We start from the raw sequence: 230686 nt of genomic DNA on the forward strand, positions 1-230686 counted from the left end.
GGATGCATTTGCATTACCTCAGAACCCTGCAGGGTCGATTCATGGTTTTTCATCCCTATCTGTTGGGAAATAGCTTGAGCGGTTTTTGAATAATCCCCGGTAATCATTTTGACCTCTATCCCAGCTTGATAAAATTTGGAAATAACCTCAGAAATATTGCTCTTCGGGGGATCATAAAAGCAGACCAAACCCAGAAACTCAAATTCAAACTCGAACTGGGTCTCCGGATAAGCACCAGCCCATTCCGAGACTTTGCCCACTCCCAATACTCTGTACCCTTTTTGAGTGTAATTATCTACTTTTTTCATGACGCTTTCCTTTTCAGAAAATGTCAAATTGCATTGCCTAAGAACTCCCTCTGCGCTGCCTTTGACAGCTATGATATCATCATTCCTTCCATTTCGGAACACATGGGTCATGATGGGAGGTGTGCCTCCAAGTGGGTATTCATGCACCATCCTATGGGTACTTCTCATATCCACTTGTGTCACTTTGCCGTAGGTTTCATGAATGGCTTTTTCCATAGAATCAAAAGGCAGCACCTCTGAGGCCCAAAGACTATATTCCAACACCTCATTAGGTTCGCCAGGGCTGTCCGAATAATCATAGTGCCTCTGGACGGAGTGTTCATAGATGGCTGCCAGCTCCATTTTGTTTTCAGTCAAGGTGCCAGTTTTATCCACACAAATGACGGTAGCCGCTCCAAGAGTTTCGACGGTATAGGGGCTTCGAGTGATGATCTGCTTTTTGTAGAGACGGTAGGCTCCCAAAGCCATGAATGTACTGAAGGCAACGGGAATCTCCTCCGGCAGTACCGACATGGCAAGTGTCAACCCTTGCAAAAGGCTGTCCCAGATGTTTTTGGACAGATAGTAATTCACACCCCAAACTATAAAAAAAGCGACTGCTCCAATTGCGGCCATTCCTGTTACAAACCTTGAAATCTGAAGCTGCAAAGGTGTCTTACTAACTTCGATTTCCCTCAGACTTATGCCTAGTTTATTCAAGGTGGTGTTTTTCCCGACTGATGAAACCCTAGTCACACAACTACCACCTAAAACCAAGGTTCCCTGATAAACCATTTGCTCTTTATGGTTGGCAGATTTTAAAACCGGGAAGGACTCCCCTGTCAATATACTTTCATTAACTGTGAAATCATGGGGTTCTACCACCACAGCATCTGCGGGTATCAGATCTCCGTCCTCCACCAACATGAGGTCATTTACCACCAGTTGCTCACTGGGAATGGTGCTCAGTTCCCCGTCACGAAAAACTTTTGCCTGAGGGCTGCTGATTTTTTTGAGGGCGTCTATAGCGTTCTGGCTTTTCCTTTCCTGAAAAAGTGAGATACCTGAAACCAAACCTATGGCAATAAGCATGATAACCCCTTCCTGATATTCCCCAAGAAAAAAATAAATGGATGCAGCTGCCAATAGGATTAGGAAAATGGGTTCCAATATCACTTCCTTGAGAATCGCCAACCCACGCCAACTGGTTTCTTTTGGCATCAAGTTGGCACCATGTTTTTCTCGACTGGTCAAAACCTCCGAAGCATTCAATCCGGTAAAACGATGGTTCTTTTTCATTTCCTGAATAATTTACCGCTTATTTTTTGCATAAAAAATGAGTCTGAACAACTCCTACGCTTTTTAAATTTAGTTTAAATAGACTTAATATTTTATCCATGAAAACCAACCTGATTTTTATCTGGGAAATGATCAAGACCAGCTTTTGGTTTATACCAGTAATAATTGTGAGTTCGGCGATTGCCTTGGCATTTTTCCTGATCCATGTGGACAGTAGTTATAGCATGGAGCCCATTGGACTGTTTGATTATCTGATCACAGAGGATGTTGACTCTGCTCGGGCAATCCTAACCACCATTGCGGGGGCTATGCTTAATGTAACCAGTATTGTATTTTCTATTACTTTGGTAGCCTTAACACTCGCCTCTTCTGAATATGGGTCGAGGATGTTGAGGAATTTCATGAATGACAGGTTGAATCAGACAGTACTTGGGACCTATATTGCTACATTCATGTTCTGCCTTCTTATTCTGAGAGTGGTGAGAGAAGGGGATGGGTCCACCGATGAGTTTATTCCCAATATCTCTATTATGGTCACTTTGATCATTGCATTAGCCAACATATTTCTGCTAATAATCTATATCCACCATATAGCCGTAATTATTCAAGCAGATAATATCATTTCAGATGTAAGTGACAAGTTGAACAAAAGCATTGAGAATATATTTCCAACCAAAATCGGAAAGGAAAATAAAGAGCAAGCAGACAACTTTCTGGATGAATACATCCGTAAAATCCCCTACAAAAACTATGTTTTCGCCCAAGAAAGCGGCTACCTACAACTTATAAATGGGAATGACCTGATTAAATTCGCCACGAAAAAGGACTTAATATTAGTAATCCATTTTCGGCCTGGAGACTTGATAGTGAAAGGAAGTGAACTTGTGCAGGTGCACTCCTCTGGGGTATTAGAGGAGGAAGACGCTGAAGTTGTACGTAAATCATTTGTAATAAGCCATGCTCGGACTCCCACTCAAGACTCCCAATTTGCAATTCACCAACTTGTGGAAGTCATCGCACGGGCTTTGTCCCCTGGAATCAATGATCCATTTACCGCAATTACTGCCTTGGATAAGTTGGTTTCCAACATCAGTGAACTGGCAGACAAAAAATTCCCGTCACCATACCGATTTGACGAGGGTAACCATTTGAGATTGGTGGTAAAATGCCTAAATTTTGCGGGGATAGTCGATGCGGCCTTTAATCAAGTGAGACAATACGGAAAAGATAATCCTGCAGTACTTATCCGACTGATGGAGGGCTTGAGTATAGTGAATCAATTTATTAAAACAAAAGATCGAGAAACGATCATTTTAAAGCATGCTCACATGACAATGCGGGCCGGAGAAGGAAGCTTTACAGAAGCCGAAGACCTGAAGGACCTTCGGGGAAGGTATAACCGAGTACTTGGACAGCCTCCTCATGACCTTACCGAGGACAATTGAAATTGCTTATGTTTAAATATAAGCAGTTAGTTTGAATTTAGTTTTCTACTGATTAATTTTCCAAAAAATAATCCATTCTATAAAAGCAATGCTTTCCCTTACCAACCCAGAGAAACAAAAAATCGCCGGATATCTTATCAAAGGCTTGATTTGTTTCTACGAAATCAAAACCAAGAAAATCTATTCCTTGCCAGATGATGAGGACCATTTCAGTTATGACCTTACCCCTGAAGAGGAAGATATTTTGGACGAAATCGAAGACAATCCAGATAATTACGTGGAGTTTGTCAAAATGGAACCCTACCATGAAAGTCTGATCATGGAGGAATTTGCCGACCGGCAAGTCAAGGAGCGATCCATGCAGGAAGACCTCTTCAATGCTTTGGCAAAACCAAAAGCTACTTCGAGTTTCCGTGTAGTGGTTGAAAGTTCTCAGCAATACAAGGCCAAGTGGAACGAATACTTACTTTCCAAATATTTGGACTGGGTGCAGGAACAACTAGACAGCCACAACATAATGGAAAATTAAAAAACCCTTATGCGGATTAAGTTCTCCATTTTCCTGCTTTTCATTCTTCATTCTCTAAATGCTAATGGGCAATCACTCCGCGAAATGCTTTTGCTTCCTGAGCCCATCGTCTGTAGTCACCGTGGTGTAACTGACCCGGAGAAGATGGAAAATAGCATTTTCAGCATGAATTTCTCCCAAAAGGCGGGAATAAAAATGCATGAGATTGATATCATGGAAACCAAGGATGGGGAACTCTTCCTTTTACATGACAAAACCTTAGACCGGACCACCGACCTCAGTGGAAAAATCGCCGAAAAAACCGCTGAAGAAATCCGAAAGGGCAAGCTTTTGATCACAGAGGAGCCAATTGCAAGTTTAAAGGAGACCTTGTCATGGGCGAAAGATAATGAAGCGTTTCTGATGCTTGATGCAAAAGAAGCACCGGTGCACACTATCATGAATGAGGTAAAGACTGCCAAGATGTTGGATCAGGTAATGATTTTGACATTTTCTAGAGAGAGGGCCCGCGAAGCCTTTGATTATGAACATCCATACTTCGTATCCGTACTGATTACGTCTGAGGAGGACATCCAGTATTACAAAGACCTTTCAAAAGGAAGTAATTACCTTATTGGCTACGTAAATAAAAATGCAGATCTCGAGCTTTATGAAAAAGTGAGGAAGGCCAACATCCCGGTAGTGACTGATACTATGGGAGAGTTTGACCTTGCTGCCAATAAAGAGGGACTTGATGTTTATCGTGAGTTTTTTAAACAGCGAAAACCCAGCATTTTGGTCAGCGACTACCCACTCTTACTCCAAGAGGCAATTTCAGAATAGCAGTTGTGGCAGGAATTCCGTATCTTTTCACAAAAGACATTTTATGAAAAGGCTACTTTGCTGCTTAATTCTTTTCCTTTGGGTTAATTGTTTACAAGCCCAAGACTCCTGGACCTGGGGTGGGCCGGTTGATCCCCTTCAGGCAAAATATGAGGTAGAGCACTACACCTTGAAATTGGAATTTTTTCCAGAATCCCAGGAAATAAAAGGTAGTAACACTATCAAATTCAGTTGCCCAGGTAAACTTGATACACTTCGTCTTGACTTGATCAATCAATATCAAGTGACAAAAGTCTTGGTGTACGAGGATGAGGCAGAATTTGCCCATGCGGAGGACGTTCTCGATATCTATATCCCCAACGGTTGCGCAGAAGAAGTAACCGTTTTTTATGGAGGTAAAACACCGCAAGCTCCCAATCCCCCGTGGGTAGGTGGATTTACTTGGACCAAAGATGAAAATGACAACCACTGGATGGGCCTTTCCAGCCAGAATGAAGGTGCGAAAATTTTTATGCCGGCGAAAAACCACCCTTCCAGCGAACCGCGGGAAGGGATTGACTTATACTTAACCGCTCCCTCTCCTTACTTTATCGCTTCCAACGGTCGCTTGGCACAAGAAGAAGAAAAAGACAGGAAGATTACGTACCGCTGGACAAGCACCTACCCCATTAACAATTACAATATCAATTTCACCTTAGGGAAATTTCACAAGGAGAGCAAAGAATATGCATCCATTGACGGAAATCCAATCCAAATGGAAGTTTACGTGCTGGAGGAAAACAAAGCCCAAGCTCCAATGCTGCTTAAGGTATTGGAAAACAGCACACGAACCCATGAAAGCTTTTTTGGCGAATTTCCCTTTCCCGATGATAAGATTGCGGTAGTTGAAACACCCTACTTGGGTATGGAGCACCAAACGATCAATGGATATGGCAATAACTTTCAATTCGTACCCATGGGGGATGTGCAGTACGACTGGCTGCTTCATCATGAACTTGGCCATGAATGGTGGGGCAACAAGGTAAGCGTGAAAGATTGGGCAGACTTTTGGATCCATGAGGGTTTTACGGCTTATGGGGATTGGCTGTTTTTTCAAAAACATGGCGGTGATGATGCCTACCAGCAAAAAGTCCGCTCGGTAAGAAAAGACATCACCAACAGTCAACCGATTGTAAAAGGCACCAACCTGACCGCTGAAGAAGCCTACCATCCTGAAATATATACCAAAGGGGCATATATCCTGCACAGCTTGCGATTCATGGTTGGGGATGAATTATTTTTCCCCATGCTCAAAGGTCTGGTCAACGATGAACGGTTTATTTATCAAAACCGAACATCAACTGATGAGGTAATTGAATTTATGGAAACTTATACGGAAAAAAGTCTGAGGGGCTTTTTTGACCTGTACCTTTTTACAACGGACATACCGAAGGTAAACTTAAAGCGAAAAGGAAGGGGTACCTACCAACTGAGTTTGGAGAACATCGATTTCACCATGCCTGTGGAAATAAAAACGGATGAGGGCATAAAGACCGTAGATTTATCTAAGAAACCGGTTACTATCCGCAGCAACCAAGCCCCAGAAGTGGATCCAAGGGGTTGGTATTTGTTGGAAAAGTAATGGTCAACCTCTAATCAACTCATCTTCCTCTATGGGCAAATCAATGCCTGGCGGCAGATCCAGCACTGGATCGCCGTCTTCTCCTTCATCCCCATCGTCCCCCTTATCATCATCATCTCCGTAGCCTCCTTTCACTATCAACATGACAATTCGCAGCACTATTACCAAGCAAATGATAATGGCTACAAAGTAGTCCGGATGTAAAAGGAAATACTCCCTCATGGCAACTGTAATTTACTGAAAAATTGATAGTAGTAAAATACATAAATTATACCAAGAGGGAGTATTTGGGCAAAGGATTTTTTTCAGAAAATTTTAGCTTTTAGAGGCAAAGTCCTCCACGGCTCTCCATACCCTGAATACGTTGGTGCTGCAGATTTTCTCAATGTCTTCTTTGCTGTAACCTCTTTTTAACAATTCTGCGAAAAGATTGGGATACATGGAGACATCTTTGAGCCCTGTGGGTAAAGAATCCCCCACTCCATCAAAGTCAGAACCCAAGCCTACATGATTGATACCCACCAAGGAAACTACATGATCGAAGTGGTCGGCCACTTTTTGCACATCGGGAAATGGATTGTGCTTGGCAGAATATTCAGATATGTATTTTTGAGCCTCTGGATCATTGCGGCTCAATTCATTTTCAGCCAGCCAATTGACAATATGCTCTCTCACTTCTCCGGTTTTCTCCTGGTAATTCCCATCAATGAAACTTCCTCCAAAGTTGATCATGATTACACCATCATTTTCAGCCAGTTTTTTGATCATATCATCATCCATATTTCTTTCAAAACCCGGAGTAAATTTCCTAGCTGACGAATGGGATGCTATCACCGGCACCTTGGTCAATTCCATTACATCATAAAATGTCTCATCCGAAACGTGGGAAATATCCACCATGATCCCGACACGGTTCATTTCCTTAACCACTTCCTTACCAAAATCACTTAATCCGCCGTGAGTTTTGCTATCATCATAGGAAGAGTCCCCGATCAAGTTATCCTTGCCATGGGTCAAGGTAACATACCTGATACCTCTTTCGTGGAAATATGCCACATTTTCAATTTTATCCTCTATCGGTGCCCCATTTTCCATCCCCATGGGTAGGGATACTAAGCCTTTTTTGAAATTAGCAGCAATGTCACTGGGACTATAGGCCATGGCATATTTGTCAGGCCATGTTTCGGCAATCCTTTCGGTCATCAATATGAGGGAATCTGCAAAGGCTTTCGCGCCACCTTTTTCTTGATAACTGGCAGGGATATAAATCGACATGAAGGGAGCATCCAGTCCCCCTTCTTTTGCTCGAGGGAAGTCAAAATTGCCTCCTTCTGTTCTCTCCGAAACATCCAAAATCTCACGTTGTAGGGTAAACCCGCCTACTTTCATCCTGTAGGGAAGGTCCACATGCCCATCCACCATGATAAACTCTTGAGCCATCGTTTTGGCTGCTTCGAGTCTTTCCTGGTCGCTCATAGATTGGTAATCGGTATCCTGCCGAAGTTCTGATTGCTGACAGGCAAACATCATGGGAATAGCCAGAAACATTCCCAGTTTTTTCAATGCTTTCATAGTATTAGGTTAAGTCAGATATTATCTAAAAAGGAATTTAATACAATCTTTCCATAACAGGAAATGATTATCTACAGACGGTTCTCCTTGGTTATAGAATGGATGAAACCCCTCTCTTTCGGTTTCAAAAACCGGAATAATTCCACGAAACTGAAAACAATTAACGGGTTTTACGTATTGAGCTTTATAGGATTATCCTTAACTTGCTGTTTATACGGGTAAATTATACCCAAATAAACCGAATCATCCCGTTCTGCTAGTGTAATTCGACATTGGAAAGACTGGAAATTTTCTTTTCGAATAGGAATTATAAAGTACCATGAAAGCTATTACAAATCACGAATTAGAGAAAAACATGGAGGTCATCAGTCAACTTGATGACCTAGTCGGCGAAACTGTCGACAATGTATTGGTTGATCCAGATGACTGCTGGCAACCTACTGACTTCCTTCCCAACATGTCAGAGCCAGATGCGCTCGATCAGGTGAAAGCCCTACGGGAAAGAACAGCCGGCATTCCTGACACCATAATCACTTCCCTTATTGGGAATATGATCACCGAAGAAGCTCTTCCAAGTTACCAAACTTATTTTAACCTTTTGGAAGGCATCAACCCAGAGGGTAGTCTTTTGAGCGAAAGGGGCTGGGTAAGATGGTCAAAAGCCTGGACTGCTGAGGAAAATAGGCATGGAGACTTGTTGAATAAATACCTTTACCTCTCTGGCCGAGCTGATATGAGAGCTGTAGAGCAAACCATCCATAGACTTATATACAATGGTTTTGATCCAAGATCTGAGAAGGATCCTTATCAAGCTATTATTTATACCTCCTTCCAAGAAAGAGCGACAAAAGTTTCCCACACAAATACTGGAAAATTGGCAACCAAAGCAGGGGATGATGTGCTTTCACGAATTTGTAAAACAATTGCAGGTGATGAAGCCCGACATGAGAAAGCTTACAAATCTTTCATGAGCAGGATTTTTGAAATTGATCCAAATGGTGCCATGGTAGCATTTGAGAAAATGATGAAAAAACAAATTGTGATGCCCGCAGTTCTAATGGGTGAAGGTGGAAGTAATCCAACCCTTTTCAGTCAGTTTTCGGCCATCACCCAGAAAATCGGGGTGTATACCGGCTGGGATTATGCCAGAATTATAGAGCATTTGGTGAAGCTTTGGGACGTGGAAAATGTAACAGGCCTCAATGATGTAGCAGCAAAAGCCCAAGACTATTTGGCAGGCCTTTCTGCAAGATACATGAGACTAGCGGATAGAATGAAGACCCCAGACGAAATCAGCCTGGCTTGGCTAAAATAAAACACTGAAAAGCTTGAATAACCTTCAAGCTTTTTTTATGCATATTTCACAACCCATGAGAAAAATAAAACAAATTCATCCGGCTGAATTTCGCCCGATTGCGGACTTGATTACCTACAGTCCCATGCCCACTCAATCGTTGCAACATTTAGACCCATTCCTTTTTTTGAACCATCATGGTCATCAAAACTATCCCAAAGGAAATAATGGGTTGCCCTTTGGGCCACACCCTCACCGGGGGATGGAAACGGTTACTTTTATTTTAGACGGGGACATTTCGCACAAAGACTCTTCAGGTTACGAATCTGTGATCGAAGCTGGAGGTGTACAGTGGATGACGGCAGGCAAAGGCCTTATCCATGCAGAAGTCAGCAGTGAGCGATTCAAAAAAGAAGGTGGCCCGCTAGAAATTTTGCAACTTTGGGTAAACTTACCTGCCAAACACAAAATGGCCTCACCCAATTATATAGGACTTCAGAAAGATAAGATCCATTCTTTTACTTATCCAAATGATGAAAAAGTAACTATCCAAATGCTAGCAGGGGATTGGGATGGACATAAAGGGGCTTTTGACACCTTGAATCCCATTTCGATCAGTACGATCCATATGAAAGATGGGGGGCAATTTGAAAAAGAAATACCTGCGGATGAAAACATCTTTTTCTATGTGGTCAGGGGCACGGTTAATATAAATGGAACCGAGGTGAGGTTTAGAAATTTAGTCGAATTTGCGAGGGAAGAAGGTAAACTTAATATCACTGCCAACGAAGATGCAGTAGTTATATTAGGCCATGCTAAGCCATTTGATGAGCCCATTGTGGCCCAAGGGCCATTTGTGATGAATTCGCAACAGGAAATCATGGAGGCCTACCAGGATTACCAGCAAGGCAAATTTGGTCAATGGGTTGAATAAGAAATAGAAAGAAGGAGGTAGAAAAAGTTATTAAAAAATACCTCCTTAAAGTTTCTCAAAAATAATAAAAGCGGAAAAAGTTGCTTAATCACCCTATGTAAAGATAGAAGTGTTTCAACTTTTTTGAAATACCCAATTGGGGGTATTTTTTAACTTTTTATTATGAATAAAATGCAATTTTACAACGATAAAATTTTAATTGACTTTAATTACAGACATTTACCTATTTATTCTATTAGATTTTAAATAAAAAGCAAACCATTTAGCTGACATTTCATGGACTATCAAGAATTAGTGGATGAAGTTTACCACGAAGTATCACAGTTGAAACTCAAAGGAAAAGTAGCCGATTATATTCCTCAATTAGCTGATATAGACCCAGATTTATTTGGACTTGCGGTAGTGGATTTGGAAGGGAATGTGTATGGAGCAGGAGACTATAGAAAAGAGTTTTCTATTCAAAGTATTTCCAAAGTACACACCCTTGCTATGGTTTTCCACGTATTCAAAAGCAAACTCTGGCACAGAGTAAATGTCGAACCAAGTGGCAACCCTTTTAACTCAGTAGCACAGCTGGAATATGAAAAAGGAATTCCAAGAAACCCTTTTATAAACGCTGGCGCTTTAGTGATAACAGATGCTTTGGTTTCTAAATATAAAGATCCAGAAAAGGACATCATTAAGTTTATAAATGAAATTACTGGACACAAATCGGTAAAAGTAAATCCATTAGTACATACTTCGGAACTTGACCACTCCGACAGGAATATGGCTCTGGCCCATTTTTTAAGAGCCAACAAAAACTTTAACAACGGTATAGACAAGGTGTTGGATGTATACACTTATCACTGCTCCTTAGAAATGAACTGCATCGATCTAGCCAGATCATTTAACTTTTTAGCTAACAATGGTCATTGTATTTTTGCGGAGAGAAATATTCTCACCAAAAGGCACACCCAAAGGGTAAATTCCTTAATGCTTACATGCGGGTTCTATGATGAATCTGGTGAGTTTGCCTTCAGAGTTGGTCTGCCTGGCAAAAGTGGTGTCGGAGGAGGAGTTGCTGCCGTGATGCCAAACAAATTTAGTGTGGCAGCATTCAGCCCTCAACTTAACGAAAAGGGAAACAGCCTAAAAGCCATGAAGGCATTGGAATCCCTAACTACTAAATTGAAGTTTTCCCTCTTTTAAGATTCGTGGGCTAGGGCAAGCTTGATTTGACAATAGCTAAACCTGTCCCCAAAATGCTCTTTGATTGGCTTGAGGCGCTTGTCCTCAAGTCTTCTATAAAAAACACGGATGGTGGTTATATCATCTTTAGACACAAATTTTTCAGCCTCCACTTTCCCGTTCTTTACCAACTTGACCAAGTGGCTTTCAATCGTGTTGACTTTCATGTTTCGTTTGCTGGCAATTTGGTAAGTATTTAGACCGTCCTGAAGGTATTTATAGGTCAACCAACCCGTATCAGAAACCCCAGTTGAAGCTTTCAGTTTCACAGTGGCTCTGCTTGCAGTAAGCTTCTTCTTGACTTCAAGGTTATGGGATTTGATATACCTGATTATCATCCCCAAAAATTCTTCCCCATATCGGTCAGCCTTTGTTGCACCAACCCCGGCCATATCCATTAATCCTTCTTTTGTGTTTGGACGATAGGTAGCCATCTCCACCAAGGTAGCATCGGAGAAAACAATGTATGGTGGAATATCCTCTTTTTTGGCAATCTGAAATCTCAAATCTTTTAAAGCTTCAAACAACTCTTTGTTGTAAGACACTTCCTTAGATGTCTTTTTCTGGGGTGCATCCATTGCCACGAAAATTTTTTCCTTCTTTTTCAGCTTATCCCAGGCCATGGTAGTAAGCTTGAGCGTGGGAAATTGACTCCCTGCCTCAGCAATATACCCTTCCTTCATCAACTTCTCCCCTAGCGTTTTCCAAAAATCCTCAGGCTGGTCCTTTCCTATTCCATACACAGATAGCTTGGTATGCTCTTCTTTAATTTTGGCTGACTTGGATCCTTTCAGAATCAATATGGTATAGCCAAGACCATATGATTCCTGCAAACGGACAATGGCTGAAAGCAGCATTTGAGAAGGAACCGTCATATCGCGAGCACTTCCTTGGCTAAAACAGATATCGCAATTTCCACAGCTGTCCGGAAACTCCTCACCAAAGTAATTCATCAGGTATTTTCTCCGGCAAGTTCGGCTCATCCCAAAAGTTCTCATCTTGGCAAGCTTACCTTTCATGATGGCTACATAATCAGGATTATCGGCTTTTTCCAACATCCGCTCTAACGTGATGGAATCCCCCACACTAAAAAAGAGCAATGCCTCACTAGGTAAACCATCCCTACCTGCCCTACCGGTTTCCTGATAATAACCTTCTATATTTTGAGGAAGATTCATATGTACCACAAACCTTACGTTGCTTTTGTCAATACCCATCCCAAAGGCTATCGTGGCCACCATGACCTTGGTTTCATCTTTAATAAACTGTTCCTGATTCCGTTCACGTACTTCTCTAGGCAGCCCGGCATGATAGGGCATGGCAGAAACTCCAACCGACTGTAATTTCTCTGCCGTTTCTTCCACATTCCTTCTGGAAAGACAATAAATGACCCCACTATTCCCTTGTTGCTCCTCGAGAAACTCTAATAACTTCTCAAATGAATTCCGCTTTTGCTCTACTCTATAGGTAATATTGGACCTATCAAAGGAAGAAATAAACCATTGTGGATCTTTCAATCCCAAGTTTAGAGCTATATCTTTTCGGGTCAGTTTGTCGGCTGTAGCTGTGAGTGCAATAAAAGGAATATTTGGGAGTAGTTTTCTCAGCTGACCAATTTTAAGGTATTCCGGACGGAAATCATGCCCCCATTGAGATACACAATGAGACTCATCCACTGCCACAAGAGATAGTTTGCTACTTTGTAAAAAGTCAGATAAGGGTGCCGATTGGGAAAAAAGTCTTTCTGGTGCAACATAGACTAGTTTGATCTTACCCTGCTCCACTTCTTGGAGAATGTACCGCTGTTCACTTTGGCTTTGGGTACTATTCAAAAATGCCGCAGGAATACCGTTGGCATTCAAAGCATCCACCTGGTCTTTCATTAGAGCAATAAGGGGGCTGATCACCAAGGTAAATCCATCAAGAACCATGGCTGGCACCTGATAGCAAACCGACTTACCTCCACCTGTTGGCATGAGGACGATTGTGTCCTTTTTATTCAATACTGCCTTGATGATGGCCTCTTGATTACCTCGGAATTGATTATAGCCGAAAAAACCTTTTAATACTTCAATGGGAGAATTCATATGGGAACAAACAGGTACTTGAGTTTACAAAACTACAAAAATCAAATGACTGCGAGTACGCTAATTCGAAAAGTAAGGTTAATCACTTTTTCACAATTTTAATCCGCTCCACTTTATCTCCCCAATGCACTTCCAAAATCCACAGACCAGGTGTTGCTACACCTAACAGCTCCGCTGCCCCGTGCCTAAGTTCGTCAAGGCCCCTAAAGGACAACTGTGCTGAGCTGGTGGTGGATGAAAAAATCCTGCACACTATTGTTTGGCCGTTATATTGCATTGCATCCAGAAGCTCTAACTGAAATTCCGATCCATGCACAGGGTTGGGATAAGCTCTCCAAACACCCTCTGTAAACACCCCTTGGGGCACCCTAACAGCTACTATTTCGCTATATTCAAAGGTACCGTTAAAATCCACCTGCTTGAGCCTATAGAAAAAATTTCCGCCTTTGAGAGGTAGTTTGTCATCGACATACTCGTACTCGCTAATTGACTCAGCCCATCCGTTGCCTATAACCTGTCCCACAACTTCAAAGTTAGCAGTCCCATTGATGGACCTTTCTATTTCAAAATGGCTGTTTTCCCATTCTTTGGCGGTGGACCAGGTGAGAAAAACCTCTCTAAATGAAGGTTTAAGCTGGGCAGATATGCTTACCCATTCTATTGGTGTAATACTAATCAATTGAAACTTGACAATGACAATACCAGATCGACCGTCCCCACCTTGAAGACTACCTGCTCCACCAGCTGAGCCTGGAGTTTGGCCTGTACCACCTTCTCCAACATTCCTCGCAACACCACCAACCTCACTACCACCCACACCTTGAGAACTTAAATACAAATCCCCTAATGTTGCCGTAGCACCACCTCCAGCAGAATATATATTTCGTATTCCTGAAAAGTCAGACTCTACGCCGGCCCCACCATTTCCTCCCGATACAAATTCAGCATCCAATGCACCACTTATACCTGCAGAGCCGGCTCCCCCACCACCTCCACCTGACCCATCTAGACCATTAATTATACCTACCCCTCCATTATTCCTATCACCATTGCCAAAATCACCATTCCCACTCGCTCCACCACCTGATGCACCATTTCCAGTTCCTGCACTTCCATTGGAATCATTTGTGGAACCTCCACCTCCTCCACCTCCTGAAATAACTGCAAAAGATCCATTCAAATCAAAACTTGATTGACTACCGTCACCACCTCTATTATTTAAATCGCTTGAACCAGCCCCTCCCTCACCCACTACGATAGGGATCCGTACATCAGAACCAAAACCCTGACCATTATTAACATTTGTAAAAGTCAATTCTATATGTCCACCACCGCCACCACCGCCGGCCATTTCACCTCTACCGCCACCGCCGCCGCCACCAACTACCATTACTTCAAACTCAGTAAGTCCAACAGGAGGAATCCATTCACAAACTCCAGTTAAAAATTCAATTATTGCTTCTCCAGTTAATGCTCCATCATCAATTAATGTGGCACAATCGGGCCAATTGGGATCTGCATCAGGACAAGAGTATGATATTTTTACATAGCCATTACCACCTTTACCTCCATGCATATAATTTTGAGCTGGATTATCTGTAACTCTTCTACTTCCGCTACCTCCTCCACCTCTAATCCCATCTGAACCTCCTTGACCTTGACTACTCCCATCGCCACCTTTGCCACCACCTTCTACTTCTCCTCCGGTTGCCCCTTGCCCAGCAACCCCATCTTGGAAAATACCACCCGATGAGCCACCGCCTCCTGAAACAGGGCACGTATTATTTCTCGGAGGACATGTTACAGTGGTTAACCCACCCCCTTTCCCACCGCTAAACCTAACGTCTCCTATTCCTTCGGAAGCTTCTCCACCATTGGCTCCTTCAGGAGAATTTAAGGCTGCTGAATTCCCACCTCTTGCAAGAACAAAAGGGTTATTTACATCTGTCGATAACGAAACCCAAGAAGCTCCTCCTGGATTAGAACTTTCACTTCCTTCCCCTACAAAAACAGAGAGAGTTTGCCCTGGGGTTACTTGATAGGTTTGTCTAGAGTAAGCACCGCCGCCACCGCCACCGCCACCGCCATTAATATTCATGTCAGCTCCTTTACCTCCACCGCCCCAAACTTCGACTGTAACTGATTCAACTCCAAACGGGACATTGAAGGAAAAATTCCCTGAAATAGGGTATTCCCTAAAACACTGTCCTTGCGCAAACCCAGCGGTAAGTATCAAGTAAAAGAAAATTGTCTGAAAAAAGATTTTCATATTGCAAGCATTTACTCCTAAAAATCGGAAAGTAATAAATATGTACTCGCAGAAAAGCCAAATTCTTACAACAAGAATTTAGACCAAAAATAATTTCGCTTGTACAAATATACAAAATAATAAACCTGAATCACCTCCATATTCAAAATTAAACACAGAACAACCAAATGAAAATCAAAATAAGGTATTTGTATAAAACCAAAGGCTGGCTCTACATGCCAGCCTTTGATTTCAAATGTTGCTTTAAAGTAATAGGGTAAAAAAAATGAGTATCAAAAAGCCAGGCCCCTTCATTTCTTTCCATCGATAAAAATTAAATTAAAAAATCTTTAAATGCATTTAGACACCGTTTATTTGCATTACAAAGTAAATATACAGAAAAATTTTAATTGAACAAGGTCTTTAAAATCAATTTTATCATTATTCGAATAATTATTTATCCACACAGTTATTCACATCCTGAGTTTTGTACAAAACGAACTATCCCCATGACCTAATATATTTAATTCAAGCTGGAAGTGCACAAAAAAACGCCTTTCCAAAATGAAAAGGCGATCCCAATATTGACTAAAATTAATTTTATTCTTTGATGACTTTTAAGTATTCAACTTGTTTGTTTGACTGCAATTCCACAACAAAAACACCCTGAGGGATACGTGGCAGCAATTTTCGCAGATGAGAATTCAATTCCCCCTCATCTTTAACAATAAAGGATGCTACAGGGATCTGAGAAGTAAGTATTTTGACCTGAATATTAGAGTTAAGCGGCTCCTCTGCTAACCGAGCGATGTTGAATTCAATACCACGCACAGGGTTCGGATACGCCCTCCAATCACCCTTTGTCACCTGCATCCCAGGCACATTCACCATCATGGTTTGGCTATAATCAAATGTGCCATCGAAGTCCACTTGCTTGATCCTATAATAAATTCTTTCTCCTCTCAATGGCAGGTTATCATCGCAGAAGCTATACTCGGTCATCTCATCCGTCCATCCCATACCTTCCACGCGGCCTATCATCTCATAATTTTTTACCCCACCTATTGATCTCTCAATTTCAAAGTGGCTGTTTTCCCACTCTTTTAGAGTGGACCAGTTAACGGTATTTAATCGAGAAGTAGTTTGAAATTTGGCGGATACTTGGTGCCATTCCACGGGGAGAATATAAAAGCAATCACCGTCTGAAATAATATCATCTTTATACTTATCAGGTATACTTACATTATTCCCGCACATTCTAACTTGAGACCCTGGATCAATCTGAAAACTAGAATTATTACTAACATCAATATCTCCCCCTATTTCCATTTCACTATCCCCACCTATCACTAATCCAGCATCATTCCCTCTAAACTTTACATCACCATCAATTACCACTATTCCATTATTGGCAATATTCAATTTATTTTCATTTCCTGAAATGGTCAAACTTCCAGTTCTGAAAAATCCTTTATTTACAAAGATATCAATATCAGTCCCATTATATTCCGTGTCTCCGGCAGATATTAACCTACCTCCCTCCAAGATATGTAATTCACTTCTATTATTTAAATCTATATCATTTGAAACATTGAAACTACCCAGCCCATTCCCTGATACAAAAAGCTTCGTTTCAGTACCATTCTTCCCCGAGGACATAATCAAATCCTGCCCTACATTTACTCGGCCTCCATTTGTAATTATATTTAATTGATTTTCTCCGCTGATAACCAAATTCCCTGAGATATTTAAGACCGAACCAGTATTAACTGTAACTGACTGGATAGCCTTACCAAGTGTAACATGATTATTTATATCTAAATCTCCATTTTCAAATACTAGGTTAATTGGACAACCGGTAGACTTTTGGAATGACGCCAGCGATAATGGCAAACTTGTGTTATTTACATTCGAACCGGTACAGTTATCGCTCACTGTCCAGCACGCATTGGTACCCAACTGCCCATTACAACCTGCATTATCTGAATTATAGGTAAAGGTCTGAGCCTGAATTGCACCTACCCGCAAAAAACAAATTGCTATAAATAAGATCTTTTGAATCATTTTAAAAATTTTACCACAAATAAAAGCATTTTGAAAATAGATTTATGCTTTTTATAAAAATTTATATCTCTAAATAGAAAAATACACCTATTTATTAATTATACCAAAAAAAAGCACCCCAATCCTGAGGTGCTTTAAAAATTATTTATTTTAAGTAATTCCTACCCGTTCATACTAATCAAAAACTCCGTATTATCCCGAGTGCCTCGCATTCTTTGAAGCAAGAATTCCATAGCTTCTTGAGAAGTCATATCCGACATGAGTTTTCTCAGGATCCAGATACGTTGCATTTCTTCTTTGTCCATAAGCAGATCCTCACGACGAGTACCAGAACCTGGCACGTCGATGGCAGGATAGATACGTCGGTTAGAAAGTTTTCTGTCAAGGGAAAGCTCCATGTTACCGGTACCTTTGAATTCTTCAAAGATCACCTCGTCCATCTTGGAACCTGTTTCCACCAAAGCAGTTGCGATGATGGTCAATGAACCGCCATTCTCCACGTTTCTTGCCGCACCGAAGAATCTCTTTGGCTTGTGAAGCGCATTAGCATCCACACCACCGGAAAGGATCTTTCCTGAGGAAGGTACTACTGTATTGTATGCTCTGGCAAGTCTCGTGATGGAATCTAAAAGGATAACCACATCATGACCACACTCCACCATTCTTTTTGCTTTCTCTAATACCATGGAAGCAACCTTAACATGGCGCTCAGCTTGCTCATCAAAAGTTGAAGACACAACTTCAGCCTTCACTGATCTGGCCATATCAGTCACCTCTTCAGGACGTTCGTCAATCAAAAGGATCATCAAGTGAACTTCTGGGTGATTTTCAGCAATTGCATTGGCAATTTTCTGAAGCAATACCGTCTTACCTGTTTTCGGTTGGGCTACAATCATACCTCTCTGGCCTTTCCCGATAGGGGCAAAAAGATCCAAAATACGGGTAGAATAGTTATCCGGCTTGGTAGTAAGATTCAACCTTTCTTCAGGAAATAATGGTGTAAGATACTCAAATGGTATTCTATCCCTGATCTCTTCAGTAGTTTTGCCATTGACAGTTCCTACCTTCAGAAGGGCGAAATATTTCTCACCTTCTTTTGGAGGACGTATCTGGCCTTTGATGTTATCACCTGTTTTCAAACCAAAAAGCTTGATCTGTGAAGGAGACACATATATATCATCCGGCGAAGCCAGATAATTGTAATCCAAGGATCTCAAGAATCCATATCCGTCAGACATGATTTCAAGTACGCCCTCGTTTTCTATAATTCCGTCAAAATCCTTAATAGAAATGTTTGATTTCTTTCTTGAAGCCTCATTCGGCTGTGACTGCGGTTGGGCATCGTCATCGCGTTGTGGCTTTCTACGTGGCTGATCTTGCTCTGACGCTCTATCGGCAGAACTGCTACTGCTAGAAACAGCCTCTTCCACTACAGCCCTTCTTCTTGGCCTAAAGCTTCTTCCAGACTCTTCCTGCTTTCCTTCCGAAGACTTTTTATCTTCGGCCTTTGGCTGAGGTTTGGTCTGAGCTTCTTTTTTCGGCTCTTTTTTGGGTTCCTCCTTTTTAGGCTCCTCTTTTTTAGTTGGAGCAGCCTTAAGTGGTTCTTCTTGCTTTACAGCTTCTTTTGGTGCCTCTTTTTCTTTTTTCGGCTCCTCTCTTTTGGATTCAGGCTTTGCGTCCTTTTCCTTTTCATCCTTATCCATTTCAGTTACGTTTTGACGTCTGAATTTGGGTTTGGCAGGCTGTTCTTGAGGAGTGTTTTCTTTCTCTTCCGGGGAGGAAGATGTTTCTAATTCTGCTTGGGAGGGCTTTTTCTTAGGGAGGGCTTTTTCCGGAGTGATAGCCTGCTGGTCCAAAATGGCATAAACAAGCTCGTCTTTCTTTAGGGTTTTGAAGTTTTTAACCCCCAGCTCCTCTGCTATCTCTTTCAGTTCAGACAGCAATCTGATTTTTAATTCTTCTATGTTATACATAAAAAGCGTATGATATTACTCGAATTGAATAAATGAAGTAAGTATTGTGACTAATTGTGATTGGAATAAAAAGGTCTTCAGGATAATGTAAAATCACCGGGACCGGGATTTTTGATACTGTGACTTTGCAATATTACATCATCAGAACTTAATTAGCAAATTTTTCTTCTGTAGACAATAAATTCTTAATAATAAATTTACAATCTGCAGACTAGCCAGTAAAAATCTACTTATTCCGAACTTTAGAACCCACACCCCCATAGGATGGCGTAGACCGTTTATTATAAGCAAATCCTCTGCCTAACTGGTGTCAAATTTGCTATCTTTGCACTTTATCTCATTTTTCTAATATATAATCATCCATGTTACAGGTAAACAGCATCAAAGAAAATTACCAAACCGTATTGGCCGGCCTGGAAAAAAGAAACTTTCCTGAAGCCGACACCACCCTTACCCAGGTTTTGGACATAGATCAAAAGCGTCGCGAAACGCAAACCGAAAGAGACCAACTACAAGCCGAATCCAACAGCATTTCCAAACAAATCGGAATGTTGATGAAAGAAGGAAAAAAAGATGAGGCAGAGAAAATTAAATCTAGAACTGCTGAAATCAAGGGCCTTATCAAAGACCTGGAAAATCGCTACGATGAGTTTGAGCAGGAATTGACCCAACTTTTATACACCATCCCAAACATTCCTCATGAAAATGTGCCTGCAGGCAAAAGCGCTGAGGATAACGAAATAGTCTTGGAAGAGGGACAAATCCCCACACTTGGTGAGGATAAAATGCCCCACTGGGACCTGATCAAAAAGTATGACATTATCGACTTTGACCTTGGAGCCAAAATCTCCGGTGCAGGTTTCCCTGTATATAAAGGCAAAGGTGCCAGGCTTCAGCGTGCCCTCATCAACTTTTTCCTTGACGAAGCTACTGCTCAGGGTTACAACGAAGTTCAACCCCCTATTGTGGTAAATGAAGCATCAGGCTATGCTACAGGGCAGCTTCCAGATAAGGAAGGCCAAATGTATGAAATTGCCGCTGACGGGCTGTTTTTGATCCCGACCGCAGAGGTTCCTATCACCAATTTATATAGGGATGTCATTGTTTCGGAAAATGACTTTCCAATTAAAAATGTAGGATTTACTCCGTGTTTCAGAAGGGAAGCAGGCAGCTGGGGAGCACATGTACGCGGATTGAACAGGCTCCATCAATTCGACAAAGTGGAAATCGTGCAGATCACCCATCCTGACAAATCCTATGAGGCGCTGGAAGACATGAGCAGTTATGTGCAGGGTCTTCTTAAGAAATTGGAGCTCCCTTACCGCGTGCTTAGACTTTGTGGCGGGGACATGGGTTTCACTTCTGCCTTAACTTATGACATGGAAGTTTACTCTGCGGCGCAGGAAAGGTGGCTTGAGGTAAGTTCTGTCAGTAATTTTGAAACCTATCAATCCAATAGGTTGAAACTTAGGTTCAAAGGGGATGATAAGAAAACTACCTTGGCGCACACGCTAAATGGTAGCGCACTTGCCCTGCCTCGAATTGTAGCCTCCATTTTGGAAAACAACCAGACCGAAAATGGGATCAGGATGCCGAAAGTCCTAGTACCCTATCTAGGGTTTGATATTATTGATTAGTAGAAAGCCGGTCATTATTGACCGGCTTTTTTTATGAAGATGATTTTTTGCTCAGTCTTTATTATATTTCATGTGTAAAAACCCAATCTCAACTATGGATAAAAAGAAAATATTAGCCCTAGGCCTAGCCTTAGGCTTATTCACAGGTGCAAAAGCACAGATGCAAATGGACTTGAAATACCCTGCGACTACAAAGGGGGAACAAATCGACACCTACTGGGGCGAACAATTGGCTGACCCATATCGCTGGTTGGAAGATGACCACGCTGAGGAAACCAAAGATTGGGTACAAGCCCAAAACAAGGTAACTTTTGAATATCTGAAAAAAATCCCGTTCCGCTCTCAGATAAGGGAAAAGCTAGAAGATGTCTGGAATTATGAGAAAGTGGGAGCTCCGTTTGAATACGGGGACTACACCTATTTTTATAGAAACGACGGTTTGCAAAACCAATCAGTTCTCTATCGCAAAAAAGGTGAAAACGGTCAAGAGGAGGTCTTCCTTGACCCAAACCAGCTTTCTGAAGATGGCACAACTTCATTGGCATCTGCCAATTTCACCAAAGACGGCAGCTTGTTTGCGTATGCCGTGTCCGTGGCCGGTTCTGATTGGAGAGATATCTATGTGATGGATGTCGAGGGGAAAACCTTACTTAAGGATAAAATCGAAGATGCTAAATTCACAGGCATTGCTTGGAAAGGAAATGATGGCTTTTATTACAGCACATACGAAAAGCCGGGCGGAAGCAAGCTTTCGGCTTTGACCAACAATCACAAACTTTTTTATCATAAATTGGGCACCAGCCAAGAAGATGATGTTTTGGTTTTTGGGGACGATGAAAACCCAAAAAGATATGTAGGTGCAAGGGTGACCGAAGACCAAAACTTCCTAGTCATCTCTGCTGCAAATAGCACCACAGGTAATGAACTTTATGTCCAGGATCTTCGAAAAGATGGCAGCGAGATCATGTCAATAGTTTCGGACATGGAAAACACCCACTCTGTACTTACATCAAAAGGGGATGAGCTTTTGATCTTTACGGATATTGATGCGCCAAATAACAAGGTGGTCAAAACAAGTATCCAAAAGCTATCTCCAGAGAATTGGACAGTGGTAATCCCAGAAACTGAGAATGTCTTAAGGGCCAGCACGGCGGGAAAAAACATTTTTGCTTCTTACTTAAAAGATGCCATCACGCATGTCAAGCAATTTGACCTGGAGGGAAAAGAAATCAGGACAGTGGATTTGCCTGGAATTGGTTCGGCTGGAGGTTTCTCGGCCAAAGAAGATGATGAGCATCTATATTATTCCTTCACTTCATATATTACACCTGGCACTATTTACAAATATGAAATTGCCTCTGGGGAGAGCGAACTTCATATCAAGCCGGATGTCAAGTTTAACGCTGATGATTATGAGAGCAAACAAGTGTTCTTCACAAGTAAGGACGGTACTAAAGTGCCTATGATTATCACGCATAAAAAAGGTCTGGAATTGAATGGCAACAACCCAACTATGCTATATGCTTACGGAGGATTTGGGGTGAGTTTGACGCCATCCTTCAGCGTAGCCAATACAGTATGGCTTGAAAAAGGCGGAATCTATGCAGTTCCAAACCTTCGAGGTGGCGGAGAATATGGCAAGAAATGGCATGAGGCTGGCACTAAAATGCAAAAGCAAAATGTTTTTGATGACTTTATTGCGGCTGCAGAATACCTCATTTCTGAAAATTACACCTCATCCGAAAAACTAGCCATCAGTGGCGGCAGCAACGGAGGCCTTTTGGTTGGTGCTACTATGACGCAGCGACCTGAACTGGCTAAGGTGGCTTTCCCCGCAGTAGGAGTATTAGATATGTTAAGATATCACCAATTTACCGCTGGAGCGGGTTGGGCTTATGACTATGGTACCGCTGATGATAGCGAAGAGATGTACCAATACATCAAAAACTATAGCCCCTTACATAATTTGGAAGAGGGAACCGAATACCCTGCTACCATGGTTACTACTGCCGATCACGATGACCGAGTAGTACCAGCACACTCTTTTAAATTTGCCGCAAGACTTCAAGAGGTTCATCAAGGTGACAATCCTGTTCTCATCAGAATCGAGACTAATGCAGGTCATGGGGCAGGAAAGCCAACCAGCATGATCATAGATGAAGTGAGTGATAAATTTGCTTTCGCTTGGTATAACATGGGTATAAACCCATTTGAATAGAATTTTAAGCCGGCTAAAGTTAGCCGGCTTTTTTCATTATCTGTTAGGTACATTTTTCCATCTTAATACGGAATAATACCAGTCCTAAAATACCCTTAAAAACATCATCTGAAATAAGATCACCACCAATCCCACGCACATTTTTTATGCATTCGATATGCCATAACCCATAGTGAACCCGAAGAGGACCCGAAAAGAAGGCATAATGGACTCATATTGGAAGTAAGTTTTGGGTAAGGGATACGGTATTGGACAGGTCCTGAAAATAGCCTTTCATCTTACTTATGATCTGGGCAGTATCGCGTGATGCCTCAAGCTTATTGGAATAGTAAATTAGCCAATTAAGCTAAAAGCTGTAATAGTATTTTGGTCACAAACAGGATGATCCCAGCACTGCCAAATATCCAAATCACCTTCAACCTATTACTCCTATCCAAAAACCACAGGGCATACACCGGTCGTATAAAACCAGCTACCAGGTTGATTAAGGAAAAATAGAAAAGGATGTTAACCAATATGATTAGTGCCTCGACCATGTGCAAAAATAAAAAAAGGCGGTTTGAATAAAACCGCCTTTTTAAATCTATATGTTGGAAATTATTTCTTACGCTTAATTTCTTTCATCTCATAACCTTCGATGATGTCGTCAAGCTTGATATCATTGTAGTTTTTGATTGAGATACCACATTCGTATCCGGCTTTCACTTCAGCAACATCGTCCTTGAATCGCTTCAACTGATCGATTTCACCATCATGAACTACAATACCATCGCGGATGACGCGGATTTTATTCTTTCTAGTAACAAAACCATCAGTAACATAACATCCAGCAACTGTACCGATTTTAGAGATTTTGAAGACTTCTCTCACCTGGATGTTTCCAGTGATTACTTCTTCAAATGTAGGTTCTAGCATACCCTCGATAGCGTCTTTGATCTGGTTGATCGCATCGTAGATGATAGAGTAATGACGGATCTCAATCTCTTCCTGCTCGGCCAATTTCTTGGCGTTGGAAGAAGGTCTCACCTGGAATCCTAGGATAATAGCATCTGATGCAGATGCCAACAATACGTCGGACTCTGAAATTTGACCCACACCTTTATGGATAATGTTAACGCTTACCTCATCTTTCGATAGTTTGAGCAAGGAATCAGAAAGTGCTTCCACGGATCCATCCACATCACCTTTGATGATGATATTAAGTTCCTTAAAGCTTCCGATTGCCAAACGTCTACCGATTTCATCAAGTGTGATATGCTTCTTAGTACGCATGGTTTGCTCACGGTTGATCTGCCCTCTTTGATTGGCAATCTCTCTCGCTTCACGTTCCGTTCCGTACACTTTAAGTATATCACCCGCCTGAGGGGCACCGCTTAGACCAAGTACCTGTACAGGTGTGGATGGTCCAGCTTCTTTTACTTTTTTGCCTGTATGGTCAAACATTGCCTTAACCCTACCGTAATGCTCACCGGCCAACATGATGTCACCTATTCTCAGCGTTCCGGCCTGAACCATCACTGTAGAAACGTAACCCTTACCTTTATCAAGCGAGGCTTCCACTACAGTACCGACGGCATTCTTGTTGGCATTGGCTTTAAGTTCAAGAATTTCAGCTTCAAGAAGTACTTTTTCCAACAAGTCGTCAATACCTTGACCTGTCTTGGCGGAAATTTCCTGAGACTGATATTTACCGCCCCAATCTTCCACCAATAAATTCATATTGGCCAATTGTTCCTTGATTTTCTCAGGGTTGGCGTTTGGCTTATCTACTTTGTTGATTGCAAAGATCATCGGTACACTTGCCACTTGGGCGTGATTGATGGCTTCTTTGGTTTGAGGCATGATATCATCGTCAGCTGCGATTACGATGATGGCCACATCTGTGATTTTGGCACCCCTTGCCCTCATCGCCGTAAAGGCTTCGTGACCCGGTGTATCCAAAAACGCGATTTTATGTCCATCGTCAGTCATCACATCGTATGCACCAATGTGCTGGGTGATACCACCTGCTTCGCCAGAAGTTACTTTTGCACTTCTGATGTAATCAAGTAGGGAAGTCTTACCGTGATCGACGTGACCCATGATAGTCACAATCGGAGCTCTTTCCTCCAAGTCTTCCGGCGCATCTTCTACAACCTCCACATCTTCATCCTCATCAGCTTTAGAGAATTCAACTTCATAGTTAAACTCATCGGCGATGATGGTGATAGCTTCGGCATCCAGTCGCTGGTTGATCGAAACGAACATACCTAGAGACATACACACCGAGATGATTTCGTTTACCGAAACATCCAAAAGACTTGCAAGGTCATTGGCGGAGATGAATTCAGTCACCTTAAGGATTCTGCTTTCCTCCACACCCTCAACTTGGTCTCTACTTCTTTCAGATCGCTTGTCTCTACGGCTGCTTTTCTTGCCTCCTTTGCCACCGCCTTGAAGACGGGCAAGGGTTTGCTTGATTTGATCTTGGATTTCCTTTTGAGTAGGCTCAGCTTTTTGGAATCGGCCGGCCCCTGGACCTTTAGCCCCTGGCTTACCTCTTCCACCTGGCCCTGGTCTTCCACCCGGCCCAGGTCTTCCGCCTGGCCCTGGTCTTCCTTGACCTGGTCCAGAACCTTGTCCTTGACCGCCTGGTCTTTGCTGACCACCACCTTCTCCAGGTTTTTTATCAATTCTCTTGCGAGGTCTTTTCTTTTTCTCTTTCCCTTTTTCATCTGAAGATGCCACAGGCTTGGCCTTTTTCTTGGATCTGTCAGCGGGAAGTTCTATTTTACCCAATACCGTAAGGCCTTTAAGAGCATCTGCTCTGGCAGAAATTACCTGGTCAGGCTTTTTCTCCTCAGGCTTCGCACTTGGCTTTTCAGGCGTCTCTTTAGCAGCAGGTTTTTGTTCTGCTGGCTTTTGTTCTGCTGGCTTTTTGTCCGCTGGTTTAGCTGGCTTGGGTGCCTCTTTCTCCTTAGATGCGTCTGGAGCTGTAGGCTTACTTTTTGAAGGTTCAGTTTTAGCAGGTTCAGAAGTCTGAGGCTTCACAGCCTTAGGTTGAGGAGTTGGCTTTTCCTCTTTTGGTTGTTCTTTTTTCTCAGGTTGAGGCTTCTCCTCCTTTTTGTGAGGTGTAGCTTCAGGAGCAGGTTTGGAAGCCTCTGGCTTAGGCTGCTCGGGCTTTTTCTTTTCCGCTGGCTTTTTGTCCAGGTCTATTTTGCCCAAGACTTTGATTCCAGGAAGCTTTTCGGCTGAAGCCTGCACTTTGTCAGTCTCCGGCTTTGGCTCTTCCTTCTTCTCTTCTTTTTTCTCTTCTTTCTTTTCCTCTGGTTTAGGAGCTGGTTTGACGGGAGGCTCCTGTTTTTTCTCCCTCTCAGGCTCAGATTCAGATTCAGCTTTGATGGTAAACGTCTCGTTGTGACGTTTGCCTATGGAAAGATGGGATGCCTCCTCTTTTTCCTTTGCAGAGGACTTAAATTCCTTGGCCAACATGTCGAATTGCTCAACACTTATCTTGGAATTAGGGTTGCTCTCTACATCAAAGCCTTTCTTAGCCATAGAATCCACAATCGTAGATATTCCTACGTTGAGCTTTCTGGCTACCTGGCCCAATCGCATCATTTTTTCTTCTGACATACGCTAAAACCTTGCTATTTTATTTTTGTGTAAATATAACGTCTTTAAATTAACTATGCGACGCTTTTTTTACTGTTCAAATTCTTGTTTCAATATTCTAAAGACCTCATCTATGGTTTCTTCCTCGAGCTCCGTCCTGCGTAGAAGCTCTTCCTTGGTCACTGCCAACACACTCTTGGCTGTATCCAAACCGGTCTTTTTCAATTCTGTAATAACCCAATCTTCAATCTCATCGGTAAATTCTGTCAAATCAACATCTTCCTCTTCCTCATATTCGGAAAGCTCACGGAACACGTCAATTTCGTAACCTACCAATCGGCTGGCAAGTCTGATGTTAAACCCTCCTTTACCAATTGCCAAAGATACCTGATCAGGCTTTAAAAACACCGAAAGCCTCTTTCCCTCTTCGTTAACTTGTATGGAGCTAACCTTGGCCGGGCTTAACGCACGGGAAACATATAGTTCCAAGTTGTCGGTATAATTGATTACATCGATGTTTTCATTTTGAAGCTCTCTCACCACAGCGTGGATTCTGCTTCCTTTCATTCCGACACAAGCACCTACCGGATCGATACGATCATCGTAGGACTCCACAGCTACTTTTGCTCTTTCGCCTGGCTCACGAACAATTTTCTTAATGGTAATCAAACCATCATAAACTTCCGGCACCTCATTTTCGAAAAGTCTTTCCAAGAAAATCGGAGAAGTTCTTGAAAGTATGATTTTAGGATTGCCGTTTACCATTTCCACTTTGTGGACAATGGCCTTCACAGCGTCACCTTTTCTATATCTATCTTTAGAGATTTGCTCACTTTTTGGTAAAATAAGCTCATTTCCATCACTATCCATCAGTAAAGCCTCACGACCTAAAACCTGATAAACTTCTGCGGAGATAATCTCACCTACCAATTCCTCGTACTGTTGGAAAAGCAAATCTTTTTCAAGATCCTTGATCCTTTGGATCAACGTCTGACGGGCCATCTGAACGGCTCTACGTCCAAAGTCCTCCAATTCTATTTTCTCATATGTCTCTTCACCGATTTCAAAATCCGGCTCAAGTTTTCTTGCCTCAGTAAGACTGATCTTGTCGTGATCCCAAATATCCTCTGAGTCGTCGTCTACAATCTCCCTAATCCTCCAAATCTCAAGGTCGCCTTTGTCGGCATTGATGGTTACATCAAAGTTTTCGTCAGTTTCGTATTTCTTACGAATCATTGCTCTAAATACATCTTCTAGAATGCGGATCATCGTAGGGCGATCCACATTTTTAGATCTTGCAAATTCTGCAAATGATTCAATTAAAACTTTAGCATCCATTGTGTTTATTTAAAAGAGACTAATACAATTGATTTCTTTATCTGGTCAAAAGCCACCTGAACATCTTCCTCAACAGCTTTTTTCCCTTTTTCTTTTTTCTTTGTTTTCATGACCACATGCAAAGACTCCACCGATAACAGTTCGCCTTCCAGCTCCCCACCATCCTCCAGCGTCACCTTTATATTACGGCCTATGTTTTTCTGATACTGCCTTCTGCTGGTCAATGGAAAATCTAACCCAGGAGAAGAAACCTCCAAAACATATGCCTCTTCCAGTATATCCTTGGCCTCAAGCTCCTCCCCTACGGCACGGCTCACCTTGGCACAAGTATCGATCTTAAGACCCTCATCGGCATCGATCAGGATAGTCACCTTCTGCTTTCCCGAAGCTTCCTTCAGGTCCACATCAACCACAAAATGGCTGGCATCGGGCAGATGCTTCTCTACAATTTCTTCTATTGTCTGCTTTAAACTCATGTTCAAATTTCAGCATAATGAAAGAGGGGACTGCTTGTCCCCTCTCTAAATTCGGCTAAGTAGGGTACAAATGTAATAATTTTTTTTCCTATAAAAAAGAAATAATCCTTACAGAAAATTATTCTCTAGGTTCATTTTAAACCTTTTTGCTCTAAATTCGATGTTTTTATTTGGACATTCAGGTAATCTAACCCAAGCACATGGCATGTGTTCATTTCACAGTTTTCTTAATTTTCTCTCTCGTTTTGATAAATTTGTAGGATGCATTCAAAAGACTTAAAAATATACAACACGCTTAGCCGGAAAAAGGAACTTTTCGAACCGATAAATCCTCCCTTTGTGGGCATGTACGTATGCGGCCCTACCGTGTATGGAGATGCCCACTTGGGCCATGCTCGGCCAGCGCTGACTTTTGACACTTTATACCGCTATCTCACCCATCTGGGGAACAGGGTAAGGTATGTCCGCAACATTACAGATGTGGGACACCTTGAAGCCGACGCCGATGACGGGGAGGACAAAATAGCCAAAAAAGCTAAATTGGAGCAGCTCGAACCTATGGAAGTGGCCCAGCATTACACAGACACCTATCACAGGGATATGGACTTGCTCAACACTAAAAAACCGAACATTGAGCCACGTGCTACAGGTCACATCCCCGAGCAAATCCAGCTGGTAAAAGACATTTTGGCAGAAGGACTAGCCTATGAGGTAAACGGCAGTGTCTATTTTGATGTACTCAAATATCATGAGCGAGAAAAATACGGGAAACTTTCTGGAAGGGTGCTTGAAGATTTAGTTTCCGGTAGCCGGGAGCTGGACGGGCAACAGGAAAAACGAAATCCAATTGATTTTGCCCTTTGGAAAAAAGCATCCCCTGAGCATTTGATGAAGTGGGACTCACCTTGGGGACAAGGCTTTCCAGGCTGGCACCTTGAGTGCACAGCCATGAGCTCCAAGTATCTGGGCAAGCACTTTGATATCCATGGTGGGGGTATGGACCTACTGTTTCCGCATCATGAATGCGAAATCGCACAGGGCAATGCCTGCAATCATACCGATCCAGCAAAATACTGGATGCACAACAACATGATTACCATCAATGGCCAAAAGATGGGTAAGTCTCTAGGCAACTTCATTACTTTGCAGCAGCTTTTCAATGGTGACCATGAATTGTTAGAACAAGCTTATAGCCCTATGACCATCCGGTATTTCATCCTGACGGCTCATTATCGTTCCACCTTGGACTTTTCCAACGAGGCCTTAAAGGCTGCCCAAAAAGGCTACAAGAAAATTATCAATGCCTTGAGAATCGCAAGAAACCTGAAGTATGAGTACGAAGAAGGGGTGGAAATCGACGAAAACCAGGTAAAGCAAGTAGAACAAAACATTCAGAATGCTTACCGCGCAATGAATGATGACCTCAATACCGCACAGGCCATAGGTTACCTATTCAACCTGACCAAAAAAATCAACAGCTGCTTTACCGGCCAGCTAAAATCAGCAAACTTGGGAAAGGAGGTTTTTGAGAAAATGCTCAGCGAGTATAAGGTTTTTGTGGAAGATATTTTGGGTTTGGTAGAGGAGAAAACTGACATTCAGTACAATTTGCTTGACGCACTATTAAATGTATATGCTGACGCAAAGAAAAACCGGGACTATGACTTGGTAGATCAAATCCGCGCAACCTTAAAGACTAATGGCATAATTGTAAAAGACATGAAAGATAAAATCGACTGGGCATATGAAGAATAACTGGATAATCGTAATTCTTCTGGCCATGCTCATTTCCTGCGGCCAGGAACAGACTGAGGAACAGGTAGCGGAAGAAGAATTAAGGGAAGTACCGGAATTTAACGCTGATTCTGCTTACAGCTTTATTCAAAAGCAAGTCGATTTTGGTCCAAGAGTACCCAATACTGAAGAGCATCAGGCCACCAAAAGATGGTTGGTGGAAAAGTTCGAAACCTACGGAATGACTGTGACTGAGCAGGATTTTGAAACGAAAGCTTATGATGGAACCAACCTGAAACTGACGAACATCTTCGCTGCGTACAAACCTGAGGCAAGCAAAAGGATACTCTTGGCCGCCCACTGGGACACTAGGCATATGGCCGATAAGGATACTGACGCCATCGACCAGCCTATAGACGGAGCCAATGATGGCGGTAGTGGCGTTGGGGTAATTCTGGAAATTGCCAGGGTATTGGCGACTTCCGGACTGGAGCCTGAAGTTGGTGTGGATTTCATCCTTTTCGACGGGGAAGATTACGGGGAGCCAGAACAGACCAAACCGAGTGATAGAAACCATTCACAAATCTGGTGGGCCTTGGGTTCTCAGCATTGGTCCAAAAACCCTCATGAGCCGGGCTACTCTGCCTATTATGGAATCTTATTGGACATGGTAGGTGCGAAAGGGGCAAGATTCTATCGAGAAGGTTACTCTATGCAGTATGCCCGCAACACTGTGCAGAAAGTTTGGAGAAATGCTCATAGATTAGGGCATGGAGACTTTTTCCCAATGAGAGATTCACATGAAATTATAGATGACCATGTGTTTGTCAACCAAGTGGCAAATATCCCTATGATTGACATTGTGGAATACTCCCCTGACTATGGTTTCGGAAAATATCATCATACCCATCAGGACAGCATGGACCTGATAGATCAGAGAACATTAAAAGCTGTAGGTGAAACCGTTCTCTACACCATATTTCATGAATAATAAAAAAAAAAGATGAGTTTTAGCTCATCTTTTCTTTTTCTTTCAAACTTAACTGCCAATTCCAGGAATCCCTTAAGGCGTCTTCCAAATTCAACCTGGATTTCCAGCCAAGAACCTGATCAGCCTTGTCTGTATTGGCCCAAACCTTTTCTATATCTCCAGGCCTTCTTGGGCCGATTTTATACTTCAAAGTTTCGCCGCTTACTTTTTCGAAGGTTTTCACCACTTCCAATACAGTATTTCCTTCTCCTGTACCTAGGTTGAATAAATCATAATATGTAGAAGGTTTGTCAGCAAGATGCTGGATAGATTTCACATGAGCTTCTGCCAAATCCACCACATGGATATAATCCCTTATGCAAGTACCATCAGGTGTATTATAATCATCACCATATACGGTAAGCTGCTCCCTAATTCCTGCACCAGTTTGGGTGACAAAAGGAATTAAATTGTTTGGAACTCCTAATGGAAGTTCCCCAATAGCAGAACTCGGATGCGCTCCCACTGGATTGAAGTACCTAAGCGCAATTACTCGCACTGGGGCTTTGCTTTTTACATAATCATTCAGAATATCTTCGCACACCTTCTTGGTGTTACCATATGGGCTTTCTGCTTCTTTGCGAGGCGTGGACTCCTTGACCGGATTTTCATCTGGCTGTCCATAGACTGTACAAGACGAAGAAAAAACGATATCGCTGACCTCATGTTTACGCATAGTATCAAGCAAGACCAACAGGGACCCTACGTTATTTTTATAATATTTCAGTGGGTGCTCAGTGCTTTCACCGACAGCTTTATAGGCTGCAAAATGGATTACCCCAGCAATTCCTTCCGTTGAAAAAATTTCTTCCATAAGTTGGACATCATTGCAATCCCCTTCATAAAGTTTCACCTTTTGCCCTACGATTTTCTCAATGCCTTTAACCGCGCTTTTGTCAGAGTTGGAAAAGTCATCGACAATCACCGGCTCAAAACCTGCCTCAAAAAGTGCCACAGCGGTATGGGAACCGATATATCCAGCCCCACCTGTTATTAATATTTTTTTCTTCATAGCTAAAAATCCAATTTTATTTTAAATAAAAAAAGCATAATCAAGGATAAAAATCACCTGATTATGCTTTCAATATATGATTCAATCTTTTAATTAGATACCGATCCCATAATGAGTAAAGCCTAGCTCTTTCAAGTATTTAGGATCATAGATGTTTCTTCCATCAAATATCACCTTATCATTCAAAAGCTTGGTTAACACATTCCAGCTCGGCATTCTAAATTCAGACCATTCCGTCACAAGCAACAAAGCATCCGCATCTACCAAAGCCTCATACGCATCATTGCAATAGGTGATCTTGTCTCCAATGTAATGCTCTTTGGCCTCTTTCATAGCAATAGGATCGTAAGCTTTCACTTGGGCACCTGCGGCAAGAAGTTCGTCGATAATCACACAGGCCGGAGCCTCTCTCATATCGTCGGTGTTTGGCTTAAAGCTAAGCCCCCACATGGCAAAAGTTTTACCTGAAAGGTCCTCACCAAAGTGCTTTTTCACTTTATTAGAAAGAACGTATTTCTGGTTCTCGTTGACATCTTCTACGGACTGCAATACTTTCAATTCGTAGTTGTACTCCCTTGCCGTTCGGATGATAGCCTTCACATCTTTAGGGAAGCAAGAGCCACCGTAACCTACACCAGGATAGATGAATTTGTTACCAATACGAGGATCAGAACCGATACCTCTTCGAACCATGTTGGCATCAGCCCCCACTAGTTCGCAAAGGTTGGCAATGTCATTCATAAAGGAAATCTTGGTGGCCAACATTGCGTTAGCCGTATATTTGGTCATCTCTGCAGATGGAATATCCATATAGATAATTCTGTCACCGCTCAACTGGAATGGCTTATAGAGACGCTTCATGATGGCTTCAGCTTTTTCATCCTCCACACCGATCACGATTCTATCCGGCTTAAGGAAATCCTCCACTGCTGCTCCTTCTTTCAGGAACTCAGGGTTGGATGCCACAGCAAACTCTAGATCGCTGTTTCTTTCTTCCAAGGCCTTTTTAATCGCGTTGTGCACTTTTTTGCCAGTACCTACCGGCACGGTACTCTTTGTGGCTACTACCATGAAATCATCCATGTGTTTGCCTATCCCTTCAGCTACCGATAATACATATTGAAGATCCGCAGACCCATCTTCACCTGGAGGTGTCCCTACCGCGATGAAAGCAACTTCACTACCCTTTATGGCTTCGCTAAGGTCAGTAGAAAACTGCAACCTCCCGCTTTTGTAATTACGCACTACCATTTCCTCCAAGCCGGGCTCGTAGATAGGCATAATACCTTGTTTCAAATTATCTATTTTCTTTTGGTCCACATCTACACAGACCACCTCAACGCCTACATCGGCAAAACATGTACCCGTTACCAAACCTACATATCCGGTACCTACTACTGTAATTTTCATAATTGATTTTTGTAAAATGATTTAGTGTAAAACAATTTTTACCAGTATTGATTAATTTAAAATGAAGCGGCCGGTCACCGCAGTCCAAATCTTCATGGAGTAAAAAATCCTGGAAGATTCACTTAAAAATTCATTTAAGGGTGATTTGCATCCTTCGAAATGTAATCCGAATAAAATCAACAAATTCGAGATCCAATAAACAAAATTTACGCCAACAAATATAAAAGTAAGGTTTCCATAAAAAAACCATTTTCAAAATTAAGTCAAATTCCATGCAAGAATTCAAAAAAAGATTCTCTAATTTGGAATTTTGAACTGTGAACCCAAATAAACTAGCAAAAGTATGATGAGTTTTGAACTCAATGAGAATCAAAAAATGATAGCGGAAATGATCCGCGATTTTGGTGCGAAAGAAATCACTCCCTTTAGAAAAGAGTGGGATGACGAGCAAAAGTTTCCGTTGGAGCTATTCAAAAAACTAGGTGAACTCGGCCTGATGGGCGTATTGGTCCCTAATGAATACGGCGGATCCGGATTCGGTTATTTCGAATACGTGACCGCAATTGTCGAATTGACCAAACTTGACCCGGGAATTGGCCTATCAATGGCTGCCCACAACTCTCTTTGCACAGGACACATTATGATGTTCGGTACTGAGGAGCAGAAGAAGAAATATATCCCAAAACTTGCCAGCTGTGAATTTCTGGGTGCCTGGGGACTGACTGAGCCAAACACGGGTTCGGACGCAGGCAACATGAGAACCACTGCCGTGGAAGATGGGGATTATTACATATTGAATGGCGCCAAGAATTTCATCACCCATGGTGTATCTGGTGACGTGGCCGTAGTGATCGTCAGAACCGGCGAGGTAGGCGATTCACATGGCATGACAGCATTCATTGTCGAAAGAGACACTCCAGGCTTTAAAGGCGGTAGAAAAGAAGACAAGCTAGGGATGCGCTCTTCTGAGACAGCCGAAATGATCTTCGAGGACTGCCGAGTGCACAAAAGCCAGATTTTAGGGGAGGTTGGAGACGGCTTTATTCAATCCATGAAAATTTTGGACGGTGGTAGAATTTCCATCGCTGCCCTTTCATTGGGTATTGCTGAGGGAGCTCTTGAAGCTGCTATCCAATACAGTAAGGAAAGACAGCAATTCAACAAGCCTATTAGCAGCTTCCAAGGCATTAGCTTTAAACTAGCGGATATGGCCACTCAGGTAGAAGCATCTAAGTTGCTCATCTTCCAAGCTGCCGACCTTAAAAACAAAGGTCAAAATGTAACCAAGGAAAGTGCTATGGCTAAGCTTTACGCTTCCGAAGTTTCTGTTTCGGTGGCAAATGAGGCTGTACAGATTTTTGGAGGATATGGATTTACCAAGGATTATCCAGTGGAGAAATACTACAGAGATGCCAAACTTTGCACCATAGGTGAAGGAACCTCTGAGATCCAAAAACTGGTGATCGGACGCCAAATTTTGAAATAATATTTCACAATCAGCGCTTCTTTTTGGATTGACAGAATAATTGGCTACATTTGCACTTCGAAAGGAGGTGTAAAATTATGATCGTAGTAAACGTTAAAGAAAACGAATCTATCGAAAAAGCTTTGAAAAGATTCAAGAAGAAGTTTGACAGAACTGGAGCAATCAGGGAACTGAGAGCAAGACAGTATTTTGAGAAACCTTCTATCAAAAGAAGAACTGAAGTCATCAAAGCTGCATACAAGCAAAGAATGCAAACGGAGGAAATGGGTTAATCATTTTCTTTCTCAAGATAAATAAAGCATATTAGTGTAAATATTCACTAATATGCTTTTGTCGTTTATAGCCTACCTACAACACACCAAACGGGCCAGCTCCCACACCCTAATTGCCTACCAAAAAGACCTGGAGCAATTCGAGGAGTTTTGTCAAACCGCTTTCCAAACCCAACTAGAGGCTGCCCAACATCCTGAAGTCCGGGCGTGGGTAATCGATTTAGTAGAAAGCGAACTTACACCGAGAAGCATCAATAGAAAAATCGCAACCCTCCGCTCCTTTTATAAATTTTTGCTCAGGGAAGGAGTTATCCAGAAAGACCCAACTTATAAAATCCAAGCGCTTAAAACCCCCAAAAGGTTACCGGAATTTATTTCCGAACAAAACGTAGAAGAAGTCCTCTCCGAGATCCAATATAAGGAGGATTTTGACGGGCAGCGAGACAAGATGGTAATGGAGTTTCTGTATCTCACTGGAGTGCGTCTTTCGGAACTTTTGGCCCTACAATGGAAGGATGTAGACCTAAATTCCGACCTCATTAGAGTATTGGGAAAAAGACAAAAAGAACGTATTATTCCTATAACGAAAACACTTAAACAAAATATTATTTCATACCAAAAAACATTTGAAAAAACATTTCATAATCTAGACCATCGTGATTATTTTATCGTTACAATTACTAGAGAGCAGGCGTATCCGATGAAAATTTACCGTATAGTGAAGCATTATCTTGATCTTTTTGCCCAAACTTCCAAGCGAAGCCCTCATATCCTGAGACACACTTTTGCGACCCACCTTCTTAATAAAGGAGCAGACCTTAACGCCGTGAAAGATTTACTTGGACATTCCAACTTGGCCGCTACTCAGGTATACACCCACAATTCTATGGAAAAACTTAAGGCTGTGTTTGATCAAGCACACCCTAAAGCTTAATATAAGTTTAACTTTAAACCGTAACGATTATGAAATTACAGATGCATTCAATCCACTTTGACGCTGACCAGAAGCTCATCAACTTTATTCAGAAGAAAGCGGACAAACTGGACACCTACTATGATCGTATCATCGACGGAGAAGTTTTCATGAAGTTGGATAAAAATGACAGAAGTGAAAACAAAGTCGTAGAGATCAAAATGAATGTACCCGGAAAACAATTGTTTTCCAAAACCCAAAACGGTTCTTTTGAAGCTGCAGCCGACGAGGCTATCGAACAGTTAAGAAGGCAGCTGAAAAAACACAAGGAAAAATCCTTGCTCGCAAAACAATAAATCCCTTCCAAGCCCTCTTATCTTAGAGGGCTTTTTCTTTTATCACCCTTTCGGTTCTGAAATAATCCCTAAATTTGCAGAAAAATTTACGGGGATGAACACCAACCTTGCCAAGCAGACCAACCGCAATACTACCCAGCTTTTTCTGTTGCTGTTATTTGCCGGCCTTTTAGCTACCTATATTTTTGCACTCTTTGTCCCATTGATGGACTCTGACTCTGCCCACCATGCCAATATTGCTCTTCATATGGTATTGACCGGGGACTACGTTAGTCTGATTGACAAAGGCAAGCCGTATCTAGACAAGCCTCACCTTCTTTTTTGGACCAGTGCAGCATCCTTCAACCTTTTTGGAATTAATGCATTTGCATACAAACTCCCCTCCTTCCTTTTCACTCTTCTCGGCCTATATTCCACATTCAGACTTGGAAGTGGCCTTTACGATAGAAAAACGGGTTGGCTAGCTACGGCAATATTAGCCACCAGTTTTGCATTTATTTTAGCCAATAGTGATGTTCGGATGGACGCTATGCTTACCGCAGCAATGATCTTTACAGCCTGGCAGGCTTGGGGTTATTACCAAAAACGATCATGGTCCTATCTAATAGGGACTGCGCTTGGGCTGAGCCTTGGATTCATGACCAAAGGGATGATAGGACCAGCTGTTCCTGTGTTTGCTTTCCTTTTCTATCTCCTTGAAAAACAAGATTGGAGATTCTTCCTTGAATACAAAGTTTACTTCTCTATCCCATTGTTTTTCCTTTTTTCAAGCCCCGTCCTTTACGCTTATTACCTACAGTTTGACCTCAATCCAGACCTTTTAATCCGGGGACGGGAAAATATTTCCGGTATAAAGTTTATCCTTTGGGACCAAAACTTTGAAAGATTCGACGGGGAAACCTGGGGAGGAGACCGTAGTAAGGACTACTTATTCTTCCTACATACCATCCTTTGGGCTTTCTTGCCATGGTCGATTCTTTTCTACTTTGGAATTTTCAAAGGTCTAAGGACAAAGTTTTTAAAACATACCAACCTCGATTGGATGACTATGGGAACATTGATTTTCCTCCTCGGCATATACTCCTTCGCTGGTTTCAAGCTCCCTCACTACCTAAATACGCTTTTCCCTTTTATGGCGATCCTTACTGCGGCAGCCTTGATAAGATTTGATGTCCCAACCTCCTTAAGAAACACTCAATACATTGTTTTGGCCCTGATAATCATGTTGGTGTTGATCATCAATGTTTATGCATTTCCCGGATGGACGACAATAATCCCGACACTATTTGGCATTCTCTATTTTATTTTCTGGAAAAAAACAGAAAAAAGATGGGCAGCCATGATTACCCTCTCCCTAGCCGTGGGAGTAGTGTTCAATATGATGATGCAAATCAACTTCTACCCCCAACTGTTAACGTACCAAGGTGGCACCGCCCTTGCCAAAGAAGCAGACCGCATAGGGCTCGAAAAAGAGCAGACGTATTTCTTCGAAATGCACAGTTATTCGTTTGACTTCCAGCGAAAACACCTTCACGAAAGACTTAATTTTGAAGAAATTTTGGAAAGAGTCGCAGCGGGGCCTTTATATCTGTATGTCAATCCAGATGGATTTAATTTTCTACAGTCCCAATCAAATCTTCAGATTGAAACCTTGGCAGAAAAAGGGGCATTTCATGTATCTAGGCTGAAAGGCAGGTTTTTAAACCCATCTACCCGAGAGGAAGCTTTGACACCTAATTACCTTATCGAAGTTCGTAGCAGCGGTCCATTACTAGCCCGCCAATAAAATCCGGCTTGCTGCCAAGGCAGAAAAAGCGTAAGTTTGGCAAAATTTTACCCTATGCATATCCCCCAGCTTTCAGTAGTTGTCACCGTTTTTAATGAAGAGGAAAACATCAAACCCCTTCTCGAGGCAGTCTATCTCGCCATGGGCACGCTGGACTATGAGCTTATCCTGGTAGATGACGGTTCATCTGACAAAACCATACAGGAAGTAAAAAAGATAGCCAACAGCAAAACCAAGCTGATAATTTTCAACAAAAACTATGGCCAAACCACTGCTTTAGCTGCAGGGATAGATCATGCTACCGGGCAGTATATCGCCACTATGGATGGGGATTTGCAAAACGACCCATCAGATATCCCACTGATGCTCAAAAAGGCAATCAATGAAAATTGGGACGTGGTGGCAGGAAGAAGAGCGGACCGTAAGGATGGCTTCGTACTCCGAAAACTTCCCAGCAAGATTGCCAACTGGGTGATTCGCAACACCACCAAGGTATATCTCAAGGATTACGGCTGCAGCTTGAGGGTGTATAAAGCGCAAATTGCTCAAAACATGGAATTATATGGTGAACTTCACCGCTTTATCCCCGTTCTAGCCAAGCAGGAAGGCGCAACCATGACCGAGGTAGATGTAAAGCACCACCCTCGTATTCATGGTGATTCAAAATATGGCCTTAGCCGGACCTTTAAAGTAATGGCTGATCTTATCCTGATGCTTTTCTTCCAAAAGTATCTTCAGAGGCCTATCCATATTTTTGGAACCTTGGGCTTAATTAGCTTTTTGATTGGTATCTTGATCAATCTCTATCTGCTTATTGACAAAATTTTTGGCGCAGACATTTGGGGAAGACCTATTCTCTTGCTGGGCTTTATCTTTCTCCTGGCCGGAATCCAGCTAATCACTACGGGGATTATTGCTGAGATTATTATCAGAACATATTTTGAATCACAGGATAAGAAAACTTACAAGGTTAAAGAAGTTTACGTTGGAGAATAGCTATCTGACTCCCACTCTCTAATATTTATTTTACGTAAAATTTACCAAAACCTCATTTCTAGACCTTATGGATCATTTTAACCTTGCAAATTTAAAATCATATTTTAAATTTGCAAGGTTAAAACCTCTAACACAACCTTGTAAATTTAAAACACAAATTTAAATTTACAAGGTAAATATTCAAATTCAACCTTGTAAATTTAAAATCCTTATATAAATTTGCAAGATGATTAATAGATATATAGCATTAGAAATAGCCGACCTGTTACAAGATTTCCCTGCAGTGGCAATCCTGGGACCCAGACAGGTGGGCAAAACAACCTTGGCTCAGGATGCTGCTGAGAACCTGGATGGAGATGCTATATACCTTGACCTGGAAAGTCCTTCCGACAGAACAAAACTCGAAGATCCTGAAGCCTATTTTGAATTTCATGAAGGAAGGCTTGTAATTCTAGATGAAATCCAGCGCATGCCTGAATTATTCAGTATACTCCGAGGAGTTATAGACAGGAGAAGAAAGAAAGGATTCAGAAGCGGTCAGTTTTTAATTTTAGGCTCTGCTTCTCTGGAACTGATAAAACAGTCTTCAGAATCATTGGCAGGCCGAATAGCTTATGAAGAACTATATGGCTTCAACCTTTTAGAAATTATAGACGCTGCCGACACCCCACTGAATCAATTATGGTTAAGAGGAGGGTTTCCTGATAGTTTTTTGGCCAAGAGTGACTCCAATAGCTTAAGATGGAGAAGGAATTTTATTACCACTTATTTGGAAAGAGACATTCCACAGATAGTAAGTCTAATTCCGGCAAGTCGTCTAAGGAAGCTTTGGACTATACTGGCACATCAACAGGGCCAACAGGTGAATTTCAGTAAAATAGGAGCGAGCATGGATTTAAGTTCGCCCACCATCAAAAACTATGTAGAGATGCTGGAAGATCTATTATTGATCAGACAAGTTCGCCCTTGGCATAACAATGTGGGGAAAAGGCTTGTAAAAAGTCCAAAGGTTTATATTAGGGACTCAGGCATTACCCATACCTTATTGAACATAGGAACCATGGAAGATTTATTGAGTCATCCTGTGGCTGGATCTAGCTGGGAAGGCTTTATAATCGAAAACATCCTTTCTATTCTTCCAAAAGGCAGTGAATACTATTACTACCGTACTTCAGCAGGGGCTGAAATAGATTTAGTACTATTGGTGAAAGAAGAAAAGTGGGCTATTGAGATTAAAAGAACGCTAAGTCCAAAAGTATCGAAAGGCTTTCTGATTTCATGTGATGACATTAAGGCAAGCCATAGATTTATAGTATATGCAGGCTATGAAGAATTCCCTGCCGGAAATGATGTTTGGGCAGTGAGCTTATTAGGGTTGATGCAGAAACTCAAATCATTGAGATGACCCAATTGTAGCTAACCCCAGCCACAATCCCCAAGGCAATGATCAATGGAGAGGAAAGTTTGGTAAACTGCAGTAAGGCATAAGTGGCTACAATAGCTAAAATATTGAAGGTATTAGCGTCCAAAGGTTCGAAAAGCAAGTAGGCCGCAGCCAAAAGCATTCCGCAACTTACGGCGTTGATACCCTCAAGAGCTGCCCTAACGGGCCTGTATTTTTTTAGATCATCCCAGAACCTGATCACAAAGAAAATTAAAAATGTTCCAGGAAGGAAGATCCCAGCAGCCGCGATAAATCCCCCAACAATCTTTCCACTAAGCCCAAATTCCCGCATTGACAAAGCTCCTATATAAGAACTAATACTAAACGTGGGACCTGGCAATCCTTGGGAAATCGCATACCCAGTCAAAAACTCCTCAGAACTGAGATAATTCTTGAACTCTACAAACTCTGTGTAGAGATAAGGAACTAGAACCTGTCCACCGCCAAAAATCAAACTTCCATTTCGGTAGAAGTTCTCAAACAATCGAATAGGTAGCGATCTTGTGAAATGCCCCAATACAGCCGCCCCAATCAGCACACCTGCCCAAAGGATGAAATTTGCCCATTTGACATTCAGATTTGCCTTATCTTCAACTTTGGGATGCTTGTTATACTTCAAGGAAGTACTCAACCCTCCTACGGCAAGCATCAAAGGAAACACAAAGGGAGAATTGTAAAAGAATGCCACAAAGGCCGACAACATCATTAAAACCATGGCCTCTTTAGTCTGGATCATGATTCGAATGGTCTTCTGGGCGGCAAAAATGATAAACCCAATGGCCATCGGCTGGATAAACTTCGCAAAATCCAAGGCACCTGCCGTGCTTTCCTGCAAAAAATCAATCAATACAGCAGCCATGATCATCAAAATGGTGGCTGGCAATATCCAAACGAAAAGTGAGAGGTAAGCAAGATTTGGTCCTCCTAAGCGGTAACCTATTGCAGAAATCGTCTGAGTAGAAGTGGGACCTGGCAATATCTGACATAGAGCATTGAGCTCCATCAGGTCACTTTCGGAAAGATAGCCCCGCTTTCTCACCATGATATCCAATACCATGGCGAGAAATGCCTGAGGGCCTCCAAAGGCTGTCACTGAGAGAATCAACACATCTCGCAGGTAGACATAATACCGAACTCTCTTGACAGCCACTAAAATTACTTCTTCAATCCCAATTCTCTGAGACGCTCATCCAGGAACTCCCCAGCGGTCACATCTTCAAATGCTTTAGGATTTTGCTCATCTACACAGCTCTCCAGACAGGTAAGGTCCATCTCGGATCGAGGATGCATAAAGAACGGCACGGAAAATCGACTGCTATTCATTTTTTCCCGTGGCGGGTTTACCACTCTATGAATGGTTGACTTAAGTTTTCTGTTGGTCAATCTCTCCAACATATCCCCTACATTCACCACCAATTGGTCAGGCAACGCTGTGATAGGAATCCACTGACCATCCCTTCTCAACACTTGTAGACCATCTGCACTGGCCCCCATCAAAAGGGTAATCAAGTTGATATCTCCGTGTTCTGCGGCTCTCACTGCATCAGCAGGCACTTCATCAGGGTTCTCTATCGGGAAATAGTGGATTGGACGAAGTATTGAATTACCGTATCTCACTTTATCTTCAAAATAATCCTCAGGCAATTCCAAATAAAGAGCTATAGCTCTAAGCATGTTTTTGCCAGCTGCTTCGATAGTTTTATAAACCTCCAAGGTCACCTCTTCAAATTGTGCCACTTCAGACGGGAACACATTCTCAGGGTACTCCGACTTGATCGAGTCAGATTCAGGAATATCGTTCAAGTCTTGCCCCACATGGTAAAATTCTTTTAAATCACCTGTGTTTCTACCTTTAGCATGCTCTTTTCCTTTACCTGTATACCCTCTTTGATAACCGATTTCAGGTCTTTCATATTGGGATTTCAAACCATCTTCCAGTGCAAAAAACTTTTTGATAGTAGCGTATAGCTTATCTTGAAGTTCTTGCGATAGGCCATGGTTTTTGATGGCAGCAAAACCTATGTTGTTGTAAGCCTGGCCTAAGGCCTGTACAAACGCCGCTTTCTTCTCAGCATCTCCGGAAGTAAAATCCGCTAAATCCAAAGATGGAATTTCATTATACAGAATTTCGCTCATGTAAATTGTTATTTTGTATCGCAAGTTAATTCATTTTCGCCTAAAATTAAATATCTTTAACCAAACAGAACCCGCTTTGCTATGTTTAGAAGTGCTATTGGAATGTTAGCTTTTGTATTGGTTTTCACTTTTATAGGTTGTGAAAACAAAAGGGAAAGAAAATCCGAAAACATCGTCACTTCCCCCGCCGAGGGTGATACCGAAGAGCATTCGGTGCAATTTTACACTTACACAGAACATTCAGACTATCCAGATGCCATTCTGGAAATGTATAGCCCTCTCGGCAATCAGAACTTCAGTTCTACCAAGGTCCCATTTGAATTTAATGTCAAAAATTATCCCTTTGGAGAAAAAGGGATGGGTTTTCAGTTAAAAATGATCCTTAATGGCAATGACCCAATTGGGTATAATATGCCCATATTTCAAAAGGAGCTTAATCAAGGCACCTATCGAGCCGTCGCCTATCTAGTCGATGAAGAAGGCTTGGCTTTGAAAGAATTCGGCAATTACGTGGATAGAGACTTCCGGGTAATGGACAGTCAACCTTTCCCTGAAAATGATGAACCTTTTATGATACTAAACTTACCACTCAACGGACAGGAGTATGGAGAAGGGGAAGAAGTTATTGTCGATTTCATGGTATTGGACGGTGAACTGCAAAGTGATGGCTATAAGGTCAAAATCAAGCTTAACGGTTATGAATTCACTACCGATGAGATGGAACCAATAAGAGTGGATCAGTTGCCCGCAGGCGAATATGACCTGGAAGTTGGCCTTATAAAAGCTGACGGAAGCGACCTTGAAGGGGTGTTTACCTCCGCACGTAAGCAGATAAAGGTTAATTAAGGCTTCGGAGCACTTTGATGGACTTTAGTTCAGAAAATCCCTCCACATGGATCTTATAGAAAGCCAAAAGGTCATCCAGCATTTTCTTTCTAAATACGGCAGGCACTTTTAGGTCATTGGAAAACGGGTGGTCCATAATTTCCCCCAAATAACCTTTTTCCTCTTTGATAAAATCATCCTGCTGACTGAGCCCATATAATTGCGAAAAAAGCTCATGAGGATCATCCGACCCAAACCCTAGAAACTTGGCCGTTTCCAATAAAAAAGACTGCGGATAAAGATGAAGCTTGGTGCTTTGCTGGTCCAAATGGCTCAGGGCATGAGTCAAAAAGTCGAACAGGGCTTCATTCTGGTAATCCTCATAGATCACTTTCCCCAACACCTCCCCCACAAACATCGCCACGCCTGAGCGTTGAAAATCAAAAGGAATGCAGTGGTAGGGCAATTTTAGCTTTACTTCAGAAATCCTGTTGAGATTGGCCTTTTCCTTATCGTAAACCACGAGATCAAGAATTGTAAGCGGTTGGAAAAAACCCATTTTAGTCTTGGCTTTTGGACTTCTGACCGAATTCACGATATAACTTTTCAAACCCAACTCCCGGGTGAAAATCCTTACGATAATAGAGGACTCTCTATATTTCAAATAATTGATAACTATGCCGGAAGTTTTTAGGAGCATCAAGGGTTCCTTTTATTTCTTATCCTCATAAAAGCATTTTCGGCACCTGGCCTCATAACTTTCTTTCTCCCCTAGCATCACTTTTTGTTTGCTGTCAGAAAGCCTAAAACTATACGAAGCCAAGCCTCCACATTTCATGCAGATAGCATGTACCTTTGTCACATATTCCGCGATTGCCAATAGTTGTGGCATGGGCTCAAAGGGGTTCCCTGCAAAATCCATATCCAAACCTGCCATAATCACTCTTTTCCCCGAATTGGCTAAAGAAATGGCAACATTAATGATCTGGTTGTCGAAAAACTGAACTTCATCGATGCCCACCACTTCACAGTTGCCGGCTAAAAGCATGATATCATCGGCAAACTGCACAGGAGTGGAGCGGATTGCATTCTCATTGTGCGACACCACATCCAACTCATGGTAACGCTTATCGACAGCAGGCTTGAATATTTCAACCTTCTGCTTTGCTATCAATGCCCTATTGAGACGACGTATGAGCTCTTCTGTTTTTCCCGAAAACATAGAACCGCAAATCACCTCTATATGCCCCTCTTTTTCCTTTAAAGTATTTTTCCCTATGGAAGGTTCTATAAACATGCCTGACCGAACTTATTCACTGTATTCTATATGAGGAAACTTATTTTCTTCGGCAACCCGAATCTTAAGGGCACCTCCCATAATTTTAGCTTGGCAAGATAATCTTTCATTCACTTTTAACCTGCCTTTTTCTGCAAAAAATTGTTCTTTGTCATTCAGAGCACTTAAATTATCCATACCCTCCACAACGACCATTTTACAACTGGTGCAACGCCCCTTTTTCCCGCAAGCATGCATCCAGTCAATGTAATTTTCATGAATAATTTCAATAACTTTATACCCTGCTTTGGGAGCAAGGATTTCCTTGAAATTCATGTTTTCAATAATGATTTTAGGCATGATCCATGTCTGCTTACTGTGAAACCATATAACAATGACTGATAAAATTAATTTCAATTATTTAGAATCCTATGCCCAGAAGGCTTCTGAGTCGGTTTGTGACGAATATTTCCGCACCAAGAAGTATATGACCGGACAGGAGATCATCCAGCTTACCCCCAGCCAGCAGGTCAATTTGCTGACCATCCGCTCGCTTTTTAACGCCTGGCAGGAGGAAATGGAAGAATTGAAAAATAGCCCATACTTCGATTATCGAGATATTGCCGTGGACAATGCCCTGAAAGATTTCATGAACGTATTGTCGAGGTCTATAAAAGTGGAAAGAAAATATTTCGAACCCTTGCTTAAGGAGGCTATCGAAGACGCCATAATTTTGGCCATTGATCCATTCATGTTTTTCAATATCTTGATCGATAAGGGTCAGAATAATGAACAGTATTATAAAGATTCCAAAAAGTATATCAAATGGCATGGCGAGCTTTTGACTCACCTAGGCGACAAGGCTTCCATGGGTCTTACTGTGCCAGATCTGAAGATGGCTCTACGCAATAAGTATCAGTCCATCCACAGGGATTTAGATAACCCTGAGATCCTACTTAAGCCTCTAAACCAAATACACCAACTCGAGCTGATACAGCTTTTTGAGGACAAGTCAGACACCCCATCGACGGTGGAACCTACTCCTAAGCCGGAGCCAACTCCGGAAACTAGCCAAAAAGAGAAAGTTGCCAAAGAAGAGATATCAACATCTAAACAGACAGAGACTAAAGAGACTCAACCTTCTAAGGCTGAACCTCAGGTTCAGGAACCTACCTTTAGAGATCGCGATAAGGCAATTGACCCTGCTTTGGCTTGGGCAAAATTTGAGTCGGAAACGTACTCCTACATGAAAGGCAGCATAGATACGCTAACAGATGGATTGGCTTTAAACCAAAAATTCATGTTTACTAGAGAGCTTTTCCAAGGCAACCATGACCTGATGAAGCATGCCCTGAAGTCCATTGACAATTGCGAGAGCTTCATGGAAGCGATAGAACTGATAAACAAGCGCTATGTGCACGAACTCAATTGGGATAAACACTCCGAGGAAGTCAATGAGTTTTTACAATTGGTTTTCAGAAAATTTGAAAACAAATAAAAAGAGGAGGTCTAAAAGCCTCCTATTTTTATTTAAGTCTTCCCTCTTCCCTCTCCTGTCTCCCGTCTTTTCCTTAATGCCTCCCCAACAACTGAATCCTATGCGAATCCAGCTTGATGAAGATGAACAACAAGATAGTAAAAGACCATAGAGATGATCCACCATAACTGAAGAAAGGCAAAGGAATCCCGACAACAGGAAAAAGCCCAATAGTCATCGCAATATTGATAGTAAAGTGGAAGAGCAAAATGGACATTACACAATAGCCATATATTCTGGAAAACCGAGTCTTTTGCCGTTCAGCCAAAAAAACCAATCTAATCAATAACGCCATAAACAGTCCAATTACCACCGCTGAACCAATCCAGCCAAACTCTTCACCAAGCGTACAGAAAATAAAGTCGGTATGCTGTTCAGGCACAAAATCAAACTTGGTTTGGGTACCTTCCAGGTAACCTTTCCCCATAAAGCCACCTGACCCGATGGCTATTTTGGATTGCGTTACGTTCCAGCCCACACCTAGCGGGTCTAAATCAGGATTGAAGAGCACCATAATCCTGTTTTGCTGGTGATCGGGTAATTTAGAAACCACATAGTCCAAGCTATAGGAATAGGCAACCACAAATAGTCCCAATACTGAAAGTACAGCTATTCTTTGCCAAGACTTTTTACCTATCAATATAAGGCCAATAATAATCACGGCTACACCGGCTGCTAGATAAAGGTTGTTTTCAATACCCAATGACAATAGCGATATGGCCACAAAGCTCAACGCAAGCACATAGTAACGCTGTGGCATGCCTTCTCTGAATAGCATTATTCCAAATGCGCTGTAAACCATTGCCGTCCCCGTGTCTGGTTGAAGCATGATCAAGGCTACCGGTAAAGCGATAATCCCCAATGCACGCATTTGAAATTTGGTCTTGGATAGGTCAAAAGTAGGCGACTCCATAAATTTGGCCAGTGCCAAAGCAGTGGCAAATTTAGCAAATTCAGCTGGCTGCAATCGGAAAAATCCTATTTCAAACCAAGCCCGCTGACCGTTAATCTCTTTTCCAAAAAAGGGTGTGAGTAAGAGAATAAAGAGGAAAAACCCAAAAAGAATCATACTCAGATTGTCAAACAACCTGTAATCTGCCACCATAATGATCGTAATCAACAATATCGCTGTACCGATCCAGACTAATTGCTTACCGGAATTGATGGAAAAATCGAAAATGCTCTTTGCAGCCTGTTCATCATAAACTGCCGCATAAATATTAAACCAGCCCATCGTGACCAATGCGATATAGATCAATATGGTGATCCAATCAATCTTGTTAATATATAAATCGTCCTGTCTCAATTAATAAAGAAATTTACCTGCTAACACATAATCCTCCAACGCAGGCCGCGTAATATGGCCTCTGAGGTATTTTTCAATCATTAAGCTTGCCGTACTGGCGGCGGCACGACCACCAAATCCGCTGTTTTCAACATATACCGCTATGGCAATTTGGGGATCATCTTTCGGTGCAAAAGCTACGAATACAGAGTGATCAGCACCTCCGGGGTTTTGGGCTGTACCAGTTTTCCCCGCTATGGCAATGTCTTTTATGATAGCCCTGTTGGCTGTACCCATCAGTGCCTCTCCCATTGCTTCCTGAATCATGTCAAAGTGGTGGGCATCCACCCCCACCTCTACTTTGGTCCTGAACTTCTCTGGAATATTTGACCTTTCCCCATCAATCGTCTTCACCAAATGAGGAGGATAATACCAACCTTTGTTGGCAAAGATTGCGGCAAGATTAGCCATCTGAAGCGGGGTTACCATCATTTCTCCTTGCCCGATGGAAAGGGAATAGATGGTGGAATATTTCCATCGACCTTCGCCGTAAATCCTATTGTACAAGTTGCTGGACGGTATAGACCCGCCCTTCTCGTTGTTCATGTCGATCCCCAATGGCTGGCCCAACCCAAATTTCATCACCGACTCCCTCCATTGGTCGAGACCAATTTTGGTATCCTTAAAGGTGTTAGAGGAGACTTCCCGATTGATCATCTTGCGGTAGGCCTGATGATAATACGGGTTACAGCTGTATTTTATTGCCCCAAATAAATTTGTAGGATTAGGATGAGGATGACATTTTACCAATGCCTGATTACAACTGAAAACAGTATTGGTTTGTAAAATTCCTTCTTGAAGTCCAATCAGAGATTGAACCACCTTGAATATGGACCCCGGAGGATACATTGCCATGATAGGGCGGTTAAACAAAGGCATGGTTTCATCCATTACAAGATTTCCATAGTTTTTCCCGAACCTAGATCCGGCCAAAAGGTTTGGGTCATAGGTGGGGGCGGAAATCATAGAGAGGATTTCTCCAGTTTTCGGCTCGATGGCCACCACAGACCCTCTTTTGCCAGCCATTAACTTTTCACCATAAAGTTGCAAATCCAAATCAATCGTGGATTGAACATTTTTACCTGCCAAAGAAAGTGTATCGTATTCACCCCCTTTGAAAGATCCTTTGTCTATCCCGCGAACATTGACCATTTTGTATTTGACACCTTTGCGACCTCGCAAGTCATTTTCATAGTATCTTTCCAAGCCAGCAAGCCCGACGTAATCCCCTTGGCGGTAATATTTGGAGGAATCACCTTTCAATTGGTTACCACTGATTTCACCAATATAGCCCAAGGCATTGGCAGCACTTGCCTGGGGGTAGGCTCGGACCGACCTCGTCATCACAAACAGGCCAGGATAGTCAATCAGGAAATCCTGAATTCTTCCAAACTCAGTATTAGAAATGGCTTTTAACAAGGGAGAAGGCTTCACCCAAGAATATTTTCGGGCAGCCTGGTATTTATCGATAAGCTCTTCCTTCTCAATTTTAAAAAGTTGGCAGAAGCGCGCGGTATCTCTTACCTGAAACTCCTTGGGAATAATCATCAAGTCAAAAACCGGGTTGTTGTATACCAACAATTTATCATTGCGGTCATAGACCAGCCCTCTATACGGGTGGTCTACCACACGTTGGATAGCATTTCTTTCGGCCCTTTTCAGGAAACTATCATCCGCCACTTGGATCATAAACAGTTTCGTAAGAAGCACCCCTGCTATCAAAACAATGACAGCTACTAAAATAGCCGGCCTTGGATTGTTCATTATATTCCCCTCTTTTTCTTATAAAACAACATTTGGACTATCACCCCCAGTATAAACGTGAACACTGCACTTGATACCGCCTTCACAATAACTGGAATATATAAATCAGTTCCCAAATTGTCAATATAGAAAAAGGCCAAATGATGAATTAATATCAATGGCAAGGCATACGTTAAAAACCATCCGAATCCCATATTCAATACGGTCGGATCTGTGTTGTCGTCAAACCCTCCCGTGGGGGTATGGACTTTCAACCAGGACTTTCTCAGGAAAGCTACCAGCACCAGACTGGCCGTATGCATCCCTAAGCTGTCATAAAATATGTCAATAGAAAACCCCAAAAGAAAACTCACCAACATCAGTGGTATGGTTTTGATTTCCAATGGGAAAATCAATATATAAATTACATACAAAAAGGCGAAAGCACTCCCAAAGATCACCACGTTTTTAAGCACAAAGGCCTGTACAGCCATGTATGCAAAAAAACCAAGTATCGCCAATATGAAAGTTCTGCTATTCATTATATATGCCTGACGTTTGGTAAAGGGAGTCTAATTCTTCTTCCATTGGGTTTTCAACTAAATAAACATATGTCAGCCTGCTGAAATCAGTGGAAAGATTGATAGTAATGTCCAAATAATTGGTTTCAGTCCCCTTCTTAACTTCATCTACTACCCCGATCATGATCCCTTCAGGAAAAACGGCATTATAACCACTGGTCACCACGGTATCACCTTCCAAAAGGTTAACGTGACGCGGTACGTATAGCAATTTGGCTTGACGGGAGCTCTTTCCATCCCATTTGGTCGAACCAAAAACAGAGGATGATTTGACTTTGGAAGAAAGAAGCAACTCGGTATGCAAAAGGGAAATCACAGAAGAAAAGTTCTCTGTCACACCTTTTACTCTACCAACTACTCCTTGTTCATTAAACACCCCCATTCCCTCTCGTACACCGTGTTTACGGCCTTTGTTGAGGGTGATGTTATTTTGATTTAATCGAATAGAATTGTTGATCACTTTGGCTGAGCGAAATTCATGTTGACCAGCCAAAACGCTGTCAATTTCGAGATAAGCACTATCGGCAGGCTGCATGGTTACAGACAGCCTACTGAGAAGTTCTGCGTTTTTTTCAGCCAATGCCTCATTAGCCGCCCCGAGGGTAAAGTACCCCGTGACACCATCTCTTGCCTGCAGGACGGAGCCTGCAAAGTAGTTGGAGGAATTGAAAAACACCGCCCCTTGAGGGGAGTTGTAGGAAAAGATCAGCCAGATGGCTAAAACTTCTAGACCAATAAAGATAAGAAATACGCGTAAGCTATATAGAAATAATAAGATGCGTTGCATTCAAACATCAGGTCATCAGGACTGTTCTGAAATTATTTATGTTTTTCAAGGCGGTCCCTGTTCCTCGCACTACCGCTCTTAATGGATCTTCGGCAATGTGTATGGGGAGTTTGGTTTTCTGGTGTAGTCTTTTGTCAAGGCCTTTCAGCAAAGCACCACCACCTGTAAGATGAATGCCATTATCATAAATATCAGCTGAAAGTTCCGGTGGAGCAATTTCAAGTGCCTTCAATACCGCTTCCTCGATTTTAGAAACAGACTTATCCAGAGCAAATGCAATTTCGGAATAAGAAACCTTGATGACTTTTGGGATACCTGTCATCAGGTCACGCCCACGGATTTCATAATCCTCAGGTGCATCGTCCAACTCAGTTAAAGCAGAACCAATGGCAATTTTCACCTTTTCAGCAGAACGCTCCCCAATCAATAGGTTGTGCTGCCTTCTCATGTAATCCAGGATATCCTTGGTAAAGGTATCACCGGCAACCCGGATGGACTGATCGGCAACAATTCCTGAAAGTGCGATAAGAGCAATCTCAGTGGTACCACCTCCGATATCCACGATCATGGAACCCATTGGCTTCTCTATGTCGATCCCGATACCAATGGCTGCGGCGATTGGTTCATATACCATGTATACTTCTTTGGCTCCTGCATGCTCTGCGGAGTCACGGACAGCACGCTTTTCCACTTCCGTAATACCAGAAGGAATACAGATCACCATGCGGTGAGACTGTGGAAACATACTCTTTTTGTGGCCGGGGATCATCTTGATCATCCCGCGGATCATCTGCTCAGCTGCGTAGAAATCAGCAATCACACCATCTTTCAAAGGCCTGATTGTCTTGATGTTCTCATGCGTCTTTTCGTGCATGTTCATCGCTTCGCGGCCGACGGCAAGCACCCTATTGGTGGTCTTGTCGATGGCGATGATGGATGGTTCATCCACCACAATTTTATCTTTATATATAATCAAGGTATTGGCTGTACCTAAATCTATTGCTATATCACTTGAGAAAAAGTCAAATAATCCCATTCTTGGTTTGTGCTTTTATTTGATGTTAGTTGAACGTTTTAAAGTTAGCACTCTAAGTGCTTAAATAAAACGGAGGAGTGCAAATTTATTACCTTAATTTAAAATTTTAATGGTAAGCTACGATTTTTTATTTTAAAATATGAACCCAACATAGATGTGCACAAAATTGATTATCAACCATTTGCCTATCAATAACATTTTATACTGTTTAAAAGGCATTTTACACCATCGAACCACATTGTACTTTCTAAAGGCAGATTTATTCCAAGCTTTCCCACCTATTACTTTCCATTCGAGATATTAAATTATTAACTTTGCTTCCTACCCAAATACACACCCCCTATCATGAACGAAAGGTATATGCAGCGAGGCGTTTCAGCTTCCAAAGAAGATGTTCACAAAGCTATCGCCAAACTTGACAAAGGACTTTACCCTCATGCTTTCTGTAAAATTGTAGAAGATACCTTGGGCAACGACCCGGAGTATTGCAACATCATGCATGCCGACGGGGCAGGCACCAAGTCCTCCCTAGCCTACCTCTATTGGAAAGAAACAGGTGACATGAGCGTGTGGAAGGGCATTGCCCAAGATGCTATAATCATGAACATCGACGATTTGCTATGCGTGGGAGCCACCAACAATATCCTAGTCTCTTCTACCATTGGTAGAAATAAAAATTTGATACCGGGGGAAATAATTGCGGCCATCATCGAAGGCACTGAGGAGGTGCTCCAGATGCTTCGTGACAATGGGGTCAATGCGATCCTTACAGGCGGGGAGACTGCCGACGTGGGTGATCTTGTTAGAACTATAATCGTGGACAGCACCGTCACTGCCAGGATGCGACGTGACGATGTCATATCCAATGACCGCATCAAAGCTAATGATGTGATTGTAGGCATTTCTTCCTTTGGGCAAGCCAAATACGAGAACGAATACAACGGAGGGATGGGAAGCAACGGACTGACCTCTGCGCGACACGACGTTTTCAACAAAGTGCTCAAAAGCAAATACCCTGAAAGCTTCGATCCAGCCGTTCCCGATGAATTGGTATATTCAGGAAAATACAACTTAACTGACCCTGCTCCAGGATCTCCTGTCGACATCGGTAAACTCGTTTTGTCACCAACTCGAACCTATGCTCCCATCATGGCGGAGGTACTCAAGTACCTAAGACCTCAAATCAACGGCATAGTTCACTGCAGTGGTGGCGCCCAAACAAAGGTCCTTCATTTCATCAACAACCTTCATGTGATCAAGGACAACCTTTTCCCTACCCCAGCCCTATTCAACATCATCCAGGCGGAGAGTCAAACTGACTGGAAGGAGATGTACAAGGTATTTAATATGGGACACAGGATGGAAGTCTATTTGGATGAAAAATATGCTGAAGAAGTGATTGACATTGCTGAATTCCATGGAGTGGAAGCCCAGGTAATCGGTCGCGTGAGTGCCGGAGAAGGCAAGAAAGTCACTATTTCCGGTCCACACGGCGAATATGAATACACTTCATAATTTGTTTTCCATTTGAAAAGAACCCTTAAAATACTGGCCTGGATTTCAGGCCTTTTACTTTTCCTGACAGTTTTGCTGTTGGCACCTGTGGACCGCTCAGACTTCAGGGATAAGGAATATTTTTTCCAAATGATGGAAGAAATATCCGCTCTTCAGCCTTCGGCATCTAGAAATAAGGTTCTTCTCGGTAGTTGGGGCAGAGAAAACATGACTCCTTCTGAGCCGGTGGACCTGGTCGGATACAAGCCACGTGGCCATTATGAATTTGTGCAAGACAGCTCATATGTAAAGGCAATTTTGATCAGCGATACCCATCAGACAGTAGCTTTCTTAAATTATGAGCTTTTAATCGTTCACCCGCATTTAGCTAAAAAAGTAAAAAATGCTATCGCCAAACAAAACCTCCCAATTGACCAAATCGTGTTTTCAGCCACCCACACTCACAGCGGAATGGGCGGCTATATCCCTGGATTAATGGGAAAGTTGGCATTTGGAGGTCACGATAAAGGGGTGGTGGATCAGATGGTGGTTTCAACCCTTGGGGCTATAGAAAAAGCCATGGAAACTATGGATACCATAAGCCTGGGTTATAATAAAACGCCCTTGCCAGAAGGCGTCAACAACCGCTTGGTACAAAATGGAATCACAGATCCATTTATAAGACAATTGATCATTGAGAAAACAACCGGTCAGAAAGCCACTTTGCTCACGTACACCGCTCACGCCACTGGGGTCCATAGTGGGTTTATGGGCCTATCCGGCGACTATCCATTCTACCTCATGGAAGCCTTAGAAAAGGATCGATTTGAACTTGCTCTATTCAGTTCCGGTGCGGTAGGCAGCCACAGCCCAAATTTAGAGGCAAGGGAGCTGGATAAAGTCAAAACATACGCATCCAATATTGACAGCCTTTTGGAAATCAGATCAGATACCTCAGTCGAGATACTAAGGGACGGGGAAATGTGGGTGGCTGACCTACCTATGCACCTCCCCGAGGCCCATTATCGAATATCCGACAACATCAGACTCCGTCCCTGGGTGTTCAACTCACTTTTTGGAGAAACCAATGCCAATATCAATTTCACCAAAATCGGCAACATCCTCTTACTTTCCACTTCAGGAGAAGTATCCGGTATGTTTATGGAAAAATGGGAAACCTTAGCCAATAAACAGGGTCTACACCTCATTGTCAGCACTTTTAATGGCGGGTATGCCGGCTACATCATTCCCGACGAATATTATGAACTTCGCCACCATGAGGCCAGAGATATGAACTGGTATGGCCCACATGCCGGCACTTACTTTGACGAGGTGTTTTCAACACTAATTCAAAAGGCAGCCACATTAACTGAATAGACCAGTCCGTTTCTCAATCTCCCTCTCCTTCTAATCTACATTAGCCACCCAGCCATCAGAAACCCATCTTTCATGCACGTAAGATCCACCTTAAAACAAATGCTGTGCATTTAATCTTATTACCAATAGACCTTACGTTTTTTCACGGTCTGGTGTAATGTGTTAAAACTCTTTTCAAACAGCAAATGAAGAACTTCTTTCAATCCATTTCCGGCATCAAATCGATTTTAAAAAACCTAGACATAGAAAAGCTAAACAAGCTTTCCCAAAAAGTTGACCTCAATGAGATGATGGGGGCGGTTTCGGCCATGAGCGATGAGGATCTGGCCAAGATGATGAAAATGATGAAGTCAGGAGGTAAGAAGAAGGAAATTCCCCCAATCAATGGTGATTTTTATGAATTGGGAAAAACGCTGCCTGAAAATGAAAGGGAAATCCAGCTGAAGGTCCGCGAGTTTATGGAGAAGGAAATCCGACCAATAGCCAACGAATATTGGAATAAGGCAGAATTCCCAATGCATATCATTCCCAAAATGGCAGAGCTTAACATTGCCGGTTTGACCTACAAAGGGTATGGCTGTCCAGGACATTCTGCTTTGTTGGAAGGATTCATAGCCATGGAGATGGCAAGGGTGGACACCTCCATCTCTACTTTCTTTGGGGTACAGACAGGTTTGGCGATGGGGTCGATATACTATTGCGGCTCGGAGGAGCAGAAACAGGAATGGTTACCTAAAATGCAGAAAATGGAAGTCATCGGTGCCTTCGGGCTTACCGAGCCGGAAGTTGGTTCAGCTGTGGCCGGGGGACTAACGACCACATGCAAGCGTGAAGGCGATGAATGGGTGATTAACGGCCAGAAGAAATGGATCGGCAACGCCACTTTTTCGGACATCACCATCATTTGGGCCAGGGATCTCGATGATCAAAAAGTAAAAGGATTTATCGTCAGAAAGGACAATCCCGGCATACATCCCGAAAAGATGGAGAACAAGATGGCTTTGAGGACGGTGCAAAATGCGCTGATTACTATGAAAGATTGTAGAGTTCCGGAAAGCGACCGGCTACAGGAAGCCAATTCATTCAAAGACACTTCCGTGGTATTGAAAATGACCCGGGCAGGAGTGGCTTGGCAAGCAGTGGGCTGCTCAAGAGGAGCCTATGAGGCAGCGCTGAAATACACCAATGATAGGTTTCAGTTTGGGAGACCTATTGCTAGTTTTCAATTAGTTCAGGACTTGTTGGTAACCATGCTTGGCGACCTGACGGCTATGCAAACCATGGTCACCCGATTATCCGTGATGCAGGATAACGATGAGTTGTTAGATGAGCATGCCTCTTTGGCTAAGGTATTTTGCACGCTTCGGATGCGGGATATCGTGGATCAGGCAAGAGAGCTGTTTGGAGGTAACGGAATCCTGCTGGAGTATGACATTGCCAGATTTGTGGCTGATGCGGAAGCGATATATTCCTATGAAGGTACAAAAGAGATAAACTCTTTGATAGTAGGTAGGGCCATCACTGGTCATAGCGCTTTTGTATAGATCCAGACCATAACCTCTTTTAAAAGTAACTAAAAGACAACCAAAAGAAAAGGCAGCAAAAAGGAGGCTTCCATCCTCTGTCTTGCTGCCTTCCCTTTGTCTAAGGCATTAAAATACTCCAAAGCTTGGACTAAAAACATGATGAGCAATAGGCTGATATGGATATAGTAGAAAGATAGCAGTACCCAATAAAGCGACAAAATAAAAATCAAGCCCAGTCCTGTCCATATTCCAAGTAACCTTACCAATCGTTTTTCTCCCAAAGCTGTGGCAATGGAAGCAAATCCATCGGCATTGTCATTGGGCGCATCCACCCACGACAGAACCCAGAGATTAAGAAGAGCTATGGCGAAATAGCCGATTCCAAGCAACCAGAATGCGGAAGGGAGTTGGTCATCATTTCCATATACAAAAGGCACCAGCATTATTCCGATTGTGTAGAATAGTGCTATGTTGAATTCTTTTAAAACAGCGAATTTCGTCAGGGCATATTTCACTATCACCATATTGCCTAAAATCAGAAAGCCTAAACCTAAGGCAGCAATGGAAAGAGTGGAAATCTGAAAAGTATACCAAGATAACCCAAGTCCTATAAAAACTATTATAATCAATACAATTAAAATCTTTTGAAAATGCTGCCGATGAAATCTATGACGGGAAGATGTAGGCCATGTTTCCTTTTGCTTGGCATCCATCAAATGGTCAAGGGTATAAATGCTCCAAACAGCCAAGCCTAAAAGCACATAGTAAATCAACCCCAACCCAATACCAACCACATCCGCGAAAAAGTACATCCCGGCACAAGCTCCTAAGACTACATCAAGAGAAAGGTATTGGAAGAGACGAAGAGGTTTAAGTTCTTTATCATTAAAATCCATTGTTCAAAGATAAAAATATTAAGGTGTCAATAGGTGTAATGGAATTTTGCTCTTTCATTAAAATGGTCGGAATGAGAGCCGATTCATTAGATAAATCTCTTTTGGGCTTTCAGTCTGTTCCCAATTCAAAATAAGTCTGGAAGAACATGACACTCCCAAAATCCTACATAATTACCACTCAATATTTGAGACTTTGAATTTTCAGGGAGAATGTTAGTTCTGGACAATATACTTATCCCATCAAAAAAAAAGCCCTTAACTTTACAGCTAAGGGCTCTGAATTTTTATGTGTATTTTTTTAATTGCCACCAAGCGCCTCAGCACCGGCTACAATCTCAAGGATTTCATTAGTAATAGCTGCCTGACGGCTTCTGTTGTACATCAACCTTAGGTCTTTGAGCAACTCACCGGCATTTTCAGTTGCCTTGTCCATGGCAGTCATTCTGGCTCCGTGCTCAGAGGCATTGCTTTCCAAAACAGCTTTGTAAAACTGAATCTTCAAGGAAGTAGGAACGAGTTCCTCAATGATATACTCTCTGCTTGGCTCCAAAATGTAATCCACCTCACCATTGGTTGCTGCAGCTTGTTCGCCTTTCGGGGCTGTGTTTTCCATAGGAAGAAACTGCTCAGCTCTTATGATTTGAGTGGCAACATTTTTAAATTCGTTATAAACAATAATCACCTGGTCAAATTCCCCAGAGGCGTAACCTTCCATAGCTCTTTCAGCAGCTTCTCTTACTCTTTCAAAGGTAAGATCTACAAAAAGATCCGAGAAATCGGTGATCATGTTGAAGTCTCTTTTCTTATAAGCGTCAAGAGCTTTTTTCCCAACCGGCATTACCGTTACATTCTCTCCAGTAAACTGGGTGTTGATGGTAGCCATGGAAGCTTTGATGATATTGGTATTGAAAGCACCGCAAAGTCCCTTGTCGGAAGTAACAGGCACGATCAATACATTCTTAATCTCACGCTTTTCAGCATAAACAATATCTGCTTTAGACTCGCTGGCCGCAGAAACATTGTTAAGAATGGCAGTAAGTTTTTGGGAATAAGGACGCATTTGGACAATCTTGTCCTGAGCCCTTCTCAGTTTAGCAGCCGATACCATTTTCATAGCTTTGGTAATCTGCTGAGTAGATACAACCGAGGTGATCCTTTCTTTTACTTCCTTTAAGTTAGCCATATTTACTAGACGGTATATCAAAAACCTCCCGGCACTAAGCCAGGAGGTATATTTTCAATAATTAATTAGAGTACTTAGGTGTAAGTTCTGCGGCAGCTTTCTTAAGGATTTCTCCAGCTCCGTCGATGTTACCCTTCTTGATATGGTCAAGGGCTTCAGGATAAGTATTGGTGATCAATGTGTAGAACTCTTTTTCGAAAGCTCTAGCCTTATCAACCGGCACTTTATCCATCAATCCTTTAGTAGAAGCGTAGATGATCGCCACCTGAAGCTCTACAGCAACCGGAGAGTACTGAGGTTGCTTCAAGATCTCTTGGTTTCTTCTACCTCTTTCGATAGTTCTCTTGGTAGTAGCATCAAGGTCGGAACCGAACTTAGAGAAAGCTTCCAATTCACGGAACTGAGCTTGGTCAAGTTTCAAGGTACCGGCTACTTTCTTCATTGCTTTGATCTGAGCTGCACCACCTACTCTGGATACCGAAATACCTACGTTAATAGCAGGACGGATACCGGAGTTGAAAAGGTTGGTCTCCAAGAAAATCTGACCGTCAGTAATGGAAATTACGTTAGTCGGGATATAAGCGGAAACGTCACCAGCTTGAGTTTCGATGATAGGAAGGGCGGTCAAAGAACCTCCACCTTTCACCAAATGCTTGATAGAATCAGGCAAATCGTTCATCTGCTGAGCGATGGTATCGGAAGAGTTGATTTTGGCAGCTCTTTCCAACAATCTTGAGTGAAGGTAGAATACGTCACCAGGATAAGCTTCACGTCCCGGAGGTCTTCTCAATAGAAGGGAAACCTCACGGTAAGCAACTGCTTGCTTAGATAGATCATCATATACCACCAAGGCAGGACGTCCTGTATCTCTGAAGAATTCACCGATAGAAGCACCGGTAAATGGAGCAAAGAACTGCATTGGAGCTGGATCAGCTGCAGAAGCTGAAACCACTACTGTATACGGAAGGGCACCGCCTTTTTCCAAAGCAGCCACAATACCGGCTACCGTGGAAGCTTTCTGGCCTATGGCTACATAGATACAGAAAACAGCTTCACCTTTGTCATAAAATTCTTTTTGATTAAGAATGGTATCGACCGCTACGGCCGTTTTACCCGTCTGACGGTCACCGATGATCAACTCACGCTGACCTCTACCGATTGGGATCATGGCATCGATTGACTTAACACCTGTCTGTAGCGGCTCTGCTACCGGCTGACGGTAGATTACACCTGGAGCTTTACGCTCTAGAGGCATTTCATACAATTCACCAGCAAGAGGGCCTTTGCCGTCGATTGGGTTACCCAATGTATCGACAACTCTTCCCAACATGCCTTCACCTACTTTGATGGAAGCAATTGTTCTTGTTCTCTTTACGGTATCACCCTCCATTACATTTTTGGAGTCACCGAAAAGTACCGCACCCACATTGTCTTCCTCAAGGTTAAGCACCATGGCTTTCAAGCCATTTTCAAACTCAAGCAATTCACCGGCTTGAGCCTTGGAAAGTCCATAGATACGGGCTACACCGTCACCAACTTGTAGGACAGTTCCTACTTCTTCCAGTTCAGCTTCAGTTCTAGCACCTGAGAGTTGTTCTCTCAAAATTGCCGAAACTTCATCAGGTCTTACGTCTGCCATTCTTAAATATGATTAGATAGTTATTGCTATGTATTAGATATGCTTTTCGTACAGGTTTTGAGAAAACTGTAGACGAAGCGCGTTTAATTTCGAATTCAAAGACTCGTCCAGTTGCTTATCACCAACTTTGAGCACGAATCCTCCGATAATGTCTTTGTTCACTTTTTCGACAAGTTCAACTTCTGACTTGTTAGAAATTTCTCTCACAATCTTTTTGAACTCCTCTCTTTGATTGTCATCCATTTCAAAGGTAGTTGTCACCTCGGCTATTTGGATGCCTTTATGTTCATTGTAAAGCGTCACAAAAGCTTTGGCAATGTCCACAAGTAGAGCTTCTCTTCCTTTTCTTGACAATATATCAAAAAAGGCTAGCGTAATCTCGTGGGCATTTGGGAACAAAGCTTTAAGGGCTTTCAATTTCTTGTCGCCTTTGATTACCGGGCTTTTGATAAGATTGACGAAGTCCTTGCTAACTTCTCCAATCGACAAAAGTCGGTTCATGTCCTGACGCACTCCTTCCAACACTCCCCTCTCCAGAGAAAGGTCTACCAATGATTTGGCGTATCGGGAGGAAACTCTAAATACTGACATGGATTGGGGTTTAGTTTAATTTAAGATCGCTAACAAATTCAGCCACAAGAGCTTTTTGGGAAGATTCGTCTTTCAACTCTCTTCTTAACAATTTCTCTGTCACTTCAAGAGAAAGTACAGCTACTTGGTTTTTCACCTCAGTAAGTGCAGCTTTTTTCTCTGTTTCGATCACCGCCTTAGCGTTGGCGATCATTTGGGCGCCTGCTTTCTCTGCCTCAAGTTTGGCTTCTTCGATCATCCTTGCAGATGTCTCTGCAGCTTTCTGAAGAAGTTGGTCTCTTTCAAGTCTAGCTTCCTGAAGCAAGTTTTCGTTCTGAGCCTTTAAGTTGGCCATTTCGTTTCTTGCGTTCTCAGCGGCAAGGATAGCTGATTCAATCGCTTGCTCTCTCTCTTCCAATGCACCTAGAATTGGTTTCCAGGCAAATTTGGCCAAAAGAACGAACAATATGATAAAACCTAGTGCTTGCCAAATGATTAAGCCCGATTCAGGTAGTATAAGATCCATCTTTATTAACTGTTATATTTCTTTTTCGTATTTGTTCAAATTTAAATAAGGAGTCGGCCTAAAGCCGACTCCCATTCTTTTGTTCTTAGTTGAAAGCGATGTTACCTGCGTTAAGAGCAATAAGTAGACAAACTACTACTGCAAACAGGGACACAACTTCCACAAGAGCTGCAATGATCAACATAGCAGTCTGGATTTTACCAGCTGCTTCAGGCTGACGGGCAATAGCTTCCATAGCTTGACCACCAATTCTACCGATACCAAGAGCTGCGCCTATCGCAACAACACCAGCACCAATACCTGCTCCCATAAGAGCTAGACCTGCAGACAATAATAATGAAGTTAACATACGTGTTATTAGTTATATAAATTGAACAAAGAAATTTTAATGCTCGATTGCTTCATGATGATGCTCAGACACCGCGGCGCCGATATACATCGATGTAAACAAGGTAAATACATAAGCCTGTATAGAGGCTACCAATATTTCAATCAGGTTGATGAAAATCACCATCACAGTACTCACTACACCAATGGCATAGGATTCAAAGATGAAGATCAGGGCGATGAAAGCCAAGATCACAATGTGACCTGCTGTAATGGCCACAAACAAACGGACCATCAAGGCAAAAGGCTTTGTAAACAGACCCATTATCTCTACAGGCACAATTACTAGCAACAATGGAATCGGAACTCCAGGAGTTGCGAATACGTGCTTCCAGTAATCCTTATTACCATTCAGGTTTACCACAATAAATGTGATGGCAGCCAAGGTCGCCGTTACCGCGATGTTACCGGTAAGGTTGGCAGCGCCAGGAATCAAGCCCAACAGGTTACCTATCCAGATAAAGAAGAACAGGGTAAGCAGGTAAGGCATGAATTTTTTATATCTCGGCCCGATGTTAGGCAGGGCGATTTCGTCTCTTACAAACAGTACAATCGGCTCGATGAAAGAAGCGACACCTTTCGGAGCACTATTTGGCCTTTTCTTGTAGTTATTTGCCGTTGATATCATTAATGCTAAAATCACCAGGATTACGATAAACATCATGGCGACATTCTTCGTAATAGATAAGTCAGTGATTGATCTTGACTCATCCACAGCTCTCAGCTTGTCATGATCGTCGATGAAGTAACCCTCATGCTCTTTACCGAAAGTATGAGTTTCAGGATTGATGAAATCGCTTGAGGAAAAGACCTCCATACCTCTATCTTGAGAATATACGATTACAGGGAGAGGTAGCGTCACATGGGTATGGCCTACGGTAGCAAAATGCCACTCATGGGAGTCCTTGATGTGATGCATGATAAAACCAGTCTTATCTTCATCCGAACCAGAGGCAGCAAAGGCCGTTGGTGCGCTCAGCAAGAAGGCTGATAATAAAACACTTAGAAACAGAAACTTACGGATCATCAAATCAATTTTTAGAAACCTACTTTGAATGCGGGCGCAAATTAGTTATTAACCCGTATATATCAAATAATAAATACAACAAATAAACCGCAAAGAAATTAGTTACAAACAGAATAATATTGTCCAATCCCAAAACCACAAAGATCAGGATATACCCCAAACTGAAGAAAAATCTGAAAATAGTACCCCCTAGCACAACTTGAGCGAAATTTTCTTTCCCATTTTTTAATATCAATTGGGATAAAAATCCTGTAACTAAGGTCAGAAAGAAGAAAAACAAAAGAATGTTCCAAACCTTTGCATGAAGCAACTGTTCAAAACCCGTCACATCAATTAGGGCTATCAAGGCGGCAATTCCCAAGGTAAGGCCAATCAATTGGACATACATGGAGGATAGAATTTTCATGTTATTCAAGGTGCTTATTCAGGGCGGCAAAGTTACGGCTTTTTATCTTTGGATTCCGCCCTTTCATCTGCTTTTATCAAGAGAAATAGCTGATAGAAAGCCACTCCGATAGATAGAAATACAAACAAAAGAAGCCAGACGGGAAATTTCATCTGGCTTTTTTGCTGCACTTTTAGGCCTATAAAGACCCCTAATCCAATCACCCCGAACATCTGAAATGCCAAACCTATGTATTTCACATAGGTAGGGACATTATTTGACGAGGAGTTTTTCTTTGGACTGTTCATGGATGTTATTATTATTTGGCTTGGCATTGGCATCCACAGATACCACTTCTGTCATATGACACTTGCCATTGAACACTGCTCCGTTTTCGACCACCAGCTTCTTGGTTACCATATCCCCTTTGATGACAGCAGATTTTTTCAGGTATAACGCTTCACTGCATTTGATCTCTCCTTCAATATAGCCGGAGACTTCCACTTCTACCGCAGAGATGTTACCTACAATTTTGGCCGAATCACCGATCACTACTTTCTTTTCGGATTTGAGGGTTCCTTCAACAGTCCCTTCAATTCTGATATTGCCTTGCGCGATAATTTCGCCAGTGATCTTGGTCTCTTTGGCAATCACGTTACTGGAATTTACCATCTCAGTAACTGCATTCTTTTCTTCATTCTTAAACATATCAATCAAAGGTTATAAATTCCTGGGGATTAAGCGGGGTGCCTTTGTACCATAACTCCAGATGTAAATGATGGCCGGTAGTCTGTTCTCCCGTGTTCCCAATTATAGATATTATCTCTCCTGCCTGAACAAGGTCCCCGACCCTCTTCAATAATACAGAATTATGCTTATATATAGAAATTAATTCATTGGAATGCTGCACTCCAATATTATATCCTGTCTCCAGTGTCCAGTGGGCAAAGATCACACTGCCTGAGGCAATGGACTTGACTGGCTCATCCTCTCCGGCTACTACATCCACTCCAAAATGCTCGGCAGCCGGATCGAAGCTGGAGGTCACCAACCCTTTAAGCGGAGGAAAGAAGTAAACTTCCGTAAATGTGCCACTGTTAAGTCGCTCAAAACTACCTTCGGAAGGCTGGGTTTCAAATTCTTCCAGAATCTTCTGCGTTGCATCCCCTCTTTTATAAAGATCTACCGAGCCTCTGTCCAATTCCAGCGAAGGTTGGTCTTCATTTCTGCCCGTTGTATCCATCAACTCCCCCCGAATGAGATGCATGATATTGGACATATACTGATCTTTGGCATGCACTTCCTTATATAAGGAGTCGACAGTTGCCGAAAGGGCTATCAACTTCTCTGTATTTTCCGATTCCTGATATACAGGATCAAACCATCTGCCCAAAAGTGTTTTGGAAAGGATAAGCGCTAGCCCAAACACTAGGATAAACCCTAGGAATGTCAGCAATCCTATCTTAATTTTGGTCAAACTGAAACTGTTTATTACTGAGAAATCCTCTTCTCTGCGGACAACAAACAAATATTTAGTTTCGAACCAGTTTTTTATCTTTTGGGAAATGCTCAAATTGCAATAATTTTAAATATCCTGCTCTTGCAAAAATAGAATATTAATTTAAAGCGTTTAATATTTTGATACAAAAGAGCTAATTTGCCTGCTGGTAATGATGACAATAAACAGATTCTCAAAGCATTTATTTTCCATTCTCCTACTTGGGACCCTAGTAGCATGTAGTGCTGAAAGAAACACCTTTACCAGCAGGCTTTACCATAACACGACTGCCAGATACAACGCCTACTTTTTGGCCAAGGAGAAAATCGCCGAAGTTGAACACAACATTGAGTTGGCCCACCGGGAGGATTATTCAGAACCGCTGCCAATTTTCTATCCCATAGACAGTGCGATAATCGAACAAAACGAAGGGCTAATTGAAGATGCTCACGGCATGGCCTCCAAAGCCATCGACTGGCACAAGAACAGCAAATGGGTGGATGATAGCTATTTTCTAATCGGGAAGATCCAACACTTGCAGGCAGATTTTGATGACGCCATCAATACATTTAAATACCTAAATGTAAACAGTAAGAAGAAAGACGTAAGACATCAAGCACTCATCCAATTGCTGCATGCCTTTATTGATCTTCGCAAATTCGATGATGCCGCATATGTAATCGACTTCTTCTCTAAAGAAACAGCCATCAGTAAAACTAACCGACAGAAGCTTTATCTGACATTGGGGTATTATTATGAAGTTCGCGGGGAAAGGGATGGAATTGTCTCCTCTTTGGATAAAGCCGTAGAGCTGACTAGAAATCCTAAGGAAAAATCCAGGATCAACTTTATCCTTGCCCAACTGTATCAGCGAGCCGGTTTTGATGCCGTGGCCTATGATTATTATCAAAAGGCACTGAAGGGAAATCCACCTTATGAGCGAGCTTTCTTTTCTCAGCTTTATTCTCAGCAAGTGGTAGAGCTAGAAAAAAGCAAGGATTTCAAAAAAGTACGTAAATACTACGATGAACTTTATGACGATCGGAAAAATAGGGATTTGCGGGATGTTATTCTTTATGAGAAAGCGATGTTTGAACTCAAACAGGATAACCAGGATGAGGGAATCCGCCTGTTGACCTTGGCTGCTAAAGAGGAAAGTCCGAACCAGCGTCAAAAAGGCTACATTTACCATAAGCTTTCAGAAATTTATTTTGATGAAATGAAGGATTACCGTGCTGCCAAATATTACCTGGACAGTGCGGTAGAAAATTTTAAAGAAACAGACCGTCTCTATGCTTCCATCCAATTAAAGAAAAAGGTGTTGGATGATTATGTGGAGAATTTCGAAGTTATTCAAAAGAACGACAGTCTTTTGCACCTATCCTCCCTTTCAAGAGATGAGCAAATTCTAGTGGCTGAGGCTTTTATTAAAAGTGAGGAAGAAAGGCTCATCAGAGAAGCTGAAATGAAAAACCAGGAGAAATCCACTGGTATCTTTGACAACCTGCTGGCCTTCGGAGGGAAAGGAAGTGGATCATCATTTTATTTTGAAAACCCTACTGCCATGCAGCAGGGCTCGATTGATTTTTATAGAATATGGGGCAACAGACCCTTGGAGGACAATTGGAGACGAAGCAACAAAGGCTTCCAAGAAGCTATAGGTGAGACAATGGACCAGTCTGACAGCATTGATAATACCGAAACCGAAGACCAACCAGAAATCATTCTGCCTGACTTAGATGACCTGCTCAACCAAATCCCAAGTGATAGATCCGTATTGAATGAAATGAAAGCTGAGATGGAGGAGTCCTATTTTCAACTTGGCAAAATTCTTTATATAGATCTGAAAGAACCCAATAGATCAATTGGATACCTAAACCGATTGCTGTCTGATTATCCTCAGACGCCGAAAAAACCAGAAGCTTATTACACCTTATATATGGCTTCAAAGGAAGCAGGGCTTCCACATGGCCAATACAAGGAAATACTTAACAAAGATTTTCCAGACTCCCCATTCACCAAGTCTTTGAATAACCCTGCTCAAGGCAACTCCTCCCAAGATCACCGTGCGGCTGGTGAGCAATACAGGCAAGCCTATGAACTTTTCAATCAAAAAGAGTATTTATCTTCTAGACAGATAGTTAGAAAAGCCCTTGACGATTATCCCCTTACTCGAAATACAGAGAAGCTTTGGCTACTTGACATTATGGTTTCCCACAAGCTAGATGGCGAAGAGGCATACAAGCTAAAACTTGAGCAGTATCTTCAAAGCGTGGAAGATAAAGACCTTGAAAAACTGGCAAGAAAAATGCTGACAGTCATCGCAGGCGATGATAAACCCCTTCTAGTTTCCAAAAACTTGGATCAAGATACCGACTTGGACACTGCTGATACCTTAGCCACTTTGGAAGAAGAAGTAAAAGAGCCTTCACCTTATAAGGAAAATCTAGAACAGACCCATATATTTATCTTGGCATTGGAACCAAAGCAAAGTCAAGAGGCAAAAACCCTGACTGCAGACCTTGAGAATTTTCATTCTAGACATTATGCAAATGCCAGATTGAGAACGGGAACCATTTCCATCAACAAGGAAAACACATTAATCATAATCAGCCCATTTGGGAAAGCAGACAAGGCTATGGAATACCGCGAAAAGTTCTTAACTGAATTTAACAGCGACGACCTACCAGCTGAATTAAAAAATAGTAGTTTTGTAATTTCGATAGAGAATTTCCAACAGTTAAATAAGCGAAAAGACATAGAAGAGTACAAGGCTTTCTATAAAGAAGCTTATAAATAATCACATGAGTAATAAGAAAAAAAAAGAACTTGTTTCCGCCTCGACCATTAAGAGTGTCATTCTTTATTTGTGGCTCGGCTTTATTGCTGCAATATTAAGCTTTATCATTTTTATATGGGCAGTAAGTGCCAATTTCCTTGGGCTATTTGGAGATCTACCGGATTTCAAGGCTTTGGAAAATCCCAAAAGCGACCTTTCCTCAGAGCTTTATTCAGCAGACGGGGTACTGCTTGGAAAATACTTTAGAGAAAACCGTACGCCTGTCGAATATAACCAAGTATCCAAAAACCTTGTCAATGCGCTAGTTGCTACTGAAGACATCCGTTTTGAGGAACATTCCGGAATTGACCTTCAAGGCATGGGGCGAGTATTGGTAAAATCACTGATTTTGCGCCAAAGCGGTGCCGGGGGTGGTAGTACATTGAGTCAGCAAACGGCTAAAAACCTATTCAAAACCAGAAATCTTGAAAGTCAAGGTACCCTTAGCAGAGTTCCAGGCCTGAGGATGTTGATCATCAAGACAAAAGAATGGATCGTGGCCACCAAGTTGGAAAGAAGTTATACCAAAAACGAAATTCTAACGCTTTACCTCAACACTTCTGAATATGGAAGTAATGCCTATGGCATCAAAACAGCCTCTACTACCTTTTTTGGTAAAGAGCCCAATGAGTTAAACTTGCAGGAGGCTGCTACACTTGTTGGTTTGTTTAAAGCCCCTTCTTATTATAGCCCAGTTTACAACCCGGAAAATTCTTTGAGAAGAAGAAATACAGTATTGGGCCAAATGATGAAATATGAGTTTATTACTCCCCACCAATATGATTCTATTGCTCAATTACCACTTGAACTCAATTATAAAGTAGAGAACCACAATTTAGGAACAGCCACTTACTTTAGAGAAGTGGTTAAATCAGAGTTGCTAAAATGGACTAGGGAAAACCTACGTCCTGATGGAAAACCTTACAATTTGTTTGAGGATGGATTAAAAGTATTCACCACCATTGACAGCCGCTTGCAAAATTATGCCGAGCAGGCCGTAATTGAGCACATGTCCGACCTACAAAAGACCTTTGAGGCCGAAATGGGCAAGCGTAAGCCATGGATAGATAGTCAAGGCCGAGAAATTCCCAACTTCCTAGAAAACGCTGTTAAAAGAACTGAAGCTTATAGGGTGTTATCAAACCGATATGGCGCAGGTTCGGACAGTCTAAAAATTAAACTTAACGAAAAGAAAAAAATGAGGGTATTCTCCTATGAATTTGGAGAAGTCGACACGCTCATGAGTACTATGGATTCCTTGGAGTACTATAAAAAATTCCTTCAGCCGGGATTCGTATCGCTAGACCCATCAACCGGCCATATCAAAGCATGGGTAGGTGGCGTTAACCATAAGCATTTCAAATACGACCACGTACGTCAAGGAAAAAGACAACCTGGCTCTACATTTAAGCCATTCGTCTATGCAGCTGCCATTGAAAACGGCTACGGACCCTGCTATGAGGTCATGGATCAGCCCGTGGAAGTTAATATTCCGGGTCAGCCTACTTGGAGCCCAAAAAATGCTGACAGTAAATTTACCTATGAAAAAATGAACATCCGTGAGGCTATGGCAAGATCGGTCAACTCGGTTACAGCATTCATGATGAAAAAGCTAAGTCCACAGGTGGTAATTGAAACTGCTCACAGACTTGGAATCACTAGTCAACTGGATCCAGTACCGGCATTAGCCTTAGGTACAAGTGATGTTTCCATTATTGAAATGGTTGGCGCATTCGGAACATTTGTGAATAAGGGCGAGCATATTGTACCTTTCTTTATCGACCGAATTGAGGATAAAAACGGAAACGTGCTACAACAATTCACGCCTAGAAAGAAACCTGCGATGAGCGAGGAACATGCCTATCTGATGGTGTATATGCTCAGAGGTGGTCTTGAGGAAACTGGAGGAACTAGCCAAGGGGTACCTTGGTCTCTAAGAGACGAAGGAAACGAAATAGGAGGAAAAACAGGTACTACTCAAAATGCATCTGATGGTTGGTATATGGGTATGACCAAAGATTTGGTGAGTGGTGTTTGGGTAGGCGGAGATGACCGTGCCATTCACTTTAGAAGCTGGATCGCAGGTCAGGGAAGTAGAACTGCCAGACCGATCTGGGTGAAATTCATGCAGAAAGTCTATGAAGATGAATCCATCGGTATTACCAAAGGACCATTTCCTAAGCCAGACAGACCATTGAGCATAGAGTTGGATTGCAGCATGTACAACCGGGACTCAACTACTGAATTTGATTTTGACTCACGAAGTAATGATTTCTAGAGAGACAGAAGGCCGAAGACGGGAGACGGGAGACGGGAAGATATAAGTAAATACTTCAAATTTATAAGCATATAACAAAACAGCCCTAGTGGCTGTTTTTTTTATATTTGTAATCTATGTTAGCAACTTCATATACACCAGAGGAATACAATCAGTTACCAGATCAGCCCGGCGTTTATAAATATTACAATGCTGAAAATACCCTTATCTATGTAGGTAAAGCCAAAAGCCTTCGAAAGAGAGTTGCGAGTTATTTTGTTAAAAGCGCAGGACTAAATGCCAAGACCAGGAGGATGGTCCGGGAGGTCAAAAAAATAGAGTTTACCATTGTCAACTCGGAATTTGATGCGCTTTTATTAGAAAACAACCTCATCAAAAAAACCCAACCTCGGTATAACATTCTGCTCAAAGATGACAAGACATACCCTTATCTTTTATTAACCAAAGAGCATTTCCCTAGGATTTTCCCTACCAGAAGGGTAATTCCCTCCCGTGGCACTTATTACGGCCCGTTTGCTAGTGTAAAGGCCATGAATAATGTATTGGACCTTATCCGAAGTATATTCACCATCAGGACCTGTAAGCTTGACCTACATCCTCGGAAGATAGCTGAGCAGAAATACAAGGTATGTTTGGAATTCCATATCGGCAATTGCTTGGGGCCATGCGAAGCCCTTATAGGAGAACCTGAATACCTTAAGGATATAGAACAGGCCAAGCACATTTTGAAAGGTAATTTGGGCATTCCAAAATCGTTCTTCAAAACCAAAATGCAGGAAGCTGCCGAAAATCTCCATTACGAACGAGCCCAGCGGTACAAGGATAAACTTGATCTTTTAGAAAAGTATCAGGCCAAATCTCTGGTGACCAGCCCAACGGTCAGCAACTTGGATGTTGCTGCCTTGGTTTCAGATGAGAAACATGCATATGTCAATTATTTAAGGATAAAGAATGGGGCAATAATCTTGACCAAGACCGTTGAGTTGAAGAAAAAATTAGATGAGCCCGATGAGGAACTGCTGCTTACAGCTTTGGTCCGCTTGAGGGATCAATTCCAAAGCGAAGCCAAGGAGATCATTTCCAATATTGAGGTCAATTTGGAGGCTGAGATTCTTGCTATCACCATTCCGAAGATAGGGGATAAAAAGCGGTTGGTTGAGCTTTCTCTGAAGAACGCTCTATATTATAAAAAAGAAAAAGCCCTTGCTGCTGGAGATGTTAAGGATAAAAAAGACCGCATTTTAAGACAACTTCAGGCTGATCTAAGCCTGAAAGACCTTCCTGATCACATTGAGTGCTTTGATAACTCTAATATCCAAGGAACCCACCCTGTGGCCAGCATGGTTTGCTTTCTAAATGGTAAACCTGCAAATAAGGAGTATAGGCATTACCACATCAAAACTGTGGAAGGCCCCAATGACTTTGCTAGTATGACAGAAGTGGTAGGTAGAAGGTACAAGAGACTAATAGATGAGGAGCAACCCTTGCCCAAACTGATTGTCATAGACGGCGGAAAAGGGCAGCTATCAAGTTCAGTGGAGGCTTTGAAGCAATTGGGCATCTATGGAAAAATACCCATCATTGGTATAGCCAAAAGGCTTGAGGAAATTTATTTCCCTGATGATCCATTTCCACTCCATATCGACAAAAAATCAGAGTCTTTAAGACTATTGCAGCGAATCAGGGATGAGGCCCACAGGTTTGCCATTACCTTCCATAGAGATGTCAGAAGCAAGAATGCTTTTGGAACCCAGCTGACGGATATAAAAGGGATTGGGCAAGAAACCGCAGATAGGTTATTGAAGCATTTCAAATCCTATAAAAAAATAATGGAAGCTGACCCGAAGGAATTAATTGAACTTGTCGGTAAAAGTAAGGCTGAAAAAATCTTAGCAGCTATAAAAGAAAAAAGCGGGTAAAAACCCGCTTTTTTAATATTGTCATTTCACCATTCCCATAAGGAATTTTCCCACTCAAGAAGTCCATATTCAAACTCCAAGGAGTTGAGATATGCCTGCAATTGAGCATTTGGATGGTCTGGATCAATCTCATCGACGATCAAGGCATTATCAGGGTTGTAATACTTTCTAACTACTGCCTTGAATAGACGCAAATCAAAAGCCTGCGCGTATGAAAGGTGCTTAGAGGTATTTTTGAAGTTCAACCATTTGGCTTCAGGGTGATCCTTGAAGTGGTTGTAGAAATCTTTATACCTAATATATCCGATAGTTTTCTGACCGGCATTGGAGTTAGTTTCCGATGGCATCACAAGTTCCAGGTATTTAACATCAAATAGAATCTGTGATCTATGCTTATCAAAAACGAAGTCTTCCATTAGATCTAAGTAGTAAAGATTCTTAACAAAGACACTGTCTCCATTGGCCGCAATCCAGAAATTCTCCTGGAATTCACTGATACCAAGTGGCTCTGTAAAATCCTCATCTCTGAACACTTCCAAAGCATTGTCTTCTACAATTGCTTTATAAATATGCGTGATGATACCATCGTCTTTGATGTCTCCGGATCCATATAGAGGCAAGTTATATTTCTCTCTAAGATCAATCCTTCTCCATACTGCCATCTGGAACATCTTGTCGTCATCCCTTATGGAATGTGCCGAATAAGTTGTATCCATTTTAAATTGGCGATCTCCATTGCTAGAGGGCTGCACACTGGTTGCCCCTTGTGCCATCACCTTAGCTCCCGTCAGACTTACCAGAAGGAAAGCTAGGGAGAAAATAAGTTTTGCCTGTAGTTTCATATCAAAAACTATTTAAAATTTCAATTCTTTATTATATCCTTATCGAATAGAGAAGGAGTAAACTTCATTAAGTGAAGTCTTAATTTTATTGCCTTGGAAGTTCGTCCTAGTAACTTCTCTCACCACCACTACAAATCTGTCGCCAGGTTGAGCTCTTTGCCTCAAACTGTTAATGCCACCTACGTTTTCAGAGGAAATCTGAACGGTTTCTCTAGGAACATCATTTCTGATCAACCTTACTTCACCAGCAGTTACTTCAAAATTAGCATCATTAGCCATCGTTCTTCCAAAGTTCGCCTCTGGAATGGCTTTAACTAATAATGTACCTGGACCTGGTGATGCATAAGGAGTAGTTTGGTCAATTGGACCTCTATTATCGTGTAGACGAATGGTAGGTGCTGGTACTGGCTTGATGTCATATTCTACATCACCAATCTTGTTTCCACCACTGCTTACTCCGATCGTTACTTTCCCTGAGTCAGAAGTAGGAATAATAGTTACCTGACCAGGTCTGCTTCCGCTGATTGCTCGACCGTTTGAAACGGTAAATGATGGAGCGTAAGAAGTTCCCAAAGCCGGTACATCAATCATCAAAACGTTGGCAGAATTAGCATAAAGCTGATTCACTGTCTCCGATTCAACCCTAATTACTGGCTTTGCTACGAAATATTCATAATCAACATTAAGTGTACTATCCTTTCCTGCAATATTTACAGTGATTTCACCTTGAAGGGTTTTCTTCGCCAATCCCCTATCATCATAACTTGAGGCTGGAGGAACAGTGAAACTGATTTTACCAAACCCATCCTCTACAGGAACCTCACGACCGTCAACTGTCATTTTTGGCATTGCTGAAGATGAAGCCGAGGCAATAAACATATCCCCTTCAAATTTGGTACCTGCAGCTACTACATTACTACTAGCAGCCACTCTCGCTTCGAACACATCTGATTTGAAATAGAATGTACCGATTGAATTGGTAATTGAGGAAAGAGCCTCACTTTCAATATTCAACACCTCATTTTGGTATTGGCTTATAAGTGCCAAAACCGCACCTACTGGAGATTTCACAAAGTTTAGGTTTACGAAATCCTTATAGTTGGCATTAGGGTCATTTTTGAAAAGGTCAATTTCTCTGGCATCCTTAGCAATTCTTTCAAAGTTTTGATCGATGCCGAGTTCTGCTAGAATGTTTGTGATCTGAACAGGAAACTCGTTTAGCCTTTCCTCCATTTCATAACCTTTCCGGTTGTTGTTAAAGATGTTTCCAGTAATATCCTGGTTTTTCAAAGAACTGGTTTTATAAGTTCCATCTTCGTTCTTGGCGTTAGTCTGATCAATGAGTTCTTGCTTAAGGCTTTCCAAATATGTAAAAATATCGGAAGTAGCTCCTCTGATCTCTTTAGCAGCCTCCACTTTTGGAAGGTCGATGGCATTATTACCTTGCTGATCTACGGTATTCTCAATAGAGCTTACCATAAAGGCATTCTTTTGAATATAATTTTTGGATGTTCTTTCTAACCCATCGTTAAGAAGAACAAACTTTTGAAGTATCTGATTACTTACTTGCAACGCCAAGAGAGCTGTCAGAACGAGATACATCATCCCGATCATCTTCTGCCTTGGTGTTTCCTTACCTCCAGCCATAGTAGTATTTTAAATGGTCAAACATTAATTAAGTTGAAAGATTAGCTTAACCTTTCATGGCTGTTAGCATGCCACCATATACTTTGTTCAACGAACTAACATTTTGGTTCAATTTGGCAAGTTCATTCTTGAAGGCTTCAGTTTCCTTACCCGCCTCATTAAGACCTTCCATTGCTGCTGTAACATTGGAGTAGAACTTGTTAAGCACTTTCACGTGGTTATTGGCATCCTGAAGTTCCATCTCATACACTGCATTAAGTGCAGAGAGGTTTTTGGTTACCGTCACCACTTGCTCATGGTACTCTTTGGCATCACCTGTTGCTGAAGACATTTCTGCCAAAGCAGTTGCCGTCTGCGCATACGATTGGTTCATGTCAGTAAGGGTTCTTGAAGCAGTCTTCACATTTTCAGCGTACTCATTGGTAGCTACTGCTGCATTGGAAAGGCTACCCATTTTCTCAGCTGAGTCAGCCAGGTTTTGAATCCCTCTGCCAAGACTTTCAATTAAGTCATCGCCAATTTTGGCATCAGCTAATACTTTGTCAAATTTTTGAGTCGTACTATCTGCCATTGGAGTACCTCCTGTAGCTGCAGATGGCATAGTTGGAAAACCATCACCATTGTAATCAGGAGCCAATTGTGGATAAACTCTAGACCAGTCTATATCTTCATGCTTAGGTTCAAAGGAAGACAAGAAGAAAATAGCGGCCTCCGTAGTTAGACCTACACCGATCATCAAAGTAGCTCCTGGCCAGTCCAAAATTTTAAACATCGCTCCAAGGATTACCACTGCTGCACCGATACCATAAATTTTCGGCATCCAATCACCGTAAAATCTATATCTAAACGAATTGTTGTTTGCTGACATGTTACTCTAATTTTTTGTTAATGTTGTTGCTTCTTTATTATATAAGGTTGTTTTATTTTCTATCTTCTTCTTCTACGCTTAGATCCTACGTCCATGGAACCTGATCTACCGATGAAGGTCATGGCAGTTCTGAATCCAATGTGAGCAGTTTTCACGTCCTGGTATTCGTAAGTTCTAGTGCTGGTTTCCAAATAATGGGAAATATCTTTCCAAGAACCACCTCTAACCACTTTTCTTGGCTCGTTCGGATCTTTGTAAACCGGGTCCAAGTCCCAGCTTAGAGAGCTTCCTGCAGGATTGTATGCATCTTCAACCCACTCAGCCACATTACCGGCCATGTTGTAGAGACCGAATCCATTAGGAGCAAATACATCGACAGGGGCAGTATAAGCAAAACCGTCATCGATGTAATTACCTCTTCCAGGCTTAAAGTTGGCCATAAGGCATCCTCTTCTATTTTTCAAATAAGGACCACCCCAAGGATATTTGGCAACATCTTTCCCACCTTTGGCTGCATATTCCCATTCAGCTTCTGATGGCAGCCTGAATCTTGGCATATCATATTCAGAGCGGTCATTCGCGTTCATGTGGTAACTTCTCCATTCGCAGTACTGCTTAGCTTGCTCCCAGCTGATACCTACTACTGGATAGTCATCAAATGCAGGATGGTCAAAGTAGTATTCCATCAACGGATCCCCATAGTGGTGAGTAAAGCTTGAAGACCACACGGTAGTATCAGGCAATAGCTCTTCCAAATTGAACTGTGGAGGATCTTCTTGAGTAGTCGGAGTTCCTAACGCCAAGTCTCCACCTCTCACGGCTTCAAGAAACTGACGATACTTGTTGTTGGAAACTTCATACTTGTCCATATAGAATTCCGAGATGGTAATCTGCTTGTTAAAGGCAGACTGGGAGACGGCGATATCCTCGTCGGCCTGGCCCATCCAGAAAGTTCCGGCCTTCACCGGCACCATGTCATATGGAAGGGATTGCTTCCAACCTGTTCTTTTCGGGACACCGGTAACTTCCCCTCTCCTGTTTTCCTTCTCACTGGCAGTACCACTGCTCCCAAAAAGGCCGCAACCTTGAAGTAGAGTTGTTGCCAAAAACCCTACAATCACTGCTAAAAGTCGTGAATTCATTTTTTTATGCATAAATGACACTTATTTAATTGTATTGTTATTTCCATATTTTTCACACACTACAAGCTCGAAATTTAGTAGAAAATATTAGAAAATCGCAAAAAGAATTATAAAATTAAAGAATCTTTTTTTTCCTAAAATCTAAATCTCGGCGTTCGTTGAATCACCCGTTGGATGTCTCGAGTTACGGTGGGCAACTGATAAGCAAGCATGAATTCGTGTGAAGTAGGAGCTTTTGCCTCCACCCCTCCTATCACTAGGTCAAATGCATATCCTAACCTTAAAGAATTATCCCTTAACAGGCTATACCCAAATAATACCGACACTGACTCCTCCCCTCTAAATGCTAGACCTCCGCTAATTTTATCATTATGTGTCGCTATAACGCTAATATCATATGAAAAATTATCCAAGGACACAGTTTTTAACAAAAGGTTAGGTTCAAAACTAAACTGCCCGAATGTCCTAACCCTGTATCCAGCCAATAAGTAACTATGATTTCTCAATTGATTGCCAAACAGCCCCTCTCCAAAATCAAAATCAGGCTCATTAATATGCCTGCTGCTTAATCCCAAATAAAAGTTACCTTGATCATAAAGTGCTCCCCCACCTACATTAAAATTAATTTGGGATTCCCTTCCGGATGCAGGAAGCAATGGATCCGGATTTACGGGGTTAAGCTCGTCATATTTAATAGTGCTGGAAAAAAAGCCACCTGAAGCACCCAAACTCAACACCCCCCGGCCAATTTTTAAATGATAACCTAAAGATACATTCACTTCTTGGTTGGCCGTCGGTCCGATGTCATCATTTACAAAGTTCAAGCCAAAACCCAGATTTGTATTGGCTATTCTTCCTGCTGCTGTCAAAAGCTGAGTATTGATTCCATTGCCACCACCGGAAGGCGCATTGTAACCAAGCCATTGGGTGCGGTGCAAAGCCGAAAAATGGTAGCCATTTTCCTTACCGGCAAAGGCAGGGTTGTAATAAAGCCCATTATACATGTATTGTGTAAACTGGGCGTCCTGCTGGGCCACCACCTCAGTGGTACACCACAGGTTAATCAGGGAACCACAAAGCAAACTCAAAATCAGGTAATTTCTTTTTTTCATGCGTAGTCTCAAATATCATGACCACCTATCCACAGCGAAGAAAAATGGGGCAAATTCACCCCTCCCCTCTGGGAGCAATCAGGTTAAAAGTATCTATAGCCTTTGGAAGAACTATTCTACACAATTTAACTGAAATTACCTGTAAATTGATTAAAAAGATACTATAAATTGTTGGCTTTTTTGATATATAGCTCCAAAGCCCCAGTCATGCTTGGCGCATTAGGCATTGGAGCTTCAATATCCAAGATCAACCCCTCGTCTCTCACCGCCTGGCTCGTAGTCGGGCCAAAGGCAGCAATACGGGTGTTGTTCTGATTAAAGTCTGGGAAGTTTTGCAGTAAGGATTTGATCCCAGACGGGCTGAAGAAAGCCAGAATATCGTACTTTATATCTTTCAGGTCGGAAAGATCCGCAGCTACAGTGTGGTAGATAATTGCTTCGGTAAATTCAATGTTGTTTTTCTGCAAATGAGCAGGAATGTCATCCTTGCGGATATCGGAACAAGGGAAAAGATATTTTTCACCTTTATGCTTCTTGAAATAATCAAACAGATCGCTAGCCGTTCTTACTCCCACAAATAGTTTCCTCTTTCTGATCACTATGTATTTCTGCAGGTAATGGGCTGTTTGCTCAGAGATGCAGAAATATTTCATATCCGCCGGCATTTCAATTTTCAACTCCTGACAGATGCTAAAAAAATGATCGATTGCATTCCGGCTGGTAAAAATAATAGCCGTGTGCTTGAGGATATCAATCTTTTGCTTTCTAAAGTCCCTTACGGAAACTGGCTCTACTTTTATAAAAGGCCTAAAGTCAATTTTCAGGTTATATTTCTCAGCTAATTGGAAGTATGGCGACCGATCATCGGAAGGTTTGGGTTGAGAAACTAGGATACTCTTTACAGGGTTGAATCTGTCTTTTGTAGATTTAGTCATCTTACTTAGGTTTACTTCTTCTTTCTGCTTTCCTTTTATTAAAGAACTACCCTACAATCAGCTTCACAATAGCCAAAAAGGGAATCAATTCCGCGGTGCAAAGGTAAGAAAATAAATGGTAATTCTTAAACGAAACTTTCTTTGTCATAAAAAAGAAAAGCATGGAAACTCCACCTAAATAAAGTATAAAAAACAGAAGCATAGAATAGGTTATCAACTGGCGAGTTTCCATAATATCATTGGCCAAGCCAAGAGTCAGGAAGATTACCAACACTAAGAGGGAGTAAGAGATTACTCTAAGCATATAAAAAAAGTGGATAAACTCTACCCTTCCAACCTCATAGATTGACGTAGTAACCTTAAGCCACATCACCTTGACCACTGAAACCACGAAAAGTACAACTGATCCAATTAGCCAAATCAGAAAAATAAAATTGAGTTCACTTCTTAGAAAGTTTCTTAAAATAGACACCTCCAAATAATACACAGCCAATACCACCATAAGCATCAAAAGCATATTGAATATCACCAGATAAAATATAACATCTGTAGAGAATATCCGGCTTTTGGCATGACTATCCGTAAAATCTTCGGGAGTAAAAACAGATGTGGGTTTCAGCATATTTGAAAAAACCACTGGAAAAACTACCTTATATAAGGCCACCAATGCCAAAACAATAACCAAGGCAATGTAGAAAAACTCCTTTAACCTATCCTTTTCCCTTTTGAACGTCACAGTCTCCGGGTCTGATTCCATTACTACAGAAGGTGCTTCTTCCGAGAAATAACCTTTGTGCAAGGACAGCATCCGTGGTTGTAAGTCTCTTTTTAGAATGCTGATCCTCCTTATTGGGCTCTCATTTGGAAATTGAGCCCTCCACACTTGGCTATCCACAATCAAACTGGTATCAGAATCGGCATGTTGCCAGAGTATATTGTCCACAAAGACCGAAGCTCCCTCTGGCACGCTAATTTTAAAATATGCAGTGGAAAAATCCCTGACATTTACATCTACTGTAGCCCTTTCAGGTGAATAAAATGGCTCAAAACGGTGAGTTATCTCAAAAGCCGAATTGTAATTTTCTAAGACCTGGCCTTGGGTTGGTATCGCCAAACTCACGAAAAGAACCAGCCCCAAAAATACCCATATATGTTTTTTCATCTAAAATCTGCCAGTGTAACCAAAATGTATTTTGGAATAATTGAATGCAAAAGGCTGAGTGGAAGACTTGCCAAGTGCATAAATAAAGCGAAACATCCCCCCTCCGGTATCAAGATTTATACCAGCGCCACCAGCCCTAGGCCAATCGGTATGCACCCTGCCTACCGCATTTTCCAATCTCCCAATATCCGCAAAAATCATAAAATAAGAATAGCTATCAAAATAAAATCTCGGCTCTACATTCAAATAGGCAAATCGGCTGGCATAAAAGAAATTCTCATTGAACCCCCTTATGGACCTAAGACCACCCACGCGGTAGAGGTCATTCAACAGCAGATTACCACTCTCTACCTGCCCACCCCTCAGGCCCGCCCAAAGACCTATATTGGGTTGGAAGTAGAAATGCTTTTCCAGATTAAACTTTATAAAATACTGCAAACTTTCCATTTCCACTCCTTCATAAAGTCTCTCTGGCAAGGCTGTATTTTCCAGCAATCGTTTATTACCGAGCCCAACTTCAAAGCTTGCAAAATATCCTCTTCTAGGAAAGAACACATCATCCAAGCCATTATAATCCATGTGCACGCCATAATTACTGAATCGGAAATCAGCTGCCTCAGGTAATACTTCAGCTTGCTGAAACCTACTTACATCCAAGAGCCCACCTGCCTGCCTACTGTTGAAAAAAGTAAGATAAAGCGCCGGGGACACCCTATATCCCAAATCAATTCTGAAATCCCTGTTCAAAAAACTGGTATCCTGCTTCAAAAAGCTGAATTGAGCCATCACGTCCACATTAGAGCCTAACACCAAGGGTTCTACAGCGTTGACTTCCAGGTTCTGTGAATGTTGACTAAGCCGCTGCCAATTTAGCGTGTAGTTCCGCCCTTTCCCTCCTACATTATATAAAGCGAGGTCAAACTGTCCAGTGACAAGGATCTTGTTCTGCTCTAGTTCATTGGGCAAAAAGCCTATAATCCCATCCAGCATATTGATTTTCCTATCATCAATAGGCAAATAAAAGGTGGCTTCACTGTTTTGAAAACTTAGACTTGGCTCATCGATGATTCGAAGATAGGGCAGATTACGAACTCTAGAAATAGATTCATCAATTTTCCTTTGGGAAAAAGGAGTTCCAGGTGAAATCTGAAGCAACTTGGCAAGAAAGACTGGATCCGTTTTGGAGCTGCCGGTCACCTTTATAGTGTCAAATGATATGAACGGGCCCTTTTCATAGTTTATCGCAGCCGAAAGACTATTACCTTCCAATGCTAAAGAATCCAACCCCACTTCCGCAAAAGGAAACCCCTTACTCTCAGAAGCCTGTATTATTCTCTCAAACAATTTCAAAATAGTCCCATACGAGACTTCCTTCCCATTAAACATTCGGTCATCAAACCCGCTCTTTACTAATACGTCCGAAGGCAAGCCCCCTTGATTCAGCGCAACCCATTGGTATTGGCGCCCCTGATGGAAAGTAACCTGAAGCGTATCCGTCCCCTCACCCCTTTCGGACTTGGCCAACAAATATCCTTGGTCAATCAGATAGGCCACTTCGGCCTTAATGTAATTTTCTCTGGCGAGGCTGTCCTGGAATTCTTTGAAAGTATCAGTTTCTGCGGAAATTTTGAGAATAGCTTTTTGTTTTTGTGCCAAAAGGTTTTGGCTCAAAAGGCAAAAAATCAATATAAAAGCAGCCCTCCCCACAAATGACAAATTAAAGCAGTATCAAATCCAATACAATAATACAGATTTAGACAAATATCCCTACAACTAGATGAAATAACATTTAGCAAAATTGGTTGACTACAAAAATGAAGTCCGAAACTTAACCCCGAAGTTTGCAATAAAGCGTAGCCTCCCGATGCCTTCGGGCCAATCGTGGGCGGATCGGGTGTTGGCAAAGAAGCGCAGAGGGAAATAAGTGAGAAGGAAAAAATGAAGGTAATAAGACATCTGTGTCAATCTGTGCTATCTGTAGTAAATTGCTTATCGGTTTAAGAGCCCGCCTTCCTGGCAAAGGCAGATTTATTTCAATAACCGCTCCATGGACCGGAAAGACGCGAAAAGGTTGATAGTAGTAATATTTTTAGAAAGCCTATAGGGACCTTACAGGGAATTTATAGGGAAATTATAGGGACCTTATAGGGATATTGAGTTAGGGCTGAGCTAGGTCTAACCCCATAGCCGGTTGGGCCAAATTTATAGTTTGTCCATACCTACTCCGTAGCTGATCCGTACCCTGTTTAGAGTTAGGATGGAGATAGAAAGATTCCGATATGAGTTTCGATTGATATAGCTGTGATTGGAGGTTAACTCTCAGCACAACCACCTAATTCCCCTCTCTATATATAAGAAAAAGCCATACCTTTGTGCATTGATTCATGTTGGATGAATAATTCACTCTTACCCCTTAAAATAGATAAAAATTGTCCGGGATCTATCTCCATATTCCTTTCTGTAAGCAGGCTTGCCATTATTGCGACTTCCACTTCAGCACCAATCCTCAGCTGATGGATAAAATGGTGGATGTCATGTGCGGGGAACTGATGCTGCAAAAAGATTACCTGGGGAAATCCAGTCAGATCAAAACCATCTATTTCGGAGGGGGAACCCCGTCTCTTTTGTCACCCGGACAATTGGAAAAACTTCTGGACGCCGTCTATGAAAATTATGCAGTCAGCCCCGAAGAGGTTACCTTGGAGACCAATCCCGACGACCTGACTTCTGAAAAGCTTCAGGCCTTCAAGTCCTTGGGGGTGGATAGACTTAGTATTGGGATACAGAGTTTCAATGACCAAATCCTGAAATTTTGCAACAGGGCACATAACGCTAAGGAATCCGTCCAAAGTATTGAGCTGGCCCAAAATGCCGGTTTTCAAAAACTCAGCATCGACTTGATGTATGGTTTTCCCGCGGAAGACCACCAAATATGGGAAAGGGATTTGCAGAAAGCTATGGAAATTGATGCAGGGCATATTTCTAGCTATTGCCTGACGATAGAACCCAAAACGGCTTTTGGGGTTTGGGCCGAGAAAGGCAAAATCCACCCCAATTCGGATGACTTCAATGCTGAGCAATTTGAAATGCTACAGGAAAAAATGGAATCAAACGGGTATGTCCAATATGAAATTTCCAATTTCGGAAAGCCTGATGCCTTTGCCATCCACAACAGCAACTATTGGAAAGGCGTACCTTATTTGGGGATAGGGCCCAGTGCACATTCTTTTGATGGTAAAAACCGGCAGCACAACATTTCAAACAATGTTAAATATATCAAAGGGATAGAAAACGATTCCCCAGCAATTATTTCCGATCCATTAACCGATGATGATATCATCAATGAATACATTTTAACTTCTCTCCGAACAATTTGGGGGACAGACCTTGAATTATTAAGAAATAGACACCAGCTTGACCTGTTGGGAAAACATGAACCGCTTATTCAAACTTTACAAAATGAAGGTTTACTTGTTATCAGGGAAAGGAAGGTTATTTTGACTAAACAGGGAAAACTTTTGGCCGACCTGATTGCCGAGAAGCTGTTTATTTGATTACATTTACCATATGGCCTATTATAAAGATTACAGCAAACGCAAAAAAGAAATCACCCCTTTAAAGGAGGCTTTTGAGGAATTGCTACAGACCTATAGGCTCAAAGATAGATTCAATGAGCGCATGGTGGTGCAGGCATGGGGGGAATTAATGGGGAACACTGTATCCAGTCGAACTTCAAGCCTTTTCGTAAAAGATAAAAAATTATTCGTCAAGCTAAGTTCCGCTGCTATTAAGCAAGAACTCATCATGAACAAAAGTAAAGTCATGGGCCTGATTGAAGGCAAATTTGGCAAAGGCACCATCGACGATGTAATATTTCAATAGGGCGGCAATTCACCGCCCTATTTTTTTATTCAGCATCTTGGGCTGCAAATACTCTTCTCATCAATGAAGAGGTCCTTTGCATAGGATTTTCTCTGATATTCTTTTCTTCTTCAGCAACTAAGGTAAACAACCCATCTAATGCTCTTTCTGTCACATAGCTATCCAAATCAGGATCAATATTTTTCGTGGTAGGAATGGCATTGTAAGCCCGCACCAAATCCGAATAATGACGGGTAGCCCCTACCTGCTCTAATGATTCCTGAACTCTTGGCATAAAAAGTTCGGTCAGCTCATCTGTAGTTGTTCTACGAAGATAAGTCGTAGCAGCATCATCCTCACCTCTCAAAATGCTCCAAGCGTCCTGAACGGACATTTGTCGGATGGCATTTACGAAAATGGGCCTAGCTTCTCTGGCTGCATTTTCCGCTCCTCGGTTGATTGTGAGTAAAACTCTATCAACCTCACTACCCAATCCAAGAGAACGCATTGTAGATTCCACCCTTCTCATTTCCTCTGGCAGGGCAATCCTAATAAGCTCGTTTTTGAAAAAACCATCCTCCCTAGAGGCGCTTTCTGAACCTTTGGATATCCCTTGAACCAATGCCTCTTTCAGTCCGCTTGCCACGTCATCTTCCGACAAGGCTCCACCAGCTGCACCTCGGAGAATACTTCCAACATCGGCACCTGCGCAAGCCACAAGTAACAGGGTCATTAAAAATACAGATACTTTGGATAAATAATTTTTCATTTTTAGCAACATTTAAAGAGTTTAAAAGGAAACTTTACAAAGAGCATAAAGTCCGCTAGATTATGTATTATTGTAGTGGTTTTTATTTATGCTCAAGATTCTCAATCTAAATATCGGTAGAATTGCCCTATTATTAGCCATCGTCACGTGGTTAGCACTCCTATTTGTGGACTTAGTCCGGCTATTTGGAGTGATTAACCAGATGGATACAGGTTTCTCACCAGAGATCACTTGGATACTACAAACACTATTCTTTATCATGGTGTTTTTATTTTTTCACAATGACATCAAAAAAAATGAGGGAATAAGCTTTCTGGATCTTATTTGGAAAGGCGTTTCTACTGGATTATTTGCAGCAGGAATTACCGTTTTGGTCCGCTTTTTCTATTTTCTGTTAGGAAATAGCCGGCTATCTACGGATCCTTTGCTTCAAAACTTCTTTTATCACGTCAATTTTGGACTAAGCACTATCTTTCTAATTTCGGTTACCCTCATTTGGCGTCAATTAATCCTTTATCAAAAGGACAAGAATGTAGTCCAACAATGGCAGGCCTTTGAAATCATCATGCTAGTCAGCATGTTTTTCGTATTCTTCAACCAGACGACCTTTAACTACAGCTTCATTTTCGGGCTATTTTTTATCTACATTTTCGGAATCATACTGTCAGTGAATTTGAAATGGATACCTTACCTTACTTTTAAGGAAAAGTGGAAATCCATTCTGTACCTGGTGCTGATCCTGTTGGCTACGGGTTTTCTGTTTTTCCATACGGTAACCCAAACCGAGCAGGCGACTGTAGTAGTTAGCCTTACGGAGAATCTTTTCCTTTTGGGGCTCTTTGGCTTTGTATTTATCTATGCCCTTTTCAGTTTTCTGGTAACACTTTTCAACCTGCCAACCTCCTCTGTTTTTGAACAGAAATTAACAGAGGCCATCAATTTCCAAAAGCTCAGCCAATCCATTCAGCCGGGCCAAAGTGAAAATGAAGTTTTAGATATATTAATGGATAGCTGTATGAGTGCAGCTTATGTGGATGCCGCTTGGCTGGAACTATCACCTTTAGGAGAAAATCCGACTGTCATTCACCAAAGATTTATCAGCGAGGAGGACAGAGCCGAAGTAGAGGAGCAACTTAAAAATGCCAAACCTTTCAAGGACTTTTTGATAAAGGTAGAGCCAAAACCCTTTGAACATCTTTCAGGCAAAATTAACCATCCCTTTTATAAGTCAGCTTTAATCATCCCTCTGCGAGTTAACAAAGAGGTTTTGGGCCACATTTATCTACTCAAAGAAGTGAAAGATGGCTTTAACAAGGAGATGATCAACATCATTTCCACATTCGTCGGCCAAGCAAGCATCTCGGTGGAAAACCACAGACTTTTAAGCGAAGCAATTAAGAATGAAAGATATAAGGAAGAACTTGAGATTGCCCAAAGAGTACAAAGAAGCCTTTTGCCCTCCGTTCTTCACAAAAATGAATGTTTTGACATAGCAGGATTATCTGAGGCAGCCGATGAAGTAGGGGGAGATTATTATGAGACATTTCAATTTACACAGGATAGGTTTGCCATCATTATAGGCGACGTATCCGGCAAGGGGACTTCCGCTGCCTTTAATATGTCGCAGATGAAAGGTGTTTTTCACACACTAGTACAGCAAGACCTATCACCTTCCACTTTTTTGTCACAGGCAAATGGGGCTTTGGGAAGGTGTTTGGAGAAAAACCACTTCATTACTACAACTTACTATGTTCTTGACACCTCAACAAAATCTATTATTTATAGTCGTGCAGGACATTGTCCGACACTTTACTACAGTGCGCTTCAAAACACTTGTGCCTATTTGAAAGTAGATGGATTGGGGCTAGGCATACTCCGCAACTCACAATATTCGAAATTCATTAAGGAAAAAACTATACAATACCAGCCAGGAGACATCATGTTGATGTATACCGATGGAATTGTCGAAGCCAAAAATGGTGAAGGAGAGGAATTTGGTTTTGAAAATTTACAAGAAGTTCTTAAACAAAACTATACTTTATCCCCCGAAAATCTTGTCAAAAAAATCATGGAAAAGGTATATGAGTTCATAGGAACCGACACCATGCCGGATGACGATTACTCTTTATTGATAGTAAAGTTTTTAAAATAAACCCTAACCGATTAAAAGCGTATAAAAAACTATGTTGCAGATAGATAAGATACAGGAGAACGACCACACAATTTTGATCCTTTCTGGGGAAGTGGATGCTAGCAACTCTGTCGATCTCGACAATGCCCTCCAAGCCATCATGGAACCCAATAAAAAAATCCTATTGGACGGCAGCAAACTTCAATACATCTCCTCTGCGGGATTAGGTGTGTTCATGTCTTATCTAGAAGAATTTGAAGCTCAAACTATTAAGTTTGTAATATTCGGACTAAACCAAAAAGTATATAATGTCTTTCACATACTTGGACTCGACCAACTCATTACTATCCAGACTACCAAAGAGAAAGCTCTTCAAGAATTCTATGAGGCATAATCTTATCTTAAGTTGTGAAAAAAGCAAGCTTGCCGAACTCCGTGGTTTTCTCAACGGTGTATTAGATAAGTCTCAGCTTTCTGACATAGCCAAAAACCAAGTGGTACTAGCTGTGGATGAGGTGTGCTCCAACCTTATGATACATTCCCATCACTGCAACCCGGATGACAAAATCTTCCTGGAAGTATTTCAGACGGACAATAAACTCATTATCGAGATTAAAGACAGCGGTGAAGGGTTTAACATGCTCGAATACGAGCAACCTGAGCTGGCGGAAGTAAAACGCAAAAGACGCAAAGGCGGATTAGGCATTATGCTGGTCAAGAAAATCATGGACCACATCGAATTTGAATCTTCCGGCAACCAAAACACATGCAGATTGACCAAAATGCTTAATTCCAAATAATTGTTAATAATTTCCACATATACAATCCCACCCCTATTTTTCTTCTATTAAATTTGTAACATTGCACTATCGTTTTCGGCAAGCCAACATATATGAAAATAAAGTATTTCCATTTCCTGTTAGTGGGGGGCATGTTAGCCTGTGCCCCATCCGCAAAGATGGATACCAACACTACTATTGACGACTCACCTCAGCCTCTCCTTACTTTGGGTGAGGAAAAGATCTTTGCTGATGAGTTTATCCACATTTATACTAAAAGCCAGCACTTTGAATCTGCCGAGGATAAAAATACCAAGGACAATCTTGACAAGAGCCTTGAGGCATTCATTAACTACAAGCTAAAGGTAATCGAGGCAGTAAATCTTGGAATGGAAGATTCGGATGAATTTGATAAGGAATTCACCATTTTCAAAGAAGACCTCAAAAAGCCCTATATTTTAAAATACTCCCTTCAGGAAGGGGAAATCAAAAAAGCCTATGCCAGAACCAAAGAGGTACTCATGGCAAGCCACATCCTATTGCAGTTTCCTCCCAATGCCAATATGCAGGACAGCATTGCTGTATTGAAAATGGCTGAAAAATTAAAAACTGAGGCAGAAGAGGGCTCTGATTTCAATAGTCTGGCATTAGAGTATTCGGATGACCCCACAGTAGAGGAAAATAAAGGAGATTTAGGCTATTTTACTGCCCTTACAATGGTCCAACCTTTTGAAGATGCGGCCTATAATTTAAAAGTAGGTGATATTTCCGACCCAATCCTGACCAATTACGGTTATCACATAATCAAACTTCAAGATAGAAAACCCAATCCAGGGGAGGTACGCGTATCCCACATTTTAGTTAGAACAAATACTGGTGATCCGGTATCAGAGGAGAGAGCTAGGCAAAAAATTGCTGACATCTATACTGAACTTCAAAAACCAAACGCAGACTGGAATTCGGTGGTTGAAAACTATTCTGATGACCAGAGCAATAAAAATACTGGCGGCAAGCTACCTTGGTTTGGAGTAGGGGCAATCATCCCTGACTTCGAAAAGGGGGCATTTGCATTGAATGAAATTGGTGAGATTTCCTCTCCGGTAAAAACCCCTTATGGGTACCACATCATCCGTTTGGAAGATATCCGCGAAGTACCTCCTTTTGAAGTAATGGAACCTGCACTTAGGTCAAAAATTCTTCGGGATAGCCGTTCTTCCTTGATTCAAACGCAAGTCGTTGCGATGCAAAAGTCCAAGTTTGGCTATGATGAAAACAGTGTAATTTTGGAAACCATCAAGCCCAAAGTAGATAAAGCGCTTACTAAGAGTCTTCAATCAGTGAAAGATGAACTTGGCGAACAAAATTTACTTGATACCACGCTCATCACTATAGCCGAGAAAAGCCAGACGGTAAGAGACTTCATAAAATTTATTGAAAGCGACCAGGCTGTAGTAAAGACAAAACCACAGCAGTTTTTTCAACCTTGGTTTGACAAATTTGTCCAAACTGAACTTGACAAAGCTGAGGAGCACGCATTGCTCGAAAACAATGAAGAATATAAAATGCTCGTTAAGGAATACCGGGATGGTATTTTATTGTTCAGTTTGATGAATGATCTTGTTTGGCAGAAAGCATTACTTGATACGGCTGGTTTAGAAGAGTATTTCACAAAAAATAGAGAAAAATACCAATGGAAAGAACGTGTACCTGCCTTGATAGTAAAAATGAACAAAGAAGAGCAGCTTTCCAAAATAAGGAGATTTCTATCCAACAAGGCTTATACTTCAAGATTAAAACCAACTATTGAGGATCAGTTCCTCAATGATTACCCAGACCTGTTTGAGCTTGAGGATGGAATATTTGAACATGCCAACCATTCCTTGCTTCAGAAAGTAAACATTTCTGAAAAGTACCATGAACTTAAGCATGAGGGTCGCTCCCATTTTTTGGTACTCGGTTCCACTATAGAACCTAGTCCCAAAAAACTTTCAGAGACCAGAGGGAAAGCCATCCAAGATTATCAGGAAACCTTGGAAAAAGAATTGATTGCTGAACTGAGAGCACGCTATCCTGTTCAAGTGAATGAAGAAGAAAAAGAACGTGTATTTGAGATTATTAAAAAGTAATATTTGTCTTCTGATCCTTGCAGGACTGATTTCTTCATGCGATAACTCGGTCAAAAGGGTCGCTAGAGACGCGGATGACCGCCTTGTCGCTTCCATTGGCAACAACCGCTTATTTAGCTCCGATTTGGAGTTTCTTAGTACCAAAATTTCCCCTGGGGAGGACAGCGCTAAGTTTGCCGACCGTTATGTACAAAGTTGGATCAAAAAACAATTAATGATTCAAGAGGCAGAAAAGAACAGAACTGTCGATGAGGCGGAACTGGAAAGGAAACTCATGGACTACAAATATGCTTTGATGGTGTATGAATACGAAAAGGCTTTTGTGGACAAGAATCTGGACCAGAATGTACATTATGATGAAGTATCCGCCTATTACGATCTACACAGGGAGAATTTTATGCTAAAAGAAATCATCTCTCGGGTCAACTTTCTCAAACTTGAAAGGCAGCTACCACAAAATAAAGAAGTGGAGAAGCTTCTTAAATCCAATAGGAACAACAGTAAAGAAATTAAGGAGCTTGCTCAAAGATATGCGAGCAATTTCTTTCTTGAGGATAGTACATGGGTTAAATTTGACGATGTCACCCAAAACACTCCCTTATCTGGACACCCGAATAAAGTACAATTGCTGAAAAGCAATGACTATTATAAGGTAGAAGATGAGGAGTTTGCCTACTATTTCAAGATTTTGGAATTTAAGCTTGCCGACCAAGTTCCTCCCATGGAGTTTGTAAGGGACGAAATTTCTAAAATCATCCTCAATAAGCGGAAGGTAAGTTTGGCCGACCAATTACATAAAGATATTTATAATCGCGCATTAGAAAAAAATGAGTTTAAGATACATGATTGACATTAAAAAATGCTTTTTTACCATGGCCGTACTTCTTGGCGTGGGGCAGTTGATGGCGCAAGAACAGGATACCGCGGCACAAAAAGCTCCAGATCCTAAGACTGGTCAGATAGTGGATAAAATCATCGCCAAGGTGGATAATTACATCATCTTGGAATCTGATTTACAGAAAGCCTACCTTGAATCCATTTCCCAGCAACAGGAGGGTTTTGATGCCCCTACTCGCTGTGAGGTGTTCGAATCCCTATTGATTAATAAGATGATGGTGGCCAAGGCTGAGATTGACTCAGTGGTGGTGTCAGATGCGGAAGTGATGTTGCAGACCGACCAGAGGTTTTCGATGATTATGCAGCAGTTTGGCGGGGATGAAAACACCCTTGCCGAGGTTTATGGAAAAACGGCTGACCAGTTGAAGGCTGAACTTGAAACTCCAATAAGGGAGCAGTTAATCATTGACAAAATGCAGAAAAGAATCACTGCAGGATTGACCGTTTCACCTGCTGAGGTGAGGAAATTTTTTAATAAGATCCCTAAAGATTCTCTTCCATTTTTTTCAGCTGAGGTAACTGTGGGTCAGATTGTCAAAAAACCCGAAGTAAACCGTGAGGAAAAGGAACGTGTGGTAAATATCCTAAAAGGGTTAAAAGAAAAAATCCTGAACGGTGAAGAGGATTTCGGGCCATTGGCTAAAAAATATTCGGAAGACCCAGGATCAGGCGCTCAAGGTGGAGAGCTTGGCTTTTTCAGAAGGGGTGAATTAGCTCCCGAATATGAAGCAACCGCTTTGTCTTTGAAACCAGGTGAAATCAGTGATCCTGTGGAATCTATGTTTGGTTTTCACATGATTCAGCTTTTGGAAAGAAGAGGTAATACTTTTAACACCAAGCATATCCTAATCAGACCACGTCCTACCGACAATGATATTGCGAAGGCTGAAAGGTACTTAGACAGTCTTAGAACAAAGATTGTTAATGACAGTATCGCCTTTTCAAAGGCAGCTAAAGAATATAGTGATGATAGAAATACTTCTGACAATGGCGGTTTCTTTAGTGATCAGAACACTGGTGCAAATAGACTTACATTGAGAAATTTGGATGATCCAGTTTTGTATTTCACCTTAGACACTATGAAGGTGGGTTCAATCACGAAGCCAATGAGATTCCAAGGCGAAAGAGAAGAAGACAGAGTACGAATCCTTTACTACAAGGAAAAATTCCCAGCACACCGAGCCAATCTCAACGATGACTATGAAAAGCTGAAAACGGCCGCACGAAGGCAAAAAGAGGAAACACTGCTCAACAAATGGTTTATAAGCGCCAAAGATGATGTATATATTGACATTGATCCGGCTTACGACCGCTGTGATGTGTTAAAGGAACGCTGACAGTGTAAATAAAAAAGGAGAGACTTATTATAAAGTCTCTCCTTTTTTATTTACCTGTATTTCGTCAGCTTATTATAGCATTGGCTTAAATTGGCGTAAAAATCTTATATCATTTTCAGTAAATAGCCGTAAGTCCTTAATCTGATATTTCAGCATGGCTATTCTTTCAATCCCCATTCCAAAGGCAAAACCTGTAAACTCTTCTGAGTCGATGCCACAGTTTTCTAAAACGTTTGGATCAACCATTCCAGAACCGCCAATTTCAACCCATCCGGTCCCTTTACAGACATTACATCCCTCCCCATTGCAAAGCTGGCAGGAGATATCTATTTCGGCACTTGGCTCGGTGAATGGGAAATAAGAGGGTCTGAACCTTACTTGGGTGTTTTTCCCGAACATTTCCTTAGCAAAATGGTATAAGGTCTGCTTCAAATCTGCAAACCCCACATTACGGTCCACATACAGTCCTTCCACTTGGTGGAAAATACAATGAGCCCTTGCAGAAATCGCCTCGTTTCTGAATACACGCCCAGGAGATAGGGTCCTTATTGGAGGCTTCTGGTTTTCCATTACTCTTACCTGAACAGAGGATGTATGGGTACGAAGGGCAATATCAGGGTTTTTCTCCAAGAAAAAGGTGTCCTGCATCTCACGGGCAGGGTGATTTTCAGGAAAATTCAACGCCGTAAAGTTGTGCCAATCATCCTCGATCTCTGGTCCTTCGGAAAGGTTGAAACCTATCCTTTCAAAAATCTCTATGATACGCTGCCTTGTGGCAGTCAAGGGGTGAATCCCTCCCACCGGCAAAGTCGTCGCAGGCAAAGTCAAATCAATCCCAGTGGATTGCTGGCTTTTACCATTTTGGTTAATCGCCTCGATCAGTTCCTGGAATTTATCTTCAGCAGCCTGCTTCACAGAGTTGATCTGTTGGCCAAAGGCCTTTTTCTCTTCATTGGGCACGTTTCGCATTTCGGCAAAAAGCTCGCCTACCACACTCTTTTTACTAATAAACCGCATCCTATAATTCTCCAGTTCTTCAGGAGAGCTGGCTTGATAGGCTGTGATTTCATTCAAAAGGGTTTCTATTTTATCGTTATGCATGGAAAACTCTTAATTTGAGATTACAAATCTAAAACTTTCTCGACACTATTCACAGCAATGGCGGATTAAGGCTCTTCAGGGAAGACAATTTCCATCTCCTCCTCCTTTGGAATCCTGGGTTGCCCCAATCCAACAGAGCCTTTTAACCCGGACATGGTCGCCCTCCACCAGTAATTGAAAATAAACCTGCTGTCATCCCGAGGCTCGTAAATGGTAGAAGTTACCAAGTGATTGAACAATCTACGGGGATTGTTGCTTCGAACGGCTAGGGCATTGATTACCCATGAAAGAATTCTCTTGCGACCAGTCCCATGTTCTAGAGTCCTTTCATTGAGCAATCGAAGGTTGAGCTTGTTGTATTTTATTGTCATCTCACCTCTAGCACTTTTATCATCGGCTATAAATTCCCAATTAGCCTCTTTGATCACCCCTCTTCTGGCGGTGGCAAAGGCATTTGTTTCCAAAATAGGATTGATGAGGGCGAGTTCAAACTCACCTGTTTGCGCTCTAACTTCCATGGGGAAATCTCCAAAGAAATACATGGTAACAGAAATTTCCATTGGCGCCACCTCATTCATAAATCCTTCTCCATACAGTTCAATTGATTGGAATTCATAATCTTCGGGTTTTTCTGTAAGTTGAAAAGGAGAAACAGAGATATCCATTTCATTAAATTCAATATTACCCGGCACCATACCCTTGGTTGGGAATTCATGGTATCGGATTTTGGCTTTGGACACAAGTAAAGAATCAACCAAAACATCTACCCCAGCATTCATCATCAGCTTCTGAGGCATAGGACGGTAATTATCTTCCTCTACATCCAATCGTTTGTCTCTAAATATCTCCGCAGATAAATCATGGAGCTCCAGCCTACGTGCAATGAATTTCTTATCATCTACAAATTTATTCAAATCCAACCCTTCAAATACCACCTGAGGAATATGAACATTGGCCACATCAGTTTGATAACCCACCTTCCGAAGGTATTCATATTTACCGAACTTGGGGAAAAGCCTGACATCTTCCAAAATGAGCTGTTCACCTTTCAGTTTGGCCAAACCTACCCGAACGATATTAAGACCATCCTTAAGCTCAAGTTCATAATTAGGAATAATTACTTCATAATCCGAGCTCAGGAAAAACTTAGTATCCACCTCGCCCATTTGAGTTAAATCAAAGTTTAAATCACTCAAAACGAGACCAAGGTTGGTGAAAGATTGAATGTCACGTGCGGTTTCCTTTTCAAGGAGCTGGACCTGGCCTCCACTAATTTCAAACCGGCCAACATAAAGGTTAGTCAGAATCTGTTGAATCGTCTGCTCGGCTTTTTCTACTTTGTCTACCTCCTTTTCGCCATTGTCCAAGTAGAGCGCTATGGCGGGGTCATCAAGTTTTAAACTCGAGATGATAAACTCGCCAGTCTTTTGTATTTCATTTAGAGATTCCGTTTTCATCACCACCCTAGGCACTGTGGCTGAAATGACAGGTCTACCAGGCTGTCCCACAATATTAATGGGAGTAAGGGTTAAATCTGTAAAGACAATTTCCTCATCTCGGGTACTCAAATCAACTTTCGCAAAATTTACCGAGTGAATACTGTCCTGAAATATGAGAGAGAAATCATCAATACTAGCCTCCATATTGCCAAAGAATTCAGCAATTTCTCCTTGGGTCAGCTTTGTACTGTCTAGTAGGAAATTGAAAAATTTGAGATTAATCCCGGTATCAATAAGTTCTCTATTCACCCCATCTATTTGATAGGCAACATTAATGTGGGCATTTTCAGCTTCTATTGTATCTATTTGCACCACGTCAATGGTTCTCGGAAGGTTCCTATCCCGTCCTCTTCTTCCCCTACCATTTCTTCTTTCTTGGCTTTCTTCATCTCTGTTGATAAAAAGCCGCACATCAGTGTCGGTAAGCTTTACCTTCTGAAGTGAGAGCTTATTATCAAAAACAAAAGTTTCTAAATCTACACCCCCAAAACTCATTTCAGGAATATCTGCGCTTATGGAAACCTTAGCTGGCAAATTTCGGCGGGGCCTGAGTCGGACATTGGTGGTAAGTATTTCCTCTCTTGCTGAGTTAAAGCTAATTTTATCTGCTATAATGCTATATTGCCCCTCAGCAAGGTTGAATACATAATTATCCAAACTTATATCGAGTTCTTCTGCAAAGAAGGACTGTAACTCCCTTTCCCCGGAAAACTGGTCGAGATAGAAATTTTTTACTCTAATGGAAACATTGTCCTCCGCAAAAGTCCTGATACGGTCTTCACCTAGGTTTTCATACTCCCATGATCCGGTTACAATATTCAGAGAATCCACCTTTATCACTGAAAAATAAGTGGTCAGCAGATCGTAAATATCCGACTTATCGATGTCTATTTCTTCGCGATCCTCCCTTGCTTCACCTTTTCGGTGCTGGGTAAGTTTGATCACCGGCGAGGGGACATCTATCTGATTAACCAATAATTCACCTTTAAAATAGGCCGATGGAATATCTATTCCTCTTGCAGAGAATTCTGGAATTTCAATATCCAATACTGAATTTCGATCATATCTGTTGAGGTTTTCCAGGATGTTATCTGGGTCAGCAGGTTGAAACCGAAAACCATTAATTTGCAGAAAGTTTTCTTTGGTATCCAAATAAAGCCTGTCGGAGGAAAATAAATGTAGATTATCCGAAAGCTTTAATGCATAATCCTGAATCTCTAACTGTAGTTCCTCCGCAAAGAAAATGCGAGAGGACTGTGTATCAAAATCCTCATCCAAACGAAAGTTTTCCAGCACAAAATTGATTTCCCCAAACGCCAGGCTATCCTGTCTAATTCTCAATCTATTATCAAGCACTAGATTGCCTTTCCGCATTTCCAGCCTTTCCACATAAATGGCCCGCAGAAATTCCCGAGTCAATTCTTGCAGAGAAGTTTGATCTATATTTTGATCACCATCTCCCGCCCTTACATCCTTTAATAAAACGGATGGCTCGTTGATGATCATTTCCTTGATATCAACGATGTTTTGATTGTAAATTTTTTTCAGGTTAGCCTCTGAAAGAGATAGAGAAGGAACATCAATTTCAAATAAAGTAATTTCGGGAGGCTCATTTTCATCATACAAAGGAAAAACTTTGACTCCGGTAATTTCAATAGCATCATCAAATGAAGACAGCAGCACTTTTTGCCCCGTCACCCAATGTACGCCGTCAGCTAATGCTATCCGCACATCGGAAATATCCAAAGCAGCATCCCGAGCATGGAAAAACTGGTTCTTCTTTTTTTCTTCGTCAGGACCGATGTATACTTCTTCCATTTTAAAATCAATAGCTCCTGCCTCTACACGATTACGATTTGAATCACGAATGCTTCTCTGCAGATAGCTTCCCTTATTTATATCCAGGTTTTCTACGGTTATTGAAGCCAAAATATCCTGGATCAAAGGATAAAGATCATACTCAATGGCCCCATCAGCATCATCAGTTACGACGTCTGAGTAAATGGAAAATTTCGGATAATTCAGGGCAAGACGCCCAACATCTACCTCTGAGGTGTAAAATACCTTGTTGATGTCAGCATCTGTCAACTCCAAAAAGTCGAGCTCTACCTGATAATAAACTTCTGATGGGCTGGTTACATCCGGTACCAAACGAACCTGCTGACCTTTAATATACGATTCAAGTGAGGAAACATCAACATGGTTTGCTTTGATAGTATGAATGCTATCTGCCAAAAGCAATTCAAAATTATCCATCTGAAAATTAAACCCTTCAGCGTTGAAAGGAGAAGAAGTTTCCCTTTCGCGTAATATTTGAATATTTACGACATGGAAATGAGTCTTTTCGGCCTTAATGGACTGCTGGCTTATAAAATTCTCTAAAAGAAGATCTGCATTGTCCACATATAAGTCTCTTACGACGATATCTTGCAAGTTGCCCCCAACTGACTTCTTGATCTCGCGTTCCAACATTCTGAGTGGGCTTTTCCCTCTTTCATCCTCGTCCATATCTTCAAGTCGGGATTGGATCATGGGCTCGGTCAACCTTATGGTCCCAAGTACTAATATTTTTTCAGAAAATCGGTAATTAATTCCCTTTACAGAAAACTCAGGAATCTCAATCCGGTGGAATGCCAGATGCTTTTCTCCTTCAAGTGTCTCGTCCGAAGGCACTAAGGTGAAGTTTTCCACATAAAAGCCACGCTCCAAAATGGATAAATAAAACCTCTTAAAATCAATCGTGTACTTCCCCTCAGAGGCAACCTCCACCTGCTCTTTAATATAACGTCTCAAAAGAAAGTCGGAAGTGAAATAAACTGTAACCTGTAGAAAAAGAATAATACCAATAAAAATCAGAAAGTAACGGAGGAATTTCCGTTGCCCAGCGCTCAATTTCAACTTTTGGGGGGTGTTTTCGGCCATACCTAAGCAATCAAACAGCAAAATAATCTATATATGGCTATAAAGATATTTTTCTACGTAAAAATTGTCAAACTTTAACTTATGGAAATAAAAAAAGCTATGGAATATTATCCCATAGCTTTAGTCAATTAACAATAAACCCAAAATAACCTGTTGTAAGAGAAGGATTTGAACCTTCCTGAGTAGCCATTTGCCACTCTCCGTATTTTGCAATACCTTACATCAATTCATACATTTAGTATCAATTGGTATTACAAATATACGGCAGGTCTTTTGAAATTTAAAATTCCTCAAACAATCAAGTAAAAATTTACACAATTTTTATTTTGAATCGTTTTCGGTTACATTATTGGCAATTAATCATTCTATTCAAATATATTTTTTGAAAACTCCATAAAGCCTTTCCAGTTCCTTAGTTGATAAATTAAGAAATTTATCAACACAATATTGTCATTTTTTCAAAAATACACTCATGCTTATATCAATTCCACAATCAAACATCTGTCTGTACATAGTTTTCCCATTTCTCCAACGCTTCAGCAAAATCCTTTGGTAAAGGGGTTTCAAATAGCATGTGTTGATTAGTCACAGGATGCACAAACCCCAGTGAAGCGGCATGCAAGGCTTGTCTAGGCAGAATTTCAAAACAATTCTTAATAAAGGATTTGTACTTGGAAAACTGAGTACCCTTCCTGATTTTATCCCCGCCATACATGGCATCATTGAACAAGGGGTGGCCTAAATGCTTCATATGCGCCCGGATCTGATGAGTTCGGCCTGTCTCCAAATTACATTGTACTAATGAAACGTATCTCAGTCGCTTGAGCACTTTATAGTGAGTGATCGCATTCTTACCTTGACTACCGTCAGGGAAAGTTTGCATCACTTTTCTATCCTTAGCACTTCTCCCAACATGGGCATCTATCGTACCTGCTTCCTCTTTGGGTTCCCCCCACACTAGTGCCATATAAGTACGCTCGATGGTATGATGGAAAAACTGATGAGCCAGATGAGTCATGGCATCTTCCGATTTTGCAATCACCAACAGACCGCTGGTATCCTTGTCGATTCGATGCACTAGTCCTGGCCTGCCAGAATTACCCGGCATTGTAGGAAGTTGGTTGAAATAATAGACGAGTCCATTTACCAAAGTTCCAGTCCAATTTCCATGGGCAGGATGGACAACCATGCCAGGAGGCTTATTGACCACCATTAGATAATCATCTTCATAAACGATTTCCAAAGGAATCTCTTCGGGTACTACCTCGGAATCCATGCGCGGCTTATCAAACATCACCGAGATCACATCCCCTGGCTTGATTTTATAATTTGACTTTACCTTTTCGTCATTAACCAATACATTTCCCTGATCAATGCCTATCTGCACCTTGTTCCGGGTTGAATTGGCAATCTTGTCGGTTACAAACTTGTCGATGCGGATCGCGGCCTGGCCTTTGTCCACCGTAATATTATAGTGTTCGTAAAGGCTAACATCACCGTCTTCAAAGTTTTCTTCGTCCTCTAAATCTTCTTTCATGCTGCAAAAATACAAGGTGTATGAGAAGAAATTGGTATTTTTGACAAATATCTATGAAATCACCACTTTTTGACCCCAAATCCATACAGACCCAAAAGATAACTTTGCCCTCTCTGGAGAAGCAAAATGTCCAGCTACTGATCAAAAGGCTAGATTTGGTACACCCATTTATTTCTGGTAACAAGTTTTACAAGCTGAAATATAATCTGGAAACAGCTAAAAGCGAGGGGTATCACACTGTCTTAACTTTTGGTGGAGCTTACAGCAACCACATTCAGGCCACGGCCATCGCCGCAAAACTCTCGGGCCTGAATTCCATTGGCATTATCCGGGGGGAAAAAGCCGCTGCACTAAACCCTACTCTTGAGGAAGCAGAAGAAAACGGAATGAGCTTGTATTTTATCACCCGAGAGAGTTATAAAAAAAAGGCTGATGACAGATTCGTGGAAGGACTTAAGGAAAGGTTTGGGGATTTTTTTCATATACCTGAGGGGGGCACCAATAATCTGGCTATTCAAGGTACGTCTGAAATATTAAAGGATGAGGACCAGCAAGCCGATATCATTGCCACGAGCATCGGCACCGGAGGCACCATGGCAGGCTTAGTCAAAGCAGCAAAATTCCATCAAAAGGTCTGGGGTTTTTCCGCCTTGAAAGGGGGTTTTATATTTGAGGAGTTTGATAAACTTTTGAAAGAACAGAAGGTAAATTACAACTGCAGTTATAAAATCTTTGCAGACTACCACTTTGGTGGCTACGCAAAACATAATGCGATTTTGCTGGAGTTTATCGAAAACTTCTATGAAAGCTTCGGCATCCCACTGGATCCTATTTACACGGGAAAATTGCTTTTTGGGGTGTTGGATCAATGCCAATATTTGGAAAACAAAACAGTACTATGTTTACATACAGGAGGGCTGCAGGGAATTAAAGGTTTCAACAATCGATTTGGCACCAGCTTAAAAGACCGCTAATTAATCATCCCTTCTTTTCAAATCCCCTCGTTTGATGCTTCGAATGAAATCCCTCCAAGCAAATGGGTTAAGAAGAGGAAGTGGTCGTGGCCCGTACCTGTCTTGGGTCTGCATTACTTGCTGACGGGTAAAGCCTCGGAAGTTTTCATCACCCGATGCTGGCATTTCTTCCGCCCAACGCAATAGTAATTGCGGACTGAGGTTACCTCTGTTCAGTGGCATTTCCTCCTCCAAATTCAGTGCTAGGACGGCCCGCTTGAACTCGTCTTCGGTTGGATATGGCATTACCTCAATTTCACCAAGCAAAATCTCGTCAGTGTCCATGGTGACAATGAGGCTGATTTTATCATCCTCATGATCTTTGGGTATGACAAAGGATTGTTTTTTCAAGCCAATAAATGTAAATAAAACGCTATCTCCTTCAGCCACCGGCATGGAAAAGTAACCGAAATTATTACTACTGGTCCCCCTTCCTTTTTTTGGAACATATACGTTCACACCAGGAATGGCATCAGTACTATCGGCATTGAGTATAATTCCGGAAAGTTGCAGGATCCTTCTCTCCTGATCATCTTGAGCATGCACCTGTGTCAACAGGAACGTCGCTCCAAAGAAGAATAAGAAAAATGCTATATGTGGTATTTTGATTTTCAAAATCAAGGGATTTAATAAGTCAACTTCATACCATTTTAAATGGTTTCGGATGCCATATTGATTTCGTATGCTATATTAAGAGATTTTCGGGGGATTTGCTTAATTTCAGGGCATATTTATTAGTTAAATTTGATTAAATGCGTCTCAAAAATATAAGCTTAAGTTATGGTATGAGGGTTTTCAAAGCCCTTTCGGAAGAGCCTAGAGTGCGCATTATCCATCTCCTAATCCAAAACAAGGAGCTATCCATTTCTGATTTGGAGCATATCCTGGATTTCACCCAAACCAAAACCAGCCGTCATATCACCTATCTTAAAAACTCCGGCCTTGTAGGAAGCCGCAGGGTAGACCAATGGACATTTTATTACATATTAGATGAGGCTATTGAAATCATTAATCAGATTTTTAAGTTTATCCAAAAGGACATCAACCTCAAGCGGGATCAGGAGATTTTCGAAATCCTGCAATCCAACCGAGAGTTGGCCCGAAATAAGATCGAGAATAACCCTTATAGAAAATAGTAAGTTTGAAGAATTACCAACACATCTTTTTCGACCTAGACCACACCCTTTGGGATTTCGACACCAACGTACGTGAATCTCTCCAGGAAATATTTCATCTTTACACCTTAAAAAATCTAGGAGTTCAATCGCATGAGCATTTCTACCAAGCTTTCATTGAGATAAATTATGGCCTTTGGGGTCTTTATAATAAAGGCCAAATTGATAAGGCAGGCTTAAGAAAGATTAGGTTCAAAAAAATATTCGAACATCTCGGTGCCGACTCATATGGTATTCCGACCGAAATGGAGGAGGACTTCATGAATAGGACCTCCTGCAAAACCAACCTTTTCCCCTACAGCCTTGAAGTACTTGATTACCTCAAAGGCAAATACCCTCTTCATATCATAACCAACGGCTTCAATGAAAGCCAGGCATTAAAAATTAACTCTTCGGGGCTGAAAGATTATTTTCAGCTTGTTATCACTTCTGAAACAACTGGTCACCGAAAACCCGATAGACGCATTTTTGAATATGCCCTCGATCAGGTGAATTGTGGAGCCCGTAATTGCATTATGATCGGTGACAACCTGGAATCAGACATTAAAGGAGCCCAAGAGGTAAACATGGACCAGATCTATTTCAATCCCCATCAAGCCGAAGTTACCGTGAGGGATATTTCACCTACCTACTCTATCAAATGCCTGAGCGAACTCCAATCTATCTTATAAGTTTGCCCAGATTCTATCCTTAATCTTTATATTTGCACAAAATCAGCGTAACAATAAACTCAAAATAACATGTTGAAAGGTTTTTTTAAAGTACCTGAACCAGTAAACGAACCGGTGTTGAATTATGCACCAGGCTCCCCTGAAAGAGAAAAACTTCAGGCCGCGCTTAAAGAGCTGCGAGGAAAGGAAGTCGATGTGCCAATGTATATCGGAAGCGATGAAGTTCGTACAGGTAAAAAAGTACCGATGAGCCCCCCTCATGACCACCAGCATATACTTGGTCATTTCCACGAAGGAGACAAGTCTCATGTTGAACAAGCCATTAATGCTGCCTTGGGAGCAAAAGAGGCATGGGAAATGTTGGAATGGGAACAGCGGGCAGCCATTTTCTTGAAAGCTGCTGACTTAATCGCCGGCCCTTATAGAGCTAAAATCAACGCTGCAACCATGTTGGGCCAGTCAAAAAATGCCTACCAAGCAGAGATCGATGCAGCCTGTGAAACTGTAGATTTTCTACGTTTCAATGTGAAATACATGACTGAAATCTACTCCCAACAGCCTCCAGTCTCCGGAAACGGCGTTTGGAACCGTTTGGAGCAAAGACCTTTGGAAGGCTTTATTTTTGCCCTTACTCCATTTAACTTTACAGCTATTGCCGGCAACCTCCCTACCGCTCCTGCCATGATGGGTAATACAATAGTTTGGAAGCCAGCCTATACTCAAATCTATTCTGCGCAGGTTTTGATGGAAGTTTTCCGCGAAGCAGGCGTGCCTGATGGTGTTATCAACCTTGTTTATGTAGATGGCCCTTCTGCTGGGGAAGTAGTATTTAATCATCCTGACTTTGCGGGCATCCACTTCACAGGATCTACTGGTGTGTTCCAGACTATTTGGAAAACAATCGGAGCCAATATTAATAAGTATAAGTCATATCCAAGAATAGTAGGTGAGACAGGTGGAAAAGACTTCCTTATCGCACACAAGTCTTCACATGCCAAGCAGGTAGCCACTGCGCTTGCCAGAGGTGCTTTTGAGTTCCAAGGACAAAAATGCTCGGCTGCATCAAGAGCTTATATTCCTTCCAATATATGGGATGAAGTAAAAGAATACCTTTTGGAAGACTTGAAAAACTTCAAAATGGGTGGAACAGAAGACTTCACCAATTTCATCAACGCGGTGATTGACGAAAAATCTTTCGACAAGATTTCCGGTTATATCACAGATGCCAAAAACTCGGACATGGCTGAAATCATCGCCGGTGGCAACTTTGACAAATCAAAAGGTTACTTCATTGAGCCTACGGTGATCTTGACCAAAGACCCGATGTATAAAACCATGGAGGAGGAAATCTTCGGCCCGGTGCTTACTATATATGTATACAATGCAGAGCACTTTGAGGAAGCGTTGGAATTGGTGGACAAAACCTCTCCTTATGCCCTTACCGGAGCTATTTTCTCACAAGATAGATATGCTGCTGCTTTGGCAACCCAAAGATTGAGAAATGCAGCTGGTAACTTCTACATCAACGACAAACCTACCGGTGCGGTGGTTGGACAGCAGCCATTTGGAGGCAGCAGAGCTTCTGGCACCAATGACAAAGCCGGAGCTATGATCAATATGTTGAGATGGGTAAGCCCTCGTACAATCAAGGAAACCTTCATTTCCCCAACGGATTACAGATACCCGTTCTTGGATGAAGATAAATAAGTTACTCAAGTCCTTTTCCCGTTGGGAAAAGGACTTTTTTCTTTTCTATCTCTATGGCTAAAAAGAATTTCAAGGATACTCTCCTCAAATCTCAAAATCTGATTTTGGTGGATTTCCATGCCGATTGGTGCGCTCCCTGTCAAACTTTGGATAAAGTCGTAGAGGATACTCTTATTGAGTTAAATGCTCCAATAGAACTGATGAAAATCAATATTGACCAAAACAAGCAGGCTGCATTAAGCTTCTCGGTGAGGTCAATTCCCCATCTTATTTTGTTCAAAAAAGGAAAAATCGTTTGGCAAAAAGGAGGGTTGATTACAAAAAGGGAATTAGAAAAAGCTTTAAAGGGGTTTGTTTGACCTTTACACAGAAGAAGTATTCTTGAATTTCTGTACAAATGGCAGCGTCTGGAAATTTTGTAAAGCGTGAATCCCTGCAGCAAGAAATAGAATAATAGCACCCGCTAAAGCCGAAAAAGCTACCAAATCTTCATGACCCCATTGCTTTACCGCAATTGCTGAAAGACCCCACACCCCAACGAGGCAACTTTCACGAAGATTCCGTGAGTAGGTAAGCAAAGTAAAAATCAAAACTGTCAAGAATATCAATCCACTTACCCAATAGGGTTCCGATATCGCCTCATTAATATCCAAAACATATTTGATAACCACAGCTAAATTGGTCACAGTAGCTACGATTATCCAACCAAAATAAATAGCTATAGGCCACCACACAAAGAACATCTCTGAAAACTCAGTATTGTAGAGTTCAAGATTTAGGTTTTTGACAAGCTTCCAAAGGCAAAATAATAGCAATAGCATTACGAGGCCAGAAATTAAAACATATTCCATAGTCCATGAGACGATCCATAGCGTATTCATCACGTTGGAGAGAAAAAACCAGACAGAACCATTGATGACTGAGCGGCCAGGCTTATTAGTAATAACCGCATACCACTGATTGCCAATAAAAAATAGCAACATTATATATATAAGCCCCCAAATAGAAAAAGCGTACCCTGCCGGCGTAAACAAAGTTTCATATTCTTCACTGACCTCACCCACAGAAGGAAGAGAGCCATTACCCACCCCCAATTGATAATTAAAGTATAAAACAATAAAGAGGGTAAAAGTATTGATGGTGGCAAAGGACAATATTCTCATGTTATTACACAACCCATTAACAAGCCTATTGTTGGCTTTAAAAAAGAAAATCCCGGCCAAAAGTTGACCGGGATTTCAATTATTTTTGATCAGATGACCAAGAGGCTTTACCCCCTTTGGCACTGTCTACGTCTATGGAATATTTCCTTCCTCCGCTGACAATCCATCTGACCTTTACTGCTTCCATCCCTGGTATATTTTTCACAGCGATTCTTTCAGGATTGTTGACTTGTTCCTCCACCTTATTAAAATCCTCATTTTCAACCACCATCCCGGCAATCACCTCTGGTCCGCTGATAGTTATATAGTCAGGCCTTTCAATGTTATATTTCAAGTCTTGACTAGAATGGGTCGGCATCATCCGCTCATTATATATAGTAGCAGTTACTTCCTTCATGCCTCTTCCCAAATCCTTTTCCTTCACATCCATCACACTCAGTTTTGGAGTATGATAGGCATGGTAAATTGTAAAAGCCATATTTCTATGAGCATCCTGCTCTAGCAAGAAACCTGGATGGGCTCTACCAAAATTTTTCTTGAACCCTCCAATTTCAATTTTACCAAACTGCGGATGGTCATATTCTTCCCAATTCACAAAAGCATCTCCAAAAGTCAAATAACGGTCCACGTCCATTTCTTCATCCTGATTGCCTCTTCCTGCATTTTTGTGGAAATATAAATAAGAAGTCATCAGCTCATTGGAATAAGTGTAAACCCCTCTTCCACCATAAAACCAATCCAACTCCCCACCAAAGACAGAATACATATCCTTATAAACAACCAAATATCTATAACCTGGAATGATTTCCTCACCCTTTTTGGCTATAGCATCATAAATACGAACATCCTCTCTATTATAAGTATCCTTATCCTCTTCAGCACCTGGGCCACGGAGTATCATACCACCGTAGTTGTGATAACTTTGAGCCCCTGCAATATTTGGATGATCCATCACAAACTCCATAACAGCGCGGTTTTCAGGCAAACTGAATGGATACTTATACGCTCCACGTTGAACGTAGTCAGGCTGCCAATTCCAACCCCAGTCCCTGTTGGGGTCATAGTAACCCACTCCATCCTCATTGACTTGACCGTCACCATCTCGGTCTATACCTTCATAACCAAGCATTTCATATTCGCCTTTTTCTTCTGCGGACACCATAATTAGCTTCCGCGGATCTCTTTGGTCTTTGATATATCGACCTGTAGGAGATTTACGGATCATCATCGTGATATGACCGTCTTCGTTAAGATCGTCAAAACCATCCTCACCGACTTCACCATCACCATCACTATCAAGCATAATCATTCCCGAACGGGGCGAGTGGGCCGTGTTGGCCTCCAGCATATAGTTGTTTCGCGCATCTGGATTGATTGTAGGAGCTATATAAAAGGTTTTGTCCTGTAACAGCTCCTTTATAAAATCAAGATCATCAAACATTTCAGTAAGGTACCACGCAGTGTACAAGGAAAATTCTGCGCCTTGAATCTCATTGGAGTGTATATTACCATCAATATACATAGCAGGCTTCCTGTCCGGATCACCAGTCTTAAAATCAGAGATGGTAAGCAAGTAAATATCCCGCCCCTCGTGCGATTTGCCTATGCTTTCCATTCGTGCCAAATCAGGATGAGCATCTGCAATCTTACGCATCACTTCATTTAGGCCTTCATAAGTATAGTACCGGTTCCACGCCACTTCCACTTTTGGCTGGTGCGGGGTACCTATGGCCCTAAAAAACTTTTCTTGTGCATCTACTTTTGTTGGTGCGGAAATAGAGAAAAGAGCTCCTGCCGCCAAGGCACATATATATTTTTTCATTTTCATTATTTCTTCTGATTTATAACTTCACCTCCAAAGTTGCTATCCCCGTATGGGGTGCACCGGCCTTTACTTCAAAACTACCGCTACCCTTGACTATATAAGACAAGGTTTTTTTCTCAAATGCTCCCAAAGAATCAATAAGCTTAATTTTATCACCCGACACCAAGTCTTCTTTTTCTTTGTTAGAATCAATTCTGATTTTTTGAAACCACCTAGATTTTGCGCCCATTTCTGAATGAGTAGGGAGCGGTGAGTTGTTGTAAAGATCCACAGTGATTCTGGTCAGGCCATTATTTAGCTTTTCCGTCTTTAAATTATGGAACTCTAATGAAGGTTGAATTTCTGCAAGCTTTATTATAAATTCAGTATGCTCTGAAGCAATCTCCGGCACCATACCCATAGGCGGGTTATACATTACAAACGGCTTAACCCCTCCTACCTCGACTTTTTGGCCAGGAAAATCAGGATGATCGACTTCATTCCAGTCCACAAAAACATCATCAAGACCTTCTTCCTCTGCCCAGGCCATGAAATTGGCTTCCTTGCTCTGGTAATTCCCATTTCCATCTTTTTTCATTTCTGGAATCCACCAGCCTGGTGTACTAAAGCTAAGTCTCCCAAAATGGAAATAAGCCCATTGGAAAAAATCTCCAGCCGTGCCTTTGTTGTCTTGTTGATAAGCTTCCAGTGAAGTGGACTCCTTATATATAGAGGAAATCATTTTGTTAAGCTCCACATCTTTTTCCAACATAGAAGTAACCACCCTTTTTTTGGCATCCCCGGCATTGTAAGACATAGGGCTCGATAGATTATTAGCCGGTCCGAAAGTCACAAATGCAAAAATGTTATTTCTCTCAAATAAAAAATCCAACAAGGCCCTTGTTTCGGGTTGAGAAACTGGAATATCTCCCGCTAATGGCTCGAATGCAGGAAATTTGTAGGTCAAGTTTTTGTTAAAAGCAATTCCTTGTTCCGGGTCCTCATTGAATTGACCGTCCTTATCATTGTCAATTCCCTCAGTCAAATAGAGGTGAGTACCTCTTTCTCCTTTGCTTCGGTCGGCTTTGACCATCAACTGTTCATGCTCTGAGCTAATTTTATGATCGCCCATGGGACTCTCTACCCTCATCATGGTGATCATGCCATCCCTGTTCAGGTCATCAAAATGATCCTCGCCTATTTGACCGTCCCTGTCGTGATCGATTTTTGCTGCATTTCCTCTTCTTTCATATTTGACCGAGGAAAAATATTGCTCATACGCATCTGGCGACATATTTGGAAAAATGTAAAAAGTTGTATTATCAAGTACACTCTCGTTTTCCTGGATGATATTTTCAGCAAACTGCACGGCTAGCTCTACCCCTAACAGGTGATAACCTTCCACACCACCAGTGACCGCAATGGCGGGCTTGTTACGATGATCGCCTTTCCCTAGGCGTAAGACCCAAATATCTTTACCCCCTTCGGTTTTGGTGAGAGTCTGTAGTTCAGCGGAACCGCTCTTAGCCACGCTTTGCAACCTACTGTTGAGTTGGCTTAGGCTGGAATAGTCATCCTGGGACCACGCAGGGTTCCCCAGGCCCAAAACCGCTCCCAGCCCTAAAGCTGAAATTAATTTAAGCTTCATATTAGATTTTTCAATTAAGGATTGAAGTTTGTTCATACACCAATTAAACATATAAAGCTGTACCATGGTACTGAAAAAACATAAGAGGCTCATCAACCGGATAAAAGGCCGGCAAAAAGGAGGACGGCTCTATACAAAATCAAAGCCAAAGGAACTCAAATGTGCTTGAAAAAAAATATTTAAAGTATTATAGGTAATATATGTGAGAATTTTAATGTTGACTATAATCTTTTTGTGGTTGACATTGAAAAATATGCATTTTCTAATAAATTCTAAACATAGCGCTTACAGTTTGGCAAGGTAAATGTTGATGTATAGACATAATGAAATTATTTAGATAATTATAAGACTTACGAATGAAGACTTTATAATTATTTCAAAAAAAATTTGTATATTTAAAATATAAAACTATGATTGGTTTTACTTAGCAGTTTTAAATTTTCAGTCAGGCTTCTTTAAGCTTAATTACCCCAAACACCTGACAACATTACAATTACCTCAGAGTAAAAATCGGCCAGTCAATTGACTGTAGAAACGCAAATTACAATGCAGAATTGATTTTTGAATTAATTTTTATTCCAAACATATTATGTCTAGATCGGAAAAAATTTTAGCAACCTTCTTCTTTATATGGGACATCATCACCCTGATGGCGGCATTTGCCCTCTCCGTATCCCTCTTTCAAGAAGAACTAGTTATTATGAATGAGTGGATGATATTAGCGGGGGTTCTTGGCATTTGGTTCATCATCGGCTACTGGAGAAAGCTGTACTATCTCAAATGGAACAAAACTCTGGAGTCCCGACCATTTCGGTACTTGAAAGCTTATCTCATCCTTATTGCGGTAGTCGCACTTTTATACCATATTCTTTCTTTCCCTTCATTTGAAAGAAACATCATTTTAGCCTTTTCACTGGGTTTCCCAGTAATGGGATTTACTTCGAACTTCTTTATCAACAATATCGTGAACAGAATTAACCAAAATAGAAACGTGAAACATACACTAGTGGCCGGAGTAGGAAATGCCGCAGCCAACGTATATGACTATTATAAGTCCAATCCAAACAAGTATGCTGTAAAGGGCTTCATAAAATGCAAAAAAGAAGAAGCTTTGATCGATCAGGATCAGATTGTAGGCGATGTAAACAATCTAAATGATATCCTTTGCGACAATGAGGTGGATGAAATTGTAATCGCCATCCCAGTGAAGCCTTCTAAAAAGATCAAAAAGATCATGCAGGCTGCTGATTACCACGGCAAGCGAGTGCGATACATCCCTGATTATAGTGAGTTGTTTGGCAAAAATTACAAATCCGTGAAATACGGAGAGATGGATTCGATCAACACCCGTCAGTTGCCATTGGATGAAACTACATCTTATGTGGCTAAGGAATTCTTCGATCTGTTTTTCTCCACCATGGCTCTGATCTTCCTATCTCCACTCCTTCTTATTGTAGCCGCATTGATCAAACTTGATTCTCCAGGACCTATTCTTTATTGCCCACTTAGAATCGGAAAAAACGGCAAGGCTTTCAGAGTTTTCAAATTCAGAACAATGAAGGAATGTGATGCTACCGGTAACAAGTCAACTCAAGAGAATGATCCAAGAATCACCCGAGTAGGTAAATACCTTAGAAAATATAGCATTGATGAGCTGCCTCAGTTTTTGAACGTATTCTTTGGCGATATGAGTGTCGTAGGACCAAGACCACACAGAAGCCAGTTAAACCAGCAGTTCCAAGAATCTACTGAGCAGTATATGCTAAGACATTACTTCAAACCAGGTATCACGGGATGGGCACAGGTTAACGGATGGAGAGGCCCAACGAACACATTGGAACAAAAACAACAAAGAACCGCCCATGACCTTTGGTACATTGAAAACTGGAAGTTCGCATTAGATCTGAAAATCATATACATGACGATCTTTGGAAAGAAAACTCATTCATCCGCTTTTTAACCTTTAAATTTTAAATAACATCAAAAAAGGATCTGGCTCGCGCCAGATCCTTTTTTTTATTTTAGTTAGCTCGGAGAAGAACTTCAACAACCTCCACCTTGCACCTTTAAGGTTTTTACCATAAAATTGAATCCACCGGCATAATCAGTCAATTTTTTGAACCTTTCTAATATTCAATATTCCTTTTTCACTCTACTACCTATCAAATAATTACCAAAAGACCTCATAAACCTACCTATTAAATCCTTCATCATATTAATCATTTTGCAAAAAAAGATAAATTTTACATTTACGTTTTTAAACTTTTAACACACAAAAAACAACCATTTAAATATTATTTTTAATTAAATGGAACTTAGATGATCGGCCTAAGTAAAGAGGTCTCTACCAAACAAAAATTACCAGTAGCCTTACATAAATCATTTATATCGGAAAAAGCCAATTTTTCAGACATACAGTGAATTTTCCTTGCAAAGAACCTATATCCCTACCTCAAGTACATTTTACAAGTCTGTAAAATATAATATCCCAACTCAGTCTTTAAATAATTACAAGTTTTTTGAACTTATTTCTAATTGATAAAAAAACCAAAATATCTATCTATTGTATTAATTAATATCAAAAAAAGCTAATTATTTTTTTATAAATCATGGAATAAGTAAATTTTTCGATTTACAATAATACCTATCCATCCGGGGTTTATAATAGCAAGTGCGGCAAATGAAGCCGCCTCCTAAAATTAATTCGAACTCTAACCCCAGCCTTATGACAACGAATAAAGGAGACCCCAAAAAAAATTAACTAACAGTGCTAGCCGGAGGGATTACTGAATACGAGCCCTTATTGATTATTGAGAACATCCTCTAAAGTTGCACAACATCATAAACCAATCCCAAAAAATTTACAAAATTAACCAGTAATCGAATGCAAAGTTTGACAAAAGTGGCTTACATCGTAGGCCTTTCCACCCTAGGCCTAGCCACCATCTCCTGCGACACAACAGGACAGGATGAATTCACCGAAGAAATGAGCGCGTTGAGATCCGTCTCCGCCAATGTTTTAATTAATGAAGACTTTATGGGCAGCAACCCATTCAGCCAAGTCCATCAACAACTTCCTGTCAGCCATTCATTCAACGCGGTGGAAGATCCACAAGACAGAAGTAATCGAGTAGGAAGATTTGAATTGAGACAAGACGACCCTATTCAAAGTAACGGTAAAAGATCCGAGGTTCTTTTCCCTGCTCAGGATAACAGAGACAGATGGTATTCGTACTCCCTATACCTTCCTGCAAATACCTTTGAAAGAGATAGCGATAATGATATCATCTCTCAGTGGCACCAAGCCGGTGGTGGTAGCCCTTCTACTACAGTAAGAGTTCACAATGATAGATTCTTAGTGAAGTCTGGAAACAGAAAAGAAGACAGAAAAGATTTCGATCTTGGAGCAGCAACTAAAGATGTATGGCATGACTTTGTATTTCACATCGTTCACTCTCCTGGTAGCGACGGATTACTTGAAGTGTGGCACAATGGTGAGAAAATCCTTGAAGAAAGAGGCGGAAACATGTATGACATGGACCTTCCAAGATGGAAAGTCGGTATCTACAAAGCCTCTTGGATGAGAAGAGACACTGATACTCAAATGAGAGCACTGATGTTTGACAACGTAAGAATTGGTAACCAGCGAGCAAATCTTGAAGAAATGATGGTAGCAAGAAACTCCTCTAGTGCGACCTCCGGATCTACTTCAGAAAGCACATCAGGTGGAGGATCTACTTCAGAAAGCAGCAGCTCTTCATCAAGCAGCTCTAGCAACACAAGCTCAAGTAGTTCTAATGACGACACTAGCTCAAGCAGCTCCTCTAGTAGCAGCAGTTCTTCTTCACAAGTGGACGAAGATAATAATGATGACGAAAGAAGAGGTTGGAGAAGAAACAGAAGACCTTCTAGAAGAAGCTGGGGATGGGGATGGAGAAGATAATTTAATTGCTTCTTATTCCTAACCGAAAAGTAGCCTACGGGCTACTTTTTTTTTTTGTTTCAAGGCTGTCTATTTAAAGGCAGCTTTTTACTTTTCCGATTACAGATGTTCAACCTAATTGACATTTACCTAGAGTAAGTTAATGAATACTACCTCTCCGTATGCCCTCTAGTTAATAAATGCAACGTATGCTTCAAACTTGGCTGAGACAGCTTAAAGATTTATCCCACACTTTCCTTCAGTTTTTAAAACTCCGTATTCCACACTTTTTACTTAAAAATATGAACAATATTGGAACTTAATTCCACCACTCTCAAAACCCATTATGTTATCAATCCAATTTTTTTATTTTACTAATCACAATAATATTAGGGTAAATATAACTTTTCCAATTTCATAAAGAAATATACCATCAAAGCAACCCATTTAAAAAATGACTAATTATGGATATAAATGTACGTCTAATCACTTCCACACACTGGGGAAAAAGCTTACACATTCATAAAACTTATTAAGCTGCAAATAAGCCATTTATATATTTATTAAGCAATACATATACATTTTTAGACAGTTTAAACACGATTTTTAACAAATGCAAGCGATTGGCAAAGACACTAAATTGACTAACTTCCTTTGATTATTTTTACCTACAAGAGGTACATTAATACCAAATTCTTAAAGTTCAATTCCATCCTTCTCTAAGTGCTAATTCTTTTATCTGTCTATTAACTACCAGAAATTTGTGAGCAATTGCATTTTATATACTGTAAACCGTGTGATGGGCTTCAGGTAAAATACCACAACTCTACAATACAATAATATTATTATAATAATATTTAAAATATATTTATTATTGTTTTTTCGGCTTAAACCTTAAAAGAAGTCAATTATTGAGGAATAATTCTTGGCTATTAGGAAATTAAATAAAATGGTGAGGGCAAGATTTCAAATAGAACATAAGCCCTTTCGAATTTTTGCCCTCGCCTTTTTTCCAGCAAACACCTAATAGTATTTAGTTTCCCATGAGAAAGTTAACAAAAGCAACCTACTTCATTGGCCTCTTATCCCTAGGCCTTGCAACTGTTTCTTGCGACACTGCCGGTTTTGACGAGCATCCGGAAGAAACCGCAACATTGAGATCCTCCTCTTCCAGCATTTTGATGGCTGAAGATTTTACTGGTAGCAACCCATTGGGCCAGGTACACCAGCAATTTGGAACAAACCATGCATTCAATGTTGTTGAAGATCCCCGTGATAGAAGTAACCAAGTGGGTAAATTTGAACTTCGATATGGAGACCCGGTTCAGTCAAATGGAATCCGCTCTGAAGTTTTGTTCCCCGCACAAGCTGATAAGGAAAGATGGTATTCTTATTCCATTTATGTTCCGTCCGATGATTTTGAACACGATAGTGATAATGACATTATAGCCCAATGGCATCAAACCGGTGGAGGCAGCCCAGCTACTACCCTAAGAATTCACGATGGCAAATGGTTAGTAAAGTCTGGAAGGACTAAAGACGAAAGAGAGGATTTTATTTTTGGTGATGTTGAAAAAGACAAATGGCATGAGTTTGTATTTCACTTTGTTCACTCTCACGGTAGTGATGGACTACTAGAGGTATGGCATAATGGCGAGAAAGTAATGGAGGAAAAAGGCGGCAATATGCATGATCTAGAACTTCCACGTTGGAAAGTCGGTATATATAAAGCTTCATGGAGAAGTAGAACAACCGACACTGACTTAAGGGTACTTTATTTTGACAACTTATTGGTTGGAGATAAAAATGCAGATTTAGAGACTATGAGTCCTAGAGCTAGAGCTTCTGCATCAGCAGAGGCTGAGGAAGAAAGAAAGGCTGAGGAAGAAGCGAGAGCTCAAGCCGAGGCTGAGAAAAAAGCAGAAGAAGAAGCGAGAGCCAAAGAGGAAGCAGAAAAAAAAGCAGCGGAAGAAGCGGCAGCAGCAGCAGCAGCTGAAGCTGAAGCAAAGGCAGCCGCCGAAGCTAAAGCACAAGAAGAAGCCAGAGCACAAGCGGAAGCAGCAGCCCAGGCTGAAGCTGCAGCACAAGCAGCAGCAGCAGCGGCGGAGCAGGATGCAAAAGCAGCAGAGCAGCAGAATACATCTCAGCCAGCCGCGTCCAGTAGCCCACAGCCCCAAAGGCCTACCCCTCCGGCTCCATCGAATCCCGAATCCCCAAACACTAGTCCTAGTACTGGAAGTGAATCTGAAACACCAACCGTCCCCTATAATTCGCACCAGCGTGAAGAACAACGCGGAAATGGTGGTAGATAAATTCAAATTAAATCAATCCCAAAGGCAACCCTCATAAAGGGTTGCCTTTTTTTATACCTTATACATAAGCTAAAGTATTCATCACACCCTATCCCCACACTATTCCCCACCCTCTGGTATGTTCAGGATTTAATTTGGTTACCAAATTCAACTTTATACTCTCATAAATATCCCTACAACGAACTATTACCTTATAGCCACACTCTATTACCCAATAATCACTTTTAAAATTCGAGCATTATCCTAACCTATTCTATAAAATTGAAGCGATTTTATAACTTTTCTAATATTTTAATTAACTAAATCTTGTGAGAGAAAGTATTATCAAACCTTTATAGGTAATTCTTATTCTACAAAATGGGGAAAAAAATTACCCACATTTATAAGCAAACAAATTGTCTTAAAGCCATTTAAATATAAAAACACATTTACATTTACGTTTTACAGTTATTAATACTCATTTTTAATCAATTCATATAATTCATGAAACCTTTTACTTAGTCACCATTAGTTTGCAAAAATCACCAGGTAATTAAAGTTATGTTCCATATTGGTTAATTTATATTTAAGCTGTTTTTCTTTAAAATTTTAATTTTTCATGTTCAGACCCTAACAATACATCTGCGAGACACGGCTGAAAACAGCAAGAACTTCCTTTTAATTAGCCTACTGGATTGGTAATAAAGAACCTCAAATTCGAACAGAAAACCAGAATAATTATAATTAATTATCTATTTTTTATTATATATCATCCAAGTTTATTAAAAGAAGTTAATTTTCGAGGTATAATAATTGGCTTAGGCAGACTGTTATTACAATATCACAAACCAAAATATTCACCATAAACGACAAGAGATGAAAGACAGGAGTAGAGGAAGTCCCAACATTAAATATTAAATCTAATCCTTGAAATGTACGATAAGTAAGATGACATAAGCCCTTAAAATTTATTCCCATCCCACTTTTCGAGCAGAGTAAACCCAACCCCAGCAAAATTTTAAAAAAATACCCAGCAATTAAATTATCGAAAACAAAATGCAAAGTTTAAGAAGCAAATTTACCTTATTTGTAGGCCTATCAATCCTAGGCCTAGCGACTGTTTCATGTGACACTACAGGTCATGAAGAATTCACTGAAGAAATGGGTGCGTTAAGATCAACCTCCGCAAACGTTCTTCTTCAAGAAGATTTCCTTGGCAGCAACCCATTTGGACAAGTCCACAAGCAGTTTGGCACCAACCACGCTTTCAATGTAACTGAAGATCCAAGAGACAGAAGCAACAAAGCAGGTCGATTTGAACTAAGAAAAAACGATCCAATCACCAGTAATGGCAAGAGATCAGAAGTACTTTTCCCTGCTCAAGACAACAGAGACAGATGGTACTCCTATTCAGTTTACCTACCTTCCAGCGGATTTAGAACTGATAGAGACAACGATATCATCACACAATGGCACCAAGCAGGAGGAGGAAGCCCTGCGACTACTGTTAGAGTCCAAAATGATAGATTCCTAGTTAAATCTGGTAATACTAAAGAAAGCAGAAAAGACTTTGACCTTGGTGTAGCAACAAAGGATGTATGGCATGACTTCGTGTTCCACATCGTACATTCACCAAATAGTGACGGGCTTGTTGAAGTATGGCACAATGGTGAAAAAATCCTAACTCAAAAAGGCGGTAACATGTATCCTTTGGAAATGCCAAGATGGAAAGTAGGTATCTACAAAGCATCTTGGGCTAATAGAGACACTGATACAAATGTCAGAGTGTTGATGTTTGACAATATCAAGCTTGGCAACCAAAGAGCAGACTTGACTGAAATGCTAATTGGTACTGCAACTGCATCTGCTACAGCCGTTTCGACCAGCACTTCTACCTCTAGTTCCTCTTCTACAAGTGTAAGTTCTTCTTCCAGCTCTACAGAAACTAGAAGAATACCTTCTAGAAGAAGATGGTGGAGATAACTATAACCCCAAAGAAAAAGGTGGCCTAAGGGTCGCCTTTTTTTATACCCAGGCACCTGATTGGCAGCCATTTTTTATAACTAAATGGCGTTGGATTTGTAGTATATATAAACAGATTTACAAACCCATATTTTCAGCCATGCAGTTGTTATTGAAATCAGCAACCTTTTTTTGTCTAACCGCATTAGCATTGATAGTTACCGGCTATGACGCGACCGCCATCCGAGCGTTATCTATGGCCGTTGAGCAGACCATTAATCCTCCAAAGCTTCTGATCGAAGAAGATTTTAACGGAAAGAATCCTTTTGGACAAGTTCATCAGCAATTTGGCACAGATCATGCCTTCACAGTGGTAGATGACCCCGCAGGAGGACGGAACAAGGTGGGACGATTTGAACTTCGAGAAGAAGATCCAATCCAGAGTAATGGAAAACGAAGCGAAGTGTTATTTCCCCCTCAGGACAACAACGACCGATGGTATTCATATTCAGTTTATGTACCTTCTGAGCATTTCAATTGGGATCATGATAATGACATTATTTCCCAATGGCATCAGGCCACAGGAGGAAGTCCCGCTACTACTTTTAGGATCCATCAAGATAGGTTCATGTTCCGCACTGGAAATAAAAAGGCTACTCGCAAGGATTATTACTTGGGTAAAGTCGACAAGGACCAATGGCATCATTTCATTTTCCACATAATCCATGATCATGGAAAGGATGGGTTAGTGGAAGTATGGCAAAATGGAGAGAAAATTTTGGAACACAAAGGAGGCAATATGTATGATACGGACCTCCCCCGGTGGAAAGTAGGGATTTATAAGGCCTCATGGGCAAAACGCAAAACAAACTCAACCAAAAGGGTTATTTACTTTGACAATATTAAGTTAGGAAGTGAGCAGACAAGCTTTGATGATTTGGCATTAGCAATCCAAAAATTGGAATAATTTCAGGCCTTATAATTCATTGTTTAATTTTTAAAGTAAAAAATATTATATTTACGGAACACTAACCAAGTCATGTAGAAGCTTCTGACACACTTCTGCCAATAAATCCGGATTTTTATTTTCCTGAACGGGTTTTGATAAAAGCAGAATCATTTAGACCTAACATTTTATCAACACTGTTGTTCATTAAATAGAAAAGATAGATCAAATCCATGTAGCATAGTTCTTATTCTTTGCTACATCAAACCTTAAAGTAAAATAATACCTAGAGCAATAGACTAGGTTTAGATTTTTTGTAAAGTATATTATGAAGAAAAATTTAAGAAATGTAGTTGCATTTCCTTTGGCAAAACTCCTTATCAAGCTTGGGTTCGTAAAACGAGCCCTAAAGAAGGCTAAGGAAGGTGATTTCATTTTGTCGGTATATTTCCATAACCCTTCAAAAGTGGAATTTGAGAAGACAATTGTTTGGCTGAAAAGTGAGGGTATGACCTTTATCTCCCCAGAACAATTGGAAAACATTATTGACAATAATCTTGAAATGCCTAAAGGAGCTGTATTATTGACCGTTGACGATGGGTGGCAATCCAATGAGGAAAACATCGTGGAAATTGCCAACAGATTCCAGGTGCCCGTTACAATTTTCTTTTCCACTGAAGCTATAGAAGAGGGTACTTACTGGTGGTCTTATTTTTTGAAAGGAGGAAGTAAAGGTTATCCTTCCGTGAAGGAACTGAAAAAAGTTTCGAACAATGAGCGCATGGCTACTTTGGAGAAAATAAAAGGTACTGTAACTCTGAAAAGAGAAGCTATGACCCTAGATCAATTAAGAAGCACTTCTCTTTCAAAATACATTACTGTTGGAGCACATACCCATACCCATCCCATCCTGACAAACTGTGACGATGAAAAAGCCTACGAAGAACTGCGCCTTTCTAAGGAAAAACTGGAAGAATGGACCGGTAAAGAAATAAAATATTTTGCTTACCCCAATGGAAACTATGGAATCAGGGAGATATACATGCTTGAAACTTTAGGGTTTAAAATGGCTTTTGCAAACTACCCATCCTATTTGACTAAGCAGAAGATGTACAAAAAAATGGAAATTCCTCGCTTTGGATTTTTAGAAGGAGCTACATTTGAGGAAAACATGTGTAGAATTGCCGGAATATGGCATACTACTACCAAAAAAATAAAAAAGAGGTCCTAGTAGACCTCTTTTTTATTATTGCTTACGATAAATATTTTGAAGCATGTTTGGGTAAAATAATTTTGATTACCTCCCCTATTTCCTTTGAAGAATCAGAGCTCAGGGTATTTTTAACCAAATTAATAAAGTCTGTAGTACATGTTGTTATTTCAGCCATACCCCCCACGGAATTTATCCAAAGACACCCAATTAACTTCCCTTTTTCACTCTTGGTAAAACAGGTGTCCCCATTTTTAAACCGCGACAGCGCATCAATTAGAAACTCTCGCTTAGTTAAACTCTCGTGTTTTGGCTTATAGGTTAATAGCTCAGCTAAATTATTTTTCTCAAAATCAGTATTTAATGCCTTTTCTATCTCCATGCAAGATATGTTTTTCTCCACCTTCATGTATGGATTGCCTGTCTGGATAAAAAAAACCAAATTTAAGTAATCTCTTTGCTTATGGTATAATTTTAACTTTTCTCTCAACTCTTCCCTCTCAAAATTTAAATGTGGTTTATTTTCAAGTAAAGACCAAAGTCTTTCTTTTAACTTGTCCTTAAGCCCTTCCTTTTTACTTAAGGCGTCCTCTAGATTTTCGGCTGCGGGTATAAACAACTCATAAACTTCATCATAACTATTGGCTATACGTTTTTTATAGTCTAGCATCCCAGTGGATAGATCTAGTGTATCAAAACCCTCATTTTCCAAATGTTGTATCAGGTGAATAAAACTTAAAAAGCCAGGAGAATAGTAGTCATATAATGGGGAATGACAATTCAGACCTGATCCATGGCACCAGCCATCTTTTCCGATGGTTCCAGTGATACCCGCCAGTATATCACCATCAAGCTTGAGCACTATCCCAAACATTAACCCCTTACGAAACATTTCTTTAAATAAAATAGATCTATAGGGGTTTTTTTGAAAGGGAAACATACCATAAAGGGCTCCTTTTCTAAAATCGGATTGGATCATGAGAACATCCAAAGCCTCATCAAACCTACCCGCATCTTTGATAAACTCAACCTCAAAGGCCCCGTATCTTTTTAAGCGATTGTTGTTACTTTTAAAATCTTTTTTTCGTGCAAGCTTGTCAATCGAAGGGTCTCTTAAATTTACTAAGGGGCGGGTGGAAGAAGTAAACTTGACTCCTGCCACATCTTGGACAGCTCCAAGCCAGCCCAATGGAATTCCTGCAGGCAACTGCTCCATTCGAATGCTTGAAAGAGGAAATTGCCTACGCAATTCCTCAACAGCCCTTTTAAAAAAACTGCTGCCTATATCATCTAAACTAATCCAAGCATGGTAGTGCGCATCATTTACACCTGCCCCAGTAATTCTGCCATCTGCAGTTTCAAATGAAAGCGGTAAAAATGCCTTCAATATTTCATCTTCTATTAAAACCAGAAGAAGAGGTTGATATTGCTTTTTATATACTTCATGAAACATATAAAAAAATTCTAACCCTTGAAAAACAGTAGCCCATTTACAGGCTTCAAAAAGTTTATTCCATTGGTTGGCGTAATCTTTTTGTTCTAAAAATTCATAAACCTCTTTTCCCAAAAAAATTTGCACCTCAGATATCCCTTCAGGTGAAAGGCTTAAGGAGTCATCAAGTTTCATAGTAGTAATTTTTATATTCGATAGATTATTCTTTAAAATTCACCAACAAAGATTAATTAGATCAACAAAAATGAAAAAATATTTGTCAACACTAAAGTTTCAGGTTTTTTCATTAACTTAGAAATAGTAAGCAAAAACAAAACCATTCTACTTTATGAAACACTTTTTCAAAACTATTCTTCGGCAATCTTATTTAAAATGGAAAAAATTCAAAAAGGAGAGCCCACTCTTTCAATCTCTTATCTATTCTTTTGACAACAAATCATCTTTTGAAAAAATCGACCAACATGAACGCATGTTGGCGGATACTACTCGAATGGACATCTATTTTCGAGCTATTCAAAAGTATGTTAAAGATGGAGATACAGTTGTTGACCTTGGAACAGGTACAGGTATTTTAGCCTTTTTTGCCTCGCAAAGAAATGTAAAAAAAGTTTATGCCATTGACCACGGAAACGTAATCAACTACGCCAAAAAAGTAGCCGAGGCCAACAACCTTAAAAACATTGAATTCATCCAACAGCACAGCGGTCAATTTAACCCACCCGAAAAAATAGATGTAATTCTTCATGAGCAAATTGGGGATTTCCTCATTAATGAAGATATGATCAGGAATCTTCTGGACCTTAAGAAGCGTCTGCTAAAATCAGGAGGGATCATGCTGCCAAGCATTTTTGAAATGTATTTTGAACCTATCACCATGGCCCCCGGCAGAAATACACCCTTTTTATGGGAACATAACTTCAACGGTATAGATTATTCTCCTACTAAGGATTTTCTCAATAGTGATGAAAGCCCTCTATCCAAACCGGAAATATTTATTTATATCCAACCTGGGGATGCAGAGTCTTTCTTAGCCAACCCAAAGCCGGTTACCAAATTTGATATCATGCAAATTGACAATGATATATTTTTGAAAGAACTTACCTTCGAGCAGAAAATTGTTAAAAATGGTAAATTAGATGGCTTTGCTCTATACTTTAGAATCATTTTTGATGAAGAACTCGTGATTGATAATTCGCCATTCGAAAAACCTACACATTGGTTACCTTCCATTTTTAGAGTTGAACCTGTCGAGCTGAGGGAAGGAGATATGTTACGTATCAACCTCAATATCCCAGACCCAACCAATGAAGAATTATGGAATTTTAATTTCGAGAAAGTGCGAATTGAAGAAAACAGTTTGTTAACGGAAACTTAAGCTTTAACCAGTTTAACTTTTTTAACGTAAATTTTTATGAGTGAAAAAATTAAGCTCCTTTATATGGGGCCGGATTACCCGCATGTCTTAGATAAAAGCAAAAAAGTAGATATTAGGGCAGTGGCAAAGCTTTCAGAATTATATGAGATGCCAGTTCGCAATATTGCGGAAAGGCATTTCATGGAAGCATATAAGTCTATTTGCAAAGGGGATTATGATTCATCTAGGAAGTATTTAAAAAGGTACAGAAAACTAAAATTCCTGGCTAATGAACTAGTTACAAGTTTTGAAACATATTTAGAGACTTTAATAACCAAGAAAATAACAATCCTTGACACCACTGCCGATGACATAGCAGAAAGGATAAATCAACTAGGAATTAAATTATTTTTGGTGAACGGCTGGACCATGTTGCCGGCCAGTTTTCTTTCAATTCCAGAGCTTGGTAGTATAAACGTACATCCTTCAAAACTCCCACAATACAGAGGCTCATTGCCATTATTATGGGTGTTGAAAAATAAGGACACAACAAGCGCGATCTCCTACATCCTTCTCAACGCAGCCATGGATGGAGGTAAATTAATCCGTCAGGTTGAATACACAGTAGATAAAAATGACGACCCTATATCGCTGGAAAAGAAAACCATGAACGTTATCAATGATTCTTTGGTCGAAACGGTAGATAAATATGTTGAGGGAGAATTAACTCCCATAGATCAAGATCATGAAAAAGCATCTAAAACTGCCAGGTACAATAATTACAAAAAAATAGATTTCTTAGAAGAAACTGCCCGAGATATTAATCATAAAATCATCAATTACGCTTACTATGACCCTACGGCTCCAAGCTATTTTAAGCTGGCTGGACAAAAAATCAAATTATCAGGATGTATAGGTCCTGTTCAATCTTCCATTGCGCCAGGTACCATACAAATGAACTTCCCTTTTCTATATATAGGGGCGAAAGATGGCGCACTAAAATTTAGTATGATTGAGAATTTCGGTCTAAAAGACACTGCAAAAATTATATCAATGCTATTGATCAAGGACCCTTTTTCTTTTCAAAAGGAAATTACAATTTCTAGCTAAAATTTATAAATCCAAAGTCTTAAAAAGCGAAGAGTCAACTCTTCGCTTTTTTGTTGCGGCTACAAATATTTTTTTTCTTTCTGGGTGTAAGTATATTGCTGTATGAAGCAATTTTTGAAAAACATCCTGCTCCAAAGACTCCTCAGCTAAATAGATTTTTTCCAACAACAAAGATCCTTTTGGCAATTCAGGATTGAATGAGTTTACGGCTTTTTTCTGCTCATCAAACCTTATCCAAACGCAAGCCTGCAGCATTCCATTTTCGACTGTGGTTAGGCAACTCTGCCCTGCCTCCAGTCTTCGCATAGCCTCATCTAAAAACTCCCAGCGTGTGGTTAAAGATTTACCGCTTTGGTATAAAAGCAGATCCTTCAAACTATTCAAATTAACCTCTTCTGATTTAGTCAATGAAGTTCTGTCTCCAACAAACTCGTAGACTCTCGGGATTTCCGATTTTTTGAATGGATTTATAATAGACTTATTACTTATTGCTAATTTCAATTTCTGCTTCCAAATGGCTCTTTTCTTCCTGAAGTCTCTCAAACCGTAATTATCAACACCCATTTTCATCAGTTTCCCCTTCAAATACTGATGTAAAGACTCCTTGGCATCTGCTTTCTTCTTACTTTTAGCAGAAGCGAAAACACGTAGCTCGTAAGCGATATCATTTTTAGTAGCCAAGGATTGTTTATAACCATCTGCCCCTGGAGTCAGATCAAATGAATGAAAGCCTTCTTCACTTAGTTTTTGACCTAACATAAGAAAATGTAAGATCCCAGGGGAATGTTTAGCCAAGGTCGGAGAATGTGTATTTATTCCTTGAAGATGAACCCATCCCTTACCCATTACACCCACATTGGAAGCGATAATCTCATCATCTACCTTAAGGACAGTTGTATGCAGAAGGTCATGCTTAAAAAGGCTAAGTAAAAACTTTTTCCTTAATGGATCATCCTGAAAAAAAACCGCATCGAACATAGCTCCTTTTCTGAAATCACTCTGAATGGCTAGTTCATCAAAAATTTGCTCAAACTCATCATAAGAATCCACCCTGCCAAAGGTCAAGTCCCCCAGTCGTTTCAAGCGGCGAATCTTTTCTTTTTTATTCTTCTTTTTAAGTTCTTTATCGGCATATTCCCAGTCTACAGCTTGAACAGGCTGAGCTACTTCTTTCAAAAAGGTATTGGAAGCCCAGGCTGTTTCCCTAAACAATTGAACAGGGGTATTGGGTGGCAGATATTTCAAGTGCAGTTCCTTATTGGGGAATTTCTTTTGTAACCCCAGTAAGGCGGTAGCAATAAAGCTGGATTCAGCTTTTCTGGTCAGCCAAACCTGATATTCAGAAATAGCCTCTCCCGCCCCTATCAATTTCTTTCCATCAACGGCAATGGCTAGAATACCTGCTAACCCCTTATCATCGTATTCATATACCAATACCGGTTCATATTGATGATAATATAATTTGTACCACTCACTTGCAAACCCTGGCCGTTGAAATGCTGTCGCCCATTTGCAATTTTGGTATAAAGTCTCCCAATCACTCAAAAATTCCAGGTCTTCGATTTTTTCCAAGACTTGCTGTCCTATCAAAATCTGGAAAGTTGTTGGCTTTTGTATAGTTTTCTTGATAGTCAATTCTTCCATAAAATCTTAAATAAAAAATCATCGGTATGATCAAGCTAAAGCCTCAAAACCATTAGCTGTGGATAAGTATATGTTACGGCCCGGGTTATCTCCCTGTAAATGATTCACACACCCCCTCAGAAATGAAGGGAATTGTGTTTTAATATCAGGGTGAAGGTATACATCTTTTAATGTATAACCATCAGGGTAACCTTTCGCATGTTTTTCATTTGAATCCATTATCCAAATAGATGCCAATAGCATTCCATTTTCACACCATGTGAATAACTCCTGACCCTCTTCTAATTTAGACATGGCTGTTTGCAAATATTCCCACCGGGAATATTGTGTGCCTAATTCCTCAAAACACAGCAGGTCCTTGATTTGGTTTTTCTTTATATCATTTATGGGGTCAGCTAACTTGACTTGACTGGACTGCACAGCCGGAGAGGTGTTTTTCTTGAAAAAATTAAGTTTATCTTTTTTTAATAAATCAAACCTATGAGACAACAGGTAAGCCTTTTTAATAAAATTCATTTCAACACTCATAGGTCTTAGGCCTTTCTTTTCCCAGTAAGCATGCAACTGTTTTTTCAAAAGTCTTTTCATTCTAAAAACAAAGTTGTCAGTCAGAATAAGGCTATATACGGTATCATGAGAGGTGGCCATCTTCTCTTTGTATTTATCTCCACCAGGCGTAAGGTCAAACACCTCAAAGCCTTCTTCAGCTAAATGATTGCCTAAATGGAGAAAATGCAAAATCCCGGGAGAGTGCTTGGCATAAAATGGCGAATGCGTATTGAACCCTTGTAGGTGGACCCAGTCCTTTCCAAAAACCGCACCCATAGACCCAATAATATGCTCGTCAAGCTTTAATAAAGTCACATGTAGCACACCTTGATTGAACATATCCAGCATAAAGTCCTTCCGAGCAGGATAATCTTTAAATTGGTTTTTATTAAACATAACTCCCTGACGGAAATCATATTGAACAGCCAAATCATCTAATACTTCCTTAAACCTCTCCAGAGATTCAACTTTTTCGAAACTGACCTTCCCCACTCTCTTCAGCCGATTCAATTTTGTCTTATACTGCTTATTGATCTTAAAGGCCTTTTTTGAATTCGGATTGTCATACCTCAATAATGGACGCTTATGGGGTTGCAAAACTGACTTTTTCCTCCATTCAGACTGTTCCAGCCAATCCATCGGGGCGTCTGCCGGAATAAATCTAAACATTAAATTTCCCTTCGGAAAAGCTGCCTTGATTTGACGGATTGCGTGCAAGGCGAATTCGTTCCCTCCATCTTCAGAAGTCACCCAAGTCTGATATTCTGCATCAAACCCTCCTGCACCCATTATCTTAACATTTTTGCGCCTAAGCAAATCCTCCGATTTCTTGGATGTCAGAATAGCCATGGTAAGTATGCCTTTAAGCTTACTGCCATCCATCTGAATTACCACAATTGGAAATGCATCATTTGCATAAGCTTTATACCACGAGTTGACAAACTGAGGACTTTGAAAAGCTGTCGCCCAAGGACAAGATTCAATCAGGCGCGCCCATTTATTCACAAAACCAGACTCGACTATCATATCCAAAGCTGTCTGACCTGTCAATAATACAACCTTTCCATTTTTCTCCACCTTCTCAAACGTAAAAGTATATTCACTTACCAGATCTTGCATATCGTAAACGTTTTCATAAACTTAACCTGCCTTAAAGCAGTTTAAATTCTCAATTAAAAATTTATAGTCTTTGCTAAGGAGTGCTTTAATGTGGCCCTTAACCGGCATCTGTTGGACTATAGCCTTAAAAAAGCCAGAAAACTCTTTCTTGAATTGTGGCTTACAATAGAAATGATACATTACATGATCTTCCTCCGAAAAGACCGTGGATAATTCCTCGCTTTTCACAATAGCCTTTCCATTTGCCACCCAAATACAGGCCATGAGCTCCGTATTACGAGATACGCAATACACATCCTCTCCCCTCTCCATAGATTTCATAAAGTGGGTCAATGCCTCCCATCGCGTTGCTTGATTACCTTCAGACCAATAAAGCAATAAATCTTCCAAATGATTTTTTTTCACTTTGAAAGATAATTGCTCACAATCCTCTTTTTTGTTTATTTCATATACATTCTCAAGCCTGACCTTAGGGTTGTCATACAATTTAGGTAATCCTCTTTTGGTCAAATTCTTTGCCCGATGTTTCCAAATATGGAGTTCTTTACGGACATCATTCTCTACAGAAACCGGCCTTCTACCCTGCCTGAGCATAAGTTCATCAAATTCTACCCTAGCTTTTCCCTTGAGTATTGCCTTTTTAGAATTCGAAATTATCAATCCATAAGTAACATCTCTATCGGTAGCCAATCTTTCCTTATATTCATCTCCTCCTGGTGTCAAGTCGAAAACCATATTTTCATCCTTGGAAAGCATCTCACTCAAGAGTACAAAATGCACAAATCCAGGCGAATGAACCGCATGTTCAGGCGAATGGGTGTTTATCCCTCCAAGGTGTATCCAATTTTGCCCAGTTACAGCTATGATGGAAGCAATAATTTCACCATCCAAGGTCAGAATGGTCGAATGAAGCAGTCCCGCATCAAAAAGCCTCATCATGAGATCAGTCTTCTTCGGGTTATCTTGAAAGTGCTTTTTGTTAAACATAGCCCCTTGTCGAAAATCAAACTGCAAGGCTAAAGCGGGTAACATATCAGCATACTCATTTCTGTCAGTAACCTCTTTAAACTCCAGCTTTCCGCTACGTTTCAGCCTATTTAGCTTAGTTTTATAGCTTCTCTTTTTGAAAAATTTAGGCAATTCGGGATCGCTCATCCTCATAAGAGGACGTCCCCATTCTTGTAGTGCACACTTGGCAGACCAAGCAGGTTCGCTCACCCAATCCACCGGGATTTTAGCTGGCAAATATTTAAGATGTATTTCTGCAGTAGGAAAGGTTTTTAGCAAAAGTGCCAATGCTTCTTTGATGAAACTTACCTCCAAACCCCTTTCAGCCAACCAACCTTGATACTCCGCATAATGGTAACCAACTCCCTTAACTTTAAATGTTTTTTGTTCCAAAACGGCATTAGCCTCAACATTTAGTGGCAGAAGCGCTTTAAGGTTACCATTTTCAAACTGAGCAATGATGATTGGAGTATACTCCTGTTCAAAAACCTCATAAAAACATTTAGCAAATGACGGACTAAAAAAAGCGTTTGACCATTCGCATGAATAGTAAAGGGAATCCCAGTCCTCCAAGAATTTATCATCCCCTAAAAGTGCGTATACTTCATCGGCTATAAATAATGAGGTACCTTCTTTCATTGAGACCTTCCTCGCCACATCCTCTTTACTAACTATAGTTTCCTCCATTCCACAATAATTTGAATGATAGCAAAAATTTAAAACTCAATTTTTTTCAAAAATCTAAGCAAGTCCTCGATCTTAATGTACAAAGCTTTCTACCATTTTTTCAAGGTGCTTTTCAGCTGGTCCAAGCTTCACTTCTATATTTTCTACTCCATCCTGCTTAAGCTTTTTCAAGACAGATTCAAAAAATTCCTGCTCACTACCCTCTACTTCCTCATCGAAATAAAAATCATAAACTAAAACATATTCCTCTTCGGTTTGCTCATTTTTCTCCTTCTTAAACCAAATTGAGGCTAGCAACACCTCATCCTTAGCCCAGGTAAAGCTCTCCTCACCGGCCTCCATTTTTCTCATACCTTCACTATAAAATTCCCATCGGGTAGCTTTCTCTCCATCAAACTGATAATCTAAAAGATCTTTCAAATTGTTACGTTTTAATGTGATTGGAGCCGAATCAGGCACCTGCCCATTAAGACTGAGGTTATAGGATTGAAAGACAGGCTTCTTGAGCTTTGATTTCACAAATTGGGAAAGGTATTTTTTCATACCCTTTTCCTTCATGATGTATTTTTCTTTATCTATATGTAATTTGATAGTGTATGGATTGTGCCCTTTACTAAGGATCCAGTCATACAGTTTGATTTTAAAACGCTTATCCGCTCTAAACACAGGGTCTAAGGTCACCGTCATTTTATATACAGTCTCTACCTTGCTCGCCAATCGCATTTTGTATGGATCATCACCTGGTGTCAAGTCAAAAAACTTGTGATTTTTCTCATTTGATAAATGGTCAAACAACAACAAGAACTGAATATACCCTGGTGAATAATATGAATAGGATGGCAAATGAAAATTAATCCCTCCCAAAATGGCTCTACCTTTGCCATGCACTGAGGCAATTCCGGCAATAATATCATCCTCCGTTTTAAAAATAGTCACCCTTAACAACCCTCTTTTGAACAAGTCTAAAAGGAATTTTTTATTTGTTGGAGATTCACTAAAAGGAAACTGATTGAACATCGCTGCTTGGCGGAAATCATACTTTGCCCCCAAGTCATCAATAATAGACTCAAATACCTCATAATCCTTCACTTCCTCAAATTCACCAATCCTTTTCATTCGGTTGATGCGTTTACGATCTCTTTTGGAGATTTTATAGTTATCCAAATCAACTACAGCTCTGTTGAACGGCTGAAACACACATAGCTTCCCAAGTTCAGGGTCTGCCTCCACCCAATCCATAGGTGTTTCTGGCGTAAGGTGTCTCATGGAAATATGCTGTCCAGGGAACATTTTTAGTAGTTTCCTGAAACTTGTACACACAAAATAAGTACTATCCTCCCTGCTTGTAAGCCAAGCATGATAATCTGCCTCACCGTGACCTGCACCAACCAGATAGCAGTTTTTCTTTCTTTTTGATCTACCAGGAGGATTTATAGCTAAGGTTAATAGTCCTGTTAAAAAGCCATCTTGCTCCATTTTAACAATGACGGGGGTATATTTTTGATGAGTTAGGGTATAAGTACTAGTTACGAATTGACGTGACTGAAATACGGTAGCCCAAGCACAGCTTTCATATAAACTATCCCATTGTTCACAAAACTGCTTGTTTTCTAGCAGGGCAAACGCATCCTTCCCAACTACAATATCAATGGTCCTCTCACTAGATGTAGTTTTAGTAGACATTTCCATTACTTCCATATCAAAAATATAATTCAGGTTACAAAGTTTTTAAAAGCGCTGATGCCGCTGATTTTATTAACACAATTTCCATACTAAACCTGCGGTTACTTGATACAAATCTGAAATTTATCCCCGAAAAAGGCAATTTACACCATTTAACAGCTTCGTTTTGATGGACTTACCTTTATAACTGTACTACTGGTAAGCACTCTTTTACTGCATTTATAATTTTATCCAGCTCTTTCACCGAAAGATCTTGATGAACCGGTAGGGCCATGACACCTTCACGCAGCTCAATACTGAATGGAAATTCCTCACGTGGAAGCGTCGGGTGGGGATTAAGCCAAAAAAGTTGACCTATCACGCCTTTCTTTTTTAATCTAGCCAAGAATTCCTTTGCATCATCCATTTTGATTGGGAAGGCAAACGGGCTTGCCCCTTCCGGTAACTCATTAAATGGTGGCGGTACCAATTCACCTAGTTTGCTGAGCATATATCGGTAATTATCCCTTCTTTTCGCTGCAGTATTCTCATCCAATAGCAAAGGCAAAAGCTTCATGGTCATAGAAGAAGCGCGAGTGGTGGGGTCACCTAATTCAAGTTCCTTTTCATTAGACTCGTTCTTTACCTTTTTATATACATTCATGGCATTGTTGAAACCCAAGTGTAAACCAGCCACTTCCCCCCTTTGTTCGGACACAAAATTAATATGACGCTTAACCATCTTCCACACTCCTGATGGTGATGTGGCATAATTGTCCTTTAAGGGTTTTTTGGATACCAAAGCCCCACCATCAGGCAATCCATAAGTTTTATAAAGGCAGTAAATCGAGAAATCGCCATGGGATCCCACCGGAATCCCATCCCTTTCAGCCAAAAAGGCTTGAGCTGCATCTTCGATCAACATGATATTTCTCTCGTCGCACCATTTTCTCCAGAAAGCAGCATTTTGCGGAAAACCTAAGTAATGGGTAATGTATAAAGCCCTCACATTGGTAGTCATTAGATGGTCCAATTCTTCTGGATTCGGCTCTAATTTTTCAGTGAGTTCATAATATTTCAATTGAATATCCAAGTCACAAAGTGCCTGAATTTCGGAACCGTGGTGGTATCCGGGCACCAATAACGCATCATCCTTTCCCCAGCCCAAAGACTTACAGGCATTGTACATTGCATGACGGGCTCTAGAATATATTTGCAAATTCTCCTGATCCAAGGGAAAAGGTCTATAATTAGTTGGTTTTCGGAAATGTACATTTAAAGGGAGTACAGGCCACATTCCGAATCTACATATTTTCATATTATCTTGGTAAAAGTAATTTTTTAATAAAAATTATCTGTTAATAACTCCGGCTTAAACCGTCCCATTGCTTTCAAATCCAGCCTCTTGTAAGATTTTAAAAAGTCGGGTATCATAACCTGGGACTTTTGCCTTGACTATTTTTCCTTTTTGCTGGATTTTTTCAGCCACTTGATTTATAAATGCATTGAAGTCATTTACAATAGAAGGATGAATGTAGAAATCCTTAATTATCGGCACTTCTTCATCCGCATCTTCACCCACCCAGACACATGCTTTTAAATCCCCATCTTTTACCCAAGTAAAAGACGTTTCTCCTGTTTCAAATTTCCGCATAGTTTCCTGCAGATACTCCCATTTACTTAAAGTCGTACCTCCTCCGGTGAATCCCAGGTTATCTTTCAAACTGTTCTTTTGAATGGGTAATTTGCTAGTGGCCGAGTCTACTTCCAAAGCAAGTAATTTCGGTGTGACCTTTTTGCCAGCCAATCGCTTTTTGATTGCCGTAAAAACCACATCCTTTTCTTTCCAAAGTCTCATTCTGCTTTTAAGCAGATAAAACTTACGTTTTATATTCAATTCCACCGACATTGGACGGATGCTGGCCCTCACCAGCATGCTCATGATGGCCTTACGGATGCTACGTTTTATTTTGAAAGTCTTATTTTGAGTGAAAAGTAACGTGTACACATAATCGTGATAGTTCGCCATTCTCTCCTTATAAAGATCACCTCCGGCAGTAAGATCAAACACTTCAAAACCCTCCTCCGAAAGCATCTGTTGGAGCATTATAAAATGTACAAATCCTGGAGAGTTTTTCCCGTGAAATGGTGTATGGGTATTTATTGCACCCAAATGAGCCCATTCCTTGTGAGTTACAGCCACGATGGATGCTAGGATTTCTTCCCCATCACGCATCACGGTTACATGAAGTATATTTTTTTTGAACAACTCCACAAGTAAGTCCTTCATCTCTGGAGCATCCCGAAATGGAAATTTGTTGAACATTGCCCCTTGCCGGAAGTCGTACTGATCTGTCAAATCTGGTAAAATCCTTTTGAATTCCTCCAAATCCGTGATTTTGCTAAATTCAAAGCCTTCCAGCCTCTTAAGCCTGTTGCGTTTATTTTTGAATTCTTTTTTTGTAAAAAGTTTTGGGAATTCAGGCTCTGTCATTTTGATCAATACCCTTCTGAAAGACTGAACAATACAATGCTTTTTCCAATAAGGATCTAACTCCACCCAGTCTAGACATTCGCCGTTTGGAACAAACCTTAAAAAAATATCACTCTTCGGGTAGCTTTCAATTACTTTTTTGAGAGCTGATTTGATGAATACCTCACTACGGTGCGGTTCAGATAGCCATACCTGATACTCAGCTCTATAGTGGCCAGCACCCAAAATTTTCAAACGATCGTATTTTCTGATCGGCCCGGAGTTCGGCTTTACTGCTGCCAAGCATAGCAGCCCGATCAAATCATCTCCTTGCATGGACTGCACTACAATAGGATAATAACTTCCTCGGTAATGCTTATACCAAGTGCTAATAAAATCTCTAGATTGAAAAACTGTCTTCCAAGGACATTTCTCAAAAAGTTGATCCCAACGGTTTTGATTTTCATTATTTTCCAAAAAATCAAAAACCTCGTCTCCCACCAACACCTTCATTTCCACTTGGCTAATAGTTTTGTTTTTATTATCGCTCAAATCTTTTACGGGACTAATCATACTCACCAGTTTCTATAGGTACAAAATCAAATACGCTGATGCAGGAAAAAACTTCGGGGTTAGCAGGGTAAACTGAAAAGTGACTTCCCCTTACCTCCAATCAGGTATATTTCAAACACTGTCAAGGTTTGCAAAAGACTTGAGCAAGCCCAGTTCTATACTGAGCTTGCCTTTGTCAATTAATCTTTTGACATATAAAAACTATTCAAATTCTATTCCTTTTCGAAACATTTATATCAATTTACTGAAAAAAAATAATTATTTAAATAAAAATTTTAATTTTACTAATTACCAGCAAAGACCAGCATACTGTGGTAGCTCTTTTAACTCATCCACTCTAACCAAATCGATAACTTCTTTATCTTTCAAGAGATCAAAATACTTGCAGCCTTCAAAGTTTCGGTGATTTACAATTATTACATCGTTGTTCTTAATAGCTGCTTCCAAATCAGTTGACAATAGCTCTGACAAGTGAGGTAATCTTTCGTTGATGTAAGCCTCATTGGCTCCAATCAGCTTGGACATATGTACGTTCTCATCATAAATGGTAATGTTATATCCTTTACCAATGAGCATCTCAGCCAAATCTACAGATGGACTATATCTCAAGTCATCTGTCCCCTCTTTAAAACTAAGACCAACAAAACAAATGTTTTTCTTACCAGACTTGGTTACCAACTCAAACGCTGATTTTTTCTGGTTTTCATTCGAAGCCTCAATGCCAGATAGCACAGGCGTATATAAATAGTTATCATGTCCTAATGTTACCAAGCCTTTGAGATCTTTCGGCAGGCAACTACCTCCATATGCAAAGCCTGGCTTGAAATAAGCGGGTGAAATGTTCAAATGTGTGTCGCTACAGAAAAGCTCCATTACCTTGTGGGAATCTATCCCCATTGTCTTACAAATGTTACCTACCTCATTGGCAAATACAATCTTAAGTGCGTGGTAGCTATTGTTAACATACTTAATGATCTCTGCAATCCTGATATCGGTTTTCTTGATTGGCGCGTCAAGCTCTTGATATAGCGAAGCTACCATTTCCAAGGCTTGCTCGTGATCTCCTCCCACTACGGTTACTGAAGGATTATAATAGTCCTTTACAGCTGTTCCTTCTCTCAAAAACTCAGGGTTAGAAACTACAGAGAAATGCTTACCTCTTTCCTTTCCAGAAAATTCCTCCACGATTTTCCCAAATTTCTCATTGGTACCAGGAAGCACAGTACTTCTGATTGTAATTACGTGGAATCGGTCTTTATCCTTTAATGCTTCTCCTATCTGCTCTGCCGTTTTATAAATATATGACAGGTTCAAATGCCCCTGTGGAGAAGATGGCGTACCCACACAGATGATACTCAAATCTGTATCAAGCACCGCTGCTTTAGCATCTAAAGTAGCCTTTATTCTGCCCTGCTCATGGTTCTCCTTAATAATTGTGTCAATATCCTTCTCTAAAATAGTGGGTTGTCCATTATTGATTAGGTCTACTTTAAAAGAACTTACATCGACACCGGTAAGGTGGTGGCCATTTTTTGCTAGGCAACCCAAACTCACACAGCCGACATATCCTAATCCAAAAACTGAAATCTTCATATCAATTGTTTTTATAATTGTTTATTTGGTTTTTCATAAATGCATTCATATCATCCCAATCTACCAGCAGCTTGCCGCGCACTTTTTCCTGCTTGTTTTCATCAAATTCCTCGGCAATGGTCTCATTGATAAATGGGATTGCTTCTTCTTTCGGAAGATGTTGCAAAAGCCCTAGCCCCATCAGAAGCTCGTTAGCCTTCATTTTTCTAATACCGCAATACACGCTTGGAACACCAAGCATAGCCCCTTCTCTGGCCATACTGTCTCCAGAGGAAATTACCAGTTTGCTATAGTAGATAAGAGAATGAATATCCCCCACAGGTTCTTCCAAGATAGTCCAATGCTTAGGGAATTTATCTGCAATGGTCTTGTCCTCTAGAGATAGCAAAACCTTTGCCTTAGGGTCCATTTTGGGAGAAAACTTGCAAACAATCGCATCATCCTGATCATAATAGTTGAACGACTTGTTGCTCACTTCTCTGACAAACACGTACTCATGCGGTTTGACCCCGTATTTATCCAACACGGAAGGATCTGGATTAAACCTATTGGGACTCAAATAACTCCATTCCTTCAGGCAATTGAAAATGCTTGTTTTCTTGTCCTTCTCCACTATTGGCGGAAAGAACAATTGCTTGGAAAGCTTGGCGTTGATCGTGTTTATTTTACCACGCTCAGGATCATCGTAAAACTGGATCACTGGCACACCGCTAAGCCTACCCGCAAGTGCTAATGGAATACTACTGGCTGCAATGCAAATGTTATATTTGTTCTTTCTGATCATATTCAGAAAGGTGAATGTCCTTTTGACGTTACCATCCCACATGATAGACCATTTGGTACCCTTGCTACTTCCCACTGGCACGGTATGAAATCCCTCATACTCGCGTTCGATGATTTTTGGAAGCTTTCCTCTTTCCAAATAACAAATGGTCACCTCCCAACCTTCCTTTTCGAGATCTCTCGAAAGGCCTTTGAAAAGATTCAATTGCGCAGGATGCTTAATGTCGATTAAAATTTTCATCGTCTGATTAATAGTTAAAAATCAAAGCCATAGGGCCTTGTTATACGCTTTGATAGATTGTAAAAATCTTTTTTGCAATTACTTTATTGTCATATTGGGAAAGAAGCGGCTGCCGGTTCACAATTCGGCTCGGTTGATTGACCATTTTTTCAAGTACTTTGCAATAAGCCTCCACTGTTTTGTCCACAATAAAACAGTTGTCCACTTTTTCACAGATCAGTTTCACCTCTCCAACATCATTGGACAGGACTGGCAAAGAATTTAGAATTGATTCCTTTATGATCTGAGGACTACCTTCCATAAAACTGCACATGAGCATAACATCGGCCGCTTGCATGAGCTGTGTTAGTTGAGCCCGATTATACCCTTTGAGTTCTAGGAAATGGACATTCTTAGAGGTTCTGTTTTTGAATTCCTCCACCACTTTTTTGGCAAAGTCTGGATCTTTCTCGAGTCTCTCGAAACTATTGCTAAACAAAATGACGAAATCATTTTGGCCCCAGCCCTTTTCTTTCCTTACTAGATCCCTATAGTTGGTATCGATATCAATATCTACACCACAAGGGATAACCTGGTAATCTTTCTCAAAAAAACGCTCCATCCTACTGGAAACCAATATATTATAACTTGAAAACCTGGAAGCAAATAGGGATACCACCCGTTCATTCGACTTATTGATATCGCTACCATGATAGGTAATCACCATCTTTTTATTATGCATTCGGAAGATTTTTCCCAGAACCACAGGTAGAGCCGAAAGGCCGTAGTGGACATGAATCAAGTCCACAGGATTGCTTTTAAGATATGATGCAATACGGCGGGCAGCTCGGAAGTACCCTTTCAAGCCACCCTCTGAGATTAAAAAATGGTCGATATCGATTTCAAAATTCTTCTTCAACACTTCTGCCTGCTCTTTTACAAAAGCATGCGGACTTCCCGTCTTCGACCTACTCACAAATAATACTCTCATTTCTCTAAAAATTGTTGCTATACGCTTCTTGAAAAGATTCTACTTCGTATCCAGTTGCTGATAATGCCTGTAAATAAGCTTTTTCGAAAGATTCCCCCATTTTTTCCAAAGAGAATATATTCTCAATTATCTCTCTTCCTTTATGGCCAAATCCCTGGCGTTTCTCCTCGTTGTCGATCAGCTCGAGCACCATTGAAGCAAGTTCCTCGTCAGATTCTTCATCAACCAAAAATCCGCTCACCTTATCCTGGAGAATTTCGGATGTCCCTCCAGCATTGTTGGCGATTACCGGCTTGGCTAAGCTCATATACTCCATGATGGAATTGGATATTCCTTCTCCATGCACCGCCTTATTGGAAAACAGAATACCAATATCGCAGGCATTCACTAAAGCCTCCACCTCATCAATTACGCCTGAGAACACAATCCTTGGTCTGTTTTCCGTAATGTCCACAAGCTCTTTATATTTTTCATCACCATCACAGTATCCGCCAATGCCTATGAAGGTCACGTCCTTTCGGATGGAAGTCACCTTCTCAGCTACACGCACAAACCGGTCATAATCCTTGTTAGGTGAAATTGAGGCAACCATCGCTACTGTAAAAGGCGTCTTGATACCATATTTTTCCCGTATCTCATCAGAAATTGGCAAGTTCTTAAACCTGTTCAAATTGATGCCGTTATAGATCACTTTTGATTTTTCCAATGGTGGGCTAAAGGCATTCAAGCCAGCCTTTGAATTGGAAATGATCAATTTGGAATACTTAAAATTGGCATTGTCGATGAGCTTCGAAAAAGAACTTCGCGTACCTTCTGGTGGAGCTGCCGTTATCTGACTGTTTACCAATGGGATATTAAGAAACTTCACTGCCGGTAGAGAATAGAAGGACTGTACCGCCCCCCAACTGTGGATCAAATCCGGCTTAAAATCCTTACAGACTTTATAAAACTTATAAAAGATGGTTGGATCATATTTTGAAAGTGTTTTTTTCAAAACTGTACATTTTACCCCCAACTTATGAAAGTCGGGAAAATGGATCACGTCTTCCGTTAGGACGACCATCATCTTATAATGCCCTTTCTTCTTCAGATAGGTAAGTAACTCAATGAGTCTTCTTTCTTTTCCCCCTGCCCGTAAGCTGCCTAGGAAAAAAATAATTCGGGTGGTTTTCTTTTCAAACATCATATTCGAAAATTTTCGCTAAATAGGGTGATTTCTTTTGGTTTAGTTGTGCTGAACTCAGACTCGAGCCATCGTCTCAAAGCCTGGTGTGGCGGCAAATTGTAGGTTCTGGATAATTTGATTACCCAGTCAGGGTGTACTCCTTTTATGATGAAGGGGACATTTTTTATGCCAAGAATTTCTGCCATTCTTATTCTGTGGTTGCCTCCTGTACCAAGACAGAGTTTCCCATCCCTAGTCACATGCAATCTAATCTCCTCCACACTTGACTTTCCCAATTCATTTTGGGTCAGATAGCCGTTGAGTTTCATAGAGCGGTAAGCCTTGATCAAGTCCAAAAAGTACTGATCGGCCTTTTCCACCGTGTCACACCCCTGTGGGGGATTCGGCAGCCCTTTATTGATGTGGTCAATGATTGATAGATATTGGGGAGTCATTCTAAAATCTTCCCCGTATATGAATATCTGACGAACTGTTTCGTGCAGGTCCCATTTTTTCGCTTTCTTCGGTATTTCCGTAAATATGCTTGGTAGATCAAAAGTCATCGTCCGGTCCCACTCTCCTCCCATGCATACTCTGCCTTCAGGGGGATAATAAATGCTCCCGTGTAAAGGAATCTGACCAATGGCTCCCCAATACACTTTAGGTAAGCTTGGGTTTGGCATATATTCCACTAACTCCTCCACAGGCCTTCCCATATAAAGTCTAGTATAATATTGTAATGCATGAGGCAGTCTTTTTAACCACCACTTGGCATCCACGAAATATCTTTTATTTGAAAAAATCTCTTTCATAATTAAAAATCCTTTATGACAATACTACTTCATCTACTTGCATCTGCGAGAGCTGAGCCCTTACAGTTTCCTTTCCCTCCAATAGTCTGACCAGATTCGCTGCTACAAGTTTATAGTTGTGGTTTTTGGCTACATAATCCAATACTCTCGCAACCATAAGCTTATATGCAGACTTATCTACCTTTGCAAGTTTTGTGCTCAAATCCTCCGATGACTGATAAACTATTCCTAAATTATTTTTTGAGATCAGAAAATCAGGATTGACCCTTTCACTCGTCAAAATTGGTGTACCCATAAGCATGGCCTCTAAAAAGGTATTGCTAAAACCTTCAAAGCGAGAAGTATTTAAAAGAAACTTCGCGTTGGCAAAAAATTCCAACACTTGTCTTCTTTCCAGAAAACCCACAAATTCTACATTCGGTAAACCTTCCAGTTTCCCAAGAAATTCATAAGTCTCCTCATCCGCTTTAGAAGATAAAGTCCCGGCTATTTTAAACTTCTCATTAGGTAGGCTAGATGCTACTTCGAACAATAGTTTCAAATTTTTCTGATATTGAAATAACCCTGCCCAAGCTATATAATCTTTCTCGGCACCCCTTTTCAATTTATCCAGTTCATGAACATAGATCGGGTTACTAATTTTTTCTATTTTTTTAGTTGGAAAGTGTTTTTGAATTGCCGTTAACTGATAATCATTTTGGCATAGAATGATATCTGCCATTTCAATACCTTTCATCAAAAAATAGCGATCAAATTTGGAATAATTCTTTAGTATTCGGTCATCCAAAAAAGAATCGTTTGAAATTCGAAGCACGTACTTTTTACCAAGCATTCGACAAATTCTACCTAGAAAATAAGACCCCCAGTTAGGAATACTTTCGTATACATAATCTGGATTGACTTTCTTTATCTTACGGTATGTGTCCGGATATCTATGAGTCACCCACCTTAGCCATTTCACCCCTTTGCGATAATCATAAGAGGGAATGATCTCTAAATTGCCAAACTCCTTTTTAAACTCATCTTCCTCATCAATATCGGTTATGACCGACACCTGATGTCCATTTGCCAAAAGCCCATGAATCCACCCATAGGTCTGCACTGCAGCCCCTCCGGAAGGAAGCTCATCCGTTACTAGGATGTTTGCTAGTTTGTGATCATGAAATAGGACCTTTGCCATATAAATCAAAAATTTGAATATTCCCTTAACATTAAAGAATAAAACTTAATAAATTGTTATTGAATTAAATAAGATAATTCCAATAATTTATTATACCAGTTATTCAATAATCGTACCCGATTTTATCAAAGAGAATATTCAGCATGAGGAATTTCTTCAACCTCTTCTTTATCAGAAGGTTGACCATCATTCTTGTCCGCATCTGGCATAGATAGAGGGTAGCTAAGGAGGGCAAAAATCATCCAGTGAGAGCTTATAGTAGCATACCGGCCTGTAACAGTATAAAATACAAAGGACCCAACACAGAATAAAAATATGTAGTTATCCCATTTTGTATTCAGGTTTCGGAAAGAGGAGACAAAGGCAGTGGTAACTAAAAGGAAATATAAAACCAAACCAGGAATACCACTGGCGTGGGTCAGGTTGGTCACATCACTGTGCAGGGACCTTTCTCCAAATGCGCCTTTTCCATAGTTATGGGCGCTGTTGAAAAGTTCATACCCAGTCCAAGGACTATAATCGTAATAAACGAACATATCTCTATAGATCATTTCGTATTCCATAAATCTATGTTCACCCTTAAGCTCTCTTTCATCCAACTTCCTAGCCTCATACCTTTCAATGAACATATCCATAAAAGAGGTATTCAGAATGACCACAAAACCTACAAATCCAGCTACCACAATGATCATGAAAAAGGACTTGATGTTTTCTCCATCTAACTTCAACATCAAGCCAATCCCAAGGCCTAGCATGGTCAAAATCATCACCGACCTTCTCATGGTAAGCATGATAAAGGCCACTGAGAATATCAATAGAACAACATATATTAAATTATACTTCTTTAAAATTCGGAGTAATACAACAAATGTCGCCGTAGATAGCACGTTGAAATCTGTGGCATAGAGCTTCCCGTAAAGGATACCACTTTTAATGCCGTACATTTCTGTAGGTGAATAATTAAAAGCAGTTGAAAACATCACATTGAGCAAAAACAACCCAAGTATAAATGCAGCAGATCTACTGAGTTCATCGAGCATTTCCTCTTTAGTGTATTTGGAGAAAATACTCATCGCCAATGGAATCGCCACAAACAATAGAGTCACATTAAGAAAAACTGAACGGATAGGCTCAAGATCCCGCACGTGAACCAATAAATAGGAAAACCAGATCACAATAAGAAATGACCAGATATTTCGGTGAAAAAACAAAACGTTTTTGTCAATCACTGTCAGCATCAATAGCAAAACCAAAACCGCATGTATAGAAGCCGGCACGGCTGTCTCTATAAATGACTGCGCAAAGAAAATGACAGGCAGATAAAGCAGGGCCTTCTCTTTCTTATAAAGAAAAAGATAGACCATGAAGCAGAATATAAATACTTCTATTAATAAAAAAAACGCCTGCATATCTCTTTACTCAATTTAATTAATGCTCAATTATTAACAAGACCGATTAGTCATCTTTCTTAAAGAACTTTATTTTCAAAAATAGGTCCATAATTTCTTTTCGCTCAGCAGATTGTAATCCGACCACCCAATAGATAGCACCCGCTACTATAGTAACGATACCTCCATAAAGGAAAAGGAAAAACCAGTTGTTGGCAAAAATGTAGTCATTCACATATATAGCGGCACCAAATAAAAGTGCTGCACCAATGATTTGCTGGAACAACCTAGATTGAAAGAATGGTGAACTGTCCTTCATGTTTCTTCTCAAAATAATGGGATAACCTACCGACAGGATCATTCTACCCAATAAAATGCTCATACAAAGACCTGCAACCCCATAAGGCGGTATCAGCACGAGAGCAATTCCCAGTGTTACAATGGAGGAAGCCAAAGTGAAGTATACTTTCTGTTGAAGTTTTAGGGTCACATTGATTATAGACCCATCAGTTTCGTAGAACATTCCTTGAACACCAATAAGTACAATCAATAAGTTGGAAATATCACCTGCATAAAACTCTTCCCCTGTCCAAAGTGCCAGGAAGGATTGGTTTAAAACCAACACTGCTGAACCTAAAGAAACAATCAAAAGCCATATTAGGGAGAAAATAAGTTTTCTGGCCTTCATCACTTTCTCATATTCTTGCTTTCCATAAAGCCCCCCTATTCCAGGAATGATCCCGTTGATTACGGACCCTACAGCACTTTCTACAGCAGCCGCAGCAAATATGGTCAAGGTATAATTCGATACTAGAAGTGGTCCAGCGAGGTAACCTAGCAAGATCTTATCACTTGCGTTCATGATCATGCCTGCGCCATTTAAGGCCATAAACCAGCCACTCAATTTCCCGTAACTTTTTATCTTTGGCCAGTTGGTTCTTGCAAACCCATACCACCAAACTGCTTTTCTAACTATAATATAGAAAGTGATCCCGGTTACCAGGGCAATTACCACCTGTACGGCAGCCAACCCTACAATTCCGTAACCCAAATAGATCACGGCTACTTTCAAAATCCCGGCAAGAACAATGATTGCTGCCCTTACCCCCATCCGTTTATATCCCAGATTCATTCCCCTAAGTATACATTCATAAAGATCAAAAACTTTATAAATGACCATGGAGAAAATCATCATGGAAGTGGTCAGCCGTATCATGGTATAATACTGCTCATCCACTTTAGTAATATGGGGGGCATACCAGGAAATAATCGCTCCCACAATCAATACCACCGGGAGAATAAAGCCAGTAACCACCAGGGCAGTGGTTGCTTCTCTTTGCAGCTCCTGAGCAGAAGCCACATCCCGTCTATTGGCAATAGTCCACTTCAATACCTGAGTGGCACGAGTATCGGCCATATCGGCAAAACCTGTCATCTGCATTAGCATCTGCCAGATACCGTAAAAATTCCCTCCGAGACCGCTTACGATGATTGGGCTGACAATGAAACCGGTAATCTGTTTGCCGGCAAAATCAATAATACTGGTAAGAGAATTTAAGTAAGCTCTTTGTTTGAGATTCTCTTTCCCCTTCTTTTTCTTCTGATCTTTATTCCCATCCCTCTCCTCGACAATCTCTTCATCAACTGTACTCATATTACGCTGTTAGTTATAAACAAAATTTACATAGAGCTTCGCCGAACCAATCCCATTGGGACGTGCTACCGACATTTCGAAAAGTTAAAAACGGGACAAAAGCCTGGCTTTTGTCCCGGGGCACCTGCGCCCTAGCTTTTTGGAGTTATCAGATGGCTGCATTTTTTCTCATGCCGCCAAATACTCTTTTGAACAATCCCGGCTTCTCTGGCTCGGCATAGTAACCGTATCCGTACCCACCGTACTGCATTTCTTTTTCTGAGATGCCATTGAAGATTGCATAGAAATTCTTAATGTTCTTTCTAGCTTTCAATGCATTGGCATGTTCGATAAATACCTTCTGGCTATAGTTGTATCTCAATACATAGAAGGTGAGGTCAACAAGCTTCAATAATTCAAGGGTTTCACTTGCTAGACCAATCGGCGGTGTATCCAAGATGACTACATCATATTTGGTCTTCAAATCATTGACCATATCAGAGAATCTATCATCAGAGATAAGTTCAGATGGGTTTGGAGGAATAGGTCCCGCCGTCAAAATATCTAAGTTTTTAAATTTAGTTGGCTGGATTACATCTTCCACTTTATTCGCTTGTTCGCTTAGATAGGTAGATAAACCTCTCTTATTATTCAATCCAAAATCAGCAAAGATTTTTGGTTTTCTTAAGTCACAGCCAACAAGTATGGTTTTCTTCCCACTCAAGCTATATACAGAAGCCAAGTTCATGGCGCAAAAAGTCTTACCTTCTCCCGATATGCTTGAAGTCAGCATGATGGTCATCTGCTTATCCTTACTAAAGGCATAAGTAATGTTGGACCTTAGTGACCTGAACGCTTCAGTAACTGGTTCTCTACTTTCTTTGAGCACTACCAGGTTGGTATTCCTCTTATTATTACCGATTCTGGCCATGACAGGAAGATGCAATTGCTTCTCCAATTCACGGATATCATTAATCTTGTTGTTGAAGAAATCCTTAACAGTGATTAGTGCAATTGGAAATAGAAGTCCAAGTAAAACACCCACCAGATAGTTTTGCATTGGCTTAGGGGCAATTGCAATATTGTTAGGAACTGCCATCTCAATAATCTTACTTGATGCAGTATTGGACGCTTTTGAAATTGCCGCCTCAGCTCTTCTCTGAAGAAGGAAGTTATATATTCCTTCATTCAGCGTGAATTCCCTTTTCATTTTTAACAGATTTTGCTCTGTCTCAGGAAGTCGGGAAAAACTACCTTCAATCTTAGCAATCCTTGCGTCAAGATCTCTAATCAGCATCTCAGCATTGTTATCCACATTCCTTAGAACTTCTTTCAAGCTAGAATTCAGGTCCCTGATTTTACGGGTAACTTCTCTTACCGCCGGCGAAGCTTCAGTCTGAGTGGCTAGCAATCGACTTTTCTCTGTCTGTAAGGTGATCAAGTTTTCAATAAGGCTATTTAAGATAGGGTCCTCTATTCCCGCACCTGAAGGAACCACAATTTCATCGTATTCTTCCCTTACTAGATACGTTTCCAATCTTTTATAATAATCTCTTTTAAATCTCTCTCTGGCAACATTTTGCTCCAATTCTGACAACTGCCCAAACAAGGCCCCTCCTTCCTGAGTCATGTCATAAGTCCTATTGGCACTTCTGTATTGACCCATTTGACTTTCAACCCTGGATAAGGAATCAGCCACACCCGAAATTTGGCTGTCAATAAAGGCTACAGTATTTCCCGCTATACGGTTTTTCTGTTCGAGCTCTTGCTCCAAGAACTTCTCCATCAACCTATTAAGGTAATCTTTGCCTTTTTTAGGATGGTTGGTGATCAAAGCAATATCAACCACGGAAGCCATTTCATCCACTTGAGTCACCTGTAGATCCTCTCCAGTAAACCTACCAACTAGGCTCGCAACATCCTTGAATCTGAGAATCATTTCGCCTTCAGATTCAAATCCCACTTTATCCACTTTAAATCTACTAAAAGGAAGCTCTACCCATTCACCGAAATTAAAAGTGTTCTCTTTAAGGATTGGCTGCTCCATAATTTCACTATCCTCTTCATCTGGAACTACATACTTGTATTCCTCATCCAAAAACTCTATTGTGAATTCTTTGTCATTGGCCCATCTTACCATAATATCCCCTCCTGTTACTTGAGGTTTGGTCCAATCTACCTCAGCTATAATGGGTGTTCTTTTGTAAACCTCTTTGTTTACAAATGTACCCACCTCGTAATATTCGACATCAAAATCAAGACTTAACAAAGTTTCATAGGCTAAAGGCCGTGAACGAAGCACAAAAGTTTCGTTTATCACATTCGGCCCCATGCTTCTCCCGGCCTGGCTACCCATTCCCGTAAGATCTAGCACCATGCTGCTTCTTTGCTCGTCTCGAACCATAAATTTGGCGTCCACCTTATAAAGAGGTTCGGTCATTTTAGTATTAAAGTGGGCTAGCACTACGGCTATCATCACACTTATGACTAAAAAAGGCCAATAGCGCAAATATTTGACGACTAAGGCTTTTAAATTGATATTTTCACTTTTAGTTTCCATGGCGTGGTATTCTGATTCTCAAAAATTCAACTCTTAATTTATCGCACTCATCACTAGCAGAACTGCCGATAGCGTGGAAATGGCCAATGAGAAGGTCTCAATGAAGGTAAACCCGGTCCCGAGTTCCCTAGCTTTCAAAGGCTCTGCGTATAACATATCATTTGGTCTGAGGAAGTAAAATTCCGAGGACAACAAGTCGGCATTGGTCAGGTTGATCTTGTAGGTCTTGGATCCTTCCGGATACTGTCTCACCAAATTGATCTCCTCCCGCTTCGCCAAAGGTGTAAGGTCGCCCGCATTGGCAATAGCCTCAAAAATAGTTACCCTATTTTGAAGGATAGTAAATTTGCCAGGACGAGCAAATTCCCCCAGAGCGGCATACCGGACCCCACCGAGTCTGACTCTTACAAAGTAATCATCTTCGGCCACATACTTTCTCACTTGCTCTTCCACCAGTTCTTTTGCCTGTTTCGTAGTCAAACCCACAAACTGAAGCTCTCCAATCAAAGGGATCTCTATCATCCCCTGATCATCTATGGTGAAACCATTTAGAAAGAAGATATCCCCTCCTTCCATCATACCTCCGCCACCACCCATCATTCTCCAGTCGGTTCCGGCTGCTTGGGCCGTGAAAATCTGGTTCAACTCCGGGCTAGTGGTTCTGATGGATATATCCACAACATCGTTATTTTGTAAATAATATTCTTCAACCTGATACTCCGCCAGCGGTCCCGACTCGGCAACCTTAGCGCTTGCTGGCAAATCTTGCATATAAACTATCCGCTTATTGGAAATACAGCTGGAAATAAAAAGGAGTAGAAAAAAACCTAAAACAATACTTTTTGATGTTTGCATCTGTCAATTAACTATTAAATAAAAACCTTTAATATCTGTCTAAAATCCCGAATAGTCAGAAGCCTCAAAATGCTTGAAAATCCATTAATGTACCAATTTCAATAAATTTTATGAATTAAAAAATGTAATTCGTCAAATATTTACACTTCTGATCATATAATTTAACCACTGGAATTACCCTCCTACAAGGGAACCTTTTAAGCACTACTTAAATTCTGGGAAAAATCTTGTGAGGTCAATAAACCTTTAAACCGTTTAACACTTCTCCAACTCCCGTACCAAAAATTGATAATTCGAAGAAATTTTATCCTTTTTCTAAAACTAAGCCATTAGATTTTCCCTCTACACGGTTTATAATGCATTTAACCCTCTTCTAAGGCTATTACATAAAAAATTGGGTATGTTAACATAAGCCCGTATTTTTGGTTCTGTTTACAACTAACCGGAATTACAGGGTAATCCTTATGAACAAAAACAAAGCTAAAATCGGAGTACTGCTGGTAAACCTCGGCACCCCCGATAGCACCTCAACTGCCGACGTACGCAAATATCTCAGGGAATTTTTAATGGATGGCCGAATAATCGACATCAACCCTATAGGACGTTGGTTTTTGGTAAACCTTATCATTGCCCCCTTTAGAGCGCCCAAATCAGCGCATGAATACCGTAAAGTCTGGACCGATCGCGGCTCACCGCTTCTGTATCATACCCAGGATGTAAAAACCAAACTGGATGCCCAGCTTCCCTCTGAGGACTATCAAGTGGAATTTGCCATGAGATACCAGTCTCCAAGCATTGAAGCTGGACTGGAAAGACTCAACAAGGCGAATGTCCGCAAAATCATCGTAGTATCCCTATTTCCTCAATATGCCTCCGCCACCAACGGATCCGTTGTGGACAGAGTCATGGAGATTGCCCGCACTTGGCAGGTAATTCCCAACATAAGTTTTGTCAACAACTTTGTCGAGCACCCCAAATTCACTGAAGCCTGGGAGGCAGTAAGCCGGCCTTTCACAGATAAGCAAGAGTACGACCAGTATATCTTTTCCTATCATGGTCTTCCCGAAAGGCAAATCAAAAAAGCCTCTTGTGATGGGTATTGCCAGTTGAGTGAAAAATGCTGCGGCACCTATACCAAGAAAAATCAATTCTGCTATAGGGCACAATGTTTTCTCACCACCCGACTTATCGCCGGCAAACTTGGCCTGCCCGAAGAGAAAGTTAAAACCTGTTTCCAGTCCCGCCTTGGAAATGATCCCTGGATCAAACCATACACAGAGGATGTAATAAAGGAAACCGCAGCTGCAGGGAATAAAAAAGTCTTAGCCTTCTCTCCCGCTTTCGTCGCTGACTGCCTCGAAACCACGGTCGAAGTAGGGGAAGAATACAAAGAAATCTTTATGGAAGCTGGCGGGGAGCAATGGAAACTTGTTCCCTCACTCAATAGCACCGAAAAATGGGTAGAGTGCCTTGAGGAGCTGGTCTACCAAAACAGCTAAACCCAAATGAAAAACAACACCTCGAGAAACACCCTTCTGCTGATTATGGGGGTGATTTTGGTTTCCTTCAATCTACGCCCCTCCATTACCGCGGTAGGTCCGTTGATCCCTATGATCCGGGAAGAACTAGGCCTTTCCAATGCTTGGGCAGGCTTTCTCACCACCCTACCATTAGTCACCTTTGCGACCTTTTCTATTTTCTCGGCTGCCATAGGTCGGAAATTGGGGAATGCCAGGGCTATTTTTCTCGGCATGTTAATCATCGGAGTAGGCACTGTAATCCGGGTGGTGGGGGGCAGCTGGCTGCTGTTTATCGGAACTGGACTAACCGGAGTAGGTATTGTGATTGGCAATGTCCTGTTGATACCCTTCATCAAAACTACCATGCCGCACAGGATCGGTTTGATGACGAGCATATATACTACCGGCATGACGTTGCTTGCGGCCATAGCTTCCGGTATTAGTATTCCTTTGGCCACTGATCTTAATTTAGGCTGGAGAGGATCATTGCTGTTTTGGGTTGGTTTGATTATTCTAGGGCTCATGGTATGGTTGCCCCAGATGGGAAAGAAAAAGATGCCGGTAGACAAAGCTTTTACTCAAACAACGTCGGTGCAGGTCTGGAAATCGAAACTTGGCTGGCAAGTCAGTTTATTCATGGGGATTCAATCCTTCATTTTCTTTTCCCTCATCACCTGGTTACCTGACCTTTTGATCACGCGTGTTTTTACGCCCTCCGATGCGGGATGGATCATTATGGGGATACAGATCATCGGGCTGCTCGGTGCATTTACTGCTCCTCTCGTTGCTGTAAAATTCAAGGATCAGGTGGGTCTGGGAGCCATTCTTGGAACTTGTTATATAATTGGATTTATGGCCTTTTTCTCAAATAATGAAGCCTTTCTATTTACTGGTCTGACCTTAATTGGCTTGTGCCTAGGCTCAAGTATCAGTTTGGCTTACACCTTAATAGGCCTGCGCACCATGTCAGATGCAACTACTTCCTCCCTCAGCGGAATGTCCCAATCCATCGGATATTTCCTAGCAGCTGTAGGTCCTTTACTAGTGGGAATTCTATTTGACCTCTTCGGAAATTGGGACCTCTTTATTTGGCTGATGATCCTAGCATCCGCATTATTTCTTTTTTTAGCCACAAAGGTAGGACGCCCCCTCAAGATTTGATCTTTTGATTATGCCTTCATGATAAAGGTTTATACCTTTGCACCGCATAAAAACATCAGACCATGAACGATTTCGTGCTTTCCTTAGGCATTAGCCAAGAAGTGTTTTCTTACATCATCATGCCGATCTTGATATTTTTGGCCCGTGTGTCAGATGTATCCATCAGTACGCTGCGTATTATGTTTGTATTAGCAGGCAAGAAGAATGTTGCCCCTTTCCTGGGTTTTTTCGAAGCATTGATTTGGCTTTTGGCAATCGGACAGATTTTCCAAAACATAGACAATCCTCTGTCCTATGTTGCTTATGCAGCAGGCTTTGGTATGGGAACTTATGTAGGGATGATTTTTGAAGAAAAACTTGCACTAGGAAGGGTGCTTGTTCGTGTGATTACACCAACCCCTCTTCCGGATTTGATTGAATTTATGAAAGAGAAAAACTACCGCTTTACCAGTGTGGGAGCGGAAGGAAGATTCGGAAAGGTAAACCTGCTCTTTACCGTGATGAAAAGAGATTCCCTCAAGGAATTTATCGGAAAAGTAAAATCATGTGATGATAAAGCCTTCTACACCATCGAAAGCGTCAAGCGGATTTCTGAAGACGACCTCAACGTCATGGCAGACCGTCCCAGGTTTACTACGAGATTTTTTAATCGAATGAGGAAGTAGAAATCTTGGTACAAACCGCCCCTTTGCCTTTTTGTAGTTTTCCTTAAATTAAATCTTTGCGTCCCTCTGCTTCTTTGCGGTTATCTTTCTTTTAATAAACTCATCGACCTCTGCTCCTCTGCGGTTGTTTTTTTTTAACCAATTTTCTCTTTCCCCTCTGAATCTCTGTGTTTTTTTATTTCCTAGCCGCCAAGTTTAACTTTTCCCCTTTTTTCAAGATCGGCTTCAGCTCTTCTGCTAGCCTTTTACTATAAGCCATAGCTCCCTGCTTGTTGAGGTGGATAGGATCGGTATAGAACTCAGGATTTTGAGTAAAAAATTCGTCGTTGGAGAAGTCGAGCAGGTGCACACCCTCCATATCCTCTAAATATTCCAAGGTTGGGGTGGTTACCACTTTTTTGTTGTAATCTGGCGAAACAGTAAGCACTACTTTGCTTCCCTTATCCCGTAATTGCGTGACGAGCTCTTCAAATATCCTGATCGCCTCAGGGTCCAAACTATCCTCATCATCTTCATTTATTACTCTTTCGGGGATATCTTTTCCTACCAAAGTCCCCTCCTGCGGTTTCCACCCTTTGTCCTCTAACTTTCCATCGATACCTTTGAAAAGATAAGGCCTAAGCATATAGTAAAAACTTGAATTGAAAGCATATAGATTAGATTCAAGCAACAGACCTTCCTTGTCAGAAACCAAATCTACAAAATTTTGGACAGCTTTATGCCTGCCATAAAAAGGCCTCAAGATTCCTGCAGCTCTTTCATAACTTTGATCATTGGGTTGCACTTTTAGAAAATCGTTTTCCACATTGATGATCACCAACTCAGGCTTATGACGAGCCAAAATTCCACTGTTCATCGCTGCCCAAAACGGCAACCCCTGACCTCCCCGACCCGCATTCCATACGTCAACTCCTAGGTTTTCTTCCAGCACGACTGGCGAATAATTTCCTTCAGCCCTTGAACTACCAAGAATAATTATTTCCTCATCGGCCTCTTCCAATGAATACCTGGTTTTGTAATATCGCCCATCCGGAGATTTTTCCAGCAAGTTCAGCAATAAGCTCCCCACCACCTGATCCAAGGCCACGAAAGCCACACACACTATTACGATTTTAATAAGCAGTTTTTTCATGGGAGTATTTAAATAAATTAAAATTGGAAATAAATAAACTGACTTCTATCAAACACACCAAGGGCCGTGATATACATCAATATCAGCAGTATCGCACTGAAGCGAACCAACACCTGGGGATGGTAGATAAGCTGCAGACTTGGCTTATATTCAGTAATATAGTCGTTGATAAACAGGATAGCCAAAGCTATCAATCCAAATAAGAATATACCTTTGTCACCAAAATATAGTCCGCTTCCGGCTCCGGTAAGTATTCTTGATACCACCACAAAAGCCTCTGAAACAGAAGGCGCCCTAAAAAACACCCAAGCCAAACAGGTAAGCGCGAATACAATCACCATCATAAGGTTTTTGGGCACATTACCTTTTATAAGGTGTTTTTCCAAAATCTGATAAAAACCGTGAAGGGCACCCCATACTATAAAAGTCCAATTGGCACCATGCCAAAAACCACTAATGATAAAGGTTGCCATCAGATTGAAACTTGACCGCTGAGAACTCACCCTGCTGCCACCAAGTGGGATGTAAACATAATCCTTAAACCAAGTAGAAAGGGATATGTGCCATCTACCCCAAAAAGACTTGAACGATGTAGCAAAATACGGCCGCCTGAAATTAGTCATCAACTCAAAATCGAACAGCTTAGCACAGCCAATTGCAATTAATGAATACCCGGCAAAGTCACCGTAAATCTGAAAAGCGAAAAACACCGTAGTCACAGATAAAGTCAACCAGCTATGGGTTTCTGGGCTGGTAAATACATCATCCACGTAAATAGCCAATCTGTCGGCAACAGCAACCTTCATGAAGAAACCCCAAAGCATCATTTTCAAGCCTTGGGAAGCGTTTTCATAGCTGAATTTTCTTTCCCTGAAGAATTGCGGCAACAAGTTGGATGCTCTTTCAATTGGTCCCGCCACTAATTGGGGAAAGAAACTCACAAAGGTCATAAATGCCAACAAATTCTTAGTTGGCTCAAGCCGCTTATAATAAATGTCAATAGTATAACTCAGGGTCTGGAAAGTATAAAAACTTATCCCAACAGGTAAAATGATGTTCAGTCGATTGGCCGGGACACTGGAACCAAAGAAGGTGAAAGCCTCCGTAAAACTGTCCATGAAAAAGTTGAAATACTTAAAAAAGGCCAGAAAGCCTAAATTAACTCCCAGACTTATCCAAAGCAGATATTTCCTAGTCTGTGGCTCCTCTGTTTTGGACATTTTGAGTCCCACAAAGTAATCCACTAATGAACTGATAAAGATTAAGGAAAGAAACCTCCAGTCCCACCATCCATAAAAGAAATAACTAGCCCCTAACAACAGTACATTCTGCGCAGTCACACCCTTTTTGGCTAAAGCCCAAAAAAGGAAAAACACTAACGGCAGAAAAATTGCAAACTCAAGTGAATTAAAAAGCATATTTATACTTAAAATATTTAACCTAAAACATTGTAATTTTTAGCACTTTCTTGCACAAAATGAATTACAAAAATTAATTGTGGCAATTTTTACAAGTATTAAAGAATAATACCACCAGTGAATCAACATAATTGCATCTTTCAACTTTTAAAAACATTACCAATTAATGCACTGAAATCAAAAAGCATTCCGATGGCAGTTTTCAAATGTTAAATTTTTGAAGGCTGTTGGTAATCAGAGACAATAAAGTTTTATAAGCAAAAAAGAGGCTAGAAAGCCTCTTTTTAAAATTCTAAGAAAGTTAAAACTCAATCCAATTCAGGAAGCACCCATTCTTCCAAAATGCTGCTTTGCTCCATCATTTTTTCAATTTCTTCACTCGAGCGGGGCGCATGGGCAGAAAGGTTTTCAAACCCATCCCCGGTGATGACAACATCATCTTCAATTCTCACTGCAATGCCCCACCACTTAGGGTCGCAATCACTTCCCTCTGGAATATAAATCCCCGGCTCCACAGTCAAAACCATCCCCTCACGTAGCTTACCAAATGTCCCCCTATCATGCACATCCAGTCCTAAGTGATGGCTGGTTCCATGAGGAAAATATCGATGCCGCTGACCTTTTTCAATTATTCCTAGCTCAGCCAAACCATCATTGATCACCTGTTGGGCCACTTTACCGATCTCGCTGAATTCAGTCCCAGGTTTGCATTGCTCAAATCCGGCCTCCTGGGCTTTATACACTAAATCATAAATCAACCTCTCCTCCTCAGTAAATTTACCGGAAATTGGAATTGTACGCGTCACATCGGCTGTGTAGCCTCTATATTCCGCTCCCAAATCCATCAAAATTAACCTTTTGTCTATGTCACGTTTATCGTTTTCGATATAGTGAAGAATACAACCGTTATTTTCTGCACCCACTATAGAGGGGTAGCCTACCCCTTCAGCACCATAGCGCTTATATACAAATTCATGAATACCTTGCACTTCCCGTTCAGACATACCTGGCTTCAAAGCCTTCATCACCTCCACCTGTCCTATGGCTGAAATCTGAACTGCCTTTCTCAGCATGGCCAGTTCCGCAGGAGTCTTGGCCTCACGAAGATGATCCATCATCTGGGGCAAAGCGGTAATATCAACACGATGATTAGGCACACGATCACGTACTTCCATACGCTTCTCGGGAGAATCAGCATTCAGGAATTCATTCAGCACTTCATCGTTTTCCACTTCTGGATAAAACCTTTTGTATCTTCCAACCACTTGGGCCACGTTAGCGGAATTTTCAATATCGGTCGATCTGATAAGATCATATAGCTGACCGGTAACCTCGCTGGCATTTTCTGGATAGTTTACCGCCGTCATAAAGTCCTCGCGCATGAGTTGCAGATCTTTATTGCTGTTACTTTCCTCTATACCTTTGTTAAGTGAAAATGTGAGCACTTTGTCAAATTTGGCAAAATCACCCTCTAATACTTTTTCAAATTCAGAGTTAAGGTACACTTGACTAAAGCCCAGCTTTTCCTTCACCCCATCCACACCCAAACGTTTGCCGTTCCACATCTCGGCATTTTCATCACGGGGCTGCACAAAAATCAACTCATCTACCGATTCTCCATCCACCTCCACAGGTGAGTCAAAAATCACCAAAGCAGCATTTGGTTCTCTAAAACCAGACAGATAAAACAGATCGGTGTTAGGGTGATAAATGAAATCTACATCATTGGAGCGGTTTTTTACTGGAGAGGAAAAGAACACCGCCACCGATTTTTCCGGCATCAATTCGCGGAGGGCTTCTCTCCTTTCCCTATGGAAATTGGCATCCAGGCCATCGTCAAAGTAAGATTGAGCAAAAGCTTGGGATATGCCAAGCAGCACAAGTAGTACAATTGTTAATGATTTCTTCATATTCATATGCTATCAAGTCCAATACTCTAAGTCCAAAACCTAAAAATGGCTCTTTATCAGAAATTAAACAACCACTTTTTTATAAAGAACATTAAATTGAGTTAACATCAGCAAAGTCAGCCATAAGCTATAGTTTAGCCTTTCGGCCATTCATCCCTAATCCCACCCCGCTTTATCTATGATTTCTTATCTTTGCCCCAGACTTAAAATCAAATCTAATCCATGAAGAAAATTACCATTCTGGCATCCATGTTCTGGATGATTACTGTAGGCTTTGCAGTTGCCCAGCAAGCGTCAGAAAAGCCCAAGATTGTAGTCGGTATAGTCGTAGATCAGATGCGCCAAGAATACCTTTATAAATACAATGAAAGATTTTCGGAGGGAGGCTTCAAAAGACTTGTCAAGGACGGTTTTATGATGAAAAATGCTCATTATAATTATATCCCAACATATACCGGCCCAGGCCACGCATCCATTTATACAGGGACTACACCGGCTACCCATGGCATCATCGCCAACAATTGGTATGTGAGGGAGCTAGACAGATCCATCTATTGCGCAGAGGACAGCACAGTGTCCTTTTTAGGAGGTTCTGAAAAGGCCGGACAGATCTCTCCTCGTAATATGAAAACCACCACAATCACGGATGAATTGCGTTTTGCAACCAACAAGCGATCTAAAACAGTCGGCATCGCCTTGAAAGACAGAGGTGCAGCCCTTCCCGCTGGCCATCTAGGGGACGCTTATTGGTACGATTCAGGAACGGGTGAATTCATGACTTCTACGTATTACTATGACGAATTGCCTCAATGGGTAAAAGAATTTAACAATAAGGAACTGGCAGCGAAATATCTTGAAGGTAGCTGGGAAACTCTTTATCCTGTAGAAACTTACATTCAAAGTATAGAGGATGCTAATGAATTTGAAGGCGCTTTCGCTGGCAAGGAAACTACGGATTTTCCATATAATCTTTCCGAACTCAAAGAAGACAATGGTGGGTATGGCTTAGTTTCCTCCACTCCGTATGGCAATAGTCTAACATTTGATATGGCTTATGCTGCCATTGAAGGTGAGCAACTGGGTATGGGAGATGAAACCGATTTCTTGGCAGTAAGCTTCTCCTCACCTGATTACATAGGGCATAGATTTGGTCCTACTTCAGTGGAGTTGGAAGATAATTACTTAAGACTAGACCAAGAACTTGAGCAGTTTCTGTCTTATTTGGACGAAACCTATGGAGAAGGCGAATATCTGGTTTTCCTGACCGCTGACCATGGAGTGGCCGATATAGTAGAATATATGAAGAGCGAAAACGTGCCTGCAGGTAATTTGGATGGTAGATTTTTGCTTACACAACTTAAAGGTTTTGCCAAAGACAAATTTGGGGAAGGCGACTGGATTGCCAACTATTCTAATGAACAAATCTTCCTAAACAAGAAGCTGATTGCCGATGAGGGAAAAGATATTGAGGAAATGCAACGGGCGTTGGCCGACTTTGTCCTAAAATTTGAAGGCGTGAAGGAAGCTTTCACAGCTTCTGATTTCAAAAGGAGCGAGTTCACCAAAGGCAGACCTCATTTGTTGCAAATGGGATACAACCAAAAAGCATCAGGTGATGTCCTTTTGATTCTTGAGCCTGCCTGGCTGACAAGCTCATGGAAAGGGACTACGCACGGAACTGGCTATACTTATGACACTCACATTCCAATTCTTTTTTACGGATGGAATATAGAGGCTGGCCAAAGTACCGAGTACTGTACTATTACCGATATAGCCCCAACCTTGGCAATGCTCTTAAAGACAAGACTTCCAAATGGCACCACTGGTCAACCCCTACTGCCAGTACTCAAAAAATAGTCACTTCTCTACTAAATAACCTATTTCCTCTACAAACCCCGCTAAACATATTTAGCGGGGTTTTATTATTTAGACCAACCTTTAAAATACAATGATTTATTTCTTTAATTATATTCAACTAAAATACAAAAGAAAATTTTTTATTATTTCGATTTTTATTTTCAACCATTTGTTTCTAAATTCGAATAATTCATCAGCAGATATGAGAAACTCACATACTGAAATATGGACCCATTTAGTAATTAGTGCCAAAAGCTATCAGCCGTTGTTTAAAAAGCAGTGGGTGGATACTATTGACGAGACTTTAAGAGATTTCATCGGCAGTATCCCTGACCACAGGGGAACTTTTTGCATCATGCCTGACCATATCCACTTTTTGGTCAAACTGCCGGATGACCTTTCTTTAAACAGTCTGGTAGACCAAGTCAAATCGGTGATCAAGACTCGTTTAAAAGAAACTTTTGTAGAAGATGCGGACAATTTTGACTGGGAGCCCCACCACCATGCTCACTCGGTCAGTCTCAACCGCCTTTCAGTGGAAAAAAGTCTGATAGAAAGACAGCTTATTAAGCATAAGGAAATGTCACTGGAAGAAGAACTTAAATTTTTTGGGATGTAGTTTTCGTTTATTTTTTAGTCAAAACAGAAAAGACTGCCCTCGCGATCCAACACGGGGCAGTCTTTTTCTTTTCAAACTTCATTCATTTTTGGGTACAAAGTACCATGTACCAAGTACGAAGTACATCGCAGGACAAAACCGCTTCCTTCATCACTTTTTTCGTGATTTCAAGGCCCCCCTTCTCACTTCTTACTTCTCACTCAAAAACGCTAACAAGCCTCTGTGAAACTCCCACTAAACTCCGAGTAACTCTGTGTCCCTTTTTCTTCGTACTTCCAACTTCGTACCTCGTACTTCCAACCTCGTACTTCACGTGGTCCAACTCATCGGATAATCCTTATCCACATAATCCAGTGCTGCCGTGGTCACAAATAGCGGTTTGAAAGTATCCAGCATCACCGCATATTCCTCCGTTTTCTCCGCTCCTATGCTTTTCTCTACAGTTCCGGGATGCGGACCGTGGGGCAATCCACCCATATGCAAAGTAAAGCTTCCTCTATCAATACCTTTTCTACTCATAAATTCTCCCTCAGCATAGTACAAGACCTCATCTGAGTCTATATTACTGTGATTGTAAGGAGCAGGTATCGACTCTGGGTGGTAATCAAACAACCTGGGCACAAACGAGCAGATCACAAAACCCCAAGCTTGGAAAGTCTGATGCACTGGCGGCGGCTGGTGGATGCGGCCGGTAATCGGCTCAAAATCATGAATCGACATAGTATAAGGGTACAGATACCCATCCCACCCCACAATATCCAAAGGGCTATCCTCATAGGAGTACTGGTGTAGCATCCCCTGCTTTTTGATCTGTACCAGGTAGTCGCCTTTTTCCTTTTCTACATACAATTCTGTTGGCGGATGTATGTCCCGCTCGCAATAGGGAGAGTGCTCAAGCAATTGCCCTACCTCATTTCTATACCTCTTAACCGTCTCAATCGGACCTTGCGACTCGATTACCAACAACCTCAATGGTCCTTCATTCCATTCAAAACGGTAAATCGTAGTTCGTGGGATCACAATATAATCCCCCTTACTCACCTTTAGCTTACCAAACTGAGAATACATAAAACCTTCCCCATCGTGCACATATATAAGCTCATCACCATCGGCGTTTTTGAAGTAGTAATCCATTTTCCTTTCCTCAGGAACACAAATCCCCATCATCACATCATTGTTTTTCAACAACATTTTGCGAGCATTGAGATAGTCCTTGCCTGTGGTAGAAATATTGGAAGTATTAAGATGTGTTTGCTTCAAGCCATAATCCTTAGCAATATCCCAGTCAAAAGGAATAGGTTGACCTATGGATTTGACCGAATTGGGATTGTAGATGTGGTAAAGGTTCGAATAAATGCCTGAAAAGCCCTTGGAGCTCACCAGTTCTTCCTTATACAGACTCCCGTCCGGCTGCCTGAATTGTATATGTCTCTTTGGCGGCAATTCGCCTAGCCTATGATAATATGCCATATGTATGTGGGTTTATTGTAGGTTAAATTTAGGAATTATTAAATAAAACACATTCCGCAATGCAATCAAATAAATAGAACGCTTCAAAAATATGACGTTCGTCATTTTAAGTTTAAAACTTAAAATCCCTCATACTGTTCAATCCACCTTAATCCTACAGAATAAAGTCAAATTGAACCTATTAAAACGGCCAAGGTATACGATATAAATAATTTCGAAAACGGGAAGTAAAACAATCTAATTCAAAATATAATTCTAATCATACAGGTATCAAAAGCGCATCAAGAGCGTATCAACTACCATTATTTACGTAGGTGAACAGTAGATTATTTGTTTTTGAATTTTGATTGATTAAATTGATAAATTAACCTCAACGCCATATTTTGGGTCTACCAGTCATTTCTAAACCCAGATTTAATACCATTCCATAAGAGCACCCTTTGATTTTTCTTCAAGGCACCACCCGCTGACAATTTGACATTAAAAATCAATTGGAACACCCCTTGATTAAATATGCTCATCAAACTTGTATTCATTTAAAACATAAATCATATCAATTATGCAGGAAAAAGGCACCATCTCGATCCATACCGAGAATATTTTCCCGATCATCAAGAAATTTTTATACTCAGACAATGAGATTTTCCTTAGAGAGTTGGTTTCCAACTCCGTGGATGCTACCCAAAAAATCAAACGTTTAGCGACATTAGGTCAGTATTCCGGCGATTTGGGTGACATCACCGTAGAGGTAAGTTTTGACAAGGAAAAAAAGACCATCACCATCTCCGACAAAGGTCTAGGTATGACTGCCGAGGAGATCAAAAAGTACATCAACCAGATTGCTTTCTCCGGTGCGGCTGAATTTGTGGAAAAATTCAAAGACGCCAAAGACGCCAACGAAATCATCGGTAAATTTGGCCTTGGGTTCTATTCTGCCTTTATGGTAGCCCACACCGTGGAGATCAATACTCTTTCCTATCAGGAAGGTGCCGAAGCGGCCAGATGGACTTGCGACGGTAGCACTGAATTTGAAATTTCCAAAGGCGACAGAACAGAAAGAGGAACCGATATCATCCTTCACATCAATGAGGAGTCAGAAGAGTTCTTGGACAAATGGAAGCTACAGGGTATCCTCGACAAATACTGCAAGTTCCTTCCTGTACCGATTAAGTTCGAAACCAAAACCGAATCTGTAGAAGACGGTAAGGACGAGAAAGGTGAAACCAAGTACAAATCAGTTGAGGTAGACAACATCATCAACACCACTGACCCTATCTGGACCAAGTCACCTAACGAGCTGAAGGATGAAGACTACCTTGCTTTCTACAAGGAGCTTTACCCAATGAGTGAAGATCCGCTTTTCTGGATCCATCTTAATGTAGACTATCCTTTCAACCTAACAGGGGTACTTTATTTCCCTAAGGTGAAAAACGAATTCGAACTTCAGAAAAATAAGATCAAGCTTTTCAGTCGCCAGGTATTCATCACCGACGAGGTGAAGGACATTGTGCCTGAATTCCTGATGTTGCTGCATGGAGTGATCGACTCTCCAGATATTCCATTGAACGTTTCCAGAAGCTTCCTGCAGGCTGACAGCAACGTGAAGAAGATCAACAACTACATCACCAAGAAGGTAGCTGACAAACTTGCAGAGCTTTACAAAAAAGACCGTAAGGCCTATGAGGAAAAGTGGAATGACATCGGACTTTTCGTGAAGTATGGTATGATTTCCGAGGAGAAATTCTACGAAAAAGGGAAAGACTTCGCTTTGTTGAAAAACACCAAAGACGAATACTTCACTTTGGAGGAGTATAAGGAAAAAGTAAAGGTTGCGCAGACAGACAAAGACGACAACGTCATATACCTATATGCGACCGATGCTGAAAAGCAGGATACTTTCATCCAGTCAGCCAACAAGAAGGACTATGATGTATTGGTGCTTGACTCCCCTATCGACAGCCACTTCATCAACCAACTTGAGCAGAAGCTAGAGAAAACAAACCTCAAGCGAGTAGATGCGGATGTTGCTGACAAACTCATCAACAAAGACCAAACCTTCAGCAACGTGCTGACCGAAGAGCAGTCCACTAAGGTGAAAGAGATCTTCGAAAAGGCGATCAACAACACCAACTTCTCCGTAGAAGTGGAGGGCTTCAACCCTGAGGAACTTCCGGTAACCATCACCATGGAAGAATTCATGAGAAGAATGAAGGACATGGCACAGACAGGTGGCGGAATGGGCTTCTATGGCTCATTGCCTGACCACTACAAGATTGCCGTCAATGGTAACCACAAAGTGGTCGACAAGATCCTCAAAGCAGAAAACGAAGAGGCTCAAACCCAAATCGCCAAGCAAGCAGTCGATCTAGCCATGCTATCTCAAGGCATGCTCAAAGGCAAGGATTTGACCGAGTTTGTGAAGAGGAGCGTTAACCTGATTTAAAGATCATAGTTTTATAAAAACATAAAGCCTCACCGATATGGTGGGGCTTTTTTGTTGTAAAAACTCTGCGAAACTCAATCTACATTCAACTCTGTGTCCTTTTTATTCCCCTCACTACTATTTATCAAAATGATCATGATGGATCAATATCTGATATATCAAATAAAAACCTATACAAGCACCAGTCAAAAATAAAATAATAGCCAGCCCAGGGTACCCCAAGATCGTCCATTCCGTTGGTATTTGAACAAGCATAGCCGCGCCGATAATCATAGCCGCCACTATAAGGCCCAAGGTGATCCTGTTGGCCACCTTTTCAAAAGCATCCGTAAAACGCCTTTCATCAATGGCGTCGATTTTTATCTTCAACTCATTGTCGGCTAACTTCTGCGTGATTTTGTCGAGGCGCTGAGGCACATTTTCCAATAGCCCCTTTGCGTCAAGCAGCATCTCAAGGAAATTACCTGGCCTCAACTCCTTCCACATCATTTTCTGCATGAGGTTTTCAACGTAATCCCTCACCGTTTTTTGAAGGTCATATTCAGGAGTCAACACTGCGACGATTTGATCCATGTTCAGCAAGATTTTCCCAAGGATATTCAATTCCACCGGTATATGTATTCCTGACTGGGCAGCTACCCGGTTGATATGGATCAACAGACGCCCGGTCTGCATATCGGTGGCCTTGGCATGCTCACCTTCCTGAACAAGGCGGAGTATGTTTTTTCTAAAAACATGCACATCGGCCTCGTTCTCCTCATACTCACTCATGTCAAGCAGAATATTTGCCACCTTGTCACCTTCATAGTCACTCAAGGCAATCATCAAACGCATGATTTTTTCTTGCAAGTTATGAGAAAAATGAGCCACCATACCCAGGTCCATCAGAGCAAGCTTTTTATCCTGGGTTATGTGAATATTACCAGGATGGGGATCGGCATGAACAAAACCATCCACAATACATTGCTTCAGATAGGCATGTACCAAGTCGTCGACCATGGGTTTGTAATCCGTATCTGTCCGACTATACCCTGAGACTTTCGTGACTTTCTTGCCTTCGACCAACTCCATGGTTAATACCTTACTACTGCAAAAGGAAGAGATGGGTGCAGGCACAAACAGATGCTCAAATTCCTTAATATTTTTCTTTAAAGAAAGTAGGTTTTGGGCTTCCGTGGTATAATCCAGTTCCTTTAGAAGGATATAACGAAGTTCTTCTATGACCTCATCCACGGCAAACTTTTTGGCTGAATCGGTATATTTAACCGCCAGCTTGGACATCTCAAACAAGGCATCCAAATCTTCCACAAAACGCTTCCGGATACCTGGTCTCTGAATTTTCACAGCTACTTGCTGCCCAGAATGCATCACCGCCAAATGCACCTGCCCAATGGAAGCACTTGCCATAGGTTCTTTGGTAAACTGTTTAAAAGCTTTGGAAACACTCACCCCAATCTCCTCGTGAAAGATACCCTCCACCTCCTGATACGGAATTTCATCAACATCATCTTGCAGATGGGCAAGTTCCTTCAGGTAGGCATCAGGCAACAGGTCAGGGCGAGTGGAAAGCAATTGACCCAGCTTTACATAGGTAGGCCCCATCTTCTTCAAGTCCTCGGCAAATTCCTTGGGTTCTGAAGCCTCATGTTCCTCATCTTCTTCCTGAACCTCGGAGTCAACAACGGAGGCAGAGCCTTGTGCAAACACATCACTGTTCCAGTATTTGTATATAAATCCAAAAAACCGGACATACTTTTCGTAATTGTCTGGCAATAGTCCCATAGCATGATAGTGGTTAGTATAAAAAACTTAAAATGTGAGCAATCACCTATTTATAAGCAATACCCTTTCCAAAATTGTCAGCCAAACAAAAAATAGCCACGGATAAAGAAAAAATGCTGCTATTTACCTTACATTTTAATGTAATGAGTGGTTTTAATCAACCAACACATTATTCAAAGTAATACCTAATACCGATTCCAGGTTGTAACATACTAAAAGGCGAGCGAATGGTTTGCATTTGTAATTCCCCATTGGTATCATATGTGGAATTCGACCTGGTAAGGTATTCCATCTCCCCCGTATTTAGGTAATGTAGGCTTAGCTCAAGAAAAAGGTTTTTTCGAAAGGCAGGCACCACGACTCCTCCGCCAAATTGATACATAAAAGACCAGTCGTAAACCTCAGTTCCCGAGGCAATAGGATCTGCCAAGCGGTTTTCTCTGACCCTAGATCGGGTATAGGTATGAATTAGACCCACCTGTGCTTCCAAAAACGGCCTGAATCCGATATTTAAGTCTGGAATATATCTGGCTACACCGTTGAGGTTAACCATATTGTTGTTTCTTCTGATTCGGAAATTCTGATTGACCCCTTGCATCACATTCCTACTTCGTGTCATCTGGGTTCCGTATCGGCCATAACCAAAAGTAGCACCTACTTCAAATGGCGAATTGGGAATCCCGTACATACCATTTAGCTTTACCTGTGGCAATACAACGTTGCCGGCCTCTTCATGAAATTCCCCAATTGCGAAACCAGACTTCACCTGAATAGCACCTGAAAACTCCTGAGCTTTAACCGAGTGAGAAGAAATTATTAGAACCAAAATGACGAAATACAATCTGAAGTTTCTCATAAATTGCTTTTAGAGACAAAAGAATCAACTACTTTTTTAAACGGGCAAAAATCCGATAGGTTGACTAAATTTATTCCTTAATTGAAATCTAGTTAATCCGCGAAGAGGCCTATGCGAAACTCATTTTAAAACTCCGAGCAACTCTGCGTCCCCTTTAATACCCCGTCTTCCTTCTCCCCTCACACCTCATCCATTCCCTTTCTCGGCTTGTCCTTCAGCTTCTTATATTCCGAAGGAGTCATGCCTGTCACCTTCTTAAACTGCGTGGAAAGATGCTGTACACTGCTGTAACCGAGTTTCCAGGCCATTTCGCTCAGCGTAAGTTCTTGGTAAAAAAGCAGCTCCTTGGCCTTCTCGATTTTTAAATGGATAAAATATTTCTCAATCGTCATTCCCTGCAGACTGCTGAAAAGGTTGCTCAGCCGGCTATAATCCTCAGCCAGATGCTCCTTGATCATCCCCGAAAGATTAAAATCATCATCCACCTTTTCTTGCTGCAATTGCTCTTGAAGCAGATTTTTGATCTTTTCGATCTTCTGCACGTCTTTGTCCTTCAGTACATCAAACCCCAAAGTCCTGAGACCCTCCTCCAGTTCTCTGGCCTTTCCTTCGTTCAAAGGCCCATAGATTATGGCCTTCCCTAGTTCCACCTTTTCAAACCCAATATCCAATTTTGCCAAAACCTCCTCCACCGCCATGATGCAACGCGGGCAAACCATATTCTTAATAAAAATTTCAGTCATATCATTCCAACATTGTCCATGAAATTATAAGTTCTAAAATTCGGTCTTTTTTCCCAAAACCCCTTACCGTCGGTTCTTTTTTCGGTTAAAACTCAAAATACCAAATTTTACATTCACACTCAAAAGTACAGCTCATTACACCCAGTTTTCCATGTTTGCTTTCAGATAATTAAGGCTTAATTTGGTATCGTCATTAACACTTAAACACTACCCATGGATCAAGAAACTTTATCGCCTGCGATTACTTTTGACCGAAAAGACTATTCCAACGAAACTCTCATCCAGCTATATGAATCCCTGCTCATGCCGAGAAGGATTGAGGAAAAAATGCTCATCCTGCTGCGCCAAGGCAAAATATCCAAATGGTTTAGCGGTTGGGGACAGGAGGCAATTTCCATCGGCGCGGTGAATGCACTGAAGGATGACGAATATATTCTCCCCATGCATAGAAATTTGGGCATTTTCACTGGCCGCAAGCTCCCACTTGAAAAGCTCTTCGCCCAGTTTCAAGGCAAAAAATCAGGTTTCACCAAAGGGCGGGACCGTTCCTTTCATTTTGGCACTAATGAACACCATATCGTAGGCATGATCTCTCACTTAGGTCCCCAGTTGGCAATTGCTGATGGGATTGCCTTGGCCAACAAGCTTTCGAGTGAGCAGCAGGTTACCTTGGTTTTTACAGGGGACGGTGCCAGTTCAGAAGGTGATTTTCATGAAGGACTGAATGTGGCAGCCGTGTGGCAGTTGCCGGTGATTTTCATGGTAGAACATAATGGCTACGGACTTTCTACTCCCAGTGAGGAGCAGTTTAGATTCAAAAACTTTGTGGACAAAGGTCCTGGGTACGGCATGGAAACCGTCAAAATAGACGGCAACAATGTGCTGGAGGTGTTTGACACCATCAAGCGACTGGCAGAGGATATCCGAAAAAATCCCCGTCCGGTATTGGTGGAAGCCATGACCTTCAGAATGCGCGGCCATGAGGAGGCATCCGGCACCAAGTATGTCCCCCAACACTTGTTTGATATTTGGGTAAAAAAAGACCCAGTAACCAATTTTGAAAAATACCTCATGGATGCCGGTATCCTAACTAAGGATAACTGGGAGGCCATAAACAAACGCATAAAAGAGCAAATTAACCAGGGACTAGAAGTAGCTTTCGGTGAAGACGCTATAGAGGCCGACACAGAGGAGGAAATGGCGGACATGTTCCTTCCATACCAGCAGGAAGTGATTTTCCCAAAATCAAAAAAGCAAACAGAGCGACGTTTTGTCGATGCCATCAGCGATGCCTTGCGTCAAAGCATGGAGAAATATCCCAATCTCGTTTTGATGGGTCAAGACATTAGCACCTATGGTGGGGTGTTCAAAATCACTGACGGATTTCTGGACAAGTTCGGAAATGGTAGAGTCAGAAATACACCATTGTGCGAAAGTGCCATCATCGGTACCGCACTGGGGCTTTCCATAAAAGGCTACAAAGCCATGGTGGAAATGCAGTTCGCCGACTTTGTCACCTGCGGGTTTAACCAAATTGTCAACAACTTAGCGAAGAGCCATTATCGCTGGGGACAAAATGCGGACGTGGTGGTCAGAATGCCGACAGGTGCAGGAGTTGCTGCCGGTCCGTTCCACAGCCAATCCAACGAGGCGTGGTTTTTCCATACTCCAGGGTTGAAAATCGTATATCCTTCCAATCCCTACGATGCAAAAGGATTGTTGAACGCCGCCCTTGAGGAACCGAACCCTTACCTCTTCTTTGAGCATAAAGTTTTGTATAGGTCCATTTCAGAAAGTATTCCAGATGATTATTACACCATCGAAATCGGCAAGGCCAACTTGGTCGCTAAAGGCGATGAGGTGAGCATCATCACTTATGGGATGGGAGTCCACTGGGCTAAAAAAGCGGTAGAAGAAAGCGGTATCAACGCTGACATTTTAGATCTACGAACATTGCTTCCATGGGACAAGGCAGCTGTAGCCGAAACGGTCAAGAAGACTGGCAAAGCGATCATTCTTCATGAGGATTGCATTACTGGAGGAATTGGGGCTGAGCTTTCGGCATGGATAAGCGAGCATTGTTTCGAGTCTTTGGATGCACCTGTAATGAGAGAGGGAAGCTTGGACACTGCCGTACCTTTTGCTCCAAGTTTGGAAAAGAATTTCCTTCCACAGAGCAGGTTTATGGAAAAACTAAAACATCTTGCAACATATTAACGTCTAAAGAAGAGTTTCCCCATTATTAAACGTATACTCTTGGCATAAGAATTGGTGCGAGCTGCCAAGAAAACTAAACAGATTACTTTTATGAAAAAGCGAATTTTATCCCTCTCCCTTTTGTCAGCCATGGCTATCTCTCTTTTTTCCTGCAACAACAATGAGCAGGATCAATTGGTAGCAAATGTGACCGTCAATGCTAGGGCATTAGCTGTTAGTGAGTCAGCACCAAACCAGCGAAACATCAACGGAGCTACTTTTGTGACCATGGATGTCGCCATGCGTGATGTGGGACTATTGGAAGAAGGTGACCAACCCAATGCTGCTAGAACAATAAGCAATGGCCCTCACCATTTCCGATTGATGAGAAATACAGCTCCTCAAACAGAACAAATTGGTTCTGCTCAGATCAGACACGGAGAATTTGACAGGCTTGCCTTCAGAATGGACCGAAATCAGGCTTTTGGTGTGGAAGGTAGTGAAGGAACTTCCCTCTTCATTGTAGGAAGTGTTAACGACACAGACCTTCATATCTATACTACTGCAGAGACAGTATTGAGTGTAGATGCACATGGTGGCCCATACAGTATCACTTCAGAGGAGCAGCTTTTCCTTAATATAGACATGAATACTTTGTTCACTGGAATCAATTTTAATGATGCGCGAGATGGAAATGGGGACGGCGTAATAGAAATCGAGCCTGATAACCTAGATGGCAATTCTGCCCTTTACCAGCAAATTATGGGAAACCTGCAAAGTGCAGTTACCTTCACAAGAGAATAAAACAAAAAAAGGCCATAAGGCCTTTTTTTTTACTCTGTTTCTTAAGGTTCCACCTTCGGAAAGACATCCCCAACCCTATAGTTGTGACCTTCCTCGAAGTAATAAGTATTCCCCACCATGTCTCCGTAATTTCGGGTGACAACTTCGTAGTAGACGGTAACTGTCTTGTCGGTGACCACCATTACCTGTCCTACCGGCTTAGTCATGATTTTATTGCCACATCCTGTCAATATCGCAAGGGACAGGATTGCAAGCAGCTTTTTCATTTTATACAATAGTTGGTCGTTTGCAATCAATTAGCATATCAAAAACCAACCAGTCACCTAAACAGTTCACATTCAGGCTATTCCTTCAACCTATATCTATAGAACACATTGTAATCCCTTTCAAATTCGGAATTAGTATTCCCGTCAAAATAAATATCTCCCTCCTCAGTGGTAAGGTTAAAAATCCCTTTTGATGGCATCTCATCGATTGAACCAATTTGTTGGCCGTCTTTAATCACCAATGCATAAGTCTTAACATATCTTTTTGATGCTTCACTATACTCCTCCGATCTGAAATACATTTCATCTTGGGCGATTAACTGCCGCATGATGTCAGATGGGATCTTGGTTGAGAATATTACTAACACATATTCGCCCGCATGTCTGACATCAGTGAAATTTGGATAATCTGAGGTCCTCCTATCAGCATCCGCCGATACTTCCGCCGCTGAGGATGGTCTATGTCTATGCGATAAATCCACCACTGTTTTTAATTCAGGATTTTCACCACTGTAATCATAGAGGAAAAGCTGGTTACCCATGGAAGGTAAGACCGCGATTTCCTGTTTTCCTATATGATAACTCACAAACGGCAGGCTTTCACCCACATACTTATTTTCTGCTCTTGGGGACCAATCTTGTGGAAAAGATTCCAACATAGACGTTTTAAGAGAATTTAAATTATACGTATATAAAGTTTTCGCTTTCGCATAATAATCATTCCCTAGCTTTTGATGGTTCACCTCAGCCGGGTTGAAGGCATTGACTTCCTCTCCGATTATCATTGGCTCTCCATCTTTCAGAAAAGGTGAAAAGGTAGTTCTATGCTTGTATATAATCATTCGATGAATGTCGGAGGTGATCGTAGGAACTTCTCCGGTCTTTTTTCCCTCCAAATCCAGTTTGTGGAATTTAAAGTCAAAACCTTGGGCAATTATCTTATCATCCCCTAAGAACCTATACCCCCAAGCACCTCTGGACCCAATGCCGGCTGGCCCATCATTGAGCACATCAAGCTCCTTAATCTCTCCCTCACGATTGACCAACATGGGCTGGCGGGATTTAGAGCCTTTGAGTAGATACAGCTTTTCTTCTGGAAGGTAATCATCCATTAGAAGCGGTTCCAATTTATCCACCACCAGCGAATCCACCAGTTCCAATCTCAATCCCTTTCCTTCTGTCTCAGGTTTTTCCTGACTACAGGAAAAGATAAGCCCACTGCAAAGCAGCAACAGTCCAAAACTATATTTTCTACGCATAATTCCCATAACGTGCATTTTCCTATTTGATGCCAAATGTATCCGGTTTTTTCAGAAAAGTCTTAAATATTTATGACTCTACGGGATTATGCACCTAAACCTGTGACCCAAGAAGCAACGGGGATAATAAAACACTAGCCTTTCGACTCCATCTAGGCTCTTCAAACTTACTTCCAGCATGCCACCACCTTGCCTTCTCTTCGGGTCCTCTATGGGTCCACGATGGGAAATGGCATAGTGGAGTCATCTACCTCGCGTCTAGATCCCATAGTACATCGGAACCAAATATGGGGCTCTCCTCCCGTCTCCTCTCATAGACCAAACAAATCCCCTATAGAAACAATCAATCGAATCTAGATTGAAATATGATTTTGGTCACTGTTTAGAATAACCATATTTATTAGTTTTGCAGCAAATAAAATCAAAAGACATGACTAGAGGTATAATTATCGCGGGATTAACCGCTGCTTTTTTAACGTTTTTAGTGTTTAGAATGGTTTCTGTAGACGAAACTCAATTGTCACCTAGACAAGCTACTCAATTGAACAAACAAGACATTCAGCTTTGGGCGATGGCCAACAAAGCCCTGAAAGGATTGCCATCAGTGGAGAGCATCACAGCTTCCATCAACAACTTGGAGGAAAGATACGAACTAGGCAAGTTGCTATATTACGACCCAAGGCTGAGCGTCAACGGCGAGCAAAGTTGTAATTCCTGCCATGACCTAAGTACATTTGGCGTAGATAATCTATCTACATCTCCAGGCGCCATCAAGGGCAAAATGGGCGACCGTAACTCCCCTACCGTCCTTAACGCAGTACTGCACGACAGCCAGTTCTGGGACGGTAGAGCCAAAACCCTGGAAGAGCAAGCAAAAGGTCCAATCCTGAACCCAGTGGAAATGGCCATCCCTCATGAGGACATGCTGATCGACAGATTGGCTGAGGTGGAAGAATATGTGAAAAGATTCAGAAGCGCCTTCCCTGAGGAGTCCAACCCGATCACCTATGATAACGTGGCCAATGCTATCGCTGCATTTGAAAGCACCCTCCTTACCCCTTCCAGGTTTGATGACTTTATGGACCGTGATTTCACCGCCTTGAACGACCAGGAAAAAAGAGGCTTGACCGTTTTCTTGGATGCCAATTGCCAAAGCTGTCACGATGGTGCAGCCCTAGGCGGTATGCAGTACAGAAAGTTTGGTGAGATCAATGATTTCTGGACCGTAAACAATAAAATCGGACGTGACAAGGGCATGGTTACCCTTACTGATAATCCAGGCGACCTTTACAAATTCAAAGTCCCATCCCTGAGAAACATCGAAAAAACCTACCCATATTTCCACGACGGAAGCATCTGGGATCTCGAGACCTCCATCCACGTGATGGCCAAAAGCCAGCTCAACCTAGACATGAGCGACGAGGAAATTGAAGACCTGATTGCCTTCCTAAAGACCCTCACCGGAGAAGTGCCTGAAAGGGCAATGACAGTGCCGGAGTTGCCGTAAGATTTCAATTGGGCACAATGGGCTCAAAGAGAATGAAGGACACGAAGGGAATATTAAAAGCCAAGGTTAGGAGTCTTGGCTTTTTTTGGAGGCCCGCCGGAACCGCCGTTGTTCCAAGGCTGTGCCTTGGAAACATGAAAATAGAGGCTGTGCCTCTCCTTATCACCCTTCAAGCTGAGAGGATTCGGCAGTCATTACTAAGAATTCTCTTCATCAAAACTGAAATTCCACAATATCTTCGTCTTCTTCTGAAGACAAGCCATACAGAATTTGATTTTCTTCGTCTACGGTAAAATACTTTATTGGTGTATCCAATTCAAACTGTCTTATCATATTTCCTATATAATCAAAAGCAAACACAATTCGACTTTCCACCATGCCAGTTGATCTGATTCTTGAAACTTTATCTCCGCTATATAGCATATAGATATTATCTTCTCCCAAGAAAGAGTCTTGATAGGTTCTTACAGCTTCAGGGTCATTCATATAGTAATATGGATCATCAGCAGACCTATATTCTACCGTATATTCTGGAACCTCAAAAAAAGGCCCCTCTACCACCAATATTTCTTTAGTGGCGTAATCTAGGACCTCAAAATGATCCCGATCCATGGAGTAAAAGCCAAATTTGCTTTTACTTTGGTTTGAAGTGAATTGCATTGCAAAAACACCTAATGCTACATTTGATGGGGGATCTCCGGGGAGCATTCCTTTCCAGCTTCCATAGCCAGCTAAAACCTCTCCCTCTTTACTATATTCTACAAATTTTTCTTCGCTCGACACACGAATTGCCATCAGTGTGGTATCAGTCAGCCATGAAATGGCTAAAGCCCTAACGAATTCAGGATTTCTTTGCTTTAATTGTTTGCCTGCAAGTTTAGCAGTACTGTCTTCTAACGTGAATTCAGAAAAAACATTGTCAAAATTATATGCCCAAAACTTTCCGGGGGAGGAGCTGTAATCGACGTCCAAATATAGGAGATCTCGCCTGGACCATATCCTTCTACTCCCAGCCCATAAGCCCATTTTCTATTCTTCAAATCAATCACATGGAGGGGTGGCGACATTGCTTTGTCGGAAACAATTATATGCCCATCGACCAAGAAGGGCTTTCTAGTACTATAAAATTTTTTGATCCCAAATGGGATTCCTGCTAAATGCTCCTTATCCGGAAGATCACCCTCTATCCTAACCCAAGTTTCCCCCTCTCGATATTCGGAGTATTTATCAGATGTACATTGACATAATATTAAAACAATAATTAGTATTGAATTTCTAATCATATTTTTTTCAATTAAAAAGAATTTAAATAGCGGAAGAGTAACTTTTCCTACTGTAATTCCTGCTCCCAAAAGTAGCCCAAGGGATAAAGGAAGGTTGTGCCAAGTCTTCAGACTTGGTACCCTGAGTTGGGAGTCTCCTGACTCACTGATTATAATCACTCTCTTATTTTTACTTTGTAAAACACATTATAATCCCGCTCTACTGACGGCTTGCGGTTGTCATTAAGATACACCACCCCATCCGAGCTGACATAATCCATATGCCCAGTAACAGGAAAGTTATTGATGACACCCACCTGTTTACCTGCTTTGGCAAGGATGTAATAAGGCCTGAAATATTTCCCCAAAGCTTCTCTCCATTCCGGACTTACACCATAATTTTCATTGCCGGCCCTTAACTCCCTATGGACTGATGCCGGAACCTGAGTATTGAACTTTACTATTTGATAATCCCCAAACATTCTCAAGTCATTGAATCTTGGATATGAACCAAATTGGTCATTGAAACCATCTGTGATCCACTCTTGCAAGGGCGTCCTCTCTGGGTGACGAAGGTCAATAGCATATTTAAGGGAATTGCTCCCCAACCCATCATAAACAAACAGCTGATCGCTCACTCCAGGAAGTAAGGCGTACTCCATGGTAGACCGGTTAAAATCAGATAAAGGATAACTTTCTCCCACATAAACTCCTTCTCTTTTCGGCATCCATTGATCAGGGTAGCTCTCCAGGAACTCCAACTCCTCTTCTTCTACCGCATATTGAAAAGCCACTTTTGCTTTTTTATAGAAATCCTCTTTTAATTCAGTGGGATTAATTTCACTGTAAGAAAATGAATTGATTTCCACCCCAAAAATTGAAGTTTTTTCATTAGCTGCAGAGGTCCTAAAGTTTAACCGGTAATTGTTTACCACAAAAGTGTTGAGTCCTTTCATAGGTGAGGCCAACACGCTGATTTTATTTTTAAACTCAGAATCATAAATATGGAATTTAGAAGAGGCATCCATACACACAATTCTATCATCACCTAAAAATTGGCAACCCACTGCTCTTCCACCAACCTGATCAGGCCCATTTCCGATGATATCAGGCTCTTGCAGCACTTCCCCTTCTTCGTTGACCAAATAAATCTTCCTACTCTTCCCCCTCATCAAATAAAGCCCCTTCTCTTCATGATAATCATCCATTTCCAAAGGATCCAAGACATCCACCACCAAAGAATCAAGCAATTCTAGGGATATCTCTGACATTTCAGAATGTTCCTGTGGCTCGGACTGACTGCAACTCTGAAAAACCAATAGGATGCAATAGATTGAAAGAGTAAATATTCTAGTCATCGAAATATGGATATTGTACTCCTAAAAATATAGGAATGTGTCCGTATTAACAAGTGTTTTAGTTATAAAATTAAGATACATTGTTGTACCAAGTCTTCAGACTTGGTACCATGAGTTGGGAGTCTCCTGACTCCTCCAATCTTATAATTTCAGTTCAATACAAACTCACCCTCACCAACCCCTTCACTCCGACATAGTCCCTGGCCGAACTGAACAGATAATGTTCCGCTTCCTCCACAATCATAGCGCGGACAGGATTTTGGTGGATGTAGTGAAGTTTTTGTTCGAAGAATTTTGGAGAGAAGATTTCAATAGCATACACCCCATCTTTCCAAAATTTATATTTCTCAACACCTTTGACGATCATTCCCCTAAATTCCATCTGATTCAGCATCCATTTCTTCCTGGACTCCACAGATTCTTTTTCTAAACTGATCAAGACTTTATAGGCTACAAATTTTTTGAAATCTCTCATTATATCACTCAGCCTCTTGGGTTCAACTGCACGACATAAAAGGTGAAGGTGGTTGGTCATCAAAACCCAAGCATAAATTTCAAGCCCTTTATTTGCAATACAATAATTCAAACAATCGACTACTTCGTATTTGTATTCTTTACGAGTGGACACATCCATCCAGTCTACGACTGTGAATGTTAGAAAATAGATAGCATTTTGATCTGAAATGCGATATGGCTTCTCCATATTTTAAAAAGTTGAAGTTGAAAAAAAGTGACATATGAGGTTGTACCAAGGCGAAGCCTCGGGACAACACCCCTACTACGACCTCCTCCACAAAAACACCGGCAAAGCCCAAAACACCCCGATCACCGAAAAAACCAGCCCCCCAATAGTCCCGATCGCCAGGGAAAACCAAAAAATCTCATTCTGCCCTTCCATGATAAAGGGAATCAGGCCGAAGCAAGTGGACAGGATGGTCAATAGGATGGGTACCGCCTTGCCGCCTACAGATTTAAGCACATTGCGGTTGTAGTTGCCAGAAAAGCGGTTATTCAGGTCGTTGACGATGAAGATGGCGGCGTTGACGGCGAGGCCACCGAGCATCACAAAGGCTGCATAGCCGCCCTGGTCAAAGTAGAAGTCAAATAGTGAGAAAATTAAAAACAGACCGATAAAGGAAATCGGCACAATGGCAATGATATAAAATGGCTGCTTGAGATTTTCAAACAGGATTCCACAGATAAAGAAAATAGCCAGAATCAACACTAATAGCAAGCTGTACTGCCTTTTGGTCTTGTCACTGTTCCAGCTCCAGCTCTGCTTTTCAGCAGAATAGCCAATCGGCATCAGCAGCTTCATTTCCTCCAAAACCTCATCCAAATACTCTCCCCCAAACTTCGCCGAGCCCATGTATTCAAATGAAATAACCCGGATATACTGCCGGTCCTCCTTATGCAAGGCACTTGTCGTAGACTCTTTGGTCAGTTGTCCAAAATTGCCCACTTTGAAAAAGTTGTTTTCCCCGCCAATCAAGCTGTTTTGTTCCAGGTCAAACTTGGAATACCGATTGGCATGCCGATCTCTGATAACCACACCATAGCGCTGTCCCTCCATGGTGAGGAAAGTCTGCGGACCGGTAGGCTTTGTCACTTCCAATAATGCATTGACTACCTCATATTGATTCGTGTTGTGGAGTGCTAATTCGGACTGGTCAAACCTCAGCACATATTCTTCAGTTTTGCGTTCGTTGTAGGATAACCGCTCATTGGTATTGACCTCCTGTATCCGCTTGTGTTGAAGGAGCTTTTCGGCCAATACTTCTGATTGCCGCTCAAGTTCATCGAAATTATAACCTTTCATAGCTACCCTAAAGGAAGGAATCCCCTCCCCGCCAGGACCAGCGGAAAACCCCTGCCCAACACCATAAATACTCCAATTGGCACCGCTCCAGTCGGTTGATTTGACCGCCAGCCTACCTTTCAACTGATAAGGCAAGGCTCCCCTTTCATATTCTTCCTTGAACGTGATAACAATCTGGGCTTGTTGGCCGGAATTCACGTTGGAGACATACTGATCTATGCCTTCCACTCCGGCCAGGTAAGTCTCAAACTCACGGATTAAAAAATCCATCTGGTCAAGGGTGTTCCCGAAAGGAAGCCGCGCATTGACATATAGTCTGGTTTTCTCCATTTCCCTATAGGAGGACTTTTCAAAAACACCCCGCACAAACATCCGGAAGGACCCACCAAGAACCTTGTCTACGTGTGGTCTCACATCTTCCTGATAAAAGGTACTGCCAACCGTCTCATTATACCACTCCTGCCCCTCCCATTTGCTAGGAAGGTAAAATATCGGTAAGCCAAAAAGCAGCAACAAGGCCGTGATGTATACTTTTCTATACTTAGCGGTAAAGCCAATGAACTTTTGATACCCTCTGAAAAATTTAACTCTTTGGCGAAGCTTCTTAATGCTAAGCCCCCTCCCATTCAAATATTTATCCCCAAATAACAAGTGATACATGGCTGGGGTGAAAAGCAGAGCCACCAGCAAGGAAACTCCTAGCATCACCGACACCACCTGGGAAAACTCGGTCAGATTCTTTCTATCCTCCTCCGGCAACAGCAACACCATCAGCAAAGCCGCAATAGTAGTCAAGGAAGCCGCCAATAGTGCCAAGAATACCTTCCGGTTCTTATGCTTGTGCAAGTGGTCAATCATGATGATCGCATTATCCACTATCAGCCCAAATGAGATGGTCAACCCAGCCAAGGAATAAAGGTGGATATCCACTTTGAGTAAATAAAGAATTATCCCCGTGATGCTAAGATTTACCACTATCCCCAAGAACAGCACGGTCAAATACTTCCAATTTCTATTTATCAAAAAGATAAAGACAACCAGAATCAAAATAGAGAGTCCTGACCGCTTGTAAATTTTGTGAAGTTCCTTATCTAAAAACTCGGTATCATCATTTTCCAGCCTTACCTCAAAACCTGCCGGAAGTTGCGCGCTGACTTGCCTTACCGCATCCTTTACCTGCTGCGCCAACACCACCTTGTTGACACCTTCCCGGTTAAATACCGAAAGGGTGACCGAGTTGTTGCCGTTAATGCGGTAGTAGCGGGTGGGTTCGGCTTCCTCCAAGGTGATGGAAGCCACATCTCCAAGGTAAACTTCCTTGCCTTTGTTATTGCCCACAAGCATATTTTCCAGCTGGGCCATGTGCTGTAGCGACTGGTCCACCTGCACAAAAAGCGTCTGGTCTTCCCGGTTGAGCACATTGCCGGGAAAGTTTCTTCCAAATGAGCGCTGAAGCGATTCTATCAGTTCGTTGCGAGTAATGTTATAGGCCTGAAGCTTGGCCACATCATAGGTAATGTAAAGCTGCAAGTCATTTGCCCCAAGCACTCTGAGCTCTTCAATTTCCTCAAACCTGTTGAGGGCTGATTTCAGCACATCCTCCGTGATCTTCTTTATCTCAAAAGATGCAAAAGGGCCATTTACACTGTAAGTCAGAATCGGTACGGACTCATTCCTATTCTGAGCACTTTGGTAGATGATGGGGTAAGAAACCTTGGGATCCATGGAGGGATAAACCTGGCGAACCAAGCTAGCCAGCTCAAACTGCTTGAACTCCATATCGGTGTTCTTATCAAACCGCATGGTGATACTTCCCCGATCATAATTGGAAACGCTGTTGATACTTTTGAGGTCGGCAAGTTGGGAAAAGGCCCCCTCCAAAGGTGCAGTTCCCAGTTTTTCCACCAGTTCTGGACTTGAGCCAGGTACGTTGTAGGACACCCGCAATACAGGTTCGCGCTCACGGGGATTTAGATCCACGGAAAGCTTTGGCACCAAAGCAAAGCCGATGACCGAAAGGATGATAAACGATATGATGATCCGGAATGGCGTCATTGGTTATTTCTTAGGGGTCAAAAACCAATAGGCCAATGGCACAAAATACAAAGCGGTAAACGTCCCGATGGTAAGCCCACCGATCACACTGAACACCAATGGGCGCTGTAAATCGGCTCCTAAACCAGCACTGAAGACCACCGGCATCAAAGCCAGCATGGTCGTGATAGAGGTCATCAATATGGGCTTAAGCCTGATTTCCCCGGCTTCAAACATGGCTTTGTCCAAAACTTGTGTTTTGGTCAAGGAAAGTTTTTCGGAATACTTCACTCTCAGCCGGTTGATGGTATCAATCTTCAAAATGGCATCATTCACCATAATCCCCAACATCACCACCAGCCCAATTGCCGACATCACATTCAAGGAAGTGCCAGTCAACCATAGAACCAAAAACGCTCCTCCTATGCCAAGTGGCAAGGTGAAAATTACTATCAAGGGCTGCACAAAACTTTCAAACTGGGCCGCTAGGATAAAATACAGCAACAAGATCGCAATGAAAAGAATACCGACCAATTGCTCAATTGTCTCCCTATCCCTGAAATATTGCCCGGCAAAGTCAATGTTGAGCTGCCTTTCAATACCCCAGTCACGGATCTGAGCTTGGGATGAAAATCCCTCACCGGTAGGAAAGGCCACCGATTGGTAAACCCCACTTTTGTCAGCGGTGATAAACTTGTATTGGTTTTCGTAATCAAAGTGGACAAAATGATGCAGCCCGTATTCAACCCCGTCTCTACCTTTGAGCTTTTGACCCTGAATGAGCTGCTCAAAATTCATCTGGTCCTCTTTCAGCAAAATTGGTGTCACCTCTCCAAAACGTTTAATATCGGTGATGTTGAAATTGCCAAATAGCTTCTTGAGCTTATCTTGGAGTTGACCGGGTTCGATTCCGTAAAGGGCAAGCTTTTCCAAATCCAGCTTGAAAACCACTGAGGCCTCCTGCTGCAGACCTGGCCCCCTTTCCCATGTTTGGGAAGGAAAGTTCATCAGGTAATCATCCATTTGGTAACCAGGGATGGGCCGCTTGCTTTGCAGGTCTTTCCACCTGGCTTCAAAAAATGGGACATCCGAACTGAAAAGCTGGTCAAATGCATTCGGAGCATCTTCCAGCTTAAGCATGGCTTTCGGATAGTTTTCCCGCACCCAACTCAAAAGTCTTTCTGATTGCTGATTTTTTTCATCCTGGCTGGAAAACAAAAGATAAAGCGTTGCTTGCTGAAGAGAGTTTTCCCCTTCGAAAAGCAGAAACTGGCTTACCCCCACATCACTTTCAGCCTTTTCAAATCCACCTTCCAATGCAGCCAACATTTGTTGCACACGCTGCTTGTTTTGGGTGGCGGAAATGGGTTCCTGCCAGTCAACAGCTACCAAAGTGTCCATTTTCTCAATGGGCGGCAAACCTTCTACATCCAGAATTTGACTGACGGCAAGCAGAAGTGGGATTAATAGAAACAGTAGGGCTAAATTTCTTTTTCGATGTAGAAAGATTTTGGCGTAAAGCTTTTTGTAGCCCCTCAACACCCACAAATAAAGCCTGCTGTCCTCCTCTTTTTCATTCAACTCCTTGTTCTTGAAAAACAACCAGTAAAGCATCGGCAGAAGAATAAACGCCACCAGAAGGGAAACCCCTAAAATGGCGGCCACCGAAACGGCCTGGTCAAAGAACAAAGCCCCGGAAATCCCGCTCAAAAATACCAAAGGCACAAACACCGCCAAAGTCGTCAAAACAGAACTTATTAAGGCCGACATCACTTCATTGACCCCAGCCACACAAGCCTCAAATAAAGGTAAACCTTCTCTCCGTTTCCGGGTAATGTTGTCCAAAACAATGATTGCATTATCAATCAACATCCCAAGCCCTAAAGCCAAACCGCTTAAGGAGATAACATTGATGGAAATGTCAAAAGACCAGAAGACCAAAAAGCTGATGATCAGTGAGGAAGGTAAGCTTATACCTATGATCAATGGGGTACGGTAATTTCCCATGAAAATGAATAACACACCAAAGGCAAATATGCCCCCGAACAGCAAACTTGTCTGCAGGTTGCTAATCCCAGCATTGAGCAGCATAGACTGGTCCTGTGTAATGTCAAAATCTACTTGAGGATAATCCACTTTGAAAAGCTCCACCGCCTCGTAGATTTTGGGAGTCAGCTCATTCATTTTGGCGGCAGCCTGCTTATGAACGGTCACTACCAAGCCCTCTTCGCCCTGATAAAGGTGGTAGCCCATGACCTTGTCCGTATCATACTGCACCTGAGCCACCCGACCAAGGTTTACCACCTGGCCCTCATCTGACCTGACGGGGAGTCTTTTGATATCATCGGGATGGTCTACGCGGGTAGCTAATCGGAGGTAATACCTAAACTGCCCATCCTCCACGCTGATTCCAGGCAGCTCACTATTGCCCGCTTTGATAGCATTGATAACATGTTCCTCGGTGAGGTTGAGTGCTCGAAGGGCGTCCTTATCAGTCTGTACGGTAATTACATTGCTCTTTTTACCATTGATGTCCACCAGCGACACACCTTCTAATTGTTCAAGCCTTTTCTTGAGTACGTTTTCGGTAAGCAAGGTGACTTCTGCATGGTCGATACCTGGTTTGGGTGTTACTTGCACCCTTACTACAGGGATATCATTAGTATTGATTCGGATGACTTGGGGGCGGGAAAGATCTGAGGGCAGGGAATTGGTCAGGCGGTCAATTTTCTCATTGACATCAATGTAGGCCAATTCCATTTTGGTACCGTAATCAAAGGACAACCTTATGGTCCCCACCTCACTGCCGGCCTTGCTTTCCATATCTTCAAGGCCGTTGAGAGTCACCAAGCCTTCACGTATGGGACGCAACACATTCTGCTCTATGGCATCAGGTGAAGCATTTTCATAACTCACCTTCACCACAATCTGCGGCACATCTATGGGCGGCAAAAGTGATATGGGAAGGGTGCGAAAAACAATGACGCTAAAAACTATCAGCGCTAAAAACGTCATGCTCACCGCTATGGGCCTATTCAATAAAAATCTAACCATTATTACTTATTGTGTTTTGGAATAGTAAGAGGTAAAAGGTAAGAAGTAAGAAGAAGCGGAATTCTCATTCGCTTCTTTTCACCTTTGACTTTTCACTTCTCACTTCTTACTTTTCACCTCTCATTCCTCCACTATCATCACCGGCGCCTGATGGGCCAGCTGCAAGTTATTCGTCGTGATCACCGTCATATTCGGATCGATGCCTTTGAGGATCTCCACCTCTCTACCATTGTCCTTGCCCACTTCCACGTAATTCCACTTGGATTCTTTGCTTCCATTTTCAAGTGTAAATACCACTGGGCGACCGGAGCGGTAAACCAATGCGTCTTTTGGTACTACGATACTGTTATTTTGCGGGGCACGGATCACTGCCCTGGCGTTCATTCCGGGGAGAAGTTTGCTATTGGGGGCTAAAGCTATGGAGACTTGGACCAAGCCGTTTTCATCTACTTTGGGATTGATGCTTTTGACTGTCCCGCTGATCTGGGTATCCTTGCCGGAAACGGGATATACTTCCACTTTTTGGTTTGCACTTACAAATCCGATATCAGCTTCCAAAACCTTTACTTTTAAGGTCAACTGGTCAGCACTGATCAACTCACAGAGCTCATCCCCGCTATTGACCAAGGTACCTTTCTTTATAGCCAAGTCTGCAATTTTACCGGAAATAGGAGCCTTGATAACCGACTTTTCCAGTTCCAGTTCCGCCTCCCTCACTTCCAGTTCAGCGGCTAGAATGCCGGAGTTAGCTCTCAGCTTATCGGTAAATTCATCAACATTTACAGAGGTGTCCTGACCTGAAAGGATTTTTCCAAAACCCATTTTACGGTCATCGAAATCCGCCTCGGCCACCCTTTTTTGGATAAGGGCTTTCTCGAGTTTGAATTTAGAATCAGAATTGTCCAACCTTGCGATGATCTGACCTTGGGACACGGTTTCCCCTTCCTTGACCAAAAGCTCAGTCAGGTAACCGTTTCTTTCCACTACTACTTTCAATTGATTTTCAGCCTCCACTTTTCCTGAGGCATTAATAAGGTAGTCAAATGTGCGCTTTTCGGATTGGGCTACCCGCACTTGAGTGGCGGAAACCTCCTGTCGGAAGGAATCGAGTGGCTGTTCCTTTTGGGAATCATCCTCCTGCTCACAGGCAAAAAACATTAAGGATGTCAGCAGTATTGAGGCAAGTCCAAAACTTTTGTTCATATTCAGTCAATTAAACACCGGGGGTCTAATTAACTAAAGATTTAAATAATTTCAAACAAGTTGGGGGAAAATAATTGGCTTTTATTGAGCCGACTGGAAAAATAGTTCGGTATTTTTATTGTAGCTCACCGATTGAAGAGGGGTTCTCAAGCGGATATCTTTAGGAACGTTATCGTAATAATCTTGTAGTTCCTCTATCTTTTGACGGGTCATAACTGCGATCCTCACTGGTACAATACCATCGTTGATCATGCCCAATTGATTTGCAGCTTCTCGGGAAAGGTCTATTACTCTTTTGGAGTTTTGGGGAAGCCTGTCGTTGATTTTTACTATCACCTGTTTGCCGTTTTTGCTGTTGGTGACTTTCAGGCGAGTGCCAAAGGGCAGGTGTTTGTGCGCAGCTGTGAGTTCCTGCATGTCGAATATCTCCCCACTGGCCGTCTTGCGTTGGTGAAATTTCTTTCCATAAAAGCTCGCCACTCCCTTTTGGATCACCAATAAAGAGTCTTCCTCCGCAAGAACACTGGCCTCAGCTACGTTGAACTTAAAGAGGAAAATTATAAAGCCTATGAAAAGAAACTTTTTCATAGGGCTGCGATGGTCAATATTTGTGCCATTTGGTGACAACTTTCGTCCGACCCATTGCCAGTCCCAAATTAAGGGCTTAAATTTAATCGCAAACCTTGATTTCACGCATTTTACTTTGACGCTTACCATGCTGAAAATACTACATACCGCCGACTGGCATCTGGGGAAAAAGCTCCAGGAATTTCCCCGAATTGAGGAACAAAAACTCGTTTTGGAAGAAATCTGTGAGATTGCAGAAAGAGAAAAAATCGACCTGGTCATGCTGGCCGGAGATATCTTCGATTCTTTCAACCCCAACCATGAAGCGGTAGAACTTCTCTACAAAACATTGAAGCGACTCTCCAACCATGGGAAAAGACTGATCATTGCCATATCTGGTAACCATGACAGTACCCAGTTTGTCGAGGCACCTGATCCGCTGGCTAGGGAGCTGGGAATCGTTTTTTACAGCAAACATGATTCTGTGGTGAGACAAGGTCCGGTTGGGGACGGCATAGAAATCACCAAAAGCGAGGAAGGTTTCATGGAGGTCAGGTTTCCGCACATCGCTTTTCCTGTGCGGGTAATCATGGCGCCTTACGCCAATGAGGTATTGCTGAAAACTTTTCTGGGTGACGGCGACAAGGAAGAATCCCTTCGTCAAGTCCTAGAGGAGAAATGGCAAAAACTGGCCGACAGCCATTGCGACACAGATGGGGTCAACCTTTTCATGGGCCATTTCTTTTTTGTCAGAGAAGGTGAAAAACCTGAACCCGAACCTGAAAGTGAGCGCCCTATTCTCCATGTTGGAGGAGCTCAGGCCCTTTATACTAAAAACATCCCTGACCAGATCCAATATGCAGCTTTGGGACATTTGCACCGCTACCATGCCGTGCAAAAGGAACCTTTTCCGGTGGTATACAGCAGCAGTCCCCTAGCCTACAGCTTCAGCGAGGCAGATCAGGATAAAAGGGTGGTCAAAATTGAGGCCCAACCTGGAAGCAATGTCGAATACCAGCCCATTACCTTAAAGCAAGGGAGACCGCTTTTCAGGAAAAGGTTTGAAGATCTGCAAGCTACTCTTGAGTGGTTGAAGGAAAACCCTTACTGTTTTGTGGAACTAACCTACGTCACGGAAGAATCCATCGACGCTCAAACACGCAAAGCCATCATGCAAGCCCATGACGGAATCGTCAATCTCATTCCTCATTTAAAAGCCGGTTTTGGCAGCTCCAATGGGGAACTTCAGGCAGAAGACCTGAATGAGGATATGGAAACACTTTTCATCAAATACTTCCAAAGCCAGAAAGGTATGGAGCCAAACGAAGAACTTTTGACCCTTTTTAGGGAAATTACCAGCCAAACATCAAGCGAATGATTCCAGTAAGATTAGACATTGAAGGCCTTTACTCCTACAAGGAAAAGCAAAGTATAGATTTCACCCAATTGACCTCAGCGGGTCTTTTTGGAATATTTGGGGCAGTGGGAAGTGGTAAGTCTTCCATCTTGGAGGCCATTCTTTTGGCCCTCTACAGCCGAACGGAACGTCTTTCCCCCGTAGGAGAAAGAGCCAGTATGGTCAACCTCCAAAGCGAAAAAATCTCCATCGAGTTTGAGTTCCTGGCTGGAAAAAACAATGCTATCCGCTACAAGTCACAGTATATAGCCAAAAGAAACCGAAACAACTGGGAGGACGTGAAGACTGCGACCCATACTTTCTATCGAGCTACCGAGGACTCTTGGGAACCCCTTGAGGAAAGAGGGGAGGATATCTTGGGCATGAAGCTGGATCATTTCCGCCAAACGGTTATCATTCCCCAAGGCAAGTTCAGGGATTTTATTGAGCTTGGACCAAAAGACAGGGCCACCATGATGAAGGACCTCTTTGGTCTTTCCCGCTTTGAACTTTTTCCCCAGACCAAGGCCTTGCTTTCGGAAGTATATACCCAAAAGCTGAAGCTCAACACCCAGCTGGAAACTTTGGCGGATTATACCAAAGAGAATCTTCAAGAACAGTCAACCCTACTTAAAAATCTAAAGGAAAAAGAGAAGGAGCGCGCCGGTGAACTTGACAAATTGGAGGCACAATTTTCCCATGCCAAGCAGTTAAAAGATAAACATCAGGAATATAAGGAGATACAAAAAAAATGGAACGAACTACAAACGCGTTCCTCAGACATCGAAAGGTCCAAAGCCAATCTCCAACAGTACCAAAAAGCAACCCTACATTTCAAACCTATTTTTACTCAACTCGAGGAATTAAGGATAGATTTGGAAAAATACAAGGTGAGCGTGACCGATTGCCAGCGGTGGAAAGATGATTTTGAGAAGGAGGTCAATACACTTTTGGAGACTGAAGCCAACCTTCAAAAGGAGTATCAGAAGAAGGGTGAAAGGGAAGCTAAAATCAGAGATTTGAAAAAGGTCATGGAAATTAATGCCCTTCAATTTTCCTCAAAAAACAACCAGGCGTTGATCGAGAAACTTTCTCCCACTATCCAAAATTGTCAGGAAAAAATCGCTCATCTAACCAAGCAAATTGAGGAGCAGGAGGGTCTTTATGACAAGCTGAAAGCTCCCGACCCAACCGAGTTGGCCAACCTGAAAAGCATGGTGTGGGAGGTAGAGGAACTAACGAAGCAATTTACCCAACTGGAAAAGGACCTCCGTCACAATAAGCTTCAACAGGCGGAGGTAAATGAACAGGTAATTGTCATCCAGAAAGAAATGCCTGAAGGTGTGACTACCATGGAGGATTGGGTTCAATCTCTAGAGAATCAAATCCGCCACCAGGAAGTATTGAGGGAAAAACTCTTGCAACAGCAGGGCCTTACCGCTTATGCCGGCCACCTGCATGATGGGCAACCATGCCCCCTGTGTGGCTCCGAAAGCCATCCCATGCCATTGCCCGCTGATTTTGACAATTTAGAATTATCCACCAACGAAAGTCAAATCAAGGAAGCCAAAACCTTCCTTGAGCAAGTCAGGCAAAAAGGCTCTTCCATGGACAGGATTCTTTTTTCACTCCAAGACCTTGGAGAAAAGATATCGGAAAAGGAAAAACAGCTTGCAGGCTTGTCAGAGCGAAAGAAGCAGCTTCACCACCAACTGGCGGAAAAAGGATATTCAACTGTTCACGAGGTGCAAGAGGCCCTATTGGAAGCCAACAAGACCACGGAAAAGCAAAGCAAGCTTTTAAGCAGTCTGAAAGCATTGAGACAGGACTGTAGCAAGTTGAGGGAAGATTCTTCCTCCAATAAAGAAAAACTGCAAAAGGCCCAAAATGAATACAGCGCCCAACTATCGGCCATCAACAGCAAAAAAGATGACCTGCAGTTTAAGGATTTCTGCCAGCCATACTTTGCTCAGACCAATGAGCAGATTAAAACTACCATCGACAAGGTGCAGCAGGCCATCGATCAGCTGGAGGTCAAAATCAAGCGGAACAAAGATGCCCTTATTGATTCCCGCGGCCGACAAAGCACCAACCTGGCAAACCTGAAGCAGTTTTCTGAATTGCTCCAAAACTGTGAGGAAAAGCAGGTTTCACAAAAGGAAAACCTAAAAGGTAAAATGCTTGAAATGGGTTTTGAACTGGAAGAAGAACTTAAGGCTATTCTTGATCAGAAATTGGATACGGAAAAGCTAGAGGCTCAAATCAATGAGTTTGAAAGGCAGTGGCACCTTACCAAGGATCGACTGCAGGCTTTTGAGCAAAATAAGGAAATCACCGGGTTCAAGGAGGAAGAGTTTGCACTGCTTGCTAGCGGATTATCCCAGACCAAGGAGGCATTTGACCAGCTAAAGAAGGAAATAGCGCTTACCCAGAATCAAATGGAGACCACCCAACGTAAACTGGAAGAAAAAGCTGTGCTGAACAAATCTCTGGATGTGGTAGAGAAAAGGGAAAGCAACCTGAGGGAATTGGAGGGACTATTCAAAGGCAGCGGCTTCGTGAAGTATGTCAGCAGCATCTACCTCAAGGAACTTAGCCACACAGCCAATCGCCGCTTCATGAAGCTAACCAAGAACAACCTTAGCTTAGAGATCGACAACGATAATACTTTCTGGGTTCTGGATCATTTGAATGGAGGAAAAAGAAGGTTGCTCAAAACACTTTCCGGTGGGCAGACCTTCCAGGCTTCACTTTGCCTGGCCTTGTCGCTTGCAGAGAAGGTGAAATCTCTCAACCGGGCTGACCAGAGTTTCTTCTTCCTAGATGAAGGTTTCGGTTCCCTGGACAAAAATTCCCTACGGGTAGTATTTGAAACCCTCAAATCCCTCCGCCACGAAAACCGCATTGTAGGCATCATCTCCCACGTAGAAGAACTGCAGCAGGAAATAGGTGTCTATGCAGAAGTGGAGCTCGACGGGGAGAAAGGGAGTGTGGTGAGGTATTCGTATTGATGGATGACGGATGTCCGATGTCCGGTGTCGGATGACTTAAAGCAATTCCCTCAGCCTATGAAATGTCATTTTATAAGCTGGGGGAGTTGTTATTTTGTTTTAATCTCACCCGATAAAAAGTTAGATAATCTTGCTCCTCACCGATATAATCATCATTTCGTAATGCCCAAAAAGAATCATTCAAATCCATTATCCCACTGATGGTCTTCATGTGACAAGGAACCTGAACTTCATTAGACCAGCCTTTATCCTGCTGATATACTTTCAACATGTTGTTATCGAAATCGGGGAGTTTAGGCCAATTTTCACGATCATGCAAAGCTTCCCTTTTGTAAACCTCCCCTTCGATTCCCTCACTATAATGAACTACCACTCCATTTGGAATAGCAAAAAGGTTTTTGACCCCTCCTTTCAACATCTTCCCGTACGAGCTTGCATACTCCTCGTTAGAACCTTCCATCTGGACGAATTTTGAGGGAGAAAAATCCAATGTTATCAATGATTCCTCTTTTGCATCGGGGCTATAAACATGGATAAGCGACTCGGTGTCTAGAGCCAAATAAATTTCCCCTTCCCCAGCTGAAAGCGCCATCATAGGATAATCAAATTTCAGGTCCGTTAAATATTTGCTATCACTGGCAAGCTTGAATACAGACTCCGAATTCCCTGTGCTCAAATTCAACTTCTCAACCAGCTTATAATCTTTATAAAAATTATCTAGGTAGGGATTCCCTCCATCTCTACCGGGAAAAAACAAGTAAACATCATCCTCATGTTGCGCATACATATGTTGGAAATAAGCTGCACCTCGTAATTCTGCCGGAAAAGACATCTCGTAATACCTTTGTACTTCCAAGGCTTCATTCAACAAAGGCATTTTGTTCCCGAATTGGTAAACTAAAATATTACCGTCTTCCAAAATCTTCAAATTTGTCACATGACCTATAGATCCTGGACCTTCTAATGCAAACTCTTTGGCCATTACAATTTCACCCTCAGTATCAAAAAGTGTTATTTGTCGATTTTGATAGTCATAAGCTATTCCTTTATCACCTCTAAAATCCAAAGAGTTTATACTTCCCATCAATGCTACCTGGATTGAATCCTCAATCACAATTTCAAATGTAAAATTATCCTCAATGTCCACATCTGTGGAACCACCGCAGGAAGAAAAAAGAACAGAATAAGTTGATAATCAGTGTTTTACAAAGTCATTACTAAGCAAAAAAAAGCGACCTAAGCCGCTTAATTTATCATGGGTTCCAAATATTCCCATACCGTTTCGGCCACTATTCGGTGGCCTTCTTCTGTAGGATGTATACCATCGGGAAGGTTGAGGTGCCTGACACCACCGACCCCTTCCAGCAGGAAGGGAATAAGTTTGACGTTTTTCTCAACGGCAATCTCTTTGTACATCAGCTCAAAATTTGCGGCATACTCTCTTCCCATATTTGGGGGGATCTGCATTCCGGCCAGAAGGATCCGTGTATCGGGATATTTTTTCCTCACCATCTCAATCATGGTCTCCAGGTTTTTTTGGGTTTCCTCTACTGCTATACCGCGCAAACCATCATTTCCTCCAAGCTCCAATACAAAAATGGATGGCTCTTCCTCCAAAAACCATTCGAGCCTATTGATGCCACTTGCGGAAGTTTCGCCGCTCAAGCCACCATTAATCACTTTATAAGGCAATTCCAGACTATCAATCTTGTTTTGGATCAGACCTGGAAAGGACTCCTCTTCATCAATCCCATACCCCGCTGTGAGGCTGTTGCCAAAGAATAGAATGGTCTTCCTCTCCTCCTTGATCGTCCTTTCTACCACCGATCCGGTGGTTTCTGCTTCTTGCTGTGGTTGATCTCTCGGACCACATCCAGAAAAGGTGAAAAGACAAATAAGGAGTATGTACAGGTGGTTAAGCGTATTCATTATATCTTGAATCTAGGGTGTGCAGTGGTTGCATTACAATTATAAGGCTAAATTGTTTCCCCATAAAAATTAAGCCATTATTTTTATACCAAACGATTACAAGCAAAATTGCGTTTACCACTAGACATCCCAATAATAAACACTTTTCCATGAGCATACTTTCCGTACAGCAGGTCAGCAAAATCTATCAAAGCGGCAGCCGTAAACTTACCGTACTTGACAATGTCAATTTTTCCATTGATGCAGGGGATACCGTCGCCATCGTGGGCCCTTCCGGAAGCGGTAAAACTACCCTACTGGGCTTATGCGCTGGGCTGGACTCTGCCAGTTCGGGAAGTGTGGTACTCAACGGCAATGCCCTGGAAAACCTCTCCGAAGATCAGAGAGCCGAGGTAAGAAACCAGCATGTAGGTTTTATCTTCCAAAACTTTCAACTTTTGCCCACACTCACAGCCTTGGAAAATGTAATGGTTCCCCTTGAGCTGAAGAAAAGAAAAGACGCCAAACAGAAGGCATTAGAACTACTGGATAAAGTAGGCCTATCCGACAGAGCTACCCACTACCCCACCCAGCTTTCTGGAGGGGAACAGCAACGGGTTTCCATTGCGCGGGCTTTTGCCAATGAACCCAAAATCCTTTTTGCGGATGAACCTACCGGAAACCTGGATACCGAAACGGGAGAAATGATCGAAAACCTGATTTTTGACCTAAACAAGCAGCAGGGCACTACCCTGATTTTGGTAACCCACGATCATGAATTGGCTAAAAAAACCAATAAGATTATTCAAATCAAGGGCGGTAAAATCCAGGAGGAACAATATGTATAATTTCAAGTGGACGCTGTTGATGGCCTACAGGGATTTTAGACAGAACAAATCCAAACTGGCCCTGTTCATTTCCTCCATTGTCATTGGTATAGCAGCCCTGGTAGGCATCAGTACCTTTGGCGACAACCTCAGCAAGGATATCGATGGGCAGGCCAAAGAGTTGCTCGGGGCAGACGCCGTCCTCAGCACCAACCAGCCACTTGAAGACCAGCCACTCGACAGCATTGCCCAGCAAAAAAGCAGCGAGGTAAATTTTGCCTCCATGGTCATCTTCCCAGAGACAGGTGAAAGTAGACTTACCCAAATCCGAGCCTTGGAGGGACAATACCCTTATTATGGCAAATTAGAAACCACTCCGTTTGAGGCCGATTCTATTTTCCGCTCAGGAGGAAGGGAAGCTCTGGTCGAAAAAATACTACTAGCACAATTTGATGCCCAAGTGGGTGACAGCATCCAAGTGGGTGAAGTCAAATTCCGGATTGCGGGAGAGCTGGAAGGCGTGCCGGGGCAAACAGGTATTACCGCCACAGTGGCACCGGCTGTTTACATCCCTATGGAATATGCCGAGGAAACAGGCTTGATCCAGGTAGGCTCCCGGCTCAATTATGTCAACTACTATCAGCTGGAAGCAGAAAACATTGACGAAATTCTAAAGCCTTACGAAGAAGGATGGGAGGTGGACAACATCCGGCTGGAAACTGTGGAATCCCGAAAAGCCAGCACAGGCAGGTCTTTCGCCAATCTTTCCAGTTTCTTGAGCTTAGTTGCATTTATAGCTTTGCTTTTAGGTTCGGTTGGTGTGGCAAGTGCCGTGAATGTATTTGTAAAGGAAAAACTTGCTTCAGTAGCTGTCCTTCGGTGTCTAGGTGTATCCTCTAGACAAGCATTCATCATTTACCTTACCCAAATCTTGTTGATGGGACTAGTCGGTTCCATTTTGGGAGCGGTCTTAGGCTCAATGTTACAGGTGGTTTTGCCAAATGTATTCAGTGATTTTCTACCCGTTGAAGTATCAACAGAGGTATCCTGGAAAGCAGTAGGTTTCGGTTTGGGAACAGGTCTTCTGATAGCTTTGCTCTTTGCGTTGCTTCCCCTGTTGAAAATCAGGAAAGTTTCTCCAATGATGACCTTGAGGCCGGATGATGGAGAAAACACCAAGTTCTCCGCCGATCCTTTTCGCTGGTTGGTGATGTTTGGGATAGTCCTTTTCATTTTCTCCTTCAGCTTTTATCTATTAAGCGGATGGAAGGAGGCATTGGGATTCACAGGATTTGTGCTTTTTGCCTTTGCGGCTCTATGGGGGGTTGGTGTAGGAATTATGTGGCTAATCAAGCGATTCCTCCCCCTAAGTTTGAGTTATCCCATCCGACAATCCTTGGCAAACCTATATCGTCCAAATAATCAAACAATCTCCCTCATCGCTACGGTAGGATTAGGCACCGCCATGATCAGTACGTTGTTTTTTGTACAAAACCAGCTATTGGAAGAGGCAAAGTTTGCTGACCGGGAAGACCAGCCAAACATGTTAATGTTTGACATCCAGACTCAGCAGTTGGAGGCAGTACGCCAAAAAGTGGAAGACAAAGGATATCCTATCATGCAGGAGGTACCCATTGTGACCATGCGCCTTTCTGAAATCAACGGCAAATCCAAAAAAGACAATGAAAACCTCTTGGAAGACGAGCGCCTTTCCCGATCTCTGTACAACAGAGAATTCCGGGTGACTTACCGGGATACGCTTATAGATTCCGAAAGGCTGGTAGAAGGTAAGCTACGTACGGTTTCCTCTCCCCAAGACAGCATTTTCGTCAGTTTTGATGCTGGTTATGCAGGCCGGACTGGCATCAATATAGGTGATGAGGTTGTATTCAATGTGCAGGGACGTCCTATCAAAACTTATGTAGGGAGTCTTAGAAATGTAAAATTCAACCAAGTATCAACAAACTTTCTGGTGCTCTTTCCGGAAAATGTATTGGACAACGCTCCCAAATTCCACGTGATCATCACCAAAACCGGTTCGGATCGGGAGTCCGCAAACCTGCAGGCGGAAGTGGTGCGAGCTTTCCCCAACATCTCCGTGATAAACTTGGGCACCATCACTGAAACTTTGGAAAACATCTTAGGTAAAATCAGCTTTGTGATCCAGTTTATGGCCTTATTTAGTATTGCCACCGGGTTTCTGGTATTGATAAGCTCACTTATCTTGAGCAAATATCAGCGTATGAGGGAAAGTGTACTTTTGAGAACCATCGGTGCAAGTAGTAAAGTAGTAGGTAAGATCAACACGATGGAATATTTCTTTCTGGGGAGTTTAGCCTCTCTAAGCGGTATAATGCTCTCCTTCCTGGCCACATGGCTTCTCAGCAGGTTTGTGTTTCAGTTGCCATTCCGCGGGGCCTATGAGGAAGCCCTGATCGTGTACGTCTGCATCACCCTCCTCACGATCGTGCTGGGCTGGCTCAACGGTCGCAAAATCAACAATCAACCTCCCATGGTCATCCTACGGGAAGCTTAAAAACATCTATCCCAACCTGATAATTTATCTTGATCAGGACGGGATTCTTCAATATTAAATTTTCTCATATTTTAATCTACTAAACTCATTATTCTCTGCGCCCTCCGCGCTCTCTGCTGTTATTTTTCCCACGAGCGGTTTCCTTTCTCCCCTCAGAAAGCTTAAATTCAGCCCTTCAACAAAAAAACTATGAGAAAACAATTACTTTCAGTCTTTTTAATCTTCGCAACCTTCTCCCTTCAGGCACAGGTCACTTCTTCACCCGACAGGGCTGAAGGCGATGGTCCGTATGACCGCCTAATTATCAGAGGTGTCACCTTGGTAGATGGCACCGGGGCACCTCCAGTCGGACCAGTAGACATAGTGGTCGAGCAAAACATCATCAAAGAAATCAGAACTGTCGGCTACCCGGGATTGGAAATAAAGGATGAAAGAAGACCACAAGCTGGAGAAAATGATGAGGTATTAGATTTAGAGGGGCATTATCTCCTTCCGGGCTTTGTAGATATGCACGGCCACATTGGCGGCAGGGGCCAAGGCACACCAGCCGAATACGTCTTCAAGCTCTGGATGGCCCACGGAATCACCACCATCCGCGACCCTTCAGCAGGCAACGGTCTGGACTGGGTACTGGAGCATAAAAAGAAGTCTGCGGACAATTCCATCACTGCTCCCAGGATTTTTGCCTATACAAGTTTCGGTCAGGGAGCAGGCAAGACCATCTCCAATGCCCAGGAAGCGAAAGATTGGGTAAACGAAAACGCAAAGAAAGGTGCTGACGGCATCAAGTTCTTTGGGGCTAAACCTGAAGTAATGCAGGCCGCCATGGAAGAAAACAAACGCATAGGTCTTCGGTCAGCCATGCACCATGCCCAAATGGACGTGGCCCGATGGAATGTGCTTCACTCGGCATGGGCTGGCCTTACCACCATGGAACACTGGTATGGCTTACCTGAAGCGCTTTTCACTGACCGCACCATACAAGATTACCGCTTGGACTTCAACTACCAAAATGAGCAGCACCGTTTTGCGGATGCGGGCAAGCTTTGGAAACAGGCAGCCCAACAAGGTTCGGACAAGTGGAATCAGGTCATGGAAGAGCTTTTGGAGCTAGACTTCACTTTGGACCCCACCTTCAACATTTACGAAGCCAACCGGGACCTGATGCGCACCAGAAGGGCCGAGTGGCATGACACCTATACGCTACCTTCACTTTGGAAGTTTTACCAACCGAGCCGTGAATCCCACGGAAGCTATTGGTTCGACTGGGGTACTGAGGAAGAAATACAGTGGAAAGAAAACTACCGCATCTGGATGAGTTTTATCAATGACTACAAAAACCGGGGCGGTAGAGTCACCGCAGGGTCGGACTCCGGCTTTATCTATCAACTATACGGATTTGCCTATGTACGCGAACTTGAACTCCTTAGAGAGGCAGGTTTTCACCCTCTAGAAGTTATCCGGTCCGCTACCATGCATGGAGCCGAAGCATTAGGTTGGAAGGATAAGATCGGAACGGTGGAAGTGGGCAAACTCGCTGATTTCGTCATCGTGGAAGAAAATCCCCTTCAGAACCTGAAAGTTCTCTATGGAACAGGCGCCATCCGCATCGGGGAAAACAATGAGCCGATCAGAGTAGGTGGTGTAAAATACACCGTCAAAGATGGTATCGTCTATGATGCCAAAAAGCTCCTGGAAGATGTGAAAGCCATCGTTGAGGAAAAGAAAAAAGAAGAAAACTCCACCATCAAACAACCCGGCCTCGACTGGTGATAGTGTCGGATGTCGGATGTAGATCACGTGCCCCCCCCACATCCGACATCCATCATCTGACATCCGTCATCCGTCATCCGTCGTCCCTCATCAAATTATTTTGAAATAAATCAAAAATTATGAAACTTTACACATGGATTAAATGTATATACATTAAATACACCGAAAAGACATGAAAATAGAAGAAGCTATAAAGCAGAAAAAGTTTAAAGACCCTTATAACAAGGCGCTGGTAAACCTGCTTTATACCAACAGCTATATCGTGTCGCATCAAGGTAAGCTCTTCAAGCCTTATGGCCTTTCACCTGAGCAATACAATGTGCTGAGAATCCTGAGAGGGATGCACCCAGAGCCGGTGACCGTATCAACCATACAGGACAGAATGCTGAACAAAATGTCCAATGCATCTAGACTGGTGGAAAAGCTAAAGCAAAAGGACCTGGTCAGAAGAAGCGAATGCTCAACTGATCGACGTCAAGTGGACATTACTATTACAGAGGATGGCTTGAAAATGCTGGAGGAACTTGAGGAGCAAGTGAATCAATTCAACCGTCAGATTCTTCAGTTAAACGAAATTGAGCTTGAGCAGCTTAACGGATTACTGGACAAACTAAGAGGGTAAAATTTTTTACCCAATTACATGTATAGACAATTATTGTAAAAACCTATAAACAAACGAACAACATGAGTACTACAAAATGGACAATCGATCCTACACATTCAGAAGTATCATTCAAAGTGAAACACTTGGTGATTTCTACAGTAACTGGTTATTTCAAGTCATTCGAAGGAATAGTAGAATCACCTAACGGTGACTTCAAGGACTCCAAGATTGAGTTTTCAGCCAAAATCGACAGCATCAATACCAATCAGGACGATAGAGATGCCCACTTGAAATCAGCGGATTTCTTTGACGCAGAAAAATACCCTGAATTGAAGTTCACCAATGGTGTATTGGTTGGAAATGTATTGAAAGGCGACCTTACTATCAAGGATGTGACCAAGCCGGTAGAGTTGGCCGTGGATTTCGGTGGAGTTGCTGATGATCCTTACGGAAACACTAAGGCTGGATTTGAGTTAGAAGGTAAGATCAGCAGAAAAGAATTCGGTCTTACCTGGTCACCTGTCACAGAAGCAGGTAGCGTAGTAGTAGGCGACCAGATCAAGCTATTAGCCAGCGTACAGTTGCTTAAAAATTAATTTAAATAATAAAATTTAACCGCAGAGAATCAGAGGACACAAAGAAATAAATAACAAATTTCTCTGCATCTCTGGTCCTCTGTGGTTTTTAAATTTACCCCTACCATGAACCCACTTGTAACCGGAATCCACCATATCACAGCCATCGCAGGAGATCCTCAGAAGAACGTTGATTTTTACACCGGAATCCTCGGTTTGAGGATGGTGAAAAAGACCATCAACTTTGACGCCCCGGACGTGTACCATTTGTACTACGGCGATGAACTGGGAAGCCCAAGTACGATCTTAACCTTCTTCCCATTCAAGGGAGCCAGGAAAGGGACCAAGGGTGCAGGAGAACTGACTTATACGGCATTTTCCATTCCCAAAGATGCACTGGAATATTGGAAGTCTAGGCTGGATAAATATCAGGTGACCCACTCAGACGAGCAAACCCGCTTTGGGGAGGCTTTGATCAGGTTTGAAGATCATGATGGTCTGGGAATAGAATTGATTGCCACGGACAAGGACAGCAGGAAACCCTGGACATATGGCCATATCCCTGCTGACAAAGCCATCTTGGGTTTTTATGGAGCTACGCTTAATCTGCGGGCAAAAGACCTTACAGAGAAGCTTTTGACCGAACTGATGGACTACCGCTTTATAGGAGAGGAAAATGGAAGGTACCGCTATGGCACTAAAGGCGAGCCGGGAGATATCATTGACATTGTATTGGACAAAAGCGGCAGACCGGGAATGCAAAGCGCCGGAACAGTGCACCACATTGCTTTTAGAACTGACAATGAAGACACCCAGCTTAAAATTCAGCGTAAGCTGATGGAAAATGGCGTGCAGGTGACTGAGGTCAAAGATAGAAATTACTTCAAATCAATTTACTACAGAGAGCCAGGAGGGGTGTTGTTTGAAATTGCCACCGACGAACCTGGATTTGCCGTGGACGAAGAAGTGAAACATTTGGGTGAGGCCTTGAAACTTCCGTCATGGGTAGAACCTCAGCGGGACAAAATCGAGTCACAACTTCCAGAAGTTAAATTAAACGTAAACCAATATGTCTGAAATCAGCCGAGAAGGACTTTCATTGCAGGAAGCCAATAAGGTAGCCATTATGATACATGGCAGAGGTGCCAATGCAAATAGCATTTTAAGCCTAAAGGATTATTTAAATCTGGAAGGCTTTGCTTTACTGGCTCCGAATGCCCAAAACGGCACTTGGTACCCATACAGTTTCATGGCCCCCGACGCACAAAACGAACCTGCTTTTAGCCAAGCTATAAAGCAAATCGGAGAATTGGTTCAGGAATGTATGGAACAAGGCTTCGATTCAGAGGATATCTTTTTTATTGGCTTTTCGCAAGGAGCATGTTTAGCCTTGGAATATGCCGCACAGCATGCTTCAAAGTATGGAGGAGTGATAGCTTTTACCGGTGGCCTGATAGGTGAAAAGATCAGGGAAGAAAAATACCAGGGTGACTTTGCCGGCACCAAAGTCTTCATCGGTAGCAGCAACCGCGACATGCACGTCCCCCTCTCCCGAATCCAAGATTCCGCTAAGCTCATAGAAAAAATGGGCGCCAATGTCAAAACCCTAATCTTCGAAGACCCCCAACACACCATCCGTGAGGAAGAGATGGATTGGGTGAATAAGAATATACTTTTAGACGAGGTTTAAGGGTTTAAGCGGCCTTCGGCCTGGGTTAAGGTTTTAAGGATGGCGTTTCTTAGCGTTGTTCCGTTGTTCAATCATATATCAAATCCGTGTAATCTGTGGTGAACCCTCCTAAACACCAAAAAAGCCGATCATTCTCATGATCGGCTTTTCTATTGCTATATTATCTCTAATTACTGGTTCTGACCAGGAGTAGGTACGTTCTGACCTGGAGTAGCCTGTCCGTCAGCTGGAGCAGATACCCCAAGCTTAGCCAATACCAAATCAGTGAAGTTGTCATCATCTCTTGTGTAAAGCAACACTGGAGCTTGACCCGCAGTCTCAGAGAATACGTGCGTGTAATTGTTTTCAGCAGCTACCGAGTTGATCGCGTTGAATACCTTCGTCTGTACTGGCTCAAGCAATTCCTGAAGTTTTCTCTGGTAAGAAGACTGTGCGTCTCTCTCGTATCTTTGGATCTCTTCAGACATCTTCTGAAGCTCCTGCTCTTTCTGAGCTCTTGCTTCTTCAGTCATAGTCTGTGCAGACTGTTGGTAAGTCTGAACTTGTCTTTGGAAATCCTGCTGCTTAGTTTGCATCTGTGTGCCCAGTTGGGTACTGTAATCTTGAATATCAGCTCCGATTTGCTCCATTTCTGGCATCAAATCCATGATGTAATCAATGTTAGTGTATCCGATTTTTAAATCTTGTTGGGCTTGAGCCGCAAATCCTAAGCAAAATACAGCGATAGCTGAAAGGATAATTCTTGCTTTCATAGTCTAGGTTTTAATTTGTTGATTTATTTTTAATTTTCTTCTAATCCTAATTCTTCAATTACAAACTCGGAATAATCATGCCTTGGATCGGTGTAGATCATCGAAAGACTGGAGGCCTTGTCAAACAGTATTGCCAGCCCATTTCGCCTGCTCACCCGCTCTATGGCGTCAAATATCTTTGACTGCAGCGGCTGTAGCAACTCAGCCTGTTTTTGGTAATATTGCCCGTTGGCTCCAAAAACACGGCTGTTGAAAGCATTGGCGGCCTTTTCCTTTTCTTTGATCAGGGCTAGCCTTTCTTCGTACATCTCTTCCGTAAGCAGGACTTCTTCCGCTTTGAGGGCATTATACATTTCGCGGATCTCATCTGTCAAAGCTTTCGCTTCTTTCCGCCACTCCGAACCGATGGATTCCATTTCACTCTGTACTTCTTTGTATTCGGGATGTTTGTTTAAAATATACTCCGAGTCCACATAGCCTATTTTTTGCCCATAAGAAGCAAACGTAAATAAGCAGAACAAAAGTAATAATTTTAGACGATTTAACATATTTTATCTAAACTGTTGCCCGATGGTAAAGTGGAATTGTCCTCCACTTGGCTGTCTCTGACCTGGCATAGGATCAAATCCATACCCCCAATCAATACCCAATAGACCAAATGCTGGCATAAAGATCCTAGCACCAAAACCTGCTGATTTCTTCAAATCATACGGGTTAAAATTAGCATAATCACCCCAAACATTACCCGCTTCCGCAAAACCTAAAAGGAAGATTGTTGCTGATGGATTTGGGGATACTAAGAATCTAAGTTCCATTACATGCTTGTTGTAAGCCACACCACCACCACCTTGTCCAGGTCGTCCCATTTGATTAGTCCCTACAAGGGATTGATTTTCATAACCTCTCAAACCGATAATTTCTCTACCAAGCGCAAAGTTGTTGAAGGTCATACCATCACCACCCATTACGAATCTTTCAAGAGGAATGATACCGACTCCATCACCATAGGATCCCAAGAAACCCATGTGGGTTCTGGCACTCACTACAAGTTTATTCATCCCCAATACCGGAGTATAGAAAGTCGCATCAAACATCCACTTATGATATTCCAACCACTTGAACCTTTCTTCATCCGGAGACTCACGGTTCACGTTTGGATTCATAGTAGTATAAGGCGGAGTAAAGTCAGCACTCAAGGAGATGTTAGACCCGAACCTCGGGAAAATCGGACTATCCACGTTATTTCTCGATACCGTGGTATTCCAGTTCAAGCTATTTGCTCTACCGGTATTATAACTAAGTCCGAACATGTTTCCGAATTCATTGAATTCATAAACCTGGAACTGAAGGGAGTTGCTGAAGAAGAAATAATCATCAGGCCAAGTTACCCTTCTGGCCAGACCTAAAGTCGCACCGGTAATCTTGAAGTAACCCAACTCTTCTCCAAAACCTGCTCCACCGCCCATGCCGCCCATGCCACCCATACCCATGCCGCCCATGCCCATCATGCCACCCATGCCCATGCCGCCCCAGTTCATCTGGCGCTGGATGGAGTGATTGACACTAAAGCTTAAAGCATTTGGTTTCTTGCCACCAAACCATGGTTCGGTAAGGGAGAAACTATAGTTCTGGAAGTTTGGACCGTTGGCCTGTACTCTTAGGGAAAGTTTTTGTCCGTCACCTACTGGCAATGGTCTCCATTTGCTGAAGTTGCCGATGTTTTTCACCGAGAAGTTATTGAATACCAACCCGACTGTACCTACAAATCCGAAGAATCCACCCCAACCTCCTGAGAGTTCAATCTGGTCATTTGGTCTTTCTTCAAGTTTGAAAATGATATCCACAGTGGCATCTTCAAAATTTGGACGCATATCCGGATCAATCGTCTCTGGATCAAAGTAACCCAGCTGGGAAAGTTCACGGATAGTCCTAACCAAGGCCGCTCTGTTAAATTTCTGGCCAGGAAGAATTTTGATCTCCCTCATCACCACGTGATCGGATGTACGCTCATTACCTTCTATGGCCACACTGTTCACAGTCACTTGCGGACCTTCAAAGACCCTCATTTCAATATCAATGGAATCCGCCTGCACATTTACCTCTACCGGATCAATCTGGAAGAAAAGATAACCCTCATCCTGGTAAAGGGAACTGACATCATCACCTCTCTGAGGATCATAGTTAAGCCTTTTCTCAAGTCTTTCCTTATTGTAAATATCACCTTTAGTAATGCCCAACTTGGTTCTCAACACTTCATCGTCATGGATGTAGTTACCTGTGAAAGTAATGTTTCTATAATAATACTGATTGCCTTCTTCTACATCAATGTCAATATTGATGGTATTTTTACCGAAACTGTACACTGTATCTCTCAATACTGCAGCATCTCTATACCCTCTAGTTTGATAAAAATTGATCAGGCCTTCTCTGTCTTCTTTAAAGTCTTTTGCAACATATTTAGAAGAATTGAAGAAGTTAAGCTTGAAGTTCTTGTTCATATAAAGCTTCACATCTTCATCAGAAACCGGATTTCTATACACAATCGCCTCTTTTACATCCTGAGGTCTGGCATTGGTAAGACGGGAATATAGATCCTTGAAAATATGAACACGAGCATGTTCATTGGTGTTTTTAAGCTTTCTTTTGATTCTCCCGTCAGAGATATTCTCATTTCCGGAAATGCTTATTTCATTGATTCTTACTTTTGAATTCTTAACAACATCAAATCTTAAAAGAACGCTGTTGGGTAGGGTCTCATCCCTAACTTGGGTTACTTTCACCTCGGTATTGAGGAAACCCTTATCTACAAAGTACTGTCTGATGTTACGCTGTGCATTGTTCAACACATCATCACGCACTACCCTGCCCCTGATTTTGATCTTATCGCGAAGCTCACTTTCCTGAGTTTTATTTACCCCAGTAAATTCCACCCGGCTAAATCTTGGTCTTTCGGTAAGTTCAAGCAACAGGTGAATATCCTCACCTTCAATTTTGGTGACTAAGATTTTCACATCACCTATGATACCCTGTCCCCACAGTTTCTTCAAAGCAGCTGAAACCTCATCACCTGGTACACTGATGCGGTCACCTACTTTGAGGCCTGATAGGGAGATAATAGCATTCTCATCCAAAGTGGTAAGTCCCACTGCGGAAATTCCGGCAATCGTAAAGGTCTGGGGTTTGGTGTAATCTAATTGTAATATGTCTACCGGCTTCTGTTGGGTGTACCTACTTTGTCCCAGGCGAATCTGGCCGAAGGTATTTCCCGCATAGATAAGGAAAAGTAAGACTATTAAAATTCTCTTCATCAAATTATGATTTAATCTGCGCTCCGGTTTTGCCGAAACGTCTTTCTCTTTTTTGATAATCCAGTACGGCCTCGAACAAATGTTCTTTTCTAAAGTCCGGCCAGAGTATCTCCGTAAAATAAAGCTCTGTATAAGCCATCTGCCAAATGAGAAAATTACTTGTCCTCAATTCCCCGCTGGTTCTCACCAACAGTTCGGGATCCGGCAGCCCCTTTGTATTCAAATGCTCGGAGATCAACTCTTGGGTGATGTCCTCTGCACATAGTTCTTGGTTGGCGACTTTTTTGACAATCTGTTTTACCGCATCCTGGATTTCCCAGCGGCCGCTATAGCTTAAAGCCAGCACCACGGTCAAACCGGTGTTTTGGGAAGTTTTATCTTTTGCGTTTTGGAGGTTTTTTTGGCATTTTCGGGGAAGGCTCTGAATGTCCCCTATTGAGATGAGACGGATGTTGTTTTCCATCATATTTGGCACCTCGCCCGCTATGGTGTTTACGAGCAACTCCATCAGGGCATTTACCTCGTCTTGAGGTCTTGACCAGTTTTCGGTCGAAAATGCATACAGGGTCAGGTATTCTACACCTAGGTCACTGGCACCCTCGATAGTGTCCTTTACGGCTGTAAGGGCATTTTTGTGCCCAAAGATCCGCATTGCACCTTTCTTCTGTGCCCATCTCCCGTTGCCATCCATGATGACAGCTATATGACGGGGGATGTTGTCCTTGTCAATCGCTTCTATCATTCCTTTTTGTTCCTGTCTTATAAAATTCAGGGTACAAAAATGCTATTTCTTTTTCAATTATCTATTTTAAATAGCCAATTAATTAAAATTAAAGCATTTGACTTGATGGAAGGAGTAGCTGACCGTAAGACCTAAAAAGTAATACCAGTCCTTATTGTCCCTATCTCCGAAGGTTAGGGCGTTCGGATTGGGTAAGTATTCATCTCCACCTATAGGAATTACCCTAGGGTGAAAATATTCAGGATTATGTTCTATCCGGTCGATGTAATCCGTAAAGGTAGCTCTGGCACCAAATTCTAAGGTCATAAACAATCTGTCTTTCACCTTATACTTTACACCAAGCCCAAAAGGGATCACAGGAGTACCAACATAATAATTGGTATTGTTGAATCCCAACTGATCCTCTCTACCCATAAAGAAGGCGAATCCCACACCAAACATGGCAAAAGGGGAAAACCTTACCGTGGATTGAGGATTGAGAAAGTCCAGAAAGTAATACTCCATCATCAGATGGGTTTCCACCATAGTGCCTCTGAAGGCTGCATTTCTTTCCAGGGCCATCGCATCGATAGGACGTACGCTGTCTGCCGCATTGAGCCGGCCAATGGCCAAGCCTCCTCGCAAGCTCCACACATTATCAAAATTTCGTCTGCCAAATAACGTTCCTTGAAGGCCGGACTGAGAGGGATCTATACGCCGGATCATGTCTCCGGTATAGGTCGAACCACCCAACCCGAAACCAATTTCATACTGTTGAGCAGCGGTTTTGTGCGACAGCACAAAAGTTGCTAAAATCAATCCCAAACAGACATAATAGAATTTGGCTCTTTTCAAGTCGATGCAATTTATAAAGTAGTAAACGAATTAAAAACCTACCCTGGTATTTACCGGGTTAATATATGTTAAAAGCATTTATTGTACAAAGTACCAGGTACCAGGTTCACCGGTGTCACGTCCTAAATTTACTTGACACTTTTTTTCTTTCAACTCTCTCCTAAATGCAACACCAGTTTTAGCCGGGGTTCTGTCAAGGCCGGAGCGGAGCGGAGTTCATTTAGCCTTGACAGGTTCTCGGCTAAAACTATCTTTGCGTTTATGGGAGGGGTGAAGTTCCGGCCGGTCATGAACCCTTGCTGGAATTTCCAACTTAAGTGACCAATGTGGCCTTCCCTCATTGTAAAACTTTACCGCCTGCTTGACAGCCGTAAAAGCTTCTGCACCGCTCTGATAAGTCAAATCCAACCCATATTCTTCTTTTAGAATACCGTTGACCCTCTCAGCCATTGCATTATCGTAACAGTATCCCGCCTGGCCCATGCTAGTGATAATACCATTCTTTTTCAACAGGTTTATATAGTTTTTGCTGCAATACTGGAACCCCCTGTCCGAGTGGTGCACCAGCCCAGCCGTACTGGAACACTGTTTTATGGCCATTTTTGCCGCCTCTACAGCCCACTTAGACTCCAATGTCCCAGCCAGGTGCCAGCCGACAATTTTGCGGCTGAATGCATCTGTCATCAAAAACAGGTATTTAAACGTATCCCGCACCCTGATGTAGGTAATGTCGCAAACCCAGGCTTGCCCAGGCATATTCCAGGTCTTACCGTTGAAATGGTCTTTGTACTGGTGGTACCTGTAGAAGGTCTGGGTGGTTACCGCATATTTCTTTTTGCGGATTACCAAAAGCCCTTCCTGTCTGAGCAAGGCTAGAAACTTGTCCCTTCCCATCCCAGGGTCAATATCCCTGATATTAGCTTCCAGAAGCCTGTAGACCTTTTTACTGCCCATCCTGGGGTGGTTTTTCCTTACCCTGCGGGCCATTTCAAGAATAAGGGTTCTGTCCACTTCTTGTCTGGCCAACTGCTTCACGCGGCTGTAATATGCTGAAGTCGAGTAACCGAAATACCTGCAAAGTGTCCTTATACTCAGTTCTCCCCTTTTTTTGCTGACGCATCTGACCCAAAGTTTTTTTTTAGATCAGTTTTATACTCCTTGTTGGCCTCTTCTATTAGCGCCTCAAGACACTGTTTAGCAATCAGGGAGTCAGCCAGGGCAATTTTTGTGGCTTTCAGTTCTTCCTCAAGTTTTTTTAACCTGTTCTGGTCAGACATATTCTCTATCCGTACAATTTTGTTCAACAATTGGTATTTACCGAAACGCTTGGCCCAACCTTGGATGGTGGCAGCCCCGCCTATTCCGTACTTCTTTTGGAGGAAGCCAACCGAGGCTCCCTCCTCTAATTCCGAAACTACCATTTTTTTGAATCCAATGCCGTACCGGACCACTTTTCTTTCACTTTTTGCCATAATCTGTCATGTTTATCTGTAACAGTCAAGCTATATCAGGACATGACACGGTCTTCGGTCTTCCGACATCGGTCATCCGACACCCCACATCCGACATCCCACACCCGACATCCTAATTCCTCATATCCAATCCCCAATTCAACTTCTGCCGCAGGGTGTCAAAGAAGTTGTAATCATTAAACTTCACGAGCTTGGCGACAAAGTCTTCTTTTCGGACTGTAAGCTTGATGCCGGCAGACACTGCCGTGGACCTGGAATCAAGGGAGACCAAGAACTTCTTACTCCTCCCCTCAATATCAAAACTGATCCTGCAGTCGTCCGGCACGATCATAGGCCTTACGTTAAGATTATGCGGACTTACTGGGGTAAGCACAAAGTTTTTTGCCCTTGGGGTGATCAGTGGACCCCCACAACTCAGCGAGTAACCTGTACTCCCCGTAGGAGTGGACACTATCAGGCCATCAGCCCAATAACTATTAAGGTACTCCCCGTCGATGTAGGTATGTACCGTCACCATCGAGGAAGTATCACGCTTGTGGATGGTAAATTCATTCAGTCCGTAAGTGATCCCGTTGAAAAGTGACTTGTTGGTCTCCAGACCAATCAACGTTCTATCCTCAATCGTATAGTGTTTTTCAAAAAGAACTTGAATGGCCTTTTCCACTTCCTCCTTGGCTATAGTGGCCAAAAAACCCAATCGGCCTGTGTTGATGCCCAAAATCGGAATCTGGTTAGCTCCAACCCATGATACCGTATCAAGAAAAGTACCATCCCCGCCCACCGAGATCACAAAATCCATGGTCTGCAGATGCTTACTTTTGGAAAGCACCTCAAAATCAGGCGATTTGGCACCGGTTTTTTTGAAGAATTTATGGAAAGGTTCTGTAAAAAAAATTTTTGCACCGTGATGATGCAAAACCGAAAGCAATTGTTCAATATAAGGCACAAACTCCTTTTGAAAGTTGAGCCCATGAAGGGTTACGTTCATTTCATCAATTTAAATATCCAAAAATCTCAGCAGGTTGCCCAGGCGGTCGTACTCTCCGCTGACACTGGGTTCTTCCTGGTAATGGTCGATGACCTTATAGCCAAAACGCTCCAAAGTAGCCTTGATATGGCGAAGTTCATTTTTGTCAACCTTCAAAGTCACTTTGATCTTACTGTCATCCAAAGGATCGTTGCTGATGAAGTTACTCAAAACCTTGGCATTTTCAGACTCTATCACCCGAGCAATCTCATGAAGGCTATAATCTGTCATGTACATGGAAAGAATCAAAACACCACCTTGCGACTGAATGGAAAGCGTGTCGGCAAAAGCTGAAATGGCATCTTCCAAAGTGATCACACCATGGTACACATTTTCCCTGTCGATCACGGCTACCATGTTGGATTGAAATTCAGAAGCGACCCGTAACACATCATAGATATGCTTGTCTTTGAAAACAAAACATGATTGAGCTTCCATCTCCACTTCCTGAATGGACAGTTCGGGATTGTTGAGGTTGTAGATCTGTTCATCGGTGATCAGACCCTTAAATTCTCCCTCATGTACTACAGGCAATACATTAGTCCTGATTTCCTCCATCCACGAAAGTGCCATCTTCACCTTGTCGGTAAATTTTAAGGGAGGAATCATGTTATTGATAAATTCGTATGCCTGCATGATTTAAAGATATAAAATTGAATCCATAATATAAAACGTGATTCCACTATGGGTTGTTTGGATTTGGGAGGAAAGTTAGGGTGTGAGAAAAGGGACACAGAGTTTCGCGGAGTTCGGCACCGAGTTTCACGGAGTCTTCTTCGCGGACAAAACTAGATATGAAGGAAGGATGGATTGGGTGGGTAAACAATTATTGAACCTTACAATACCTAACCGCAAAGGGCGCAAAGGTGCGCAAAGAATTACTTCAATTTCAACTCCTTTTCCTTTTTTTCCCCTTAGCGTTTCTACGCGTTCTTTGCGGTTTGATTTTTTTAATGCTGTAATTCTACCTTTGTGGTTATCCTTTTCTCCTCCACATAAATCCTAACCCAATTTCTCAGCATCTCCAAACCATATTCCGTAAGGTAAGCCTCGGGGTGAAATTGTATCCCTACCATGGGCAAAAACCGGTGCGCTATAGCCATCACTTCCCCAGCATCGGTTTCCAAAAGCACCTGCAGTTCGGTAGGTAATTCCTTCAACTCCAAAGAATGGTAACGGGTAACCTTGAATCTATCGGGCAACCCATCCAGCAGGGGATGTTCAGTAACTTTCTTTACTTCGTGGACCTTACCGTGAACAGGCACTTTTCCCTTCACAAGCTTGGCCCCAAAAGCCTCGCCAATTGCCTGATGCCCTAAGCAAATCCCTAGCACTGGCAATTTGTCCTGATAATATTCCAAAATCTGCAATAGGTTTCCGGCCCGATCGGGGGTTTCCGGTCCGGGGGAAAGAATCAGCCCTTCATAGGATTCCTTTTGAAGCTCCTCCAAGGATACATCATTACGGACCACCTTGAGCTCAGCTCCCGCCTGCCTAAGGTAATCAGCCAATATATAGGAAAACGAATCGAAATTATCTATCAACAACAGCACCGGAATCTATCTCTACAAGTTTGCGAATCGAATTAATGGAGTGGTCAATCATAGGGGTGTAAGTTTCCAAAACCTGCACCGTGGCCGGAGCAATCGGAGCCACCCAAGGGTACACCACCGCATCGGCCACCCTGCTTTCGGGAATCTCATACTCAAAGGATTTGCCCACCCAAAACAGCAAACTGATCATAAAGGCCCACTTGAAGAAACCCAGCACTGCACCACCAAGATTGTCAAAAGAGCCTAAGAGGGTGAAGTCAATGGCTTTTTTGATCATGTATGCAACTATGCGTAGGGTAATGGTGACCAGAAAAAAGATGATGATAAAGGCCACAAAGGGCAGCATAAAGGTGAAGCTTTCAACATTCTGGGCCAAAATCTCTGCACCCCAGTGCATAAACCTAAACCCCAGAATGATGGCCACAAAAAAAGCAACGATAGACAGCAACCCTATAAAAAGCCCCTTTCGGTAACCGCTGAAAGTTCCTATGACCAATAAAAATAGGATGATGATGTCTATCGTATTCAATATATTATGCCAATAAAGATTTTACTTTTTGGGAGATCAACTTGCCATCAGCCTTGCCAGCCAGTTGCTTGGTGGCTGCACCCATCACTTTACCCATGTCTTTCGGCCCTTCGGCACCCACTTGGGCAATGATCTGCTTAAGCTCAGCTTCCAATTCCTCTTCAGTCAGTTGCTTAGGTAGGAATTCGTTAATCACTTCCAATTCCGCAAGCTCAACACTCGCCAGGTCTTCCCGGTTCTGTTGCTGGTAAATTTCCGCGGAATCTTTTCGCTGTTTGGCCGCTCGGGTCAACAGTTTCATTTCCTCATCCTCAGAGATTCCCTTGTCTCCGCCGGTTTTGGTCTCTTCCAGCATGATCAGGGATTTCACAGACCTCAAGGCTCTCAACCTATCCTTATCCTTAGCCAAAATGGCCTTCTTAATTTCGCTTTCTACACTTTGCTTTAGACTCATTTCCCGATTTTTGTGTTTAAATGTGTAAATTTGAAGCAAAATTAGGGTTTTAATTCTTCAAAATGACCAAACTAAGCGTAAATATTAACAAAATCGCCACTTTGAGAAATGCCCGCGGGGGCAACAATCCCGATGTGGTAAAAGTAGCTCTTGATGCAGAAAAATTCGGCGCCCAAGGCATCACCGTCCACCCAAGACCCGATGAAAGGCATATCCGGTACGATGACGTGATGAAACTCAAGGACGTGGTCACCACTGAGTTTAACATCGAAGGGTACCCCGACGAAAGGTTCATGGAGATCATCCGCATCGCCAAACCTGCACAGGCTACTTTAGTACCTGACCCTCCACATGTGCTAACCTCCAACTCAGGCTGGGACACCATCACCCACCAAGACAAACTCAAAGACATCATCGCCGAACTTCACGAGTACGGCACAAGAGTTTCCATTTTCATCAACCCCGAAACCAAATATTTTGAGCCGGCCAAAAACACTGGCACCGACAGGGTAGAACTTTACACCGAACCATATGCTACCGGTTTCCATTCAAATAAGGAAGAAGCCGTGAAACCATACCTTGAAGTTGCCAACATCGCCAAAGAACTAGGCTTGGGACTAAATGCTGGACATGATCTTGATCTTCACAACCTTAATTATCTGGTCAAAACTATCCCATTCATTGACGAGGTATCTATTGGCCATGCCTTAGTGTGCGACGCCTTGTATTATGGATTGGAAAACACCATCCAAATGTACCGTCGTCAACTGGAAATCTAAACCACCAATCATGAAACTAAATTTTAAAAAACTAGGGCAAGGAAAGCCCTTGATCATATTGCACGGACTCTTTGGATCGGCCGACAACTGGCTGACCATTGCCCGGGACCTCGAAAGCGAATTTACCCTTTACTTGGTCGATCAACGAAACCATGGGGACTCTCCACATTCCGATGAGTGGAACTACCAAGTGATGGCCAAAGACATTGCAGAGCTCATGGAGGATGAGGGAATTGACACCGCCTTCATAATGGGTCACTCCATGGGAGGCAAGACCGCCATGAATTTCGCCATGCTTTATCCCGAAAAGGTGGAGAAGCTGATTGTAGCTGATATTTCCCCAAGACACTACCCGGTTCATCATGAAAGGATCCTGGAGGGACTAAATGCTGTGGATCTGGAAAATTCCAAATCCAGAAAGGACGCCGATGAAGCTTTGGCCGAACACATCAATTCTGCTCCCATCCGACAGTTCCTTATGAAAAACCTGACCAGGAAGGATGGGGGATTTGCGTGGAAGATCAATTTGAAAACCATCACCGAAAATATTGAAGAAGTAGGAACCGCCCTAGAGTCGGACAACACTTTCGACAAACCAACCCTGTTTATGGGAGGCGCCAAATCTGATTACATCACCGATAAGGACCGTGAGGACATTGACAGGTTTTTCCCAAACAGCCACATTATCCATCTCAAAGATGCTGGACATTGGCTACATGCCGAGCAGCCGGATGCGGTGGCCAGAACCATTAGGGCATTTTTAGTAGAGCAAAACGCATGACAAAAAAAGGAAAGCTTTATCTTATCCCCAGCATATTGGCTGAGGACACGGCCGACAAAGTTATCACCCCACAGGTGAAGGAGGTTCTGCCGCATATCAAACATTTTGCGGTGGAAAATCTGCGGACCGCACGTAGATTCATTAGCAGTCTTCGACTCGGCATCACCATAGAGGAATTGCAAATGGAGATCTTGGACAAAAAAACCAAGCCTCACCAAGTTGGCCAATTGTTAAAACCCCTTATGGATGGGCATGACATGGGGGTAATCTCAGAGGCAGGCTGTCCGGGCATAGCTGACCCTGGTGCGGTGGCGGTGGATTTTGCTCATCGCAATGGAATACAGGTTGTGCCTCTAACAGGACCGTCCTCCATGTTTTTGGCCCTGATGGCCTCGGGATTCAGCGGACAGTCTTTTGCCTTTCATGGGTATCTGCCTATCGACAAAAAGAGCAAGGTGGAAGCCATCAAAAACCTGGAACAGGAAGCTCTTCGACTGAGAAGAACCCAAATCTTTATGGAAACCCCATTTCGGAACAACGCCCTACTCGATGACCTGAAAGCCAACCTTCAACCCACCACCAAGCTTTGCATAGCCAAAAACATCACCGGCAGCGATGAAATGATCGTTACCCAGACCATAGACGATTGGAAAAAGCAGAAAATAGATCTACATAAAATCCCTACTGTTTTTTTGATAGGAGAAAGTCAGGGATAACACAAACAGTTTATCGATGGGTAGGTTAAACCAATACCAAAACTTACCAATTATGAAAGCAATATGGAATGACACAGTACTGGCGGAATCTAAAGAAACCATCCTCTTAGAAAACAACCACTATTTCCCTGCTGGGGCGGTTGACCAAAAGTATTTAAAAGAATCGGCCAACACTAGCACTTGCCCTTGGAAGGGTAAGGCCAAATATTACCATGTGGAAGTGGACGGAGAGGTGAATGACAATGCCGCTTGGTATTATCCTGAACCAAAACCTGCTGCCGAGGACATTAAAGGTCACGTTGCCTTTTACAAAGGGGTGAAAATTGTGACCGAGTGATTTTTATAGGTTAAACCAGTACGTCGATGCAGAAATTTGATGCGATCATTATTGGCGCAGGCCAATCAGGGATGCCTTTGGCCAAAAAAATAGGCAGTTTGGGCAAGAAAGTAGCCCTCATCGAGAAAAGGGTTATTGGCGGCACTTGCATCAATGACGGTTGCTCCCCCACCAAAACCATGGTGGCCTCAGCTAGAGTCGCTCACCTCGTGAACAGGGCTTCTGATTTCGGCGTAAATGTTAATGGTTTTGAGATTGACCAAAAGAAGATCAAAGCCAGAAAGGACCACATCGTGGAACTCTTCCGCGGTGGGGCTGAAAAGGCTTTGGTCAAGGCGGAAAATGTCACCATCATTATTGGCTTGGCTAGATTTACAGATTGCCGTCAGGTAGAGGTTATCCATGAAGGCGAAAAAATAGAAGAACTCGAAGCTGAGCATATTTTTATAGATACAGGAGCAGAACCTATTATTCCTAAAATGAATGGATTGCAGGATGTTCCTTTTCTAAATTCTACCAGTATTATGGAACTGGATGAAACGCCGGAACACCTCATCATCATGGGAGGTGGCTACATAGGGCTGGAGTTTGCACAGATGTTCAGAAGATTTGGCAGCCAGGTGACTATATTAGATAAGGGCCCAAGGTTGGTCCCTAAGGAAGATGACGATGTGTGTGAGGAAGTCAGTAAGATTTTTAGGGAAGAAGGGATCCGCACAAGTTTCAATTCGAATGTTATCAAAGTTGCCAAAAAGGGAGCAGGCATTTTAGTTACAATTGAAAAGGATGGGCAAACCGACACAATAGAGGGTTCTCACCTTCTTGTGGCTGTGGGCCGTAAACCCTCCACCGACAAGCTCCAACTCGAAAAATCAGGTATTGAAACCGATGAGAAGGGAGATATATTGGTTGATGAGTACCATGAGACCAGTTGCAAAGGAGTATATGCATTAGGTGATGTGGTGGGCGAGACGCCTTTTACACATATGGCCTATCATGATGCGCATACTGTATTTAAGTGTGTGTATGAAAACGAAAAAATCTCCAAAATCGACCGCTTGATGCCCTATTGTATTTTCATAGACCCTCAGTTAGCCCGCGTGGGACTCAACGAGCAGCAGGCAAAAGAAAAAGGCATCCCTTACGAGGTGGGTAAATACTGGATGAAGCATGCGGGGCGTCCTTTGGAAGTGGACGAGAAACGCGGTTTCTTCAAAGTTTTAATCAATCCTGAAAACCGCATGATTCTGGGTGCCACTATTCTCAGTATAGATGGTGGAGAGATCATCGCAACCATTCAAATGGCCATGCTAGGGGGCATCACCGCTGACGTCATCCGCCACCTCCCCATCGCCCACCCTACTTTAGCGGAGAATTTGAATAATGTAATGGGGATGATAGGGAAAGGGGAGAAGTGAAAAGGGTCACAAAGTCGAAGAAGTTTTATCACTTCATCTTTGTCTTTTCCGCGAAGAGGCTCTGTGAAACTCCTTTTAAACTCCTTTAAACTCTGCCTGGCCGCCGTGGCGGGTGTCCCATTTCAACCCCTGAGAGTCACTATCTAACCTCAGACAAGGTTTTGGCATCGAAATCCCCTTGAAGTGATACCACAATGTAGTCATTTCCCTCCCCGCTGATCAGTAGGACCAAATCTTGGATTTTCTTGGCGCCTTTGGAGTACATGAATACTCCCTTGTTCTTCTGCGAGGTCTCCATCATCAACTCGTACTTTTCCTTGCCCAGATCTTTCTGCAAAGCGAGAAAATCAGCCGCAGCTGTTTGGCTATTGGCAGGCAGTTTGAAAAACTTCACCCTTTCTACCGACTTGGCAATCGCATCCATATTCCCCTCATCAAGGGAAATATTCAGCCCCTTTGCGAAATTCATAAAGCTCCCCCCCAGGTCCATGTGAAAGAAGTCCTTGTCCCCCTTATACTTGTCAAAAAGGTTGTCCACGCTTTTGCTCTGCGCAAATGCAGATGCGTTTATGGCCAAAAACAAGGCCGCTAAGATTAGTTTTTTCATGGTCTTCAATTTTTATATTTCACTATTTCTTTATCAATCAATATCACCACCTACTGACCACATGCCCCACTTCAAAATTCAGCGTTGTTCGGTCCTCGGGCTTCGGTCTCCCGTCTTCGGTCTTCGGTCTCCCGTCTTCTTCCTACTTCCTCCCCTTCTCATACTCCTTCATCCCAGGCATATTGGTATTCTCCGCCAGAATATTCAAATCCTGATATGTGAAATCCCCCAACATACTAAGAAGCGTGAAACTATCGCCCGAACCGGTGATCATCAGCAGTTCTTTGACGCGGCCGTCTTCCTCTCGGACCATAAACTTGACGCTGGATGATTTATCCTGTACGTCCATGAGGTCCTCGTACTTGTTTCGAGTCAGCGTGCCCATGGCTTCCTTGTAGAGGGGAAGGCCATCGACTTTATCAGCGGTGAGTATCCGTATACCTCTTACTTTGGAAATGAGCTCGCCCATGTCCTTTTCATCCTTTTTGGTCTGACCGTCTGCATTGGATTTCATGAATCCCCCTGCCATCTGCATCATCTTGGGACTGATATAGACCCTTGAAAAGCGATCGTCCTCCATATATTTGGAAAAAAACCGTACGATGGCATCATCCTGCGCCTGCACCCCCGTAAAGGCTAGCAAGCAAATCAATGTTATAATTATCTTTTTCATGTTCATATCATTTAAAATGGGAAACAGAGTAAAATGGAGTTCTAAAGGAGTTTCACTGAGTTTTAATTTTTGTGCCTGGTACACTACCAGTATTTCCCAGCGTAGCAGCTCTGCGAAACTCAATTCCAACTCTTTTATACTCTGTGTCCGCTTTATTCCTCAAACAGCTCCAACGGAGTACCCAAATACCTGAACTCCTCCATTACCTCCAGTTCCCGGGTACCTTTGTTCATATTTTCATTAATCAATTCAAAAGCCTCCATTACCTGTGCATAGGCAAGGGCCTCTTCCTGTCGCTCCTGATATTGCTGAATCTGGAATACCAGTGCCGTGACGGAAAGAAAAACTGCCATTACAGCGGCAATCTTTAGCCATTCCCAACCACCTGATGATTTGGCCGCTGGGTTTACTAGGGTTGGAGTCTCTTCATTATGAAAAGAACTTATTTCGCCAAAAAAAGCCTTCTCGCTTTCATACCCTTCGGCTTTTTGCAAAAGGGCACGCAATTCACTTTCTTCCTCCAGGCTGCTCTCCCCTTCCCAGTATTTCTGCAACAGCTGCTCAATTCTTTCTTCCATGCCTTGCTTGGTTTAACAAATACTCCTTCAATGTTTTTCTGGCCCTGAATAGGCTAACTTTCACTTGATCCTGACTGATTTCCAAATATTCCGCGATCTCCTCATAGGTCAATCCCTCCACTTCCCGAAGCATGAATACTTCCTTATGCTTTTCGGGAAGTTTTTCCAGGAAATGAAACACCCGCTTGTAGGCTTCCGGAAACTCGCTTTCCGACTGTTCAGGTTCTTCAAATTCCCGATCACCGATGGCTTCCCATTTTTTGTCTTGGCGAAAATGCTGCAGACATTCGTTTTTGAGAACTGTCACCAGCCATCCGGCATGATTGTCCATTTTTTGAAGTTCAGATCTTTTGACCCAGGCTTTTTCCAGCACCTCCTGCACAGCGTCCTTGGCCACGTCCCGGTCTTTTACCCAGAGGAAAGCCATGCGGTATAGCTTGTCTTTCATGGGCCAGATTTGTGCTTCAAAAAATGTCTTCATTCAAGGAGGTGATGAACTGGGAATTGAAATGTTACAGAAAGATGGAAATATTTTTTCAATCTGGAAAAATTTAGGATGGAAGATGGAAGACCGATGTCGGATGACGGATGTCGGATGTAGGGAGAAAACTTAAAAAGTAAAAATGAGTTTCCGAAGTCGGGGATATTGTTTACCTTAATACCGCCAAGCAAATGCACCTTAGATTGATTTTAAATTAGGGGCATAAATAGTATGCATGGGCACTATTGACTATTTTGCAAAGGTAAATTCGAAACAATGATGGGCTATAAACCGAAAAATACACTAATGCTTTTGTCCGATAGGCTGGAAAATAAAAAAGCCTTGCTTCAGAGAAACAAGGCTTGTGGTGATGAGTGGATTCGAACCACCGACTCACGGATTTTCAGTCCGATGCTCTACCAACTGAGCTACATCACCGTTGTAATGTGATGCAAAGGTAGGCAAACAATGTTTAGGTGCAAATCATTTAAAGAAAAAAAATCACACTAAATCAACCCAAATAATTTAATCATTTCAATATGAGTATTTTACCGCAAATAATTTTTCTGCTGATTTTTATCGTGGCAGGATACGTCCTCTACAAAAGGGTCAGCTTCCTCAGAAGAGCCATTATGCTGGGCAAAAAATCCGGCCGGACTGATAATCCAGGGGAGAGATGGAAAACCATGGGTCTAGTGGCCTTTGGCCAAAAGAAGATGTTTAAGCGGATTGTTCCGGCTATATTTCACTTGTTCCTTTATGTAGGCTTTATAATTATCAATATAGAAATTTTGGAATTTGTTATTGATGGACTCTTTGGACAACACCGATATTTCTTTCCATTTACAGGCACTTGGTATATGGTGGCGCTTAACATATTTGAGTTCTTGGCTTTCGGTTCCTTAGTAGCCTCCGTTATTTTCCTGATCAGGAGAAATATTATCAAGATCCGAAGATTTACCGCTCGTGAGCTTTTTGGTTGGCCTAAACTTGACGCCAACCTCATCCTTTTTGCAGAAATCACCTTGATGACCGCCATTTTGGTCATGAACGCTACCGACCAGGCATTGGCCGACAAGGGTTACGCACACTACACACAGATAGAAGGTTTATTCTTCAGTAGCTTGATCAAACCGTTGTTTATCGACATGGGAGCCACTACCCTTTTCTATATTGAAAGAATTGCCTGGTGGTTGCACATTATCGGGATATTGGGTTTTGCCATTTACATCACTTATTCCAAGCATTTGCACATCTTCCTGGCATTCCCAAATACTTACTACTCCAACCTTAAGCCTAAAGGCGAGATGAAAAACATGGAGGAGGTAACCAATGAGGTGAATATGATGTTGGGCATCCAGACCGAAAATACGCCTGAACCTCCTGCTGAAATTGCGAGATTTGGCGCCAAGGACGTCAACGACCTGAGCTGGGTAAATGTCATGAACGCTTTTGCCTGTACTGAATGTGGACGCTGTACCGACCAATGCCCGGCTAACATTACCGGCAAGAAGCTTTCTCCACGAAAGATCATGATGGACACCCGTGACAGAGCCGAGGAAGTCGCTATTAGTCTGGAAAATGGAGGCAAAGGACTGGAAGATGGCAAGTCCCTCTACGGGGACTATATCACCAAGGAAGAAATCAACGCCTGTACCAGCTGTAACGCCTGCGTGGAAGCATGTCCGGTAAACATCGACCCATTGGCCATCATTTTAGATATCAGAAGGTATGTGGCCATGGAAGAAAGCGGAACCCCACCACAGTGGAACGCCATGTTCCAAAACATAGAAACCAGCTTCTCCCCATGGAAATTCGCCCCAACCGACAGATTCAATTGGGCAGACAAGGTAAAGGAAGAAGAACAAAAATAATCATCTAACATCGGACATCCGACACCGGACATCCATCATACTTATAAAAACACAACCCATGTCAACATATAAAGTACCAACAATGGCCGAGATGGCCGCTTCAGGAGAGTCGCCGGAAATCCTTTTTTGGGTGGGCTGCGCTGGCTCCTTCGATGATAGATATAAAGCCGTAACACAGGCATTTGTAAAAATATTAAACAAGGTAGGAGTGAGTTTTGCTGTTCTCGGGCCTGAGGAAACCTGCACAGGCGATCCCGCTAGAAGGGCCGGCAACGAATTTCTGTTCCAAATGCAGGCCGTAGGCAACATCCAAGTCATGAATGGCTATAATGTTAAGAAAGTAGTAACAGCCTGTCCCCATTGCTTCAACACCATCAAAAACGAATACCCAGCTTTGGGAGGAAACTATGAGGTGATCCACCATTCTACCTTCCTTCAGCAACTTATCAATGATGGCAAGGTGGTTATCAAAGGTGGCGGAGACTTCAAAGGGAAAAAAATCACCTTCCACGATAGCTGCTACCTTGGTCGAGCCAACAACGTGTACGAAGCCCCAAGAGACGTTATCAAAGCTTTAGACGTGGAGTTGGTAGAAATGAAAAGATGCCGAACCAAAGGCCTTTGTTGTGGAGCCGGAGGAGCGCAGATGTTCAAGGAACCTGAAGAAGGCAAAAAGGATATCAACATAGAAAGAACGGAAGAGGCCCTTGAAACCGGCGCATCCGCCATCGCAGTAGGCTGCCCATTCTGCCTGACCATGATGGCTGACGGAGTCAAAAACAAAAACCGGGAAAACGATGTGCAGGTATATGACCTTGCTGAACTAATCGCCAAAGATCAAGGCCTCTAACATCGGTCATCGGTCATCCGACATCGGTCATTCGTCATCCGTCATCCGTCATCCCAACATTTCAACATATTTCCAAACCTCAAAAGCCTCTTTTCTCGTTTAGAAAAAAGAGGCTTTTGTTTTAATCTGATTAACCTATAAAGATTCCATATGTACTTACCTTTTGATCAAATGCCGGAGGACGCCAGGATTTGGATTTACCTGTCGGACAGAAAATTTAAACCGGAAGAAAAAGAATATATCAAAAATACCCTTTCCGCTTTTTGTGAAAACTGGAACACCCATGGGCGCAAGATGCCCACAAGCTTTGACATTAAGTATGATCAATTTATCATACTTTCCGTGGACCAATCCCAGCTGGGCGCGAGCGGTTGCTCGATTGACAGTTCGGTGAGGACACTTAAGGAAATCGAGTCCAAACTAGGTGTAGACCTGCTTAATCAAGGAAAAGTATCCTATTTGGAACAGGAAGATGTGGCCATTAGTAGCCTGCCCAAGGTGAAGCAGGAAATCCATTCCGGAAACATTGCCAAAGAGACACTGGTGTTCAATCCGATCATGGACAGAAAGCAGGATTTGCAGCAAAAATGGCTTTTGCCTGCAAAGGAAAGTTGGTTAAACAGATTTTTTGACAATTAATTTTAAAATATGTCCTATATTAGTTCTGCACATTTTACCCATTGATTATCACCGATGAAGCATAGCTATCTTTTTATCCTATTATTTTCAGTAATTCTGGGTGCCTGTACGAGTTTGGACAAGAAAGGCACAACCCAATACCAGGCCGGTGAGTACCAGCTAGCCATCAATACTTTTTCAAGAATTCTGGAAAAAGACCCTGACAACTTGGAGGCCAACCGGATCGTGGCCGAGAGCTACCGGCTTTCAAACAGGGTCGAAAAAGCCGTACCGTACTATGAAAAGTTGGTAGAGCTGGACTCCACCGCCGAAAATTACTTCAAGAAAGGCATAGGACTGAAAGGTCAAGGGGAATACGACCGTGCAAAAGAGGCTTTTTCTAAAGCAGCCGAATTAACATTTAACGATTCATTGGAAAACCGCTCAAAGCGTGAAATTGCTAACTTGGAGAAACTCGATAATATCGAACCATATTTCCCCAACCATCAACTTGAAAATTACGAACTACTTAACAGCCGCGGAATTGACTATGCGCCAATTGTAAGCGAGAACTTCCTTTACTTTACCAGTTCGAGAGGTGGTGGCGGAATTTACCAAGCCACTGGACAGTCTTACACCAAGCTTTACAGAACCCGGGCAGATGGGGTCAACGTGGATGTGCAAGGCATACAGCCCATGCCTGAGTTCAGAAACGAGGATGGGCTCAATCAAGGTGCCATCGCCATCAGCCCAGACGGAAATACCATAGTATATGCCAGAGGCAACACTACGAATAGAAGGGACCAGCCGGAAGTCAGTTTATATGCATCCTATTTTCGTGGAGCATCTTTCACGGAACCCATCTACATGAACCTCAACGAGGAAACCACCTATTGGAACTCCACCCCTGCATTCAGCCCTGACGGCAAGACCTTGTATTTTGCGTCAAACCGGCCGGGAGGATTTGGTGGAATTGACATCTATAAAGCTACTGTGCTGGCCAACGGAGACTTTGGCAATATCAAAAACATGGGCCCGGAGATCAACACTCCCGGAAATGAGATGTTCCCCCGCGAGGAAGCTAATGGTAACTTCTTTTTCTCCTCCGACGGACACCCCGGATATGGCAAACTTGACCTATTTGTAGCCGAACCTGCAGACAATGGCTATACGGTGAAAAACTTGGGTGATAATATCAACACCACAGCTGATGATTTTGGAATATTCTTCACCAATTACCCCAAAGAAGGGTTTATCACTTCCGATAGGGAAGGTGGTGTAGGTGATGATGATATTTACTACTTCAAGGATATGACCCCCAAACCCAAGGTGGTCAATTTCATGCTTAATTTGACCACAAAAGAGCAAAAAGACGACGGTTCTCAGGAAATCCTGCCGCAGACCAGGGTCACCATGTATGATGAAAACAGCAAGCTGGTAGGTGGAGACAACACCAACCAGCAGGGTCGGGTTAGGTTTAGGCTTTCACCTGAGCAGGATTACTCCATCATAGCTTCAAAAAACGGATACTTCACCAAAAGTATCACTTTCACCACCAAAGGTAAAACCCCTGACCAAAGTGAATTGATCCAGGATGTGACCAATATTACGTTGGACACCACTGTGGTACTTGAGCAATTGGTATTGGAAAAAGCGATTGTGCTTGAGAATATCTACTATGATTTTGACAGGGCTGAGATCAGACCAGACGCTGCACAAGAGTTGGATAAGTTGGTGAAAATCCTGAAGGACAATCCAAACATCCGTATCGAACTTAGCTCACATACTGATAGCCGTGGTTCGGAATCCTACAATGAGGAACTATCCCAAAGAAGAGCTGAATCCGCTGTGGAATACATCATCAGTCAAGGTATAGCTAGAGAAAGACTCGTGGCTAGAGGCTACGGGGAATCCCAACCAATAGCACCTAATGAAAACCCTGATGGTTCCGATAACCCAGAGGGACGTCAGATGAACAGAAGGACAGAGTTTAAGGTTATTGAGATTACTGAGGACTGATAACTTCAGCTAATTAATTAAAGAAAACCGCTTCAGATTGGAGCGGTTTTTTTCTTTTATCATAAATTAAACTGAAATTCGGCCCATGGATTGGCAATACATATGGGAAGGCATACTTGAGGGTTTGGCGCAAACAACCTTATTGGAAGCTGTAGCGGCTTTTTTTGGCGTAGCTAGCGTTTTTTATTCCATCAAAAAGAATATTCTCGTTTTCCCTACAGGCATCATCAGCACCCTGATATACATCTATATCACCGTGGTAGTTGGGCTATATGCCGACATGGGGATTAATTTTTATTATACAGCCATGTCCATCTATGGATGGTACGTTTGGAGTAAGCCAACACCCACAGGCGAGGAGCGACCCGTAACTTACCTAAAGAAAAGTGGTATATTCTATTCTGTAGCCATATTCGCAGCATCTTACTTAACCCTTTATCTGGTCCTTTCAAACTACACGGACAGCACCGTCCCCTATTGGGATTCTTTCACCACGTCTTCCGCATTTGTGGGCATGTGGCTGATGGCAAAGAAGAAGGTGGAGAACTGGATAGCCTGGATCATCACAGACTTGGTATCGGTGCCACTTTATTGGCATAAGGGGCTTATCTTAACTTCTTTTCAGTTTATGGTTTTTACCGTATTGGCTATATTGGGTTTGATCGCTTGGATGAAAGCTGCCAAAAAACCCATCTATGCTTAAGGTTGTCATCATAGGACCTGAATCCACCGGAAAAAGCACCCTTGCTCAAGGGCTGGCGGAATATTTTGGTGAACCTTGGGTGCCAGAATATGCCCGGGAGTACATAGATCGAATTGGCCGGGATTACCTCTATGAGGACTTACTTGAGATTGCCAAAGGGCAGATCCGAGAAGAAAACCGTTTGGAAAATGCAGCCCGAAACCTCCTTTTTTGTGACACTAATCTAATGGTAATAGACGTGTGGAGTAAGCACAAGTATGGGCAAACGGATAAGTGGATTATTGATACCATAAAAAATAGGCCCTATGACCTATACCTTCTCACGGATATAGATATGCCTTGGGAGGAAGATCCCCAGCGTGAGCATCCGGATCCCGAGATGCGAGCTTATTTTTTTGAGCTTTATGCAAAGAAAATTAAGCAAACAAAGGTCCCTTATTCCCTTATCTCCGGCAGTAAAAAGGAAAGGCTGGATAAGGCTATTAAAATAATCCAAGCCTTTTATGAAAAAGGATAAGGCTTATGAATTAAATTATCAATGTAACTGTTGAGTAAATAAAGCAATACAAAAAAGAAAGCAAAAATTCGGGATTTGACCATTTATCATTATTCCGTGTTTTGTAAAAAATTAAAAAGCTTATATTTGCTTATACGCTATTAAAGTACCCTCCCTAATACGGCAGCGCTTCAGTGGCCAAAATAAATTAGAATTTCATCACCTCTTTATGTTAAAACCAAAGTTCCAAAAATCAACACCATTTCATCAGGCATTGAAATCTCGTGTTCAGAGCCACTTCAAGGACAATAATCTACAGCAGACGGGAAACAGTCAGTTGTATACCAAGGCGATTATTTTGACCCTTTCCTTTGTAGCTGTTTACATACACTTGTTATTCTTTACTCCTGTATGGCCGATCGCTCTTCTGGAGAGCATCGTACTTGGTGGCCTGGCAGCCTCTATTGGCTTCAATGTCATGCACGATGGTGCCCACGGTAGTTTCAGTAATCAAAAATGGCTGAATAACCTGGCCGGTGTGTCGATCAATTTCCTTGGCGCCAATGTCTTCATGTGGAAGACCAAACATAATGTAGTCCATCACTCTTACACTAATATTGAAGGTGTAGACGATGATATGAATGCCAGACCTTTTTTGAGGCTTTGCCCCGCACAGAAGCGATATGGCATGCATAAGTATCAGCATCTTTATTTCCTTTTGACTTACAGCTTATTATACCATTACTGGGTATTTGTAACAGATTACAAAAAATATGTCACCGGCAAAGTCGGTATCACTCCCATTCAGAAAATGAAAACTAGCGACCATCTTTCATTTTGGGCATTTAAGCTAGTGCATGCAGTTTTGTTTATAGCTCTACCGATCTATCTGCTAGGCTTTCTCCCTTGGTTGGTAGGCTTCCTGTTATTCGGTTTTTCTACTGGTATTTTCTTAAGCGTAGTTTTCCAAATGGCACATTCCGTAGAAGAAACAATCTTTCCAATTAATAAGGGAACACAGCTTGAGGATGATTGGGCTACTCACCAACTGAGAACCACTGCCAATTTTGCTACCAACAATAAGGTGCTTACTTGGCTAGTAGGAGGATTGAACTTCCAAGTGGAGCATCACCTTTTCCCAAAAGTATCCCACATACATTATCCTGCTATCAGCAAGATCATCAAAGATGTATGTCAGGAGTATCAGGTACCTTATCTGGAACACTCAAGATTGAGACAGGCATTCGCCTCCCATTACTATCACCTAAAAGCTCTGGGAACAGCTTAATTCCCAAAAAAAATTGACCACAAAGTCGAAAAAGTTTTAAAGAAGTCGCACAAAGTTTTAAATCTAACTTGGTGCGACTTTCTTTTTTTATTACCATGGCCCTCATTCTCCATTCCTAATTTTCAACCCTTTGTGCGACTTCTTTTTGAACTTGGTGCGACTTTGTGACCCTTTTCTTTCCCCCGCGATGTAGCCTTTGTGCCCTTATTTTTTCTTTGCGTCCTTTGTGCCCATTGGATTTTGAATAAATAGAGAATTCCGTATTCCCCAATTCCCCATTCCTAATTTTCAATTCTTTGTGTTACTTTTTTGAACTTGGTGCTACTTAGTGACCCATTTTCTTTATCCGCGTCGGAGCCTTTGTGCCCTTATTTTTTTCTTTGTGCCCATTGAGTCCAATTGAATTTTGAATTCCGTGTCCCTAATTTTTAATTCCTAATTCCCAATCCCCTACATTTTTATTTCTATTGCCCATATTGATTATATCCTTACCTTTGCACCATAATTAAAGGGGTGCCCTAATATAACGGGCTGAGATCATACCCATTGAACCTGATACGGGTAGTACCGGCGAAGGGAAATGAGCGGTTACAGAAAGTGGAGCGACCTCCCCTTGGTTTGCTCCTATGTTTAACCAAATGCCGAAAGGCAACAGTTTATCACCATTATATCATGAAAAAGCTTTTATTCATGCTTTCCGCTATGCTATTGAGCATAAGCGCAATGGCGCAGCACAGATTGAGCGGCACCATTATCGACGCCGAAACGGGCGAATCCCTCCCAGGGGCAAACATCATCCTGGAAGGAACCGGAAGGGGAAGTACCTCCGACATGATCGGCCACTTCCAAGTAAACAGGATTCCCAGCGGGGAATACAACGTCAGAGTCTCCTACGTAGGCTACCAAACCACCAGAAGAACCCTTGATATACAGTCTGACCAGGAAATGGATTTCTCTTTGGAGAAAAGCCTGCTTTCTACCGAGGAGTTCATTGTAACAGCCACCAGAGCCAGGGAAACAACCCCTACAACATTCAAAACCATCTCGAAAGAGGAACTCAACAAAAACAACCTCGGGCAAGACATCCCATTCCTACTCAACTACACGCCTTCTGTGGTCAGCCATTCTGATGCTGGCGCTGGTGTAGGTTATACAGGCTTGCGGATTCGAGGCTCCGACCAGTCCAGAATCAACGTAACCGTAAACGGCATACCATTGAACGACGCCGAATCCCACGGGGTATTTTGGGTCAACATGCCGGATTTTGCCTCCTCGGTGGAAAACATCCAAATCCAGCGGGGAGTAGGAACCTCCACCAATGGCGCGGCAACTTTCGGAGCTAGCATCAACATCCAGACCGATACCAAGCGGGAGGAAAGCTACGCCGAGATCGACAATGGTTTCGGATCTTTTAACACCAGAAGACATACCGTAAAAGCCGGTACAGGGCTGTTGAATAAGCGTTGGGCAGTGGATGCCAGACTTTCCCAGATCACTTCTGATGGCTACATCGACAGAGCCTTTTCCGACCTGAAAAGCTACTATGTTTCGGGTGGATACTTTGGAGACAATCATGTTTTCAAAATGAATGTCTTCGCAGGTGCTGAGCAAACCTACCAAGCTTGGAACGGTGTGCCTGAAAGCCTTCTGCAAACCAATAGGACCTTCAACAGTTACACCTACGAAAACGAAACTGATAACTATCAGCAGCAACACTACCAGTTTATCTATGCCGGAAATTGGGGCAAAAACTGGAAGGCCAATGCAGCCTTACATTACACCAAAGGCGCTGGATATTACGAGCAGTTCCGTCCAAATGATCGTCTTTTGCAGAATTATGCCATCCAGCCCATCGTGATTGGGGATCAGGTAATCGAAAGAACTGACATCATCAGAAGAAGATGGTTGGACAATGACTTCTATGGAGCCACCTTCTCCCTAAATTACATTTCCGATGATGGCCGACTCGACGCTATCCTAGGCGGTGGAGCAAACCGATATGATGGGGATCACTTTGGAGAAATCATCTGGATGCGAGTTGCCGGAGACACCGATATTCGCGATCGATATTATGACAACAATGCCGTAAAGGATGACCGCAATATATTCCTGAAAGCCACCTATGAGGTCGTCGATCAGCTTTACCTCTTTGGAGATATGCAGTATAGGGGCATTGATTACCGTTTTGTCGGGATCAACAATGATCTGAGAGACATTAGCGGTTTCCAGAATTATCACTTTTTCAACCCTAAGTTCGGTTTCAGTTATGAAGCTGGAAGAGGCAGAACGCTTTACGCTTCCTATGCAGTGGCAAACAGAGAGCCTGTGAGGAGGGATTTTACGGACAGCCCCCTGATCGAGATTCCAAGACCTGAAAACCTTCAGAACATCGAGGCCGGTATCCGTACCCAGCACAAAAACTTCCAATACGGTGCTAACCTCTATTACATGAAATACAACGACCAACTCGTGCTTACTGGTCAGCTGAATGATGTGGGAGCTTACATCCGTGAAAATGTAGCAAACAGTTATAGAGCAGGGATTGAACTTGACGGTGCGGTGATGCTGTCCCCTAAATGGACTTTGGGTGGTAATATAGCTTTCAGCAGAAACAAGATTGCCGAGTTTACCGAATTCGTGGATGACTATGCAGCAGAGATATTCCAGCAGGAAAGCTTCACCTACACAGATACCGACATAGCATTTTCTCCAAATGTGGTAGCCTCGGCCATGATCGATTTCAGGCCTATTAAAGGATTGGAAGTGTCACTACTTTCCAAGTTCGTGGACAGCCAATACCTGGACAACACTCAAAATGACAATCGAAAGCTGGATGCGTTCTTCACCAATGACCTGAGATTCATATACAAAATCAGCCCTAGGTTTGTGAAAGAAATGGAATTCACTCTCTTAGTCAACAACATCTTCAATGAGCTGTACGAACCAAACGGCTACACCTTCAGCTACTTCCTCCCAGGGGAAGCAGCTGGTGGCAGAGAACTTGTCACCGAAAATTTCTACTACCCCATGGCCGGCACCAATTTCTTAGCTGGTGTGAGTTTGAGGTTTTAAAGATTAATTTTAATAGAAAATTCTTTCAAAAGGAGTTTCACGAATTGAGTGAAACTCCTTTTTGCATTAATATTTGGATTAATTTAAAAATACTTGGAATTATTGATGATCAATTAACTAGAAAAAAGCGTATATTTTAAATGGGAACAATCTGGTTGAAAGACATTGTTAAAATAAAAAACAGCTTTAATCCCTAAACCAGATTCTCTCTACCTTAATTAAAATAGCATGGTTTAAATTTTAACAATGCCCAAAATACTTGAGAAAAACGGTTTTACTTTTTACTTCTTCGCTGCTGATTGTCAAGAAAGACCGCATATTCATATTAAAAAAGGAGAGGGTAAAGGGAAAATTTGGATCGAATCTAATTTGGAAGTCTTTTTTCTTAAGGGTTTTAAAGTTAAAGAAAAAAGAGAAATTATGAGTTTGGTTAGAAAGCACATTTCACACTTAAAAGAGCAATGGTATGCCTACTGTAATAACTGATAAATCTGATTTTGACACAATTGAGGATATTATTAACCAATTTGAAAAGGACGCTGAAGTAGACATTTATTCTTCAAAAATGTCTACTATAGACCAGGCTATTGCCATGGGGCAAATTGAGATTGCCAGACTAATTATTCTAGAAGAGAAAGACAAACTGCAATTTGTTTTAAGCAACGGCACAGTCATAGATCGAAAGATAAGCCAATTCCCAGCACTGGATAAGGCAAGCAAGCTGAGTTTAGACAATTTCGAGAACATGGGAAATGGCATTATATGGGAAGAAATTCCCAATGCAGACATATCTCTAAAGCATTTATTGGAAGAAGAAATCCTACTTAAATTCAACCTTAAAGTAGCCTAACCTCTACTTACACCCTACCCCCTCTACCGCTCCAATCCGCCTCCCTTTCGGGTTCTCTTCGGGTCCACGATGGGTTTTAGCATACAGGAAGCGTGGTAGAAGTATAGTAAAAAGCTACAAGATTGAAGATGAAAGCTTAACGTACGTTTCTAGATCTCTCCACTCCGCTTTGCTTCGGTCGAGAAGACGCTAGGGCTGCAGTACCTATCCAGAAACTTACCCACCACCTCAATGGTCTTTTCTTCCCGCTCAAACATTCCCATGTGCCCAGTCTCGGGAAGTTCGAAATAGAAATCCACAATAGGTTCATGCTTGCGGCTGTCCTCCAGCTTTATGGCAGCATCTGCTTGTCCGGCAATCATCATTTTAGGTCCTTGGAAGTTTTTGAGCACATCTATGCGATCTTTACGGTCACGCATAGCTTTGGTGAAAGCCATCAGGCCCGGATAAGAAGTTTTGTGAGCGAGTTCCACCGCAAAGTCTATTTTATCTTTCAGTTCCTCCCGTCGGTGTTCCGGAAATAATGGTGGCACAAAGGAAGAAACAAACTTGTCCACACCATGCTTTTCCACGAAAGTCAAGGTCCTGTTTCTCATCCCGATTTTTTCCTCATCATCTGCAAAAGCCGTTGAATGAAACAATCCCAGTCCCCCCAGCTTTTCTCCCATTAGTTCTGCCAAGGCCAAAGTAACATAACCTCCCAAGGAGTGCCCGATAAGAATAGGTTTCACGAGGCCCAACTCCTCCATCCAATCTTCTAACAGGACTGCAGCTAGCTCTAGGCTGATTTCCTCCTCCAGCCACCGGCTCTCACCAAAACCCGGCAAATCGGGACACAGAACCCTGTAGTTTGGGGAAAAAGCCTCTTCAAACGCCTTCCACATCTCCTTGCTCTCACAAAACCCATGAATAAAAATCAACGGTTGACCGTTTCCAACTTCCTTAAAACCTATTTCGCTCTGTATCATATTCCCTTAAAACAAGAAAACCGCAACTTCCGATGCGGCCCCCTAATATTTCTATATTTCCTTATTTCTATATTTCAATATTTCCTTATTTCACCTCAACAGTTACCTCATGCAACGCTCTCACTGCTTCAGCAATCCCATCAGGATCAAATCCACATTCACGGTGCAATTGAATCTGCTCTCCATGCTCAATCACATCATCAGGAATACCCAACCTTTTCACCTGGGCTTGATAACCGTGGTCGATCATCCATTCCAAGACAGCACTTCCAAAGCCACCCATCAGACAACCGTCCTCCACAGTGACTACTTTCTTGAATTTGCCGAAAATCTCATGCAATAGCTCCCCATCCAATGGCTTCACGAACCTCATGTCGTAATGCGCCGGATTAAGGCCATCTTTAGCTAATGATTCCGAAGCTTCAGTTACATAGTTGCCTATATGACCAAGGGTAAGTATAGCTACCTCTTCGCCTTCCTTGACGATGCGGCCTTGACCAACTGGGATTTCCCTCATAGGCTGTCTCCAGTCAGGCATCACACCCTGCCCTCTAGGGTAGCGGATGGAATAAGGTCCGTTGTATTTACTGGCCGAGTACATCATATTTCTCAGCTCCTCCTCATTCATTGGCGCACTGATCACCAAGTTAGGGATGCAACGGAAAAAGGCGATGTCATAGGCTCCGTGGTGAGTTGGTCCATCGGCTCCGGCAAATCCAGCCCTATCAAGGCAGAATACTACCGGAAGATTCTGAAGACACACATCATGTAGCACCTGATCATAGGCACGCTGCATAAATGTACTGTAAATATTACAAAATGGCTTTAAGCCTTGGGTAGCAAGGCCGGCACTGAAGGTAACGGCATGCTGCTCGGCTATCCCCACATCAAAAGCCCTTTCAGGCATGGCGTCCATCATGATATTCATCGAGGAACCAGATGGCATGGCTGGGGTTACCCCCATTATGGTTTCATCCTCTTCAGCCAACTCTACCAAGGTATGTCCGAAAACATCCTGATATTTTGGAGCTTGAGGGGTTGTATAAACTTTCTTGGAAATCTCTCCGGTGATTTTGTCAAACTTCCCTGGTGCGTGCCATTTGGTTTGATCTTTTTCAGCTAAGGCATAGCCCTTGCCTTTTACGGTCACACAATGCAAAATCTTTGGTCCTGGAATATCCCTCAGATCGCTAAGCACTTCCACCAAATGATCTACATCGTGTCCATCAACCGGGCCGAAATAGCGAAGATTCAGAGATTCAAACAGATTGCTCTGCTTCAAAAGGGTAGATTTGATGGCATGCTCTACGCTGGAGATAACCTCCTGAGCACTTGAGCCAAATTTGCTAAACTTACCCAATAGCTTCCAAACATCATCTTTGACTTTATTGTAAGTATGGGAAGTGGTGATATCGGTTAAGTAATCCTTCAATGCGCCCACGTTTGGATCGATGGACATGCAATTGTCATTGAGGATGATGATCATGTTGGTGTCTGAAACCCCGGCGTGGTTCATCGCCTCAAAAGCCATCCCCCCAGTCATGGAACCGTCACCGATCACGGCGATATGTTGTCTCTGCTTTTCACCTTTGTATTTGGACGCCATGGCCATGCCAAGAGCTGCAGATATAGACGTGCTGGAGTGTCCAACTCCAAAAGTATCGTAGTTGCTTTCTTTTCTTTTTGGAAAACCTGAAAGACCTTTATACAGTCTGTTGGTATGAAATTGATCTCTACGTCCGGTAAGGATTTTGTGTCCGTAGGCCTGGTGTCCTACATCCCAGACAAGCTGGTCATAGGGGGTTTCCATTACGTAATGCAAAGCCACAGTTAGCTCCACTACACCTAGACTTGCCCCAAAGTGTCCACCATAAACGGATACGTTGTCAATAATAAACTGTCGAAGTTCATCACATATCTGTACAAGCTGATCTTTGTTGAATTTCTTCAAATCGGCAGGACTGTCGATTTGGGCAAGCAATTTTCCAGGTTCTATCAACATCTACTTGGTATCTTTTGAAATAAATAACTTAAACCCTTAAGGTTTGTTCAGGCCAGTCAAACATACGGCCAAAAAACTTTAAACCTTACTTTTTCGGGGTCAAATATTTATTTTTCTTTTTATGTAATATCTTTGAATTCAATTAGATTGGCAAAAATACAACAATTTTAATATATCCAGTGAGTTTCGAAATCAAATTACCATTATTCGAAGGCCCTTTTGACCTTTTGCTCTTCTTCATCGAAAGGGATGAGCTGGATATATACGACATTCCTATTTCCAAGATCACTAACGAATTTCTGCAATACATACACCAATTGGAGAAATTGGAGATTGAGGTGGCCAGTGAGTTTATACTAGTAGCCGCCACCCTGATGAAGATCAAATCCAAGATGCTCATCCCACGTCCGGAACTCAATGCTGACGGGGAGGAAATTGACCCCAGAGAGGAATTAATCAAGCATCTCTTGGAGTACAAGAAATACAAGTCGGTGATTCAGGAGCTCTCCACCATGGAGGAAAACCGCCTTTCCCGAAAAGCAAGGGGTAATGTGATCGACGAGCTCAAGTCTCTCAGCGAAGTGGATAGTGTAGATGCCGAGATGCAGGACCTTGACCTTTACAAACTCCTCAAGGTGTACCAGCGGGTAATGGCCAAGTATGCCAACCGGACCGATGAAACCACCCACACGGTAATTCAATACCCTTATACGATCGACCAACAAAAGAACTTTGTGCTCGAAAAATTGAGCTTTACCAACAGGGTTCCATTTACTCAGTTTATATCATACAAACCGGATAAAATCTTCGTGATTTATACCTTTTTGGCCATTTTGGAATTATTACAGTTATCTTTGGTGACGATAAAAATTGGTGAAGGCTTCAACAATTTTTGGGTGGAAAAAGTAGAAGAAGTACCTGTACTGTAATATGAAATTAGACAATAAGGAGATTTTTAAAACCTTGAACCCGAACAAGGTTTGGGTTCCCGTGGCTATCGGCCTTGGGATCGTCTTCCTTATGTTTTACCTTGACCCCAACGTCAATGCCCAGACTTTGAGTGGTGTTTTTGATGCTTCGGTTGGTGGAATATTGCTTGCCGTACTCTTTATTTTTATGCGGGATGCAGGCTATGTGTACCGGATTCGGAAGATTTCGGACGAACACCTCACCTGGGTTAGGGCCATTTATGTCATTATTCTGTGGGAATTTGCCTCCGCTGTTACCCCTTCCATTGTTGGTGGGACGGCAGTAGCGGTTTTTATACTTCATAAAGAAGGCATTAAATTAGGAAAAGCCTTGGCATTTGTAATGGTTACAGCCATTTTGGACAACCTTTTCTTTGTGATTGGAGCTCCGATCATCCTTTTTTGGGCAAAGGGTCATATCTTCCCCGATACCCGCATGATGGAATTACGGCTGGGGGCCAGCATTCAATACCTCTTCTGGATCAGTTACACTCTTTATGCTGTCTATACGCTGATTATGTCCGCGGCTCTTTTTTATCGTCCAAGGGTTTTTAAATGGATACTACTTAAGATATTTTCCATTCGTTTCATCAGAAAATGGAAAACCAACGCCAATGATTATGGAAACCAGATTATTGATGCCAGCGAGACCTTTAAGGATAAAAGTTATAAATACTGGTTGTCAATAATTGGAGCCACTGTCTTTATCTGGTCCGCACGGTACCTGATGCTCAACGCCTTGATCTCTTCTTATAAGTCTTTGGATTTCTTTGAACACATCATCGTTTTCGCTCGGCAGATCATCATGTGGATTGTCATGATGGTGTCCCCCACCCCTGGCAGCAGCGGCACGGCCGAGTTTTTCTTCGCACAGTTTTTCGCAGAGTTTTTGCCGGGATACACTTTTGTGACCAGCATACTTTGGAGGCTGCTTTCCTATTATCCATATCTAATTTTGGGGGCGATTTTCTTACCGAAATGGATCAAGCAGGTTTTCTTCAAAAAAGGAAAGCGCAACAAAAAGTAGCGCTTTACCAGGTTTGCACGTAAATACTGAAAAGAGATACCATGAAAAAACTAGCCATATCCATCATTATGCTTGGCACATTCGCCTTCCAGTGCAAAGCCCCAGAACCGGTAACTGTCGGCGATTGCATAGATAAGAACAAAATCAAACCCGATGCCGCCTGCTACATGATCTACAATCCCGTCTGCGGCTGCGACAACAAAACCTACAGCAACGACTGCGTGGCTATCAACAGTGGGGTGACAAAATGGACTGAGGGAGAATGTGAGGGGGAAAATTAGTTTAATGGATTAATAAGTCGCCGTGATTTTCGCTTCCCTAAATCCACGGCGACTTGGATGAATGGTTTAACTGGCTCCCCCTTAAACCATTCATCCAGCACCTTGACAATGCGAAGCGTTGTCAACAGCGATTAAACCCTTAAACCTGCACCTGCACTACTAAGTCATTCTGCTCCACCATATCACCCTCAGCCAGCACGATTTTCTTCACGGTGCCTGCAGAGGAAGCAGAGATGGTGCTTTCCATCTTCATGGCCTCAATTACGAATAATGGCGTGTTTTCTTCTACTTGATCGCCTTCTTTGACCATAATCGCAGAAATCCTTCCTTGTAAGGGCGCTCCCACATCCCCTTCGGATTCGATTTTCTTATTGGTAACTTTAACAGCCTTTACAGATTTATCCTTCACCTGTATTCTTCTTGCCTGTCCATTGAGCTCAAACGACACCAGTCGCATGCCCAAATCGTCGGGCTGGGAAACAAACAATAATTTGATGATGATGACTTTTCCGGGACCGATTTCCACTAGGATCTCCTCATTGGGTTTCAATCCATACAAGAATGCCAAAGTTGGAATCTTGCTTGGATCACCATATTCCTCCCTGAATGCCCTATACTCTTTAAAGACTTTAGGATAAAGCTTATAAGAAAGGAAATCAAGCTCGGAATTGAAGTCGCCAAACTCCTCCCTGAAAGCTGCCATCTCCTTATCGAAGTCTATGGGTTGCAAGTGGGCATTTGGCCTGTCGGTGAATGGTTTGGCCCCTTTTAATATTATCTTCTGTAAGTCCTCTGGAAATCCACCCTCTGGCTGTCCAAGCTCTCCCTTAAATAACCCGACCACAGACTCAGGAAAGGACAATTCTTTCCCCTTTGCAAATATATCCTCCTTAGTCAGGTTATTAGAAGTCATGAAAATGGCCATGTCACCTACCACTTTGGAACTCGGTGTTACCTTCACGATATCGCCAAACATCTCATTGACCACATCATAGTTTTTCTTCACCTCCTCAAACTTGTCTTCCAAGCCCAAAGCTGATACTTGCGGCCTGAGGTTAGAATACTGACCACCAGGAATCTCATGCTTATAGACCTCCGCTGTACCGGCTTTCAGTCCAGACTCAAATGGATAATAAAACTCCCTTACATCTTCCCAATAGGTGGAAAACTTGTTGAGCCCTTCCACATTAAGCTTGTTTTCTCTTTCTGTGCCCTTGGTATAGGCCAGGATGGAATTGAAGTTTGGTTGAGAGGTGAGCCCTGACATACTTGCCATAGCCACATCCACTACGTCCACTCCAGCCTCCATTGCCTTTAGATAAGTGGCCGACTGTATGCCAGAGGTGTCATGGGTGTGCAGGTGAACAGGCACGCTGATGTTTTCTTTTAGGTTGTGTATGAGTTCCTGCGCCGCATAAGGCTTCAGCAATCCCGCCATATCTTTAATACACAATATATGGATGCCTTCATCTTCCAATCTTCTAGCTAGGTCGATGTAATATTGAAGGTTGTATTTTTTGTTATTTGGATCAAGGATATCATTGGTGTAGCAGATGGCCCCTTCGGCCAGTCCACCTGTCCTTTCTTTCACGGCCCGGATGCTGACTTTCATGGCCTCCAGCCAGTTGAGCGAATCGAATATCCGGAAGACGTCCACCCCATTTTCCCAGGACTTTTCGATGAACTTTTCTACTAAGTTATCTGGATACGCGGTGTAACCCACCGCATTAGAGCCTCTGATAAGCATCTGCAACAGGATATTTGGAACTGCTTCTCTAATCTGCTGTAGGCGCTTCCAGGGATTTTCATGTAGAAACCTCATACAAACATCGAATGTAGCCCCGCCCCAAACTTCCATGCTAAACACTTCCGGATGGTTTTTGGCAAATGCCTCCGCTACTTTCAGCATATCTATACTTCGAACTCGGGTGGCCAATAAAGACTGGTGAGCATCCCGGAAAGTTGTGTCGGTGAAATGAAGAGGTTTCTCCTTCTTCAACCATGTCGAAAAACTCTCTGGACCTAGCTCAGTAAGCAGATCTTTGGTGCCTTTAGGGAACTCACTATACCTATCAAATGAAGGTACTTTGGGGTTCCTAAATTTCTTGTTGGCATCCTTAAACTTGATATCGGGGTTGCCGTTGACCACCACCTCAGCGAGGTATTTTAATGTATTGGTTCCGCGGTCCTTTTTTCTGGGAATGCTGAATAGCTCTGGGTGGTTGTCAATAAATTTAACAGTAGCTCTTCCTTCAAAAAAGGTTGGGTGTGAAATGACATTTTCTAAAAAGCCTATATTGGTCTTCACCCCTCGGATCCTAAATTCACGCAAAGTCCTTCCCAAGCGTTGGCTGGCACCTTTGAGGGTTCGGCCGGAAGCGGATATTTTCACCAACATGCTGTCAAAGAAGGGGGAAATCTTTACACCTGGGTAGCTACTTCCCTCATCGATCCTGATACCAAAGCCACCTGCATTTCGATAGGCGATGATGGTAC

The 230686-nt window shown here is 42.1% G+C and carries 188 protein-coding genes, 1 tRNA gene and 1 riboswitch (2 of these 190 cut by a window edge); of the genes, 83 read left to right on the forward strand and 106 right to left on the reverse strand.

Features of this window, described 5'->3' with window-relative positions; translation table 11 throughout:
* Positions 1 to 1586 carry the 5' portion of a cation-translocating P-type ATPase gene (locus FPL27_RS17465; protein WP_143962514.1) on the reverse strand. It extends 913 nt beyond the left edge of the window, so the window shows 1586 of its 2499 coding nt (coding positions 1-1586); its start codon is at positions 1584 to 1586; its stop codon lies beyond the left edge, outside the window.
* Positions 1587 to 1684: 98 nt separating this feature from the next.
* Here FPL27_RS17465 and FPL27_RS17470 point away from each other — a divergent pair, with 98 nt between their 5' ends.
* The 4 genes from FPL27_RS17470 (at position 1685) to FPL27_RS17485 (ending at position 6003) form a co-directional block, all read left to right on the forward strand.
* Positions 1685 to 3031: a DUF2254 domain-containing protein gene (locus FPL27_RS17470; RefSeq protein ID WP_143962515.1), complete on the forward strand. Its 1347-nt coding sequence runs from the start codon at positions 1685 to 1687 to the stop codon at positions 3029 to 3031.
* 88 nt (positions 3032 to 3119) lie between these two features.
* Entirely contained in the window at positions 3120 to 3560 is a 441-nt protein-coding gene (locus tag FPL27_RS17475; RefSeq protein WP_143962516.1) for a UPF0158 family protein, read from the forward strand.
* 9 nt (positions 3561 to 3569) lie between these two features.
* Positions 3570 to 4382, forward strand: a complete 813-nt coding sequence (locus tag FPL27_RS17480) for a glycerophosphodiester phosphodiesterase family protein (protein WP_143962517.1) — start codon at positions 3570 to 3572, stop codon at positions 4380 to 4382.
* Between the two features lie 43 nt (positions 4383 to 4425).
* Positions 4426 to 6003: a M1 family metallopeptidase gene (locus FPL27_RS17485; protein WP_143962518.1), complete on the forward strand. Its 1578-nt coding sequence runs from the start codon at positions 4426 to 4428 to the stop codon at positions 6001 to 6003.
* A gap of 3 nt (positions 6004 to 6006) precedes the next feature.
* Here the strand turns inward: FPL27_RS17485 and FPL27_RS17490 are convergent, their stop codons facing one another.
* Entirely contained in the window at positions 6007 to 6225 is a 219-nt protein-coding gene (locus tag FPL27_RS17490) for a hypothetical protein (protein WP_143962519.1), read from the reverse strand.
* Between the two features lie 93 nt (positions 6226 to 6318).
* Positions 6319 to 7575, reverse strand: coding sequence for a dipeptidase (locus FPL27_RS17495; RefSeq protein WP_143962520.1), 1257 nt, complete (start codon positions 7573 to 7575; stop codon positions 6319 to 6321).
* A 319-nt stretch (positions 7576 to 7894) separates the two neighbouring features.
* On the opposite strand from FPL27_RS17495, the gene FPL27_RS17500 reads away from it, so the two are divergent.
* From FPL27_RS17500 to FPL27_RS17510, 3 genes are all read left to right on the forward strand, one after another.
* Positions 7895 to 8890 (forward strand): acyl-ACP desaturase, encoded by a 996-nt coding sequence (locus FPL27_RS17500; RefSeq protein ID WP_143962521.1) that lies wholly within the window; start codon positions 7895 to 7897, stop codon positions 8888 to 8890.
* Between the two features lie 55 nt (positions 8891 to 8945).
* On the forward strand, positions 8946 to 9803 hold the full coding sequence (locus tag FPL27_RS17505; protein WP_143962522.1) for a pirin family protein: 858 nt from the start codon (positions 8946 to 8948) through the stop codon (positions 9801 to 9803).
* Between the two features lie 276 nt (positions 9804 to 10079).
* Positions 10080 to 10994, forward strand: a complete 915-nt coding sequence (locus FPL27_RS17510) for a glutaminase (RefSeq protein ID WP_143962523.1) — start codon at positions 10080 to 10082, stop codon at positions 10992 to 10994.
* Here FPL27_RS17510 and recQ read toward each other — a convergent pair.
* From recQ to rho, 4 genes are all read right to left on the reverse strand, one after another.
* Entirely contained in the window at positions 10991 to 13120 is a 2130-nt protein-coding gene (gene recQ, locus FPL27_RS17515; protein WP_143962524.1) for a DNA helicase RecQ, read from the reverse strand. The two genes, FPL27_RS17510 and recQ, sit on opposite strands and share 4 nt — an antisense overlap.
* Before the next feature lie 82 nt (positions 13121 to 13202).
* The gene (locus tag FPL27_RS17520; RefSeq protein WP_143962525.1) at positions 13203 to 15389 is read right to left on the reverse strand and encodes a glycine-rich domain-containing protein; all 2187 of its coding nucleotides are present in this window, start codon (positions 15387 to 15389) and stop codon (positions 13203 to 13205) included.
* 579 nt (positions 15390 to 15968) lie between these two features.
* The gene (locus tag FPL27_RS17525; protein WP_143962526.1) at positions 15969 to 17432 is read right to left on the reverse strand and encodes a hypothetical protein; all 1464 of its coding nucleotides are present in this window, start codon (positions 17430 to 17432) and stop codon (positions 15969 to 15971) included.
* A 161-nt stretch (positions 17433 to 17593) separates the two neighbouring features.
* On the reverse strand, positions 17594 to 19405 hold the full coding sequence (gene rho, locus FPL27_RS17530; protein ID WP_143962527.1) for a transcription termination factor Rho: 1812 nt from the start codon (positions 19403 to 19405) through the stop codon (positions 17594 to 17596).
* Positions 19406 to 19767: 362 nt separating this feature from the next.
* Here rho and serS point away from each other — a divergent pair, with 362 nt between their 5' ends.
* The gene (gene serS, locus FPL27_RS17535; RefSeq protein ID WP_143962528.1) at positions 19768 to 21042 is read left to right on the forward strand and encodes a serine--tRNA ligase; all 1275 of its coding nucleotides are present in this window, start codon (positions 19768 to 19770) and stop codon (positions 21040 to 21042) included.
* A gap of 94 nt (positions 21043 to 21136) precedes the next feature.
* On the forward strand, positions 21137 to 23260 hold the full coding sequence (locus FPL27_RS17540) for a prolyl oligopeptidase family serine peptidase (protein ID WP_143962529.1): 2124 nt from the start codon (positions 21137 to 21139) through the stop codon (positions 23258 to 23260).
* Positions 23261 to 23601: 341 nt separating this feature from the next.
* Here the strand turns inward: FPL27_RS17540 and FPL27_RS17545 are convergent, their stop codons facing one another.
* The 4 genes from FPL27_RS17545 to FPL27_RS17560 all read right to left on the reverse strand — a co-directional run bounded on the left by FPL27_RS17545 (position 23602) and on the right by FPL27_RS17560 (position 28668).
* Positions 23602 to 23796 carry a hypothetical protein gene (locus FPL27_RS17545; RefSeq protein ID WP_143962530.1) on the reverse strand — a complete coding sequence of 65 codons (195 nt, stop codon included), beginning with the start codon at positions 23794 to 23796 and terminating at the stop codon, positions 23602 to 23604.
* Between the two features lie 61 nt (positions 23797 to 23857).
* Complete coding sequence (infB, locus tag FPL27_RS17550; protein WP_143962531.1) at positions 23858 to 26875, reverse strand: translation initiation factor IF-2; 3018 nt, start codon at positions 26873 to 26875, stop codon at positions 23858 to 23860.
* Positions 26876 to 26944: 69 nt separating this feature from the next.
* The gene (gene nusA / locus FPL27_RS17555; protein ID WP_143962532.1) at positions 26945 to 28192 is read right to left on the reverse strand and encodes a transcription termination factor NusA; all 1248 of its coding nucleotides are present in this window, start codon (positions 28190 to 28192) and stop codon (positions 26945 to 26947) included.
* Between the two features lie 5 nt (positions 28193 to 28197).
* Positions 28198 to 28668, reverse strand: coding sequence for a ribosome maturation factor RimP (locus FPL27_RS17560; RefSeq protein WP_143962533.1), 471 nt, complete (start codon positions 28666 to 28668; stop codon positions 28198 to 28200).
* A 261-nt stretch (positions 28669 to 28929) separates the two neighbouring features.
* Between FPL27_RS17560 and cysS the strand changes: the two genes are divergently transcribed.
* Positions 28930 to 30423, forward strand: a complete 1494-nt coding sequence (gene cysS, locus FPL27_RS17565; RefSeq protein WP_143962534.1) for a cysteine--tRNA ligase — start codon at positions 28930 to 28932, stop codon at positions 30421 to 30423.
* The gene (locus tag FPL27_RS17570) at positions 30413 to 31393 is read left to right on the forward strand and encodes a M28 family peptidase (RefSeq protein ID WP_143962535.1); all 981 of its coding nucleotides are present in this window, start codon (positions 30413 to 30415) and stop codon (positions 31391 to 31393) included. Before cysS ends, FPL27_RS17570 begins: the two co-directional genes overlap by 11 nt.
* 19 nt (positions 31394 to 31412) lie before the next feature.
* Here FPL27_RS17570 and galE read toward each other — a convergent pair whose 3' ends face one another.
* Both galE and FPL27_RS17580 read right to left on the reverse strand, forming a co-directional pair.
* Entirely contained in the window at positions 31413 to 32444 is a 1032-nt protein-coding gene (gene galE, locus FPL27_RS17575) for a UDP-glucose 4-epimerase GalE (protein WP_143962536.1), read from the reverse strand.
* Between the two features lie 93 nt (positions 32445 to 32537).
* Entirely contained in the window at positions 32538 to 33854 is a 1317-nt protein-coding gene (locus FPL27_RS17580; RefSeq protein WP_143962537.1) for a UDP-glucose dehydrogenase family protein, read from the reverse strand.
* A 346-nt stretch (positions 33855 to 34200) separates the two neighbouring features.
* Between FPL27_RS17580 and FPL27_RS17585 the strand changes: the two genes are divergently transcribed.
* The 7 genes from FPL27_RS17585 to FPL27_RS17615 all read left to right on the forward strand — a co-directional run bounded on the left by FPL27_RS17585 (position 34201) and on the right by FPL27_RS17615 (position 41068).
* Positions 34201 to 35340, forward strand: coding sequence for an acyl-CoA dehydrogenase family protein (locus tag FPL27_RS17585; protein WP_143962766.1), 1140 nt, complete (start codon positions 34201 to 34203; stop codon positions 35338 to 35340).
* A gap of 77 nt (positions 35341 to 35417) precedes the next feature.
* Positions 35418 to 35612, forward strand: coding sequence for a 30S ribosomal protein S21 (gene rpsU / locus FPL27_RS17590; RefSeq protein ID WP_143962538.1), 195 nt, complete (start codon positions 35418 to 35420; stop codon positions 35610 to 35612).
* A 52-nt stretch (positions 35613 to 35664) separates the two neighbouring features.
* Complete coding sequence (locus tag FPL27_RS17595; RefSeq protein ID WP_143962539.1) at positions 35665 to 36546, forward strand: tyrosine-type recombinase/integrase; 882 nt, start codon at positions 35665 to 35667, stop codon at positions 36544 to 36546.
* A 29-nt stretch (positions 36547 to 36575) separates the two neighbouring features.
* A complete protein-coding gene (gene hpf / locus FPL27_RS17600; protein ID WP_143962540.1) occupies positions 36576 to 36881 on the forward strand; it encodes a ribosome hibernation-promoting factor, HPF/YfiA family in 306 nt (101 codons plus the stop codon).
* 94 nt (positions 36882 to 36975) lie between these two features.
* Positions 36976 to 38667, forward strand: a complete 1692-nt coding sequence (locus FPL27_RS17605) for an ArnT family glycosyltransferase (RefSeq protein WP_143962541.1) — start codon at positions 36976 to 36978, stop codon at positions 38665 to 38667.
* 54 nt (positions 38668 to 38721) lie between these two features.
* A complete protein-coding gene (locus FPL27_RS17610; RefSeq protein ID WP_143962767.1) occupies positions 38722 to 39663 on the forward strand; it encodes a glycosyltransferase family 2 protein in 942 nt (313 codons plus the stop codon).
* 226 nt (positions 39664 to 39889) lie between these two features.
* Positions 39890 to 41068 (forward strand): ATP-binding protein, encoded by a 1179-nt coding sequence (locus tag FPL27_RS17615; protein WP_143962542.1) that lies wholly within the window; start codon positions 39890 to 39892, stop codon positions 41066 to 41068.
* Here FPL27_RS17615 and chrA read toward each other — a convergent pair.
* Together chrA and FPL27_RS17625 are read right to left on the reverse strand one after the other, a co-directional pair.
* On the reverse strand, positions 41052 to 42257 hold the full coding sequence (gene chrA / locus FPL27_RS17620; RefSeq protein WP_143962543.1) for a chromate efflux transporter: 1206 nt from the start codon (positions 42255 to 42257) through the stop codon (positions 41052 to 41054). The genes FPL27_RS17615 and chrA overlap by 17 nt on opposite strands.
* Before the next feature lie 5 nt (positions 42258 to 42262).
* The gene (locus FPL27_RS17625; protein WP_143962544.1) at positions 42263 to 43243 is read right to left on the reverse strand and encodes an isopenicillin N synthase family dioxygenase; all 981 of its coding nucleotides are present in this window, start codon (positions 43241 to 43243) and stop codon (positions 42263 to 42265) included.
* Positions 43244 to 43324: 81 nt separating this feature from the next.
* Here FPL27_RS17625 and FPL27_RS17630 point away from each other — a divergent pair, with 81 nt between their 5' ends.
* Positions 43325 to 44089, forward strand: coding sequence for a hypothetical protein (locus tag FPL27_RS17630; protein WP_185974412.1), 765 nt, complete (start codon positions 43325 to 43327; stop codon positions 44087 to 44089).
* Here the strand turns inward: FPL27_RS17630 and recO are convergent.
* The 3 genes from recO to FPL27_RS17645 are packed head-to-tail and all read right to left on the reverse strand — an operon-like array spanning position 44082 to position 45704.
* Positions 44082 to 44768, reverse strand: a complete 687-nt coding sequence (recO, locus tag FPL27_RS17635; protein ID WP_143962545.1) for a DNA repair protein RecO — start codon at positions 44766 to 44768, stop codon at positions 44082 to 44084. The two genes, FPL27_RS17630 and recO, sit on opposite strands and share 8 nt — an antisense overlap.
* A gap of 12 nt (positions 44769 to 44780) precedes the next feature.
* On the reverse strand, positions 44781 to 45365 hold the full coding sequence (locus FPL27_RS17640; protein WP_143962546.1) for a thymidine kinase: 585 nt from the start codon (positions 45363 to 45365) through the stop codon (positions 44781 to 44783).
* A gap of 12 nt (positions 45366 to 45377) precedes the next feature.
* The gene (locus tag FPL27_RS17645; protein WP_143962547.1) at positions 45378 to 45704 is read right to left on the reverse strand and encodes a 2Fe-2S iron-sulfur cluster-binding protein; all 327 of its coding nucleotides are present in this window, start codon (positions 45702 to 45704) and stop codon (positions 45378 to 45380) included.
* Positions 45705 to 45738: 34 nt separating this feature from the next.
* Between FPL27_RS17645 and FPL27_RS17650 the strand changes: the two genes are divergently transcribed.
* The gene (locus FPL27_RS17650) at positions 45739 to 46842 is read left to right on the forward strand and encodes a hypothetical protein (protein WP_143962548.1); all 1104 of its coding nucleotides are present in this window, start codon (positions 45739 to 45741) and stop codon (positions 46840 to 46842) included.
* A 73-nt stretch (positions 46843 to 46915) separates the two neighbouring features.
* On the opposite strand, the gene rodA is transcribed toward FPL27_RS17650, so the two are convergent.
* The 5 genes from rodA to FPL27_RS17675 are packed head-to-tail and all read right to left on the reverse strand — an operon-like array spanning position 46916 to position 52373.
* A complete protein-coding gene (gene rodA, locus FPL27_RS17655; protein WP_143962549.1) occupies positions 46916 to 48187 on the reverse strand; it encodes a rod shape-determining protein RodA in 1272 nt (423 codons plus the stop codon).
* The gene (mrdA, locus tag FPL27_RS17660; RefSeq protein ID WP_143962550.1) at positions 48188 to 49990 is read right to left on the reverse strand and encodes a penicillin-binding protein 2; all 1803 of its coding nucleotides are present in this window, start codon (positions 49988 to 49990) and stop codon (positions 48188 to 48190) included. It abuts the gene before it with no gap.
* Positions 49990 to 50511 carry a rod shape-determining protein MreD gene (locus FPL27_RS17665; RefSeq protein ID WP_143962551.1) on the reverse strand — a complete coding sequence of 174 codons (522 nt, stop codon included), beginning with the start codon at positions 50509 to 50511 and terminating at the stop codon, positions 49990 to 49992. Before FPL27_RS17665 ends, mrdA begins: the two co-directional genes overlap by 1 nt.
* Complete coding sequence (gene mreC, locus FPL27_RS17670; RefSeq protein ID WP_143962552.1) at positions 50504 to 51337, reverse strand: rod shape-determining protein MreC; 834 nt, start codon at positions 51335 to 51337, stop codon at positions 50504 to 50506. The genes FPL27_RS17665 and mreC overlap by 8 nt, the downstream gene beginning before the upstream one ends.
* Positions 51338 to 51344: 7 nt before the next feature.
* On the reverse strand, positions 51345 to 52373 hold the full coding sequence (locus tag FPL27_RS17675; protein WP_035076270.1) for a rod shape-determining protein: 1029 nt from the start codon (positions 52371 to 52373) through the stop codon (positions 51345 to 51347).
* A gap of 345 nt (positions 52374 to 52718) precedes the next feature.
* Between FPL27_RS17675 and FPL27_RS17680 the strand changes: the two genes are divergently transcribed.
* The 3 genes from FPL27_RS17680 (at position 52719) to FPL27_RS17690 (ending at position 56788) form a co-directional block, all read left to right on the forward strand.
* Positions 52719 to 53888 (forward strand): AIR synthase related protein, encoded by a 1170-nt coding sequence (locus FPL27_RS17680; RefSeq protein WP_143962553.1) that lies wholly within the window; start codon positions 52719 to 52721, stop codon positions 53886 to 53888.
* 12 nt (positions 53889 to 53900) lie between these two features.
* Entirely contained in the window at positions 53901 to 55244 is a 1344-nt protein-coding gene (locus FPL27_RS17685; RefSeq protein ID WP_143962554.1) for a neutral/alkaline non-lysosomal ceramidase N-terminal domain-containing protein, read from the forward strand.
* A 185-nt stretch (positions 55245 to 55429) separates the two neighbouring features.
* Complete coding sequence (locus tag FPL27_RS17690; RefSeq protein WP_143962555.1) at positions 55430 to 56788, forward strand: acyl-CoA dehydrogenase family protein; 1359 nt, start codon at positions 55430 to 55432, stop codon at positions 56786 to 56788.
* Positions 56789 to 56817: 29 nt separating this feature from the next.
* On the opposite strand, the gene FPL27_RS17695 is transcribed toward FPL27_RS17690, so the two are convergent.
* The 11 genes from FPL27_RS17695 to FPL27_RS17745 all read right to left on the reverse strand — a co-directional run bounded on the left by FPL27_RS17695 (position 56818) and on the right by FPL27_RS17745 (position 64860).
* Complete coding sequence (locus tag FPL27_RS17695) at positions 56818 to 57666, reverse strand: UbiA family prenyltransferase (RefSeq protein ID WP_143962556.1); 849 nt, start codon at positions 57664 to 57666, stop codon at positions 56818 to 56820.
* Between the two features lie 298 nt (positions 57667 to 57964).
* Positions 57965 to 58849 carry an ATP synthase F1 subunit gamma gene (gene atpG / locus FPL27_RS17700; RefSeq protein ID WP_143962557.1) on the reverse strand — a complete coding sequence of 295 codons (885 nt, stop codon included), beginning with the start codon at positions 58847 to 58849 and terminating at the stop codon, positions 57965 to 57967.
* Between the two features lie 61 nt (positions 58850 to 58910).
* A complete protein-coding gene (gene atpA / locus FPL27_RS17705) occupies positions 58911 to 60488 on the reverse strand; it encodes a F0F1 ATP synthase subunit alpha (protein WP_143962558.1) in 1578 nt (525 codons plus the stop codon).
* Between the two features lie 33 nt (positions 60489 to 60521).
* The gene (gene atpH, locus FPL27_RS17710) at positions 60522 to 61079 is read right to left on the reverse strand and encodes an ATP synthase F1 subunit delta (RefSeq protein WP_143962559.1); all 558 of its coding nucleotides are present in this window, start codon (positions 61077 to 61079) and stop codon (positions 60522 to 60524) included.
* 10 nt (positions 61080 to 61089) lie between these two features.
* On the reverse strand, positions 61090 to 61584 hold the full coding sequence (gene atpF, locus FPL27_RS17715; protein WP_143962560.1) for a F0F1 ATP synthase subunit B: 495 nt from the start codon (positions 61582 to 61584) through the stop codon (positions 61090 to 61092).
* Positions 61585 to 61669: 85 nt separating this feature from the next.
* Positions 61670 to 61933, reverse strand: coding sequence for an ATP synthase F0 subunit C (atpE, locus tag FPL27_RS17720; protein ID WP_143962561.1), 264 nt, complete (start codon positions 61931 to 61933; stop codon positions 61670 to 61672).
* Between the two features lie 36 nt (positions 61934 to 61969).
* Complete coding sequence (gene atpB / locus FPL27_RS17725) at positions 61970 to 62998, reverse strand: F0F1 ATP synthase subunit A (protein ID WP_143962562.1); 1029 nt, start codon at positions 62996 to 62998, stop codon at positions 61970 to 61972.
* A 19-nt stretch (positions 62999 to 63017) separates the two neighbouring features.
* A complete protein-coding gene (locus FPL27_RS17730) occupies positions 63018 to 63404 on the reverse strand; it encodes a hypothetical protein (protein WP_143962563.1) in 387 nt (128 codons plus the stop codon).
* Between the two features lie 32 nt (positions 63405 to 63436).
* Positions 63437 to 63691 (reverse strand): AtpZ/AtpI family protein, encoded by a 255-nt coding sequence (locus FPL27_RS17735; protein WP_143962564.1) that lies wholly within the window; start codon positions 63689 to 63691, stop codon positions 63437 to 63439.
* The gene (locus FPL27_RS17740; protein WP_143962565.1) at positions 63657 to 64091 is read right to left on the reverse strand and encodes a bactofilin family protein; all 435 of its coding nucleotides are present in this window, start codon (positions 64089 to 64091) and stop codon (positions 63657 to 63659) included. The genes FPL27_RS17735 and FPL27_RS17740 overlap by 35 nt, the downstream gene beginning before the upstream one ends.
* A gap of 1 nt (position 64092) precedes the next feature.
* A complete protein-coding gene (locus FPL27_RS17745; RefSeq protein ID WP_317129454.1) occupies positions 64093 to 64860 on the reverse strand; it encodes a M23 family metallopeptidase in 768 nt (255 codons plus the stop codon).
* A 193-nt stretch (positions 64861 to 65053) separates the two neighbouring features.
* Here FPL27_RS17745 and porW point away from each other — a divergent pair, with 193 nt between their 5' ends.
* The 3 genes from porW (at position 65054) to uvrC (ending at position 71917) form a co-directional block, all read left to right on the forward strand.
* Entirely contained in the window at positions 65054 to 67681 is a 2628-nt protein-coding gene (gene porW / locus FPL27_RS17750; protein WP_317129455.1) for a type IX secretion system periplasmic lipoprotein PorW/SprE, read from the forward strand.
* 4 nt (positions 67682 to 67685) lie between these two features.
* The gene (locus tag FPL27_RS17755; protein ID WP_143962567.1) at positions 67686 to 69998 is read left to right on the forward strand and encodes a penicillin-binding protein 1A; all 2313 of its coding nucleotides are present in this window, start codon (positions 67686 to 67688) and stop codon (positions 69996 to 69998) included.
* Positions 69999 to 70114: 116 nt separating this feature from the next.
* Positions 70115 to 71917 carry an excinuclease ABC subunit UvrC gene (gene uvrC, locus FPL27_RS17760; protein ID WP_143962568.1) on the forward strand — a complete coding sequence of 601 codons (1803 nt, stop codon included), beginning with the start codon at positions 70115 to 70117 and terminating at the stop codon, positions 71915 to 71917.
* A 26-nt stretch (positions 71918 to 71943) separates the two neighbouring features.
* On the opposite strand, the gene porN is transcribed toward uvrC, so the two are convergent.
* The 8 genes from porN to FPL27_RS17800 form a co-directional block, all read right to left on the reverse strand.
* The gene (porN, locus tag FPL27_RS17765; RefSeq protein ID WP_143962569.1) at positions 71944 to 72759 is read right to left on the reverse strand and encodes a type IX secretion system ring subunit PorN/GldN; all 816 of its coding nucleotides are present in this window, start codon (positions 72757 to 72759) and stop codon (positions 71944 to 71946) included.
* 39 nt (positions 72760 to 72798) lie between these two features.
* Positions 72799 to 74406, reverse strand: a complete 1608-nt coding sequence (porM, locus tag FPL27_RS17770; RefSeq protein ID WP_143962570.1) for a type IX secretion system motor protein PorM/GldM — start codon at positions 74404 to 74406, stop codon at positions 72799 to 72801.
* Between the two features lie 46 nt (positions 74407 to 74452).
* The gene (porL, locus tag FPL27_RS17775; protein WP_143962571.1) at positions 74453 to 75274 is read right to left on the reverse strand and encodes a type IX secretion system motor protein PorL/GldL; all 822 of its coding nucleotides are present in this window, start codon (positions 75272 to 75274) and stop codon (positions 74453 to 74455) included.
* A gap of 59 nt (positions 75275 to 75333) precedes the next feature.
* A complete protein-coding gene (gene porK / locus FPL27_RS17780) occupies positions 75334 to 76428 on the reverse strand; it encodes a T9SS ring complex lipoprotein PorK/GldK (protein ID WP_143962572.1) in 1095 nt (364 codons plus the stop codon).
* A 122-nt stretch (positions 76429 to 76550) separates the two neighbouring features.
* Positions 76551 to 77528: a PorP/SprF family type IX secretion system membrane protein gene (locus tag FPL27_RS17785; RefSeq protein ID WP_143962573.1), complete on the reverse strand. Its 978-nt coding sequence runs from the start codon at positions 77526 to 77528 to the stop codon at positions 76551 to 76553.
* A 161-nt stretch (positions 77529 to 77689) separates the two neighbouring features.
* Entirely contained in the window at positions 77690 to 78463 is a 774-nt protein-coding gene (locus tag FPL27_RS17790) for a uroporphyrinogen-III synthase (RefSeq protein WP_143962574.1), read from the reverse strand.
* Positions 78464 to 78509: 46 nt separating this feature from the next.
* The gene (locus FPL27_RS17795) at positions 78510 to 79625 is read right to left on the reverse strand and encodes a DUF4271 domain-containing protein (RefSeq protein ID WP_143962575.1); all 1116 of its coding nucleotides are present in this window, start codon (positions 79623 to 79625) and stop codon (positions 78510 to 78512) included.
* Positions 79626 to 81281 (reverse strand): BamA/TamA family outer membrane protein, encoded by a 1656-nt coding sequence (locus FPL27_RS17800; RefSeq protein ID WP_235893492.1) that lies wholly within the window; start codon positions 81279 to 81281, stop codon positions 79626 to 79628.
* Positions 81282 to 82054: 773 nt separating this feature from the next.
* Between FPL27_RS17800 and hemW the strand changes: the two genes are divergently transcribed.
* Positions 82055 to 83179, forward strand: a complete 1125-nt coding sequence (hemW, locus tag FPL27_RS17805; RefSeq protein ID WP_143962577.1) for a radical SAM family heme chaperone HemW — start codon at positions 82055 to 82057, stop codon at positions 83177 to 83179.
* A gap of 13 nt (positions 83180 to 83192) precedes the next feature.
* Entirely contained in the window at positions 83193 to 83507 is a 315-nt protein-coding gene (locus FPL27_RS17810; RefSeq protein WP_143962578.1) for a DUF721 domain-containing protein, read from the forward strand.
* A gap of 25 nt (positions 83508 to 83532) precedes the next feature.
* Here the strand turns inward: FPL27_RS17810 and FPL27_RS17815 are convergent, their stop codons facing one another.
* On the reverse strand, positions 83533 to 84255 hold the full coding sequence (locus tag FPL27_RS17815; protein ID WP_143962579.1) for a DUF4197 domain-containing protein: 723 nt from the start codon (positions 84253 to 84255) through the stop codon (positions 83533 to 83535).
* 88 nt (positions 84256 to 84343) lie between these two features.
* On the opposite strand from FPL27_RS17815, the gene FPL27_RS17820 reads away from it, so the two are divergent.
* The 6 genes from FPL27_RS17820 (at position 84344) to FPL27_RS17845 (ending at position 91525) form a co-directional block, all read left to right on the forward strand.
* Positions 84344 to 86407, forward strand: a complete 2064-nt coding sequence (locus FPL27_RS17820) for a GAF domain-containing SpoIIE family protein phosphatase (RefSeq protein ID WP_143962580.1) — start codon at positions 84344 to 84346, stop codon at positions 86405 to 86407.
* Between the two features lie 31 nt (positions 86408 to 86438).
* On the forward strand, positions 86439 to 86780 hold the full coding sequence (locus tag FPL27_RS17825) for an STAS domain-containing protein (protein ID WP_143962581.1): 342 nt from the start codon (positions 86439 to 86441) through the stop codon (positions 86778 to 86780).
* A complete protein-coding gene (locus tag FPL27_RS17830) occupies positions 86770 to 87186 on the forward strand; it encodes an ATP-binding protein (RefSeq protein WP_143962582.1) in 417 nt (138 codons plus the stop codon). Before FPL27_RS17825 ends, FPL27_RS17830 begins: the two co-directional genes overlap by 11 nt.
* A 92-nt stretch (positions 87187 to 87278) precedes the next feature.
* Positions 87279 to 89291, forward strand: a complete 2013-nt coding sequence (locus FPL27_RS17835; RefSeq protein ID WP_143962583.1) for a peptidylprolyl isomerase — start codon at positions 87279 to 87281, stop codon at positions 89289 to 89291.
* Positions 89248 to 90141: a peptidyl-prolyl cis-trans isomerase gene (locus FPL27_RS17840; protein ID WP_143962584.1), complete on the forward strand. Its 894-nt coding sequence runs from the start codon at positions 89248 to 89250 to the stop codon at positions 90139 to 90141. Before FPL27_RS17835 ends, FPL27_RS17840 begins: the two co-directional genes overlap by 44 nt.
* A complete protein-coding gene (locus tag FPL27_RS17845) occupies positions 90119 to 91525 on the forward strand; it encodes a peptidylprolyl isomerase (RefSeq protein WP_143962585.1) in 1407 nt (468 codons plus the stop codon). The genes FPL27_RS17840 and FPL27_RS17845 overlap by 23 nt, the downstream gene beginning before the upstream one ends.
* Before the next feature lie 72 nt (positions 91526 to 91597).
* On the opposite strand, the gene FPL27_RS17850 is transcribed toward FPL27_RS17845, so the two are convergent.
* From FPL27_RS17850 to FPL27_RS17860, 3 genes are all read right to left on the reverse strand, one after another.
* Complete coding sequence (locus tag FPL27_RS17850) at positions 91598 to 92626, reverse strand: phenylalanine--tRNA ligase subunit alpha (protein WP_143962586.1); 1029 nt, start codon at positions 92624 to 92626, stop codon at positions 91598 to 91600.
* Positions 92627 to 92691: 65 nt separating this feature from the next.
* The gene (locus tag FPL27_RS17855; protein ID WP_143962587.1) at positions 92692 to 97047 is read right to left on the reverse strand and encodes a hypothetical protein; all 4356 of its coding nucleotides are present in this window, start codon (positions 97045 to 97047) and stop codon (positions 92692 to 92694) included.
* 493 nt (positions 97048 to 97540) lie between these two features.
* The gene (locus FPL27_RS17860; protein ID WP_143962588.1) at positions 97541 to 98584 is read right to left on the reverse strand and encodes an RluA family pseudouridine synthase; all 1044 of its coding nucleotides are present in this window, start codon (positions 98582 to 98584) and stop codon (positions 97541 to 97543) included.
* A 53-nt stretch (positions 98585 to 98637) separates the two neighbouring features.
* Here FPL27_RS17860 and FPL27_RS17865 point away from each other — a divergent pair, with 53 nt between their 5' ends.
* Entirely contained in the window at positions 98638 to 99558 is a 921-nt protein-coding gene (locus tag FPL27_RS17865) for a 1-aminocyclopropane-1-carboxylate deaminase/D-cysteine desulfhydrase (RefSeq protein ID WP_143962589.1), read from the forward strand.
* Here FPL27_RS17865 and FPL27_RS17870 read toward each other — a convergent pair whose 3' ends face one another.
* Positions 99559 to 100212 (reverse strand): carboxypeptidase-like regulatory domain-containing protein, encoded by a 654-nt coding sequence (locus FPL27_RS17870; protein WP_185974413.1) that lies wholly within the window; start codon positions 100210 to 100212, stop codon positions 99559 to 99561.
* A gap of 137 nt (positions 100213 to 100349) precedes the next feature.
* Here FPL27_RS17870 and FPL27_RS17875 point away from each other — a divergent pair, with 137 nt between their 5' ends.
* From FPL27_RS17875 to FPL27_RS17890, 4 genes are all read left to right on the forward strand, one after another.
* Entirely contained in the window at positions 100350 to 100733 is a 384-nt protein-coding gene (locus FPL27_RS17875; RefSeq protein ID WP_143962590.1) for an ArsR/SmtB family transcription factor, read from the forward strand.
* A 5-nt stretch (positions 100734 to 100738) separates the two neighbouring features.
* Positions 100739 to 101443, forward strand: a complete 705-nt coding sequence (locus tag FPL27_RS17880; protein WP_143962591.1) for a YjjG family noncanonical pyrimidine nucleotidase — start codon at positions 100739 to 100741, stop codon at positions 101441 to 101443.
* Between the two features lie 69 nt (positions 101444 to 101512).
* The gene (gene pruA, locus FPL27_RS17885) at positions 101513 to 103150 is read left to right on the forward strand and encodes an L-glutamate gamma-semialdehyde dehydrogenase (protein ID WP_143962592.1); all 1638 of its coding nucleotides are present in this window, start codon (positions 101513 to 101515) and stop codon (positions 103148 to 103150) included.
* A 53-nt stretch (positions 103151 to 103203) separates the two neighbouring features.
* Positions 103204 to 103509, forward strand: a complete 306-nt coding sequence (locus FPL27_RS17890) for a thioredoxin family protein (protein ID WP_143962593.1) — start codon at positions 103204 to 103206, stop codon at positions 103507 to 103509.
* A gap of 3 nt (positions 103510 to 103512) precedes the next feature.
* Here the strand turns inward: FPL27_RS17890 and FPL27_RS17895 are convergent, their stop codons facing one another.
* From FPL27_RS17895 to FPL27_RS17905, 3 genes are all read right to left on the reverse strand, one after another.
* A complete protein-coding gene (locus FPL27_RS17895) occupies positions 103513 to 104313 on the reverse strand; it encodes a hypothetical protein (protein ID WP_143962594.1) in 801 nt (266 codons plus the stop codon).
* A 79-nt stretch (positions 104314 to 104392) separates the two neighbouring features.
* Positions 104393 to 106141, reverse strand: a complete 1749-nt coding sequence (locus tag FPL27_RS17900; RefSeq protein ID WP_143962595.1) for a M14 family metallopeptidase — start codon at positions 106139 to 106141, stop codon at positions 104393 to 104395.
* 13 nt (positions 106142 to 106154) lie between these two features.
* Entirely contained in the window at positions 106155 to 107765 is a 1611-nt protein-coding gene (locus tag FPL27_RS17905; RefSeq protein ID WP_143962596.1) for a M14 family metallopeptidase, read from the reverse strand.
* A gap of 589 nt (positions 107766 to 108354) precedes the next feature.
* Here FPL27_RS17905 and FPL27_RS17910 point away from each other — a divergent pair.
* From FPL27_RS17910 to FPL27_RS17935, 6 genes are all read left to right on the forward strand, one after another.
* On the forward strand, positions 108355 to 109725 hold the full coding sequence (locus tag FPL27_RS17910) for an undecaprenyl-phosphate glucose phosphotransferase (RefSeq protein ID WP_143962597.1): 1371 nt from the start codon (positions 108355 to 108357) through the stop codon (positions 109723 to 109725).
* A 924-nt stretch (positions 109726 to 110649) separates the two neighbouring features.
* Complete coding sequence (locus FPL27_RS17915; RefSeq protein ID WP_143962598.1) at positions 110650 to 111708, forward strand: polysaccharide lyase; 1059 nt, start codon at positions 110650 to 110652, stop codon at positions 111706 to 111708.
* A 1022-nt stretch (positions 111709 to 112730) separates the two neighbouring features.
* Positions 112731 to 113999 (forward strand): polysaccharide lyase, encoded by a 1269-nt coding sequence (locus FPL27_RS17920; RefSeq protein ID WP_143962599.1) that lies wholly within the window; start codon positions 112731 to 112733, stop codon positions 113997 to 113999.
* A gap of 1035 nt (positions 114000 to 115034) precedes the next feature.
* The gene (locus tag FPL27_RS17925; RefSeq protein WP_143962600.1) at positions 115035 to 115961 is read left to right on the forward strand and encodes a polysaccharide lyase; all 927 of its coding nucleotides are present in this window, start codon (positions 115035 to 115037) and stop codon (positions 115959 to 115961) included.
* A gap of 139 nt (positions 115962 to 116100) precedes the next feature.
* On the forward strand, positions 116101 to 116907 hold the full coding sequence (locus tag FPL27_RS17930; RefSeq protein WP_143962601.1) for a polysaccharide lyase: 807 nt from the start codon (positions 116101 to 116103) through the stop codon (positions 116905 to 116907).
* A gap of 307 nt (positions 116908 to 117214) precedes the next feature.
* The gene (locus tag FPL27_RS17935) at positions 117215 to 118117 is read left to right on the forward strand and encodes a polysaccharide deacetylase family protein (RefSeq protein ID WP_143962602.1); all 903 of its coding nucleotides are present in this window, start codon (positions 117215 to 117217) and stop codon (positions 118115 to 118117) included.
* Between the two features lie 22 nt (positions 118118 to 118139).
* Here the strand turns inward: FPL27_RS17935 and FPL27_RS17940 are convergent, their stop codons facing one another.
* The gene (locus tag FPL27_RS17940; RefSeq protein WP_143962603.1) at positions 118140 to 119723 is read right to left on the reverse strand and encodes a GNAT family N-acetyltransferase; all 1584 of its coding nucleotides are present in this window, start codon (positions 119721 to 119723) and stop codon (positions 118140 to 118142) included.
* A 154-nt stretch (positions 119724 to 119877) separates the two neighbouring features.
* Between FPL27_RS17940 and FPL27_RS17945 the strand changes: the two genes are divergently transcribed.
* Positions 119878 to 120924, forward strand: a complete 1047-nt coding sequence (locus FPL27_RS17945) for a 50S ribosomal protein L11 methyltransferase (protein ID WP_143962604.1) — start codon at positions 119878 to 119880, stop codon at positions 120922 to 120924.
* A gap of 36 nt (positions 120925 to 120960) precedes the next feature.
* Entirely contained in the window at positions 120961 to 122013 is a 1053-nt protein-coding gene (locus tag FPL27_RS17950) for a methionyl-tRNA formyltransferase (protein ID WP_143962605.1), read from the forward strand.
* A 3-nt stretch (positions 122014 to 122016) separates the two neighbouring features.
* On the opposite strand, the gene FPL27_RS17955 is transcribed toward FPL27_RS17950, so the two are convergent.
* From FPL27_RS17955 to FPL27_RS18030, 16 genes are all read right to left on the reverse strand, one after another.
* Positions 122017 to 123657 (reverse strand): GNAT family N-acetyltransferase, encoded by a 1641-nt coding sequence (locus FPL27_RS17955; RefSeq protein WP_143962606.1) that lies wholly within the window; start codon positions 123655 to 123657, stop codon positions 122017 to 122019.
* Positions 123658 to 123687: 30 nt separating this feature from the next.
* On the reverse strand, positions 123688 to 125325 hold the full coding sequence (locus FPL27_RS17960) for a GNAT family N-acetyltransferase (protein ID WP_143962607.1): 1638 nt from the start codon (positions 125323 to 125325) through the stop codon (positions 123688 to 123690).
* Between the two features lie 21 nt (positions 125326 to 125346).
* Positions 125347 to 127020 (reverse strand): GNAT family N-acetyltransferase, encoded by a 1674-nt coding sequence (locus FPL27_RS17965; RefSeq protein WP_143962608.1) that lies wholly within the window; start codon positions 127018 to 127020, stop codon positions 125347 to 125349.
* Between the two features lie 72 nt (positions 127021 to 127092).
* Entirely contained in the window at positions 127093 to 128718 is a 1626-nt protein-coding gene (locus FPL27_RS17970) for a GNAT family N-acetyltransferase (protein WP_143962609.1), read from the reverse strand.
* A 166-nt stretch (positions 128719 to 128884) separates the two neighbouring features.
* On the reverse strand, positions 128885 to 130000 hold the full coding sequence (locus tag FPL27_RS17975) for a DegT/DnrJ/EryC1/StrS family aminotransferase (RefSeq protein WP_143962610.1): 1116 nt from the start codon (positions 129998 to 130000) through the stop codon (positions 128885 to 128887).
* Between the two features lie 54 nt (positions 130001 to 130054).
* A complete protein-coding gene (locus FPL27_RS17980; protein ID WP_143962611.1) occupies positions 130055 to 131728 on the reverse strand; it encodes a GNAT family N-acetyltransferase in 1674 nt (557 codons plus the stop codon).
* A 288-nt stretch (positions 131729 to 132016) separates the two neighbouring features.
* Positions 132017 to 133321, reverse strand: a complete 1305-nt coding sequence (locus FPL27_RS17985) for a nucleotide sugar dehydrogenase (RefSeq protein ID WP_143962612.1) — start codon at positions 133319 to 133321, stop codon at positions 132017 to 132019.
* Between the two features lies 1 nt (position 133322).
* A complete protein-coding gene (locus FPL27_RS17990) occupies positions 133323 to 134345 on the reverse strand; it encodes a DUF354 domain-containing protein (protein ID WP_143962613.1) in 1023 nt (340 codons plus the stop codon).
* Positions 134346 to 134385: 40 nt separating this feature from the next.
* Positions 134386 to 135315, reverse strand: coding sequence for a glycosyltransferase family 4 protein (locus FPL27_RS17995; protein WP_143962614.1), 930 nt, complete (start codon positions 135313 to 135315; stop codon positions 134386 to 134388).
* Between the two features lie 4 nt (positions 135316 to 135319).
* Complete coding sequence (locus FPL27_RS18000) at positions 135320 to 136501, reverse strand: glycosyltransferase family 4 protein (RefSeq protein ID WP_235893493.1); 1182 nt, start codon at positions 136499 to 136501, stop codon at positions 135320 to 135322.
* Entirely contained in the window at positions 136498 to 137292 is a 795-nt protein-coding gene (locus FPL27_RS18005; protein ID WP_143962615.1) for a hypothetical protein, read from the reverse strand. Before FPL27_RS18005 ends, FPL27_RS18000 begins: the two co-directional genes overlap by 4 nt.
* Before the next feature lie 13 nt (positions 137293 to 137305).
* Entirely contained in the window at positions 137306 to 138472 is a 1167-nt protein-coding gene (locus FPL27_RS18010; RefSeq protein ID WP_143962616.1) for a glycosyltransferase family 4 protein, read from the reverse strand.
* Between the two features lie 125 nt (positions 138473 to 138597).
* Positions 138598 to 139836, reverse strand: coding sequence for an O-antigen ligase family protein (locus tag FPL27_RS18015; protein ID WP_185974414.1), 1239 nt, complete (start codon positions 139834 to 139836; stop codon positions 138598 to 138600).
* A gap of 91 nt (positions 139837 to 139927) precedes the next feature.
* Positions 139928 to 141514 carry a lipopolysaccharide biosynthesis protein gene (locus FPL27_RS18020; RefSeq protein WP_143962618.1) on the reverse strand — a complete coding sequence of 529 codons (1587 nt, stop codon included), beginning with the start codon at positions 141512 to 141514 and terminating at the stop codon, positions 139928 to 139930.
* A gap of 148 nt (positions 141515 to 141662) precedes the next feature.
* Positions 141663 to 144053, reverse strand: coding sequence for a polysaccharide biosynthesis tyrosine autokinase (locus FPL27_RS18025; protein WP_143962619.1), 2391 nt, complete (start codon positions 144051 to 144053; stop codon positions 141663 to 141665).
* A gap of 33 nt (positions 144054 to 144086) precedes the next feature.
* The gene (locus tag FPL27_RS18030) at positions 144087 to 144908 is read right to left on the reverse strand and encodes a polysaccharide biosynthesis/export family protein (RefSeq protein ID WP_235893494.1); all 822 of its coding nucleotides are present in this window, start codon (positions 144906 to 144908) and stop codon (positions 144087 to 144089) included.
* A gap of 464 nt (positions 144909 to 145372) precedes the next feature.
* Here FPL27_RS18030 and hemH point away from each other — a divergent pair, with 464 nt between their 5' ends.
* The 3 genes from hemH to FPL27_RS18045 all read left to right on the forward strand — a co-directional run bounded on the left by hemH (position 145373) and on the right by FPL27_RS18045 (position 148254).
* Complete coding sequence (gene hemH, locus FPL27_RS18035; protein ID WP_143962621.1) at positions 145373 to 146407, forward strand: ferrochelatase; 1035 nt, start codon at positions 145373 to 145375, stop codon at positions 146405 to 146407.
* A gap of 6 nt (positions 146408 to 146413) precedes the next feature.
* The gene (locus FPL27_RS18040) at positions 146414 to 147589 is read left to right on the forward strand and encodes a CynX/NimT family MFS transporter (protein WP_143962622.1); all 1176 of its coding nucleotides are present in this window, start codon (positions 146414 to 146416) and stop codon (positions 147587 to 147589) included.
* 62 nt (positions 147590 to 147651) lie between these two features.
* The gene (locus FPL27_RS18045; protein WP_143962623.1) at positions 147652 to 148254 is read left to right on the forward strand and encodes a DUF2179 domain-containing protein; all 603 of its coding nucleotides are present in this window, start codon (positions 147652 to 147654) and stop codon (positions 148252 to 148254) included.
* 175 nt (positions 148255 to 148429) lie between these two features.
* Here the strand turns inward: FPL27_RS18045 and FPL27_RS18050 are convergent, their stop codons facing one another.
* From FPL27_RS18050 to FPL27_RS18060, 3 genes are all read right to left on the reverse strand, one after another.
* A complete protein-coding gene (locus tag FPL27_RS18050; protein ID WP_143962624.1) occupies positions 148430 to 149386 on the reverse strand; it encodes an SGNH/GDSL hydrolase family protein in 957 nt (318 codons plus the stop codon).
* Between the two features lie 17 nt (positions 149387 to 149403).
* The gene (locus FPL27_RS18055; protein WP_143962625.1) at positions 149404 to 150804 is read right to left on the reverse strand and encodes an MBOAT family O-acyltransferase; all 1401 of its coding nucleotides are present in this window, start codon (positions 150802 to 150804) and stop codon (positions 149404 to 149406) included.
* Between the two features lie 308 nt (positions 150805 to 151112).
* Positions 151113 to 152714 (reverse strand): aminopeptidase P N-terminal domain-containing protein, encoded by a 1602-nt coding sequence (locus FPL27_RS18060; RefSeq protein ID WP_221936627.1) that lies wholly within the window; start codon positions 152712 to 152714, stop codon positions 151113 to 151115.
* A gap of 222 nt (positions 152715 to 152936) precedes the next feature.
* On the opposite strand from FPL27_RS18060, the gene pafA reads away from it, so the two are divergent.
* Together pafA and FPL27_RS18070 are read left to right on the forward strand one after the other, a co-directional pair.
* Positions 152937 to 154571, forward strand: coding sequence for an alkaline phosphatase PafA (pafA, locus tag FPL27_RS18065; RefSeq protein WP_143962627.1), 1635 nt, complete (start codon positions 152937 to 152939; stop codon positions 154569 to 154571).
* 202 nt (positions 154572 to 154773) lie between these two features.
* Entirely contained in the window at positions 154774 to 155190 is a 417-nt protein-coding gene (locus tag FPL27_RS18070; protein ID WP_185974415.1) for a transposase, read from the forward strand.
* Positions 155191 to 155499: 309 nt separating this feature from the next.
* Here FPL27_RS18070 and FPL27_RS18075 read toward each other — a convergent pair whose 3' ends face one another.
* Positions 155500 to 156660, reverse strand: coding sequence for a homogentisate 1,2-dioxygenase (locus tag FPL27_RS18075; RefSeq protein ID WP_143962629.1), 1161 nt, complete (start codon positions 156658 to 156660; stop codon positions 155500 to 155502).
* A 559-nt stretch (positions 156661 to 157219) separates the two neighbouring features.
* Between FPL27_RS18075 and htpG the strand changes: the two genes are divergently transcribed.
* Complete coding sequence (gene htpG, locus FPL27_RS18080) at positions 157220 to 159103, forward strand: molecular chaperone HtpG (RefSeq protein ID WP_143962630.1); 1884 nt, start codon at positions 157220 to 157222, stop codon at positions 159101 to 159103.
* Between the two features lie 117 nt (positions 159104 to 159220).
* On the opposite strand, the gene FPL27_RS18085 is transcribed toward htpG, so the two are convergent.
* The 3 genes from FPL27_RS18085 to FPL27_RS18095 all read right to left on the reverse strand — a co-directional run bounded on the left by FPL27_RS18085 (position 159221) and on the right by FPL27_RS18095 (position 162484).
* Entirely contained in the window at positions 159221 to 160885 is a 1665-nt protein-coding gene (locus FPL27_RS18085; RefSeq protein ID WP_143962631.1) for an ABC1 kinase family protein, read from the reverse strand.
* A gap of 169 nt (positions 160886 to 161054) precedes the next feature.
* Positions 161055 to 161741 carry a hypothetical protein gene (locus FPL27_RS18090; protein WP_143962632.1) on the reverse strand — a complete coding sequence of 229 codons (687 nt, stop codon included), beginning with the start codon at positions 161739 to 161741 and terminating at the stop codon, positions 161055 to 161057.
* Between the two features lie 179 nt (positions 161742 to 161920).
* Positions 161921 to 162484 carry a helix-turn-helix domain-containing protein gene (locus FPL27_RS18095; RefSeq protein ID WP_143962633.1) on the reverse strand — a complete coding sequence of 188 codons (564 nt, stop codon included), beginning with the start codon at positions 162482 to 162484 and terminating at the stop codon, positions 161921 to 161923.
* Positions 162485 to 162697: 213 nt separating this feature from the next.
* On the opposite strand from FPL27_RS18095, the gene FPL27_RS18100 reads away from it, so the two are divergent.
* Both FPL27_RS18100 and FPL27_RS18105 read left to right on the forward strand, forming a co-directional pair.
* A complete protein-coding gene (locus FPL27_RS18100; RefSeq protein ID WP_143962634.1) occupies positions 162698 to 164701 on the forward strand; it encodes an alpha-ketoacid dehydrogenase subunit alpha/beta in 2004 nt (667 codons plus the stop codon).
* Positions 164702 to 164791: 90 nt separating this feature from the next.
* Complete coding sequence (locus FPL27_RS18105; protein ID WP_143962635.1) at positions 164792 to 165484, forward strand: hypothetical protein; 693 nt, start codon at positions 164792 to 164794, stop codon at positions 165482 to 165484.
* 41 nt (positions 165485 to 165525) lie between these two features.
* Here FPL27_RS18105 and FPL27_RS18110 read toward each other — a convergent pair whose 3' ends face one another.
* Together FPL27_RS18110 and FPL27_RS18115 are read right to left on the reverse strand one after the other, a co-directional pair.
* Positions 165526 to 165750 carry a hypothetical protein gene (locus tag FPL27_RS18110; protein WP_143962636.1) on the reverse strand — a complete coding sequence of 75 codons (225 nt, stop codon included), beginning with the start codon at positions 165748 to 165750 and terminating at the stop codon, positions 165526 to 165528.
* Between the two features lie 77 nt (positions 165751 to 165827).
* Entirely contained in the window at positions 165828 to 167009 is a 1182-nt protein-coding gene (locus FPL27_RS18115) for a hypothetical protein (protein ID WP_143962637.1), read from the reverse strand.
* A gap of 430 nt (positions 167010 to 167439) precedes the next feature.
* Between FPL27_RS18115 and FPL27_RS18120 the strand changes: the two genes are divergently transcribed.
* On the forward strand, positions 167440 to 168516 hold the full coding sequence (locus tag FPL27_RS18120) for a cytochrome-c peroxidase (RefSeq protein ID WP_235893495.1): 1077 nt from the start codon (positions 167440 to 167442) through the stop codon (positions 168514 to 168516).
* Positions 168517 to 168729: 213 nt separating this feature from the next.
* Here the strand turns inward: FPL27_RS18120 and FPL27_RS18125 are convergent, their stop codons facing one another.
* The 8 genes from FPL27_RS18125 to FPL27_RS18155 all read right to left on the reverse strand — a co-directional run bounded on the left by FPL27_RS18125 (position 168730) and on the right by FPL27_RS18155 (position 179834).
* On the reverse strand, positions 168730 to 169488 hold the full coding sequence (locus FPL27_RS18125) for a BF3164 family lipoprotein (RefSeq protein WP_185974416.1): 759 nt from the start codon (positions 169486 to 169488) through the stop codon (positions 168730 to 168732).
* The gene (locus tag FPL27_RS19885) at positions 169410 to 169958 is read right to left on the reverse strand and encodes a hypothetical protein (protein WP_185974417.1); all 549 of its coding nucleotides are present in this window, start codon (positions 169956 to 169958) and stop codon (positions 169410 to 169412) included. The genes FPL27_RS18125 and FPL27_RS19885 overlap by 79 nt, the downstream gene beginning before the upstream one ends.
* A complete protein-coding gene (locus FPL27_RS18130; protein ID WP_143962639.1) occupies positions 169955 to 171136 on the reverse strand; it encodes a hypothetical protein in 1182 nt (393 codons plus the stop codon). The genes FPL27_RS19885 and FPL27_RS18130 overlap by 4 nt, the downstream gene beginning before the upstream one ends.
* A 154-nt stretch (positions 171137 to 171290) precedes the next feature.
* Complete coding sequence (locus tag FPL27_RS18135) at positions 171291 to 171839, reverse strand: REP-associated tyrosine transposase (protein ID WP_143962640.1); 549 nt, start codon at positions 171837 to 171839, stop codon at positions 171291 to 171293.
* Positions 171840 to 171914: 75 nt separating this feature from the next.
* Complete coding sequence (locus tag FPL27_RS18140; protein ID WP_143962641.1) at positions 171915 to 175010, reverse strand: efflux RND transporter permease subunit; 3096 nt, start codon at positions 175008 to 175010, stop codon at positions 171915 to 171917.
* Positions 175011 to 175013: 3 nt separating this feature from the next.
* The gene (locus FPL27_RS18145; RefSeq protein ID WP_143962642.1) at positions 175014 to 178043 is read right to left on the reverse strand and encodes an efflux RND transporter permease subunit; all 3030 of its coding nucleotides are present in this window, start codon (positions 178041 to 178043) and stop codon (positions 175014 to 175016) included.
* Between the two features lie 120 nt (positions 178044 to 178163).
* Positions 178164 to 179246, reverse strand: coding sequence for an efflux RND transporter periplasmic adaptor subunit (locus FPL27_RS18150; protein ID WP_143962643.1), 1083 nt, complete (start codon positions 179244 to 179246; stop codon positions 178164 to 178166).
* Positions 179247 to 179327: 81 nt separating this feature from the next.
* Positions 179328 to 179834 (reverse strand): septal ring lytic transglycosylase RlpA family protein, encoded by a 507-nt coding sequence (locus FPL27_RS18155; protein WP_143962644.1) that lies wholly within the window; start codon positions 179832 to 179834, stop codon positions 179328 to 179330.
* A 127-nt stretch (positions 179835 to 179961) separates the two neighbouring features.
* On the opposite strand from FPL27_RS18155, the gene FPL27_RS18160 reads away from it, so the two are divergent.
* Together FPL27_RS18160 and FPL27_RS18165 are read left to right on the forward strand one after the other, a co-directional pair.
* On the forward strand, positions 179962 to 181191 hold the full coding sequence (locus FPL27_RS18160) for a metallophosphoesterase family protein (RefSeq protein ID WP_185974421.1): 1230 nt from the start codon (positions 179962 to 179964) through the stop codon (positions 181189 to 181191).
* Complete coding sequence (locus FPL27_RS18165) at positions 181188 to 184220, forward strand: AAA family ATPase (protein ID WP_143962645.1); 3033 nt, start codon at positions 181188 to 181190, stop codon at positions 184218 to 184220. Before FPL27_RS18160 ends, FPL27_RS18165 begins: the two co-directional genes overlap by 4 nt.
* A 70-nt stretch (positions 184221 to 184290) precedes the next feature.
* On the opposite strand, the gene FPL27_RS18170 is transcribed toward FPL27_RS18165, so the two are convergent.
* Positions 184291 to 185334 carry a hypothetical protein gene (locus tag FPL27_RS18170; RefSeq protein WP_143962646.1) on the reverse strand — a complete coding sequence of 348 codons (1044 nt, stop codon included), beginning with the start codon at positions 185332 to 185334 and terminating at the stop codon, positions 184291 to 184293.
* 131 nt (positions 185335 to 185465) lie between these two features.
* A complete protein-coding gene (locus tag FPL27_RS18175; RefSeq protein ID WP_143962647.1) occupies positions 185466 to 186149 on the reverse strand; it encodes an arylesterase in 684 nt (227 codons plus the stop codon).
* 149 nt (positions 186150 to 186298) lie between these two features.
* Between FPL27_RS18175 and FPL27_RS18180 the strand changes: the two genes are divergently transcribed.
* The 7 genes from FPL27_RS18180 to FPL27_RS18210 all read left to right on the forward strand — a co-directional run bounded on the left by FPL27_RS18180 (position 186299) and on the right by FPL27_RS18210 (position 194133).
* Positions 186299 to 186976, forward strand: coding sequence for an ABC transporter ATP-binding protein (locus FPL27_RS18180; protein WP_143962648.1), 678 nt, complete (start codon positions 186299 to 186301; stop codon positions 186974 to 186976).
* Positions 186969 to 189491 (forward strand): ABC transporter permease, encoded by a 2523-nt coding sequence (locus tag FPL27_RS18185; protein ID WP_143962649.1) that lies wholly within the window; start codon positions 186969 to 186971, stop codon positions 189489 to 189491. Before FPL27_RS18180 ends, FPL27_RS18185 begins: the two co-directional genes overlap by 8 nt.
* A 189-nt stretch (positions 189492 to 189680) precedes the next feature.
* Positions 189681 to 191264, forward strand: a complete 1584-nt coding sequence (locus FPL27_RS18190) for an amidohydrolase family protein (RefSeq protein WP_143962650.1) — start codon at positions 189681 to 189683, stop codon at positions 191262 to 191264.
* A gap of 172 nt (positions 191265 to 191436) precedes the next feature.
* On the forward strand, positions 191437 to 191886 hold the full coding sequence (locus FPL27_RS18195; protein WP_143962651.1) for a MarR family winged helix-turn-helix transcriptional regulator: 450 nt from the start codon (positions 191437 to 191439) through the stop codon (positions 191884 to 191886).
* A gap of 62 nt (positions 191887 to 191948) precedes the next feature.
* Positions 191949 to 192464 carry a YceI family protein gene (locus FPL27_RS18200; protein WP_143962652.1) on the forward strand — a complete coding sequence of 172 codons (516 nt, stop codon included), beginning with the start codon at positions 191949 to 191951 and terminating at the stop codon, positions 192462 to 192464.
* A 105-nt stretch (positions 192465 to 192569) separates the two neighbouring features.
* Positions 192570 to 193520, forward strand: coding sequence for a ring-cleaving dioxygenase (locus FPL27_RS18205; protein WP_143962653.1), 951 nt, complete (start codon positions 192570 to 192572; stop codon positions 193518 to 193520).
* Positions 193513 to 194133: an alpha/beta hydrolase gene (locus FPL27_RS18210; protein ID WP_143962654.1), complete on the forward strand. Its 621-nt coding sequence runs from the start codon at positions 193513 to 193515 to the stop codon at positions 194131 to 194133. Before FPL27_RS18205 ends, FPL27_RS18210 begins: the two co-directional genes overlap by 8 nt.
* Positions 194134 to 194303: 170 nt before the next feature.
* Here the strand turns inward: FPL27_RS18210 and FPL27_RS18215 are convergent, their stop codons facing one another.
* From FPL27_RS18215 to FPL27_RS18270, 12 genes are all read right to left on the reverse strand, one after another.
* Positions 194304 to 194885, reverse strand: coding sequence for an OmpH family outer membrane protein (locus FPL27_RS18215; protein ID WP_143962655.1), 582 nt, complete (start codon positions 194883 to 194885; stop codon positions 194304 to 194306).
* Positions 194886 to 194914: 29 nt separating this feature from the next.
* A complete protein-coding gene (locus FPL27_RS18220) occupies positions 194915 to 195433 on the reverse strand; it encodes an OmpH family outer membrane protein (RefSeq protein WP_143962656.1) in 519 nt (172 codons plus the stop codon).
* A 3-nt stretch (positions 195434 to 195436) separates the two neighbouring features.
* Complete coding sequence (locus tag FPL27_RS18225) at positions 195437 to 198193, reverse strand: BamA/OMP85 family outer membrane protein (protein WP_143962657.1); 2757 nt, start codon at positions 198191 to 198193, stop codon at positions 195437 to 195439.
* A gap of 4 nt (positions 198194 to 198197) precedes the next feature.
* The gene (locus FPL27_RS18230) at positions 198198 to 198956 is read right to left on the reverse strand and encodes an isoprenyl transferase (RefSeq protein WP_262712103.1); all 759 of its coding nucleotides are present in this window, start codon (positions 198954 to 198956) and stop codon (positions 198198 to 198200) included.
* A gap of 57 nt (positions 198957 to 199013) precedes the next feature.
* On the reverse strand, positions 199014 to 199769 hold the full coding sequence (porG, locus tag FPL27_RS18235) for a type IX secretion system protein PorG (protein ID WP_143962659.1): 756 nt from the start codon (positions 199767 to 199769) through the stop codon (positions 199014 to 199016).
* A gap of 216 nt (positions 199770 to 199985) precedes the next feature.
* Positions 199986 to 200864 (reverse strand): IS3 family transposase, encoded by an 879-nt coding sequence (locus tag FPL27_RS18240; protein ID WP_143960947.1) that lies wholly within the window; start codon positions 200862 to 200864, stop codon positions 199986 to 199988.
* On the reverse strand, positions 200861 to 201241 hold the full coding sequence (locus FPL27_RS18245; RefSeq protein ID WP_143960946.1) for a transposase: 381 nt from the start codon (positions 201239 to 201241) through the stop codon (positions 200861 to 200863). The genes FPL27_RS18240 and FPL27_RS18245 overlap by 4 nt, the downstream gene beginning before the upstream one ends.
* 112 nt (positions 201242 to 201353) lie before the next feature.
* Positions 201354 to 202229: an NAD kinase gene (locus tag FPL27_RS18250; protein ID WP_143962660.1), complete on the reverse strand. Its 876-nt coding sequence runs from the start codon at positions 202227 to 202229 to the stop codon at positions 201354 to 201356.
* A 9-nt stretch (positions 202230 to 202238) separates the two neighbouring features.
* Positions 202239 to 202904: a CBS domain-containing protein gene (locus tag FPL27_RS18255; protein WP_143962661.1), complete on the reverse strand. Its 666-nt coding sequence runs from the start codon at positions 202902 to 202904 to the stop codon at positions 202239 to 202241.
* A gap of 314 nt (positions 202905 to 203218) precedes the next feature.
* On the reverse strand, positions 203219 to 203821 hold the full coding sequence (locus FPL27_RS18260) for an anthranilate synthase component II (RefSeq protein WP_143962662.1): 603 nt from the start codon (positions 203819 to 203821) through the stop codon (positions 203219 to 203221).
* Positions 203802 to 204350: a CvpA family protein gene (locus FPL27_RS18265; protein ID WP_143962663.1), complete on the reverse strand. Its 549-nt coding sequence runs from the start codon at positions 204348 to 204350 to the stop codon at positions 203802 to 203804. The genes FPL27_RS18260 and FPL27_RS18265 overlap by 20 nt, the downstream gene beginning before the upstream one ends.
* Before the next feature lie 4 nt (positions 204351 to 204354).
* Positions 204355 to 204804 carry a GatB/YqeY domain-containing protein gene (locus FPL27_RS18270; RefSeq protein ID WP_143962664.1) on the reverse strand — a complete coding sequence of 150 codons (450 nt, stop codon included), beginning with the start codon at positions 204802 to 204804 and terminating at the stop codon, positions 204355 to 204357.
* Between the two features lie 62 nt (positions 204805 to 204866).
* Between FPL27_RS18270 and FPL27_RS18275 the strand changes: the two genes are divergently transcribed.
* The 5 genes from FPL27_RS18275 to FPL27_RS18295 are packed head-to-tail and all read left to right on the forward strand — an operon-like array spanning position 204867 to position 208835.
* Positions 204867 to 205583, forward strand: coding sequence for a pyridoxine 5'-phosphate synthase (locus FPL27_RS18275; RefSeq protein ID WP_143962665.1), 717 nt, complete (start codon positions 204867 to 204869; stop codon positions 205581 to 205583).
* Between the two features lie 10 nt (positions 205584 to 205593).
* Positions 205594 to 206364 carry an alpha/beta fold hydrolase gene (locus FPL27_RS18280; protein ID WP_143962666.1) on the forward strand — a complete coding sequence of 257 codons (771 nt, stop codon included), beginning with the start codon at positions 205594 to 205596 and terminating at the stop codon, positions 206362 to 206364.
* Complete coding sequence (locus tag FPL27_RS18285; RefSeq protein WP_143962667.1) at positions 206361 to 207080, forward strand: SAM-dependent methyltransferase; 720 nt, start codon at positions 206361 to 206363, stop codon at positions 207078 to 207080. Before FPL27_RS18280 ends, FPL27_RS18285 begins: the two co-directional genes overlap by 4 nt.
* Before the next feature lie 52 nt (positions 207081 to 207132).
* On the forward strand, positions 207133 to 207417 hold the full coding sequence (locus FPL27_RS18290) for a DUF427 domain-containing protein (protein ID WP_185974418.1): 285 nt from the start codon (positions 207133 to 207135) through the stop codon (positions 207415 to 207417).
* Positions 207418 to 207443: 26 nt separating this feature from the next.
* Positions 207444 to 208835: a mercuric reductase gene (locus tag FPL27_RS18295; RefSeq protein WP_143962668.1), complete on the forward strand. Its 1392-nt coding sequence runs from the start codon at positions 207444 to 207446 to the stop codon at positions 208833 to 208835.
* Positions 208836 to 208974: 139 nt separating this feature from the next.
* On the opposite strand, the gene FPL27_RS18300 is transcribed toward FPL27_RS18295, so the two are convergent.
* The 5 genes from FPL27_RS18300 to FPL27_RS18320 all read right to left on the reverse strand — a co-directional run bounded on the left by FPL27_RS18300 (position 208975) and on the right by FPL27_RS18320 (position 211612).
* Positions 208975 to 209442, reverse strand: a complete 468-nt coding sequence (locus tag FPL27_RS18300; RefSeq protein WP_143962669.1) for a DUF4252 domain-containing protein — start codon at positions 209440 to 209442, stop codon at positions 208975 to 208977.
* 142 nt (positions 209443 to 209584) lie between these two features.
* Entirely contained in the window at positions 209585 to 210115 is a 531-nt protein-coding gene (locus tag FPL27_RS18305) for a DUF4252 domain-containing protein (protein WP_143962670.1), read from the reverse strand.
* 152 nt (positions 210116 to 210267) lie between these two features.
* Positions 210268 to 210693 (reverse strand): hypothetical protein, encoded by a 426-nt coding sequence (locus tag FPL27_RS18310; protein WP_143962671.1) that lies wholly within the window; start codon positions 210691 to 210693, stop codon positions 210268 to 210270.
* On the reverse strand, positions 210677 to 211141 hold the full coding sequence (locus FPL27_RS18315; protein ID WP_317129456.1) for an RNA polymerase sigma factor: 465 nt from the start codon (positions 211139 to 211141) through the stop codon (positions 210677 to 210679). Before FPL27_RS18315 ends, FPL27_RS18310 begins: the two co-directional genes overlap by 17 nt.
* A gap of 398 nt (positions 211142 to 211539) precedes the next feature.
* A tRNA-Phe gene (locus FPL27_RS18320) sits at positions 211540 to 211612 on the reverse strand.
* 101 nt (positions 211613 to 211713) lie between these two features.
* Between FPL27_RS18320 and FPL27_RS18325 the strand changes: the two genes are divergently transcribed.
* From FPL27_RS18325 to FPL27_RS18370, 10 genes are all read left to right on the forward strand, one after another.
* Positions 211714 to 213048: a 4Fe-4S dicluster domain-containing protein gene (locus tag FPL27_RS18325; protein WP_143962673.1), complete on the forward strand. Its 1335-nt coding sequence runs from the start codon at positions 211714 to 211716 to the stop codon at positions 213046 to 213048.
* Positions 213049 to 213106: 58 nt separating this feature from the next.
* A complete protein-coding gene (locus FPL27_RS18330; RefSeq protein ID WP_143962674.1) occupies positions 213107 to 213898 on the forward strand; it encodes a (Fe-S)-binding protein in 792 nt (263 codons plus the stop codon).
* A gap of 150 nt (positions 213899 to 214048) precedes the next feature.
* The gene (locus FPL27_RS18335) at positions 214049 to 214537 is read left to right on the forward strand and encodes a hypothetical protein (protein WP_143962675.1); all 489 of its coding nucleotides are present in this window, start codon (positions 214049 to 214051) and stop codon (positions 214535 to 214537) included.
* 54 nt (positions 214538 to 214591) lie between these two features.
* Positions 214592 to 216535: an OmpA family protein gene (locus tag FPL27_RS18340; RefSeq protein WP_143962676.1), complete on the forward strand. Its 1944-nt coding sequence runs from the start codon at positions 214592 to 214594 to the stop codon at positions 216533 to 216535.
* 85 nt (positions 216536 to 216620) lie between these two features.
* Positions 216621 to 217238, forward strand: coding sequence for a nicotinamide riboside transporter PnuC (gene pnuC, locus FPL27_RS18345; RefSeq protein ID WP_143962677.1), 618 nt, complete (start codon positions 216621 to 216623; stop codon positions 217236 to 217238).
* Positions 217231 to 217755: an AAA family ATPase gene (locus FPL27_RS18350; RefSeq protein ID WP_143962678.1), complete on the forward strand. Its 525-nt coding sequence runs from the start codon at positions 217231 to 217233 to the stop codon at positions 217753 to 217755. Before pnuC ends, FPL27_RS18350 begins: the two co-directional genes overlap by 8 nt.
* Before the next feature lie 208 nt (positions 217756 to 217963).
* A complete protein-coding gene (locus FPL27_RS18355) occupies positions 217964 to 219022 on the forward strand; it encodes a fatty acid desaturase family protein (protein WP_143962679.1) in 1059 nt (352 codons plus the stop codon).
* 499 nt (positions 219023 to 219521) lie between these two features.
* A riboswitch (TPP riboswitch) is annotated at positions 219522 to 219619 on the forward strand.
* Between the two features lie 75 nt (positions 219620 to 219694).
* Entirely contained in the window at positions 219695 to 222094 is a 2400-nt protein-coding gene (locus tag FPL27_RS18360) for a TonB-dependent receptor (RefSeq protein WP_143962680.1), read from the forward strand.
* Between the two features lie 246 nt (positions 222095 to 222340).
* Complete coding sequence (locus FPL27_RS18365) at positions 222341 to 222580, forward strand: DUF4160 domain-containing protein (protein WP_143962681.1); 240 nt, start codon at positions 222341 to 222343, stop codon at positions 222578 to 222580.
* Positions 222561 to 222944 (forward strand): DUF2442 domain-containing protein, encoded by a 384-nt coding sequence (locus tag FPL27_RS18370; RefSeq protein ID WP_143962682.1) that lies wholly within the window; start codon positions 222561 to 222563, stop codon positions 222942 to 222944. The genes FPL27_RS18365 and FPL27_RS18370 overlap by 20 nt, the downstream gene beginning before the upstream one ends.
* Positions 222945 to 223093: 149 nt before the next feature.
* Here FPL27_RS18370 and FPL27_RS18375 read toward each other — a convergent pair whose 3' ends face one another.
* Positions 223094 to 223912: an alpha/beta fold hydrolase gene (locus FPL27_RS18375; RefSeq protein WP_143962683.1), complete on the reverse strand. Its 819-nt coding sequence runs from the start codon at positions 223910 to 223912 to the stop codon at positions 223094 to 223096.
* 85 nt (positions 223913 to 223997) lie between these two features.
* The gene (dxs, locus tag FPL27_RS18380; protein WP_143962684.1) at positions 223998 to 225914 is read right to left on the reverse strand and encodes a 1-deoxy-D-xylulose-5-phosphate synthase; all 1917 of its coding nucleotides are present in this window, start codon (positions 225912 to 225914) and stop codon (positions 223998 to 224000) included.
* 179 nt (positions 225915 to 226093) lie between these two features.
* Between dxs and FPL27_RS18385 the strand changes: the two genes are divergently transcribed.
* From FPL27_RS18385 to FPL27_RS18395, 3 genes are read left to right on the forward strand one after another with little or no spacing between them, the layout of a single operon-like run.
* Entirely contained in the window at positions 226094 to 226843 is a 750-nt protein-coding gene (locus FPL27_RS18385) for a segregation and condensation protein A (RefSeq protein ID WP_143962685.1), read from the forward strand.
* Between the two features lies 1 nt (position 226844).
* Complete coding sequence (locus FPL27_RS18390) at positions 226845 to 227909, forward strand: lysylphosphatidylglycerol synthase transmembrane domain-containing protein (protein WP_143962686.1); 1065 nt, start codon at positions 226845 to 226847, stop codon at positions 227907 to 227909.
* A gap of 41 nt (positions 227910 to 227950) precedes the next feature.
* Complete coding sequence (locus FPL27_RS18395) at positions 227951 to 228190, forward strand: Kazal-type serine protease inhibitor family protein (RefSeq protein WP_143962687.1); 240 nt, start codon at positions 227951 to 227953, stop codon at positions 228188 to 228190.
* A gap of 139 nt (positions 228191 to 228329) precedes the next feature.
* Here FPL27_RS18395 and FPL27_RS18400 read toward each other — a convergent pair whose 3' ends face one another.
* Positions 228330 to 230686 carry the 3' portion of a pyruvate carboxylase gene (locus FPL27_RS18400; protein ID WP_143962688.1) on the reverse strand. Its footprint extends 1090 nt past the window's final position, so 2357 of the gene's 3447 nt are visible here — the last part of the coding sequence; its start codon lies beyond the right edge, outside the window; its stop codon occupies positions 228330 to 228332.

The sequence above is a fragment of the Litoribacter populi genome (genome assembly GCF_007483685.1).
Taxonomy (GTDB): domain Bacteria; phylum Bacteroidota; class Bacteroidia; order Cytophagales; family Cyclobacteriaceae; genus Litoribacter; species Litoribacter populi.

Bases quoted from the DNA above. Each gene is read 5' to 3' on its own strand.
- FPL27_RS17580 (WP_143962537.1), bottom strand. From the start codon at position 33,854: ATGAAAATTACAGTAGTAGGTACCGGATATGTAGGTTTGGTAACGGGT.
- FPL27_RS17785 (WP_143962573.1), bottom strand. From the start codon at position 77,528: ATGAAAAAAAGAAATTACCTGATTTTGAGTTTGCTTTGTGGTTCCCTG.
- FPL27_RS17900 (WP_143962595.1), bottom strand. From the start codon at position 106,141: ATGAAAATGAAAAAATATATATGTGCCTTGGCGGCAGGAGCTCTTTTC.
- FPL27_RS17910 (WP_143962597.1), top strand. From the start codon at position 108,355: ATGTCTAGATCGGAAAAAATTTTAGCAACCTTCTTCTTTATATGGGAC.
- FPL27_RS18055 (WP_143962625.1), bottom strand. From the start codon at position 150,804: ATGCTTTTTAATTCACTTGAGTTTGCAATTTTTCTGCCGTTAGTGTTT.
- FPL27_RS17505 (WP_143962522.1), top strand. From the start codon at position 8,946: ATGAGAAAAATAAAACAAATTCATCCGGCTGAATTTCGCCCGATTGCG.
- FPL27_RS18310 (WP_143962671.1), bottom strand. From the start codon at position 210,693: ATGGAAGAAAGAATTGAGCAGCTGTTGCAGAAATACTGGGAAGGGGAG.
- FPL27_RS18255 (WP_143962661.1), bottom strand. From the start codon at position 202,904: ATGCAGGCATACGAATTTATCAATAACATGATTCCTCCCTTAAAATTT.
- FPL27_RS17815 (WP_143962579.1), bottom strand. From the start codon at position 84,255: ATGAAAAATTATTTATCCAAAGTATCTGTATTTTTAATGACCCTGTTA.
- FPL27_RS18325 (WP_143962673.1), top strand. From the start codon at position 211,714: ATGAGTATTTTACCGCAAATAATTTTTCTGCTGATTTTTATCGTGGCA.
- FPL27_RS17680 (WP_143962553.1), top strand. From the start codon at position 52,719: ATGAACGAAAGGTATATGCAGCGAGGCGTTTCAGCTTCCAAAGAAGAT.
- FPL27_RS18050 (WP_143962624.1), bottom strand. From the start codon at position 149,386: ATGAAAAAACTGCTTATTAAAATCGTAATAGTGTGTGTGGCTTTCGTG.
- FPL27_RS17835 (WP_143962583.1), top strand. From the start codon at position 87,279: ATGAAAATAAAGTATTTCCATTTCCTGTTAGTGGGGGGCATGTTAGCC.
- FPL27_RS17850 (WP_143962586.1), bottom strand. From the start codon at position 92,626: ATGCATAACGATAAAATAGAAACCCTTTTGAATGAAATCACAGCCTAT.
- porM (WP_143962570.1), bottom strand. From the start codon at position 74,406: ATGGCTGGAGGTAAGGAAACACCAAGGCAGAAGATGATCGGGATGATG.
- FPL27_RS18245 (WP_143960946.1), bottom strand. From the start codon at position 201,241: ATGGCAAAAAGTGAAAGAAAAGTGGTCCGGTACGGCATTGGATTCAAA.
- FPL27_RS17520 (WP_143962525.1), bottom strand. From the start codon at position 15,389: ATGAAAATCTTTTTTCAGACAATTTTCTTTTACTTGATACTTACCGCT.
- FPL27_RS18110 (WP_143962636.1), bottom strand. From the start codon at position 165,750: ATGAAAAAGCTGCTTGCAATCCTGTCCCTTGCGATATTGACAGGATGT.
- porN (WP_143962569.1), bottom strand. From the start codon at position 72,759: ATGAAACTACAGGCAAAACTTATTTTCTCCCTAGCTTTCCTTCTGGTA.
- FPL27_RS17990 (WP_143962613.1), bottom strand. From the start codon at position 134,345: ATGAAAATTTTAATCGACATTAAGCATCCTGCGCAATTGAATCTTTTC.
- FPL27_RS18390 (WP_143962686.1), top strand. From the start codon at position 226,845: ATGAAATTAGACAATAAGGAGATTTTTAAAACCTTGAACCCGAACAAG.
- FPL27_RS18070 (WP_185974415.1), top strand. From the start codon at position 154,774: ATGAGAAACTCACATACTGAAATATGGACCCATTTAGTAATTAGTGCC.
- FPL27_RS18120 (WP_235893495.1), top strand. From the start codon at position 167,440: ATGACTAGAGGTATAATTATCGCGGGATTAACCGCTGCTTTTTTAACG.
- FPL27_RS17840 (WP_143962584.1), top strand. From the start codon at position 89,248: ATGAAGAAGAAAAAGAACGTGTATTTGAGATTATTAAAAAGTAATATT.
- FPL27_RS18295 (WP_143962668.1), top strand. From the start codon at position 207,444: ATGCAGAAATTTGATGCGATCATTATTGGCGCAGGCCAATCAGGGATG.
- FPL27_RS18140 (WP_143962641.1), bottom strand. From the start codon at position 175,010: ATGACGCCATTCCGGATCATCATATCGTTTATCATCCTTTCGGTCATC.
- FPL27_RS17665 (WP_143962551.1), bottom strand. From the start codon at position 50,511: ATGAATAGCAGAACTTTCATATTGGCGATACTTGGTTTTTTTGCATAC.
- FPL27_RS18025 (WP_143962619.1), bottom strand. From the start codon at position 144,053: ATGGAAACTAAAAGTGAAAATATCAATTTAAAAGCCTTAGTCGTCAAA.
- FPL27_RS17955 (WP_143962606.1), bottom strand. From the start codon at position 123,657: ATGGAAGAATTGACTATCAAGAAAACTATACAAAAGCCAACAACTTTC.
- FPL27_RS17470 (WP_143962515.1), top strand. From the start codon at position 1,685: ATGAAAACCAACCTGATTTTTATCTGGGAAATGATCAAGACCAGCTTT.
- FPL27_RS17645 (WP_143962547.1), bottom strand. From the start codon at position 45,704: ATGCCTAAAATCATTATTGAAAACATGAATTTCAAGGAAATCCTTGCT.
- FPL27_RS17560 (WP_143962533.1), bottom strand. From the start codon at position 28,668: ATGAGTTTAAAGCAGACAATAGAAGAAATTGTAGAGAAGCATCTGCCC.
- FPL27_RS17975 (WP_143962610.1), bottom strand. From the start codon at position 130,000: ATGAAAATATGTAGATTCGGAATGTGGCCTGTACTCCCTTTAAATGTA.
- atpF (WP_143962560.1), bottom strand. From the start codon at position 61,584: ATGGATCTTATACTACCTGAATCGGGCTTAATCATTTGGCAAGCACTA.
- htpG (WP_143962630.1), top strand. From the start codon at position 157,220: ATGCAGGAAAAAGGCACCATCTCGATCCATACCGAGAATATTTTCCCG.
- FPL27_RS17730 (WP_143962563.1), bottom strand. From the start codon at position 63,404: ATGAAAATTCTATCCTCCATGTATGTCCAATTGATTGGCCTTACCTTG.
- FPL27_RS17675 (WP_035076270.1), bottom strand. From the start codon at position 52,373: ATGGGATTATTTGACTTTTTCTCAAGTGATATAGCAATAGATTTAGGT.
- FPL27_RS18220 (WP_143962656.1), bottom strand. From the start codon at position 195,433: ATGTTAAATCGTCTAAAATTATTACTTTTGTTCTGCTTATTTACGTTT.
- FPL27_RS17755 (WP_143962567.1), top strand. From the start codon at position 67,686: ATGAGTAATAAGAAAAAAAAAGAACTTGTTTCCGCCTCGACCATTAAG.
- atpH (WP_143962559.1), bottom strand. From the start codon at position 61,079: ATGTCAGTATTTAGAGTTTCCTCCCGATACGCCAAATCATTGGTAGAC.
- recQ (WP_143962524.1), bottom strand. From the start codon at position 13,120: ATGAATTCTCCCATTGAAGTATTAAAAGGTTTTTTCGGCTATAATCAA.
- FPL27_RS17740 (WP_143962565.1), bottom strand. From the start codon at position 64,091: ATGTTTAAGAATGAAGAAAAGAATGCAGTTACTGAGATGGTAAATTCC.
- FPL27_RS17490 (WP_143962519.1), bottom strand. From the start codon at position 6,225: ATGAGGGAGTATTTCCTTTTACATCCGGACTACTTTGTAGCCATTATC.
- FPL27_RS18100 (WP_143962634.1), top strand. From the start codon at position 162,698: ATGGATCAAGAAACTTTATCGCCTGCGATTACTTTTGACCGAAAAGAC.
- FPL27_RS18360 (WP_143962680.1), top strand. From the start codon at position 219,695: ATGAAAAAGCTTTTATTCATGCTTTCCGCTATGCTATTGAGCATAAGC.
- FPL27_RS17905 (WP_143962596.1), bottom strand. From the start codon at position 107,765: ATGAAGCTTAAATTAATTTCAGCTTTAGGGCTGGGAGCGGTTTTGGGC.
- hemH (WP_143962621.1), top strand. From the start codon at position 145,373: ATGAACAAAAACAAAGCTAAAATCGGAGTACTGCTGGTAAACCTCGGC.
- FPL27_RS17860 (WP_143962588.1), bottom strand. From the start codon at position 98,584: ATGAAAGAAGATTTAGAGGACGAAGAAAACTTTGAAGACGGTGATGTT.
- FPL27_RS18280 (WP_143962666.1), top strand. From the start codon at position 205,594: ATGAAACTAAATTTTAAAAAACTAGGGCAAGGAAAGCCCTTGATCATA.
- FPL27_RS18165 (WP_143962645.1), top strand. From the start codon at position 181,188: ATGATTCCAGTAAGATTAGACATTGAAGGCCTTTACTCCTACAAGGAA.
- FPL27_RS18315 (WP_317129456.1), bottom strand. From the start codon at position 211,141: ATGAAAGACAAGCTATACCGCATGGCTTTCCTCTGGGTAAAAGACCGG.
- FPL27_RS17935 (WP_143962602.1), top strand. From the start codon at position 117,215: ATGAAGAAAAATTTAAGAAATGTAGTTGCATTTCCTTTGGCAAAACTC.
- pafA (WP_143962627.1), top strand. From the start codon at position 152,937: ATGAAGAAAATTACCATTCTGGCATCCATGTTCTGGATGATTACTGTA.
- FPL27_RS17790 (WP_143962574.1), bottom strand. From the start codon at position 78,463: ATGACTAAATCTACAAAAGACAGATTCAACCCTGTAAAGAGTATCCTA.
- FPL27_RS18130 (WP_143962639.1), bottom strand. From the start codon at position 171,136: ATGACTAGAATATTTACTCTTTCAATCTATTGCATCCTATTGGTTTTT.
- FPL27_RS18375 (WP_143962683.1), bottom strand. From the start codon at position 223,912: ATGATACAGAGCGAAATAGGTTTTAAGGAAGTTGGAAACGGTCAACCG.
- FPL27_RS18040 (WP_143962622.1), top strand. From the start codon at position 146,414: ATGAAAAACAACACCTCGAGAAACACCCTTCTGCTGATTATGGGGGTG.
- FPL27_RS17895 (WP_143962594.1), bottom strand. From the start codon at position 104,313: ATGAGAATATTGTCCTTTGCCACCATCAATACTTTTACCCTCTTTATT.
- serS (WP_143962528.1), top strand. From the start codon at position 19,768: ATGTTACAGGTAAACAGCATCAAAGAAAATTACCAAACCGTATTGGCC.
- porK (WP_143962572.1), bottom strand. From the start codon at position 76,428: ATGCATAAAAAAATGAATTCACGACTTTTAGCAGTGATTGTAGGGTTT.
- FPL27_RS18250 (WP_143962660.1), bottom strand. From the start codon at position 202,229: ATGAACGTAACCCTTCATGGGCTCAACTTTCAAAAGGAGTTTGTGCCT.
- FPL27_RS18090 (WP_143962632.1), bottom strand. From the start codon at position 161,741: ATGAGAAACTTCAGATTGTATTTCGTCATTTTGGTTCTAATAATTTCT.
- nusA (WP_143962532.1), bottom strand. From the start codon at position 28,192: ATGGATGCTAAAGTTTTAATTGAATCATTTGCAGAATTTGCAAGATCT.
- FPL27_RS17890 (WP_143962593.1), top strand. From the start codon at position 103,204: ATGGCTAAAAAGAATTTCAAGGATACTCTCCTCAAATCTCAAAATCTG.
- FPL27_RS18330 (WP_143962674.1), top strand. From the start codon at position 213,107: ATGTCAACATATAAAGTACCAACAATGGCCGAGATGGCCGCTTCAGGA.
- FPL27_RS18270 (WP_143962664.1), bottom strand. From the start codon at position 204,804: ATGAGTCTAAAGCAAAGTGTAGAAAGCGAAATTAAGAAGGCCATTTTG.
- atpE (WP_143962561.1), bottom strand. From the start codon at position 61,933: ATGTTAACTTCATTATTATTGTCTGCAGGTCTAGCTCTTATGGGAGCA.
- porL (WP_143962571.1), bottom strand. From the start codon at position 75,274: ATGTCAGCAAACAACAATTCGTTTAGATATAGATTTTACGGTGATTGG.
- cysS (WP_143962534.1), top strand. From the start codon at position 28,930: ATGCATTCAAAAGACTTAAAAATATACAACACGCTTAGCCGGAAAAAG.
- FPL27_RS18030 (WP_235893494.1), bottom strand. From the start codon at position 144,908: ATGCAAACATCAAAAAGTATTGTTTTAGGTTTTTTTCTACTCCTTTTT.
- FPL27_RS18290 (WP_185974418.1), top strand. From the start codon at position 207,133: ATGAAAGCAATATGGAATGACACAGTACTGGCGGAATCTAAAGAAACC.
- FPL27_RS17610 (WP_143962767.1), top strand. From the start codon at position 38,722: ATGCATATCCCCCAGCTTTCAGTAGTTGTCACCGTTTTTAATGAAGAG.
- dxs (WP_143962684.1), bottom strand. From the start codon at position 225,914: ATGTTGATAGAACCTGGAAAATTGCTTGCCCAAATCGACAGTCCTGCC.
- FPL27_RS18145 (WP_143962642.1), bottom strand. From the start codon at position 178,043: ATGGTTAGATTTTTATTGAATAGGCCCATAGCGGTGAGCATGACGTTT.
- FPL27_RS17525 (WP_143962526.1), bottom strand. From the start codon at position 17,432: ATGATTCAAAAGATCTTATTTATAGCAATTTGTTTTTTGCGGGTAGGT.
- FPL27_RS17625 (WP_143962544.1), bottom strand. From the start codon at position 43,243: ATGAGCGAAATTCTGTATAATGAAATTCCATCTTTGGATTTAGCGGAT.
- FPL27_RS18010 (WP_143962616.1), bottom strand. From the start codon at position 138,472: ATGGCAAAGGTCCTATTTCATGATCACAAACTAGCAAACATCCTAGTA.
- FPL27_RS18190 (WP_143962650.1), top strand. From the start codon at position 189,681: ATGAGAAAACAATTACTTTCAGTCTTTTTAATCTTCGCAACCTTCTCC.
- FPL27_RS18195 (WP_143962651.1), top strand. From the start codon at position 191,437: ATGAAAATAGAAGAAGCTATAAAGCAGAAAAAGTTTAAAGACCCTTAT.
- atpA (WP_143962558.1), bottom strand. From the start codon at position 60,488: ATGGCAGACGTAAGACCTGATGAAGTTTCGGCAATTTTGAGAGAACAA.
- infB (WP_143962531.1), bottom strand. From the start codon at position 26,875: ATGTCAGAAGAAAAAATGATGCGATTGGGCCAGGTAGCCAGAAAGCTC.
- FPL27_RS17640 (WP_143962546.1), bottom strand. From the start codon at position 45,365: ATGTTTATAGAACCTTCCATAGGGAAAAATACTTTAAAGGAAAAAGAG.
- atpG (WP_143962557.1), bottom strand. From the start codon at position 58,849: ATGGCTAACTTAAAGGAAGTAAAAGAAAGGATCACCTCGGTTGTATCT.
- FPL27_RS17615 (WP_143962542.1), top strand. From the start codon at position 39,890: ATGATTAATAGATATATAGCATTAGAAATAGCCGACCTGTTACAAGAT.
- FPL27_RS18005 (WP_143962615.1), bottom strand. From the start codon at position 137,292: ATGAAAGAGATTTTTTCAAATAAAAGATATTTCGTGGATGCCAAGTGG.
- FPL27_RS17735 (WP_143962564.1), bottom strand. From the start codon at position 63,691: ATGAACAGTCCAAAGAAAAACTCCTCGTCAAATAATGTCCCTACCTAT.
- FPL27_RS18175 (WP_143962647.1), bottom strand. From the start codon at position 186,149: ATGAATACGCTTAACCACCTGTACATACTCCTTATTTGTCTTTTCACC.
- porW (WP_317129455.1), top strand. From the start codon at position 65,054: ATGATGACAATAAACAGATTCTCAAAGCATTTATTTTCCATTCTCCTA.
- FPL27_RS18115 (WP_143962637.1), bottom strand. From the start codon at position 167,009: ATGCGTAGAAAATATAGTTTTGGACTGTTGCTGCTTTGCAGTGGGCTT.
- FPL27_RS17695 (WP_143962556.1), bottom strand. From the start codon at position 57,666: ATGGATTTTAATGATAAAGAACTTAAACCTCTTCGTCTCTTCCAATAC.
- FPL27_RS18335 (WP_143962675.1), top strand. From the start codon at position 214,049: ATGTACTTACCTTTTGATCAAATGCCGGAGGACGCCAGGATTTGGATT.
- FPL27_RS18225 (WP_143962657.1), bottom strand. From the start codon at position 198,193: ATGAAGAGAATTTTAATAGTCTTACTTTTCCTTATCTATGCGGGAAAT.
- FPL27_RS17500 (WP_143962521.1), top strand. From the start codon at position 7,895: ATGAAAGCTATTACAAATCACGAATTAGAGAAAAACATGGAGGTCATC.
- FPL27_RS18000 (WP_235893493.1), bottom strand. From the start codon at position 136,501: ATGATGTTTGAAAAGAAAACCACCCGAATTATTTTTTTCCTAGGCAGC.
- rpsU (WP_143962538.1), top strand. From the start codon at position 35,418: ATGATCGTAGTAAACGTTAAAGAAAACGAATCTATCGAAAAAGCTTTG.
- FPL27_RS17940 (WP_143962603.1), bottom strand. From the start codon at position 119,723: ATGAAACTTGATGACTCCTTAAGCCTTTCACCTGAAGGGATATCTGAG.
- FPL27_RS17475 (WP_143962516.1), top strand. From the start codon at position 3,120: ATGCTTTCCCTTACCAACCCAGAGAAACAAAAAATCGCCGGATATCTT.
- FPL27_RS17545 (WP_143962530.1), bottom strand. From the start codon at position 23,796: ATGGTCGAGGCACTAATCATATTGGTTAACATCCTTTTCTATTTTTCC.
- FPL27_RS18275 (WP_143962665.1), top strand. From the start codon at position 204,867: ATGACCAAACTAAGCGTAAATATTAACAAAATCGCCACTTTGAGAAAT.
- FPL27_RS17925 (WP_143962600.1), top strand. From the start codon at position 115,035: ATGCAAAGTTTAAGAAGCAAATTTACCTTATTTGTAGGCCTATCAATC.
- FPL27_RS18370 (WP_143962682.1), top strand. From the start codon at position 222,561: ATGCCTACTGTAATAACTGATAAATCTGATTTTGACACAATTGAGGAT.
- FPL27_RS17585 (WP_143962766.1), top strand. From the start codon at position 34,201: ATGAGTTTTGAACTCAATGAGAATCAAAAAATGATAGCGGAAATGATC.
- FPL27_RS18185 (WP_143962649.1), top strand. From the start codon at position 186,969: ATGTATAATTTCAAGTGGACGCTGTTGATGGCCTACAGGGATTTTAGA.
- FPL27_RS18300 (WP_143962669.1), bottom strand. From the start codon at position 209,442: ATGAAAAAACTAATCTTAGCGGCCTTGTTTTTGGCCATAAACGCATCT.
- FPL27_RS18395 (WP_143962687.1), top strand. From the start codon at position 227,951: ATGAAAAAACTAGCCATATCCATCATTATGCTTGGCACATTCGCCTTC.
- FPL27_RS17985 (WP_143962612.1), bottom strand. From the start codon at position 133,321: ATGAAGATTTCAGTTTTTGGATTAGGATATGTCGGCTGTGTGAGTTTG.
- FPL27_RS17915 (WP_143962598.1), top strand. From the start codon at position 110,650: ATGCAAAGTTTGACAAAAGTGGCTTACATCGTAGGCCTTTCCACCCTA.
- FPL27_RS18200 (WP_143962652.1), top strand. From the start codon at position 191,949: ATGAGTACTACAAAATGGACAATCGATCCTACACATTCAGAAGTATCA.
- FPL27_RS17945 (WP_143962604.1), top strand. From the start codon at position 119,878: ATGAAACACTTTTTCAAAACTATTCTTCGGCAATCTTATTTAAAATGG.
- FPL27_RS17855 (WP_143962587.1), bottom strand. From the start codon at position 97,047: ATGGCCGAAAACACCCCCCAAAAGTTGAAATTGAGCGCTGGGCAACGG.
- FPL27_RS17830 (WP_143962582.1), top strand. From the start codon at position 86,770: ATGAGGCATAATCTTATCTTAAGTTGTGAAAAAAGCAAGCTTGCCGAA.
- FPL27_RS18365 (WP_143962681.1), top strand. From the start codon at position 222,341: ATGCCCAAAATACTTGAGAAAAACGGTTTTACTTTTTACTTCTTCGCT.
- FPL27_RS17970 (WP_143962609.1), bottom strand. From the start codon at position 128,718: ATGGAAGTAATGGAAATGTCTACTAAAACTACATCTAGTGAGAGGACC.
- FPL27_RS17595 (WP_143962539.1), top strand. From the start codon at position 35,665: ATGCTTTTGTCGTTTATAGCCTACCTACAACACACCAAACGGGCCAGC.
- FPL27_RS17795 (WP_143962575.1), bottom strand. From the start codon at position 79,625: ATGAAAAAACATATATGGGTATTTTTGGGGCTGGTTCTTTTCGTGAGT.
- FPL27_RS17820 (WP_143962580.1), top strand. From the start codon at position 84,344: ATGCTCAAGATTCTCAATCTAAATATCGGTAGAATTGCCCTATTATTA.
- mrdA (WP_143962550.1), bottom strand. From the start codon at position 49,990: ATGAACAATCCAAGGCCGGCTATTTTAGTAGCTGTCATTGTTTTGATA.
- FPL27_RS17865 (WP_143962589.1), top strand. From the start codon at position 98,638: ATGAAATCACCACTTTTTGACCCCAAATCCATACAGACCCAAAAGATA.
- atpB (WP_143962562.1), bottom strand. From the start codon at position 62,998: ATGATCCGTAAGTTTCTGTTTCTAAGTGTTTTATTATCAGCCTTCTTG.
- FPL27_RS18355 (WP_143962679.1), top strand. From the start codon at position 217,964: ATGTTAAAACCAAAGTTCCAAAAATCAACACCATTTCATCAGGCATTG.
- FPL27_RS17690 (WP_143962555.1), top strand. From the start codon at position 55,430: ATGAAGAACTTCTTTCAATCCATTTCCGGCATCAAATCGATTTTAAAA.
- FPL27_RS17980 (WP_143962611.1), bottom strand. From the start codon at position 131,728: ATGATTAGTCCCGTAAAAGATTTGAGCGATAATAAAAACAAAACTATT.
- FPL27_RS18160 (WP_185974421.1), top strand. From the start codon at position 179,962: ATGCTGAAAATACTACATACCGCCGACTGGCATCTGGGGAAAAAGCTC.
- FPL27_RS17495 (WP_143962520.1), bottom strand. From the start codon at position 7,575: ATGAAAGCATTGAAAAAACTGGGAATGTTTCTGGCTATTCCCATGATG.
- FPL27_RS17540 (WP_143962529.1), top strand. From the start codon at position 21,137: ATGGATAAAAAGAAAATATTAGCCCTAGGCCTAGCCTTAGGCTTATTC.
- FPL27_RS18060 (WP_221936627.1), bottom strand. From the start codon at position 152,714: ATGAAGAAATCATTAACAATTGTACTACTTGTGCTGCTTGGCATATCC.
- FPL27_RS18205 (WP_143962653.1), top strand. From the start codon at position 192,570: ATGAACCCACTTGTAACCGGAATCCACCATATCACAGCCATCGCAGGA.
- FPL27_RS18075 (WP_143962629.1), bottom strand. From the start codon at position 156,660: ATGGCATATTATCATAGGCTAGGCGAATTGCCGCCAAAGAGACATATA.
- FPL27_RS18285 (WP_143962667.1), top strand. From the start codon at position 206,361: ATGACAAAAAAAGGAAAGCTTTATCTTATCCCCAGCATATTGGCTGAG.
- mreC (WP_143962552.1), bottom strand. From the start codon at position 51,337: ATGCAACGCATCTTATTATTTCTATATAGCTTACGCGTATTTCTTATC.
- recO (WP_143962545.1), bottom strand. From the start codon at position 44,768: ATGCTCCTAAAAACTTCCGGCATAGTTATCAATTATTTGAAATATAGA.
- FPL27_RS17845 (WP_143962585.1), top strand. From the start codon at position 90,119: ATGAGTTTAAGATACATGATTGACATTAAAAAATGCTTTTTTACCATG.
- FPL27_RS17920 (WP_143962599.1), top strand. From the start codon at position 112,731: ATGAGAAAGTTAACAAAAGCAACCTACTTCATTGGCCTCTTATCCCTA.
- FPL27_RS17480 (WP_143962517.1), top strand. From the start codon at position 3,570: ATGCGGATTAAGTTCTCCATTTTCCTGCTTTTCATTCTTCATTCTCTA.
- FPL27_RS17825 (WP_143962581.1), top strand. From the start codon at position 86,439: ATGTTGCAGATAGATAAGATACAGGAGAACGACCACACAATTTTGATC.
- FPL27_RS18180 (WP_143962648.1), top strand. From the start codon at position 186,299: ATGAGCATACTTTCCGTACAGCAGGTCAGCAAAATCTATCAAAGCGGC.
- FPL27_RS17510 (WP_143962523.1), top strand. From the start codon at position 10,080: ATGGACTATCAAGAATTAGTGGATGAAGTTTACCACGAAGTATCACAG.
- FPL27_RS17630 (WP_185974412.1), top strand. From the start codon at position 43,325: ATGTTTAGAAGTGCTATTGGAATGTTAGCTTTTGTATTGGTTTTCACT.
- FPL27_RS17965 (WP_143962608.1), bottom strand. From the start codon at position 127,020: ATGGAGGAAACTATAGTTAGTAAAGAGGATGTGGCGAGGAAGGTCTCA.
- FPL27_RS17930 (WP_143962601.1), top strand. From the start codon at position 116,101: ATGCAGTTGTTATTGAAATCAGCAACCTTTTTTTGTCTAACCGCATTA.
- FPL27_RS18350 (WP_143962678.1), top strand. From the start codon at position 217,231: ATGCTTAAGGTTGTCATCATAGGACCTGAATCCACCGGAAAAAGCACC.
- FPL27_RS17570 (WP_143962535.1), top strand. From the start codon at position 30,413: ATGAAGAATAACTGGATAATCGTAATTCTTCTGGCCATGCTCATTTCC.
- FPL27_RS18105 (WP_143962635.1), top strand. From the start codon at position 164,792: ATGAAAAAGCGAATTTTATCCCTCTCCCTTTTGTCAGCCATGGCTATC.
- FPL27_RS17950 (WP_143962605.1), top strand. From the start codon at position 120,961: ATGAGTGAAAAAATTAAGCTCCTTTATATGGGGCCGGATTACCCGCAT.
- FPL27_RS18210 (WP_143962654.1), top strand. From the start codon at position 193,513: ATGTCTGAAATCAGCCGAGAAGGACTTTCATTGCAGGAAGCCAATAAG.
- pnuC (WP_143962677.1), top strand. From the start codon at position 216,621: ATGGATTGGCAATACATATGGGAAGGCATACTTGAGGGTTTGGCGCAA.
- galE (WP_143962536.1), bottom strand. From the start codon at position 32,444: ATGAAGAAAAAAATATTAATAACAGGTGGGGCTGGATATATCGGTTCC.
- rho (WP_143962527.1), bottom strand. From the start codon at position 19,405: ATGTATAACATAGAAGAATTAAAAATCAGATTGCTGTCTGAACTGAAA.
- FPL27_RS18095 (WP_143962633.1), bottom strand. From the start codon at position 162,484: ATGACTGAAATTTTTATTAAGAATATGGTTTGCCCGCGTTGCATCATG.
- uvrC (WP_143962568.1), top strand. From the start codon at position 70,115: ATGTTAGCAACTTCATATACACCAGAGGAATACAATCAGTTACCAGAT.
- FPL27_RS18155 (WP_143962644.1), bottom strand. From the start codon at position 179,834: ATGAAAAAGTTTCTTTTCATAGGCTTTATAATTTTCCTCTTTAAGTTC.
- FPL27_RS17485 (WP_143962518.1), top strand. From the start codon at position 4,426: ATGAAAAGGCTACTTTGCTGCTTAATTCTTTTCCTTTGGGTTAATTGT.
- FPL27_RS17650 (WP_143962548.1), top strand. From the start codon at position 45,739: ATGACTGATAAAATTAATTTCAATTATTTAGAATCCTATGCCCAGAAG.
- FPL27_RS18085 (WP_143962631.1), bottom strand. From the start codon at position 160,885: ATGGGACTATTGCCAGACAATTACGAAAAGTATGTCCGGTTTTTTGGA.
- FPL27_RS17995 (WP_143962614.1), bottom strand. From the start codon at position 135,315: ATGAGAGTATTATTTGTGAGTAGGTCGAAGACGGGAAGTCCGCATGCT.
- hpf (WP_143962540.1), top strand. From the start codon at position 36,576: ATGAAATTACAGATGCATTCAATCCACTTTGACGCTGACCAGAAGCTC.
- FPL27_RS17875 (WP_143962590.1), top strand. From the start codon at position 100,350: ATGCGTCTCAAAAATATAAGCTTAAGTTATGGTATGAGGGTTTTCAAA.
- FPL27_RS18305 (WP_143962670.1), bottom strand. From the start codon at position 210,115: ATGAAAAAGATAATTATAACATTGATTTGCTTGCTAGCCTTTACGGGG.
- FPL27_RS17605 (WP_143962541.1), top strand. From the start codon at position 36,976: ATGAACACCAACCTTGCCAAGCAGACCAACCGCAATACTACCCAGCTT.
- FPL27_RS18215 (WP_143962655.1), bottom strand. From the start codon at position 194,885: ATGAAAGCAAGAATTATCCTTTCAGCTATCGCTGTATTTTGCTTAGGA.
- pruA (WP_143962592.1), top strand. From the start codon at position 101,513: ATGTTGAAAGGTTTTTTTAAAGTACCTGAACCAGTAAACGAACCGGTG.
- FPL27_RS17960 (WP_143962607.1), bottom strand. From the start codon at position 125,325: ATGCAAGATCTGGTAAGTGAATATACTTTTACGTTTGAGAAGGTGGAG.
- FPL27_RS18135 (WP_143962640.1), bottom strand. From the start codon at position 171,839: ATGGAGAAGCCATATCGCATTTCAGATCAAAATGCTATCTATTTTCTA.
- FPL27_RS18150 (WP_143962643.1), bottom strand. From the start codon at position 179,246: ATGAACAAAAGTTTTGGACTTGCCTCAATACTGCTGACATCCTTAATG.
- FPL27_RS18015 (WP_185974414.1), bottom strand. From the start codon at position 139,836: ATGGTCTATCTTTTTCTTTATAAGAAAGAGAAGGCCCTGCTTTATCTG.
- FPL27_RS18045 (WP_143962623.1), top strand. From the start codon at position 147,652: ATGAACGATTTCGTGCTTTCCTTAGGCATTAGCCAAGAAGTGTTTTCT.
- FPL27_RS18340 (WP_143962676.1), top strand. From the start codon at position 214,592: ATGAAGCATAGCTATCTTTTTATCCTATTATTTTCAGTAATTCTGGGT.
- FPL27_RS17810 (WP_143962578.1), top strand. From the start codon at position 83,193: ATGGCCTATTATAAAGATTACAGCAAACGCAAAAAAGAAATCACCCCT.
- FPL27_RS18020 (WP_143962618.1), bottom strand. From the start codon at position 141,514: ATGAGTACAGTTGATGAAGAGATTGTCGAGGAGAGGGATGGGAATAAA.